This is a genomic window from Lentzea sp. NPDC051208 (genome assembly GCF_040682435.1).
Lineage (GTDB): Bacteria > Actinomycetota > Actinomycetes > Mycobacteriales > Pseudonocardiaceae > Lentzea > Lentzea kristufekii.
This window is the reverse complement of the sequence record NZ_JBFBAW010000007.1, coordinates 169155-396446: the sequence shown is the minus strand read 5'-3', so window position 1 is coordinate 396446 and position 227292 is coordinate 169155. Positions and strand designations below refer to the sequence as shown.

General features: G+C 69.5%; 231 protein-coding genes, 5 tRNA genes and 3 pseudogenes (2 of these 239 running past the window's edge). 117 read left to right on the top strand and 122 right to left on the bottom strand.

All coding sequences use genetic code 11. From position 1 onward, the window contains the following. The 4 genes from AB0M48_RS19850 to AB0M48_RS19835 form a co-directional block, all read left to right on the top strand. Positions 1-697, top strand: the 3' portion of a protein-coding gene (locus AB0M48_RS19850) for a hypothetical protein (protein ID WP_363843763.1). It extends 200 nt beyond the left edge of the window; only the last 697 of its 897 coding nucleotides appear in the window; its start codon lies off the left edge, out of view; the stop codon is at positions 695-697. Positions 698-778: 81 nt separating this feature from the next. Continuing rightward, positions 779-1375 carry a response regulator transcription factor gene (locus AB0M48_RS19845; protein ID WP_030471988.1) on the top strand — a complete coding sequence of 199 codons (597 nt, stop codon included), beginning with the start codon at positions 779-781 and terminating at the stop codon, positions 1373-1375. A 307-nt stretch (positions 1376-1682) separates the two neighbouring features. Next, on the top strand, positions 1683-2255 hold the full coding sequence (locus tag AB0M48_RS19840) for a sigma-70 family RNA polymerase sigma factor (RefSeq protein ID WP_030478366.1): 573 nt from the start codon (positions 1683-1685) through the stop codon (positions 2253-2255). Then, positions 2256-3149 (top strand): anti-sigma-D factor RsdA, encoded by an 894-nt coding sequence (locus tag AB0M48_RS19835; RefSeq protein WP_363843760.1) that lies wholly within the window; start codon positions 2256-2258, stop codon positions 3147-3149. A 119-nt stretch (positions 3150-3268) separates the two neighbouring features. Here the strand turns inward: AB0M48_RS19835 and AB0M48_RS19830 are convergent, their stop codons facing one another. Then, on the bottom strand, positions 3269-3652 hold the full coding sequence (locus tag AB0M48_RS19830) for a DUF5319 domain-containing protein (RefSeq protein ID WP_245982735.1): 384 nt from the start codon (positions 3650-3652) through the stop codon (positions 3269-3271). 142 nt (positions 3653-3794) lie between these two features. On the opposite strand from AB0M48_RS19830, the gene guaB reads away from it, so the two are divergent. The 10 genes from guaB (at position 3795) to AB0M48_RS19780 (ending at position 13320) form a co-directional block, all read left to right on the top strand. Next, a complete protein-coding gene (gene guaB / locus AB0M48_RS19825) occupies positions 3795-5306 on the top strand; it encodes an IMP dehydrogenase (RefSeq protein ID WP_363843756.1) in 1512 nt (503 codons plus the stop codon). A 53-nt stretch (positions 5307-5359) separates the two neighbouring features. Further along, on the top strand, positions 5360-6493 hold the full coding sequence (locus AB0M48_RS19820; RefSeq protein ID WP_363843753.1) for a GuaB3 family IMP dehydrogenase-related protein: 1134 nt from the start codon (positions 5360-5362) through the stop codon (positions 6491-6493). Between the two features lie 61 nt (positions 6494-6554). Next, a complete protein-coding gene (locus AB0M48_RS19815) occupies positions 6555-6902 on the top strand; it encodes a hypothetical protein (protein ID WP_363843750.1) in 348 nt (115 codons plus the stop codon). A gap of 39 nt (positions 6903-6941) precedes the next feature. Next, positions 6942-7166, top strand: coding sequence for a hypothetical protein (locus tag AB0M48_RS19810; protein ID WP_363843747.1), 225 nt, complete (start codon positions 6942-6944; stop codon positions 7164-7166). A 54-nt stretch (positions 7167-7220) separates the two neighbouring features. Beyond that, a complete protein-coding gene (locus AB0M48_RS19805) occupies positions 7221-7529 on the top strand; it encodes a hypothetical protein (protein ID WP_363843744.1) in 309 nt (102 codons plus the stop codon). A 123-nt stretch (positions 7530-7652) separates the two neighbouring features. Further along, positions 7653-7973 (top strand): hypothetical protein, encoded by a 321-nt coding sequence (locus AB0M48_RS19800; protein ID WP_363843741.1) that lies wholly within the window; start codon positions 7653-7655, stop codon positions 7971-7973. A gap of 33 nt (positions 7974-8006) precedes the next feature. After that, positions 8007-9683 (top strand): GMC family oxidoreductase, encoded by a 1677-nt coding sequence (locus tag AB0M48_RS19795; RefSeq protein WP_363843738.1) that lies wholly within the window; start codon positions 8007-8009, stop codon positions 9681-9683. A gap of 12 nt (positions 9684-9695) precedes the next feature. After that, the gene (locus AB0M48_RS19790) at positions 9696-10655 is read left to right on the top strand and encodes an MBL fold metallo-hydrolase (RefSeq protein ID WP_363843735.1); all 960 of its coding nucleotides are present in this window, start codon (positions 9696-9698) and stop codon (positions 10653-10655) included. Continuing rightward, positions 10652-11917 carry an FAD-dependent monooxygenase gene (locus AB0M48_RS19785; RefSeq protein ID WP_363843732.1) on the top strand — a complete coding sequence of 422 codons (1266 nt, stop codon included), beginning with the start codon at positions 10652-10654 and terminating at the stop codon, positions 11915-11917. Before AB0M48_RS19790 ends, AB0M48_RS19785 begins: the two co-directional genes overlap by 4 nt. Positions 11918-12000: 83 nt before the next feature. Further along, positions 12001-13320, top strand: a complete 1320-nt coding sequence (locus AB0M48_RS19780) for an FAD-binding oxidoreductase (RefSeq protein ID WP_363843729.1) — start codon at positions 12001-12003, stop codon at positions 13318-13320. A 159-nt stretch (positions 13321-13479) separates the two neighbouring features. Here the strand turns inward: AB0M48_RS19780 and AB0M48_RS19775 are convergent, their stop codons facing one another. Both AB0M48_RS19775 and AB0M48_RS19770 read right to left on the bottom strand, forming a co-directional pair. Next, positions 13480-14925 (bottom strand): aldehyde dehydrogenase family protein, encoded by a 1446-nt coding sequence (locus tag AB0M48_RS19775; protein ID WP_363843726.1) that lies wholly within the window; start codon positions 14923-14925, stop codon positions 13480-13482. A 45-nt stretch (positions 14926-14970) separates the two neighbouring features. Beyond that, on the bottom strand, positions 14971-15672 hold the full coding sequence (locus AB0M48_RS19770; protein ID WP_363843723.1) for an aminoglycoside phosphotransferase family protein: 702 nt from the start codon (positions 15670-15672) through the stop codon (positions 14971-14973). A 19-nt stretch (positions 15673-15691) separates the two neighbouring features. Here AB0M48_RS19770 and guaA point away from each other — a divergent pair, with 19 nt between their 5' ends. After that, complete coding sequence (gene guaA / locus AB0M48_RS19765; protein WP_363843720.1) at positions 15692-17251, top strand: glutamine-hydrolyzing GMP synthase; 1560 nt, start codon at positions 15692-15694, stop codon at positions 17249-17251. 38 nt (positions 17252-17289) lie between these two features. Here guaA and AB0M48_RS19760 read toward each other — a convergent pair whose 3' ends face one another. Continuing rightward, entirely contained in the window at positions 17290-17481 is a 192-nt protein-coding gene (locus AB0M48_RS19760; RefSeq protein WP_363843717.1) for a hypothetical protein, read from the bottom strand. After that, complete coding sequence (locus AB0M48_RS19755; protein ID WP_363843714.1) at positions 17474-18658, bottom strand: PspC domain-containing protein; 1185 nt, start codon at positions 18656-18658, stop codon at positions 17474-17476. Before AB0M48_RS19755 ends, AB0M48_RS19760 begins: the two co-directional genes overlap by 8 nt. A 132-nt stretch (positions 18659-18790) precedes the next feature. On the opposite strand from AB0M48_RS19755, the gene AB0M48_RS19750 reads away from it, so the two are divergent. Genes AB0M48_RS19750 through AB0M48_RS19740 form a run of 3 tightly spaced genes read left to right on the top strand, consistent with a single transcriptional unit; the run spans position 18791 to position 21194 of the window. Next, positions 18791-19960, top strand: coding sequence for a PspC domain-containing protein (locus tag AB0M48_RS19750; protein WP_363844004.1), 1170 nt, complete (start codon positions 18791-18793; stop codon positions 19958-19960). Then, on the top strand, positions 19957-20607 hold the full coding sequence (locus AB0M48_RS19745) for a response regulator transcription factor (protein ID WP_090067146.1): 651 nt from the start codon (positions 19957-19959) through the stop codon (positions 20605-20607). The genes AB0M48_RS19750 and AB0M48_RS19745 overlap by 4 nt, the downstream gene beginning before the upstream one ends. A gap of 5 nt (positions 20608-20612) precedes the next feature. Continuing rightward, positions 20613-21194, top strand: coding sequence for a hypothetical protein (locus AB0M48_RS19740; RefSeq protein ID WP_363843711.1), 582 nt, complete (start codon positions 20613-20615; stop codon positions 21192-21194). Here the strand turns inward: AB0M48_RS19740 and AB0M48_RS19735 are convergent. The 3 genes from AB0M48_RS19735 to AB0M48_RS19725 all read right to left on the bottom strand — a co-directional run bounded on the left by AB0M48_RS19735 (position 21187) and on the right by AB0M48_RS19725 (position 24179). After that, a complete protein-coding gene (locus tag AB0M48_RS19735; protein WP_363843708.1) occupies positions 21187-22485 on the bottom strand; it encodes a serine/threonine-protein kinase in 1299 nt (432 codons plus the stop codon). The two genes, AB0M48_RS19740 and AB0M48_RS19735, sit on opposite strands and share 8 nt — an antisense overlap. Positions 22486-22711: 226 nt before the next feature. Then, complete coding sequence (locus AB0M48_RS19730) at positions 22712-23131, bottom strand: SsgA family sporulation/cell division regulator (RefSeq protein ID WP_266043839.1); 420 nt, start codon at positions 23129-23131, stop codon at positions 22712-22714. 121 nt (positions 23132-23252) lie between these two features. Then, positions 23253-24179, bottom strand: a complete 927-nt coding sequence (locus tag AB0M48_RS19725; RefSeq protein WP_363843705.1) for a DMT family transporter — start codon at positions 24177-24179, stop codon at positions 23253-23255. Positions 24180-24260: 81 nt separating this feature from the next. On the opposite strand from AB0M48_RS19725, the gene AB0M48_RS19720 reads away from it, so the two are divergent. Continuing rightward, positions 24261-25163 carry a LysR family transcriptional regulator gene (locus AB0M48_RS19720; RefSeq protein ID WP_266043841.1) on the top strand — a complete coding sequence of 301 codons (903 nt, stop codon included), beginning with the start codon at positions 24261-24263 and terminating at the stop codon, positions 25161-25163. A gap of 15 nt (positions 25164-25178) precedes the next feature. On the opposite strand, the gene AB0M48_RS19715 is transcribed toward AB0M48_RS19720, so the two are convergent. The 6 genes from AB0M48_RS19715 to AB0M48_RS19690 all read right to left on the bottom strand — a co-directional run bounded on the left by AB0M48_RS19715 (position 25179) and on the right by AB0M48_RS19690 (position 31846). Further along, complete coding sequence (locus tag AB0M48_RS19715; RefSeq protein ID WP_363843700.1) at positions 25179-26810, bottom strand: protein kinase; 1632 nt, start codon at positions 26808-26810, stop codon at positions 25179-25181. A 126-nt stretch (positions 26811-26936) separates the two neighbouring features. Further along, complete coding sequence (locus tag AB0M48_RS19710; protein WP_363843697.1) at positions 26937-28268, bottom strand: serine/threonine-protein kinase; 1332 nt, start codon at positions 28266-28268, stop codon at positions 26937-26939. A 147-nt stretch (positions 28269-28415) separates the two neighbouring features. Next, on the bottom strand, positions 28416-29267 hold the full coding sequence (locus AB0M48_RS19705; RefSeq protein WP_363843694.1) for a hypothetical protein: 852 nt from the start codon (positions 29265-29267) through the stop codon (positions 28416-28418). A gap of 205 nt (positions 29268-29472) precedes the next feature. Continuing rightward, positions 29473-30309, bottom strand: coding sequence for a hypothetical protein (locus AB0M48_RS19700; RefSeq protein ID WP_363843691.1), 837 nt, complete (start codon positions 30307-30309; stop codon positions 29473-29475). A gap of 172 nt (positions 30310-30481) precedes the next feature. Then, the gene (locus AB0M48_RS19695; RefSeq protein WP_363843688.1) at positions 30482-31342 is read right to left on the bottom strand and encodes a hypothetical protein; all 861 of its coding nucleotides are present in this window, start codon (positions 31340-31342) and stop codon (positions 30482-30484) included. 105 nt (positions 31343-31447) lie between these two features. Next, a complete protein-coding gene (locus tag AB0M48_RS19690; RefSeq protein WP_363843685.1) occupies positions 31448-31846 on the bottom strand; it encodes a hypothetical protein in 399 nt (132 codons plus the stop codon). Between AB0M48_RS19690 and AB0M48_RS19685 the strand changes: the two genes are divergently transcribed. Beyond that, entirely contained in the window at positions 31845-32897 is a 1053-nt protein-coding gene (locus AB0M48_RS19685) for a histone deacetylase (RefSeq protein ID WP_363844001.1), read from the top strand. The genes AB0M48_RS19690 and AB0M48_RS19685 overlap by 2 nt on opposite strands. A 22-nt stretch (positions 32898-32919) precedes the next feature. On the opposite strand, the gene AB0M48_RS19680 is transcribed toward AB0M48_RS19685, so the two are convergent. Next, positions 32920-33180: a chorismate mutase gene (locus AB0M48_RS19680; RefSeq protein WP_090067154.1), complete on the bottom strand. Its 261-nt coding sequence runs from the start codon at positions 33178-33180 to the stop codon at positions 32920-32922. Positions 33181-33474: 294 nt separating this feature from the next. Between AB0M48_RS19680 and AB0M48_RS19675 the strand changes: the two genes are divergently transcribed. Continuing rightward, positions 33475-33720 carry a hypothetical protein gene (locus tag AB0M48_RS19675; RefSeq protein WP_363843683.1) on the top strand — a complete coding sequence of 82 codons (246 nt, stop codon included), beginning with the start codon at positions 33475-33477 and terminating at the stop codon, positions 33718-33720. Further along, entirely contained in the window at positions 33717-36029 is a 2313-nt protein-coding gene (gene pcrA, locus AB0M48_RS19670) for a DNA helicase PcrA (protein ID WP_363843680.1), read from the top strand. The genes AB0M48_RS19675 and pcrA overlap by 4 nt, the downstream gene beginning before the upstream one ends. A 1309-nt stretch (positions 36030-37338) precedes the next feature. Here pcrA and AB0M48_RS19665 read toward each other — a convergent pair. Next, positions 37339-38127: a M23 family metallopeptidase gene (locus tag AB0M48_RS19665; RefSeq protein ID WP_363843677.1), complete on the bottom strand. Its 789-nt coding sequence runs from the start codon at positions 38125-38127 to the stop codon at positions 37339-37341. A 208-nt stretch (positions 38128-38335) separates the two neighbouring features. Then, positions 38336-39217 (bottom strand): alpha/beta fold hydrolase, encoded by an 882-nt coding sequence (locus AB0M48_RS19660; RefSeq protein ID WP_363843674.1) that lies wholly within the window; start codon positions 39215-39217, stop codon positions 38336-38338. Between the two features lie 224 nt (positions 39218-39441). Here AB0M48_RS19660 and AB0M48_RS19655 point away from each other — a divergent pair, with 224 nt between their 5' ends. The 7 genes from AB0M48_RS19655 (at position 39442) to purH (ending at position 48181) form a co-directional block, all read left to right on the top strand. Beyond that, positions 39442-41121 carry a hypothetical protein gene (locus tag AB0M48_RS19655; protein WP_363843671.1) on the top strand — a complete coding sequence of 560 codons (1680 nt, stop codon included), beginning with the start codon at positions 39442-39444 and terminating at the stop codon, positions 41119-41121. A 208-nt stretch (positions 41122-41329) separates the two neighbouring features. Further along, positions 41330-42496 carry an ADP-forming succinate--CoA ligase subunit beta gene (gene sucC / locus AB0M48_RS19650; protein ID WP_363843668.1) on the top strand — a complete coding sequence of 389 codons (1167 nt, stop codon included), beginning with the start codon at positions 41330-41332 and terminating at the stop codon, positions 42494-42496. Between the two features lie 5 nt (positions 42497-42501). Next, positions 42502-43389, top strand: a complete 888-nt coding sequence (gene sucD, locus AB0M48_RS19645) for a succinate--CoA ligase subunit alpha (RefSeq protein WP_090005237.1) — start codon at positions 42502-42504, stop codon at positions 43387-43389. Between the two features lie 208 nt (positions 43390-43597). Further along, positions 43598-44308 (top strand): DUF5336 domain-containing protein, encoded by a 711-nt coding sequence (locus AB0M48_RS19640; RefSeq protein ID WP_363843664.1) that lies wholly within the window; start codon positions 43598-43600, stop codon positions 44306-44308. Between the two features lie 118 nt (positions 44309-44426). Beyond that, a complete protein-coding gene (locus tag AB0M48_RS19635; protein WP_363843661.1) occupies positions 44427-45938 on the top strand; it encodes a DUF6350 family protein in 1512 nt (503 codons plus the stop codon). Positions 45939-45983: 45 nt separating this feature from the next. Beyond that, a complete protein-coding gene (gene purN, locus AB0M48_RS19630; RefSeq protein WP_363843998.1) occupies positions 45984-46601 on the top strand; it encodes a phosphoribosylglycinamide formyltransferase in 618 nt (205 codons plus the stop codon). Further along, the gene (purH, locus tag AB0M48_RS19625; RefSeq protein WP_363843658.1) at positions 46598-48181 is read left to right on the top strand and encodes a bifunctional phosphoribosylaminoimidazolecarboxamide formyltransferase/IMP cyclohydrolase; all 1584 of its coding nucleotides are present in this window, start codon (positions 46598-46600) and stop codon (positions 48179-48181) included. Before purN ends, purH begins: the two co-directional genes overlap by 4 nt. 50 nt (positions 48182-48231) lie before the next feature. Here the strand turns inward: purH and AB0M48_RS19620 are convergent, their stop codons facing one another. Beyond that, positions 48232-48840, bottom strand: coding sequence for a hypothetical protein (locus tag AB0M48_RS19620; protein WP_363843655.1), 609 nt, complete (start codon positions 48838-48840; stop codon positions 48232-48234). A 363-nt stretch (positions 48841-49203) separates the two neighbouring features. Between AB0M48_RS19620 and AB0M48_RS19615 the strand changes: the two genes are divergently transcribed. The 9 genes from AB0M48_RS19615 (at position 49204) to AB0M48_RS19575 (ending at position 62283) form a co-directional block, all read left to right on the top strand. Next, the gene (locus AB0M48_RS19615; protein ID WP_363843652.1) at positions 49204-49998 is read left to right on the top strand and encodes a hypothetical protein; all 795 of its coding nucleotides are present in this window, start codon (positions 49204-49206) and stop codon (positions 49996-49998) included. After that, positions 49995-51497, top strand: coding sequence for a DNA polymerase Y family protein (locus AB0M48_RS19610; RefSeq protein WP_363843649.1), 1503 nt, complete (start codon positions 49995-49997; stop codon positions 51495-51497). The genes AB0M48_RS19615 and AB0M48_RS19610 overlap by 4 nt, the downstream gene beginning before the upstream one ends. Positions 51498-51557: 60 nt before the next feature. Then, entirely contained in the window at positions 51558-54845 is a 3288-nt protein-coding gene (locus tag AB0M48_RS19605; protein WP_363843646.1) for an error-prone DNA polymerase, read from the top strand. 526 nt (positions 54846-55371) lie between these two features. Beyond that, positions 55372-56004 (top strand): Crp/Fnr family transcriptional regulator, encoded by a 633-nt coding sequence (locus AB0M48_RS19600; RefSeq protein ID WP_363843643.1) that lies wholly within the window; start codon positions 55372-55374, stop codon positions 56002-56004. Positions 56005-56115: 111 nt separating this feature from the next. Then, positions 56116-56826, top strand: coding sequence for a Crp/Fnr family transcriptional regulator (locus AB0M48_RS19595; protein WP_363843640.1), 711 nt, complete (start codon positions 56116-56118; stop codon positions 56824-56826). A gap of 32 nt (positions 56827-56858) precedes the next feature. Further along, positions 56859-57590, top strand: coding sequence for a hypothetical protein (locus AB0M48_RS19590; protein ID WP_363843638.1), 732 nt, complete (start codon positions 56859-56861; stop codon positions 57588-57590). Beyond that, complete coding sequence (locus AB0M48_RS19585; protein WP_363843635.1) at positions 57574-59586, top strand: hypothetical protein; 2013 nt, start codon at positions 57574-57576, stop codon at positions 59584-59586. Before AB0M48_RS19590 ends, AB0M48_RS19585 begins: the two co-directional genes overlap by 17 nt. A 65-nt stretch (positions 59587-59651) precedes the next feature. Beyond that, positions 59652-60953: a hypothetical protein gene (locus AB0M48_RS19580; RefSeq protein WP_363843632.1), complete on the top strand. Its 1302-nt coding sequence runs from the start codon at positions 59652-59654 to the stop codon at positions 60951-60953. Beyond that, entirely contained in the window at positions 60943-62283 is a 1341-nt protein-coding gene (locus tag AB0M48_RS19575) for a DUF4407 domain-containing protein (protein WP_363843629.1), read from the top strand. The genes AB0M48_RS19580 and AB0M48_RS19575 overlap by 11 nt, the downstream gene beginning before the upstream one ends. 40 nt (positions 62284-62323) lie before the next feature. Here AB0M48_RS19575 and AB0M48_RS19570 read toward each other — a convergent pair. The 6 genes from AB0M48_RS19570 to AB0M48_RS19545 all read right to left on the bottom strand — a co-directional run bounded on the left by AB0M48_RS19570 (position 62324) and on the right by AB0M48_RS19545 (position 63716). Continuing rightward, positions 62324-62395, bottom strand: a tRNA-Asn gene (locus tag AB0M48_RS19570). Between the two features lie 16 nt (positions 62396-62411). Then, positions 62412-62500 (bottom strand) — tRNA-Ser (locus AB0M48_RS19565). A 10-nt stretch (positions 62501-62510) separates the two neighbouring features. Beyond that, positions 62511-62596: transfer RNA gene (locus AB0M48_RS19560), tRNA-Ser, on the bottom strand. Positions 62597-62607: 11 nt separating this feature from the next. Beyond that, positions 62608-62679: transfer RNA gene (locus AB0M48_RS19555), tRNA-Phe, on the bottom strand. Between the two features lie 103 nt (positions 62680-62782). Further along, positions 62783-62854, bottom strand: a tRNA-Arg gene (locus AB0M48_RS19550). Positions 62855-63122: 268 nt separating this feature from the next. Further along, the gene (locus tag AB0M48_RS19545; protein ID WP_363843626.1) at positions 63123-63716 is read right to left on the bottom strand and encodes a dihydrofolate reductase family protein; all 594 of its coding nucleotides are present in this window, start codon (positions 63714-63716) and stop codon (positions 63123-63125) included. Between the two features lie 44 nt (positions 63717-63760). On the opposite strand from AB0M48_RS19545, the gene AB0M48_RS19540 reads away from it, so the two are divergent. Further along, a complete protein-coding gene (locus AB0M48_RS19540) occupies positions 63761-64336 on the top strand; it encodes a TetR family transcriptional regulator (RefSeq protein ID WP_363843623.1) in 576 nt (191 codons plus the stop codon). On the opposite strand, the gene AB0M48_RS19535 is transcribed toward AB0M48_RS19540, so the two are convergent. From AB0M48_RS19535 to AB0M48_RS19525, 3 genes are read right to left on the bottom strand one after another with little or no spacing between them, the layout of a single operon-like run. Continuing rightward, entirely contained in the window at positions 64333-64626 is a 294-nt protein-coding gene (locus AB0M48_RS19535) for a DUF3017 domain-containing protein (protein ID WP_266039385.1), read from the bottom strand. The genes AB0M48_RS19540 and AB0M48_RS19535 overlap by 4 nt on opposite strands. Positions 64627-64639: 13 nt before the next feature. Continuing rightward, a complete protein-coding gene (locus tag AB0M48_RS19530; RefSeq protein WP_363843620.1) occupies positions 64640-65488 on the bottom strand; it encodes a bifunctional methylenetetrahydrofolate dehydrogenase/methenyltetrahydrofolate cyclohydrolase in 849 nt (282 codons plus the stop codon). Next, complete coding sequence (locus tag AB0M48_RS19525; RefSeq protein WP_363843617.1) at positions 65485-66405, bottom strand: DMT family transporter; 921 nt, start codon at positions 66403-66405, stop codon at positions 65485-65487. The genes AB0M48_RS19530 and AB0M48_RS19525 overlap by 4 nt, the downstream gene beginning before the upstream one ends. A gap of 138 nt (positions 66406-66543) precedes the next feature. Here AB0M48_RS19525 and AB0M48_RS19520 point away from each other — a divergent pair, with 138 nt between their 5' ends. Further along, positions 66544-69273 (top strand): glycohydrolase toxin TNT-related protein, encoded by a 2730-nt coding sequence (locus AB0M48_RS19520; protein WP_363843614.1) that lies wholly within the window; start codon positions 66544-66546, stop codon positions 69271-69273. A gap of 97 nt (positions 69274-69370) precedes the next feature. Here AB0M48_RS19520 and AB0M48_RS19515 read toward each other — a convergent pair whose 3' ends face one another. After that, the gene (locus tag AB0M48_RS19515) at positions 69371-69961 is read right to left on the bottom strand and encodes a pentapeptide repeat-containing protein (protein WP_363843994.1); all 591 of its coding nucleotides are present in this window, start codon (positions 69959-69961) and stop codon (positions 69371-69373) included. Positions 69962-70065: 104 nt separating this feature from the next. Here AB0M48_RS19515 and AB0M48_RS19510 point away from each other — a divergent pair, with 104 nt between their 5' ends. Both AB0M48_RS19510 and AB0M48_RS19505 read left to right on the top strand, forming a co-directional pair. After that, positions 70066-71046: a malate dehydrogenase gene (locus AB0M48_RS19510; RefSeq protein ID WP_363843991.1), complete on the top strand. Its 981-nt coding sequence runs from the start codon at positions 70066-70068 to the stop codon at positions 71044-71046. Between the two features lie 24 nt (positions 71047-71070). Continuing rightward, positions 71071-71886 (top strand): inositol monophosphatase family protein, encoded by an 816-nt coding sequence (locus AB0M48_RS19505; RefSeq protein WP_319985941.1) that lies wholly within the window; start codon positions 71071-71073, stop codon positions 71884-71886. Here the strand turns inward: AB0M48_RS19505 and AB0M48_RS19500 are convergent. The 11 genes from AB0M48_RS19500 to AB0M48_RS19450 form a co-directional block, all read right to left on the bottom strand. Beyond that, complete coding sequence (locus tag AB0M48_RS19500) at positions 71883-72074, bottom strand: DUF1918 domain-containing protein (protein WP_090094805.1); 192 nt, start codon at positions 72072-72074, stop codon at positions 71883-71885. The genes AB0M48_RS19505 and AB0M48_RS19500 overlap by 4 nt on opposite strands. A gap of 97 nt (positions 72075-72171) precedes the next feature. Further along, a complete protein-coding gene (locus AB0M48_RS19495) occupies positions 72172-72519 on the bottom strand; it encodes a hypothetical protein (RefSeq protein WP_363843610.1) in 348 nt (115 codons plus the stop codon). A gap of 45 nt (positions 72520-72564) precedes the next feature. Continuing rightward, on the bottom strand, positions 72565-73536 hold the full coding sequence (locus AB0M48_RS19490) for an ATP-binding cassette domain-containing protein (RefSeq protein ID WP_363843607.1): 972 nt from the start codon (positions 73534-73536) through the stop codon (positions 72565-72567). Next, positions 73533-74330, bottom strand: a complete 798-nt coding sequence (locus AB0M48_RS19485) for an ABC-2 family transporter protein (RefSeq protein WP_363843604.1) — start codon at positions 74328-74330, stop codon at positions 73533-73535. Before AB0M48_RS19485 ends, AB0M48_RS19490 begins: the two co-directional genes overlap by 4 nt. After that, positions 74323-75033: an ABC-2 family transporter protein gene (locus AB0M48_RS19480; protein WP_363843601.1), complete on the bottom strand. Its 711-nt coding sequence runs from the start codon at positions 75031-75033 to the stop codon at positions 74323-74325. The genes AB0M48_RS19485 and AB0M48_RS19480 overlap by 8 nt, the downstream gene beginning before the upstream one ends. Before the next feature lie 110 nt (positions 75034-75143). Further along, positions 75144-75590: a hypothetical protein gene (locus AB0M48_RS19475; protein ID WP_363843597.1), complete on the bottom strand. Its 447-nt coding sequence runs from the start codon at positions 75588-75590 to the stop codon at positions 75144-75146. An 87-nt stretch (positions 75591-75677) separates the two neighbouring features. Next, positions 75678-77054 carry a serine/threonine-protein kinase gene (locus tag AB0M48_RS19470; protein ID WP_363843593.1) on the bottom strand — a complete coding sequence of 459 codons (1377 nt, stop codon included), beginning with the start codon at positions 77052-77054 and terminating at the stop codon, positions 75678-75680. Between the two features lie 38 nt (positions 77055-77092). Beyond that, positions 77093-78085: a hypothetical protein gene (locus AB0M48_RS19465; RefSeq protein WP_363843590.1), complete on the bottom strand. Its 993-nt coding sequence runs from the start codon at positions 78083-78085 to the stop codon at positions 77093-77095. A gap of 20 nt (positions 78086-78105) precedes the next feature. Beyond that, positions 78106-78672 (bottom strand): HhH-GPD-type base excision DNA repair protein, encoded by a 567-nt coding sequence (locus AB0M48_RS19460; RefSeq protein WP_363843587.1) that lies wholly within the window; start codon positions 78670-78672, stop codon positions 78106-78108. 119 nt (positions 78673-78791) lie between these two features. Beyond that, positions 78792-79439 (bottom strand): RICIN domain-containing protein, encoded by a 648-nt coding sequence (locus tag AB0M48_RS19455; RefSeq protein WP_363843584.1) that lies wholly within the window; start codon positions 79437-79439, stop codon positions 78792-78794. Positions 79440-79601: 162 nt separating this feature from the next. Next, a complete protein-coding gene (locus tag AB0M48_RS19450; RefSeq protein WP_363843581.1) occupies positions 79602-80717 on the bottom strand; it encodes a DnaJ domain-containing protein in 1116 nt (371 codons plus the stop codon). Between the two features lie 106 nt (positions 80718-80823). Here AB0M48_RS19450 and AB0M48_RS19445 point away from each other — a divergent pair. The 3 genes and pseudogenes from AB0M48_RS19445 to AB0M48_RS19435 all read left to right on the top strand — a co-directional run bounded on the left by AB0M48_RS19445 (position 80824) and on the right by AB0M48_RS19435 (position 81873). Beyond that, positions 80824-80900 (top strand): annotated as a pseudogene (locus AB0M48_RS19445). Between the two features lie 320 nt (positions 80901-81220). Beyond that, positions 81221-81592: an MmcQ/YjbR family DNA-binding protein gene (locus AB0M48_RS19440; RefSeq protein WP_363843988.1), complete on the top strand. Its 372-nt coding sequence runs from the start codon at positions 81221-81223 to the stop codon at positions 81590-81592. Between the two features lie 20 nt (positions 81593-81612). Further along, positions 81613-81873, top strand: a complete 261-nt coding sequence (locus AB0M48_RS19435) for a Prokaryotic metallothionein (protein ID WP_363843578.1) — start codon at positions 81613-81615, stop codon at positions 81871-81873. Here AB0M48_RS19435 and AB0M48_RS19430 read toward each other — a convergent pair. After that, complete coding sequence (locus AB0M48_RS19430; RefSeq protein ID WP_363843575.1) at positions 81861-82484, bottom strand: helix-turn-helix domain-containing protein; 624 nt, start codon at positions 82482-82484, stop codon at positions 81861-81863. The two genes, AB0M48_RS19435 and AB0M48_RS19430, sit on opposite strands and share 13 nt — an antisense overlap. 60 nt (positions 82485-82544) lie before the next feature. Between AB0M48_RS19430 and AB0M48_RS19425 the strand changes: the two genes are divergently transcribed. Continuing rightward, on the top strand, positions 82545-82880 hold the full coding sequence (locus AB0M48_RS19425; protein ID WP_363843571.1) for a nitroreductase/quinone reductase family protein: 336 nt from the start codon (positions 82545-82547) through the stop codon (positions 82878-82880). Positions 82881-82884: 4 nt separating this feature from the next. On the opposite strand, the gene AB0M48_RS19420 is transcribed toward AB0M48_RS19425, so the two are convergent. The 3 genes from AB0M48_RS19420 to AB0M48_RS19410 all read right to left on the bottom strand — a co-directional run bounded on the left by AB0M48_RS19420 (position 82885) and on the right by AB0M48_RS19410 (position 84980). Continuing rightward, positions 82885-83460, bottom strand: coding sequence for an ABC transporter permease (locus AB0M48_RS19420; protein WP_363843568.1), 576 nt, complete (start codon positions 83458-83460; stop codon positions 82885-82887). 120 nt (positions 83461-83580) lie between these two features. After that, on the bottom strand, positions 83581-83934 hold the full coding sequence (locus AB0M48_RS19415) for a hypothetical protein (RefSeq protein ID WP_363843565.1): 354 nt from the start codon (positions 83932-83934) through the stop codon (positions 83581-83583). After that, positions 83931-84980 (bottom strand): medium chain dehydrogenase/reductase family protein, encoded by a 1050-nt coding sequence (locus AB0M48_RS19410; RefSeq protein WP_363843562.1) that lies wholly within the window; start codon positions 84978-84980, stop codon positions 83931-83933. The genes AB0M48_RS19415 and AB0M48_RS19410 overlap by 4 nt, the downstream gene beginning before the upstream one ends. A 105-nt stretch (positions 84981-85085) precedes the next feature. Between AB0M48_RS19410 and AB0M48_RS19405 the strand changes: the two genes are divergently transcribed. Then, a complete protein-coding gene (locus AB0M48_RS19405; RefSeq protein ID WP_363843559.1) occupies positions 85086-85712 on the top strand; it encodes a TetR/AcrR family transcriptional regulator in 627 nt (208 codons plus the stop codon). 1 nt (position 85713) lies between these two features. Here the strand turns inward: AB0M48_RS19405 and AB0M48_RS19400 are convergent, their stop codons facing one another. The 4 genes from AB0M48_RS19400 to AB0M48_RS19385 all read right to left on the bottom strand — a co-directional run bounded on the left by AB0M48_RS19400 (position 85714) and on the right by AB0M48_RS19385 (position 89541). Then, a complete protein-coding gene (locus AB0M48_RS19400; RefSeq protein WP_363843556.1) occupies positions 85714-86658 on the bottom strand; it encodes a ribose-phosphate pyrophosphokinase in 945 nt (314 codons plus the stop codon). 10 nt (positions 86659-86668) lie between these two features. Further along, entirely contained in the window at positions 86669-87151 is a 483-nt protein-coding gene (locus AB0M48_RS19395) for a hypothetical protein (protein WP_363843553.1), read from the bottom strand. Then, a complete protein-coding gene (locus AB0M48_RS19390) occupies positions 87148-88656 on the bottom strand; it encodes a PHP domain-containing protein (RefSeq protein ID WP_363843550.1) in 1509 nt (502 codons plus the stop codon). Before AB0M48_RS19390 ends, AB0M48_RS19395 begins: the two co-directional genes overlap by 4 nt. Before the next feature lie 78 nt (positions 88657-88734). Further along, positions 88735-89541: a metal-dependent hydrolase gene (locus AB0M48_RS19385; RefSeq protein ID WP_363843547.1), complete on the bottom strand. Its 807-nt coding sequence runs from the start codon at positions 89539-89541 to the stop codon at positions 88735-88737. 113 nt (positions 89542-89654) lie between these two features. Here AB0M48_RS19385 and AB0M48_RS19380 point away from each other — a divergent pair, with 113 nt between their 5' ends. From AB0M48_RS19380 to yhjD, 10 genes are all read left to right on the top strand, one after another. Further along, complete coding sequence (locus AB0M48_RS19380; RefSeq protein WP_363843544.1) at positions 89655-90497, top strand: SDR family NAD(P)-dependent oxidoreductase; 843 nt, start codon at positions 89655-89657, stop codon at positions 90495-90497. Positions 90498-90576: 79 nt separating this feature from the next. Continuing rightward, entirely contained in the window at positions 90577-91800 is a 1224-nt protein-coding gene (locus AB0M48_RS19375) for an NADP-dependent isocitrate dehydrogenase (RefSeq protein ID WP_319967503.1), read from the top strand. A 174-nt stretch (positions 91801-91974) separates the two neighbouring features. Then, positions 91975-92286 carry an SH3 domain-containing protein gene (locus AB0M48_RS19370; RefSeq protein WP_363843540.1) on the top strand — a complete coding sequence of 104 codons (312 nt, stop codon included), beginning with the start codon at positions 91975-91977 and terminating at the stop codon, positions 92284-92286. A 10-nt stretch (positions 92287-92296) separates the two neighbouring features. Beyond that, positions 92297-92515 carry a hypothetical protein gene (locus AB0M48_RS19365; RefSeq protein ID WP_363843537.1) on the top strand — a complete coding sequence of 73 codons (219 nt, stop codon included), beginning with the start codon at positions 92297-92299 and terminating at the stop codon, positions 92513-92515. 11 nt (positions 92516-92526) lie between these two features. Next, on the top strand, positions 92527-93321 hold the full coding sequence (locus AB0M48_RS19360) for an exodeoxyribonuclease III (RefSeq protein ID WP_363843534.1): 795 nt from the start codon (positions 92527-92529) through the stop codon (positions 93319-93321). 110 nt (positions 93322-93431) lie between these two features. After that, positions 93432-95090 carry a TIGR03767 family metallophosphoesterase gene (locus AB0M48_RS19355; protein WP_363843531.1) on the top strand — a complete coding sequence of 553 codons (1659 nt, stop codon included), beginning with the start codon at positions 93432-93434 and terminating at the stop codon, positions 95088-95090. Between the two features lie 63 nt (positions 95091-95153). Further along, positions 95154-97676 carry a bifunctional FO biosynthesis protein CofGH gene (locus AB0M48_RS19350; RefSeq protein WP_363843528.1) on the top strand — a complete coding sequence of 841 codons (2523 nt, stop codon included), beginning with the start codon at positions 95154-95156 and terminating at the stop codon, positions 97674-97676. A 123-nt stretch (positions 97677-97799) separates the two neighbouring features. Beyond that, the gene (locus AB0M48_RS19345; RefSeq protein WP_363843525.1) at positions 97800-97991 is read left to right on the top strand and encodes a hypothetical protein; all 192 of its coding nucleotides are present in this window, start codon (positions 97800-97802) and stop codon (positions 97989-97991) included. 27 nt (positions 97992-98018) lie between these two features. Further along, complete coding sequence (gene trpS, locus AB0M48_RS19340) at positions 98019-99044, top strand: tryptophan--tRNA ligase (protein ID WP_363843522.1); 1026 nt, start codon at positions 98019-98021, stop codon at positions 99042-99044. A gap of 24 nt (positions 99045-99068) precedes the next feature. After that, complete coding sequence (yhjD, locus tag AB0M48_RS19335; RefSeq protein WP_363843519.1) at positions 99069-100055, top strand: inner membrane protein YhjD; 987 nt, start codon at positions 99069-99071, stop codon at positions 100053-100055. Positions 100056-100688: 633 nt separating this feature from the next. On the opposite strand, the gene AB0M48_RS19330 is transcribed toward yhjD, so the two are convergent. Next, a complete protein-coding gene (locus tag AB0M48_RS19330) occupies positions 100689-101954 on the bottom strand; it encodes a D-alanyl-D-alanine carboxypeptidase family protein (protein WP_363843516.1) in 1266 nt (421 codons plus the stop codon). A gap of 61 nt (positions 101955-102015) precedes the next feature. Between AB0M48_RS19330 and AB0M48_RS19325 the strand changes: the two genes are divergently transcribed. Together AB0M48_RS19325 and AB0M48_RS19320 are read left to right on the top strand one after the other, a co-directional pair. After that, positions 102016-102243 (top strand): SCO4848 family membrane protein, encoded by a 228-nt coding sequence (locus tag AB0M48_RS19325; RefSeq protein ID WP_030478462.1) that lies wholly within the window; start codon positions 102016-102018, stop codon positions 102241-102243. Positions 102244-102252: 9 nt separating this feature from the next. Beyond that, positions 102253-102603, top strand: coding sequence for a hypothetical protein (locus tag AB0M48_RS19320; protein ID WP_319985896.1), 351 nt, complete (start codon positions 102253-102255; stop codon positions 102601-102603). A gap of 97 nt (positions 102604-102700) precedes the next feature. On the opposite strand, the gene AB0M48_RS19315 is transcribed toward AB0M48_RS19320, so the two are convergent. Together AB0M48_RS19315 and AB0M48_RS19310 are read right to left on the bottom strand one after the other, a co-directional pair. Next, complete coding sequence (locus AB0M48_RS19315) at positions 102701-102997, bottom strand: hypothetical protein (RefSeq protein WP_363843512.1); 297 nt, start codon at positions 102995-102997, stop codon at positions 102701-102703. Between the two features lie 9 nt (positions 102998-103006). Beyond that, on the bottom strand, positions 103007-103225 hold the full coding sequence (locus AB0M48_RS19310; protein ID WP_363843509.1) for a hypothetical protein: 219 nt from the start codon (positions 103223-103225) through the stop codon (positions 103007-103009). On the opposite strand from AB0M48_RS19310, the gene AB0M48_RS19305 reads away from it, so the two are divergent. Beyond that, entirely contained in the window at positions 103206-103364 is a 159-nt protein-coding gene (locus tag AB0M48_RS19305) for an LPXTG cell wall anchor domain-containing protein (protein ID WP_258946041.1), read from the top strand. The genes AB0M48_RS19310 and AB0M48_RS19305 overlap by 20 nt on opposite strands. A gap of 40 nt (positions 103365-103404) precedes the next feature. Then, entirely contained in the window at positions 103405-104319 is a 915-nt protein-coding gene (locus AB0M48_RS19300) for a hypothetical protein (protein ID WP_363843506.1), read from the top strand. 316 nt (positions 104320-104635) lie between these two features. Here the strand turns inward: AB0M48_RS19300 and AB0M48_RS19295 are convergent, their stop codons facing one another. The 4 genes from AB0M48_RS19295 to sdhC are packed head-to-tail and all read right to left on the bottom strand — an operon-like array spanning position 104636 to position 108027. Next, on the bottom strand, positions 104636-105418 hold the full coding sequence (locus AB0M48_RS19295) for a succinate dehydrogenase iron-sulfur subunit (RefSeq protein WP_319985892.1): 783 nt from the start codon (positions 105416-105418) through the stop codon (positions 104636-104638). Next, positions 105418-107172: a succinate dehydrogenase flavoprotein subunit gene (gene sdhA / locus AB0M48_RS19290; protein WP_319985891.1), complete on the bottom strand. Its 1755-nt coding sequence runs from the start codon at positions 107170-107172 to the stop codon at positions 105418-105420. The genes AB0M48_RS19295 and sdhA overlap by 1 nt, the downstream gene beginning before the upstream one ends. Before the next feature lie 22 nt (positions 107173-107194). Next, on the bottom strand, positions 107195-107608 hold the full coding sequence (locus tag AB0M48_RS19285; RefSeq protein ID WP_319986034.1) for a succinate dehydrogenase hydrophobic membrane anchor subunit: 414 nt from the start codon (positions 107606-107608) through the stop codon (positions 107195-107197). Continuing rightward, positions 107605-108027 carry a succinate dehydrogenase, cytochrome b556 subunit gene (gene sdhC / locus AB0M48_RS19280; protein ID WP_363843501.1) on the bottom strand — a complete coding sequence of 141 codons (423 nt, stop codon included), beginning with the start codon at positions 108025-108027 and terminating at the stop codon, positions 107605-107607. The genes AB0M48_RS19285 and sdhC overlap by 4 nt, the downstream gene beginning before the upstream one ends. Before the next feature lie 512 nt (positions 108028-108539). Between sdhC and AB0M48_RS19275 the strand changes: the two genes are divergently transcribed. The 6 genes from AB0M48_RS19275 (at position 108540) to AB0M48_RS19250 (ending at position 115311) form a co-directional block, all read left to right on the top strand. After that, positions 108540-109673: a BMP family ABC transporter substrate-binding protein gene (locus tag AB0M48_RS19275; protein ID WP_363843985.1), complete on the top strand. Its 1134-nt coding sequence runs from the start codon at positions 108540-108542 to the stop codon at positions 109671-109673. 81 nt (positions 109674-109754) lie between these two features. Next, positions 109755-111335, top strand: a complete 1581-nt coding sequence (locus tag AB0M48_RS19270) for an ABC transporter ATP-binding protein (RefSeq protein WP_363843498.1) — start codon at positions 109755-109757, stop codon at positions 111333-111335. After that, the gene (locus AB0M48_RS19265) at positions 111335-112408 is read left to right on the top strand and encodes an ABC transporter permease (protein ID WP_363843495.1); all 1074 of its coding nucleotides are present in this window, start codon (positions 111335-111337) and stop codon (positions 112406-112408) included. The genes AB0M48_RS19270 and AB0M48_RS19265 overlap by 1 nt, the downstream gene beginning before the upstream one ends. Then, positions 112405-113658: an ABC transporter permease gene (locus tag AB0M48_RS19260; RefSeq protein ID WP_363843492.1), complete on the top strand. Its 1254-nt coding sequence runs from the start codon at positions 112405-112407 to the stop codon at positions 113656-113658. The genes AB0M48_RS19265 and AB0M48_RS19260 overlap by 4 nt, the downstream gene beginning before the upstream one ends. Beyond that, entirely contained in the window at positions 113651-114040 is a 390-nt protein-coding gene (locus AB0M48_RS19255) for a cytidine deaminase (RefSeq protein ID WP_030478475.1), read from the top strand. Before AB0M48_RS19260 ends, AB0M48_RS19255 begins: the two co-directional genes overlap by 8 nt. Continuing rightward, on the top strand, positions 114037-115311 hold the full coding sequence (locus AB0M48_RS19250; RefSeq protein ID WP_363843488.1) for a thymidine phosphorylase: 1275 nt from the start codon (positions 114037-114039) through the stop codon (positions 115309-115311). The genes AB0M48_RS19255 and AB0M48_RS19250 overlap by 4 nt, the downstream gene beginning before the upstream one ends. 3 nt (positions 115312-115314) lie before the next feature. Here the strand turns inward: AB0M48_RS19250 and AB0M48_RS19245 are convergent, their stop codons facing one another. Together AB0M48_RS19245 and AB0M48_RS19240 are read right to left on the bottom strand one after the other, a co-directional pair. Then, a complete protein-coding gene (locus tag AB0M48_RS19245) occupies positions 115315-116763 on the bottom strand; it encodes a serine/threonine-protein kinase (protein ID WP_363843485.1) in 1449 nt (482 codons plus the stop codon). A 291-nt stretch (positions 116764-117054) separates the two neighbouring features. Further along, positions 117055-118500: a hypothetical protein gene (locus tag AB0M48_RS19240; RefSeq protein ID WP_363843482.1), complete on the bottom strand. Its 1446-nt coding sequence runs from the start codon at positions 118498-118500 to the stop codon at positions 117055-117057. Between the two features lie 359 nt (positions 118501-118859). Between AB0M48_RS19240 and AB0M48_RS19235 the strand changes: the two genes are divergently transcribed. Continuing rightward, positions 118860-119948 (top strand): adenosine deaminase, encoded by a 1089-nt coding sequence (locus AB0M48_RS19235; protein ID WP_363843479.1) that lies wholly within the window; start codon positions 118860-118862, stop codon positions 119946-119948. Here the strand turns inward: AB0M48_RS19235 and AB0M48_RS19230 are convergent. The 5 genes from AB0M48_RS19230 to AB0M48_RS19210 all read right to left on the bottom strand — a co-directional run bounded on the left by AB0M48_RS19230 (position 119938) and on the right by AB0M48_RS19210 (position 123820). Beyond that, the gene (locus AB0M48_RS19230; RefSeq protein ID WP_363843476.1) at positions 119938-120924 is read right to left on the bottom strand and encodes a dTDP-glucose 4,6-dehydratase; all 987 of its coding nucleotides are present in this window, start codon (positions 120922-120924) and stop codon (positions 119938-119940) included. The two genes, AB0M48_RS19235 and AB0M48_RS19230, sit on opposite strands and share 11 nt — an antisense overlap. 2 nt (positions 120925-120926) lie before the next feature. Further along, complete coding sequence (locus AB0M48_RS19225; protein WP_363843474.1) at positions 120927-121670, bottom strand: GntR family transcriptional regulator; 744 nt, start codon at positions 121668-121670, stop codon at positions 120927-120929. A 90-nt stretch (positions 121671-121760) separates the two neighbouring features. Beyond that, on the bottom strand, positions 121761-122978 hold the full coding sequence (locus AB0M48_RS19220) for a primosomal protein (RefSeq protein WP_363843471.1): 1218 nt from the start codon (positions 122976-122978) through the stop codon (positions 121761-121763). A gap of 54 nt (positions 122979-123032) precedes the next feature. Then, positions 123033-123479: a YbaB/EbfC family nucleoid-associated protein gene (locus tag AB0M48_RS19215; RefSeq protein WP_363843468.1), complete on the bottom strand. Its 447-nt coding sequence runs from the start codon at positions 123477-123479 to the stop codon at positions 123033-123035. Continuing rightward, the gene (locus AB0M48_RS19210; protein ID WP_363843465.1) at positions 123467-123820 is read right to left on the bottom strand and encodes a YbaB/EbfC family nucleoid-associated protein; all 354 of its coding nucleotides are present in this window, start codon (positions 123818-123820) and stop codon (positions 123467-123469) included. Before AB0M48_RS19210 ends, AB0M48_RS19215 begins: the two co-directional genes overlap by 13 nt. A gap of 145 nt (positions 123821-123965) precedes the next feature. Between AB0M48_RS19210 and AB0M48_RS19205 the strand changes: the two are divergent. Continuing rightward, positions 123966-124142: pseudogene (locus AB0M48_RS19205) on the top strand (tautomerase family protein); the annotation flags it as partial. A 1-nt stretch (position 124143) separates the two neighbouring features. Here the strand turns inward: AB0M48_RS19205 and AB0M48_RS19200 are convergent. Together AB0M48_RS19200 and AB0M48_RS19195 are read right to left on the bottom strand one after the other, a co-directional pair. Next, on the bottom strand, positions 124144-125328 hold the full coding sequence (locus AB0M48_RS19200) for a C40 family peptidase (protein ID WP_363843462.1): 1185 nt from the start codon (positions 125326-125328) through the stop codon (positions 124144-124146). Continuing rightward, positions 125325-125651, bottom strand: coding sequence for a hypothetical protein (locus tag AB0M48_RS19195; RefSeq protein WP_363843459.1), 327 nt, complete (start codon positions 125649-125651; stop codon positions 125325-125327). The genes AB0M48_RS19200 and AB0M48_RS19195 overlap by 4 nt, the downstream gene beginning before the upstream one ends. A 92-nt stretch (positions 125652-125743) precedes the next feature. Here AB0M48_RS19195 and AB0M48_RS19190 point away from each other — a divergent pair, with 92 nt between their 5' ends. After that, positions 125744-126280 (top strand): SMI1/KNR4 family protein, encoded by a 537-nt coding sequence (locus AB0M48_RS19190; RefSeq protein ID WP_363843456.1) that lies wholly within the window; start codon positions 125744-125746, stop codon positions 126278-126280. Positions 126281-126324: 44 nt separating this feature from the next. Here AB0M48_RS19190 and AB0M48_RS19185 read toward each other — a convergent pair whose 3' ends face one another. The 3 genes from AB0M48_RS19185 to AB0M48_RS19175 all read right to left on the bottom strand — a co-directional run bounded on the left by AB0M48_RS19185 (position 126325) and on the right by AB0M48_RS19175 (position 129787). Continuing rightward, on the bottom strand, positions 126325-126849 hold the full coding sequence (locus AB0M48_RS19185; RefSeq protein WP_363843453.1) for a VanZ family protein: 525 nt from the start codon (positions 126847-126849) through the stop codon (positions 126325-126327). Between the two features lie 77 nt (positions 126850-126926). Continuing rightward, complete coding sequence (locus AB0M48_RS19180) at positions 126927-129104, bottom strand: FtsX-like permease family protein (RefSeq protein ID WP_363843450.1); 2178 nt, start codon at positions 129102-129104, stop codon at positions 126927-126929. Beyond that, the gene (locus AB0M48_RS19175) at positions 129101-129787 is read right to left on the bottom strand and encodes an ABC transporter ATP-binding protein (RefSeq protein ID WP_363843447.1); all 687 of its coding nucleotides are present in this window, start codon (positions 129785-129787) and stop codon (positions 129101-129103) included. Before AB0M48_RS19175 ends, AB0M48_RS19180 begins: the two co-directional genes overlap by 4 nt. Before the next feature lie 109 nt (positions 129788-129896). Here AB0M48_RS19175 and AB0M48_RS19170 point away from each other — a divergent pair, with 109 nt between their 5' ends. Further along, entirely contained in the window at positions 129897-131027 is a 1131-nt protein-coding gene (locus AB0M48_RS19170) for a histidine kinase (RefSeq protein WP_363843444.1), read from the top strand. 50 nt (positions 131028-131077) lie between these two features. Here the strand turns inward: AB0M48_RS19170 and AB0M48_RS19165 are convergent, their stop codons facing one another. Further along, a complete protein-coding gene (locus tag AB0M48_RS19165; protein WP_363843441.1) occupies positions 131078-132286 on the bottom strand; it encodes an RNA-guided endonuclease TnpB family protein in 1209 nt (402 codons plus the stop codon). 97 nt (positions 132287-132383) lie between these two features. On the opposite strand from AB0M48_RS19165, the gene AB0M48_RS19160 reads away from it, so the two are divergent. Further along, positions 132384-133010, top strand: a complete 627-nt coding sequence (locus tag AB0M48_RS19160) for a response regulator transcription factor (RefSeq protein ID WP_363843438.1) — start codon at positions 132384-132386, stop codon at positions 133008-133010. Next, positions 133007-133201, top strand: a complete 195-nt coding sequence (locus AB0M48_RS19155) for a helix-hairpin-helix domain-containing protein (protein ID WP_363843435.1) — start codon at positions 133007-133009, stop codon at positions 133199-133201. The genes AB0M48_RS19160 and AB0M48_RS19155 overlap by 4 nt, the downstream gene beginning before the upstream one ends. Before the next feature lie 5 nt (positions 133202-133206). On the opposite strand, the gene AB0M48_RS19150 is transcribed toward AB0M48_RS19155, so the two are convergent. The 10 genes from AB0M48_RS19150 to AB0M48_RS19105 all read right to left on the bottom strand — a co-directional run bounded on the left by AB0M48_RS19150 (position 133207) and on the right by AB0M48_RS19105 (position 141841). Next, positions 133207-134070 (bottom strand): aldehyde dehydrogenase family protein, encoded by an 864-nt coding sequence (locus AB0M48_RS19150; RefSeq protein ID WP_319985866.1) that lies wholly within the window; start codon positions 134068-134070, stop codon positions 133207-133209. Further along, positions 134063-135490 carry an aldehyde dehydrogenase family protein gene (locus AB0M48_RS19145; protein WP_363843431.1) on the bottom strand — a complete coding sequence of 476 codons (1428 nt, stop codon included), beginning with the start codon at positions 135488-135490 and terminating at the stop codon, positions 134063-134065. The genes AB0M48_RS19150 and AB0M48_RS19145 overlap by 8 nt, the downstream gene beginning before the upstream one ends. A 4-nt stretch (positions 135491-135494) precedes the next feature. After that, positions 135495-136451: a deoxyribose-phosphate aldolase gene (gene deoC, locus AB0M48_RS19140; protein ID WP_363843428.1), complete on the bottom strand. Its 957-nt coding sequence runs from the start codon at positions 136449-136451 to the stop codon at positions 135495-135497. Positions 136452-136461: 10 nt separating this feature from the next. Further along, positions 136462-138483: a bifunctional polysaccharide deacetylase/glycosyltransferase family 2 protein gene (locus AB0M48_RS19135; RefSeq protein WP_363843425.1), complete on the bottom strand. Its 2022-nt coding sequence runs from the start codon at positions 138481-138483 to the stop codon at positions 136462-136464. 133 nt (positions 138484-138616) lie between these two features. Beyond that, positions 138617-138946 (bottom strand): hypothetical protein, encoded by a 330-nt coding sequence (locus AB0M48_RS19130; protein ID WP_363843422.1) that lies wholly within the window; start codon positions 138944-138946, stop codon positions 138617-138619. A gap of 142 nt (positions 138947-139088) precedes the next feature. Next, positions 139089-139229, bottom strand: a complete 141-nt coding sequence (locus tag AB0M48_RS19125; RefSeq protein WP_363843419.1) for a hypothetical protein — start codon at positions 139227-139229, stop codon at positions 139089-139091. After that, a complete protein-coding gene (locus AB0M48_RS19120) occupies positions 139229-139873 on the bottom strand; it encodes a DUF1707 domain-containing protein (protein ID WP_266039227.1) in 645 nt (214 codons plus the stop codon). The genes AB0M48_RS19125 and AB0M48_RS19120 overlap by 1 nt, the downstream gene beginning before the upstream one ends. A gap of 19 nt (positions 139874-139892) precedes the next feature. After that, positions 139893-140090: a hypothetical protein gene (locus tag AB0M48_RS19115; RefSeq protein ID WP_363843415.1), complete on the bottom strand. Its 198-nt coding sequence runs from the start codon at positions 140088-140090 to the stop codon at positions 139893-139895. A gap of 112 nt (positions 140091-140202) precedes the next feature. Then, on the bottom strand, positions 140203-141195 hold the full coding sequence (locus tag AB0M48_RS19110; protein WP_363843412.1) for a Gfo/Idh/MocA family oxidoreductase: 993 nt from the start codon (positions 141193-141195) through the stop codon (positions 140203-140205). Positions 141196-141229: 34 nt separating this feature from the next. Then, entirely contained in the window at positions 141230-141841 is a 612-nt protein-coding gene (locus AB0M48_RS19105) for a maleylpyruvate isomerase N-terminal domain-containing protein (protein WP_363843409.1), read from the bottom strand. A 33-nt stretch (positions 141842-141874) separates the two neighbouring features. Between AB0M48_RS19105 and upp the strand changes: the two genes are divergently transcribed. Both upp and AB0M48_RS19095 read left to right on the top strand, forming a co-directional pair. Then, positions 141875-142498 (top strand): uracil phosphoribosyltransferase, encoded by a 624-nt coding sequence (gene upp, locus AB0M48_RS19100; RefSeq protein WP_266039222.1) that lies wholly within the window; start codon positions 141875-141877, stop codon positions 142496-142498. A 94-nt stretch (positions 142499-142592) separates the two neighbouring features. Beyond that, complete coding sequence (locus AB0M48_RS19095) at positions 142593-143891, top strand: glycoside hydrolase family 18 protein (protein ID WP_363843406.1); 1299 nt, start codon at positions 142593-142595, stop codon at positions 143889-143891. Between the two features lie 91 nt (positions 143892-143982). Here the strand turns inward: AB0M48_RS19095 and AB0M48_RS19090 are convergent, their stop codons facing one another. Beyond that, positions 143983-144582, bottom strand: coding sequence for a TetR/AcrR family transcriptional regulator (locus tag AB0M48_RS19090; RefSeq protein ID WP_363843403.1), 600 nt, complete (start codon positions 144580-144582; stop codon positions 143983-143985). Positions 144583-144638: 56 nt separating this feature from the next. On the opposite strand from AB0M48_RS19090, the gene AB0M48_RS19085 reads away from it, so the two are divergent. The 4 genes from AB0M48_RS19085 to AB0M48_RS19070 are packed head-to-tail and all read left to right on the top strand — an operon-like array spanning position 144639 to position 146638. Next, positions 144639-144845, top strand: a complete 207-nt coding sequence (locus tag AB0M48_RS19085) for a ribbon-helix-helix protein, CopG family (RefSeq protein ID WP_030478506.1) — start codon at positions 144639-144641, stop codon at positions 144843-144845. Positions 144846-144877: 32 nt separating this feature from the next. After that, positions 144878-145264, top strand: coding sequence for a Fic family protein (locus AB0M48_RS19080; protein ID WP_266039215.1), 387 nt, complete (start codon positions 144878-144880; stop codon positions 145262-145264). Between the two features lie 34 nt (positions 145265-145298). Then, entirely contained in the window at positions 145299-145676 is a 378-nt protein-coding gene (locus AB0M48_RS19075; RefSeq protein WP_363843398.1) for a MerR family transcriptional regulator, read from the top strand. 47 nt (positions 145677-145723) lie between these two features. Continuing rightward, positions 145724-146638 carry an aldo/keto reductase gene (locus tag AB0M48_RS19070; RefSeq protein WP_363843982.1) on the top strand — a complete coding sequence of 305 codons (915 nt, stop codon included), beginning with the start codon at positions 145724-145726 and terminating at the stop codon, positions 146636-146638. Between the two features lie 70 nt (positions 146639-146708). On the opposite strand, the gene AB0M48_RS19065 is transcribed toward AB0M48_RS19070, so the two are convergent. Further along, positions 146709-147161 carry a flavodoxin family protein gene (locus tag AB0M48_RS19065; RefSeq protein WP_363843395.1) on the bottom strand — a complete coding sequence of 151 codons (453 nt, stop codon included), beginning with the start codon at positions 147159-147161 and terminating at the stop codon, positions 146709-146711. Beyond that, positions 147161-147628 (bottom strand): hypothetical protein, encoded by a 468-nt coding sequence (locus AB0M48_RS19060; protein WP_363843392.1) that lies wholly within the window; start codon positions 147626-147628, stop codon positions 147161-147163. Before AB0M48_RS19060 ends, AB0M48_RS19065 begins: the two co-directional genes overlap by 1 nt. A 20-nt stretch (positions 147629-147648) precedes the next feature. On the opposite strand from AB0M48_RS19060, the gene AB0M48_RS19055 reads away from it, so the two are divergent. Both AB0M48_RS19055 and AB0M48_RS19050 read left to right on the top strand, forming a co-directional pair. Beyond that, a complete protein-coding gene (locus AB0M48_RS19055; protein WP_363843389.1) occupies positions 147649-148275 on the top strand; it encodes a class I SAM-dependent methyltransferase in 627 nt (208 codons plus the stop codon). A gap of 21 nt (positions 148276-148296) precedes the next feature. Further along, entirely contained in the window at positions 148297-148641 is a 345-nt protein-coding gene (locus AB0M48_RS19050; RefSeq protein ID WP_363843386.1) for a hypothetical protein, read from the top strand. On the opposite strand, the gene AB0M48_RS19045 is transcribed toward AB0M48_RS19050, so the two are convergent. From AB0M48_RS19045 to AB0M48_RS19035, 3 genes are read right to left on the bottom strand one after another with little or no spacing between them, the layout of a single operon-like run. Beyond that, on the bottom strand, positions 148634-150235 hold the full coding sequence (locus AB0M48_RS19045) for a phospho-sugar mutase (protein ID WP_363843383.1): 1602 nt from the start codon (positions 150233-150235) through the stop codon (positions 148634-148636). The genes AB0M48_RS19050 and AB0M48_RS19045 overlap by 8 nt on opposite strands. After that, positions 150232-151023 (bottom strand): purine-nucleoside phosphorylase, encoded by a 792-nt coding sequence (locus AB0M48_RS19040; protein WP_363843380.1) that lies wholly within the window; start codon positions 151021-151023, stop codon positions 150232-150234. The genes AB0M48_RS19045 and AB0M48_RS19040 overlap by 4 nt, the downstream gene beginning before the upstream one ends. A gap of 9 nt (positions 151024-151032) precedes the next feature. Beyond that, the gene (locus AB0M48_RS19035; RefSeq protein ID WP_363843377.1) at positions 151033-152670 is read right to left on the bottom strand and encodes a serine/threonine-protein kinase; all 1638 of its coding nucleotides are present in this window, start codon (positions 152668-152670) and stop codon (positions 151033-151035) included. A gap of 90 nt (positions 152671-152760) precedes the next feature. On the opposite strand from AB0M48_RS19035, the gene AB0M48_RS19030 reads away from it, so the two are divergent. From AB0M48_RS19030 to AB0M48_RS19005, 6 genes are all read left to right on the top strand, one after another. Next, positions 152761-154800 (top strand): methylmalonyl-CoA mutase family protein, encoded by a 2040-nt coding sequence (locus AB0M48_RS19030; protein ID WP_363843373.1) that lies wholly within the window; start codon positions 152761-152763, stop codon positions 154798-154800. Then, complete coding sequence (scpA, locus tag AB0M48_RS19025) at positions 154797-156932, top strand: methylmalonyl-CoA mutase (protein WP_363843370.1); 2136 nt, start codon at positions 154797-154799, stop codon at positions 156930-156932. Before AB0M48_RS19030 ends, scpA begins: the two co-directional genes overlap by 4 nt. Beyond that, positions 156925-157917, top strand: coding sequence for a methylmalonyl Co-A mutase-associated GTPase MeaB (gene meaB, locus AB0M48_RS19020; protein WP_363843367.1), 993 nt, complete (start codon positions 156925-156927; stop codon positions 157915-157917). The genes scpA and meaB overlap by 8 nt, the downstream gene beginning before the upstream one ends. A gap of 56 nt (positions 157918-157973) precedes the next feature. Further along, the gene (locus AB0M48_RS19015) at positions 157974-158267 is read left to right on the top strand and encodes a hypothetical protein (RefSeq protein ID WP_363843364.1); all 294 of its coding nucleotides are present in this window, start codon (positions 157974-157976) and stop codon (positions 158265-158267) included. A 204-nt stretch (positions 158268-158471) separates the two neighbouring features. Beyond that, positions 158472-159644, top strand: coding sequence for a M20 family metallopeptidase (locus tag AB0M48_RS19010; protein ID WP_363843362.1), 1173 nt, complete (start codon positions 158472-158474; stop codon positions 159642-159644). Beyond that, a complete protein-coding gene (locus AB0M48_RS19005) occupies positions 159641-160918 on the top strand; it encodes a M20 family metallopeptidase (protein WP_363843360.1) in 1278 nt (425 codons plus the stop codon). The genes AB0M48_RS19010 and AB0M48_RS19005 overlap by 4 nt, the downstream gene beginning before the upstream one ends. A gap of 75 nt (positions 160919-160993) precedes the next feature. Here the strand turns inward: AB0M48_RS19005 and AB0M48_RS19000 are convergent, their stop codons facing one another. Next, positions 160994-162703: a glycerol-3-phosphate dehydrogenase/oxidase gene (locus AB0M48_RS19000; RefSeq protein WP_363843979.1), complete on the bottom strand. Its 1710-nt coding sequence runs from the start codon at positions 162701-162703 to the stop codon at positions 160994-160996. Positions 162704-162986: 283 nt separating this feature from the next. On the opposite strand from AB0M48_RS19000, the gene AB0M48_RS18995 reads away from it, so the two are divergent. Both AB0M48_RS18995 and glpK read left to right on the top strand, forming a co-directional pair. Then, positions 162987-163730: an MIP/aquaporin family protein gene (locus AB0M48_RS18995; protein ID WP_363843357.1), complete on the top strand. Its 744-nt coding sequence runs from the start codon at positions 162987-162989 to the stop codon at positions 163728-163730. Between the two features lie 13 nt (positions 163731-163743). Then, positions 163744-165252, top strand: a complete 1509-nt coding sequence (gene glpK / locus AB0M48_RS18990) for a glycerol kinase GlpK (RefSeq protein ID WP_363843354.1) — start codon at positions 163744-163746, stop codon at positions 165250-165252. A gap of 201 nt (positions 165253-165453) precedes the next feature. Here glpK and AB0M48_RS18985 read toward each other — a convergent pair whose 3' ends face one another. The 4 genes from AB0M48_RS18985 to AB0M48_RS18970 all read right to left on the bottom strand — a co-directional run bounded on the left by AB0M48_RS18985 (position 165454) and on the right by AB0M48_RS18970 (position 168847). Beyond that, positions 165454-165993: a sortase gene (locus tag AB0M48_RS18985; protein WP_363843351.1), complete on the bottom strand. Its 540-nt coding sequence runs from the start codon at positions 165991-165993 to the stop codon at positions 165454-165456. 70 nt (positions 165994-166063) lie between these two features. Beyond that, the gene (locus AB0M48_RS18980) at positions 166064-166795 is read right to left on the bottom strand and encodes a hypothetical protein (RefSeq protein WP_363843348.1); all 732 of its coding nucleotides are present in this window, start codon (positions 166793-166795) and stop codon (positions 166064-166066) included. Between the two features lie 16 nt (positions 166796-166811). Next, positions 166812-167399, bottom strand: a complete 588-nt coding sequence (locus tag AB0M48_RS18975; protein ID WP_363843345.1) for a class F sortase — start codon at positions 167397-167399, stop codon at positions 166812-166814. Positions 167400-167443: 44 nt separating this feature from the next. After that, positions 167444-168847 (bottom strand): NAD(P)H-quinone dehydrogenase, encoded by a 1404-nt coding sequence (locus AB0M48_RS18970; protein ID WP_363843342.1) that lies wholly within the window; start codon positions 168845-168847, stop codon positions 167444-167446. Positions 168848-168955: 108 nt separating this feature from the next. Here AB0M48_RS18970 and AB0M48_RS18965 point away from each other — a divergent pair, with 108 nt between their 5' ends. Next, positions 168956-169405, top strand: a complete 450-nt coding sequence (locus tag AB0M48_RS18965; protein WP_030478530.1) for a gamma-glutamylcyclotransferase family protein — start codon at positions 168956-168958, stop codon at positions 169403-169405. 215 nt (positions 169406-169620) lie between these two features. Here AB0M48_RS18965 and AB0M48_RS18960 read toward each other — a convergent pair whose 3' ends face one another. The 8 genes from AB0M48_RS18960 to AB0M48_RS18925 all read right to left on the bottom strand — a co-directional run bounded on the left by AB0M48_RS18960 (position 169621) and on the right by AB0M48_RS18925 (position 176355). After that, complete coding sequence (locus AB0M48_RS18960) at positions 169621-170427, bottom strand: ESX secretion-associated protein EspG (RefSeq protein WP_363843338.1); 807 nt, start codon at positions 170425-170427, stop codon at positions 169621-169623. Further along, positions 170427-171650, bottom strand: a complete 1224-nt coding sequence (locus AB0M48_RS18955; protein ID WP_363843335.1) for a PPE domain-containing protein — start codon at positions 171648-171650, stop codon at positions 170427-170429. Before AB0M48_RS18955 ends, AB0M48_RS18960 begins: the two co-directional genes overlap by 1 nt. 2 nt (positions 171651-171652) lie before the next feature. Further along, on the bottom strand, positions 171653-172018 hold the full coding sequence (locus AB0M48_RS18950; protein WP_266039178.1) for a transcriptional regulator: 366 nt from the start codon (positions 172016-172018) through the stop codon (positions 171653-171655). A gap of 97 nt (positions 172019-172115) precedes the next feature. Continuing rightward, positions 172116-172706 (bottom strand): DUF3558 domain-containing protein, encoded by a 591-nt coding sequence (locus tag AB0M48_RS18945; RefSeq protein WP_363843331.1) that lies wholly within the window; start codon positions 172704-172706, stop codon positions 172116-172118. Between the two features lie 6 nt (positions 172707-172712). After that, entirely contained in the window at positions 172713-173279 is a 567-nt protein-coding gene (locus AB0M48_RS18940; RefSeq protein WP_363843328.1) for a GNAT family protein, read from the bottom strand. A 10-nt stretch (positions 173280-173289) separates the two neighbouring features. Then, positions 173290-174066: an HAD-IA family hydrolase gene (locus tag AB0M48_RS18935; RefSeq protein ID WP_363843325.1), complete on the bottom strand. Its 777-nt coding sequence runs from the start codon at positions 174064-174066 to the stop codon at positions 173290-173292. Further along, a complete protein-coding gene (locus AB0M48_RS18930; protein ID WP_363843322.1) occupies positions 174045-174431 on the bottom strand; it encodes a DUF1707 domain-containing protein in 387 nt (128 codons plus the stop codon). The genes AB0M48_RS18935 and AB0M48_RS18930 overlap by 22 nt, the downstream gene beginning before the upstream one ends. 154 nt (positions 174432-174585) lie before the next feature. After that, positions 174586-176355 carry an acetyl/propionyl/methylcrotonyl-CoA carboxylase subunit alpha gene (locus AB0M48_RS18925; RefSeq protein WP_363843319.1) on the bottom strand — a complete coding sequence of 590 codons (1770 nt, stop codon included), beginning with the start codon at positions 176353-176355 and terminating at the stop codon, positions 174586-174588. Here AB0M48_RS18925 and AB0M48_RS18920 point away from each other — a divergent pair. Next, the gene (locus AB0M48_RS18920; protein WP_363843317.1) at positions 176342-177145 is read left to right on the top strand and encodes a hypothetical protein; all 804 of its coding nucleotides are present in this window, start codon (positions 176342-176344) and stop codon (positions 177143-177145) included. The genes AB0M48_RS18925 and AB0M48_RS18920 overlap by 14 nt on opposite strands. Here AB0M48_RS18920 and AB0M48_RS18915 read toward each other — a convergent pair. The 3 genes and pseudogenes from AB0M48_RS18915 to AB0M48_RS18905 form a co-directional block, all read right to left on the bottom strand. Beyond that, positions 177142-178427: pseudogene (locus AB0M48_RS18915) on the bottom strand (dicarboxylate/amino acid:cation symporter). The gene AB0M48_RS18920 and the pseudogene AB0M48_RS18915 overlap by 4 nt on opposite strands. 181 nt (positions 178428-178608) lie before the next feature. Beyond that, positions 178609-179208: a nucleoside triphosphate pyrophosphatase gene (locus AB0M48_RS18910; RefSeq protein ID WP_363843315.1), complete on the bottom strand. Its 600-nt coding sequence runs from the start codon at positions 179206-179208 to the stop codon at positions 178609-178611. Then, the gene (locus tag AB0M48_RS18905; protein WP_363843313.1) at positions 179168-180577 is read right to left on the bottom strand and encodes an MFS transporter; all 1410 of its coding nucleotides are present in this window, start codon (positions 180575-180577) and stop codon (positions 179168-179170) included. The genes AB0M48_RS18910 and AB0M48_RS18905 overlap by 41 nt, the downstream gene beginning before the upstream one ends. Positions 180578-180654: 77 nt before the next feature. On the opposite strand from AB0M48_RS18905, the gene AB0M48_RS18900 reads away from it, so the two are divergent. Next, positions 180655-181041 carry a hypothetical protein gene (locus tag AB0M48_RS18900; RefSeq protein ID WP_319985825.1) on the top strand — a complete coding sequence of 129 codons (387 nt, stop codon included), beginning with the start codon at positions 180655-180657 and terminating at the stop codon, positions 181039-181041. A 251-nt stretch (positions 181042-181292) separates the two neighbouring features. Here the strand turns inward: AB0M48_RS18900 and AB0M48_RS18895 are convergent, their stop codons facing one another. Both AB0M48_RS18895 and AB0M48_RS18890 read right to left on the bottom strand, forming a co-directional pair. Next, the gene (locus tag AB0M48_RS18895) at positions 181293-181514 is read right to left on the bottom strand and encodes an acyl-CoA carboxylase subunit epsilon (protein WP_363843310.1); all 222 of its coding nucleotides are present in this window, start codon (positions 181512-181514) and stop codon (positions 181293-181295) included. After that, positions 181511-183157, bottom strand: a complete 1647-nt coding sequence (locus AB0M48_RS18890) for an acyl-CoA carboxylase subunit beta (RefSeq protein ID WP_363843307.1) — start codon at positions 183155-183157, stop codon at positions 181511-181513. The genes AB0M48_RS18895 and AB0M48_RS18890 overlap by 4 nt, the downstream gene beginning before the upstream one ends. Before the next feature lie 117 nt (positions 183158-183274). Here AB0M48_RS18890 and AB0M48_RS18885 point away from each other — a divergent pair, with 117 nt between their 5' ends. The 3 genes from AB0M48_RS18885 to AB0M48_RS18875 are packed head-to-tail and all read left to right on the top strand — an operon-like array spanning position 183275 to position 185532. Next, positions 183275-184078, top strand: coding sequence for a biotin--[acetyl-CoA-carboxylase] ligase (locus AB0M48_RS18885; RefSeq protein ID WP_363843304.1), 804 nt, complete (start codon positions 183275-183277; stop codon positions 184076-184078). 13 nt (positions 184079-184091) lie between these two features. Next, on the top strand, positions 184092-184616 hold the full coding sequence (locus tag AB0M48_RS18880) for a PH domain-containing protein (RefSeq protein WP_363843301.1): 525 nt from the start codon (positions 184092-184094) through the stop codon (positions 184614-184616). Continuing rightward, positions 184603-185532: a hydroxymethylglutaryl-CoA lyase gene (locus AB0M48_RS18875; RefSeq protein ID WP_363843298.1), complete on the top strand. Its 930-nt coding sequence runs from the start codon at positions 184603-184605 to the stop codon at positions 185530-185532. Before AB0M48_RS18880 ends, AB0M48_RS18875 begins: the two co-directional genes overlap by 14 nt. 15 nt (positions 185533-185547) lie before the next feature. Here AB0M48_RS18875 and AB0M48_RS18870 read toward each other — a convergent pair whose 3' ends face one another. Continuing rightward, complete coding sequence (locus AB0M48_RS18870) at positions 185548-185985, bottom strand: MaoC family dehydratase (protein ID WP_363843295.1); 438 nt, start codon at positions 185983-185985, stop codon at positions 185548-185550. Positions 185986-186082: 97 nt separating this feature from the next. Here AB0M48_RS18870 and AB0M48_RS18865 point away from each other — a divergent pair, with 97 nt between their 5' ends. From AB0M48_RS18865 to AB0M48_RS18850, 4 genes are read left to right on the top strand one after another with little or no spacing between them, the layout of a single operon-like run. Beyond that, positions 186083-186568: a YbaB/EbfC family nucleoid-associated protein gene (locus AB0M48_RS18865; protein WP_363843292.1), complete on the top strand. Its 486-nt coding sequence runs from the start codon at positions 186083-186085 to the stop codon at positions 186566-186568. After that, the gene (locus AB0M48_RS18860; RefSeq protein ID WP_363843289.1) at positions 186565-186879 is read left to right on the top strand and encodes a hypothetical protein; all 315 of its coding nucleotides are present in this window, start codon (positions 186565-186567) and stop codon (positions 186877-186879) included. Before AB0M48_RS18865 ends, AB0M48_RS18860 begins: the two co-directional genes overlap by 4 nt. A gap of 1 nt (position 186880) precedes the next feature. Beyond that, complete coding sequence (locus tag AB0M48_RS18855; protein ID WP_363843286.1) at positions 186881-189469, top strand: TNT domain-containing protein; 2589 nt, start codon at positions 186881-186883, stop codon at positions 189467-189469. Continuing rightward, a complete protein-coding gene (locus AB0M48_RS18850; protein WP_090005340.1) occupies positions 189466-189726 on the top strand; it encodes a hypothetical protein in 261 nt (86 codons plus the stop codon). The genes AB0M48_RS18855 and AB0M48_RS18850 overlap by 4 nt, the downstream gene beginning before the upstream one ends. Here AB0M48_RS18850 and hisN read toward each other — a convergent pair. Next, positions 189707-190486: a histidinol-phosphatase gene (hisN, locus tag AB0M48_RS18845; RefSeq protein ID WP_363843282.1), complete on the bottom strand. Its 780-nt coding sequence runs from the start codon at positions 190484-190486 to the stop codon at positions 189707-189709. The two genes, AB0M48_RS18850 and hisN, sit on opposite strands and share 20 nt — an antisense overlap. Before the next feature lie 32 nt (positions 190487-190518). Here hisN and AB0M48_RS18840 point away from each other — a divergent pair, with 32 nt between their 5' ends. Together AB0M48_RS18840 and AB0M48_RS18835 are read left to right on the top strand one after the other, a co-directional pair. Continuing rightward, entirely contained in the window at positions 190519-191193 is a 675-nt protein-coding gene (locus AB0M48_RS18840) for a response regulator transcription factor (RefSeq protein ID WP_363843279.1), read from the top strand. Next, positions 191193-192467, top strand: a complete 1275-nt coding sequence (locus tag AB0M48_RS18835) for an ATP-binding protein (protein ID WP_363843275.1) — start codon at positions 191193-191195, stop codon at positions 192465-192467. Before AB0M48_RS18840 ends, AB0M48_RS18835 begins: the two co-directional genes overlap by 1 nt. A 159-nt stretch (positions 192468-192626) precedes the next feature. Here AB0M48_RS18835 and AB0M48_RS18830 read toward each other — a convergent pair whose 3' ends face one another. From AB0M48_RS18830 to AB0M48_RS18820, 3 genes are all read right to left on the bottom strand, one after another. Continuing rightward, positions 192627-193160 carry a GtrA family protein gene (locus AB0M48_RS18830; RefSeq protein WP_363843272.1) on the bottom strand — a complete coding sequence of 178 codons (534 nt, stop codon included), beginning with the start codon at positions 193158-193160 and terminating at the stop codon, positions 192627-192629. Next, positions 193090-193668 (bottom strand): GtrA family protein, encoded by a 579-nt coding sequence (locus AB0M48_RS18825; protein ID WP_363843976.1) that lies wholly within the window; start codon positions 193666-193668, stop codon positions 193090-193092. The genes AB0M48_RS18830 and AB0M48_RS18825 overlap by 71 nt, the downstream gene beginning before the upstream one ends. A gap of 133 nt (positions 193669-193801) precedes the next feature. Further along, complete coding sequence (locus AB0M48_RS18820; RefSeq protein ID WP_363843269.1) at positions 193802-196036, bottom strand: sigma-70 family RNA polymerase sigma factor; 2235 nt, start codon at positions 196034-196036, stop codon at positions 193802-193804. Positions 196037-196178: 142 nt separating this feature from the next. Here AB0M48_RS18820 and AB0M48_RS18815 point away from each other — a divergent pair, with 142 nt between their 5' ends. From AB0M48_RS18815 to AB0M48_RS18785, 7 genes are all read left to right on the top strand, one after another. Beyond that, positions 196179-196946, top strand: a complete 768-nt coding sequence (locus AB0M48_RS18815) for a GGDEF domain-containing protein (protein WP_363843266.1) — start codon at positions 196179-196181, stop codon at positions 196944-196946. Between the two features lie 112 nt (positions 196947-197058). Further along, on the top strand, positions 197059-197439 hold the full coding sequence (locus tag AB0M48_RS18810) for a GntR family transcriptional regulator (RefSeq protein ID WP_363843263.1): 381 nt from the start codon (positions 197059-197061) through the stop codon (positions 197437-197439). Next, the gene (locus tag AB0M48_RS18805; RefSeq protein WP_363843260.1) at positions 197436-198230 is read left to right on the top strand and encodes an ABC transporter ATP-binding protein; all 795 of its coding nucleotides are present in this window, start codon (positions 197436-197438) and stop codon (positions 198228-198230) included. The genes AB0M48_RS18810 and AB0M48_RS18805 overlap by 4 nt, the downstream gene beginning before the upstream one ends. After that, the gene (locus tag AB0M48_RS18800) at positions 198227-199297 is read left to right on the top strand and encodes a hypothetical protein (protein WP_363843257.1); all 1071 of its coding nucleotides are present in this window, start codon (positions 198227-198229) and stop codon (positions 199295-199297) included. The genes AB0M48_RS18805 and AB0M48_RS18800 overlap by 4 nt, the downstream gene beginning before the upstream one ends. Positions 199298-199387: 90 nt before the next feature. Further along, positions 199388-200575, top strand: a complete 1188-nt coding sequence (locus tag AB0M48_RS18795) for a 5-(carboxyamino)imidazole ribonucleotide synthase (protein ID WP_363843254.1) — start codon at positions 199388-199390, stop codon at positions 200573-200575. Next, positions 200572-201060: a 5-(carboxyamino)imidazole ribonucleotide mutase gene (gene purE, locus AB0M48_RS18790; protein WP_256334572.1), complete on the top strand. Its 489-nt coding sequence runs from the start codon at positions 200572-200574 to the stop codon at positions 201058-201060. Before AB0M48_RS18795 ends, purE begins: the two co-directional genes overlap by 4 nt. Positions 201061-201138: 78 nt before the next feature. Continuing rightward, on the top strand, positions 201139-202302 hold the full coding sequence (locus tag AB0M48_RS18785) for an acyl-CoA dehydrogenase (RefSeq protein WP_363843250.1): 1164 nt from the start codon (positions 201139-201141) through the stop codon (positions 202300-202302). Here AB0M48_RS18785 and AB0M48_RS18780 read toward each other — a convergent pair. The 6 genes from AB0M48_RS18780 to AB0M48_RS18755 form a co-directional block, all read right to left on the bottom strand. Continuing rightward, positions 202292-202921, bottom strand: coding sequence for a hypothetical protein (locus AB0M48_RS18780; RefSeq protein WP_363843247.1), 630 nt, complete (start codon positions 202919-202921; stop codon positions 202292-202294). The two genes, AB0M48_RS18785 and AB0M48_RS18780, sit on opposite strands and share 11 nt — an antisense overlap. A gap of 70 nt (positions 202922-202991) precedes the next feature. Next, entirely contained in the window at positions 202992-203756 is a 765-nt protein-coding gene (locus AB0M48_RS18775; protein WP_363843244.1) for a GntR family transcriptional regulator, read from the bottom strand. Between the two features lie 152 nt (positions 203757-203908). Beyond that, complete coding sequence (locus AB0M48_RS18770; protein ID WP_363843241.1) at positions 203909-204364, bottom strand: macro domain-containing protein; 456 nt, start codon at positions 204362-204364, stop codon at positions 203909-203911. A 65-nt stretch (positions 204365-204429) separates the two neighbouring features. Next, positions 204430-204786: a hypothetical protein gene (locus AB0M48_RS18765; RefSeq protein WP_363843238.1), complete on the bottom strand. Its 357-nt coding sequence runs from the start codon at positions 204784-204786 to the stop codon at positions 204430-204432. Between the two features lie 101 nt (positions 204787-204887). Further along, positions 204888-205370 (bottom strand): SRPBCC family protein, encoded by a 483-nt coding sequence (locus tag AB0M48_RS18760; RefSeq protein ID WP_363843235.1) that lies wholly within the window; start codon positions 205368-205370, stop codon positions 204888-204890. Next, entirely contained in the window at positions 205370-205693 is a 324-nt protein-coding gene (locus AB0M48_RS18755) for a metalloregulator ArsR/SmtB family transcription factor (protein WP_363843232.1), read from the bottom strand. Before AB0M48_RS18755 ends, AB0M48_RS18760 begins: the two co-directional genes overlap by 1 nt. Before the next feature lie 300 nt (positions 205694-205993). Here AB0M48_RS18755 and AB0M48_RS18750 point away from each other — a divergent pair, with 300 nt between their 5' ends. From AB0M48_RS18750 to AB0M48_RS18740, 3 genes are all read left to right on the top strand, one after another. Beyond that, positions 205994-206938: a hypothetical protein gene (locus AB0M48_RS18750; RefSeq protein ID WP_363843229.1), complete on the top strand. Its 945-nt coding sequence runs from the start codon at positions 205994-205996 to the stop codon at positions 206936-206938. Between the two features lie 85 nt (positions 206939-207023). Further along, complete coding sequence (locus AB0M48_RS18745) at positions 207024-207785, top strand: META domain-containing protein (protein WP_363843226.1); 762 nt, start codon at positions 207024-207026, stop codon at positions 207783-207785. Positions 207786-207793: 8 nt separating this feature from the next. After that, positions 207794-208567, top strand: a complete 774-nt coding sequence (locus AB0M48_RS18740; RefSeq protein ID WP_363843223.1) for an META domain-containing protein — start codon at positions 207794-207796, stop codon at positions 208565-208567. A gap of 45 nt (positions 208568-208612) precedes the next feature. Here the strand turns inward: AB0M48_RS18740 and AB0M48_RS18735 are convergent, their stop codons facing one another. Further along, positions 208613-208873: a hypothetical protein gene (locus AB0M48_RS18735; RefSeq protein ID WP_363843220.1), complete on the bottom strand. Its 261-nt coding sequence runs from the start codon at positions 208871-208873 to the stop codon at positions 208613-208615. Positions 208874-208886: 13 nt separating this feature from the next. Then, positions 208887-213080 carry a hypothetical protein gene (locus AB0M48_RS18730; protein ID WP_363843217.1) on the bottom strand — a complete coding sequence of 1398 codons (4194 nt, stop codon included), beginning with the start codon at positions 213078-213080 and terminating at the stop codon, positions 208887-208889. Positions 213081-213403: 323 nt separating this feature from the next. Between AB0M48_RS18730 and AB0M48_RS18725 the strand changes: the two genes are divergently transcribed. Next, positions 213404-213820 carry a DoxX family protein gene (locus AB0M48_RS18725; RefSeq protein ID WP_363843214.1) on the top strand — a complete coding sequence of 139 codons (417 nt, stop codon included), beginning with the start codon at positions 213404-213406 and terminating at the stop codon, positions 213818-213820. Here the strand turns inward: AB0M48_RS18725 and AB0M48_RS18720 are convergent. The 3 genes from AB0M48_RS18720 to AB0M48_RS18710 form a co-directional block, all read right to left on the bottom strand. Next, positions 213801-214487, bottom strand: coding sequence for a TIGR03089 family protein (locus AB0M48_RS18720; protein ID WP_363843211.1), 687 nt, complete (start codon positions 214485-214487; stop codon positions 213801-213803). The two genes, AB0M48_RS18725 and AB0M48_RS18720, sit on opposite strands and share 20 nt — an antisense overlap. Positions 214488-214496: 9 nt before the next feature. Next, on the bottom strand, positions 214497-215693 hold the full coding sequence (locus AB0M48_RS18715; RefSeq protein WP_363843208.1) for an LCP family protein: 1197 nt from the start codon (positions 215691-215693) through the stop codon (positions 214497-214499). A gap of 68 nt (positions 215694-215761) precedes the next feature. Then, positions 215762-217234, bottom strand: a complete 1473-nt coding sequence (locus AB0M48_RS18710) for an LCP family protein (RefSeq protein WP_363843205.1) — start codon at positions 217232-217234, stop codon at positions 215762-215764. Positions 217235-217429: 195 nt separating this feature from the next. On the opposite strand from AB0M48_RS18710, the gene rfbB reads away from it, so the two are divergent. Both rfbB and rfbD read left to right on the top strand, forming a co-directional pair. Beyond that, entirely contained in the window at positions 217430-218416 is a 987-nt protein-coding gene (gene rfbB, locus AB0M48_RS18705) for a dTDP-glucose 4,6-dehydratase (RefSeq protein ID WP_363843202.1), read from the top strand. Between the two features lie 4 nt (positions 218417-218420). Continuing rightward, positions 218421-219269 carry a dTDP-4-dehydrorhamnose reductase gene (gene rfbD / locus AB0M48_RS18700; protein WP_363843199.1) on the top strand — a complete coding sequence of 283 codons (849 nt, stop codon included), beginning with the start codon at positions 218421-218423 and terminating at the stop codon, positions 219267-219269. 237 nt (positions 219270-219506) lie between these two features. Here rfbD and AB0M48_RS18695 read toward each other — a convergent pair whose 3' ends face one another. The 5 genes from AB0M48_RS18695 to AB0M48_RS18675 are packed head-to-tail and all read right to left on the bottom strand — an operon-like array spanning position 219507 to position 225054. Beyond that, positions 219507-220598 carry a glycosyltransferase family 1 protein gene (locus AB0M48_RS18695; protein WP_363843196.1) on the bottom strand — a complete coding sequence of 364 codons (1092 nt, stop codon included), beginning with the start codon at positions 220596-220598 and terminating at the stop codon, positions 219507-219509. Then, a complete protein-coding gene (locus tag AB0M48_RS18690) occupies positions 220599-223085 on the bottom strand; it encodes a glycosyltransferase (RefSeq protein WP_363843193.1) in 2487 nt (828 codons plus the stop codon). A 3-nt stretch (positions 223086-223088) separates the two neighbouring features. After that, positions 223089-223640 carry a hypothetical protein gene (locus tag AB0M48_RS18685; protein WP_363843190.1) on the bottom strand — a complete coding sequence of 184 codons (552 nt, stop codon included), beginning with the start codon at positions 223638-223640 and terminating at the stop codon, positions 223089-223091. Continuing rightward, positions 223637-224155: a hypothetical protein gene (locus AB0M48_RS18680; RefSeq protein WP_363843187.1), complete on the bottom strand. Its 519-nt coding sequence runs from the start codon at positions 224153-224155 to the stop codon at positions 223637-223639. Before AB0M48_RS18680 ends, AB0M48_RS18685 begins: the two co-directional genes overlap by 4 nt. Next, positions 224152-225054, bottom strand: a complete 903-nt coding sequence (locus AB0M48_RS18675) for a glycosyltransferase (RefSeq protein ID WP_363843184.1) — start codon at positions 225052-225054, stop codon at positions 224152-224154. Before AB0M48_RS18675 ends, AB0M48_RS18680 begins: the two co-directional genes overlap by 4 nt. A gap of 20 nt (positions 225055-225074) precedes the next feature. Between AB0M48_RS18675 and AB0M48_RS18670 the strand changes: the two genes are divergently transcribed. The 3 genes from AB0M48_RS18670 to AB0M48_RS18660 form a co-directional block, all read left to right on the top strand. After that, the gene (locus tag AB0M48_RS18670) at positions 225075-226046 is read left to right on the top strand and encodes a glycosyltransferase family 1 protein (protein WP_363843181.1); all 972 of its coding nucleotides are present in this window, start codon (positions 225075-225077) and stop codon (positions 226044-226046) included. Positions 226047-226126: 80 nt separating this feature from the next. Continuing rightward, complete coding sequence (locus AB0M48_RS18665; protein ID WP_363843973.1) at positions 226127-227254, top strand: glycosyltransferase family 1 protein; 1128 nt, start codon at positions 226127-226129, stop codon at positions 227252-227254. Between the two features lie 26 nt (positions 227255-227280). Next, positions 227281-227292 carry the 5' portion of a glycosyltransferase family 2 protein gene (locus AB0M48_RS18660; protein WP_363843178.1) on the top strand. It continues 843 nt past the right edge of the window, so the window shows 12 of its 855 coding nt (coding positions 1-12); its start codon is at positions 227281-227283; its stop codon lies off the right edge, out of view.

The following is a 227292-nucleotide window of genomic DNA, read 5'->3' as shown; positions in this document are numbered from 1 at the left end:
CTCGACTCGCGCGTCGCACCACCGTCAGCTAGGAGCCCACCACCTCGCCCGTGCCCTCGACGGCGCCGCCCTCGCGCGCGTCCCGTCAGCGGGAGAGAGCGACCCCGACGGGATCGACGCCTCGGGTGCCCGGACGGACGCCCTGCTCGGTCTCGCCGCCGATTCGCTCGGTGCTCAACGCCTGAACGAGGCCCGCGGGTTGCTCGCACGAGTTGAGACGCGCTCATGGCGGAGTGAGGCTCGCAGGGGCTGGGTGTCCGCGGAGATCGAGCTGGCGGACGGTCGCGCGGACGCCGCCGTGGCACCCGCGGAGGCGGCGTACGGCGTAGCGACGAGCAGAAAGGCGCTGCGGCACGAGCTCAAATCGGCACTCGTTCTGGGCACCTCGCTGGTCGTGTGGGGGACCCCCGACGGCCTGCACCGCGGAGTTGAACTGGTCGAGTGTGAGCTAAATCACAGCGCTGAGAAGGGACTTCAGCCGTTGATCTGGCCGAGCGCTCTTGTCCTGGCGGGCCATGCCCCCACGGTGGGCGCAAGCGCCATCGACCGGGCGACGGAGGCTCTGAGCTGCGTGTTACGCAGAGCTGATCCTGTCAGCCGACAGGTCGCCCTTGATTCCCCGTGGGTGCCGACCGGGCTGCTCCGTTCCGGGGAACCCCCGAACGCAGACCCTCAGGCGAACTTCTTGACGGATTAAGCACCGGATCGTGTCAAGGTTTGGCCGCGAGCGTCCGATAGGGGAGATGGAACGTCACTCGGCTGCAGGAAAGGAGTCCCCGTGACCACGGTCCTTATTTGCGACGACCGGCGCAGTGTGCGGGAGGGTCTCACCCGCGTGATGTCGGCTGTCCCCGGGGTTAGCCGCATCGACTGCGTAGCGCACGGTGACGAGTTGTTGGCTCGCTTTTCAAGGCAGCCGGTCGACGTCGTCCTGGTGGGAACCCAGCGCGCCGTCCCGACCGGGGTTGAAGCAACCCGTCGGCTCGTCTCTGCGAATCCGCAGGCAAACGTCATCGTCTTCGGCGCACCCGACGACGCCGGGAGCATCGCCGCGGCGATCGCCGGCGGTGCCCGCGGCTACCTGAGGTGGGACGCGTCGCGTCCCGAGCTTGTGGCAGCCCTCGCGCACACGCTCGCCAGCACCTCGGTGCCGGCGCCTCGTCAGCCCTCCGACCCCGGCGTGCAGCTCACGGAGCGCGAGCTCCAGGTGCTGCGGGGCATGAGCCAGGGCAAGAGCAACGGCCAGATCGGCCGCGAGCTCTACCTGTCGGAGGACACGGTGAAGACGCACGCACGTCGTCTCTTCCGCAAGCTCGGTGTTCGTGACCGCGCTCAGGCGGTCGCACACGGCTTCCGGCGAGGCCTCGTCCAGTAGTCGCTCTTGCCGCACCGGCCCCGCGTCCTCATATGCCGCATGTGGGGAAGCGGGGCCGGTGGCGTGAGACGGCTCGCCCGTGCAAGTGGTGGTCCTCAAGTCGCGCCTTTAGTCCAGCCCGGTGACAATGTCGCCGGGCTGTCATCCGTTCGGGCGTGCCCGCTGTTCACTCGGGGTGTCCATACCCCACCTATGAACAGAAGGCCTGAAGACCGGTACGGTGAAGCTGCTGCAACGGGTCGCTGTGAGTGACTCGTGCTGTTTCATGTCGGTACGCCAACAAGTAACACCAGGGCTGTTGTCTGCGATGACCAACTTGGGGGACGGACTGGACGCCGAAGTGGGCGCGGCCGTCGACGGCGACCGCCAGGCGATCGAACGCCTGCTGGCCTCCATTCGTCCTCTGGTGGTGCGGTACTGCCGCGCCCGAGTCGGCAGGCAGGAACGAAGCTTCGCTTCGGCGGACGATGTGGCCCAGGAGGTGTGTCTCGCGGTGCTCACGGCATTGCCCAGCTACCGCGATCAGGGTCGGCCCTTCCTCGCGTTCGTCTACGGGATCGCGGCACACAAGGTGGCCGATGCACATCGGTCCGCCGCCAGGAACCGCTCAGAGCCCGTTCCCGAAGTTCCCGACGCGCCGGAGACCGAAGCTGGTCCGGAGCAGCGGGCCATGCAGGGAGAACTCTCCGGCCGGATGGCTGTGTTGCTGCGTGTCCTGCCGGAGAAGCAGCGGGAGATCCTGTTGTTGAGGGTGGTGGTCGGACTCTCCGCCGAGGAAACTGCCGAGGCGGTCGGTTCGACGCCGGGTGCGGTCCGGGTGGCGCAACATCGTGCGCTGGCCCGGCTCCGCAAATCGCTGGCAGCGGAGGAGGTGGTCTGAGTGGCCGACGAACACGGAAAGGACGACGAGCAAGTGCGCGGACAGGACGATAGAGCCCCGCACGAACCCGTCGCTGACGATCTTTCGGCTGTACAGGCCGATGACAGGCTGCTGGACGCACTGGGGTCTGCGACTCCGGGCGCGGCCGGCTCCCTGGGCGACGACGACCTGAACGCGTTGCTGCTCGCATGGCGCAACGAGGTGGAGACGGAGCCGTTCGGCGAACTCGTCGACACCGACACCGCCATCGCCACGATCCAGGCTGCCCGCCCGCAGCCGGTGAGCAGGCACCGCTTCCTGATCCCGCTGGCGAGTGCCGCGGCGGTCCTGGCCATCGCCTTCACCGGCGTGAGCCTCGTCGCCCGCGACGCCCAGCCCGGCGACGCGCTGTGGGGTCTCACGCGAGTGCTCTACTCCGAGCACGCGAAGTCGATCGAAGCCGCGGCCATCATCAGCGGCGACCTCGACGCGGCGCGGCTCGCGTTGCGCGAGGGCAAGGTCGACGAGGCGCGCGAGAAGCTGAACAAGATCGGCGCCACCCTTGACTCGGTGTCCACGGACGACGGCAAGGAGAAGCTCGAGGAGAAGCACAAGGAGCTCGAAAAGGAGCTCGACACCAACACCTCGACCGTGCCGCCCACCTCGACGCCTCCGCCGGTGACGCAGCCGAGCCAGTCCACGCAGCCGTCGACGCCGTCGACACCGTCGGCCGAGCCGTCGACCACCCAGCCGTCCACGCCGCCGTCGTCGGAGACCCCCGCGCCGCCGACGTCGAACGGCGAGAACCCGCCGCCTCCACCGCCGCCGCCGGACCCCGGTACGGAGAACCCGGGTTCGACCGGCACGAACGGCGAGTCCACCGGGCAGTCGGTCGAGAGCACCGGCTCCAACTGAGACGCAGTGTGAACGGCCCCTGATCTTTCGAGGTCAGGGGCCGTTCACATGCTCAGGCGTTCACACGTCGGGTGGAATGTGACCAGAGGTGCGTCCGACCTCACAGCAGCGCTGCGAGGTCAGCGGGCCGACTCCGTCGCCGTCACGCCGTCCGCGTACCCGCGGCAGTACTCCCAGCTCACGTAGGCGCCGGGGTTCGGGTCGAAGGCCGGCTCGTGCGGGCGCATGCGGCCGTCGGCGAGCAGCTGCTCCAGTGAGGCTCGCAACAGTGCCCAGTCGTGGTAGTGCGGTTCCTGGCACTCGCCGCAGTCCACGACGATGCCCCGGACGCCTCTGTGTTCGAGCAGCGCTTGGTACACGGCGAGGTCGGCCAGGTCGCTGACCAGCTCTGTTCGCTCGTCTTCATCCATCGGGGGATGGTCGTGGTCGGGCTCGCCCAGAGAGAGTGCGGGGTCCTCTGGGTCGCCTTCGAAGGGGTCTGGTGGCAACGCGTCGTGCGGCACGACCCCGCACGGTACCCGCCGTACCCCCGGGGGCGTCCAGATACCATGGGTCGCACCGCCTCCGCCTGCGGAAACTGGACACGCAGGACCTCAAAAGGGCAGGCAGAGCGCAGACCGCACGACGGAAGGCATGTCACCCGCTATGACCAGCGAGCTCAACGCTGATGGAGTCCCGAGCAAGTTCGCCATGCTGGGACTGACCTTCGACGACGTGCTCCTGCTGCCTGCCGAGTCGGACGTCGTCCCGAGTGGCGTCGACACGAGCACCAGGATCTCGCGCAACATCACCCTGAAGATTCCGCTGGCCAGCGCCGCGATGGACACGGTCACCGAGGGCCGGATGGCCATCTCGATGGCGCGTCAGGGCGGCATCGGTGTGCTGCACCGCAACCTGAGCATCGAGGACCAGGCCCGCCAGGCCGAGACCGTCAAGCGGTCCGAGGCCGGCATGGTCACCGACCCGGTCACGTGTTCGCCCGATGCCACGCTGGCCGAGGTGGACGCGCTGTGCGCCCGCTACCGCATCTCCGGCGTGCCGGTGACCGACGAGAACAACAAGCTCGTCGGCATCATCACGAACCGCGACATGCGCTTCGAGCTCGACCACTCCAAGCGGGTGATCGAGGTCATGACCAAGGGCCCGCTGGTCACGGCCCAGGTCGGTGTGTCCGCGGAGGCCGCGCTCGGCCTGCTGCGCCGCCACAAGGTCGAGAAGCTGCCGATCGTCGACGGCGACGGCAAGCTCAAGGGCCTGATCACGGTCAAGGACTTCGTCAAGACCGAGCAGTACCCGATGGCCACCAAGGACCCGGACGGCCGCCTGCTGTGCGCCGCCGCCGTCGGCGTGGGCGAGGACTCGTTCATCCGCGCGATGACGCTCGCCGAGGCGGGCGTCGACGTGCTGATGGTCGACACGGCGCACGGTCACTCGCGCGGCGTGCTGGAGATGGTCGCCCGCATCAAGAAGGAGCTCGGCGACTCGGCGGACGTCGTCGGCGGCAACGTCGCGACGCGCGCCGGTGCCCAGGCCCTCGTCGACGCGGGTGCGGACGGCGTGAAGGTCGGTGTCGGTCCCGGCTCGATCTGCACCACGCGCGTCGTCGCCGGTGTCGGTGTGCCGCAGATCTCCGCGATCTACGAGGCCTCCCTGGCCTGCAACCCGGCCGGCGTGCCGGTGATCGGTGACGGCGGCATCCAGTACTCCGGCGACATCGCCAAGGCCATCGCGGCCGGCGCGTCCGCCGTGATGCTGGGCTCGCTGCTCGCGGGCACCCAGGAGGCGCCCGGCGACCTGATCCTGGTCAGCGGCAAGCAGTTCAAGACCTACCGCGGCATGGGCTCGCTTGCCGCCATGCAGTCCCGTGGCGAGAACAAGTCGTTCTCGAAGGACCGCTACTTCCAGGACGACGTGCTCAACGAGGACAAGCTCGTCCCCGAGGGCATCGAGGGCCGCACGCCGTTCCGCGGTCCGCTGTCGCAGGTCGTGCACCAGCTCAACGGCGGTCTGCGCGCGGCGATGGGCTACACGGGCTCCCACACGATCGCCGAGCTGCAGCAGCAGCAGCTCGTGCGCATCACCGCGGCGGGCCTGAAGGAAAGCCACCCGCACGACATCACGATGACCGTCGAGGCCCCGAACTACACCACCCGTTAGAGTCTGCGCGCCCGTTCAAAGGGCTGTTCAAGAGCTTGGGAGAGGAACCACAGGTGCGCGATCTGGTCGAGATCGGCATGGGCCGGACCGCGAGGCGGGCCTACGAGCTGGACGACATCGAGATCATCCCGTCGCGTCGGACGAGGTCGTCGAAGGACGTCTCCACGACGTGGCAGATCGATGCCTACCGCTTCGACATCCCGCTGATCACCCACCCGACCGACGCCATCGTGTCGCCGGGCACGGCGGTCGCGGTCGGCGAGCTCGGCGGCCTCGGTGTGCTCAACGCCGAGGGTCTCTGGGCGCGGCACAGCGACGTGGACGAGGCGTTGTTCCGCCTGGTCCAGGCGACCGAGGACAGCGAGGACCCGGCCGCCGCGGTGAAGGTGCTGCAGGAGCTGCACGCCGCCCCGCTGCGGATGGACCTGATCGCCGCGGCGGTCAAGCAGATCCGCGACTCGGGCGTCACCGTCGCGGTCCGCGTCAGCCCGCAGCGCGCTGCGGAGCTCACCCCGGACCTGCTGGCCGCGGGCGTCGAGATCCTGGTCGTGCAGGGCACGATCATCTCGGCCGAGCACGTGAGCCGTGGCGGTGAGCCGCTGAACCTGAAGTCGTTCATCGCGGACCTCGACATCCCGGTGATCGCCGGCGGTGTCGGTGACTACCGCACCGCCATGCACCTCATGCGCACCGGCGCGGCGGGCGTGATCGTCGGCTACGGCTACGCGCCCGGCGTCACGACCACCGACTCGGTGCTGGGCATCGGCGTGCCGATGGCCACCGCGATCGCCGACGCCGCGGCCGCACGCCGCGACTACCTCGACGAGACCGGCGGCCGCTACGTGCACGTCATCGCCGACGGCGGCGTCACGACCTCGGGCGACGTGGCGAAGTCCATCGCCTGCGGTGCTGACGCCGTGATGCTCGGCGAGCCGCTGGCCGCCGCGACCGAGGCACCGGGCCAGGGCCTGTACTGGACGGCGGCGTCCGCGCACCCGTCCGTGCCGCGCAGCCTCGTCGCCGACGCGGTGGACCAGGAGCTCGACCTGCGCAAGCTGCTGTTCGGCCCATCCGCCGACCCGCGCGGCGTGACGAACCTGTTCGGCGCGCTGAAGAGGGCGATGGCCAAGACCGGCTACTCCGACCTCAAGGAGTTCCAGAAGGTCGGCCTGACGATCCGCGGCTGATCCCGTTCGACGTCGAGGGGCGCGTTCCAGCCGGGACGCGCCCCTCTGCTTTGCTGGCGACGTGCCGCTCGTCGAGGTCAACTACGCACCCCACGTCCCCCACGCGGTGCTGGAGCAACTCGCGTCGATGCTCCCGCACGCCGTGTCCGTGGCGGTGGAGTGCCCGGAGGAGCCCTACGACGGCGACCTCCAGCCCGGCGACGTCGACCTGCGCTTCCGGCCGCGCGGCCCGTTCGACTCGACCGGCATGGACATCGTCGTCGAGGTCCGCTCGAAGTACTTCGAGAGCCGCGCCGCCAACCGCCAAGATCGCGTCGATGCCCTGTGCACGGCCATCGCCGAGGCCACGGGCCTCGCTGACGTGGGCGTTTACCTGAGCCTCCCGATCGCCGCATGGGCCCAAACCTGATCTTGCAACCAGACGGCCATCCCGTGCGTCCTTTTGTGCGTGGAATTGGATGACTTGTTCGGCAACGGCAAGAACAGCGATGTGGACACGATCGACCCGGACGCCGAGGTCCAGGAGTTCGAGGTCGACGAAGCGCCCGAGGAGGACGAGGGCGTCGGCGGCATCGGCTGGAAGATGCTGACCCTGTTCGTCTGCGGCGGCCTGGTGATCACCGCGCTGGCCGTGGCCTTCATGGTCTGGGTCATCGAGGGTCTGGTGCTCTGAGTCGACGGGTGCGCCTGCCCGCGCACCCTCGACTTACTGTCGAGATTCCTGCCCGTGGACGCACTCAACGAGGCTCGCGAACTGACCGTCGGCGAAGCCACCAAACGCGGCGTTGCCGGCCTGATCACCGACGTCGAGAAATGCGGTCCGGTGGCCGTCGCCCGGCATGGCCGCCGAGTCGTCGCTGTCGTTCCGATGAGTCGCCTGACCGAACTCGCCGAGGCGGCGGCAGATTTGAGCGAGCTGGCGAAGTCGGCGGCCGCCCCCGGTCGGCTCACCTCCTTCGACGACGTGCTGGCGGCGTTCGGACACACCCGTGAGTCGCTGGCGGCGGTGGAGGACGACGACTCGCTTGATGGCTGAAGCACCGATCCGACTCCTGTTCGACGACCTGGAGGCTGGGTAGCTGCTCGAAGGTGAGCTGACCAGCTTGCGGAGGCCGATGCGGCAGTCGACGGCGGATCGTCTGCCAGACGGCTGTCGACCGTGGACGGCCGTCGAGGCCAGGTGTACCCCGAGGCCTGTGTCTACGCCGAGGCGTCGGCGAGAGTCGCGTCGATGGCCGACGAGGGCTCCACGCTGGCCAAGCTGGCCGACGTCATCGGAAGGCTCGGTCGCCTGGCGGGCGACGTGGTCGTGGAAGAGGTCCCGCCGCGCGAACCGGTGCCCGACTGGCTGGCGCAGCGTCTCGTGCACACCGCGGGGATCCCTCCAGTGCAGGTCGCGGCCCTGAGCCTGGAACAGGCAGTCGACCTCTGGACCGATTTCACGAGCGCGTCCCGCCCGTCTGAACCGATAGGGGACTAGGCGTTACCGGAAGTAACGCCTACTCTCCGATCCATGGGTGAACTCGCCGGTAACTTCGATGTCGTCATCGTCGGCTCCGGGTTCGGTGGCAGCGTGGCCGCGCTCCGCCTGACCGAGAAGGGCTACCGCGTCGCCGTGCTGGAGGCGGGGCGCCGGTTCGCCGACGACGAGTTCGCCAAGACCAGCTGGAACCTCCGCAAGTACCTGTGGGCGCCGCAGCTCAAGTGCTTCGGCATCCAGCGCATCCACCTGCTGCGCAACGTCATGGTGCTCGCGGGGGCGGGCGTCGGCGGCGGCAGCCTCGTCTACGCGAACACGCTGTACCGGCCGCTCAAGCCGTTCTACGAGGACAGGCAGTGGGCGCACATCACCGACTGGCAGGACGAGCTGGAGCCGTTCTACGACCAGGCGAGCCGGATGCTGGGTGTCGTCACGAACCCCACCACGACCCCGAGCGACGTCGTCATGCAGAAGGTCGCGAAGGACATGGGTGTCGAGGACAGCTACCACGCGACGCCCGTCGGCGTGTTCTTCGGCGAGCCGGGCAAGAAGGCGGCCGACCCGTACTTCGGTGGTGCCGGGCCGGAGCGCACCGGCTGCACCGAGTGCGGCGGTTGCATGTCGGGCTGCCGGGTCGGCGCCAAGAACACGCTGGTCAAGAACTACCTCTACCTCGCGGAGAAGCTCGGCGCCCAGGTCTTCCCGCTGACCACGGTCACGCGGCTCAGCGAGGACAACGGCACCTGGACCGTCGACACCAGGGCGACCGGCGGGAAGGCGACCAGGACGTTCACGGCGGACCAGGTCGTGATCGCCGCCGGCACGTGGGGCACCCAGCAGCTCCTGCACCAGGCGAAGGCGAGCACCCTGCCGAAGATCTCTCCCAAGCTCGGCGAGCTCACCCGCACCAACTCCGAGTCGATCATCGGCGCCGCCCGCTACACGGTCGACCCGGACAACGACTTCACGCAGGGCGTCGCGATCACCAGCTCCATCCACCCCGACGAGATCACGCACATCGAGCCCGTCCGGTACGGCAAGGGCAGCAACGCCATGGGCATGCTGCAGACCCTCGCCACGGACGGCGCGCTGAGCACGCCGCGGTGGCTGCAGTTCATCAAGCAGGCGGTCCGGCACCCGCTGCGGCTGCTCCGGCTGCTGAGCGTGCACCGGTGGAGCGAGCGGACCGTGATCCTGCTGGTCATGCAGAGCCTCGACAACTCCATCACCACGTTCCTCAAGCGCGGCAAGCTCACCAGCAAGCAGGGTCACGGTGAGCCGAACCCGGCGTTCATCCCCGCCGGTCACGAGGCGAACCTGCTGGCCGCCAAGCACATCGACGGCATGGCCGGCGGCACGTGGGGCGAGCTGTTCAACATCCCGCTGACCGCGCACTTCATCGGCGGCTGCGCGATCGCGAGCGGTGAGGAGCAGGGCGTGATCGACCCGTACCACCGGGTCTTCAACTACCCCGGACTGTCCGTTGTGGACGGTTCGGCGATCAGCGCGAACCTCGGCGTGAACCCGAGCCTCACCATCACCGCGCAGGCCGAGCGGGCGTTCTCGCTGTGGCCGAACAAGGGCGAGCAGGACCAGCGGCCCGCGCAGGACCAGCCCTACCGGCGGATCAACCCGACGAAGCCGAAGAACCCGGCGGTTCCCGATCAAGCTCCAGCCGCTTTGCGGTTGCCGATCGTGAAGGCCTCCTGACACGGTGGAGGCATGGCCAACAAGCCGTTCGCGTCCAGCGCCGACCTCGCGCCCAAGGACGAGGTGTTCATCGAACTCGCCGAGGGCGTCTACACCCTGACCGCCGAAGGCGACCCCAACGTTGCGGCCATCGAGGCCGAGGACTTCCTGATCTGCTTCGAGGCACGCGCCACCCCGGCGGCGGCCAGGAGGTGGCTGGCGCAGCTGCGCAAGCACACCAGAAAGCCGGTCCGGTACCTCGTGCTCAGCCACTACCACGCCGTCCGCACGCTCGGGGCCAGCGCGTTCGAGGCACAGGAGATCGTCGCCCACGAGATGACGCGGGTGCTGATCGCCGAACGGGGGCAGCAGGACTGGGAGAGCGAGTTCGGCCGCATGCCGCGGCTGTTCGAACAGCCCGGGGAGATCCCCGGCCTGACGTGGCCGACGCTGACGTTCTCCGACCGCATGACGATCCCGCTCGGCGGCGAGCGGGGCGACCTGGTGCTGCAGTTCCTCGGGCGCGGGCACACGGCCGGCGACATCGTGGCGTGGCTGCCGCAGCAACGCATCCTGTTCGCGGGTGACCTGGTCGAGTCGCAGGCCGCGCTCTACACCGGTGACGCGTTCCACGACGAGTGGGCGACGTCCACTTTGGACGAAGTCGAGGACCTGGGCGCCGAGGTCCTGGTCGGCGGCCGCGGCAAGGTCGCGCGCGACCGCATCGAGGTCGAGGCCGCGATCAACCAGAGCAGGCACTTCCTCAACGAACTGCGCCGCACGGTCGGCAGCGTCCACGCCGAGGGCGGCACGCTCAAGCAAGCCTTCGAACTGGCGCACAGGACGCTCCAGGCCCGCTACGGCCGCTGGCCGATCTTCGAGCACTGCCTGCCGTTCGACGTGAAGCGCTACTGGGACGAGTGCGACGGCAAGGACTGGCCGGAGATCTGGACCGCCGAACGCGACCGCGCCGTCTGGGACGCCCTGCAATGACGGTCCTGGTGGTCGGCGCCGGGCCGGTGGGGCTGGCGTCGGCGCTGTTCCTCGCGAGAGCCGGCGTGCCGAGCATCGTCCTGGAGAAGGAACCGAAGCGTGCGCAGACGGGCAGCCGCTCGATCTGCGTCCAGCGCGACGTCCTGGAGATCCTGGAACGGATCGGCGTCGGGCAAGCCGTCGCCGACGCGGGCGTCACCTGGTACACCGGCCGCACCTACCACCGCGACCGCGAGGTGCTCACCCTGACGTTCCCGGAGGCCAAGGGTTTCCCGCCGTTCGTGAACACCCCGCAGACCGTCGTCGAACAGCTGCTGGAGGAACGGGTCCGCGCCGAACCGCTGATCGAACTGCGCTACGGCCACGCTCTCGAAGCCCTCACCCAGAGCGAAGAGGGAGTGTCCACACAGGATGGAATAAGTGCCACGCACTGCATCGCGGCGGACGGCGTGCACTCCACGGTGAGACGGCTCCTGAACATCCCGTTCGAGGGCTTCTCGTTCGACGACAGGTTCATCATCGCCGACGTTCGCGTCGACCTGGACTTCGAGACGCCCGAGCGCCGCTTCTACTTCGACCCGCCGTGGAATCCCGGTCGCCAGGTCCTGCTGCACCCGCAACCGAACGGTGTCTGGCGGATCGACTGGCAGGTCGCCGAGGACGTCGAGCTCACCGACGCCCACGTCCGCGCGATCGTCGGTGACAAGCCGTACGAGATCGTCTGGCAGTCCACCTACCGCTTCCACCAGCGCAGGGCCACGAAGCTCCGCGACAACAAGGTTCTGCTCGCCGGGGACGCGGCGCACGTCATGAGCCCGTTCGGCGCCCGTGGCCTGAACTCCGGCATCTGCGACGCCGACAACGCCGCCTGGAAGATCGCAGCCGACCGGAGAGGCGAGGCGGGCCCGCACCTCCTCGCCTCCTACGACACCGAACGCGGCGCTGCCGCCGACGAGAACCTCCGCATCACCGGCGACACCATGCGGTTCCTCGTGCCGGGCACTCCCGAGGAACGCGCGCACCGGCAGCAGGCGCTCGAATCCGCCGAGGGCATCGACTCGGGCAAGCTCTTCACCCCGTTCTCCTACGAGAACTCCCCGCTGACGACGGACGGCGGCGAGCTGATCCCGAACTCCCGCACCGCGGGGCCGGGCTTCACGACGAGGGACGGGTGGCTGATCAGGCCGGACGGGCACGTCGCCGCACACCGTTGCGACGAACAGGTGAAACGGCGTGCGCTCGGCTGGCAGGGCAACCGATGACCAGAGCCGGACGTGCTCTCGTCATGGGGGTAAACAGGCGAACTTTCCTGCAGGGGACCGCACTCGGCGTCGCAAGCTTGGGGATGGGCACCGCGACGGCCGCAGCAGCCGGCACCAACTGGGCGAAGCTGCGCAGGAGGCTGGGCGACCGGCTCGTGCTGCCACAGGACCCGGGGTACGACGAGCTCCGCGTGCCGTGGAACACGATCTACGCGCACCGCAGGCCGGCCGCGATAGCGAGGTGCGTCCGGCCGGAGGACGTGCAGGCGTGCCTGGACTTCGCGTCGCACGAACGCATCCCGGTCGCCGCCCGCAGCGGCAAGCACAGCTACGCGGCCTACTCGCTGCCCGAGAACGGCCTGGTCGTCGACCTCGCGGCGATGTCGGCGGTGGCCGTCTCCGGCACCCGCGCGCGGATCGGTGCGGGCACACAGCTCCTGCCCGTCTACGAGGCGATCGGCGCCGCGGGCCAGGCCCTGCCCGCCGGGACGTGCCGCTCGGTCGGCATCAGCGGGCTCGCGCTCGGCGGCGGCATCAGCGTGCTCGGCCGCAAGTACGGCCTCACGAGCGACCACCTGGTCAGCGCCAGGATCGTCACGCCGGACGGATGCCTGCGCACCGCCTCCGCGCACTCCGAACCCGACCTGTACTGGGCGTTGCGCGGCGGTGGCGGCGGCAACTTCGGGATCGTCACGGAGTTCACCTTCCGCACCGATCCCGCGCCCGGCCTGACCGTGTTCAAGCTCGTCTACCCGGCGGGGGCGGCGGCAGACGCGCTGGACGCGTGGCAGGAGTGGATGGCCCAGGCACCCGACGAGCTGTGGTCGAACTGCACGTTCGAGTCGGGCACGACGTCGCCCACGAACATCGGCGGCGTGTACGTGGGGCCGGAGAAGGACCTGCTGCCGTTGCTGGACAGGATGCCGGCCGCGCCGCGCACCGTTCAGGGGATGGGCTACCTGGAGACGATGCGCTACTACGCGGGGAACCCAGGGCCGGGCTTCCGGTTCGCGGCGTCGTCGCGCATGCTCCGCCACCACGTGCCAGGTGGACGGGTCGCGGACCTCATGGAGGAGCAGCGCGACGGGGCGATCCTGTTCGACTCGTTCGGCGGCGCGCTCGCCAGGGTCGCGCCGGACGCCACGGCGTTCCCGCACCGCGACGCCCGTGCCAGTGCCCAGATCTTCTTCGGTGCGGGTGACAGGACCGAAGCCGAGGCACGCCGCGTGCTCGCGGAGGTGCGGGACGGGCTCGGCGCGGGCAACACCGGGTACGTGAACTACATCGACCCGGAGATGCCCGACTGGCCGACCGCCTACTACGGCCGCAACCTCGCGCGACTCAGGAAGGTCGCGCGACGGTACGACCCGGACCGCGTGCTGGCGTTCCCGCAGGGGCTATAGGGCGTGTCCCGTAAGTCTCGTCCGCGATAGTCGCGGCCGAGGGCCCCGGAGACGGCACCGCCGCAAAGCCCGAATACGCCCGGTATGAGGGCACTGCGGCGGCACCGCCTCCGGAACTCTCGACCGTGACTCTCATCGAACGGACTTACGGGACACGCCCTAGAGCTGGATCCCGGTCAGCACGGTCACCCGTTCCTCGGTGAAGTCCTCCATCGCCGACCGGACGCCCTCGCGCCCGGTGCCCGACCCCTTCACGCCGCCGTACGGCATCTGGTCGGCGCGGTAGGACGGCACGTCACCGATGATCACGCCGCCGACCTCCAGTTCGGCCGCGGCCTCGAACGCCACCTGCACGTCACGGGTGAACACCCCGGCCTGCAGCCCGTACTTGGAGTCGTTGGCCTGCGCGAACGCGTCCTCGACGCCGTCCGCGACCGACACCACGAGCACCGGCCCGAAGATCTCCTCGGTCCACACCTTGGCGGTCTTCGGCACGTCCGTCAGCACGGTCGGCTCGACCGTCGCCCCGGTCCGCTTGCCGCCGAGCAGCACCTTCGCGCCGACGTCGGTGGCCATGTTGACCCATTCCTCGACGCGCCGGGCGTTGTCCTCGTCGACCAGAGGCCCGACCTCGACCTCGGGGTCGTGCGGGTCGCCGGTCTTCAGCGCGGCAACGGCTTCCACGAGCTTCGGCACGAACTCGTCCGCCCTGGAGCGGTCCACGATCACCCGCTGCACGGCGATGCACGACTGCCCGGCCTGGTAGTTGCCGAACGTCGCGATGCGCTGCGCCGCGTGGTCCAGGTCCGTCCAGTCGGGACAGATGATGGCGGCCGCGTTGGAACCCAGCTCCATCACGACGTGCTTGCGCGGCGCGGCTTCCATCAACGACCAGCCGACCTTCGTGGACCCGGTGAACGAGATCACCGGCAGCCGCTCGTCCTTGACCAGGACGTCCATGTCCTTGCCGCGCACGGGAAGGACTGAGAACGCGCCCTCGGGCAGATCGGTCTCGGCCAGGATCTCGCCCAGCAGCAACGAGCTCAGCGGCGTGGCGGAGGCGGGCTTCACGATCACCGGCGCACCCACCGCGAGCGCCGGCGCGACCTTGTGCGCCACCAGGTTCAGCGGGAAGTTGAACGGCGCCACGGCCAGCACCGGCCCGCGCGGCACGTGCCGGACGATCGCCATCCGCCCCACGCCACCGGCATCGGTGTCGAGGCGCTGCAACCCACCGGTGAACCGGCGCGCCTCCTCCGCGGCGAAGCGGAACGTGTTGACCGCGCGCTGCACCTCGATCTCGGCCCACTTCAGCGGCTTGCCGTTCTCGGCGGTGATCGTCTCGGCGATCTCCTCGGCGCGTTCGGCCAGCGCCCGCGACACCTGCAGCAGCGCCTCGGCCCGCACGTGCGCGGGTGTTCGCCGGAACTCCTTCGCGACGGCCGCCGCCGCCGCGATCGCGCGTTCCACCTGGTCTCTGCCCGGCACGGCCACCGAGGCGACCGCAGTGCCGTCGAACGGGTGGAAGACCTCTAGCGCCTGCTCGCCCTGCTCGGGGCGGCCGGCGACCCAGCACGGCCTGGGTTGCGGCGTGAACGCGTCCATGAGACTCACGTTAAGCCCTATTGGCCTGCACGTACCGACACACTCCTAGAAGACGAAGTCGGTTTGGTCCCCAAAACGGGCTCCGCCGGTTTTGGGGACCAAACCGACGAGTCCCAAGTAGTGCTCGTCATGCCGTTCGGCTCGCTGGAGCACGAACGCCGGATGTTTCCGAATCGTCTGGATCATGTCGTCCAGCCGGATCAGCACGTGCTCGGCCACGTACTCGATTCCGTACGTCTCGCAGAACAGCCGGGTGCGCCGTTCGCGGTCGTCCGGCAGCGCCAGCACGAACTGGATCAGCGCCCAGCTCACGTCCCACCAGCGCGGACCCGGATGTGCGCCGTCCCAGTCGAACACCCCGACCGGCATCCCGTCCGCGAACACGATGTTGTACGGCGCGAAGTCGCCGTGCAGCACCACCTCAACGGGCTCCCTGGCGGCGAACTGCCACCCGTTCAGCTCGCCGACAAGCGGGGCCGTGGCGTCGTGCAGCCGCCGCAGCAGCAGCGCTGATTCGATCAACGTCTTGTCCCCCGAAGGGGGCACGTGGCCAACGTCACCGGGCAGGTAGCTGAGCAGTTCGTGCTCCGCGTCGAGCCCGAGCGGAACCGGCGCGATCCCCAGAGGCGCCAAGCGTCGCAACAACTCGTGCACCCGCGGCGCCCACGGCCCGGCCGGTCGTCGCACCGCGTCACCCACCCTGAACACCTGGTTCAGCCCGCCACCGGTCAGCAGTTCACCGTCCACGCATGAGATCCTTGGCGACGTGTCCGACACCAGCAACCGCCCTGTTCTCGTCGTCGACTTCGGCGCCCAGTACGCGCAGCTGATCGCCCGCCGCGTGCGCGAGGCCCAGGTCTACTCCGAGGTCGTTCCGCACACCGCGGCCGTCAGCGAGATCCTCGACAAGAACCCGCTGGCCATCGTGCTGTCCGGTGGCCCGTCGAGCGTGTACGAGGAGAACGCCCCGCAGGTCGACCCGAAGCTGTTCGAGACCGGCGTCCCGGTCTTCGGCATCTGCTACGGCTTCCAGGCGATGGCACGCGCACTTGGCGGCGCGGTTGAACAGACCGGCACCCGCGAGTACGGCCGCACGGACCTGAGCGTGCCGACCGAGGGCGGCTCGCTGCACCAGGAGCTCCCCGCGAGCCACCCGGTGTGGATGAGCCACGGCGACGCCGTCACCAAGGCGCCCGAGGGCTTCACCGTCACCGCGACCAGCGAGGGCGCGCCGGTCGCCGCGTTCGAGGACACCGAGCGCCGCTTCGCCGGCGTGCAGTACCACCCCGAGGTGCACCACTCGCCGCACGGCCAGGAGGTGCTGCGCCGGTTCCTGCACGAGATCGCGGGCATCCGTCCGCAGTGGACCACGTCGTCCATCGTGGACGAGCAGGTCTCGCGGATCCGCGAGCAGATCGGTGACGGCAAGGCGATCTGCGGCCTGTCCGGCGGCGTCGACTCCGCCGTCGCGGCCGCTCTGGTCCAGCGCGCCATCGGCGACCGCCTCACGTGCGTCTTCGTCGACCACGGCCTGCTGCGCTCCGGCGAGCGCGCCCAGGTCGAGCGCGACTACGTCGCCGCCACGGGCATCCGCCTGGTGACCGTCGACGCGCGCGAGCGGTTCCTCAACGCGCTGGCCGGCGTCACGGACCCGGAGGAGAAGCGCAAGATCATCGGCCGTGAGTTCATCCGCGTGTTCGAGCAGGCCGAGCGCGACCTCAAGGCCGAGGGCGACTACAAGTTCTTGGTCCAGGGCACGCTGTACCCGGACGTCGTCGAGTCCGGCGGCGGCGCGGGCACCGCGAACATCAAGTCGCACCACAACGTCGGCGGCCTGCCGGACGACCTGCAGTTCGAGCTGGTCGAGCCGCTGCGCGCGCTGTTCAAGGACGAGGTCCGCCGCGTCGGCACCGAGCTCGGCCTGCCCGAGACGATCGTGCAGCGCCAGCCGTTCCCCGGCCCGGGCCTCGGCATCCGCATCATCGGCGAGGTCACCCAGGACCGCCTCGACACGCTGCGCCAGGCCGACGCCATCGCCCGCGAGGAGCTGACCCTGGCCGGTCTCGACCGGCAGATCTGGCAGTGCCCGGTCGTGCTGCTCGCGGACGTCCGCAGCGTCGGCGTCCAGGGCGACGGCCGCACCTACGGCCACCCGATCGTGCTGCGCCCGGTGTCGTCCGAGGACGCGATGACCGCGGACTGGACGCGTCTGCCGTACGAGGTGCTGGAGCGGATCTCGACCCGGATCACCAACGAGGTGGCGGAGGTCAACCGCGTGGTGCTGGACGTGACGTCCAAGCCGCCGGGCACCATCGAGTGGGAATGACATGAAGAAAGGCCCCGGGAGACCGGGGCCTTTCCAGTTCAGTGGCTCTTGCGCCGCAGCGAGTTCGTCAACAGCACCAGGCCGACCACGATGGCCGTTCCCCCGAGCGCCCACCGCAGGTCGAACCAGAACGACCCGTTGCTCAGCACGTAGGCCGCCATCAGCCCGCCGGCGAGCCCGAACACCAGCGTCACGGGGTCGATCCGCCTGCGCATCCCCTGCTCAGTCACGGAGCACCTTCACCTCTCCGACGCTCGCCTGCACGTCGAGCTCGATCTTCAGGCCACCCTCGCCGTTCTCGCCGAGGTCCTTGCCGCTGACGTCCACCCTGCTGCCCTCCGCCTGCTTGCCGAGGCAGTCGAGCTCGCCGATGGACGAGGCCTCGCACCGGTACGTCACGTCCGCGTTCTTCGGTACGTGCACCCGCACCTCGCCGAGCTCCACCTCGATCGCGGTCCGCACCTCGCCGGAGTCCGGCAGCTGCCGCAGGTCGAGCGTGACGCTGCCGACGCTCGTCTCGTACCGGTCGCGGACGTTCTCGATGGTCTTGGGCGTCTCGTTGAAGCTGCTCATCTTGGAGGGACTGCCGTCGAAGTCGAGGGCGGTCAGGCCGAAGCCGACCACGGACAACGGGACCAGCAGCCAGATCAGGCCGCGGCCACCGCCGGTGAACGACCCGATCAGCAGGCCCGCCGCCAGCACCGCGATCAGCAGGCCGACGGTGTGCGCCACGGTGAACCACGGCGCCCAGACACCCGCGATCGCGGATCCGGCGATCACCAGCGTCGCGATACCGAGTGTCATCAGTCCGACGCGCGGATTGCGCGGCCGGCGCACCGGCGGCTGGGGCGTCGGGGCGGGCGCGGGTTCGGGCAGGTCCCAGGCGAACGGCGCGGCGCCCAGCGGGTCCCAGGCCGGCGCTCCCGGTGCCGGTGGCACGGGCGCGGGTTCGGTCAGCGTGGCGGCCGGTTGCAGGTGCCCGCGGTTCTTCTGCAGCAGGTAGATGCACGCGATCGTCGCGGCCAGCGTCACGAAGACCTCGAACCCGCTGTTGCCCCCGAAGGTGAACGCGAGCGCGGGGAACATCAGGATGCCCAGCAGCACCGTCTGACCGTGCGACATCGAGCTGGAGCCCTTGCTGATCAGCGCCTCCAGCGGCGAGGTCGCGTCCCCCTCCTCGGGCAGCAGCAACCAGCCGGCGAGGTACACCGGCACGCCGACGCCACCCGACAGCGCGAGTGCGACGAACGCGATCCGGACGATCACCGGGTCGATCTGGTAGCGCAGGGCGATACCGGTGGCGACACCACCGGCTTTGCGACCTGCACGGGGCCGCACCGGACGGTGGGCCCAGAACTCTCTGAGCGTGTCCGCCACGCCCTGCATTGCCTTCTCAGTCCCGCTCACGACGACAAGGTTGCGCTGTCACGCCTGGAACCACATCAGGGACCAGCCCTGATTCGCGGAACCGGGGTCATCCCTGATGAACAACGCGGCATGACGTGTGACGATCAGTTTGTGAGTGCACGCATTGAGCCGATGCGCCGTCGACGCACCGGCCGGGTGGTCGCGGGCGTCGCGAGCGGACTGGCCGACCATCTCGGCGCCCCCGTCTTCTGGGTGCGCGCGATCTTCGCCGTGCTCGGCGCGTTCAGCGGGGCCGGGATCATCGCCTACGCGTTGCTCTGGATGTTCGTCCCGCAGTCGGCGGTGGTGGAGCCGGAGACGGAGAAGGACCGCAAGGAGTGGCAGCAGGCCGTGGGCCTCGCCGCCCTCGGCATCGGCGTCGCGGTGTTCACCGGCCTGCTCGGGGGAGCGTGGAGCGGGTGGATCACCGGGCCGATCGCCGTCGCACTGATCGGTGCCGCCGTCGTGTGGCGTGAGGCGGACGAGGCACAGCGCCGCCGCTGGAGGGACGGGGCCTTCTCGCAGGGCAAGACTGGGATCGTGCGGACGGTCGCGGGCGGCGCGCTGGTCGTGGCGGGGGTCGCCGCGTTCCTCGTGGCGAACGACTCCATCCAGAACCTCTCGACCGTCATGCTCTCCGTGCTGGCGACGTTGATCGGTGTCGCGGTGCTGACCGTGCCGCTGTGGATGCGGCTGGTGCGCGATCTCGACTCGGAACGCCGTGCGCGCATCCGCACCGAGGAACGTGCCGAGATCGCCGCCCACCTGCACGACTCGGTGTTGCAGACGCTGGCCCTGATCCAGAAGCAGTCCGAGTCGCCGCGCGAGGTCAAGCGCCTGGCCCGCAGCCAGGAACGCGAGCTGCGCAGCTGGCTCTACGGCCGTGAGGTGGGCGAACTGCCGCACTCCATGAGCGTCGCGATCGCCCAGGCGTGCGCGGAGGTGGAGGACGACTTCGCCATCGCCGTCTCCCAGGTCGTGGTCGGCGACTGCGAGCTGGAGGACGGAATGTTCGCTCTCGTCCAGGCGTCGAAGGAGGCGATGGTCAACGCGGCCAAGCACGCGGGGGTGGCCGAGGTCAGCGTCTACGCCGAGGTCGAGCCGGAGAAGGTGACGGTGTTCGTGCGCGACCGCGGCAAGGGATTCGACCCCGACGCGGTGCCCGAGGACCGGCATGGCCTCGCGGGCAGCATCCGGGGGAGAATGACCAGGCACGGCGGGGAGGTGCGACTGCGCACGGCTCCGGGAGAGGGGACCGAGGTGCAGCTCGAGATGCCGAGGAAGTTGGAGGCCAGGACATGAGCGTCAGGGTGTTCCTGGTGGACGACCACGCGTTGTTCCGCGCGGGGGTCAAGGCGGAGCTCGACACCATCACCGACGAGGTGGACGTGGTCGGCGAGGCGGGCAGCGTCGGCGAGGCGGTGGCGGGCATCGCGCACCACAAGCCGGACGTCGTGCTGCTGGACGTGCACATGCCCGACGGCGGCGGCGCCGAGGTGCTGCGGCAGATCCGGACCAAGATCCCCGAGGTCACGTTCCTCGCCCTGTCGGTCTCCGACGCGGCCGAGGACGTCATCAACGTCATCCGCGCCGGTGCGCGCGGGTACGTGACGAAGACGATCTCCAGCCAGGAGCTGGTCAGGGCCGTCGTGCGGGTCTCGGAGGGCGACGCGGTGTTCTCGCCGCGCCTGGCGGGGTTCGTGCTGGACGCGTTCGCCGACCGGCCGGGTGCCGCGCCGATCAGCGACCCCGAGCTCGACCTGCTGACGCCGCGCGAACGTGACGTCCTGCGGCTCCTCGCGCGTGGGTACGCCTACAAGGAGATCGCGTCCGAGCTGTTCATCAGCGTCAAGACGGTGGAGACGCACGTGTCGAGCGTCCTGCGGAAGACCCAGCTGTCCAACCGGTACGAACTCTCCCGCTGGGCCACTGATCGCAGGCTGGTCTGACGGACTTGGTCACGAAGGTCGCCCGCGGCGCCACCGAGGTGCTGGCGCCGTGGGTCTGGGTGGTTCTGCTGCCGTTCGCGGTCGCGGCGGCCACGGAGAGCTTCTGGAAGACGCTGCTGTGGGGGTTCGTGGTCGCCTTGACGGCGTCCGTCATCCCGATGGCCGTCATCGTGCGTGGCGCCCGCAAGGGCAAGTGGGACGGTCACCACGTCACGAACCGTGAGGGCAGGCTCGTCCCGCTGGTCACGGCGGGCGCGTCGCTGGCGGCCGGCACGGTGATCATGGTTCTGGGCGGCGCGCCGCGAAACATGCTCGCACTGGCGGGGAGCATGTTCGCCTCGCTGCTCGTCAGCATGGTGATCACGTTCGGGGCGAAGTGGAAGATCTCGCTGCACGCCGCCGTGGCGTGGGCCGCCGTGGTGACGCTGGCGGTCGTCCACGGCCCGTGGTGGCTGCTTCTCGCGCTGCCCGCCGCGTTCGTGGCGTGGTCCCGCGTCGAACTCGGCGACCACACGACGGCGCAGGTGCTGGCCGGGTCCGTGATGGGCGTGGTCGTCGGCGGCGGCAGCTTCTGGCTGCTCAGCTGATCTGCGTGATGCTGGTGAGCCGCATCTCGTTGTTGACGGCGGCGACCTCGGCCTCGTAGACGCCGTTCTTCTGCTCGCCCAGGTCCGTCTGCAGTGCCAGGTCGAACGTCACCACCCAGTTCGGGCCGTGCGAGCGGACGGGCACGCTGGACAGGGAGCACCTGACCGAGGAGTAGCCCTTCCACCGCGCCACGTACTTCTCCTGCGGCTCGGTCGCCCGTTCGTAGAGGTTGCGCCACGCCACGTCGGGGTGGGCGGGGAGCTGGCCGTAGTGGTCGAGCACGAACCCGGCCGCCTCACTCGCGGTGAAGTAGCGGGGCTGCGGCTGCTTCGTCTGGAAGTCCGACTGGTGGACAGGGGTGCCGCCGCCTCCGCCCTGGGTGCCGTTCCAGTACGCGGCGGCCGCGCCACCGCCGATCGCCAGCACCGCGATGACGGCCAGGATCACCAGGATCCGCTTGTTCGGCGCCTTGCGTCCCGATTTCTGCTGCGGGATCTCCAGCGGCTGCGACGGCTGCGGCTCGGCGCCCAGCAGATCGGCGGCCTCCTGCGCGGTCGGCCGGTCCTTCGGGTCCTGCGAGAGCAGCCGCATCAGCAACGGGGTGAGCTCGCCGGCGTTCTCGGGATCGCGGAGCTGCCCGCTGGCCGCGCGGTAGATGAGGCCGAAGCTGTTGTCGCTCGGCCCGAAGACGGACTCGCCCTCGATCGCCGTGTAGATCATGGCGCCGAGCGAGAACACGTCCGACGCCTCGTCGGGCTGCTCGCCGCGCGCCACCTCGGGTGCGAGGTAGGCGGGGGTGCCCGAGATCATGCCGGTGTCGGTCATCGTGCCGTCGCCGGCTGCCTTGGAGATGCCGAAGTCGGTGAGCTTGACCGTGCCGTCGTGGCCGATCAGGACGTTGCCCGGCTTGACGTCGCGGTGGACCAGTCCGGCGGTGTGCGCCGCCGCCAGTGCCGAGGCGACCTTGGCCCCGATGCTCGCCGCCTGGGCCGGCTTGAGCGGCCCGCGCTCGGCGATCAGAGCCGAGAGGCTGTGCGACGGCAGGTACTCCATGACGATCCACGGCTCTTCGTCGTCGCTGCCCACGACGTCGAACACCCCGATGGCGTGCTGGTGGTGCAGTCGAGCGGCGTTGCGCGCCTCCCGCATCGCCCGCGGGTGGTCACCGGTGATGAGCTCCTTGACCGCCACCTCGCGGGCCAGCACCTCGTCCCGTGCTCGCCAGACCACCCCCATCGCACCGCTGCCGATGCGCTCCAGCAGAGTGTAGCGGCCCCCGATGGTTGTCACACCGTGAGACTAATCAATCGCGCAGACGTGCATCTGCGGTTCCCCGCTCGGAGAGTGGTGCAGATCGCGCCGAGTCAGTCCGCCGGTGGGGACTCGTGTCTGGAACCTTCTCGGCATCACCGCTGGTCCTGGCCGGTCTCCGGTGACGAGCTGGTCGGCCACGCTGCCCCGCGTGCCGGCACCTCGCCCCGCGCCCGTACGACCACCCCGGACCATCACCAGGGGACTAGTCGATCGTCGAGACCAGCTTCTGCAGCTCCCGGTCGAAGTCGATCCACAGGTCCTCTTCGCCCGGCTGGACGACGTCGTAGGAGCTGTCCAGGAACTCCGCCACGTCCTCGGCGACGGCGCTGAGGATGGCGAACCCGGTCGGCGCGTTCAGCTCGACCAGGACGCGCTCCGGGTCGTCGGAGGCGGGCCGCACCAGGATGTCGCCCTCACCGGACGGCGTCAGCAGGCCGTCGGCCAGCAGGTCGCGGGCGAACATCCACTCGACGCGGCCGGAGCCGGTGAAGAAGACGATCGCGACCGCGTAGGGGTCCTCCGGGTCGTAGACGAGTTCGGCCTCGACCGGCGCGGGAGCCGCTCCGGGGGCCAACAACTGAAAAGTCGTCCGGGTGGTGACCTTCAGGTTGTCGTTGTTCATGTCGATGTCCTTCCCAGACTGGTCTCCATGTCCGCTCACAAAGAGGAGACGGCTGAGCAGCCTGATAAGGACGCGATTCGTCTCGGAACCATCCTAACGGGGGAGACGTGCGTCTCACCCCTCAGCGTTTGACCAGGTCGCGCGTCTCGTTTGGTGAGACGGTCTGACCTGCCGCGACGGACTTCCTCCGGGTCAGCGCGATGCCCACGAGCACCACCAGCATGCCGATGACGATCCGCGCGTTGAGCTGCTCCCCGAGGAAGATCGCTCCAAGGAGTACCGACACCACGGGCAGAAGGTAACCGACGGTAGTCGCCGTCGTGGCTCCTTCGTCCGCGATGACGCGGTAGTTGAGGATGAACGCCATGCCGGTGCCGAAGACGCCGAGGATCACCACGGCGACGATGCCGACCCAGTGCAGGTGCAGCGGTTCCAGGCCGCCGAACGGCGTTGCCAGCAGCAGCATTCCCATCGCGGTGGTCAGCTGCATGGCGGCGAGCTGCGTCGAGCTCGCGCCCGTGTTGACCAGGTAGCGGCCGGCGTAGGAGTAGCCGATGGCGTAGCTCGCGGCGCCGATCAGGCACAGCACCGCACCCCAGCTCGCGATGCTGTTGCCCGACTGCCACGGCGCGAAGATCACCAGCACGCCCGCGAAGCCGAGCACGAGGCCGAGCAGGCGCACCACGTCGCTGATCTTCTCCGAGCCGAGCACGAGGCCGATGGCCAGCGCGAACAGCGGCGTCGTGGAGTTCAGCACGCCGGAGACGCCCGAGTCGACGGTCTGGCCGCCGAACGCGAACAGCGTGAACGGGATGGCGCTGCCGAACAGAGCCACGAAGAGCATGTGACCCCAGATCCTGCGGTCGCGCGGCAGGCTCATCTTCGCCAGCGCGAGCACGACGAACAGCACGACCGCCCCGAAGAACGTCCGCACGAGCGAGATCTGCAGGGGCGCGAGGCTGCCGAGCGCGAGCTTCATCCACAGGAAGCTGGATCCCCACAGCAGGGCGAGCACGCCCATCCTGATCAACGTTCCGCGTTGGTTCACGCGTCAACCATGCGCCCGCGAACACGTGAAAACAATTTAATTGTTCTGGGAAACCTTTAAGCTGCGCTGTAAGGTCGGGGCATGCTGGACGTGCGACGAATGCAGGTGCTCCGGGCCGTCGTGAGCACGGGTTCCATCACCGCGGCGGCGACGAACCTCGGCTACACCCCGTCCGCCATCTCGCAGCAGGTCGCGGGCCTGGAGAAGCAGGCGGGCATGCCGTTGCTGGAACGCGTCGGCAGGGGCGTCCGGCCGACCGCGGCAGGCCGCCTGCTCACCGAGCACGCCGGCCGCCTCGCCGAACAGCTGGCCGAGGCCGAGAGCGCCCTCACGGCGTTGCGCAACGGCTGCGCCGGCGTCCTGCGCGTCCGCTACTTCGCCACGGCCGGAGCGGCGCTCGTGCCACCCGCGGTGGCGGCGTTCCGGGCCGAGCGCTCGGGCGTGGAGCTCGACCTGAAGCTCACCGAGCCGACCGACCCCTTCGTCGAGCTGGCAGCCGGCCGTGCCGACGTGGCGATCACCGTTCTCGAACCCGACGCGCCCGCTCCGGAGGGCATGGTCGCGCGGCACCTGCTCGCCGACCCGCTGTACGCCGTGCTCCCGCGAGGCCACGCCCTGGCCCGCAAACGCGTGCTCGATCTCGCCGAACTGGCCGACGAGCCGTGGATCGACGCGGAGTGCGGCTCCAGCGGTCTGTGCGCGAACTTCGTGAGGAACGCCTGCGCGGGTGCCGGGTTCTCACCGCAGGTGGCCGTGGAGAGCGACGACTACGCGACCGCGCAGGGATTCGTGGCGGCCGGGCTGGGCGTCACGATCATTCCCCGGCTCGGGCTGGGATACGCGCACCCCGGCGTGGTCGTGCGCAAGGTGCGCAATCCCGAACCCGTTCGGCACATTCACGTCGTGTATCGCGAAGACGCCGCGTGGAATCCCGCCGTGCTGACTCTCGCGGAAGCCCTGGAGAAGGCCGCGCGGGCCTCCTGACCAGGGCTGTCGCGATCAGTAGGAGCCGAGCGACTTGTCGCTGTGCAGCAGGAAGTTCGGGCTCTTCCACTCGAAGGAGATGCCCCGGCGTTCGGTGGTCGTCCCGCCGCTCTTCTTCGTGTACTCGACGTCGACTTCCCAGTAGAAGCCTTCTTTTTCGGTGGCCTTGATGATCTTGGCTTCCTTCATGCCCGACCAGAAGGTCTGGAAACCGCTGTAGCCGCCGGAGAAGGTGCCCTGGAAGTTGCCGTTGCCGAGCTTCCAGGCTTCTTCCGGGGACTTGGGCGCGGTGTCGAAGTACTCCTCGAGGAACGCCTTCATGTCGTCGGGCTGGGGCGAACTCGTCCACTGACCGGCCTTGCCCGCGGACTTCGGCGGCGTCGACTGCTTGGTCGGTTCGTTGCCCTGGGTCTGCTGCGTCGGGGTGTTCGCGCCCGCGTTGTTGTTGGTGCCGTTGTCGCCACCGTTGGAGAGCATGCTCGCGAACATGATGCCGACGACCGCCGCCGCCACGATGGCGAGCGCGGTGTAGACCGTCGACTTCTTGCTCTTCAACGGCGACGAGGACGCTGCCGGCCTCGGGCGCTGGGAGTACTGCGGCGCGGCGGCCGGGCGGTGGTTCGACGGCGGCTGCTGCACGGACGCCGTGCGCGGCGTGTGCATGTCCACCCGCGTCGCGTTGGGCGGTGGCGGTGCCTGCTGGTGCCCCTGCGGCGACGTGAGGGCCCGCGTGGCGGCCTGCTGCTGCGGCTGCTGCACCGGCACACCGCGCCACGACGGCGGGTGGGTCGGCGCGACGACGGCAGGGGTGAAGGCGGGGGCGGCCTGGCCGTTCGCGACGGCGGCGAGCGCGTCACGGGCCTCGGCCATGGTCGGGCGGTCTTCCGGCTCCGCGCGCAGCAGGCGCATCAGCAGCGCGGTCAGCGGGCCGGCGTTGCGCGGAGGGTTGACCTTGCCGGACGCCACCTTGTGCAGCAGCGCGATGGTGTTCTCGCTCAGGCCGAACGGCGGTTCGCCCTCGATCGCGGCGTAGAGCGTCGAGCCCAGGGAGAACACGTCGGACGGCGAGCCCGGGTCGTACCCCTTGGCCACCTCGGGTGCGAGGTAGGCGGGGGTGCCCGCGAGCATGCCCGTCGCGGTGACCGTCACGTCACCGGTCGCGCGGGAGATGCCGAAGTCGGTGATCTTGACCGTGCCGTCGTCGCCGAGCAGCACGTTGCCGGGCTTGATGTCGCGGTGCACGATGCCGGCGTTGTGCGCGGCGGCCAGCGCGGAGGCGACCTGCATGCCGATCGACGCCACGTCCCGCGGAGGGAGCGTGCCGCGTTCGGAGAGCACCGCCGAAAGGCTCTTCGACGGCAGGTACTCCATGATCAGCCACGGCTGGCTGTCGTCCTCGGCCACGTCGTAGACGGCGACCGCGTGGGGGTGTTGCAGGCGCGCGGCGATACGGCCCTCGCGCATGGCACGTCTCTTGGCCTCGTCCGTGTCAGCTTCGGCTAGTCCAGGCTGCAGGAGGAGTTGCTTGACCGCGACTGTGCGGTGCAGGCGTTCGTCGTGTGCCGTCCAGACGACGCCCATGGCGCCGCTGCCGATCCGCTGGCTCAATCGGTAGCGACCAGCGACCAATCGGCCATCGTCGGTCACAGTTGCTCCCCGCTGTGCGGTCACTTGCTCTCTGTTCAACGGCTGATCACACCTTCGGGTTCAGATCACCCCATCAGGTGCGAGTACCCACCTTACGAGATTTCTACGGCGTGATGACGCTTAGCCCTACTGCACGGCTTGCGTGGTCGTCGTGACCGTCGTCGTGGTCGTTGTGCTGACCGGCGCTGACGAAGACGGCTTCGGCGGTGTGGTCGTCGTAGTCGTCGTAGTGGTGGTCGTAGTTGTCGTCGTCTTTGGTGCAGACGTCGTTTCCTGCGTTGTGGTTGCCTCGGCCGTGGTCGTGTTCACCACGGGACTCGGCGCCTCACTCGTCGGCGGGGCGACCGAGCTGCTGCTGGCGGGCGGTGCCGACGGCGTCTGCTGCTCCTTGGTGAACACCCCGAGCGCGACCATCAGACCACCGATGACCAGCAACAACGCCAGGACGACCGCAGCGATCACCAGTGGCTTGTTGTTCTCAGGACCCCTGGCGGGCGCCATTGGCGGAGCGGTCCGCGGTGGTGCGGTCCGAGCCACCGGCCGGACCACTCGGGTCCGGTCAGGCTCCACGATCGCCGTCGGGTCGGGCCCGTCGGTCACGGCCAGGCCGCTGAACGACGGCGAACGGCCCTGCGCGACCGCGTTGAGCACCTCGCGCGCCTGGGACATCGTAGGCCGGTCGTCCGGCTCGAAGTTCAGGAGGTACAGCAGCGTGTCGGCGAGCGGGTGGTCGACCGTCGGCGGGTTGATCCGCCCGGCCGCGACGGCGTGCAGCACACCCAGAGTGTTCTCGCTCACTCCATAGGGCGGCTCGCCCTCCATCGCGGCGAACAGCGTCGAGCCGAGCGAGTAGACGTCCGAGGCCGGTGTCGGGTCCTGGCCCCGCGCGATCTCCGGCGCGAGGTACGCGGGCGTGCCGGCGATCAGGCCGGTCTTGGTGACCGTGATGTCGTCGGACGCGCGCGAGATGCCGAAGTCGGTGATCTTGACGACGCCGTTCTCGGCGATCAGCACGTTGCCGGGCTTCACGTCGCGGTGCACGATCCCCGCCGCGTGGGCCGCGGCCAGCGCCGCCGCGCACTGGGCACCGATGCTGGCGACCTCGACCGGGTCCATCGGCCCGCCCTCGGCCAGCGCGTCGGCCAGGCTGTAGGACGGCAGGTACTCCATGACCAGGCACGGGACGCCGTCTTCCTCGACGACGTCGTACACGGCGATGGCGTTCGGGTGGTGCAGCTTGGCGGCGATGCGGCCCTCGCGCATGGCGCGCTGGATGGCCTCGTCCTGCTCGGTCTCGTCCAGGCCGGGCGCGAGCAGCAACTGCTTGATCGCGACCTCACGGCCGAGGCGTTCGTCGTGGGCGCGCCAGACGATGCCCATCGCGCCGGAGCCGATGCGGTCGAGGAAGCGGTAGCGGTCGGCGATCAGACGGCCGTCCGAGGTGCCGGACGTCGTCACAAGCCCACCCCAGGGGTGCTCGAAGGCGTGACTGCGGCTGCGGCAGCAGATCCCACGCTCGTGCTCCTCGTGCGGTAGTCAGCAGGTCGTCCGGAATGCCCGCACAGGGTACCTGTCGAGGCCCGCCGCTGAGCTACCTGTCGTACATCAGTTCGCAGGGGCGAAGAAGTCGAATCCGCCGACGGTGTCGCCCACGGTGTTCAGCACCGGGTCGAGGATGCCGAGGTCCACGCTCACGTCGACCGGGTTGGACGGCCGCGGCAACGGGTTCTCGGAGCTGGGCGGAGGAGTGCTGCTGCTCGGCGGGGTGGCCGTGGACGAGCTCGGCGGCGGAGGAGGCGTCGCGCTCGACGGCGGCGTGCTCGGCGTGCTGGTCTCCGTGGACGTCGACGGCGTGGTCGAGGTCTCGGTGGTGGGCTGCTGCGTCGGCTGCTGGGTGGGCGTCTGGGCCTGCTGCGTCGGACGCTGCTGCTGGGTCTGGACGTACGGGGCGACGCGCGTGGTCGGGTTCGCCGACGTCGGGTCCGCCTGCTGCGTCTCGGTGGCGTCGGCCTGCTGGGTCTTGTTCGACGGCAGCTTCACGACGCCTTCGGTGCCCGCGCTCGCGCCACGGGCCTGGGCGCGCTCGTCGAACCGCACCTCGGCGAGCGGGCGCTCGTCGGGCGAGGACAGCCAGGAGGAGGCGGCGAACGCCACGGAACCGCAGATGATGACGCCACCGCTGGCGGCGGCGGCCAGCTTGCCGACGGTGAACCCGCCGCGCTGGGTGTCGTCGGCGCGGCCCTCACGGCGCAGCAGCTCGGTGATGTGCAGCTCCTTCATGGGCTGCTTCTTCGCCTTGCCGCCCGGCGCCTTGACCGGCTTGAACTTGATCGTCGGCTCGAACGCCGCGGGGGTGATGTCGTCGGTGATCACCGGGATCTCCACGGTTTCCGCCTCGCGGCGGGCGATCAGCTCGGCGACGGACAGCTGGCCGGTCGACTCGGCCGATCCGTTCAACCGCCGACGATGGTCCTCAATCGACACCGCTCGTTCACCCTTCCAAGTTCGCGTACGCGTACTGGCGGGAACATGGATACCGAATCGTGACCCGAGATGTAACCCCTATGGGGGAATTTTCACGGCCGCAACCCGGTTTCCGCGACGAGCGGTCACCGTTCGACTGCGAACGGCGATCCAGTTGGGTGCGACCTAACTGCTCGGCCTAACTGCGCTGCGCCGAAAGGACCTCGGTGGCGACGATCCTCGGCTGGCTCGTGCTGGTCAGCCAGAAGAGCTGCTCGATGCGCAGCCAGCCGCCGTCCATCTCCTGCATCGAGACGACCGCGAGCACCGATCCGTCCGGCCGCACCGACGTCTGGTCGACGCTCACCGTCTTGATCTTTCCCCAGGACCGGGCGAACTCCGCGGGGTTCGCGCCGACCAGCTCCGGGGAGAGCAGCTTGGCCGCCGAGTTCGGCTTGGTCGCGAGCAGCTCGTAGAACTTCTTCACCACGTCGACCTGCGGAAGCGGACCGACCGAGACCTCCGGCGTGACCGGTTCGGTGGTCTCGGCGGCGGTCTCCAGCAGCAACGCGGACGGCTGCGGCATGGGCATCACGGCGGCGGAGGTGGACTGCTGCGGCGGCCGCTCGTGCGGCAGCTGGGCCGACAGGACGTCGGGACGCAGCGCGCTCGAGCCCGACAGCGCGACGGGCCGTTCGGAGGCCGGGACGCCGACGTTCGCCGGCCGCTTGCTGGCGAGGACCACCGCGCCCGCGATGGACGAGACCAGCAGGGCCGCGCCGGTCAGCAGGCCGGCGGCCCTGGCGACGAGGCCCGGCTTCGTGCGCCGGCGGCGGTTCGGGACGACCGGGATCACGGTCGTCGCCGCGGTCATGTTCTCGGTCGGGCCGAGCAGTGAGGTGACGAGAGCGTCGGTGGCGGCTTCTTCGTGCGAGAGGATGCGCATCGGTGCCGGCTGCTGCTTGATCAGCTCGGCCACGCTGATCGAGCCGGCGCGGTTGTGCCGCCGTCCGGTCGTCGCCGCTGGACGCTGCACTGCTCTGGTCCTCCGTACTGTCCGTGTACAGCTGAAGACGTACCGTGGCCTCACGTCATGACGCCAGTTTCTGGGTGGACTTCACTCGTCCGTGGCGGCCAGCGGTGCTCAGGGTTCGCTCGATGGTGCTACCTACTACGTTCGGTAACTCCAGGCATGACCTTGAGCCGCGTCAGCCGCCGGTCTTCAACCGTTCACCGTTGATCAACGGCAGGTCGCCGAGCGTGAAGGTGAGCTCGCGCTTCTCGGTGCTGACGGAGCCGTCCTTCTTCGTCACCTGCAGCAGGCTCACGGTGAGGCCCTTGCTCGGGTCGACCAGGATCTCCTTCACCTCGATCAGCGAGATGTCGGCGACCCTGCCCTCGAGCAACGCGTCGGCGTTGGAGCGCACGGTGTCCGTGGTCATGGCGAGCGCCGTGTCGGCGTTCGTCGCCATCGCCTTGTAGAAGCTCTCGGTCTTCTCGGCGATCTTGCCGCCGTCGACGACGGGGGCCTGGCTGACCGGCACGGTCGTGATGACCGGCGGGACGGTGCCGGACGGCTTGGTGTTCGTGGGGGACGCCGGGCCGCTCGTGCCCGGCACGCTGCTCGCCCTCGTACCCGTCCCCGTGCCCGGCGCGGGAACGACCTTGCCGGTGGGCGCGGCGGACGGCGTGGAGCCGCCGGTGGCCGAGGGACTCGTGCCGCCCGTGCGCAGCGCCCCGATCGTCGGCACCTCCGACGGGTAGCCGGGCAGGCCGACCGTCTCGACCGCACCGCCCCCGCCGACCAGCTTGGCCGCGGCGACGCTCAGGCCGACCAGCACGAGCACGGACGAGACGACGGCGAACCAGGCCGCGCGCTTCCACGTGCGCGGCGGCGTGACCGAGGCGGGCACCAGCCCGATGTTGAACTTGCGCAGGCCGTCGGTGTCCTGCAGCGGGTCGATGTGGCGGCCGCGGGGCAGCGGAATGCGGTCGCCCCCGGCGACGGGCCGCGCGTCCAGCGGCTGCGGCCCGTCGTCGAGACGATGTTTGCCCGGCAGTTCGTCCATCCCCGACACCCCTCTGCGACGCAATCAGGGTAGGGCCGTCCGGCGGTGCCGAAGCAACCAAAAGGGGGTGTTCAGGACGAGTGACACTCTTTTGTGTGAAGTTGGTCAGCGCGGCGGCAGTTGAGCTTGACCGCTGTTGAGCTGCTTGCGTGTGTTCTGCACGCCGTTGAGCGCGGCGAGACCGCTGCCGCCGGCGATCAACGCGCCGATGACGTCGGCGCCCAGCGTGTCGCCGTTGGTGATCAGCAAGCCGATCACCGCGCCCGCGGTCGTGATGATCGCGGTCTTCCAGCGGCTGCGGACGAACTGCGAGACAGGTGCTCCGGAAAGGCCCTTCTTGTTCGCGGCCGAACCGAGCAAGCCCAGGTATGCGTCGTGCGCCAAGGCGGCGAGCAGGCCGGCGATGGCGATCAGTGCGGCGATGAGGCCCATGCCTCCAGTGTGCCCCGAGAATTTTTCGGTGGACCATCCGTGATCGCCCTGATATCCGATTCGGGTGGACATGTTCTGGCACGACGACTGCCTCGAGCACGACGCCGGTGAGGGCCTGTGGGAGCTGCCGGGCTCCTGGCCGTGGCTCGACGTCGCCGAGCCGCACCCGGAGACGGCGGCGCGGCTGCGCACGTTCCGGCACGCGCTGACGCACGGTCCCGTGGCGCCGCACTTGAAGTGGCACGAGGGGCGGCATGCGTCCGTCGACGAGCTTCTGCGCGTGCACACAGCGGGGTACTTGGACTCGTTGCGCGTTTCGGAGCGTGTGGCGCTGGAGGTGAACACGGTCGTAGGTCCGGAGACGTGGCGTGCGGCGTCTGCGGCGGCAGGGACCGCGTTGGCGGCACTGGAGTCCGGTGCGCCGGTGGCGTACGCGCTCGTGCGGCCACCAGGGCACCACGCGCAGCCGGACATGGCGGACGGCTACTGCTTCGTGAACAACGCGGCGCTGGTGGCGGAAACCGCGCGGCGCCAAGGCATGCGGGTCGCCGTCCTGGACTGGGACGTGCACCACGGCAACGGCACGCAGGAGGTGTTCTACGACCGGCCGGACGTGCTGACCATCTCGGTGCACATGCGGCACGGCTCGTGGGGCACCAACCACCCGCAGACGGGTGCGCCATCAGAGGTGGGCGCCAACGGCAGGAACGTCAACATCGAACTGTCGCTCGGTGCGGGCGACACGACCTACATGCGCGCGCTCGACGAGATCGCCTTCCCGCTGCTGCGCGAGTTCGAGCCGGACCTGCTGGTGTGCGCGTCCGGGTTCGACGGTTCGGCGTTCGACCCCAACGGCCGCCACAACCTCACGGCGGACGGGTACCGCGAGATCGGGCGGAGGGTCGCGTCGTTCGGACCGCGGACCGTGCTCACCCAGGAGGGCGGCTACCTGCGCGGGTACTCGGCGCTGTGCCTGCACGCGCTGGTCGAGGGACTGCTGCGGCTGCCGGAGCCGTTGCTCGAGGACCCGCTGGCGTACGTGCCGGACGACGATCAGCTGGCGGATGTGGACCTCGACCGCGTCAGGGCCGCCCTGGAGCCTTTTTGGCCCGGCGTGCTGTGACGCCGGGCCCGTCTCCGACCTGCTACCTGCCGAGTGGGCCGCGGCCCATCTTGAGCAGGATCATCGCGAGGTCCTTGCCCTCCGGGCCGAGCGGCCGGTAGCGGTTGAGCACGTCGATCTCGCGGTTGTGCACGATCTTCGTGCCGCCGGCCGCCATCCGGGCGGCGCCGATGATCTTGGATACCTCGACGCGGCGTTGCACCAGGCGGAGGATCTCCGCGTCGAGGTGGTCGATCTCCTCGCGCAGCTCGTTGATGTCGGGGTCGGTGGTGGTGTCCATCATTGGTGACCTCTCGAGAACTTCGAGTCCTGGCCCGGAAGCAACGAAGCCCCGGGGTCCGAGGACTCCGGGGCTTCGTGGTGGCTTTTCAGCGCTGGACGACCACGGGAGCCGGAGTCCGGGTCCCGTAGAAAAACTCGAAGAACGTCGAGCGCATGGATTCAGTGTTGCACAGAACCTCCCGGGCCCGCCAAGTCCGCGCGCCGAGAGGGCTCACCAGGTGGGACGTGCCGGCCGGAAGCTCCTGCCTCTGCCCTGGCCGCGCGGCCTGAACCCCCACGCGGAGTCGTGCCGCACATGTCGAAGGTCTGGGAGTCATGTGAAACACGTACTCGGGCCGAAGCTCACGATCGAGACCGCGGCCGCGACGATCCGGACGCAGACGGCATCGACGTGTACGCCGAGGCAGGCGGCCACGAAGCGGTGCGCGCGGGGCAGAACTTCATGATCGGCACCAGCACCCTGACGGATCCCGCTCCTCGAACACATGGTCAGGCGGTACCGGATTCGTCGGTGCCGCCCGGTACCGTGGATGGACGATGAGCGCCTTGTTCGACTTGCCTTCAAGTCCCCCCGTTTCTCGCGCGGGCCACCTGCTCGACGACCTGAACCCCGCGCAGCGCCGTGCCGTCGAGCACGCCGGTTCGCCCCTGCTCGTGGTGGCGGGCGCCGGCTCCGGCAAGACGCGCGTCCTCACCAGGCGGATCGCGTACCTGCTCGCGGCGCGTGACGTGCACCCCGGCCAGATCATGGCCATCACGTTCACGAACAAGGCCGCCGCCGAGATGAAGGAGCGCGTCGCCGACATGGTGGGCGCCCGCGCCCGCTCGATGTGGGTGTCGACGTTCCACTCGATGTGCGTCCGCGTGATGCGCCGGGACGCGAAGACCCTGGGCATGTCGTCGAACTTCTCGATCTACGACAGCGACGACTCGCGCCGCCTCATCACGCTCGTCGCCAGGGACCTCGACCTGGACCCGAAGAAGTACGCGGCCCGCACCCTCGCCGTGCACATCTCGAACCTCAAGAACGAGCTCATCGACCCGGAGACCGCAGCCGCCCAGGCCACGAACGACCTGGAACGCCGCGTGGCCGAGGTCTACGCCGTCTACCAGCGCCGCCTGGGCGAGTCGAACTCGCTCGACTTCGACGACCTCATCATGAGGACGGTCGAACTCCTGCAGCGCTTCCCGGACGTGGCAGAGCACTACCGCCGCCGCTTCCGCCACGTCCTGGTCGACGAGTACCAGGACACGAACCACGCGCAGTACACCCTCGTGCGCGAACTGGTGGGCAAGGCGGGCGGTGAACTCCCCCCGGCCGAACTCTGCGTGGTCGGCGACGCGGACCAGTCCATCTACGCCTTCCGCGGCGCCACGATCCGCAACATCGTGGAGTTCGAGCGCGACTACCCGGACGCCACCACGATCCTGCTGGAGCAGAACTACCGCTCCACCCAGAACATCCTGACGGCCGCGAACGCGGTGATCTCCCGCAACCCGAACCGCCGCGACAAGTCGCTCTGGTCCGACCTCGGCGAGGGCGAGAAGATCGTCGGCTACGTCGCGGACAACGAACACGACGAGGCGGCCTTCGTGGCCAACGAGATCGACCGCCTCGTGGACGGCGGTGAGGTCAACAACTCCGAGATCGCCGTCTTCTACCGCACCAACAACCAGTCGCGGGTCTTCGAGGAGATCTTCATCCGCCTGGGCCTCCCGTACCGCGTGGTGGGCGGCGTCCGCTTCTACGAGCGCAGGGAAGTCCGCGACGCCCTCGCCTACCTGCGCACCCTGGCCAACCCGGACGACACGGTCTCACTGCGCCGAATTCTGAACGTCCCGAAGCGAGGCATCGGCGACCGGGCAGAAGCCTGCGTAGCGGCCTACGCGGAACGCGAACGAATCAGCTTCGCCGCAGCCCTCCGCGAAGCGGTGAACGACCGAGTCCCGCTGCTGAACCCGCGCTCCCGCAACGCGATCGCCGGTTTCGTCGAGATGATGGACCAACTGGGCGAGATGGTCGCGCGCGAGGACGACGTGGCCGACATCCTCGAAGCGGTCCTGGACAAGACCGGCTACCGCACCGAGCTGGAAGCCAGCGAAGACCCGCAGGACCACACGAGGATCGAAAACCTCAACGAACTGGTCACCGTCGCCCGGGAGTTCACCGAACTGGAACTCCCGGAAGGCGCAGACCCGGTCCCGTCCCTCCCGGCGTTCCTCGAACGAGTCTCCCTGGTGGCAGACGCGGACTCGATCCCGGACGCGGACTCAGACGGCGTGGTCACCCTCATGACCATCCACACGGCCAAGGGCCTCGAATACCCGGTCGTCTTCAGCACGGGCTGGGAAGACGGCGTCTTCCCGCACATGCGAGCACTGGGCGACCCAGCCGAACTGGCAGAAGAACGCCGCCTCGCCTACGTGGGCATCACCAGGGCCCAGCGCCGCCTCTACCTCTCCAGGGCCCTGGTGAGGTCAGCCTGGGGCCAGCCCTCGGCAAACCCGGCCTCCCGCTTCCTGGGCGAGATCCCGGAAGACCTGCTGGACTGGCGCCGAGTAGAGCCCTCCCGCTCAGGCCCGGCAGCAGCCACGACCTGGGGCCGCTCAGCCTCAGGCGGCATAGCCTCCCGAGGCCTCTCCCGCCCAGCCCCGGGCAAGACAGGCTGGAAGGACGCCCCAGCCCTGAAGCTGGACGTGGGCGACCGGGTAACCCACGACAAGTACGGCCTGGGCCGAGTAGTAGCAGTGGACGGCGCGGGCCTGAGGGCAACCGCAACGATCGACTTCGGCGGCGCAGGCACAGTCCGCCTGATGCTGATCGGCAGCGTCCCCATGACAAAGCTCTAAAAAGCCAGCCACACCGCCCCACCTGATCGCCAGCGAAGCCGAAGGCGAGCAGCCCGAGCACAAGCAACGGGCACGCAACTCACCCGCGAAGCCGAAGGCGAGCCGTCCTTACCAGAAGGTCTGGGTGGGGTGGCTTCGTCACGAGTCGTGCCACAGCTCTTGCTGCATGCCTGAAGGGGTGTCAAGCGGACATGCATTTCGTCCGCTTGACACCCCTTCAGGCATGTGGCCCGCTCTTGGTACGGCTCGTGACGAAGCCACCCCACCGACGCGCCCCCCAAAGCAACGCGCCTCCGCCCGAAGCAACAGGCGTGCCATCAACCCGCGCACGGCGCAGACCCCGGCTTCAGAGCAGATTGGCGGGGTCTGGGGCGGAGCCCCAGGTATCAGCAGGAACATCCCCTCGCAACCCAACCACCCACAACTCCCCGACTTACGGAACGCCCAAGTCCCACCATCCCTACCCAAACCGGACCACCCGCACCCCTCCTGACCAGCACCTTCACCCACCCCGAAGAAAATCCGCAAAAATCCAGAAAATCAGCGCAACGGCAAGCCGATACGTACGTCTATGTGGGTGTCGCAAGCAGCACAGCCAGGGAACGTTCGGGGCGGTCCAAGGCGCACGAGCAGCCTGCCGACGCAAGGGGAGCGAAGGGAAGGCGGGGGCCTGACTTCGCGGCGAAGTGCGGCCGGACCGAACGGGAGAGCGGTCCGGCCGCACTGTCTTCTCAGGACAAAGGGCCCGGCGCGCACCAGCGGACTCGAAGATCGACGCAGGTCAGCCCCACCACGTCCAAAAATTGTCAGACCTCAGGAGCATCATCAACCGCATGAGGCCACAACCCCAGCGGGAGAGCTCAAATTGGATCACGTACTGGCCGGCGCCCTGCACGAACGTGTGTTCGCAATCCTCAACCAGCTGGAATCGCCGGAGACCCTCAGGCTGGTCGAAGCCTGGCGCACTCTGCTGCACCACCACGAACCAACGGAGAGCGGGGCCTGCAAGGCCTGCGGCCCACGCTGGCGCAAACACATGTGCTCGGTCTGGCGCATAGCGGCGACCTACTTCGCCCGCCCAGACCTGTAACGCCCGGAGCCACAACTCCGAAAGCCGTGACACGCCCCTAGGGAGCGATCCCGTCCAGCGAGAGCGCGACTACAGCGACGCTAGAGGCTCCTCGGCCACAAGAGCCTCCTGAGCCGCCTCAAACACCTGGGCCGACACCACGAGGTGGGCCAGCCGCAGAAAGACCGTCAGGAAGCTACTGAGCCGTAGTTCCAGAAGTTCCGAACCAGCGATCTTGGATCAGACCGTCACGCCGCGAGCGTTCAGCCAGGTCAGCGGGTTGATCTTCTGACCGTCCGGGTTCCACACCTCGAAGTGGAGGTGGGGCCCGGTGGAGAAGCCGCGGTTGCCCATGCGGGCGATCTGCTGGCCGGCCTTGACCTGCTGGCCTTCGCGGACGCCGATGGTGTCCATGTGGCCGTAGACGGTGATGGTGCCGTCGGCGTGCTGCACGCGGACCCAGAGGCCGAAGCCGGACGCGGGGCCCGCTTCGATGATCACGCCGTCCGCGGCGGAGACGATCGGGGTGCCGATGGGGCCGGCGATGTCGATGCCGAGGTGCATGGTGCCCCAGCGGCCGCCGTAGCCGGAGGTGAACTCGCCGGCGGCGGGGCGGAAGAACTTCGGGCGCTTCTTCTCGGCCTCGACGGCCTCGCGCTCGGTGGTGAGCTGCTGGCTGCGCAGCAGCTTGGCGGCCTCCGCGGAACCCTCTGCCGTGGTCTTGGAGACCGCGAGGATCTGCGGCGCGGAGGCGGTGTCGCCGCCCATGCCGTCGAAGGTGGCGGCGCCGTCGGCGTGGTTGGCGAGCTGGACGTCCTTGCTGTCGTCCGCTGCGGCCTGGCCGATCTGGCCTGCGCCTGCCGCTGCGAACGCGCCTACTGCGACGGCGGCGACGACGATGCGTCCGCGAAGCGCCGACGGTGGCGGGGGGAGCCGGTGAGAGCTGACCGGGCGCGTGGTGGCGCGGTCGACTGCCTCTTCAAGCGCAGCACTGCGTTCATGGCCGCCGGGGGAGCGGTGGTGACTCAAAGCTTGCCCTTCCGCCTTCGGGGAGCCTGATCGGGTGGACGCCGGGCGGGGGATTCCCGGTGAGTCAGGATTCGGGGTTCTGACTCGGTGTCCTTCTGTGATCAGACCGTGACAACGGACCGGGGGACGATAACGGCGGGAAGCCTCGGAGGGCAAACCCCAGTTCGTTATGTCCCCCCAATGGGCGGCAACCTGCAGGTTTTATCTGTCAACTGTGACCATCGGTGATCTGAGACGGCCGACACGCCTCACCGCCAGCGGCGATGGGGTGAGTTGACAAGTCATCCGATCGGGTGATGGCCGTCACAACTACGTGAAGGGTCCTCGTGTCAATCGGCAAAGAAAGGTGACCTGAATCACGTATCTGGTGCTCTTCGACGACCAACGACGGGTGCTCCAGCCGGGCGTTGCGCTGAGGCACGATGACCTGGTCCATCTCGGACCAGACCACGACGAAGCGCGTGCGGCACGGTCGGCAGGGCTCCGCGAGCTCCGTGAGCAGCTCGGAGCCGGGCCGCAACTGGCGGGTCAGCGGCGTGGGCAGTAGATAGGCGGCGAGTGTGCCGTTGTGCGGTGTACCCAGAGTGACGAGTGAGCGCACGCGTGCGTCGCCGTGCAGTCGTTGCACGTAGTACCTGGCGATGAGCCCGCCCAGCGAATGGCCGACCACATGTACCTGATCGGAACCGGTCTGCTCGCAGATGCGCTCGATGTGCGCGCCGAGCAGGGCGGCGGAACGACGCACGTCCCCGGTCAACGCCGTCAGCACGCTGTAGTTGATGGCGTGCACTACCCCGAAGCCCCGCCTTCGCAGCGCCCCCGACAGCACTGCAAAGGCGGAACGGTTGTCCCCGATGCCATGCACCAACACGATCGGGGTGCCCGCCGCGTCCATCGCCGAAACCACCAGCCCGCGCTGGCGGGGTGGGAGGACGTCGGTGCGGTAGTGCCGGTACTGGCCGTCCGGCCGCAGCTGCTCGGTGATCGCGCCCCACGGGTAGAGCACGGCGTGGGCCGTCAGCCAGGCCGCTTCCATCGCGACCCCGCGCATGCCGCCGGGCGTGGCCATCGCCCGCAGCGCGACCTTCACCTCCTCCGCGACGTCCCGGACGGTGTGGACGCCCCAGCCGGCGCGATCGAGAGCCGCGTCAGTCAGACGCGTGATCCACGACCGGCCGCTCTCGCTCATGTGAGCGACGGTAAGTGATGAAGTCACCGGCTAGGAGTACCCGGCAGTTGTTTTCCACATGCGAACGAATTTCGTCTTAACAGGCCACGCGCGACCACACACGAGTGTTGCTAGGTTCGCCCGCGATGACTCGCACCGAGCTCGAGAACCAGACCCCCGCGGCCGCCAGGCTGCGCACGTCGTGGGCCCTCGCCGCGGCAGGCTCCCTCCTCCTTGCCCTCGGCCCGCTGCTCGGCGTGGTCGACGGCGCCGAACCCGCCTTCACGTCGTGGCCCCTGCTCGCACTGCTGGCGCTGTTGCCGCCGGTCGTCGCGGGTGTGCTGCTGATGCGCGGCCGCCCGTTCGTGGCGGCGGGGCTGCTCGCGGCCGCCGGCGTCTTCGCGGTCGGCCGGTTGCTGAGCGACCTGCTGGTCGCCTTCGAGCCGATGGACGTGGCGCGCCCCGAGCTGTTCCGGCCGACCACCCTGCTCGAGGTCACGCCCTCGGCGGGGGTGTGGCTGCTGGTCGCGGGTCACCTGCTGGTGATCGCCGGTGGAGCGCTCGCGGCCGGGCGCGCCGGCATGCCCGCGGACGAGTCGGAGCCCCCGACCCTGGTGGGCCTCCCGGTGCTGATCGCCGCGGTGGCCGGGATCGGGCTGCTGGGCAAGCCGTTCGTCTCGGCCGACCCGTTCCAGCTCGACCGGGGTCCGTGGGACCTGCCGGTGCTCGGCCTGACCGGCGGTCTGCTCATCGCGCTCGCCGTTCCCCTCGCCACCGCGCTCTCGGCCACCTCGCCCGACCCGGACACCCGCCAGGGCGGCACGATCGGCGTGACGCTGGCCCTCCTCGCCGTCGTGGTGCCGTGGCTCGCGGCCGGCACCTTCGCGCCGGGCCTGAGCATCAGCTCGGGTCCGGTGACGGCGCTGATCGCCGCGATCCTGCTGCTCGGCACCCCGCTTCAGGGCCGTGCCGTGCGGGTCCTGCGCGGCGAGCGCGACGAGACGCGCGATCCGGCCCTGCCGACGCTGCGGCGCATGCACGTCATCTCGGGCGCCCTCGCCGTCGCCGCCGCCGTGGCGGTGCTCGTCGGCGCGATGCTCCCGCAGCTCACCCTCACCACGGGCGGCGCGGCACCCGACCTGGCGGCCGTGAACCTGCTGTGGGTGGCCGGACTCGCGTTCGGCGTGCTCGGACTCCTCATGTTCCTGCCGTCCGCCGCGGCCGTGGTGCGCCCGGCGCTGGTCGGCGGTTTCTTCGCCGTGCAGCTCGCCGCCGCGGGCACCACCGAGTCGGTGCTGGCGGCGAGTCAGGCGGGCGTCGCGCAGCCGGGGGCGGGCTTCTGGCTGATGATCGTCGAGCTGCCGCTCGGCCTGCTGGCCCTGGCCTGCGCGGGTCTCGCGGCCGCGGTCGAGCGGGAGAACGCGGGAGAGTCCCAGCGGGAGCAGACGCCGGTGGCCGAGCTGGGCGCGGTGCTGCTCGCGGGGCTCTTCGCGGTGGGAGCCTTCGCCCTGCCGACCATGCGCGGCGACGGGTACACGTCCGCGAGCCTGGCCCCCGACACCGATCCGGCGGTCTCCTGGACGCTGCTGATCTCCCTCATCGTGCTGATCATCAGCCTCGTGCTGGTGTTCAGGTCGAGGCCCGCTCGCGGTGCCGCCGTGCTCGCCGGCGCGGTGCTGCTGCTCGGCGTCCGCGCACTGGAGCTGCCGCTGACCGGCGACCGCGTCGAAGGTGCGGTGGCCGCCCCCGGCACCTGGCTCGCGCTGGCGTCCGTCGCGGCTCTGCTGGTCGCGGCCGGCTTGACAGGAGCTCGCGCGACCCGCTGAAACGTGTCCTGCAACGCGCGTTCTGCCCCGGCGTGCGCGTGCGCGTGATCGACCTCACCGCAGTTGAGACCGACCTCACCGGTGGTGACGTGCGAGCGGTAGCCGCAGGTCGATAGTGTCTGGGCCCAGCCGCGTCAAGTGGGTTCGCTTGGCCCCTTGAGGACCACCCAGGCGCGGTGTTCCGACACCGACGTCGCAGGAGACCCGAGTGGACCTGTACGAGTACCAGGCGAAGGACCTCTTCGCCGCCCACGGCGTCCCGGTACTGCCGGGCGATGTGGCTACCAACCCCGAAGACGCCAAGGCCATCGCCGCGAAGTTCGGCCAGGCCGTCGTCGTCAAGGCCCAGGTCAAGACCGGCGGCCGCGGCAAGGCCGGTGGTGTGAAGCTCGCTTCCACCGCCGAGGAGACCGAGGAGAAGGCCAAGGCCATCCTCGGCCTCGACATCAAGGGGCACATCGTTCACCGCGTTCTGGTGACGCCCGCCTCCGACATCGCGGAGGAGTACTACTTCTCCTTCCTGCTCGACCGCGCCAACCGCACCTTCCTCGCCATGGCGAGCGTCGAGGGCGGCATGGACATCGAGGAGGTGGCCGCGACCAAGCCCGAGGCCCTCGCGAAGATCGCCATCGACGCCATCCAGGGCGTCGACGCGGCCAAGGCCAGGGAGATCGCGGACGCCGCGAACTTCCCGGCCGAGGTCAAGGACCAGGTCGTCGACGTCATCGTCAAGCTGTGGGAGACCTTCGTCGCGGAGGACGCCACGCTCGTCGAGGTCAACCCGCTGGTCCGCGACCCGCAGGACAAGATCGTCGCGCTCGACGGCAAGGTCACGCTGGACGAGAACGCCGACTTCCGCCACCCGGCGCACGCCGAGCTGGTCGACAAGGCGGCGGAGAACCCTCTCGAGGCGAAGGCCAAGGAGAAGGGCCTCAACTACGTCAAGCTCGACGGCGAGGTGGGCATCATCGGCAACGGTGCCGGTCTCGTGATGTCGACGCTGGACGTCGTCGCGTACGCCGGTGAGCAGTACGGCGTGAAGCCCGCGAACTTCCTCGACATCGGTGGCGGCGCGTCCGCCGAGGTCATGGCCAACGGCCTGGACGTCATCCTCGGTGACGAGGCCGTCCGCTCGGTCTTCGTGAACGTCTTCGGCGGCATCACCGCCTGCGACGCCGTCGCCAACGGCATCGTGAAGGCGCTGGAGATCCTCGGCGACTCGGCCACCAAGCCGCTCGTCGTCCGCCTCGACGGCAACAACGTGGAGGAGGGCCGCGCGATTCTCGCCGAGGCCAACCACCCGCTGGTGACCGTTGTCGACACGATGGACAACGCGGCCGCCAAGGCCGCCGAGCTCGCGGCTGCGGGGGTCTGAGTCAGATGGCTATCTTCCTCAACGAGAACAGCAAGGTCATCGTCCAGGGCATGACCGGTGCCGAGGGCACCAAGCACACCAAGCGCATGCTCGCGTCCGGCACGAACATCGTCGGTGGCGTGAACCCGCGCAAGGCGGGCGAGAAGGTCGACTTCGACGGCACCGTCCTGCCGGTCTTCGGCACCGTCAAGGAGGCCATGGAGGCCACCGGCGCGAACGTGACCGTGATCTTCGTCCCGCCGGCCTTCTCGAAGGCCGCCGTGGTCGAGGCGATCGACGCCGAGATCGAGCTGGCCGTCGTCATCACCGAGGGCATCCCGGTGCACGACACCGCCTACTTCTGGGCGCACGCCGTCGCGACGGGCCACAAGACCCGCATCATCGGCCCGAACTGCCCCGGCATCATCAGCCCCGGCAAGTCGAACGCCGGCATCATCCCCGCGAACATCGCGGGCAGCGGCAAGATCGGCCTCGTGTCGAAGTCGGGCACGCTGACCTACCAGATGATGCACGAGCTGCGGGACTTCGGTTTCTCCACCGCGATCGGCATCGGTGGCGACCCGATCATCGGCACCACGCACATCGACGCCCTGGAGGCTTTCGAGGCCGACGAGGAGACCGTCGCGATCGTGATGATCGGTGAGATCGGTGGCGACGCCGAGGAGCGTGCGGCCGCGTACATCAAGGAGAACGTGACCAAGCCGGTCGTCGGCTACGTCGCGGGCTTCACCGCCCCCGAGGGCAAGACCATGGGCCACGCCGGCGCCATCGTCTCGGGCTCGGCGGGCACCGCGCAGGCGAAGAAGGAGGCCCTCGAGGCCGCCGGGGTCAAGGTCGGCAAGACGCCGTCCGAGACCGCCGACCTGATGCGCGAGATCATGCAGGGTCTCTGACGAACTCCGCTTTCAGGAGTGTCACCGCACGCGGGGACCTTTCGTACCGACATTGAGTACGAAAGGTCCCCGCGTGCGTTCGGGGGCAGAGTACTTTTGGAGGCTGGACGTCGCTCGGATGGCGGAACCGGCGTGTGCCGGTCACCGTCTGAGCAACGCATCAGTTAGCGTCTCGCGACGCACCCTGGTTTGAGGAGGAGACCTCGACATGTCCGTGCCTTACGGCGCACCCCAACAGCAGCCGCCGGGTCCGGCACAGCACCAGGCTCCGCCGCCGGCCCACGGGGCCCCCGGCGCCAACAACATCAACCTGGCCCTGATCCTCCCGCTGGTGGCGGCAGGTCTCGGCCTCGTGGCGTACCTCGTCGCGTTCGCCGACGACGTCAGCGGCAACGTGACGTACCTGCTCGCCGCGGGCCTGCTCGCCGGCCTCTCGGTGCTCCCGAGCACCCCGAAGGGCTTCGTCCCGGTCGCCGCGGTCCTGGCGGCCGTGCAGATGTTGCTGCAGCTGCAGGGCATCATCAAGTCGCCGTCGGTGCAGGGCCTCGACATCGTCCTGCTCATCGTCGCGCTGCTCGAGACGGCCGCGATCGTGCTCGCGTTCCTGCTCGCCGAGGGCATCGTCAAGTTCGAGCCCAAGCCGGCGAACCCGTACGCGGGTCAGCAGCAGGGGCAGCCGGGCGGCTGGAACCCGCAGTCCGGCGCGTTCCCGCAGCAGGGTCAGCACCCGCAGCACGGTGCGCCCCAGCAGCAGGCCCCGCAGCAGCCGCAGTTCGGCCAGCAGCAGCAGTTCGGTCAGCAGCCGCAGCAGCCGCAGCAGCCCGGCCAGCCGCCGCAGCAGACCAGCTTCATGCCGCAGCCGGGCCAGTTCGGCTCGCCGGGCACGCCGCCCGGTGGCTTCGGCGGACCGCAGCAGTAAGGTCCGCACACCGTTCGACCTCAGGGGTGGTGCCGGTTCGCCGGTGCCACCCCTGTCGTATGCCCCGGCGTGCCTGCCCTGATTGGCCCAGCCGGCCTGACACAGTGGAGAAGTGCCCGTGCTGCAACGCGATGTGACCCGCGAGGTCAACACCGTGCGCCCACCGGAGTTCTCGCGGTCCGAACGCATGCGCGTGCTCGTCGCCGCGGCGGTCGGATCGGTGGTCGTCGGATACGCCGCGGTCGCCGCGGTCCTCGCGCTGGTCTCCGCGACGGCCACGTACGCCGACTTCTCCACGTCGGGTGTGCTCAGTGCCGCGGCGCCCGCCTGGCTGGCGGCGCACCACGTGCCGTTGCGCTTCGACTCGGGCCAGCTCGGCGTGCTGCCGTTGCTGCCCACCGCGCTGCTGATGCTGCTGGTCGGCCGCACCGCCGCGGGCACCGCGGACCGCCTGGGCCTCTACGAACCGCTGCAGGCCCGCGGTGTGGTGCTCAGCATCGCCGGGTCGCACGCGATCGTCGGCGGCGCGATCGCGCTGGTGATGGGCGAGGGTGTCGTGCGTGCCACACCGGCGGTGGCGTTCTTCGGGTGTGCGGCGGTGTCCGGTCTCGCGGCCACCATCGGTGTCGCTCGTCGCTGTGGCCTGTACGAGGTGGTGTTCGACAAGCTCGACCCGGTGGCGCTGCACGGACTGCGCGCCGGCGTCATGGCGTTGTTCGCGCTGGTCAGCGTTGGCGCGCTGACGGTGGCCGCCGGTCTCGCGGCCTCGTGGTCGCGCACCGGTGAGCTCTTCGCGGGGGCCGGTCCGTCGTTCGGCGTCGGCCTCGGCGTGTTCCTGCTCTGTCTCGGCTACCTGCCGAACGCGATCATCGCGGGCTTCTCGTACGTCGTGGGCGCCGGGTTCTCGATGGGCGGGGTCGTGGTCTCGCCGCTGAAGTTCGTCGGTGGCCAGGTGCCGCCGGTACCGCTGCTGGCGGCCATGCCGGAGAACGAGTTCGTGTGGAGCCCCGCCGTGCTGGCGGGCGGCGCGGTGATCGGCATGCTGGTCGGCTGGACCTGCCGCAAGGTGTCCGACCGGCCGACCTCGCGGCTGCGCGCCGTGCTGGTGGCCGCGATCACGGCCGGCGTGGGCAGCCTCGTGCTCGCCGCGACGGCCGGTGGACGGCTGGCGGGCGGCGCGTTCGACCCCGTGACGGTGCCGGCCGGCCTGCTCGCGCTGCTCGTGGCGCTGTGGGTGCTCCTACCGGGTGCGCTGGTGGCCTGGCTCGCCGGCAGCCGCAGGAAGGCCGTGGCGGCGGACGGTGCCGCCGAGTTCGTCGAGCCGGACTACGACGAGGAGACCGCCGACCAGGACGTCGTGTTCGAGGACGACGAGCTCACCGACCAGTTCGAGCAGCTCGAAGTCGTGGACGCCGACGAGTTCGAGGTCGACGAGGACCTCGAGGACGACGACTACTACGACGAGGAAGAAGAGCCCGAAGACGTCGAAGACGTTGAGGCCGAACAGGAAGACGACGCCGAACCGGAAGCGGAAGAGGACCTCGGCGAAGAAGAGGACCTTGATGCGGAGTTCGACGAAATGCTCGGCATGGAGGCCGAGGAGGACCTGGACGGCAAGCCGGGACGGTGACGTCCTAGGCTGCTCCTGAGCTGCTGCAACGACCAGGAGTAGACGCTGAGCACCGAACTTCGGCTTCCCACACCGGCGCGCGTCGTCGTACTCGTCTCCGGTTCCGGAACCCTCATGCAGGCGTTGCTGGACGCCGACCTCCCGATCGAGGTGGTCGCCGTCGGCGCCGACCGCGAGAACATCGAGGGCCTCAAGCGCGCCGAACGCGCGGGGGTGCCCTGCTTCGCCGTGAAGCTGCGCGACCACGCCGACCGCACGGCCTGGGACGCGGCGCTGACCGAGGCGGTCGCGTCGTACGAGCCCGACCTGGTCGTGTCCGCCGGCTTCATGAAGATCATCGGTGAGCAGTTCCTCGCCCGCTTCGGCGGCCGGATGATCAACACCCACCCCGCGCTGCTGCCGGCCTTCCCCGGCGCGCACGGCGTGCGGGACGCACTGGCCTACGGCGTGCACGTCACCGGTTCGACGGTGCACCTGGTCGACGCGGGCGTCGACACCGGCCCGATCCTCGCGCAGGAGGCCGTGGTCGTCGAACCCGGCGACACCGAGGAGACCCTGCACGAACGCATCAAGGTCGTCGAACGCCGGCTGCTCGTCGAGACAGTCGGCCGACTCGCCCGTGAGGGCTGCACCGTGAACGGACGAAAGGTGAGCATTCCGTGACGACTCCTGGGAGCACTCCCGCCGAGAGGCGACCGGTCCGCCGGGCCCTGATCGGGGTCTCCGACAAGGCCGGCCTGCTGGAACTGGCCACCGGCCTGCACGCGGCCGGAGTCGAGATCGTGTCCACCGGCGGCACCGCGAAGGTGCTGGCGGACGCGGGCGTCCCCGTGACGCCGGTCGAGCAGGTCACCGGGTTCCCCGAGTGCCTCGACGGCCGCGTGAAGACGCTGCACCCGCGCGTGCACGCCGGTCTGCTGGCCGACCTGCGCAAGGACTCGCACGTCCAGCAGCTGCGCGAGATGGACATCGCGCCGTTCGACCTGCTGGTCGTGAACCTGTACCCGTTCACGCAGACCGTCGCCTCGGGTGCTTCCCAGGACGAGTGCGTCGAGCAGATCGACATCGGCGGCCCCGCGATGGTCCGCGCGTCGGCGAAGAACCACGCCAACGTCGCGGTCGTCGTCGACCCGGCCCGCTACGACTGGGTGCTGGAGAACGTCCGCGAGGGCGGCTTCACCCTGGCCGACCGTCAGCGCCTGGCCGCCGACGCGTTCCGCCACACCGCGTCCTACGACGTCGCCGTGGCGTCCTGGATGGGCAACGCCCTGGCGCCGGACGACGAGGGCAGTGGCTTCCCCGGCTGGGTCGGCGCGACCTGGAACCGGTCGAACGTGCTGCGCTACGGCGAGAACCCGCACCAGAGCGCCGCGATCTACACGCAGGGCGACGGCCGCACCGGCCTGGCGTCGGCGAAGCAGTTGCACGGCAAGGAGATGTCGTACAACAACTACCTCGACGGTGACGCCGCCTGGCGTGCCGCGTGGGACCACGAACTGCCGTGCGTCGCGATCATCAAGCACGCCAACCCGTGCGGCATCGCGGTGTCCGAGCTGAGCATCGCGGACGCGCACCGCAAGGCGCACGAGTGCGACCCGGTCAGCGCGTTCGGCGGCATCATCGCGGCGAACCGCGAGGTCACCGTGGAGATGGCCGAGTTCGTCTCGGAGATCTTCACCGAGGTCGTCATCGCTCCGTCCTATGCGGACGGTGCGGTGGAGGTGCTGCAGCGCAAGAAGAACGTCCGCATCCTCGTGGCCGAGCCGCCCGCCAGGGCCGGCGCCGAGATGCGCCCGGTGTCCGGCGGCCTGCTGCTGCAGCAGCGCGACGCCATCGACGCCTCCGGCGACTCGCCCGAGAACTGGACGCTCGCCTGCGGCAAGCCCGCGGACGAGAAGACGCTGGCGGACCTCGAGTTCGCGTGGCGTGCGATCCGCGCGGTGAAGTCGAACGCGATCCTGCTGGCCAACGACGGTGCCACCGTCGGTGTCGGCATGGGCCAGGTCAACCGGGTCGACTCGTCGCACCTCGCGGTGAAGCGCGCCGGTGAGCGGGCCAAGGGCGCGGTCGGCGCCTCCGACGCGTTCTTCCCGTTCCCGGACGGCCTCGAGGTGCTGCTGGACGCCGGCGTGCGCGCGGTCGTGCAGCCCGGCGGTTCGGTGCGCGACCCCGAGGTCATCGCCAGGGCCGAGCAGGCGGGTATCACGCTCTACCTGACGGGCACGCGTCACTTCGCCCACTGAGTGCTCGCACAAGGGCCGCTTCCCGTTGGGGGAGCGGCCCTTTCGCGTTGCTACAGCTTCGCGACCACCTCTTCGGCGATGCCCTTGGCGGCGGCTTCGAGCTCCGCGGGGTCGGGTTTGCTGTTGGTGAACAGGCCCGCGTCCCAGCCGGAGATGTCGACCTCGACGACGGTGTCGCCCTTGCGCACGACGACCGAGAGCTCGGTGAACGCCGAACTCGTCTCCGCGAGCACCGCCGTGGCTTCGTCGCCGAGCCCTTCGAGCGGTTTCTGCTGCGGGGTGCTCTGGGTGTTGGCCATGTTCTGCCCGACGATCCGGCCGAACTCGGCTTCGGCGTCCTTCTGCCCCTGAGAGATGAAGATCGTGGTGCTGCGCTGGCCCGAGCCGTCGACGCCCTTGGTCTGGTTCCACCCGCAGGTCGTGTGCGTGCCGCTCGACAGCTTCGTCTCACGCGAGCCGAGCCCGTTCGGGTTCGTCGTGCGCGCCTTGGCGAGCGCTGCCTCGGAGACGGTGCCGCACGCCGCGGGCAGCTTGTCCGCGCGCTTGCTGGTGCCGCTGTCCGAGTTGATGTCCAGGTAGATCACGAGGGCGGTGATGATGCCGCCGAGCACCAGCACGCCGAAGAGGATGCCGACGACCAGCGGTGCCTTGCTCTTCACGGGTGGTCGCGGCGGGCCCCAGCCGGGCTGCGGCCCGTGGCCCGGCTGCGGTTGCCAGCCCTGCTGTTGCTGTGGGTGCCAGCCCTGCGGTGGAGGCGGCGGTGGCTGCTGATGCCAGCCGTGCGTAGGTGGTTGGTTCACGATTTCCCCAGTTCCAGTCGCTCTGAGGGCACCGTAGAGGACCTTCCGGACGCGTGTGGCCTTGTCCACCAAAAGGGTGACGCTCTGGGATTGACACAGGGGTGCGCTCGCACGCTACGATCATCTCGTTCGTTCGAACAAGCGTTCGAATAGCAAGTCGCCGAACTTCCCACGGCGGCCGTGCACAGGGGTGCGCACGGTCCGTGACGGGAGGTGGGTGGAGTGTCCAGGTCGGCAACGGCGTCGTTGGCCGCGCTCGGGGTGAACCCGGCCAGCGAGCTGACCAGCACCACCACCGACCACACCACGGGGCGGGTTCTGCCGGTTCGCGGGGAACTGGCGGGCCTGCTCCCGTGGGGCGGCTTGCGGCGGGGCAGCACGGTGTCGGTGGGCGGATCGACATCGTTGCTGCTCGCCCTCCTGGCGGGCGCGACCGCCGACGGCTGCTGGGCCGCCGTGGTCGGCCTGCCCCAGATCGGGGTGCTGGCCGCGGCCGAACTGGGCGTGGCGGTGCAGCGCCTGGCGCTGATCCCGCGTCCGGGTTCCGACCCGGGCCCGGTCATCGCGGCCCTGCTCGACGGCATGGACCTGGTGGCCGTCGCCTCCCCACTACCTCCCTCCCTGGCCCGGCGCCTGACGGCCCGTGCCCGCCAGCGCCGCGCCGTGCTCATCGCCTGCGGCGCCTGGCCCTCGGCCGACGTGGCGCTGACCGCGGAGTCCGTGAGCTGGAACGCCTTGGACGACGGCGCGGAAACGTTGCGGCGTCAGCAGATCACCGTGCGCAGTGGTGGCCGCGGCTCGGCCGGGCAGGCCAAGCACGCGCTGCTGACGTTCGGTGCGGAAGAGATCGAGCTCCCGCTGGTGGCCGGTGGACCGGCCCGCTCCGACGAGCCGGCTGATGCCGGTCCGGGCCGGGCCGACGAACTGGCCGCCAAGCGGGCGGACAGTGCCGCCATCAGGCGGACGGAGGCGGTCGAGCGCCTGGTCAGGCTGGCGCAAAAGGGTCCATCGGCATGAAGGACACGCGTCTGCTCGCGGTCTGGTGCCCCGACTGGCCCGTCATCGCCGCCTGCACCGCCACCGGCACCGCCCCGCACGTGCCGGTGGCGGTGGTCGACGGCAACGAGATCGTGTCCACCTCGGCCGTGGCGCGCAAAGAGGGGATCCGGCGGGCCATGCGCAGGCGCGCGGCCGAGGCGATGTGCCCCGAGCTGATCACCTTCGAGCACGATCCGCAGCGCGACGCCCGGTTCTTCGAGCCGGTGGCGGAGGCCGTCGAGGAGCTCGCGCCCGGCATCGAGGTCGTGCAGCCCGGACTGGTCGCGGTGCCGGCGCGGGGGCCGATCGGCTACTTCGGGAGCGCGGAGCAGGCGGCCGAGCGGATCGTCGACCACGTCGCGAGCCGCACCGGGACGGAGGCTCAGGTCGGCGTGGCCGACAGCCTGTTCGGGGCCACCAAAGCCGCGCACCGCAACGTGATCGTGCCGCCGGATCGGACCGCGGAGTTCCTCGCGCCGTTGGGAGTGCACGAACTCGACGCCCCGGAGCTGGTCGACCTGCTCAGGAGGCTCGGGCTGAAGACGCTCGGCGCGTTCGCGAAGGTGCCGGAGAACGCGGTGGCGTCCCGGTTCGGCGGGCCGGCGACGAGGCAGCACCGGCTGGCGCGCGGGTTGCCCGAACGTCCGCTCGACAAGCGCAGGCCCGCGCCGGAGCTGGCGGTCACCGAGACCTTCGACGAACCGGTCGAGCGGATCGACGCGGCCGCGTTCGCCGCGAAGGTCCTCTCGGAGCGGCTGCACGAGAACCTCGCAGCCCGCGGTCTCGCGTGCACGCGGCTCGGCATCCACGCCCGCACCGAGAACGACGAGGAGCTGGGCCGGGTGTGGCGGGCCGCGGAACCGTTGACACCGAGGGGGATCGCGGACCGGGTGCGCTGGCAGCTCGACGGCTGGCTCACCCGCGAACGCCTCACCTCCGGCATCCGCACGCTCACCCTCGAACCGGTCGAGGTCGTCAACGGCACCGCGCTCCAGCTCGGGTTGTGGGGCCACGACGACGAACGCGCGGTGCGGGCGTTGCTGCACGTCCAGGGACTGCTCGGCCCGGACGGCGTGCTCACCGGGGTCATCGACGGCGGCAGGGGACCGAAGGAGCAGGTCAGGCTCGTGCCGTGGGGCGACGAGCGAACCCCGGTCGCGCACCCGGACCACCCGTGGCCCGGCCGGTTGACCAGGGCGCCCGCGACGCTCGCCGACGACCCCGCGGAACTGAAGGACGCCGGAGGTGCGGAGGTCGGCGTGACCGGCAGGCTCGAACTCACCGCGAGGCCGAAGACCCTGATCGTCAGAGGAAGAACGCGCGAGATCACCGCGTGGGCCGGGCCGTGGCCGGTCGACGAGCGGTGGTGGGCGCCGGACCCGCACCGGGCCGCGCGCATCCAGGTGCAGACGAACGACCAGGCGTTCCTGCTGATCCGCAGGGATCAGAGGTGGTTTCTGGAAGGGGTGTACGACTGATGCAGGACGAGTACTGGGATCTGCTGGAGGCCCTGATCCCGTTGCCGCGCAAGGAAGCCGATGGGCTGGAATAACCCACCGGTCCGCTGGCGGGAGCTGGAACGGGCGCTGTCGGGCAAGCCCTACGAGCAGAAGCCCGACGGCGGCGACGGTCCGGGGTGGGCAAGACGCCGCGACCGCTACACCGCCCCGCCGGGTTTCGCGCTGCACGCGGACGAAATGGCGGTCACCCGCAAGCGCGTCCCGTACGCGGAGCTGCACTGCCACTCCAACTTCAGCTGGCTCGACGGCGCGAGCCACCCCGAGGAACTGGTCGAGGAGGCGCAGCGGCTCAAGCTCGACGCCATCGCGATCACCGACCACGACGGCATGTACGGCGTCGTGCGGTTCGCCGAGGCGGCCAAGGAACTCGGCATGCACACGGTGTTCGGTGCCGAGCTGAGCATCGGACTGAGCAGGCCGGCCAACGGCGAACCGGATCCCGAGGGCGACCACCTGCTTCTCCTGGCACGCCAGCAGGACGGCTACCACGCGCTGTGCCGCACGCTCACCACCGGACACCTCGACGACAACGCCGAGAAGGGCAAACCCGTCTACGACATCGACCAGATCGTCGCCGACACCAAGGGCGACGTCGTGGTGCTCACGGGCTGCCGCAAGGGAACCGTGCGCCGAGCGCTGGTGAGAGAGGGCCCGGAGGCGGCGTACGCCGAGATCGTCAGGCTCACCGATCTGTTCGGCAAGGGACGCGTCTACGTCGAGCTGACCGACCACGGCCTGCCCGAGGACAGCCGGCGCAACGACATCCTCAACGCGATGGCGCAGCAGCTGCAACTTCCAGTGGTGGCAACGAATGCGGTGCACTACGCGACTCCGAGCCGGGGCAGGCTCGCCGCCGCGATGGCCGCTGTGCGCGCACGAAGCAGCCTCGACGACATGGCGGGCTGGCTGCCGCCGTCACCCGCCGCGTTCCTGCGCAGCGGCGAGGAGATGTTCCACCGGTTCCGCCGTTTCCCCGGCGCCGTGCACAACGCCGCGTTGCTCGGCATGCAGCTGGCGTTCGACCTGCGGCTGGTCGCACCGAAGCTGCCGCCGTTCGACGTGCCGAGCGGCCACACCGAGATCACCTGGCTGCGCCGGCTCACCTACGAGGGCGCGCGGCGGCGGTACCCCGACGGCGACGAGAAGGCGTTCCGGCAGATCGAGCACGAGCTGAAGGTCATCGAGCAGCTCGGCTTCCCCGGCTACTTCCTCGTCGTGCACGACATCGTGAACTTCTGCAAGCGCAACGACATCCTCTGCCAGGGCAGGGGGAGCGCGGCGAACTCCGCCGTGTGCTTCGCGCTCGGCATCACCAACGTCGACGCGGTCCGCTTCGACCTGCTCTTCGAACGGTTCCTCGCCCCCGCCCGCGACGGTCCTCCCGACATCGACGTCGACATCGAGTCCGACCGGCGCGAGGAGGTCATCCAGCACGTCTACGCGAAGTACGGCCGCAGGCACGCGGCGCAGGTGGCGAACGTCATCACCTACCGCGCCCGTTCCGCGGTGCGCGACATGGCGCGAGCGCTCGGCCACTCGCCGGGCCAGCAGGACGCGTGGAGCAAGCAGATAGACAGGTGGGGGCCGCTCGGCGCCACCACCGACGACTGCGACATCCCGCGGGACGTGCTGGAACTGTCCGCGCAGCTGGAGAACTTCCCGCGCCACCTCGGCATCCACTCCGGCGGCATGGTGATCTGCGACCGCGCCGTCAGCGAGGTGTGCCCGGTGGAGAAGGCGCGCATGGACAAGCGCACGGTCCTGCAGTGGGACAAGGACGACTGCGCGTCCATCGGCCTGGTGAAGTTCGACCTGCTCGGCCTCGGCATGCTCTCCGCGCTGCACTACGCCATCGACCTCGTCCGCGACCACGAGGGCGTCGACGTCGACATCGGCCGGCTCGACCTCAACGACCAGCGCGTCTACGAGATGTTGCAGAAGGCCGACTCGGTCGGCGTCTTCCAGGTGGAGAGCCGCGCGCAGATGGCGACGTTGCCGCGCCTGAAGCCGCGCGAGTTCTACGACCTGGTCGTCGAGGTCGCGCTGATCAGGCCGGGCCCGATCCAGGGCGGCTCGGTGCACCCGTACATCCGGCGCCGCAACAAGCAGGAGGAGTGGGACTACGACCACCCGTTGCTGGAGAACGCGCTCAAGAAGACCTACGGCGTGCCGTTGTTCCAGGAACAGCTCATGCAGATCGCGGTCGACGTGGCCGGCTTCACCGCCGCCGAGGCCGACGAGCTGCGCCGCGCGATGGGCGCCAAGCGTTCGACCGCCCGCATGGAACGCCTGCGTGACCGCTTCTACGAGGGCTGTGCCGCCCAGGGCATCAACGAGGAGCTGGCCGGCCGCATCTACGCGAAACTGCTGGCGTTCGCCAACTTCGGCTTCCCCGAGTCGCACGCCCTGTCGTTCGCGCACCTGGTGTTCGTGAGCGCGTGGTTCAAGCTCTACTACCCGGCGGCGTTCTGCGCGGCCCTGCTCAGGGCCCAGCCGATGGGCTTCTACTCACCGCAGTCGCTGGTGATCGACGCCCGCCGCCACGGCGTGACGGTGCACGGCCCGTGCGTGAACCGGTCGCTTCCCTGGGCGGGCCTGGAACCGTTCGAGGGCAAGAACGCCGTCCGCATGGGCCTGTCCGCCGTCCGCGGCATCGGCGACGCGGACGCCGAGCGCATCGTTGCGGCACAACCGTTCCGCGACATGGAGGACTTCGGCACCCGAGTGCAGCTCACGGCGGCCCAGGTAGAAGCCCTCGCCACCGCGGGCGCCTTCTCCTGCTTCGGCCTGGAACGCCGCGAGGCGCTCTGGGCGGCCGGCGCGGTGGCCGCGATCCGGTCCGATCGCCTGCCCGGCACCGTGGTCGGCGTCGACGCACCCGCGCTGCCGGGCATGGACGACGTCGAACTGGCGGTGGCGGACGTCTGGGCCACCGGCCTGTCCCCGGACAGCTTCCCCACCCAGTTCGTGCGGTCCACTTTGGACTCGATGGGCGCGCTGCCGGTGGACGCACTGACCTCGGTCGAACCCGGTACGCGGGTGCTCATCGGCGGCGCGGTGACACACCGGCAACGGCCGGCGACGGCGGGCGGCGTCACGTTCCTCAACATCGAGGACGAGACGGGAATGGTGAACGTCGTGTGCTCGCCGGGGTTGTGGGCCCGGTACCGGCGGGTGGCGCGCGGTAGTGGCGCGATGCTCGTGCGAGGTGTGGTGGAGTCGGCCGACGGTGTGATCAGCCTGCTGGCGGACCGGTTGCAGCACCTGGACCTGCGGATCCCGTCGAAGTCACGGGACTTCCGCTGAGCGGGGTGTGCGGGCGTGGCTCGGTCTCCGCTGCCTGGGAGAGGAAGAAACCCATCGCCAAGCCGACGATGAGCGAGAGCAGGACCACCTGGATCACCTTGGAAACCTTGCACAGAACGACCATGAGCACGCTCCTCGGGATGATGGGGGATGACCGACCGCTCGTCATGCGGAGCGGCGCTCGTCCCAGCATGGTGCGCGGGTACTGATCCCACCGCGTCACGTGACCCAGCGAATCTGTGCCATGTGACCCATTGCAGATCAGATGATCATGGGATGTTCGGAGTCCCGGCTGGATCTGGTCGAGGCCGGACTTCGTTCCTGAATGGAGCTGAAGTTCGTAACCGTTCGGCGACGAATGAACGCCGTACGCCGCAGTAGCTAGAAATCTGCCATCGGAATGAAGCAAGGTGTCTCGCGTTGCTTCGACCGACATCCGGGGGGATGAGTGCAGGGCGCCAGTGAGCCGACGCCGGGATCGTTCCGAGGTCGTATAAGTCAGGGCGATTGGGAATGGCTGACGGACTTGGGTTCCGCGCGTACTTATGGCGCGAACGAGGCGTTGTTCCGGCACGGGGACCCGGCCGGCCACGTGCTTCTGGTCGTCGACGGCTGGGTCAAGATCACAATGACGTCCTCGACGGGATATGAGGCCATTCTCGCGATTCGGGGCAGTGGCGACGTGCTCGGTGAAGTCGCCGTTCTGGACGGCAGAGCACGTTCCGCGAACGTGTGGACGCTCGGCGAGACCAAGGCCGTCCTGCTCGCGGCGGAACGGTTCGTCGGGGCGCTGCACGAGCGGCCCGCCATCGCGATCGCGCTGGTCGTGCACGTCGCGGACCGTCTGAGGAGGGCCGACAACAGGCGGCTGGAGCAGGCGGCGCACAGCGCCACGGAGCGCCTTGCCGCGTTCCTGCTGAGGCTTGCGGGTCAGCACGGTGTCGCGGCGCCGGATGGCGTGGAGATTTCCGTGCAACTGTCTCAGCAGGAGGTGGCCGGGGCGATCGGCGCGTCCCGTGAGGCTGTCGCACGAGGGTTGCGGACACTTCGAGAGCGTGGCGTCGTGATCACTCGACGGCGCAAATTGGTGGTCATTGCGCCGGGAGCGTTGAGCGCGATGGCGTCGAGTGTGCCATTTGACGCAGAAGAACCGTGCTGAACGACATCGCGTGAGCTCCTGCCATTGGGCAGGCTTCTGCGTGCACAGGTCGTCGGTTTTCTTATCCGCTTGGAATTTCGCCTGCGCTGAGCGCATGCGGAAAGGGGAGTCATGCGTGACGGAGGAAACTTCGCCACCCGTTTGTCCGCGCGGGAGCTGACCGAACTGCTCGGAAGAGGACGAGCGGTCGAGTATCAGCCGGGTGACCACCTCATGCGGCAGGGCGAGGAGGGTGATTGCGTCATCGTCGTCCGCTCGGGCGTCGTCAAGGTCATGAGCAACGACCACTCCGGCGGTACGCGGTTGCTCGCCGTGCGCGGCCCTGGCGAGTTGCTGGGCGAGATCGCATGTGTGGACGACGGAGTGCGGTCGGCGTCTGTGCTCGCACAGGGCCGGGTGTCGGGCGTGAAGATCGCCCGCAGCCGGTTCCTCGAATACCTCGACGACCACCCCAAGGCCGCGCGTGAAGTCACCAGGCAGGTCTCGCTCCGTCTCCGCGCCGCGGAGAACCACACCGCGGCCATGACGTCGGAGTGCGTCGACATCCGCGTGCTGCAGGCGTTGGCGGACATGATCGTGGTCTTCGTCGAGGACTCCTCGCAGCCGCAGGTCGAGATTCCGCTGCGCCAGTGCGAACTCGCTCACCTCGCCACGGCGTCGCTCGTGGCCACGCACCGGTCGTTGCGGCGGCTGTGCGACCGGAACCTCGTCACCACCCGGTACGGCCGAGTGCAAGTCCCTTGCGCCATTTGCCTGAATCGCGCGATCTGCTCGAAAACCATCACAGGATGTGGTGGCTCGCCGGAGTGCGTCTCAGGGTGACCACCACACCACCGCAGCACCTGAGGAGTCCCGTGACCTCGCTTGCCCTTTCCCAGACGGTGATCAGCTCGGACGTGGTCGGCTCGTCCGGTGAAAGACGTCGTCAAGCCCATCTCGACTCAGCCCACAACACCGTGCTCGACCTGGCTTTCTCCGCGGCGAAGGCAGCGGGACAACCGCTGGCCTCAGCCTTCAGGCGGCCGGACGGGGACAGCGCGACGATGGTGATCGGCGCCGAGGTGTCCCGGTCCTGGATCCTCGCCGACTTCGTCCTGCGCGAGATCGCCATCGCGCTGGCAGACGTGAACCGTGTTGCCGGCGAGCAGTACCAGCTCAGGCTGCGGATGGCGGTCGACTTCGGCGAGGTCGTCCTGAACCCGCCGCACGTCCAGGGAGACGCGGTGGTGCGAGCGGCGCGGCTGCGAGACGCGCCCGCGTTGCGCGAAGCCATGTCGGGTTCGCCGGAGACGCGGCTCGGCGTGATCATCTCCGACCGCTTCTACCGTGAAGTGGTCGTGCACGGCGAACGCGGTCTCGACGCCGGTGAGTTCCAGGCCGCCGAGGTGAAGGTCAAGACCTTCTCGGAACGCGGCTGGATGCGTCTGCCCGGTGCCGCGGCGCAACCCCCGACCTCCGCGCCCGCACCGCCCAGGAAGTCCACTTCGGACGGTCCGGCGATTCACGCCGAGGTGTTCAACAAGTTCGAGGAGCGGGTGTACGCACCTCACGGAGTGTTCGGAGTGGTGCGTGACCGCCGCGGCTGAGAACGAGGGAGATCCGGTCGACGACGGACCGGCCGAGGAGAGCGAACGCCTCGCGGACGCCGTGAAGATCGGCGCGTTGAACGTGTTCCAGGAGCGCGTCTACGCGCCGAACGGCATGTTCGGATCGATGGACTCCGGTGGGCGCGGCAAACGGCTCGGTCCCGACACCGGCAAGCTCGATCCGCAGGACGTGCGGCACGCGCTCGAGCACTACGTAACGCCTCCGTGTCAGGCCAAGGCGGAGAAGTACCTGCTCGACGACCACGTCGTGGTCATCAGCGGATTGCGTGGCTCCGGCAAGCGGGCAGGCGCGCTGTCGATGCTCCGCGCCCGCACGGAAGGACCCCTGGTCGCGCTCTCGCCCGTCATCACACCGCACGAGCTGGCCACGCGGACGTACGAACCTCGTCACGGTTATGTCGTGGTCGACCAGGTCGACACCGCGAAGGAAGCGGACACGGACTTCGCGTGGATGGCCGTCCGGGAAGCCGTGCGGGAGGCGGGTGCGTTTCTCGTGATCACCCGCACCGCTTCCGTGGCCGAGGTTTCGGGCTCCGTGAAGAACGTCTTCTGGGAGCGCGTCAGCGTCGAGACGGTGCTTCGTGCGCATCTCGGTGATGACCTGGAGGTCGTGAGAGAGCTCATGACGGTCCTTCCCGCGGACTGCCCGATGGACGACCTGGCTGACGTGACGACGCGCGTCGGTGCGGGCGAGCCGGTGCTGGAAGCGTTGCGGCACTTGGACATCGCGTCCGCGCAGAGCGCGCGTGAATGGTTCGAGCAGCCTCGTACGCGCAAGGAGATCGTGGAGATCGCCACGCTGGCGTTCGGCACGGGGGTGAGCGAGCGCGAGTTCGAGTCACGTCTGGCGATGCTCGAGACGCGGCTCGAGGAGCTGCTTCCGTTGCCGGAACAGGAACCTGTCGAGGGCGGCACCGAACCCGTGCTCGACCAGTCCCGTGCGCGCCGGCTCGGGAAGGACAGCCTGATGAGAACCGAGAAGCTGATCCGCGAGCAGACGGCGATCCGCGTGCTGACGTTCAAGGACTCCGGTTGCCGGGTCTGCGTTCTCGCCGAGCTCAACGAGAGGATGCCGACCCCGTTCTGGGACGCGGTCAAGGTCTGGATCCACGACATCGTCGAGGACGGGGTCGACTTCGAGGTCGCCCGCGGCTTGGCTCTGCTGGCCGAGACGGACGCGGTGGAGGTCGAGGAGTCCTACCTCGAACCGTGGTCGCGCGGTGAACTGGGTGACGAAGGGCGTGACACCGCAGCGATCGTCCTTTGGCTGATGTGCTTCGACGAGGACACGGCGCCGGTCGCGTTGCGGATCGTGCGCGGCTGGACGATGTTCGGCTCGCGTGTGCAGCGTCTCACCGCCGCGGTCGTGCTCAGCGGAGAGCTGGCGGCGAGGTTCCCGACCGAAGCGCTGCGCAGGACCTGGAAGCTGATGGAGCGAAGCCCTGACGCCGATGCCGAGGCGTACGTGCAGGCGTTCGCGACGCTGTTCGCGACGCTCGTCCACGAACCTCGCCACGGTGCGATCGTGCTGGGACTGCTCGTCCGCGTGCTCGACGACTTCGAGGTCAGACCACCTCCGCTGCGCAAGCGTGAGCTGGTGACCAGGGCGATCCTGGCGGTGCTCACCGTCCGCGGAGGACCGCGGTATCAGCTGGCGATCCACCACTTCATCCGAAACCGGCCGGACCGGCTCGACCTGGTCGCTCGTGTCTGGGCGGCGGTGTTGCTCAGCCGGCCGCATCGCCGTGACGCGGTGCGCGCGCTGCTCAAATCCCTGGACCTTCTCAGGCCGGACGAGGCGAGGAGTCTCGGCGAGGCGTTGGCCGATGCCGTGCCGGTCGAGGAGTTGGTGCCGTTGCGCGAGTCCCTGGACGTCGTGCGCCACCGGAACAAGCGCAGCGATCAGGACGCGCTGATCGACGTGTTGCTCGAGACGTTGCAGAACAGAAGGAAGACCGAGGGGCCGACATCATGACTCGTCCTTATCCCATCGTGACGCACCGGCCGCTGGCTCCCTCTCCGAAGCGAGGGCCGCTCGGGATGGGCAGGAAGTTCCGCGAGCCGGACGAACTGCCGAAGGCCGCGGCGCACGAGATGCTCGTGTACCGCGTCGACGGTGAGTACCTGCCGGACTTCGGCAGGCTCGGCCCGCGTGACGAACAGGTCGTCCGGGCGACCCACGTCAGCCTCGTGGACATGAGCCGCGATGCCCCGGTGCTGGTCGCCGTCAGCATTCAGAGCGGTGAGGCGAGCGCCTTCACCGTCCACGTCACGTTCACCTGCACGGTGACCGACCCCGTTGTCGTGGTCCGGGACGGCGTCAACGCCGCCACTGTGCTGCACAGCTACCTGACCAGCCATCAGCGCCTGTTCGAGCTCGGGCTGGCACGGAAGTACTCGGACATCAACGAGGTCATCCGGGACGTCTCGGCGCAGGTCCGCGCGTACTTCGAGGTCCGGCCGATCAGCGTGCCGGGCATGATGATCAGGCTCGCCGGCGTCGAGGTGCTGACGCCGCAGGAGCTGGTCGAGTTCGAGAAGACCGTGCGGGACAAGGAACGCGAGCACGCGCTGGCGTTGAAGCAGCAGGCCCAGGCCCACCGGCTCGTCTACGAGTCCGAACGCGACGATCAGACGCTGGACGAGGTCCGCAGGCGGTACCGCAACGACGTCGAGCTCGACCAGCGCGGCCACGAGCGGACCGTGCAGGTGGGCGACCAACGCCACCGGCACGCCCTGGAGACCGTCGACCGCAGTCATGTGCACCTGATCGAGACGGCGGACGACCAGCACGAGCTGAGGCAGGCGGCCGCGCGCCGGGAGTTCGAGCGCGACCAGTTCGAACGCGATCTGGCGCTCGTCAACGGGGACACCCGCAACGCGCTGCTGTACGCGGTGGCGGCCGGAAAGCTGGACCAGCGCCAGCTCGTCAGCGAACTGCGGGCCGAAGCTGACCGGGAGAGCGCGCTGGCGGACAGCCGGGAGGCTCGTGACCGCGAGTACGAGCTGCTGAAGCTGGAACGGGATCGGGACTACCAGCGGCTCCAGCTGGAGTCGGACCGGTACGACCGGGACGCGGCGCGCGCCGAGCGGTTGCGTCGCGACGCCGCCGACCGCGAGGACGAGCGACGCCGGTTCGACGCGAACGTCCAGCTCGTGCAGACCCTTGCCGCACGCGGGTTCCTGGACACCCAGAACCTGCCGGTCGAGAAGATCCTGGCGGACGTGCTCGACATGACCCCTCCCGCGATCGAGCCGGAGGTCGTCGCGGACGACAAGCCGAAGGAGATCGAGGACGAGCGAAGCGTGGCCGACGAGCTGAGGGAAGAGCATGCCGACTGACGCCCTGCCGAAGGACCTCACCGAGATCCCGGTCAGCCCGTACCGGCCCGCGTTCCCCGACCTGGGGTTCGGCCGCCGGCTCCGTTCTGTCATCGGGATCAAGGAGGACGTGCTCGACTGGGCGCCGGAGGAACGCCCGCGCTACACCAAGATGGGCGTGATCGTGCTGACCACGGGTGCGCTCAGCGGGTTGTCCATCCTGGTGGTGCTGAGCCAGCTGCTGGGTGGCGACGCGTGGTGGCGAGTGCTCGCCGTGGCACCGGTGGCGATGTTCTGGGCGCTCATGATCATCAACCTGGACAGCTGGCTGATCGCCAGCATGCACGGCGCGACCGGCACGCGGTTCATCGTCTTCGTGCCCCGGCTGGTGATCTCGGTGCTGCTCGGGCTCACCATCGCCGAACCCCTGGTGGTCTGGGTCTTCCACCCGGCGATCGAGAAGCAGGTCGAGGACAGTCGTGCCGACGAGATCGCGCGCTACGCCGGCACTTGGAAAGCGTGCAACCCGTCGAACGGCGCGGTGGTGGACACCCCCGAGTGCGCCGACTTCCACCTGAACCTGGCGAGCTCCCTGGGCGCCCTTCGCGGTGAGTACGACGGTCTCGTCGTGAAGCGCGACGAGCTCAAGAAGGAGGTCGACGAGTACCTGCGGAGGTGGAACGAGCTCGAGACCATCGCGCAGGCCGAGTGCAAGGGCGTCGCAGGTGCGCTGACGACGGGTGTCCCCGGGGAGGGGCCGGAGTGCACGCGCAACCGCAACAGCGCTGACCAGTACCGCAGGGACACACGGCTCGACCAGCGGCAGGTCGACCTCGGGGGTCTCGACACCCAGATCGTCGGACTCAAGGCCAAGCTGCAGTCCACCGAGGCGTCCTACGGCTCCGAGGTCACCGAGGCGATCGAGAAGAAGGTCGAGGAGCGCAAGGCGAACCGCGTCAAGACCGGCATCCTCGAGGAGTTCGAGGCCCTGGGCAAGCTCTCCGAGGAGAGCCTGGCGGTGACCCTCGGACACTGGGCCCTGCGGTTGTTGCTGGTGCTCTTCGACTGCTTGCCGGTGCTGGCCAAGTGGATGAACGGCTCGACGACGTACGACAGGTTGATCGCCCGGCAGATCGAGGCGGACAAGCGGTTGCACGGCAGCCACGTCAACCTGTTCGAACGGCGGGACTCCGCGATCATGGACGTGAAGCTGGAGCGGATCGAGCGGGAACGGCAAGGGCGGATGGAACGCCTCGACGTCGCCGACCGCCAAGCCCGTGCCCAGCGTGAAAGCGAGTTGGACGCGGAGATCGAACGCCTGGCCGCGCGTCTGCGCGGTGACCCCGGCTGAGCCGGAACGGCCGGTGTCGCCAGAGCGGCACCGGCCTCGGTTCCCCTGCCAGGATTCGAACCTGGTCCTCCCGCGTAACAGTCGGGCGTGCCGCCGCCAGCACTTCAGAGGACACGAACTGGGTGGAGCGGAGGATGCAGGATTCGAACCTGCGCAGCGCTCGCGCGCTGACCACTGTTTTCGAGACAGCTGCCTTACCGGGCTCGGCCAATCCTCCTTTCAGGACGCGGAGGGCGCGCGGATCGAACGCGCGCCAGACAATCGCTGGACCACGGATCAGCAATCCGGTGCCTTACCACTCGGCCAGCCCTCCTTCGTCCTGCGTGGCTCCCCAGGGAGTCGAACCCTGACCGCCGGAACTTCACCCCGGTGCTCTGCCAGTTGAGCTAAAGAGCCTTGCGCGTCCCGGAGGACGCCTTTCCGTCGGATGCCCGCGAGTCGAACGCGGTGTGTCCTCATCCCAAATGAGGTGGGTTGCCGTCTCCCTCGCACCCGCTAGTACCCCTGCCAGGAGTCGAACCTGAATCTCGGCGTTCGTAGTGCCGCACTCTGTCCATTGAGCTACAAGGGCAAGAATTAAAAATGCACAGCAAACAAAGAGAGCCGCCCTGATCGGTTTCCCGATGGGCGGCTCCCTGAGTGGCCTTCGTGCTCATGCCACTACAAGGAGCTCACCTGCGAAAACGGTCGCGAGGAGCTGGGGCGTCGTGAGGAGCGCACGCACGCGACGAAGCTGCTAAAGCTCTCGCCTCGCATCTGCTGGCTGCTCATGACATCCCCTTCGGCTTGGTGTGTGGCACAAGTATTACGGCGCGCACTGCTCGCCGTCAATCATTTTCTTAAACGCGGTCGAAACTCATGAACGAAACTCCGCTCTCGAACAGTCGCGCATCGGTGCGTTGGAACTTCCTGATGCCGGCTTTTCCGTCGAACAGCGGGATGCCGCGCCCGAACGCCACGGGGTGGATCTTGAGCAGCAGCCGGTCGATCTCGGGCAGCAGTGCGGCGGCCAGCTTGCCGCCGCCGCACAGCCAGATGTCGAGGCCGTCCTCCGCCTTCAGCGACCGCACGCGGCCGACGACGTCGGAGTTGATCACCTCGACGTCGGGCGGGGTGCCGGTCACCTGGGTGGACACGACGAACTGGCGCAGGTGTGCGTAGGGCGAGGCCAGGCCGCCGGGGACCTGGTAGGTGTTGCGGCCCATCAGGACGGTGTCGAAGTTGCGGTTCGGCGTGTCCTGCAGGCCGAGTGCCTCGCGGAACTGGGTGGGCAGCGTGTCCGCGTACACGGCGTTGATGCCCTCCATGTGGTCGCCTTCGAAGAGGAACCCGTCGAAGGTCCCGTCCTCGGCCGCGATGAACCCGTCGAGCGTGACGGCGACGTAGTAAACGAGCTTTCGCAAAGCGATGATCCCCTCAGTCAGTTCAACCACGACAACTGTAGTACTATGCCTGTAGTGGTTGTCAAGGAGGCGGCGTGGTCCGGAACGAGGCAAGGCGCACGGCACTGCTGGACGCGGCGATCGACGTCCTGGCGCGAGAAGGTGCGCGGGGGCTGACCTACCGCGCGATCGACGCGAAGGCGGAGGTGCCGGCGGGCACGGCGTCGAACTACTTCGCGAACCGCGACGAGCTGATGTCGGCGGTGATGACGCGGGTGCACGACCGGCTCATGCCGTCCGACGAGTCGGTCGCGGAGTCGCTCGCGTTGCCGCGCGACAGGTCGCTGACCGTGAAGTTCATGCACGACATCATCAAGCGGGCGGAGGCGGACAAGGCCTGCTACCTCGCGATGATGGAGCTGCGGCTGGAGGCCACGAGAAGGCCGGAGATCCGTGAGGCGCTCACGAGGACGATCGCCGGCAACCTCGAGGCCAACGTCGCGTTCAACGAGGACTCGAAGCTGCCGGGCGACCGCATGACCGTCGTCTCGCTGTACTTCGCGATGACGGGGCTGATCTACGAGCGGCTGACGCTGCCGGACGTGGTGGCCACCATGGACCTCGACGAACTGGTCGAGGTCATGGTGAACCGCGCCATCGGCCCGGACTAACGACTCAGCGGGCCGCCGGTGATCGTCAGTGCGACGGCGATCACCACGATGCCCAGCGTCGAGTACAGGAACGCGTCCATGCCCCGGCCGCGGATCTTGATCAGACCCGCCTGCTCGTCGGTCACGAGGATCCGCAGCACGGCCGCGACCAGCAACGACACCCCGAGCAGCACGGCGCCCTGCCGCCAGTGGTACTGGAAGATCCGCACCAGCCCGAGCACGCCGACCCCGAGCACCAGCGCGAACGGCAGGTGCTTCGCGGGGCCCGAGCGCCAGCGCTGTTCCGGCATGAGCGCCTCGGCGTCAGACCGCTGCACGGGCGCGCTCGGCGGCTTCGACGGTGTTGGTCAGCAGCATCGCGACGGTCATCGGGCCCGAGCCACCGGGCATCGGGGCGAGCCAGCCGGCGACCTCGCGGACCTCGGGGGCCACGTCGCCGACGAGACCGGCCTCGGTGCGGGTGATGCCGACGTCGACCACGGCCGCGCCCGGTTTGACCATGTCCGCGGTGATCAGGCCCGGGCTGCCGGCACCGGCGATCACGATGTCCGCCCGGCGCACCTCCGCCGCCAGGTCCTTGGTGCCGGTGTGGCACAGCGTCACGGTGGCGTTCTCGGAGCGGCGGGTCAGCAGCAGGCCGATCGGGCGGCCCACGGTGACGCCGCGGCCGACGACGGTGACGTTCGCGCCCGCGATCGGCACGTCGTAGCGGCGCAGCAGCTCCACGATGCCGCGCGGCGTGGCGGGCAGCGGGGCCTCCTCGCCGAGCACCAGCTTGCCGAGGTTGACCGGGTGCAGGCCGTCGCCGTCCTTGGCCGGGTCGATGCGCTCCAGGATCGCGTTCGCGTTGAGGTGCTTGGGCAGCGGCAGCTGGACGATGTACGCGGTGACCTCGGGGTTCGCGTTCAGCTCGTCGATGACGGCTTCCAGCTCCTGCTGCGTGGTCGACTCGGGCAGGTCGCGCCGGATCGAGGAGATGCCGACCTTCTCGCACGCCCGGTGCTTGCCCTTGACGTACGAGTGCGAGCCGGGGTCGTCGCCGACCAGCACGGTGGCCAGGCCCACGGAGCCGGGCAGCGCGGCGACCCGCGCCTTCAGGTCCTCGAACAGCGCGTTCCGGGTTTCGTTGCCGTTGAGCAGCGTCGCAGTCACGTCCTCATCTTCCCATTGGGCAGGGCCGCGACGCCCACCGACACCAGCGTCAGCACCACGCCGATCACCGTCGGCAACGCCAGGTGCCCGCTCACCGCGTCGAGCAGCACGGCCCCGATGAGCTGGCCGCACACGCCGCACAGCCCGACCATCAGCACGCCGATGAACCGCACCGACGTGATCGCCCCGCCCACGCCGACGATGCCCAGCAACCCACCGAGGTACAGCCACCACGTGGAGGGGAACGCGCCGGGCACACCGCTCCACGTCACGGCGTTGACCAGCGCCAGCGCCGCGGTGCCGACGCTGAAGTTCACCAGGATCGTCGCCATCGAGTTGGCCGAGGCCTCGCGCACCAGCCCGTTCACCGCCTGCTGCCAGCCCATCAGCAGGCCCGCGACGAGCGGCAGCACCGCGAGCCACAACTCTCCGGGCGTCGTGAACCGGTGCGACACGGCGACAGTGACCGCGATAACACCGACGGCCGCTCCGACGACACGTGTCTTCGTAATCGGCTTCGACTCACCGGGACCGACCCCGAGGTTGTCCATGACCATGCTGCTCACGACCTGCCCGATCACCACCGCGACCGTGAACACCGCCACACCGATGGTCGCGACCGCCAGTCCCTGCGAGCCCACGAGCACCGCGCCGCTGATGCCACCGATGCACTCCCACCATCGGATGCGGCGGCGGCGCAGCGCGTCGCGCAGTCTCGAAAGGCCGTCCCGCCCGGACTGTCGCGTCAGGACGACCGCGAGCAGCACGAACCACCCTCCGCCGAAGGAGATCAACGCCGCCAGCAGGCCGTTGCCCAGTTCCTGGGCGAGCGATCCGTTGACGCGCGCCTGGACCGCGATGGCCACTCCGCCCGCCGCCGCCAGCAGACCGCCGGTCACCTGCGCGGACCGCGTCACATCGCCTCCAGATCGGTCAAAGGTGTTCTTGATCAGCTTTAACCTTGCACGTCCACCGCGTTATGGTCGGGCCTCCACCGTTCGGCGCAGTGGCGGGGGACGTGTGCGATCCGGCGAGTTGCGGGGGAAGATGTTGGCGTGTCCGAGCCGAAGCCGTTGAACCCTACCGAGCAGGACGCTCTGGTTAAGCAGATCGGCCTGACTCTGATGCGGGCCGCACCAGAGGACTGGCGCAGTGTGATCGCGCAGTACCGCGCCACCGGCCGGTACTTCGAACTGGAGGCCGAACTCCGGCTGCAGGACGGAACCAAGCGTGCGTGGCAGGTGCCCCAGGAGGTGGCCTCGCTGTTCGCGCGGCTGCGGGCAGGCATGCACCGCGAGGGCCGGGGCAGCTGGACCAACGCCAGGTACCAGCTCGATCACCCCTCCAGCTACAACCTCGACTTCGACCGCGCGGAGCCGAGCTGGCAGACCCCTCCGCCCCAGCAGGCGTACGTCGACGAGATGAGGTTCTTCCCGCGTGCCGAGGAGAACATCCCCGACTGGCTGCGCCGCAGGATGAACCCGCCGACGCCGGTGTTCCGCACGGCCCGCGTGTTCGACGGCGCCGGACCGAACGGTCGTCCGTCGGTCAACCGCCCGCCGGTGCCCGAGCCCGAGGTCGCGCCGCTGCTCGCGTACCTGTCGAACGCGCCGGTCGCCGTGGCCGGGCGCGGCTTCGACAACGACGTGCTGCACCCGGACGCGCCGCCGGTCGTGCCGTCCGGGTTCCAGACGGACGGTGTGTGGATCTGGCCCGCCGGGGTCTCCTACTACCTGCGCAAGTACGGCGTCCCGCCCGAGCCGGAGCTGGTCGAACGGGCGCGTGCCGCCGGGTTCGGCCTGCCCGAGGTCAGCGAGGAGTCGAGGCTCGGCGCCGCAGCGAACCTGGGCGCTCCCGCCGCGCCTCCCGGCACCGTCGTGCCGACGCCGGTCGAACTCGAGCCGGAGCCGCAGCCCGCCCCCGCGGCGGACGCGACGCAGTTCGTCGCGGCACCGAAGTTCGAGGCCGGCGACGAGCCGGAGGAGTACGACTTCGAGCCGATGTACCCCGAGCCGGTCGCGGCCGAGGTCACGACCGAGCAGCCGCAGGTCGCGCCGGAGCCCGTGGCCGCCGACCCGGGCGAGACGCTCGCCGTGGCCGTGCCGCCGCTGGCCGGCGACGGTCCTCCCTACCGGGTCGTCTTCGACTCGGACGGCGTGCCGGACACGATCGACGAGAGGACCCTGCGCGACACGTACGGCGCGGGCATGGACCTCTTCGCCCCGCACCCGAGCGAGCTCGGGGAACCGGAGCCGGAACCCGTCCGGCAGCCGGAGCCCGTGCGGCAGTCCGCGTCGGAGATCGTCCGGCAGCCCGTGCGCGAGCCGATGCGGGACGTCGTTCCCGAGCCGGTCGACGAGTTCGTCGCCGAGGAGCCGAACGAAACGGTCGTCGCGGACGAACACGAAGACGTGGACGTCGCCGACGAACCCGAGATCCCCACCGCGGGGCCGGACGAGCCCGTGCTCCTCACGCACCAGCACGAAGCGGAGCTGACCGACCACCTCGACGCCGAGACCGAGGAACGTCCGCGCGACGCGATGCAGGACACGATGGCGTGGAGCCCGGTCCTCGACGAGCCGCTGGAGAGCGCGGCCGAGGTCACCGAGGAGCACCCGGTCGTCCCCGTGACCGGGGACGAGCCCGATCTCGCCGAAGAGGAGATCGAGTCGACGACGTCGTTCGAGGCGGCGGTCGACCCGGAGTTCGACGACCGGTTCGACGACCGGCTCGACTCGCACTTCGAGCCGGATCCGGTCGCGGAGCCCGAGGTGCTGCCCCTGGCCCCCGTGCCCAAGCCGACGCGCTCGGAGGAGACCACCCAGTTCGACGCGGCGCTGTTCAGGGATCCCGAACCGGAGCCGGAACCCGAGCCCGAACCGGAGCCGGAGCCGGAACCGGTCAAGCCGCCGCGGCAGGTCACGCCGGAGGAGGACCGCGAGCTGGCGGGCACCCGCCGCGCGCTGGACGACCTCAACGTGCCGCACGGCGTGTTCCGGATCGGCGGCGAGCCCGCGGACCGCACCTGGACGCTGCGCCTCGACGGCGACAGCTGGGAGGTCAGCTGGTTCGACCACGGCCCCAAGAACCCGGTGCGGTTCGACAAGGTCGAGGACGCGTCGGCGTACCTGGTGGGCAGGCTGGTGCTGGGCAACTTCCGCACGATCCCGCCGCGGGCACCCCAGCCACCGCAGCCACCGCAGCGGCCGATGACCAACGGCTTCCGCGAGGAGCCGCGCCGTCCCGTGCCCCCGCAGCGCCCGCCGCTGGCCCCGCAGCCGCAGGCCCCGGCGCAGGTGGTCCCGCCCGCACCGATGCCGGCGCCGGCCGTCGCCCCGACGAAGGTGCAGCCGGTTCCGCCACCACCCGCACCGCAGCAGGCTCCGGCCCCCTCGCCGGTCGCCGCCGCCGTGGCGCAGGAGGAACCGTCAAAGCGGAAGTTCCCGATCTCGCCGCTCGCGGGCGAGCCGCCGCTGACGTTGTTCCGCCACAAGCAGATGTTCGAACTGCCGGCGGGCACCGAGATCGACCGCTACGGCGACCAGAGCGGCAACCTCGTCTACGTGGCGGGCACGCCGTTCCCGGAACGCAGCCTCGTGCCGTCGTGGATCAACCGCCCGTACCGCGTGTACCGGTTGCGCCGCCCGCTCGAGGTGCTGACCGGCGTGGCCGTGCCGTGGTTCGAGCAGCCGGGCGGCGGCACCGCCTACCTGCTGCCGAAGTCGGTCGAGGAGATGGTCGCGGAAGGCGTGCTGGCCGAGATCACTGGATCGGCCGACAACTAGTGGCGCTACCGGCCCCGCGCCCCCGTAGGACCACTACGAGGACGCGGGGCCGGTACTGCGATGGCACTCGTCTACGGCGAAAGAACGCGGCGAAGGCTTACGACACCACTAGGCCGTAGGCGGCCGCGAAGGCGATCGCCTGCTCGACGTCGATCAGGGCTCCGGCGAGCTTGGCCTGCCGGAGCCCGTTCGCGTCCAGCTTCGCCCCGCGCAGGTCCGCGCCCTCCAGCTTGGCGTCGAGCAGCCGGGCACCCATCAGGTCGGACTGGCTCAGGTCGGTGTTGCGCAGGTCGGCCTCGCTGAGGTTCGTCTCGCGGAACCGCTGACCGCCCAGCTTCAGGCCGTGCAGCGGCGCCTTCGCGAACGACGCCAGCGTGAAGTCGACCTCGGTGAAGGTGACGGGCCGCAGCACGCAGTCGACGAAGGTCGACCCCATGAGGCTGCACGAGGTGAAGCTCGACCGGGTCAGGACCGTGCGGTCGAAGGTGCACTGCCGGAACGCCGTCGCGGTGTGCTGCGACTCGCCGAGATCCGTCCGGGTGAAGTCGCACCGGGTGAACGTGCACCCCGCCGTGACGAGTTCGCGGAGGTCGGCCTCGGTGAAGTCGCAGTCGGTGAAAGACCGCTTCTCCCAGTGTTGTCCGTGCAGGTTCGCGTCGGCGTAGTCCTCGCCAACCTCTTCGACCAGGTTGTCCACTCTCACACTCTGCCATCGGCGACGTGTTGGTAACGTGCGGGACGCCGGGCGACCTGCCCGACGTCAACGAGGACGACCGTCATTCGGGAAGGCTCATGACCCGCACGCCCGTGAACGTCACTGTCACCGGTGCAGCCGGCCAGATCGGCTACGCACTGCTCTTCCGCATCGCTTCCGGCCACCTGCTCGGCCCGGACACCCCGGTCAACCTGCGGCTGCTGGAGATCACCCCCGCGCTGAAGGCCGCCGAGGGCACCGCGATGGAGCTGGACGACTGCGCCTTCCCGCTGCTCAAGGGAATCACGATCACCGACGACGCGAAGACCGCGTTCGACGGCGTGAACGTGGCCCTGCTCGTCGGCGCCCGCCCCCGCACCAAGGGCATGGAGCGCGGCGACCTCCTCGAGGCCAACGGTGGCATCTTCAAGCCGCAGGGCGAGGCGATCAACGCCGGTGCCGCTGACGACGTGAAGGTCCTCGTGGTCGGCAACCCGGCCAACACCAACGCCCTCATCGCCCAGCAGCACGCGCCGGACGTCCCGCGCGAGCGCTTCACCGCGATGACGCGCCTGGACCACAACCGCGCCCTGTCGCAGCTCGCCAAGAAGCTGGGCGTTGCGGTCACCGAGATCCAGAACATGACGATCTGGGGCAACCACTCGGCCACCCAGTACCCGGACCTGTTCCGCGCCAAGGTGGGCGGCAAGACCGCCGCCGAGGCCGTGAACGACCAGGCGTGGCTGGAGAACGACTTCATCCCGACCGTCGCCAAGCGCGGCGCGGCGATCATCGAGGCCCGTGGCGCGTCTTCGGCCGCGTCGGCCGCGAACGCCGCCATCGACCACATCTACGACTGGGTCAACGGCACCGAGTGGACCTCGATGGCCATCCCGTCGGACGGTTCGTACGGCGTGCCCGAGGGCATCATCTCGTCGTTCCCGGTCAAGTGCTCGGGCGGCAGCTACGAGATCATCCAGGGCCTGGAGATCGACGAGTTCTCCCGCGGCCGGATCGACGCCTCCGTGGCCGAGCTGGTCGAGGAGCGCGACGCGGTCAAGGGCCTCGGCCTGATCTGAGTTTTTCGTGGCAGTGTGGGGAACGTGCTGATCCCATGGGACGTTCCCCAGCCACAGCTCTCCGATGACGTGCACCCTGCGCTCGCTGACGCCGCTCGTGCGGCGTCGGCGGCGTACGGGCGTGCCCGATCTCTGCACACGCGCCTCGAACTCCGCGAAGAAGTGGCGGACGGCGCCGACGGAACACCGACGATGCTCGTCGATCGCATCGTCGAGGACGCGATCCTGGAGTCGATCCACCGCAATCGCGTGAACCTGCTCTCCGAGGAAGCCGGGTTCGTCGACAACGGCTCCTCGATCACCCTCGTCATCGACCCGGTCGACGGGTCCGCGAACGCCGCGTTCGGCGTCCCTCTCTCGTGCTTCGCCGGTGCGCTCGTCGAAGACGGCACAGCAAAAGAAGCTCTGACGACGTGGTTCGACACGGGTCGTGCGTGGCACGCGCGCGCAGGAGTGCCGACGTCGTTCCGCACCACCGGACGCACGACTCTGAAGGGCGCGTCGGTGTGCCTGATGCGCCCCAAGACGGGCACTCAGGACGCGTGGCTGCGCATCGCGAACAGCGCCGACCGCATCCGTGTGCTGTGCACGACGTGCCTGGAGACCATGCTGGTCGCGGAAGGCACTGTCGACGCGTTCATCGATCCGGGCAGCGACACGCACCGGATCATGGACCTCGCGACGGCGCTGGTCACCGTGCCCGCCGCGGGCGGCGTGCTGGTCGACCTGCACGGGCGGCCGTTCACGTTCGAGCCCGACCTGACCCACCGGTGGTCAGGCGTGGCGGCAGCGACTCCTCAGCTCGCCGAGGAGTTGATCGCGACCGTTCTCAACGGTTAGACGGAGCCTCGGGGCTCGACGATGCAGTCGGGCCCTGGGAACACCAGGCCCTCGTGGCCGTCGTTGAAGCGGACGAGGTACGGCGGATGCCCGTCGTTCCCGCGCACTTCGAGGATCTCGCCGAGGCGCTCCTCCAGGCCGATCGAACGGCTGTGGACGTGGAGCCTGTCACCCACTGTTGCTTGCATGGTGCTGCAACACCTCCGGTGTGCGGCGTGAGGCTTGGCACGATGGACGCGTCAAAGCCTAAGCCGCCACCGGAGGTGCGCAACAGGGCTCAAGTGCTCATCCGCCGCAGGCCGAGGAGACCTTCGCGGCGAGATCGGCCTTCTGCTGCACCCAGTCCGCCGCGGAGTTGACGTTCTGCATGCCGTTGGCGGCCTCTTCGAGAGCCTTCTTCACCTGCTCGTCCGGCGCCGAGCCCGCGAGGGTCTCGAGCTCCTTCGCCTTGGCCTGGGTTTCCTCCAGAGCCTTCTGCGGGTCGCTCATGTCCGGCGTGAAACCCACGAGCGAGATTGCGTCGGCGCACAGCTTCACCTTGTCCGCGGTGTTGCTGACGCCCTGGATCGCGTCGCAAGCCGTCAAGCTGCCCATCGCGATGACAGCCGCGGCCAGCGGTCCAACTAGGCGCATTCGCTCTCCTTGTGCCCGAAGTGTCCGGATCGATTACTGATGACTCTACCGACGTACGTCTTGATCGAGTTGCCGTTGGTACAGCTTGCGGATGACGTCGTCGATTTCCGGCTCCACGACGGCGAGGTCGTGGACCTCCACCTGCCGCACCACCTGGGTGATCAACTGTGCCGCCGTCGTCTCCGCTCTCCTGAACGTGAGGTGGTGGCGCAGCCCGTTGGCCTCGCTGCGCACCGCCGTCACTCCGGGGACGTCCGGCGCCGGGCCTGGTTCCCTGAGGTCGATGACGAGCTCGCGGTCCGGCGTGACCTCGGCGCGCAGCTCCTCCAGCGGGCCGTCGGCGAGCACCCGGCCGTGGTCGATCACCATCAGCCGCGGGCAGAGGCGTTCGATGTCGTCCAGGTCGTGCGTGGTGAGCAGGAGCGTCGTGCCGCGGCGGGTGTTGATGTCCGCGAGGAACTCCCTGAGGCGCTCCTTGGACTCCAGGTCCAGGCCGATCGTCGGCTCGTCCAGCACCAGGAGCTCCGGGGCGTGCAGCAGCGCGGCGGTGATCTCGCCGCGCATCCGCTGCCCCAGCGAGAGCTGCCGCACGGGCGTGGTCAGGAACTCCTGCAGACCAAGGAGTTCGACGCACTCGTCGAGGCGCCTGCGGTAGTCCTCCGCAGACACGCGGTAGATCGACTTGAGCAGGTCGAAGCTGTCCCCGAGCGGCAGGTCCCACCAGAGCTGGCTGCGCTGGCCGAACACGACGCCGATGCGTTTCGCGAGATCACGCCGTTGCTTCGACGGATCGACGTCGCCCACCCGGATGTGGCCGCTGGTCGGCACCAGGATCCCGGTCAGCATCTTGATCGTCGTGGACTTGCCGGCGCCGTTCGGCCCGACGTACCCGACGGCCTCACCCGCGGCGACGTCGAACGTGACACCGTCCACCGCCGTGACGGTCTTGTAGTTGCGGCGCAGGCCTTTGGACGTGGCTACCTTGAACTCCCTGCGGAGCTCCCTGACCTCGATCATGATCCCGTTCCCCGGTAGTGCCTGACCGCGAACCGCCACGCGAACCCGGCGACGACCGCCGCCAGCGCCGCGACGAGCGGTGATGTCCAGCCGACCCAGCCAGGAAGGCCGAGCGGATCCTGCTTCCCGAGCAGCGCGAGGCTCGGGTAGTACGCGACGAACGCCCCCGGCACGATGAACGCCATCACCCAGCGCAGCGGGGCGGAGTAGACGTTGACCGGGTACGAGGTGAAGGCGTTGCTGCCGTAGGTGAAGGCGTTGGCGAACTCGCGGCCCTCCACGATCCAGAAGCACACCGAGCACGTCACGACCCAGATCGCGCCGAAGATGACCGCGCCGGCCAGCGGCGTGACGAGGGTCAGCGCGACCTTCGCGGGTGTCCAGGCGATGCCGGCGTGCATCAGCGCGTAGACCATCACGGCGAGCGCGCCGATGATGCGCCCGACCCTGCGCAGGCGGACGTCCGACACCATGATCTGCGGCAGCGTGCCGAGCGGCCGCATCAGCAGCACGTCGAAGGTGCCGGTGCGGATGTACGTCGGCAGGTTGTCGAGCTGCCCGGCGAAGAGGTCCGCGATGCCGAACGCGATGCCCGCGAACGCGTACATCAGCAGCACCTCGTCCTTGGTGAACCCGCCGAGCCCGCTGACGTGACCGAACAGCACGAGGATGACGACCAGCTCGATCCACTGAGCCAGCACCTGCGTGAGGAGGTCGAGCGCGAACGACGAGCGGTAGGACATCTGGCTCCGCAGCCGCGCGCCGATGAGCCGCGGATAGATGGTGTCAGCCACCCTGCACCACCACCTTGCGCACCGCGCGCTGGAGGACCAGGTGACCGGCCGCGAGCAGCGCCACGGCCCAGAACACCTGGTAGAGCAAGGTTCGCACCGGGTCGCCGTGCCCGAGGAACACGTCGATCGGCGCCTGCATCAACGCGGGGAACGGGGTCATCCACAGCACGTCCCGAGCCCACCCCGGGAAGAACGCGACCGGCACGGTGAGCCCGCACAGCAGGCCGGAGCTGACGTTCCAGAACCCGAACAGCCCCCGGTTGTCGATCAGCCAGAACGCGCTGACGTCGATCAGGAACCGGCACGCGAAGCTGATGACCAGCGCGAGGACCGCGCTGACCAGGAACAGCGGCCACTGCACCGGGCTGGCCGGGAACTGGAACGGGAACAGCAGCATGCCGAACACCATCGGCGGCGCGAGCCTGGTCAGGAACGCGTACCCGCCGCGGCCGAGGTCCTGCGCGAGCAGAGCGGTCTGCAGGTGCCACGGCCGGTACAGGTCGACCACGACGTCACCGGATCGCACGCGCTCGGCGAGCTCGTTGGTCCCCCACAACAGGATGAACCCGAGCAGCCCCTGCCCGATCCAGACGTACGTGTTGGTCGCAGCGATGCCGTACTCCGCGATCTCACCGTTCGCCGCCTTGAGAGCGGCGACGAGAACGGCGGCCCGCAGCAGGCCGAAGACCACGTTCGCGGTCATCCCGGCCAGCATCGCTTGTCGGTAGGTCGAGTACCTTCGGAATCCAGCAATGATCAAATCGGCGTGAACACGCACGTCGGTCAACGTTAGTGACCGTCGCAAGTGGATTTTCAGTTGATGGAGACCTTGGACTCCCGGTCAGGGCCGGGGACCTGCCAGGTGTGCGGCACCGGACGTTCGCCGGGGTAGGTGGCGGTGTCCCCGAATCCGCCGGGACAGTGGGCGAGTCCGGGAACCGCCTCCCAGTTGCCACCTGCGGAGAAGTGCGTGGCGCTGACCCAGCCCCAGTACCCGTTGTCGCCCAGCGTGTAGGCGAACCAGTCGTTCTTGATCGAACCGTACTCGAGCTTGATGCCGAACCTCTTCTGGCACACGAACCAGCTGTTGCCCGCGTTGAGCACGCCCTCGACGTTGCCGATCCGAGTGATCCGGCCGGGGCCGTACATCGCCCACGGGTGGTTGGTGCGCCAGATGTTGCAGGTGTAGGTCGTCCCGTAGCCCGCTCGACCGCCGGACTGGTAGCACCCGGCGGCGGCCTGCGCTGCCGGGGCGCTCACGAGCAGCGAACCTGCGACGGCAAGGCATGCGACAAGAGTGCGGAGCTTGCTCATGATCCCCCCAGGATGCTGGCGAGGGGATCATGGTCAGCTGCCGAACGCGCTGGTGACGACCTCACCTGCTCCGGGTTCAGCGCCCATGCAGAGGAAGTAGCTGCGAGAGCCGTCCTTGTACCCGACCGCGGTGATGTCCCAGCCCGTGGTGTCGACGTTCGCCCTGGTGACCGCCTTCATCAGGGCGGGCGTGCAGACGTTCTTCACCTCCGCCGAGGCCAGCAACTCGTCGGAGTCGACCGCGGGGATCTCCCCGGACAGCCACCCCCCGCCGAACGCCTCCCAGTAGTGCTCGTCCGCACAGGACCCGACTTTGCGTGCGGTGGCGGCCGCGCCACCGATGGTGTTGATCCCTCGGTAGCAAGTGGACTTGTCGACGCAGAACCCGGCGCTGTCGCACTTCTTCAGGAACGGCGGGATGTCCTCGGCGCCGCCCTGCTGGGTCGTCGACGGTCCGGCGCCCTGGGCGGTCGTCTGCTCCTTGCCGAAGGGGTTCAGCACGACCAGCCCGACCACGATCGCGACGACGAGCCCGGCAGCGCCGGCGACCAACGGCCACGCCTTGCGCTTCGGCGGGGGAGGGACCGGCACGGTGGGCATCCGCATCGGGTCGATCAGCTCGTCCCGCAGCTGCGTGGCGCTCGGCGTGCGCAGGTTCGCGTCCGGGTGCAGAGCCCTCGCCAGCGCCTCGTGCAACGCGGGCGGCACCCCCGGCACCGCGGGCACGGGCCGGCGCAGGATCTCGCCGAGCTGGTCGAACGACGTGATCGGCCACGGCACCGGACGCGGCGGCTTGCCGGCGAGCAACGTGTAGAGCGTCGCCGCGAGCGAGTAGACGTCGGCCTGCGGCGTCGGCTCGGCCATCGCGAACGCCTCGGGCGGCGCGTAGCTGGGGCTCAGGGCGTCCCTGGTGACCGTGCTGCCACCCTGCGCGTCGAGCAGCGCCGCGAGCCCGAAGTCGGCGAGCTTCGGCGTGCCGTAGCGGTCGACGAGGATGTTGGCGGGCTTGATGTCCCGGTGCAGCACGCCTTCCTGGTGTGCCGCGGCGAGTGCGTCGGCGAGCTTGATGCCGAGGTCGCGCACCTGCTCCGGATGCAACGGGCCCTGCTGGTCGAGCTGGTCGGCGAGCGACCCGCCGGTGCACAGCTCCATGACGATGTACGGCGTGCCGTGGCCGGTGATGTTCGCGTCGTGCACCCCGACGACGTGCGGATGACCCGACAGCTTGGCCGCCGCCTGCGCCTCGCGCAGGAACCGCCGCCGGTCCCGCTCGTCGACCAGGAGCCGGTTGTCGATCTTCACGGCGACGTCGCGACCGAGCTGGGACTGGTGGGCGGTGTAGACGGTGGCGAACCCGCCCGCGCCCAACGGTCTCAGGTCGGTCAGGCCGGGAATGCGGGGTGCGGTCACGCGCGGCAGCTTAGTTCCGCACCCCGACAATCCGGAGGCTAGCCCGTGCAGGTCAGCGTGCCACTCCTGAGCGCGTGACTGCTCGTGTTGTCGTCGTCCGACCAGAGAACGACCTTCTTGCCGTTGACGCAGCTCGGCGAGATCGTGAAACCTTCGAGGTTCACGTTCGGCAGCGACGACGGCCGGTTGTACGTCGCCGTGACCTTGAACCTGCCGCTGCTGATGGCGAGCGTCGTCGTCCGGCCGCTGCAGTGGTTGTCGCAGAGGCTCCACAGCTTGCCGCCGTCGAACTCCAGGTCCATCACCTGGCTCTGACCGCTCGCGAACCTGCTCAGCAACTTCGCGCCCGATCCCTGCAGGGCGTACACGTACACCTCGCCGGTGGCCTCCAGCCCGACCAAGAACAAGCCGCTGCCGTGACCGGGGTACTCGGCGGGGTCGTAGGTCCTGCCGCTGTCGTCCTTGAAGCCGTTCCGCGTGAGGAACGAGTCCGGCACCCACGAAATGGCCTCGGGCCCGTCGTTGGGGTCGACCTCGGGCATGCCGCCGAGCTCCCACTCGGCGGCCGCGTTGCTGCCGGTGCCGTACTTGAGGATCTTCGGCGTGCTCACGTCACCGTCGTCGTTGTCGCGCTCGACAGCCACGAAGAGCCCGTCCGGCGTGCTCACGACCCCTTCGGCATCGGGATCACCCTGCCCGTCCGCGAACTCGAGCGACCGCTTCTGGTCGACCTTCCACGTGCTCCCGCTGGGCACGAGCCGGTACAGCGTCGAGGGCCCGTTCCTGACCGCCCACACGACACCCGGACTCTCGAACGACAGCCCGCTCAGGTTCGTGCCGAAGACGTTCGTCCCGTCCGCGTACTTCGTGGCGGAGTCACCCGGCCACGACGTCGCCGCTCCCGCCGGAAGGCCCGTCAACCCGAGCACGAGGACGGTGAACATGCCGATCACCTTGATGCGCAACGCAAACGCCCCTTCTCCCACGAGGCGGAACACCTCGTGCGGACTGGCGGCGTACGTACAGTGCACCAGACGATCAACTGCCCGTGCTACTTCTTGGCGGCGGCCTTCGCGGCCTTCTTGAAGTCGCGAACCTCCAGCAACGACGCCTGATCGCGCACGTCAGCGACGCTACGCCGGCTTCCTTCGTCCCCGTAGTGCCCAGCCGCCGCACGCCACCCCTCGGGCGTGACGCCGAACTGTTTGCCCAGAAGTGCAAGGAAGATCTTGGCCTTCTGCTCCCCGAACCCGGGCAGCGCCTTGAGCCGCTTCAGCACCGCGGCCCCGTCCCCGTCGGCCCAGATCCGCGTGACGTCGCCGTCGTAGGTCTCGACGACGAACTGCGACAGCGCCTGCACCCGCTTGGCCATCGACCCGGGGAACCGGTGCACGGCGGGCGGCGTGGCCATGACGGTGGCGAAGGCCTCGGGGTCGGCCTCGGCGATGCGGCGCACGTCCAGGCCGCCCATGCGGTCGGCGAGGACCTTGGGGCCGGAGAACGCCTTCTCCATCGGGATCTGCTGGTCCAGCAGCATTCCTGTGAGCAGGGCGAACATGTCCGACGCGAGGAGTGCGTCCGCGTCGGGGTTCTGTGCGAGGCACACCGTGCGGGTCATGACGAAAAGGATCTCATGACCGGTGGAAGATCGCCGGTGGAGGCCCCGGCGACGTTGTGCGGAAATAGCGTTGGCCGCCCGCAGAAATGTGCGGGCGGCCAATTCACGTGTACTTCAGATCAGGAGAGCCACCGGTAGAGCGTGAACAGCTGGTTCGCGTTGCCGTGGCAGTCCCACTGCAGGAATCCGGTGCCATTCGCGGTGCCGCCGAAGTCGGTGTCGAGGCACTTGCCGGTGGCGCGGTTCTTGAACAGGATCGGGCCGTCGTAGGTGGCCGGGTCGGCGCCGGTGGGCAGCACGACCTCCCACTGCTGGTTCGCGCCGTTGTGGCAGTTCCACTGGATGACGTGGGCGCCGTTGACGGTCGAGTTGTTGTAGAGGTCGAGGCACTTGCCGGAGTTGCCGTTGATGAACATCGCGGTGCCGTACTGGCTGCCGGTGCCCGCGACCCAGACGGGGGCCCACTTCTGGTTGTTCGTGCCGTAGCAGTCGAACAGGATGGTGCGCGCGCCGTTGTCCAGGGAGTTCCAGGCGATGTCCGCGCAGCGGTCCACGGAGGAGCCGTGGTTGATGTCGGTCGTCTTCGGGATGATCGCGGTCCAGATGGCGTCGCCCTCGGCGGCGATCTTGGCCTGGGCCTGCGGGCCCACGCCCGGCAGGTCGTACGGCTCGAACTTCGGTGCGGCCGAAGCCGGCGCGGCCGCCATCGACAGCAGGGCGGCGCCCGCGGCAATGGCGACAGAAACTCTGCGAATGACGTTCTTCACTTCAAATCCCCCATGTAAGTGTGACTGAAAAAGTCCATGGGAGGGCGTCCCCCGACGCTAACCTGTCCCCCCAGGAACAATGCCAATCTTTCAGGCCGTCAGTCGCCAGTCAAGGGTCTTTTCGTCCTAATCGGACCGGTTGTTCGTGAAGGGCGGAACGAGTCAGGCGCCGGCCACGCGGACTTCCGAGACCACCTGGCGCACGAGAACGCGCAATGCCTCGCGGTCGACGGTGGCCGGGTCGTCGGCCAGCCAGTCGCCGATCTCGCGGACGAACTGCTCGGGGGTCATCGGCGGCACCTCGAAGTCGAGGTCGTCGTCGCACGTGACCTCGCCGGCGCGGCTCGGGTAGACGAGCAGGGCGCCGCGGACCTCGAGCCACGGCAGGAGCTCGGCGAAGCGTTCGACGCTCTCGAGCAGCTGCGTGCCTCCGCCGCGGAACGGGTGGCCGTTGCGCCAGAGTTCGCCGTCCTCGTCGCAGTAGTAGTGGCCGGGGAGCCACGACTTCGACTCGATGAGGACCAGGCGGCGGCCGCAGAGCAGGGCGTGGTCGATGTCCGTGAAGACCGACCCCGGCCACGCGAGGCCGTGGAAGATGCGCACGCCCGGTAGCTGGGTCATGTACTCCGTGAGCAGTCCGGCGGTCAGCCGTTCGCGTCTGTTTTCACCCGGACGGCCGAAAATCGTGTTCCCGTCGTACTCACCGGCGAACGCCCGTTCGGCCCGCGCGACCGTCATGTAGCGGCGCACCAACCGGAACGCCCCGTAACCGGCGGCGGCCACGAGCGGCAGCCAGACGGCGAGCAACAGCGGCGACAACGTCATCGTCAGCGGGAGGAGCAGGACGAACCAGCCGCCGATCGCGGCCGCCGCGGGGGCGTGTCCGAGGCCGGTGGCGGGGACGTAACGGACGCGCGCGCCGAGGTCGATGCGGTGCCACCACTCCATCGAACCGAGGTCGACACGGGGCCGCGGCGCCATGTAGTTCGGGTCGTCGCCGAAGTCGCGCAGCCTGCCCGTGTGGCCTGTTCTGCGAGGTCGCGGCCGTGTCTGCGGTCGCGGCGCGGCGGGCGGCCGGTGTGCCGGGCGGTCGTAGTCGGCCCGCCGGACCGGGTCCTTCAGCGTCTCGTAGGCCTCCTGGAGCAGGCGGAAGCCGCCAGACGTCCCACCCGCGTCGGGGTGCATGACCTTGGCGAGAGAGCGGTAGGCCGACTTGATCTCCGAGGCGCTGGCGCCCCGGTCGACACCGAGCAACTCGTAGTAGTCGATCCCTGGCACGACACCGTCCAGTTCGGGGTTGGTCCGTGAACCTTATTGGGTCCAACACTTTCGCAGGGCATACGGCCCGCACTTCCCCGTCTAGTGTGGGTGGAGCGGTGGCGAAGGGGCCTGTAGCGCAGTGGTCGACGCGCCCTCCGGAACGGAGGAGGGAGAACGCCGGTTCGAATCCGGCCGGTCCCGCTCTCTCAGAGGATCCCCTGTTCGCGGAGAGCGCGAACCGGGTCATCGGTTACTTCGTCCAGTGGGCGTCTGTCAGCGCAACTACCACATGAAGAACATCCGCACGTCTGGCGCGGTGAAGTGTCCTCTGTGGACGGTACGTCGGACACCTGGGACGCGGGGGCGTTGCGCGGCAGGTCTTCTGGGAACTCTCCGGTGACACGGCCGGCGTCGAGTTGATCAGCGCGATCCGCGCGGGCATCGGCTGAGCCTGCAACCCGTGGCCGGCAACCGAGCCCGGCAGATGGCACGACGGGGGTGCGGTGGCGCAGGATGTCCGGGTGGAAGCGCTCGAACGCCTGCGCCACCTCTGTCTCGCGTTGCCAGAGGTGACCGAACGCCTGAGTCATGGCGAGCCCACCTGGTTCATCCGCGGCAAGAAGACCTTCGTGACGTCGGCCGACCACCACCACGACGACCGCACGGCGTTCTGGTGCGCTGCGGGTCCTGGCGTGCAGGAGACCCTCGTCGCGCAGGACCCCGAGAAGTACTTCCGCCCGCCCTACGTCGGCCATCGCGGCTGGCTCGGCGTGTACCTCGACGTCCCCCTCGACTGGGGCGTCATCGCCGACCTCGTCGAGGACGCCTATCGGGTGATCGCCCCGAAGACGCTGGTCGCGCAACTCGACGCTTCGAGTTGCCGACCCGACTGACCTGTCGCAGTCTTCGGCGCATGGCGACCTGTGACGTCTGTGGCAACGAGTACTGGATGGCCTTCGAGGTGCGCACCGTCGGCGGGGGTGTGCACACGTTCGACAGCTTCGAGTGCGCGATCCAACGGCTCGCGCCGCGCTGCGAGCACTGCGACTGCCGCGTGATCGGGCACGGCGTGGAGGTGGAGGGCAAGTTCTTCTGCTGCGCCCACTGCGCGCGCATGGGGGCGGCCGACCTGGGCGCGATGATCCGCGACACCGTCGGCTCTCATCCCGGCTGACCCAGGACGAGGTCCAGGCTGAGCGGCACGGGTGGCGGAAGAACGTCCGTGCCGGCTCGGAACGACTCCAGCAGGTACGCGACCAGGCGCTGGGAACTCGCCACCGCGACCTCCGCCGGCAGGCTGGACAGTCCGCCGTTGGCGATGAGCACCAGCGTCAGGTCGTGCGGCGAGAAGTCGGCCCGCAGCTGCCCGCTGTCCTTCGCCCGCTGCACCAGTGCGACGAAGCCGAGCCATGTCCGGTCGCGCACCTCGGAGTGCAGGTCGGGGAACGACGCCATGAACGCGGCGGTGAAGCCCCGGTCGCACGCCTGCAGCAGGCAGACCTCCTCGATCACCGTGCGGAGCCCGCGCCACGGGTCCGGGTCCTGCAGCGCGTCGTCCATGGCGCTCTGGCAGACGGCGAACTGCTCGGCGAAGGCCTCCATCACCAGCGAGTCCTTGGTCGGGAAGCGCCGGTACAGCGTGGCGACGCCCACGCCGGCCCTGCGTGCGATCGCGGCCATCGGCACTTCGAGCCCGCGCTCGGCGAACAGTTCGCGCGCGACGGCGAGCACTCGCGCCCGGTTCTCCCGCGCATCGGCGCGCATCTGAGACGGTTCAGCGGTCACTTCTTCTCACTTCGCCTCAAGTGGACGGGGGTCTCCACTTAGCAGGCTACGTTGGAACTCATGAGGGTTCAGGGACCGATGGTGCGCAGGGTCAACAAGTGGATCGTCGGACTGCGGGATGCTCCGCTCGTGGGGAAGCTGGTGCGCAAGGGCCTCACGGTCGTGACGTACACGGGCCGGCGGTCCGGTCGCACGATCAGCACACCCGTTGGCTACAAGCGCAGAGGCGACGTCGTCGAGATCCGCGTGATGATGCCGGACGCGAAGGTGTGGTGGCGCAACTTCGAAGGCGAGGGTGGTCCGTTGACGCTCGAGCTCGATGGCACCAACAAGACCGGTCACGCGACTTCGCACCGTGACGACAAGGGTCGTGTCACGGTGCGAGTGCAGCTGTAAAGCCCTACGCGGCAAGACGTCGACGCTCCAGGAACGCCGCCACCAGGTAGGCGCCGCCACCCAGCACGGCCAGCGTGCCGAAGAAACCGGCTCCCGGGACGAACAGCGTCGCGGCGGCGACCAGCATGAGCCAGGTGCCCAGGTTGTGGTGCAGGGCGTTGCCGCGGATCGCGCCCTCGGCGATGTAGATCATGCCGACGACGATGGTCGACCCGGCGGGCCACAGCACGGTCTGCAGTTCCGGCTCGTCGAACACCGTGCTCAGGCCGGTGACCGCCAACGCCAGCGCGGTGAAACCGGTGAGCCAGGCCGTGCCGACCAGCTTCTCGGCTCGTCGGCGCGCTTCCGAGGCTGCCTTCTGGGCGCGCAGCGACGCCGTCATGGCGAAGAGCGTGCCGGCGACGAGGCCGGTGACGAGCAAGCCGATCGGCAGCCACGCCGGCATCAGGACCGCACCGGACCTGGACAGCACGGCGGCGCCGTGGCCGAAGACGTAGGCGAACGCGAAACCCAGGTAGGCGGCGCGGTTGTCGACCTCGGTGGACGCGACGGTGGTGGCGCGGAGAGCGGTGGCGTTCATGGCGGGGACTCCCGGTGGGTCAGATGAGCGAAGTGATCAGGCGTGGTGCGACGACGAAGTGGGGCGAGCGGCGGATCGAGGCGCGCTGGTCGGCGAGGCCGTGCAGGCCCAGCCAGAACGTCATGGCGCGATCGGGGTCGGAGAGGACCCGTGTGAACAGCCGCAGTGCCTGCGGGAGAGATCGGCCGCACCGAACATCACGCGGTAGCGGCGGGGGTGCGCGACGGCGAAGTCCAGGTAGGCGAGGCCTGCCGCGTAGGCGCCGGGTGCGTCGAGCACGACGGCTTCGAGTTCGCGGAAGGCCGCGTGGCACACGGCCAGCAGGATCGCCGGTGGATCGGGGAAGTGCAGGTAGATCGACGAGGTGGGCACGTCCGCCTCACGGGACACGGCCCGCAGCGTCACGGCGTGGTCCCGGTCGACCAGGGCGGTCGCCGCCGCCACGATCGCCTGGCGGCAGCCCGGCCTGCTCACTGCTCCGGGACGATGACGACCTTGCCCAGCACGGTCCGCGACTCGGCCAGTGCCAGCGCGGCACCTGCCTCCGGCAACGGGATGCGCGCGGCGATCTGCGGCGTCAGCACGCCCTGGCCGACCAGCGCGAGCACCTGCGTGAGGTCCTCGGCCAGGCGGGCGCGGAACGTGGCAGGACGGAAGCGCTTGCCCGCCCAGAAGTTGTAGAAGCCCGCGCGCCTGCCGTTGGGCAGCACGTTCCACACCATCAGCTGCCCGAAGAGCTTGAGCACCGGCAGCATCGCGTTGCCCGGCTCGTCCTTCGTCGCGGCCGAACCGTAGTTGACCAGCGCGCCGCCGCGACGCAGCAGCTTCCAGGACTCGCGCAGGCCGGGACCACCGACGTGGTCGAACACGGCGTCCACACCTTCGGGCGCCAGCTCGCGGATGCGGGCGTACATGTCCGGGTCGCGGTAGTCGACGGGGATCGCGCCCAGCTCACGCACGGCGTCGTGGTGGCGGGCGGAGGCCGTGCCGATGACCTTGATGCCGGCGTGGCGGGCGAGCTGCACCAACGTCGAGCCGACGCCGCCGTTCGCACCCAGCACGACGATCGTGTCTCCGCGCTCGACCTTCGCCGTGCGGTACATCATCTGCCACGCCGTGACGCCGTTGACCACGACGGTCTCGGCGGCGGCCGCGTCCACGCCGTCCGGCACGGGCACCAGGTCGGCCGCCTCGACGATCAGGTGGCTCGCCCACGCACCGACCTTCGTGACCGCGGCGAACCGGTGTCCCCGCAGGTCGCGGTCCACGCCCGGTCCTGTCCCGACGACGGTGCCGACGACGTCGTAGCCGGGCACGAACGGGAACGCGGGCTGGTCGTAGTACTTGCCCAGGCGCATCTGCTGCTCGGCGAACGAGACGCCCGTGGCGTCCATCCGCAGGACGACCTGGCCCTGACCGGGTGCGGGCAGGTCACGGACCCGGACGTGCAGGCCGGCGGGCTCGACCACGCCGGGCAGAACGATCTCGGTGGCGCGGGTGGTGGCGGTCGTGGCGTTCATCGTGGCTCCTCGGTCCCGGCTGTGCTTACGGAGGTAAGCTAACGCGCGTAAGTCTACGAGTGCAAGGCCTAACAGCCATAAACTTTCAGGTGTATGGTTACGGCCGTGACGAACACGGAACCGCGCAGGCGCAACCGCAGGGGCGAAGGCGGGAAACTGCGGGAAGAGATCATCGCGGCGGCCCTCGCGCTGCTGGACGAGGGCGGCGACGAACGCGCGGTCACGCTGCGCTCGGTCGCCCGCAAGGCAGGAATTGCGGCACCGTCGATCTACCCGCACTTCGCGGACCAGCCGTCGATCATGCTGGCCGTGGTGCAGCAGGAGATGGACGCGCTCGCGACCGTCCTGCGCGAGGCCGTCGACAACGCGGGTCCGGACGCACGCGCGCGGCTCTTCGCGCTGTGCAACGCCTACCTGGACTTCGCCGAGCTGCACCCGCAGCGCTACCGGATCATGTTCGGCGGCCTGTGGACGCCGTCGGTCGAGGACACCTCGATCACCGACGCCGACCTCGACTCACTCGGCGCGGGGGCGTTCACGCTGCTCGCCGACGTGCTCGGCGCGTGCGTCGAGGAGGGCATCGCGCACGGCAGCGACGACCTGTTCGGCGACGCGGTGGCGTTGTGGCTCGGCCTGCACGGCCTCGCCCACCAGCGGGCCGTGGTGCGCAAGATGCCCGGACCGGCCGACGTCGGTGACCGGCTGATCAGGGCACTCGCGCACCTGAAGTAGGTCAGGGAGCCTCGAACAGCGTCGACACCGACTCGCCGACGTTGATCCGCCGCATCGCCTCCGCCATCGCCGGCGCGATCGACAGCATCTTCAGCTTCGGCACGGACTTCTCCGCCGGGATCGGCACGGTGTTCGTCGCGACGATCTCCAGCACGTCGTCGAACGCCTGCAGCCGGTCGAGCGCACCGGCCGAGAACAGTCCGTGCGTGCAGGCGACCCGGATCGACCCGGCGCCGCGCTCCCGCAGCTTGTCCAGCAGTTCGATCACCGTGGAGCCCTTGGCGATCTCGTCGTCCAGCACGATCACGTCCCGTCCGGCCACCTCGCCGATCACGGTCTGGATCTGCACCTTGTCGTCGGCGAACCGCTGCTTGGCGCCGGCCGCGACCGGCAGCCCCAGGATGCGGGCGAAGTGCGCGGCCTCCTTGGCGTTGCCGAGGTCCGGCGACACCACCACGGTGTTGGAGAGGTCGTACTGGGAGAAGTGCGCGGCCAGTTCCCGCAGCGCGTGCAGGTGGTCGACCGGCACCGAGAAGAACCCGTGCACCTGCGGCGAGTGCAACGTCATCGCCAGCACCCGGGACGCGCCGGCGGCGACCATCAGGTCGGCGACCAGGCGGCCGCCGATCGAGATCCGGGGTGCGTCCTTCTTGTCCGAACGCGCGTACGCGTAGTGCGGCAGCACGACGGTCGTGCGCGCGGCGGAGGCACCACGCGCAGCGTCGAGCATCAGCAGGAGTTCGACGAGGTGTTCCTGCACCGGCGGTACCAGTGGCTGGATCAGGAACACGTCCCGCTCACGGCAGTTCGCCTGCAACTGCACTTCCAGGCAGTCGTTGGCGAACCGCGTCAGACGGCTGGGGGAGAGCTCGACACCGAGGTGACCGCAGATCTCGGCGGCGAGGGAGGGATGGGCAGAACCACTGAAGACAGCGATGTCACGCACATCCGCAAAACTAGTCGATGACCAGCACCAACTTGCCGTCGCGGAAGAACGGGATCAGGTTCCCGCGCGTGTCGACCGTGTGTGTGCCGCGGGGAAAAACGGCCTCTATGGCCGTGAACGCGAGGATGTCCGACACCCCGTGACGGCCGCGCAACGACCGTTGGCCCTGGTATCGCAGAGCGCGCCCCTCGCGGCGGTACTGATGGGCCTCGGCAGCAGTGGAGGCGCCTGCTCGAAGCGCCTCCGGGCCTACCAGGCGTCCTGAGGACGCACCGCGTACAGCGACGCCGAAACCCTGCGCGACCAGTGAGTTCACCACCGCGTCGGACGGGGGGACCGGCAGGAGGAAGGACATCGCGTAGTGCGCGTCGACCTCGTGCACCGCGACCGTTCGAGCCGTGGTCAGCACTGTGTCGTGCAGCTCCAGCGCGATCTTCTCCGCTTCCCAGCGGTTTTCATGGCCGGCGTCGATGCCGACGAAGGTGCTGGTCACCTGACCTCCACGAAGATCGGGTTGGTGTAGCACCACAGGTCCTCCCACGGGTTCGCGGCTCCGGGTGTGTCCGCCAGGGGTTCGAACGCGCCGCGGTTGCCGTCCGTTCCGCGCAACCGGAGGAAGAATGGCTCCCGGACGTTGCGGAACGTGTGCGTGAAGACCGCATAGTGCCAGCGCGGCTCGTAGGATCGCTCGACGTTCACATGTGGCGTGACCAACGTTTCAGATGATGATCGTCCGGTTACCGCGCCTTTGATGAGGTCCAAACGGCGCAACCTGGGGATGAATCCGGCGCTGTTCGGCCGGGTCGCCAGACGCACCTTGACCAGCACGGTCACGTCCGAGCCGCGGCGAACGCGCAGCCGGCCGCCCATCGTCTGCGCTCCGCCGGATGCGTAAACGCTGAAACGAAGATCATCGACAAGGCCACCGTGTGCAACCCACGCCCGGCCTGCCCGCAGACCCTCCATCACGGCGCCGCGCGTGCGGCGGGTCGCGCCGACGACGGTCCGGGAGAACTCGCCGGGGAAGAAGTCGACGTAGGGCGGCGAGACCTGCGGCGGGCCGGAGTCGACGGGGTCGAGGTGCTTGCCGGTGAGGTCGAACTGGTTGCCCGGCTCCGGCACGCGGACGATCGTGTCGCGCGAGTTGAAGTGCGAGTCGGAGTTCGACGTGATCCACCAGCCGAGGCCCTCGGCGAGCAGCGAGTCCCAGACGCCGCCGACCTTCGCCGTCATCCAGTCGAAGCCGCCGTAGGTCCGGTAGGCCTCGGGCGGGTAGGCCGCGTACGAGTTCGAGCCGGGGCTGTTCGAGTACCCGCCGCGATGGCCGCCCGGACCGCGCAACGGGTCGCCGTCGCCCTGTGCTCCGGGCGCGGCCTCCATGCCGACAACGATGTCGGGTGCCAGGTCACGCATGTTGCGCAGCTCGTGGGGCGCCACCCGGCCGTTGCGCATGGGGTGGTTCACGAACACCAGCGCGGACTTCATCGTGCCGTTGCGGATCTTCGTCTGCAGGAACCGGATCGCGTCGAGCGCCTTCTTCTCGTTGGCGGGACTGGACGCCTCGGCGCCGTTGAGCCGCCAGTCGAACTGCCGCTCGAAGTCGCGCAGCACCCCGGCCTCGTCGTGGCAGTCCTCGAAGAACAACGTCGCGTGCTCGGCGCCGGGGACGTTCCACTCCATCCCGTGCCACAACAGCAGCTGCGGGAACTTGCGCTGCGCGCGCCGGAGATCGGCCGCCGTCGCCTCGACCGAGTGCGCCTCGTGCGACGCGTGGCCGTGGTCGGTGATCACGAGCCAGTCCGTGCCGTGCCGCAACGCGCCGCGGATCTGCTGCTCGATGGTGTACATGCCGTCGTACGAGTACTGCGTGTGCGCGTGATGATCGCCGGAAAGCCACTGGTAGCGGGTGGTCGCCGAGGCGGTGCCGGTGCCCAGCGCGCCCGCCACACCCAGCACGCCCGCCCCCTGGAGGAAGCGTCTGCGGGCTACTTCGGACATGGCTGAACCTCCACGCGACGGGTCGGGGTCCGTGGAGGCTAGGCCGATCGGGTGTGGTGCAGGTGGACGCCGGGTGAACTAGACCGGAAGGAGGTCCACCCAGTCCAGGAACGGCAGGGCGCCGGTGCCCTGCAACGCGGCGAGCCCCAGCCAGATCGACAGGATCGTCACGATCGGCCCGACGATGGCCATCTCCACCACGCCGCCGGTCTTCATCCGCATGATCTTCGGGGGCGCGACCGGGTACCACGTCTTGCCCATGATCGGGATCGGCCAGAGGATCGGGCAGCCCTGCTCGGTGATCGCGTCACCGATGTAGTGCGCGAAGCAGCCGACGCCGACCGCGATCCCGCACGCCGCGGCGGACGCGTCCGTCTGCGCGGTCCACGCGATCATCGCCCAGGTGATTCCCCCGGAGACCGCGGTGATCAGCAGCGCGTCCTGCTTCGGGCACCAGTCGTTCATGATGCCGCGCACCGCGAGACCGGCGAACACGAACATGAGCACCGGCAGCGCCCACTTCTGGCTGTTCTGGATGACCGCGGCGGTGAAGACGGCGGAGAACATGGCGAAGACGAGCGTGTGCGTGAGACCGCGATGTCCGCCGTCCCGCTTGGAATCCCTCTTCAGGCGCGTCGTCCGGTAGACGAAGCTGCTCAACGCGTTGATGCCGGCGGACAGCCCGCTGCTCAGTGCTCCGAACGTGCGCGAGATGGTCGAACCGGGGTGGTCGAGGTCGGGCAGAAGTGCCGCGCCAGTGGCGAGAACCGCGCCGACGGCCCAGCTCTGCGGCGAGAGCTGGCCGATCGGGTGACTTGACGCGAGTGCGGTGACAGCGCTCCAGGCGAGCAGTCCACTCATCGCATGTGTTGGCCCAGTTGACACTTACGTCCCTTCTAGTGATCACCCGATGGTGAAAACAGTAGTCGCAGGTATCAGGCGCCCGAGCCGGAACTCCATATGTCCGGACAACCATCTCCACCCGAAGGAGTTCGGACATGGCGCAGGTGTGGCTCATCACCGGCAGTTCCCGCGGCGTCGGCCGCAAGACCGCGGAAGCGGTTCTCGCCGCCGGGCACCGGCTCGTCGCGACCGCCCGCAATCCGCGCGACCTCGACGACCTCGTCTCTCAACACGGCGACCGGGTCCGATCTGTTGCACTCGACGTGCGTGACGCCGCCCAGGCGCGCGAGGCGGTGGCGACGGCGGTGCGCGAGTTCGGCCGGCTCGACGTCGTCCTGAACAACGCGGGCGCCGGCCGGGTCACCTCGATCGAGGAGTGCTCCGAGGAGGACTTCCGCGAGCAGCTGGAGGTCAACCTCTGGGGCGCCGTCAACGTCACCCGCGCCGCGCTGCCCGTGTTGCGCGAGCAGCGCTCCGGGCACTTCCTGCACGCCGGATCGACCGCGGGGCACACGGCGCTGGGCGGCGGGCTCGGTCCGTACGTGATGTCGAAGTTCGCGCTGCGCGGGTTCAACGAGACGCTCGCCGCCGAGTGCGCGCCGTTCGGCGTCAGGTCGACGTTGATCGAGCTCGGTGGCATGCAGACGGACTGGACCGGCAGTTCTCTGGTGGTGACCGAGCACGGACAGGACTACGTTCCGTCTGTCGGGGCAATGCTGGGCGTGCTGCGTGGCGCCGACGGCAACATGCCCGGTGATCCGGCCAAGGCGGCGAAGGTCATGCTCGACGTGGTAGCCATGGACGAGCCGCCGCTGTGTCTGCTGCTGGGCAGCGACGCGGTGGATATGGTGCGCCTGGCAGACCAGGCACGGAATGCGGAAATCGACAAGTGGGAACAGGTGAGCCGGTCGACCGACCGCAACCCTGAATCGGTGTAACCAGGGTCGCAGCCGCGAGTGGACGGTTTACCAGTACGCTTGTCTTGCTTGCATCGTCGCGAGAGGAGCGCCCGGAGTTATGGGCAAGATCAAGGTTCAGGGCACCGTCGTCGAGCTCGACGGCGACGAGATGACCCGGATCATCTGGCAGTTCATCAAGGACAAGCTGATCCACCCGTACCTGGACGTCACCCTGGAGTACTACGACCTGGGCATCGAGCACCGGGACGCGACCGACGACCAGGTCACGATCGACGCCGCGAACGCCATCAAGAAGCACGGCGTCGGCGTCAAGTGCGCCACGATCACGCCGGACGAGGCGCGCGTCGAGGAGTTCGGCCTCAAGAAGATGTGGGTCTCGCCGAACGGCACGATCCGCAACATCCTCGGCGGTGTCGTCTTCCGCGAGCCGATCATCATCTCCAACGTCCCGCGGCTGGTCCCGGGCTGGACGAAGCCGATCATCATCGGCCGTCACGCCCACGGTGACCAGTACAAGGCCACCAACTTCAAGGTGCCCGGCGCCGGCAAGCTCACGATCACGTTCCAGCCGGAGGACGGCTCGGACCCGATCGAGCACGTCGTCACCGAGTTCCCGGCGGAGGGCGGTGTGGCGATGGGCATGTACAACTACAACAAGTCCATCGAGGACTTCGCCCGCGCCTCGTTCTCCTACGGCCTGCAGCGGGGCTACCCCGTCTACATGTCGACGAAGAACACGATCCTGAAGGCCTACGACGGCGCCTTCAAGGACATCTTCGAGCGCGTGTTCAACGAGGAGTTCAAGGCGGAGTTCGACGCCAAGGGCCTCACCTACGAGCACCGCCTCATCGACGACATGGTCGCCGCTGCCATGAAGTGGGAGGGCGGCTACGTCTGGGCGTGCAAGAACTACGACGGTGACGTCCAGTCCGACACGGTCGCGCAGGGCTTCGGCTCGCTCGGCCTCATGACGTCGGTCCTGATGACGCCGGACGGCAAGACGGTCGAGGCCGAGGCCGCGCACGGCACCGTGACGCGTCACTTCCGCCAGCACCAGGCCGGCAAGCCGACCTCCACGAACCCCATCGCGTCGATCTACGCGTGGACCCGTGGCCTCATGCACCGCGGCAAGCTGGACAACACCCCCGAGGTGATCCGCTTCGCCGAGGCGCTCGAGGAGGTCGTGATCGAGACCGTCGAGGCCGGTCAGATGACCAAGGACCTGGCCCTGCTGATCAGCAAGGACCAGGCGTGGCTGACCACCGAGGACTTCCTCGCCGCGCTCGACGAGAACCTCAAGAAGAAGATGGCGTCGTTCTGATCGCCTGATTCGAGCACGTGAGAAGGCCACTCCGGTCACACCGGGGTGGCCTTTCTCGTTGCCCGTCACCCGGTCGGTTCCTCTTGCGGGTGGTTGCCGCGCCGAGCCGTCCACAAAGGTCTCACAGCCGATATATCTGCTGTTCCAGGGCTTTGTGCGTGCGGAGGCAGCGTCATGTTCGGTGTACCGGTTCGGGGATTGATCGTCATCGGGGTGCTCGGGGTCGCCGGTGTGATGTACGCCGTGAACGGCGGCAAGCAGATCGGCAGCGACAACGGCGCGGAGATCTGCAAGGTCACGGTGACCGCGGACATCCTCAACGTCCGCTCGGGACCCGGTGACATGCAGCCGATCGTCTCGACCATGCCGCGCGACGCGGTGACCAACGCCCAGGCGCGCGTCGAGAACGGCTACCGGATGCTCAGCGACCGCCGCTGGGTGAGCCAGTCGTTCGTCGCGCTGACCAGCGACTCGACCTGCAAGTAAACTCGCGCGCATGCTGCGGAACATGTTTCGGTGGGGCAGAGCCAAGGGTGTCACGCAGTGCTCCTGCGAGCCCGAGTGGCAGGGCCTCTACACCGAGGTCTACGGCGAACGTCAGCTGGCGCTGCCCCGTGACGAGATGGCCACGCTCGTCGGCTACCTCGACCTGACCGCACACTGCGCCGGCTGCGGCGCCGAGTACCCGAAGCCCTGGGGCCTGGCCTCCCAGTAGGCTCCCTCGTCGTGCTCACGGTCTCCACGGTCAACGTCAACGGTCTGCGCGCCGCCGCGAAGAAGGGCTACCTGGAGTGGCTCGCCACTTCCTCGGCCGATGTGGTGTGCCTGCAGGAAGTCCGCGCGGAGCCGTCCGAGTTGGCTCCGGACCTCCACTCACCTCTGGGCTGGCACGGTGTGTACGCGCCGTCGTCGTTGAAGGGCCGCGCAGGCGTGGGCATTCTCTCGCGCGTTGAACCCACGTCGGTCCGTGTGGGCTTCGGCACCGCCGAGTTCGAGGCGAGCGGCCGCTACCTGGAGATCGAACTGCCCGGCGTCGTCGTCGCGTCCCTGTACCTGCCGTCCGGCGATGTGGGCACGGAGAAGCAGGACGAGAAGGACCGGTTCATGGCGGCCTTCCTGCCGTACCTGGTGTCGCTGCGGGAGAAGGCGGCTGTCTCGGGCCGTGAGGTGCTCGTGTGTGGTGACTGGAACATCGCGCACCAGCAGGCGGACCTGAAGAACTGGAAGACGAACCAGAAGGAGTCCGGCTTCCTGCCCTACGAGCGGGAGTGGATGACGTCCGTGTTCGCGTCGGGCTATCACGACGTGATGCGCACGCTGCACCCTGACGCCGTCGGGCCGTACTCGTGGTGGTCGTACCGCGGCAAGGCCTTCGACAACGACTCCGGATGGCGCATCGACTACCAGGTCGCGACGGACGGGCTGGCCGGCCGGGCGCGGACCGCGGTGGTGGAGCGGGCGGCCACGTACGCCGAGCGCTGGTCGGACCACGCCCCGGTGACCGTCGTCTACTCCGACTGACCCAGCCCGACCAGCCTTTATCGCTCTTGTCACCCACCTGACGGCTCGATTCGACCCGGCCGCTCCCTGAACATGAACACGATTCACCATCGATGAATCGGGGGCGGCTCATGGCAGGGTTCAACCGGCGTTCTTTCCTCCTGGCGATGGGCATGGGCGCCGCAGGCGTGCCGCTCCTGGACCGCCAAGCGTTTGCGTCGACCGCGGGCACGACGCTGGACGTGACGGCCACGCCGATCGGCACCAGCGGGTACCGCAGGCTCACCGCGGGGCCGGGCTGGCCGACGGTCGTGCGCGGCGACCTCGTCCCAGCCAAGGCGAACCGGGAGGCCAGGCGAAAAGCGCTCACCAGCTTCGTGCAGTTCAGCGACATGCACATCTGTGACGCGCAGAGCCCGCTGCGGTTCGAGTACCTGCACCCGATCATGGGTTCCAGCGCGCACCGGCCGCAGGAGGCGCTGACGACGCAGGGCTCGACGAGCCTCGTGCGCCGGGTCAACGCCGTCAAGAACGGTCCGCTGACCGGCAGGCCCTTCGACTTCCTCATGACGACCGGCGACAACACCGACAACCACGAGCACATCGAGCTCGACTGGTACCTCACGGTCCTCAACGGCGGCCGCATCACGCCGAACACCGGCGACTCGCGGTACGAGGGCGTGCAGAACGCGGGCATCAGCACGTTCTGGCAGCCGGACCTGAGCGGCAGCGACGACTACAAGGCTGCCGGGTTCCCGCAACTCCCGGGTCTGCTCGACGCGGCGGTCCGCGAGTTCACCAGCCCCGGCCTGGACATCCCCTGGTACTCCACGATCGGCAACCACGACGACAGCGTCGTCGGCGCGCTGCCGGACGGGCTGCTCGACAGCTGGTACACCGGCCGCAACAAGATCGTCGGGTTCGGGGACCCCGTGCAGAACGCGAAGGTCGCGCAGGCGTTCAACGACCCCACGGCGATCCCGGAAGCGATGGCCATCCTCGCGAGTGGTGGCGTCGTCCGGACCGTGACGCCGGACAGTCGGCGCAGGCTGTTCAACACCAGTGAGTACGTGCGCAAGCATCTGCCAACGGGCGGACACGGCTACACGGACGCCAACGCGGACGGCGTCGACGTCTTCTACACGTTCCGGATGGCGCCTGGCGTCACCGGCATCAGCATGGACACCACGAACCTCGCAGGGTTCTCCACGGGCTCGATCGGGCTGCATCAGCTCAACTGGATCGAGAGGACCCTCAAGCGCAACAGTTCGCTCTACTACGACTGGCTCGGACTGCCGCAACGGCAGGACGTCACCGACGAGCTGTTCGTGCTCTTCAGCCACCACACGAGCACGACGATGGGCAACGTGCTGCCGGACAAGCGCCGCCCGTTGGACCCGCGCATGAACGGCGACGCGTTGGTCAACCTCCTGCACCGTTTCCCGAACGTGCTGGCGTGGGTCAACGGGCACACGCACCGCAACGTGATCACTCCGCATCGGCACGGCACGCCGTCGCGGAGCTTCTGGGAGATCAACACTGCCGCGCACGTCGACTACCCGCAGCACGCCCGCGTGATCGAGGTGGCGGACAACGGCGACGGCACGTTGTCGCTGTTCACGACGTTGCTCGAAGCGGATGCGCCGTACCGGGCCGACTACGACGACCGCGGCGACGAGGCCCTGGCCAGCCTGTGCCGGGAGATCACCTACAACGACATCCACTCGCGGACGAGCCCGCTCGGCACGCCGCTCGACCGGAACGCGGAACTGCTCGTCGCGGTGCGCTGACAGTGGGATGTCCCACACCCGGTGCGAGGTGGTCAGGAATTTTGGCGGCCTAAGGTCGTTTACGTGGCAGTGGACATCTCGCTAAACCCACCGCAGCCCCGTCCGAGTGCGGCGGCCATGCGGCGTGCGCTGCGCAGGGCCGCCGACGGTGCCGTGCTCGACGCGACGGAAGCCTCCGTGTTGCTGCATGCGCGCGAGGACGACCTCGACGCGTTGCTGACAGCGGCGGGCAAGGTGCGCGACGCGCACCTGCTCGCGGAGGGGCGTGCCGGGATCGTCACGTACAGCCGGTCGGTGTTCATCCCGCTGACGAGGCTGTGCCGGGACCGGTGCCACTACTGCACGTTCGCGACGGTGCCGCACAAGCTGCCCGCCGCGTTCCTCGAACGCGACGAGGTGCTGGCGATCGCCCGCGCCGGCGCCGCACAGGGGTGCAAGGAAGCGCTGTTCACGCTCGGCGACCGCCCGGAGGACCGCTGGCCCGCCGCGAAGGAGTGGCTGGACGCGCGCGGTTACGAGTCCACTTTGGACTACGTGCGGGCCAGCGCCATCGCGGTGCTGGAGGAGACCGGCCTGCTGCCGCACCTCAACCCCGGCGTGCTGAGCTGGGAGGAGCTGACGCGGCTGCGGCCCGTCGCGTCCAGCATGGGCATGATGCTGGAGACCACGGCCGAGCGGCTGTTCAGCGAGAAGGGCGGCCCGCACTACGGCAGCCCCGACAAGGATCCCGCCGTCCGGCTGCGCGTCCTCACCGACGCCGGCCGCGTGAACGTCCCGTTCACCACCGGAATCCTGATCGGCATCGGCGAGACCATCGCCGAGCGCGCCGAGTCGTTGCTCGCGATGCGTCAGATCGCGAAGCAGTACGGGCACATCCAGGAAGTCATCATCCAGAACTTCCGCGCCAAGCCGGACACGGCGATGCGCGGCATGCCCGACGCCGACCTGACGGAGCTCGCGGCGACGATCGCCGTTGCGCGCCTGGTGATGCCGTCGACCGTGAGCGTGCAGGCGCCGCCGAACCTCGTCGGCGGCGAGTTCGGCCTCATGCTGCGCGCGGGCGTCGACGACTGGGGCGGCGTCTCGCCGATCACGCCGGACCACGTGAACCCCGAGAAGCCGTGGCCGCAGGTCGACCAGCTCGCGGAGATCACCCGCGAAGCCGGTTTCTCCTTGCGGGAACGGCTGAACGTCTACCCGCGCTACGTCCGCGCGGCGGCGGGGCAGTGGATCGACACCCGGCTCACCGCGCACGTTTCCGCGCTGGCACTGGAAAACGGCCTTGCGAACCCGGACGCTCCGGTGATCGGCCGCGAGTGGCAGGAGCCGGACGGCGGGCTCGACACGTACGGACGCGCGGACCTCCACACCACGATCGACACCGAAGGTCGCACGAGCGACCGCCGCGGTGACTTCGACGAGGTCTACGGCGACTGGGCCGAGCTGAAGATTCCCGTTGCACCGCAACGGCTCTCCGAAGACGTCCAACGTGGACTGAAGATCGCCGCGAACGACCCGGGCGCGTTGCTCGCCGACACCGAGGCCGCGATGGCGCTGCTGACCGCGGACGGCGACGCGCTGGAGGAGATGACCCGCCTCGCCGACGACCTGCGGCGCGAGGTGGTCGGCGACGACGTCACGTACGTGGTCAACCGGAACATCAACTTCTCCAACGTCTGCTACGTCGGGTGCCGCTTCTGCGCCTTCGCCCAGCGCGAGCGCGACGCGGACGCGTTCCGGCTGTCGGCCGAGGAGGTCGCCGACCGCGCGCAGGAGGCGTGGGACGACGGCGCCACCGAGGTCTGCATGCAGGGCGGCATCGACCCCAAGCTGCCGGTGACCTACTACGCCGACGTCGTGCGCGCGATCAAGAAGCGTCTGCCCCAGATGCACGTCCACGCGTTCAGCCCGATGGAGATCGTCTCCGCCGCGGCCAAGGCGGGCGTGAGCATCCGTGAGTGGCTCACGGAGCTGAAGGAAGCCGGCCTAGACACGATTCCGGGCACGGCGGCCGAGATCCTCGACGACGACGTGCGGTGGGTGCTGACCAAGGGCAAGCTGCCGACCGCGACCTGGCTCGAGGTCGTCGGCACCGCTCATGAGCTGGGCATTCGTTCGTCCTCGACGATGATGTACGGCCACGTGGACCACCCCGGCCACTGGCTCACGCACTTCCGGGTGCTCGCGGACCTGCAGGACCGCACCGGCGGGCTCACCGAGTTCGTCGCGCTGCCGTTCGTGCACCGCAACTCCCCGATCTACCTGGCCGGAGTCGCCCGTCCCGGCCCGTCCCGCCGCGACAACCGGGCCGTGCACGCGTTCGCACGGTTGGCGCTGCACGGACGCGTCGACAACATCCAGTGCTCCTGGGTGAAGCTGGGCGACGAGGGCACCGCGGAGATCCTCAACGGCGGCGCGAACGACATCGGCGGCACGTTGATGGAGGAGACCATCAGCCGCATGGCGGGATCCGAACACGGGTCGGCGCGCACTGTGAGTGAGCTTCAGACGCTGGCTTCACTAGCAGGGCGTAACGCCCGTCAGCGGACTACGACATATGGGCGAGTGCGATCCGATCATCCATGACCGATAGTCTGATTCGGCGCATAGACGCTACCGGGCATCGGTAGCTTGGCGGCCAATCAGTCAGCGAGGTTCACCCGTTCCGGGGTGAGCCTGTGCCTTGGGGAGGCTCGGCAAGTGCACGGCATGAGTCTGGTTCTGAGCGCGGCGGTCGAGGGCAGCATGACCGGTACCGCTGCTGGTCCTGTGGGGCTGATCGCGGTCACCGCGGGCGTGGGCGGTCTGGTGTACGGCCTGGTGAAGCGGCGCAAGCCGGCTCCCGTCGTGGCGGCCAACCAGCGCATCGACCTGGTCCAGCAGGACACCGCGCACAACTGATCCACCTGGTCTGAGAAGATTTCGTCCGTGTCCACGGAGAACGCGCCTGCAGAGCCCGTAAAGCGTCCCCGCGTCCTGTCCGGCATCCAGCCGACGGCCGGGTCGTTCCACCTCGGGAACTACCTGGGCGCGGTGCGGCAGTGGGTGGCGCTGCAGGAAGCGCACGACGCGTTCTACTGCGTCGTCGACCTGCACGCGATCACCGTGGAGCAGAACCCGAAGGAACTGCGCCAGAACACGCGCGTCTCCGCCGCGCAGCTGCTCGCGCTGGGCATCGACCCGGATCGGGCGACGCTGTTCGTGCAGTCGCACGTCCCGGAGCACGCCCAGCTCGGCTGGATCATGCAGTGCATGACCGGCTTCGGCGAGGCGTCGCGGATGACGCAGTTCAAGGACAAGTCCGCGCGCCAGGAGCAGTCCGTCGGCGTGGGCCTGTTCACGTACCCGATCCTGCAGGCCGCGGACATCCTGCTGTACCAGGCGCACTACGTGCCGGTCGGTGAGGACCAGCGCCAGCACCTGGAGCTGACGCGCGACCTCGCGACGCGCTTCAACTCGCGCTACGGCAAGACGTTCCGGCTGCCCGAGGCGTACATCGTCAAGGACACGGCCAAGATCTTCGACCTGCAGGACCCGACGGCGAAGATGAGCAAGTCGGTGCCCGGCGGCGTCGTCGAGCTGCTGGAGGACCCGAAGCGCTCGGCCAAGAAGATCCGTTCCGCGGTGACCGACACGGGCCGCGAGATCGTCTTCGACGTCGAGAACAAGCCGGGCGTCTCGAACCTGCTGACGATCTACTCGGCCCTGACCGGCCGCACGGTCGAGTCGCTGGTGCTCGACTACGAGGGCAAGGGCTACGGCGACCTGAAGAAGGACCTCGGCGAGGTCTTCACCGAGTGGGTCACGCCGGTGCAGGAACGCGTCAGCATGTACCTCGACGACGTGGCGTCTCTGGACAAGATCCTGGCCCGCGGTGCCGAGCGCGCGCGTGACGTCGCTGCCGTCACACTGCGCCGTACGTACGAGAAGATCGGCTTTGTTCTGCCTGAGTAGTGCACTTGCACTAGCGTTTTGCGCGTGGACAAGTGGCGGCGGAAGTACGCGTGGTTCGACCACATCATGCGAGCGTATGAGCGCTTCACCGAGAGGTACGGCACGCACTACGCCGCCGCGGTGACGTACTTCAGCGTGCTGTCGCTCGTGCCGATCCTGATGATCGGGTTCGCGGTCGCCGGTTTCGTGCTGCAGTCGCAGCCGGACCTGCTGGCCGAACTGCGCGCGGCCATCGCCGAGGCGGTGCCGGACAAGCAGCTGAGCGAGCAGATCAACGAGGCGGTGAACACCGCCCTGGAGTCCAAGGGCACGGTCGGCATCATCGGTCTGCTCGGCGCCGCGTACTCCGGCCTCGGCTGGATGGGCAACCTCCGCGACGCCCTGACCGCGCAGTGGGGCCACGCCAAGGAGAACCTGCCGTTCTTCGGCACGCTCTGGCGCGACCTGCTGGCGTTGGTCGGCCTGGGCCTCGCGATCGTGCTGTCGTTCGGCATCACGGCGCTCGGCACCGGCTTCGCGGAGCAGGTCCTCGAGTGGCTGGGCTTGGAGAACGCCGGCTGGGCGCACGTCCTGCTGCGCATCGGCACGATCGTCCTGTCGCTGCTCGCGAACTGGATGGTGTTCCTGTGGGTGCTCGCGCGGCTGCCGCGCAAACCCGTGGGCCTGCGTTCGGCACTGCGCGGGGCGTTCGCGGCCGCGATCGGGTTCGAGGTGCTGAAGCAGGCCGCCACGATCTTCCTGTCTTTCACGACGAAGTCGCCGACCTCGGCCGCGTTCGGGTCGGTGATCGGTGTGCTGTTGTTCGCGAACCTCGTGGCGCAGTTCATCCTGTTCATCACGGCCTGGACGGCCACGGCCAAGGAGAACCGCGAGCCGGAGGTCGTCAAGCCGCCGCCGCCCGCGGTGATCTCGCCCGTGGTGGAGATGCGGTCCGGGCCTTCGCCGTCGCTGATGCTGGGTGCCGGCGCGGTGGTCGGGGCGGTGCTCGGGCTGCGGTGGCGCCGCCGCTGACGGCCTGAGCTCGGTGCGGCAGTGGCCGGAGCGCGGCTCCCGCACGGCGTGGATGGGGTTTTGCGGGGCGTGCGTGACACGGCCGCTGAGAGGGTCGTGCGCGCACGGGCCTTCACGAACGGTGTCGGGACATCGCGTTCCTGGAAGCGATGCGCGCACGGCCTGCGAGATGGCCTGAGTGTTCGCGGGGACGCCGCGGCGATGGCGCCCTTGCCCCGCACGGCCCTGCCCCCGCACGGCCCGGCCCCCGCACGGCCCTGCCCCGAACAGCCCGCCCGCACAGCCCCGCACCGCACAGCCCCGCACCGCACAGCCCCGCACCGCACAGCCCCGCATCGCCCCGCACAGCCCCGCACCGCACAGCCCCGAGGCCGCACGGCTGTGACGCCACACGGCTGTGACGCCGCACGGCGCGTGCGCGTCTCCGTGCGGTGCCTGCCTGGCGCGCGGAGACCGAGAGGTCACGTGCCCACGGTCCCCAATGTGGAAACAGCCGTAGCGCGCCACACGCGCAAGCCAGCCGCCACGAGCCGTGCCTGCCGCACGGCGCCCCTGAGAGCTACGCGCGCACCCGGCGCACAAAACGAGAACGGCCCCAGCGCGGGGTGCGCTGGGGCCGTCGTCCTTGGTGCCTCAGACGCCCTGTGCCGCCTGCGCGGCCTGCCGGCGGGCCCTGGCCGCCTTGGCGCGCTTGCTGCGGATGAAGAGCACGAGACCGGCCAGCAGGCCGATGCCCGCCGCGGCCGTGATCGGGAGGCCGACGGTGCCGAACGCGGTGGGCGTGGGGCGGCCCGTGCGCGAGTCGACGGCGGCTGCGTCGTCCTGGGTGTCGGTGCTCTGCGTGGGAACCACGTTCTGCTTCGGCTGCGGGGCGCCGTCGACGAGCTTGCCCACGCCGCCGGGGCCCATGGCGAAGCCGTAGTCGAGCAGCTTTGCGGCCTGGGCGTCGATGCGCGTGGGCGTCTGCTGGCCGCGCAGCAGCACGACGACGAGGCGGCGGCCGTTGCGTTCCGCGGCGCCCACGTAGGTGTGCTGCGAGTCGTCGGTGAAGCCGGTCTTGCCGCCTAGCGCGCCCTGGTAGTTCTGCAGCAGGCGGTTGTCGTTCTGCAGCATGATCGTGCCGCCGTTGCGGCCTGGGAACTGCGACTGCTGCAGCTTGATGGCCTGCGCGAACTCGTCGTACTTCATCGCGCCGCGGAAGATCAGGCCGACGTCGTAGGCCGAGGTGCTGGTGCCGGGGGCGTCGAGGCCGGACGGGGTCACGGCGCGGGTGTCGAGGGCGCCGAGCTCCTTGGCCATCGCGTTCATCTTGCGCAGGGCGTTCGGCACGCCGCCGAGCTGACGGGCCAGCGTGTGCGCCACGTCGTTGCCCGAGGTGAGCAGCAGGCCGTGCAGCAGCTGGCGGACGGTGTACTGGCCGCCGTCCTTCAGGCCGACGCAGGTGCACTCCTGCTTGGTGTCCTCGGCGCTGGCGGTGACGACGAGGTCGCCACGCAGTTCCTTGGCGACGACCATCGCGAGCAGCACCTTGATGACGCTGGCGGGGCGCTGACGGCCGTGCGGGTCGTACGCGGCGATGACGGCGCCGCTGTCCATGTCCGCGAGCAGCCACGAGGCCGCGGTGATGCCGCTGGGCGGTTGCGCCGAGTTCGGCGGCAGGATCAGGCCGCACTCGCCGAGCCGGTCACCGCCGACGGGCTTGTCCGGCACCTCGAGCGGCGTCGGGGCCTTCTGGCCCGGCGCCGGCTGCTCGGACGTGTCCACCGGTGGCGGCGGGGTCTCGCGGTTCGCACACTGTGCCGAGCCGACGGCCTGTTGTGCGGTGCCGGTCGGTGCGGCGAACGCGGCTGTGGCCGTTGCTAGGACCAGGGCGACGATGAGCCGTTTTGGGAAGGGCACACGTTCAGGCTATCCACCCCCGTTTAGCCGCTTGCACGCACCACGTCTGATACTGGTGAACGTGAAGCTCTCGCGCCCGATGTCACTCTTCCTGGTGGCTTTCGGAGTGTGGTCGTGGGTGATCTGGCCCACGTTCCTGAAGAACATCTGGAAGGACCCACGTTCGTTTAGCGACGGACCTACCGCCTTCTTCACGGTGCACCTGGTGCTCGTGATCGCCTCGCTCGTGTTCGGCACCGTCATCGGCGTGCTGGGCGTGCGGGGTTTTCTGGCCACTCGACGTCGATAGGGAAAAGCTGTGGAGTTCGTACGCCTGCTGCTGGTGTTCCTGCACCTGCTCGGCATGGGCATGCTGGTCGCGATGATCCTTCTGCAGGCCAAGGCCGGCAAGGACGCGCCGGTCAACAAGGGCTGGCTGCACGGCGCGGCCTTGCAGCTGCTCACCGGTGTCGCGCTGGTCGGCATCGACCCGCTGGTCGACGCGGTGAAGTACGACCACATCAAGATCGGCGTCAAGCTGCTGGTCGTCGTGGCCATCGCCGTCGTCGTGGCGATCAACGTCAACAAGCCGAAGGCCCCGTCCTGGCTGCTGCCGACGGCCGCTTCGCTGGTCGTGCTGAACGTGGGCGTCGCGGTCTTCTGGACCTGATCGGGCGATGTCGCCTGCACTGCCGGGTGACGTGGTGGTGCTTTTCGCGCCGGGTGTTGTACCTGCGCGCAACCATCCGTGGCATGTCACGTATCGCCTATATCGGTGTGCTCGCCGCCGGGGCAGTGTTGACGGTCGTCTCACTGCACGGTGCCGCCCCGGAGGCCTCGGCCTCCGGGGATGGCCAGGTGTGCGCCGCTGCGTGGTGCCCGAAGGAACGTCCGGGATGGCGTGCGCCGTCGCCGAGAGGTGAAGAGCCTCCGACGTCGTCCACGACCACCCCGACGACCACCACCACCCCGTGCACGACGACCCCGACCACCACGACGACGTCACCGGTGACCACCACCACGACCGAGTCCACGACCACGACCACCTCGCCGTCGACCTCCACGACGACGGACTACACGACCACGATCACCTCGCCGTCGACCACCACGACGACGGACTCCACGACCACCACGACCGACACGACGCCGAGTTCGACCTCGTCGACGCCGTCGTCCTCGACCACGACGACGACCGGTGCCACGACCACCACCACGTCGGGTACGACGACTCCTCCGGTGACCACCAGCACCACGCCGCACATCACGACTCCGGTGACCACCACCTCGGTCACGCCAGTGGTCCACCAGGACAACCGCCTGGCCAACACCGGTGCCTCGACCACGTGGATGCTGCTGCTCGGCGTCCTGCTCCTGGTCGGCGGCACGGCTCTGATGCTGCTCGACCGCGCCAGGCGACTCACCCGGCGCTGACCGCCCGAAAACTGTCGGTGCTCCTCGTCACACTGATGACGTGCGAATCGAACACCTGCGCGAACGCAGCGATCTCGGCGTCATCAGTGCCGGCACCCTGAAGTCACTGGGTGTCGCGAACCCGTGGCCGAGGTGCGCCTCGGGCGGGCCGTGGCAGCGCATGTACCCAGGTGTCGTGCTGCTGCACAACGGCCCGCCCACCCCGGACCAACAGCTGACCGCGGCCCTCCTGCGAGCGGGCCCAGGCGCCGTGGTCACCGGGGCGGAGGCCTGCCGCCGGCACGGCCTGCCCGCCCGCGCCCAGGAAATCCACCTGCTGGTGCCAAACACGGCACGAGGCACCGGCACGCTAGTCCTGGAACGAACCTCACCCGTACCCGCCAGCTCCGACGTGGGCGGCTTCCCGGTGGTGTCCGCGGCCAGAGCCGTCGTAGACGCCTGCCGCTTCATGCGCTCCGCAGACGAGGCCACCGCCCTGATCGCCGCCGCCATCCAGCGAGGCCGCTGCACCCCCGCAGACCTCCAGGCCGAGGCCCGCACCAACCGCTTCGGCACGAAGCTCGTCAGAACAGTCCTCAAAGACCTCGGCCGTGCGGAATCGGTGGCGGAACGAGACGCCCACCGCCTCTCCCGCAATATCCGCCTCACCACACCGCACTGGAACACCACGATCGCCGGCCCCGACGGCATCATCATCGCCAGACCCGACGCCTGGTACGACGACGTGGGCCTGGCCTGGGAGATCGACTCCCGCGCGTTCCACTACGGCCCGCGCGACTACGAACGCACCCTCGCCCGCAACAGCCGCTACGCGGCAGCGGGAATCCTCGTGGTGCAGACCCTGCCGACCCGCCTGCGAGACCACCCCGACGCGGTGGAGCGCGAACTCAAAGCAGCACGTCGAGCGGCCGCCGCCAGACCACGCCCACCGGTGCACGTCGTGGAGGTGACCTGAACAACCACCCTCGCAAGGCGACGGCCAGCAAGGCAGGCGACCCCTCCGCTGGAACCGGCGCCAGCCACCGCAACCAGACCCGCGCGGTGCCACCAGGCGCCCACCCTCCGAAGGTGACCACGTACGAGTCCTGGCGTGGCGATGCGAGGCGAGCCGTCTGAACTTCAACGCTCTGGGGAGCGGTGCGCGACCCACCCCGCTGGAACGCGACGAACGCAAGCAAGCCGATTGGACCCGCGCACGCTGAACCGACCACCCCGGAAACGACGAAACGCCGCGCCCCCAACGGGAACGCGGCGCCTCAACCTCAAAAACCTCAGACGCGCTTGAACAGCAGCGCCCGCTTGACTTCCTGGATCGCCTTGGTCACCTGAATGCCGCGAGGACAAGCGTCGGTGCAGTTGAAGGTGGTCCGGCACCGCCACACGCCGTCGATGTCGTTGAGGATGTCGAGCCGCTCCTCAGCGCCCTCGTCACGCGAGTCGAAGATGAACCGGTGCGCGTTCACGATCGCCGCCGGGCCGAAGTACGAGCCCTCGGTCCAGTAGACCGGGCAGGAGGTGGTGCAGCAGGCGCACAGGATGCACTTCGTCGTGTCGTCGAACCGTTCGCGGTCGGCGGCGGACTGGATGCGCTCGCGCGTCGGCTCGTTGCCGTAGGTCACGAGGTACGGCTTGACCGCGCGGAACGCCTCGAAGAAGGGCTCCATGTCGACCAGCAGGTCCTTGTGCACCGGCAGGCCCTTGATGGGCTCGATGGTGATCGTGGTGTGCTTGTCGCCCTTTTCGAGCAGGTCCTTCAGCAGCACCTTGCACGCCAGGCGGTTCACGCCGTTGATGCGCATGGCGTCCGAGCCGCAGATGCCGTGTGCGCAGGAACGCCGGAAGGTCAGCGTGCCGTCGACGTACCACTTGATGTGGTGCAGCAGGTTGAGCACGCGGTCCGACGGGAGCGCCGGGATGTCGAAGGCGTCCCAGCGCGGCTCGTCGTCGATCTCCGGGTTGAACCGGCGGATCTTGACGGTGACCGTGACAGCGCCGTCCGGAACGGGCGGCTGGGAGCCGCGCGAGCCTGCAGTGGTTTCAGCGGTGGCGGTCATCAGTACTTGCGCTCCATCGGCTTGTACCGGGTAAAGGTCACGGGCTTGTAGTCCATGCGGATGTCGGCCGAGAGACCGTCGCCCTGCTTGTAGAACATGCTGTGGCGCATGAAGTTCGTGTCGTCGCGGTTCGGGTAGTCCTCGCGGGCGTGACCGCCGCGGGACTCCTTGCGCGCGAGCGCACCGTGCACGAGGACCTCGGCCAGCTCCAGCAGGAAGCCGAGCTCGACGGCCTCCAGCAGGTCGGTGTTGAAGCGCTTGCCCTTGTCCTGGACGGAGATGTGGGCGTAGCGCTCCTTGAGGGCCTGCACGTCGTGCAGCGCCGTCTTCAGCGTGTCCTCGGTGCGGTACACGGACGCGTTGGCGTCCATGGTGGCCTGCAGCTCGGTGCGGATGTCCGCCACGCGCTCCTGGCCGTGCTCCGACAACGCCAGCGCGACCTGGGCCTCGACGGCGGCCGCCGGGTTCTCCGGCAGGTCGACGTGCGACTCGCGCGACAGCGCGTACTCCGCGGCGGCGATGCCCGCGCGGCGGCCGAAGACGTTGATGTCCAGCAGCGAGTTCGTGCCGAGGCGGTTCGCGCCGTGCACGGAGACGCAGGCGCACTCACCCGCGGCGTACAGGCCGGGAACGACGTTGTCGTTGTCCCGCAGCACTTCGCCGTGGATGTTCGTCGGGATGCCACCCATCGCGTAGTGCGCGGTCGGGTACACCGGGACGGGCTCGACGACCGGGTCGACCGCGAGGTAGGTGCGGGCGAACTCGGTGATGTCCGGCAGCTTCGTCTCCAGCACCTCGGCACCGAGGTGCGTGCAGTCGAGCAGCACGTAGTCCTTGTTCGGGCCGGCACCGCGGCCTTCGAGCACCTCGAGGGCCATCGAACGGGCCACGATGTCGCGCGGCGCCAGGTCCTTGATGGTCGGGGCGTAGCGCTCCATGAACCGCTCACCCGAGGCGTTGCGCAGGATCGCGCCCTCGCCTCGCGCACCCTCGGTCAGCAGGATGCCGAGACCGGCGAGGCCGGTCGGGTGGAACTGGTAGAACTCCATGTCCTCCAGGGGCAGGCCCTTGCGGAAGACGATGCCCATGCCGTCGCCGGTCAGCGTGTGGGCGTTCGACGTGGTCTTGAAGACCTTGCCGAAACCACCGGTCGCGAACACGACGGACTTGGCCTGGAAGACGTGGATCTCGCCGGTCGCGAGCTCGTAGGCGACGGCGCCGGTGCAGACCGGGCCGTTCTCCGTCTCGGTCAGGCAGATGTCGAGCACGTAGAACTCGTTGAAGAACTCGATGCCGTGCTTGACGCAGTTCTGGTAGAGCGTCTGCAGGATCATGTGGCCGGTGCGGTCCGCGGCGTAGCAGGCGCGGCGCACGGCGGCTTCACCGTGGTTGCGCGTGTGGCCGCCGAACCGGCGCTGGTCGATCTTGCCCTCGGGCGTGCGGTTGAACGGCAGGCCCATCTTCTCGAGGTCGAGAACGGCGTCGATCGCCTCCTTCGCCATGATCTCGGCGGCGTCCTGGTCGACCAGGTAGTCGCCGCCCTTGATCGTGTCGAAGGTGTGCCACTCCCAGTTGTCCTCCTCGACGTTGGCCAGGGCGGCGCACATGCCGCCCTGGGCCGCGCCGGTGTGCGAACGCGTGGGGTAGAGCTTGGTGAGCACCGCGGTGCGGGCGCGCTGGCCGGACTCGATCGCCGCGCGCATTCCGGCACCACCAGCGCCGATGATGACTACGTCGTACTTGTGGAACTGCATTGTGGTGGGCTCCCCGCGCGGGTCAGTTCGAGATGTTCGGGTCGAAGGTGAAGATCACGAACGTGCCGAGCGAGATGATCAGGACCATCGACACGTAGAGCAGCATCTTCAACCAGAACCGGGTGGCGTCCTTGCGGGCGTAGTCGTTGATGATCGTCCGGACGCCGTTGCCACCGTGGATCTGCGCGAGCCAGAGCATCGCGAGGTCCCAGAACTGCCAGAACGGCGATGCCCACCGGCCGGCCACGAAGCCGAAGTTGATGCGGTGGATGCCGCCGTCGAGGATGTTCATGATGAACAGGTGGCCCAGCACCAGGATCACGAGCAGCAGCCCGGACAGGCGCATGAACAGCCAGCTGTAGAGCTCGCCGTTGCTGCGGCGGGCCGCGGGGCGGCGCGGCGAGCGGGGCTTGTCGAGTGCGAGCGACATGGTCAGTGGCCCCCAACCAGCTCGGAGATCGTGCGCACCAGCATGAAGTAGGCGCCGGGGATCATCACGGCGATCCACACGCCGAGCACGGCCCAGAGCATGGCGCGCTGGTACTTGGCGCCCTTCTCCCAGAAGTCCACGAGCATGACCCGGATGCCGTTGAGCGCGTGGTAGAGAACCGCGCCGACCAGACCGACCTCGAAGAGGTTGACGATCGGGTTCTTGTAGGTCTCGATCACCGCGTCGTACGCGTTCGGGGACACCCGCACGAGGGCGGTGTCGAGCACGTGGGTGAAGAGGAAGAAGAACGTGAGGACACCGGTGATCCGATGGGCGACCCAGGACCACATGCCCAGATCACCGCGGTAGAGCGTCCCACCCCCTCGGGTGGTGCCCGACCGCTCGGGTGCGCCTGCGCTGGTCATGCGCCGCGACCTCCAACGTCAGTGGTGGTGGGTCGGCAACAGTTCTTCCCGACCATGACCGGAAAATCCTAGTCCCGCACGTTGGAACCAACCCAGCAGGCGCACCCGCTCTGTGATCGATGAGACACGCTGTCGATCGGCCAAGCGGTCTTAATCGATCCCGAAATGCGGTCCACGCCACATTCGGAGTCACGCGGGGCGCCTTCGTACTGCATGTCGGTACGGGAGGGCCCCGCGTGCCGGAAAGGACGGCGGGGCGGACTTGGCGAGCGGGACTGGGCCGTTCGGGGGAAGATCGAGGTGGCGAAGCGGTCGAAGGCGACTTTTAGCAACGCCTTGAACACGATTGATCACCACTCGTGCGGCCAAAGCGTCGAATGCGTAACCGATAGGGGTCTTTGTAGGTGCTGGCGGCAACGGGGTTGGTTACTAAGAGGTACGGTGCCGCGTCTAGGACCCAACAACGTCGTTGGGGAGGAACCTCAGGGAGGAGACGAGCCGTGCGTCGTCGTATGCGTGGTGTCGCGGTCGCCGCGATCGCGTTGACCAGCGTGATGACTATGGCCGCCTGCGCGAAGGACTCGGGTGGCGGGAGCAACAACGCGGGTACCGGTACTGGTGCCGCCTGCGAGTTCGCCGAGGCCCCGACCGCGCCTGCTACCTCGAACACCAGCGCCGCCAACGGTGACAAGGTGGACGCGAGTGCGCTGAAGATCGGTCTTGCCTACGACATCGGTGGCCGTGGCGATGCGTCGTTCAACGACTCCGCCGCCGCCGGTATGGACAAGGCCATCGCGGACATGGGCGTGAAGAAGGAGAACACGCGCGAGCTCTCCGCCGCTCCGAACGAGGACGAGGCCGCCAAGCAGACCCGTCTGCGCCAGCTGGCCTCCGAGGGCTTCAACCCGATCATCGGTGTCGGCTTCGCCTACGCCGAGTCGATGAAGCTCGTCGCCGCGGAGTTCCCGAACGTCAAGTTCGGCCTGGTCGACTCGGCCGTCGAGGGTGCCGCCAACGTCACGCCGCTGCTGTTCGCCGAGCAGGAGGGCTCCTTCCTGGCCGGCGTCATCGCCGCGTACCAGAGCAAGAAGTGCCACGTGGGCTTCGTCGGCGGCGTCGAGATCCCGCTGATCCAGAAGTTCGAGGCCGGCTACTTCCAGGGTGCCAAGGCCGCCGCGCCGAAGATCCAGCTCGAGAAGAAGTACATCACGCCGGCCGGTGACTTCACGGGCTTCCAGGACGCCCCGAAGGGCCAGGAAGCCGCGAAGGGCCAGATCGACAAGGGCGCCGACGTCATCTACCAGGCCGCCGGTGCCTCCGGTAAGGGCATCTTCTCGGCCGCCAAGCAGGCCGGCGTGCTGGCCATCGGCGTCGACTCCGACCAGTACAACCAGGCGACCGTCGCCGACACCAAGGACGTCATCGTGTCGTCGATGCTCAAGCGCGTCGACGTCGCGGTCTACGACTTCGTCAAGGCCGTCGCCAAGAACGACCTCGCCTCGCTGCCGAAGGTCTTCGACCTGAAGGTGAACGGTGTCGGCTACTCCACGTCGGGTGGCAAGATCGACGCGAAGCTGCAGGGAATCCTCGAGGGCTACAAGGCCCAGATCATCGAGGGCAAGATCAAGGTCGCGGACAAGCCGTAGTCCGAAAGCCGCACGCACACCGGGCCCTGTGAGGATTTCGCCCTCACAGGGCCTGGTGCGTGGTAGGAGGAGCACTCGACGATGAGCAGTTCCACGTCCGTTGGGACGGACGAACACCCCGCGGTGGTGCTCACAGGCATCACCAAGCGATTCCCAGGTGTGGTCGCCAACAGCGACGTCCACCTGACCGTCCGCCGTGGCGAGGTACACGCCCTGTGCGGTGAGAACGGCGCGGGCAAGTCCACCCTGATGAAGATCCTCTACGGCATGCAGCCGCCGGACGAGGGCACCATCGAGGTGAACGGCGAGCAGGTGCGCTTCCGCACGCCGTCCGACGCCATCAAGGCCGGCATCGGCATGGTGCACCAGCACTTCATGCTGGCCGACAACCTCACCGTCCAGGAGAACGTGGTCCTGGGTGCCGAGGCCCTGCACGGCATCGGCAAGAAGGCCCGCGCGCGCATCATCGAGCTCTCCGGCAGGACCGGGCTCAACGTCGACCCCGGCGTTCTGGTCGAGCAGCTCGGCGTCGCGGACCGGCAGCGCGTCGAGATCCTCAAGGTGCTCTACCGCGGCGCCAAGGTGATCATCCTGGACGAGCCCACCGCCGTGCTCGTGCCGCAGGAGGTCAACGAGCTCTTCGACACCGTCCGCGGCATGCAGGAGCAGGGCTACACGTTCCTGTTCATCTCGCACAAGCTCGACGAGGTCCGCGCGATCGCGGACTCCGTCACGGTGATCCGCCGCGGCACGACCGTGGGCAGCGCGGACCCGAAGACCGTCAGCTCCCGGCAGCTCGCCGAGATGATGGTCGGCAGCGAGCTCCCGAGCCCGGAGACCCGCGAGTCCACCGTCACCGACACGGTCGTGCTGGACGTCAAGGGCCTCAGGCTGATGACGCCGGACGGCTCGCGGCCGATCCTGGACGACATCGACATGGTGGTCCGCTCCGGCGAGGTCGTCGGCATCGCGGGTGTCGAGGGCAACGGCCAGACCGAGCTCGTCGAGACGATCATGGGCATGCGCAAGGCCGGCGGCGGCACGATCACGTTGCAGGACAAGGACCTCACCAAGCTCGGGACGCTGGCCCGGCGCGAGGCGGGCATCGGCTACGTGCCGGAGGACCGCCACCGCCACGGCCTGCTGCTCACGCAACCCCTCTGGTACAACCGGATCCTCGGCTACCAGACCCGTCAGCCGACCGCCAAGGGCATCTGGCTCGACACCGAAGGCGCCAAGAAGGACACCGAGCGGATCGTCGCGGACTTCGACGTCCGCACGCCCGGCATCGACGTGCCCGCGGCCGCCCTTTCGGGTGGCAACCAGCAGAAGCTCGTCGTCGGGCGGGAACTGTCCGGCGACCCGGTGCTGCTGATCGCGTCGCACCCGACCCGGGGTGTGGACGTCGGCGCGCAGGCGTTGATCTGGGACGAGATCAAGCGCGCCCGCGCCGCCGGTCTCGCCGTGCTGCTGATCTCCGCCGACCTGGACGAGCTGATCGGCCTGTCGGACACGATCAAGGTCATGTTCCGCGGACGCCTGGTGGCCGACGCGGACCCGAACACCGTCACGCCCGAGGACCTCGGCAGCGCGATGACGGGTGCGGGCAGCACGAGCGCAGCGGTCCAGGAGACCGCTGTCGTCGAGGAAGGCGCGAACTGATGGGACACCTGCGCGGCAAACTCCTGCCGCCCGCGTTGGCGATCGTCTTCTCACTGCTGTTGTGCGGCGTGGCGCTCATCATCTCCGGCGCGAACCCGCTCGACGCGTTCGGTGCGATGGTGACGCAGGTCGGCAAGGGCACGACGCTCGTCGACATCGTCAACTCGACGGGCATCTACTACATCGCGGCGCTCGCGGTGGCGATCGGGTTCCAGATGAACCTGTTCAACATCGGTGTCGAGGGCCAGTACCGCGTCGCGGCCGTCATCGCCGCGATCGTCGGCGGCTCGATCGCGCTGCCCACCGGCATCCACACGATGGTGATCATCGTCGTGGCCGCGATCGCCGGTGCCGCCTGGGCCGCGATCCCCGCGATCCTCAAGGTGACGCGCGGCGTCAACGAGGTCATCTCGACGATCATGATGAACGGCCTGGCCATCGGCCTGTCCGCCTACCTGATCCGCCGCGACGTCTTCGGTGAGCTGCGGGGCAACAACATCCGCACCGCGGAGATCCCGGAGAGCGGCTGGATGCCCGGCATCTCGTTCGGTGGCAGCGGCACGATGTTCGGCTTCATCTTCGTGGCCATCGCCCTGGGCATCGGCTACTGGGTGATGATGAACAAGACCCGGTTCGGCTTCGAGCTGCGCGCGTCCGGCGAGTCCTCGACCGCCGCGTCGGCCGGTGGCGTCAACGCCAAGAAGATGATCCTGGTCTCGATGCTGCTCTCGGGCGCCATCGCTGGCCTGATCTCGCTGCCGGAACTGCTCGGCCGCGACCACACGTTCAGCCTGAACTTCAGCGCCGGCATCGGCTTCTCGGGCATCGCGATCGCGCTGCTCGGCCGCAACCACCCCGGTGGCATCGCGTTCGGCGCGCTGCTCTGGGCGTTCCTCGACAAGTCGGGTCTCGCGCTCGACAACGTCGGTGTGCCCAGGGAGATCGTCACCATCATGCAGGGCTCGATCGTCCTGTCGGTCGTCGTCGCCTACGAGGTGGTGCGCCGGTTCGAGCTCGCCTCGGAGCAGCGTCGCGTCGGCCGTGAGCTCGGAACTGTCGGAGGTGCGGCGTGATCACGACGTTGGAGGAGAAGCCGCACATCCCGGCGGCGCCTCGCAAGCGCAAGGTGCCCGGCTGGGCCGTGGCCATGCTCGGTGTGGCGGGTGCGATCGCGTTGCTCTCGATCACCTCGTACCAGACGAACTTCCCGCAGCTGACGTCGTCGGGCACGACCCAGACGGCGGTCCGGCTCGCGCTGCCGATCCTGCTCGCCGGTCTCGGCGGTCTGTGGGCGGAACGCGCCGGCGTGGTCAACATCGGCCTCGAAGGCATGATGATCATGGGCACCTGGGGTGCGGCGTGGGCCGGCTACCAGTGGGGTCCGTGGGCCGCTCTCGTCGCGGCCGTCGTGTTCGGTTCGCTGGGCGGCCTGCTGCACGCGATCGCCACGGTCACGTTCGGCGTGAACCACATCGTCTCCGGTGTGGCGATCAACCTGCTCGGCGCCGGTCTGACGAAGTACCTGTCGACGCTGATCTTCCTGCCGCTGTCGAGCAACCCGCGGCAGTCGCCGCCGGTCCAGTCGTTCGACACGTTCTCGGCGGCGGGCCTCGGTGACTGGCTCGGCGAGCTCGAAGCCGGGCAGCGCCTGTTCATCTCGGACGTCGCCGGCATCCTGCGCGGCCTCGTCACCGGCGTCTCGCCGCTGACGATGATCGCGATCCTGCTGCTGCCGCTGTCGTACTACCTGCTCTGGCGCACCCGCTTCGGCCTGCGCCTGCGCTCGGTCGGCGAGAACCCGCACGCGGCGGACTCGCTGGGCGTCAAGGTGTACTTCCACAAGTACGTCGCCGTGATCGTCTCCGGTGGTCTCGCCGGCCTGGGTGGCGCCGCGCTGGTGCTCAACCCCGGTCAGCTGTCCTACCTGGAGGGCCAGACCGGCGGCCGCGGCTACATCGGCCTCGCCGCGATGATCTTCGGCAACTGGCGGCCCGGTGGCCTGCTGGGCGGTGCGGCGCTGTTCGGCTACGCCGACGGCCTGCAGCTGCGTTCGGGCGGCGAGACGGTGCTGGCGCTGGTTTACGGCGTGGTGCTGCTGCTCGGCGTGATCGTGGTGTGGCAGCTCATCCGCCGCAAGTGGTTCTCCGCGGCGGCGGCCATCGTCGTGGCCGTGCTGATGTACCTGCTGTACATCAGCCTCGACGAGATCCCCAGCGAGTTCGTGTCCTACGCGCCGCACATGGTGACGCTGGCCGTGCTGGCCGTGGCATCACAACGGTTGCGGATGCCGGCCGCCGACGGTCTGGTGTACCGCCGTGGCTGAGGTCGACTGGGACCTGCTGCGGGCACGGGCGGTGGAAGCGGCGTCGTTCGCCCACTGCCCGTACTCGGGGCTGCAGGTCGGTTCCGCGGCGTTGTGCGACGACGGCCGCATCGTGACGGGCTGCAACGTCGAGAACGCCTCGTACGGCGTCGGTCTGTGCGCCGAGTGCGCGATGGCCGGTCAGCTGCAGCTCACGGGCGGCGGCCGGTTCGTCGCGGTGGCCTGCCGTTCCGGTGCCGGTGAACTGCTGATGCCGTGCGGCCGGTGCCGTCAGGTGCTCTACGAGCTGGGTGGCCGCGACTGCCTGGTGGACACGCCTTCCGGCGTGCTGCCGATGTCGTCGGTGCTGCCGGACGCGTTCGGGCCGGAGGACCTGCCATGAGCTTCTCGGCGGTGGACGTCATCCGCGCCAAGCGCGACGGCGCGGTGCTGACGGACGCGCAGATCGACTGGGTCATCGACGCGTACACGCGCGGTGCCGTCGCGGACGAGCAGATGTCCGCGCTGGCCATGGCGATCTTCTTCAACGGCATGACGGCGGCGGAGACCGCGCGCTGGACGCAGGCGATGATCTCGTCCGGCGAGCGGCTCGCGTTGCACGTCGACCGGCCGACGGTGGACAAGCACTCGACGGGCGGTGTCGGCGACAAGATCACACTGCCGCTGGCACCTCTCGTCGCCGCGTGTGGCGCTGCCGTGCCGCAGCTGTCCGGTCGCGGTCTCGGCCACACCGGCGGCACCCTGGACAAGCTGGAGTCGATCCCGGGGTGGCGCGCGGCACTGTCCACTTCGGAGATCCTTTCGCAGCTCTCCTCGGTCGGTGCCGTGGTGTGCGCCGCCACCGAAGGACTTGCTCCGGCCGACCGCAAGCTCTACGCGTTGCGGGACGTCACCGGGACCGTCGAGGCGATTCCGCTGATCGCGTCCTCGATCATGTCGAAGAAGATCGCCGAGGGCGCCGAGTCACTGGTGCTCGACGTGAAGGTCGGCTCCGGCGCGTTCATGAAGGACCTGACCTCGGCGCGTGCTCTCGCCGAAGCCCTGGTGGCCATCGGCGTCGAGCACGGCGTGCGGATCTCGGCCCTGCTGACCGACATGTCCGTGCCTCTGGGACGCGCTGTCGGCAACGCGGTCGAGGTGGCCGAGTCCGTCGACGTGCTGCGCGGCGGCGGACCTGCCGACGTCGTCGAGCTGACGGTGGCGCTGGCTTCGGAAATGCTGTCGCTGGCCGGGATCTCGGCCGATCCGGCCGCCGTGCTGGCCTCCGGTGAGGCTTACGAGGTGTGGGCGCGGATGATCCGGGCCCAGGGCGGCGATCCGGATGCCGGCCTGCCCGTCGCCTCGCACAAGCACGTGGTGACGGCACCTGCCACCGGTGTGCTGTCCACTTTGGACGCTTACGGCGTCGGGGTGGCGGCGTGGCGGCTCGGTGCCGGTCGTGCCCGCAAGGAGGACCCGGTGCAGTTCGGTGCCGGCGTGCTCTGCCTGGCCAAGCCGGGGGACGCCGTCGAGGCCGGACAGCCGTTGCTGGAGCTCTACACCGACACCCCGGACGCGGTCGGCGGAGCCCTGCAGGCGCTGGAAGGCGCTTACGAGGTCCGGGATGCCGCGCCGGAGCGCCCGCCGCTGGTCATCGACACCATCCGCGGCTGAGACCTAGCCGACGAGCGAGCCCGCCAGGGGTGACCTGTCCTGCTTCCACAGCACGCACAGGACCTCCTGGCGGCCCGGCGTCGTGGCGTCCTTGTAGGCCTCCCACTCCTTCTGGGTGGGGACGAGTCCGGTGAAGCCGATGGGCTCCTTGATGTTCGGCTCGATGGCCCTGAACTGCTCGGTGCAGTAGTTCTTGGTGAAGTCGGCGAGCCACTTCGTGCCGGGGTAGGCGACGTCCTTCGGCTTGTCCCACAGCGGTGTCGCGGCCGAGAAGAGCTGGATGCCGTGCGGCCCGTCGCACGGCACGTTCGTCCGCACCGGCGACCCCTGCGTCAGGAAGTCCTTGGCGCACTGCGTGCCGGAGAGGTTCCACTCGGGCACGTCACCGCCGCGCCCGAAGGTGGCGACGCGTCGTGACGGCAGCGGTGCGCCCACCGGCAACGCCGCAGCTTCGGTCCACTCGGTGGAGTTCTCCGTGGTCTGGCTGGTGCCGGTGTTCTGGCCCGCGTTGGAGTCTTTGGGCTTGAAGACCTGGTACCCGGCGAACGCGACGCCCGCGAGCACCGCGACGCCCACGACCACGGCGGCGACCTTGACAGCGGTGCCCTTCTTGTTCTGCGGCAACGGAACCGCCGGGGCGCCCTGGACGATCGCCGTCAGCATGTGACGAGCCTGCGGTGCGGTCAGGCGCCTGTTCGGGTCGACCGTCAGGAAGCCGCGGATCACGTCGGCCAGCGCGGGCGAGGCCTGCCGCAGCACCGGCGGCTCGTTCATGACCGCGTGCAACGTCGACGCGGTGGACGTGCGTTCGAACGGGCTGACGCCCTCAACGGCGTGCGCCATCGTGACGCCGAGTGCCCACAGGTCCGACGCCGGTGAGGCCTCCCAGCCGCTGAGCCGGTCCGGCGACATGTACGCGGGTGAGCCGACGATGCCGCCGTTGTGCGTGAGCCGCGGGTCGTCCATCGCCTGCGCGATGCCGAAGTCCGTGAGCTTCACGCCCCCGTCCGGACGCACCATGATGTTGCTGGGCTTGACGTCCCGGTGCACGATGCCCGCCGAGTGCGCGGCCTCCAGCGCACCGAGCACCTGCAGCGCGACACCCGCCATCCAGGTCGAGTCGCGCGGCCCGTGCTTCTGCACGATGCCGGCCAGGTCGAGCGCGTCGACGAGCTCCATCGCGAGGTAGGTCCGGTCGTTCTCGCGGACGATGTCGTAGACCGTGACGACGGCAGGATGGTTCAACCGGCCCGCCGTGCGCGCCTCGCGGAGCATGCGCTCTTCGAGCACGTTGCGTTCCTCGGCGGCGATGCCCTGCGGCGGGTGCAGCTCCTTGAGCGCGACCGCGCGTCCGAGCACCTGGTCCTGGGCACGCCACACGACACCCATCGCACCTCTGCCGAGCTCGGCGAGCAGTACGTAGCGGTTGGCGACGAGTCGCTGTTGCTGCACGGACCATCCCTCCTGGACGCCCCCAGATTCCGGCGAGCATAACGACGGTCGTGTGAGCGCTCTCCTCATGGTCACGTCTGCCGTCGGTGACTGGTTCAACGGCGCGGCCATCGCGCGCCACGCTTCGGGGCGGATGACCGGCGAGCCGATCGAACTCACCCACAGCCGCCCGTGCTCGACCATGCGTCGCTCAACACACGACGAGCTGGTCAAGCGCGGCACGACCAGGCCGCGAACGCGGAACGGCCCCGGAGCGACGTTGCTCCGGGGCCGTTCGCAGTGGTCTGACGATCAGGCGCCTTCGGCCGCCAGGTCGTCGTCGTCCATGTCCTTGCCGCCGTTCGCCGGCTTGGGGCCACCGTTCTTGCGGGTGCGGCGCTGCGGGCGCGGCAGGGCGGTGGGCGGCGGGGGCGGGGTGGGCGAGCCGCCGCCGAGGATGAGCTCGGCGAAGGTGGCCATGGCCTCGTCCAGCTGGCCGCCGATGCGCAGTTCCGACTCCTGGTTCGACCTGCGGACCAGGGACTGCAGCGCGTCGGTGTCCGGGCGGGCGCCGACGGTCTCGGCGACCTTGGACAGGCTCGCGTCGACGGAGCCGCCGAGCTCGGAGATGCGGGCGGCGAAGCCGTCCTCGACCTTGTCGAGGCGGTCCGTCATGGTGTCGAGCTTCGAGGTGACCTGCTCCAGGCGGCCGGCGAGGGCCTCCAGGCGGTCGGCCGAGTCGACCTGGTCGCGGGACTGCTCGATCGCCGCGTACAGGGCGGTGCGGGCCTCGTCGAGCTTGCCGCCCACGACCTCGCGGGTGTCGGCGACGGCCGTCGCGAGCTCGGTGCGGGTCTCGGCGAGCGAGCCGGCGAGCGAGTCGCGCGTCTCGGCCAGCGTTCCGGCGAGGGAGTCGCGGGTCTCCGCCACGACGCCGGCCAGTTCGCCGCGGGTCTCCGCCACGGCGCCGGACAGCTCGGTACGGGTCTCGGCCAGCGACGCGGCCAGCTTGTCGTGGTTGCCGGTGACGGTGGACGTGAGCTTGTCGCGGCTGTCTGCGATCGCTCCGGCCAGCTCCCCGCGGCTTTCGGCGATGGCGGTGACCAGCTCGGTGCGGGCGGCGACGAGGGCGTCGCGCTGCTCGTCGGCGCGGCCGTGCACGCTCGAGAAGGACTCGGCGAGGATCTTCTGCAGGGCCTCGCGGGTGCCGTCGAGGTGCTCGTGCACGCCCTCGTCGACCTCGTCGAGACGGCCGCGCAGCGCGGCTTCGAGGGCCTCGATGCGCTCGCGCAGCGGGTTCGTGACGGCGGCCGGGATCGCGTCGACCTTGCCGTCCTGCTTGTCCAGGTGGCCGTCGAGGTCGTCGATGCGCTTGTGGATGCTGGAGAGCTTGTCCTCCAGGCCGTCCATGCGGCCGGCGACACCCTCGAAGCGACCGGCGACGCCGTCGAGGCGGCCGTCCAGCTGGGCGAAGGGCTTGGCGAGCTTGTCCACCAGGGCGTCGACCGCGCGACCGATGTCGGCGACGGCGTTGTCCTGGGCCTCCAGCTTGGCGAGGGCCTCGTCCAGGCGCTCAGCGAGAACGCTGACCTCGGTGCGGTCCGGCAGCTCCGACAGGCGCTTGCGAACCGAACCCAGCGACTCCAGAGGCGACATCCGGGCGTGGATCTCGTCCAGCGCGTCGAAGATCTGCTGCTGCTCGCTCTCACGGATCTCCGCGGCGCGCGTGAGCATGTTGCGCATCCGATCGAAGGACATCGTGGAGTTGTTGTTCTCTGTCACGGCTGAGTGCCTTCGTCCAGGGGAGGGGGAGACCACGGGAGCCTATCCGCGTCACGGGACGTCGCTGTACCACCCCCGCCAGAAAACGGCCGGGTACGGATGGGCAACTAACCCGATCAGGCTACCCGACTACTCTCAACGCCAAGTTACCGCCCGGAAGCAGGCAGTAACGTCCGTTGATGTTCCTACCTTGGGGTGACTCAAGCCTCGCAATGGTTGCAGAAAGTTGCTGATCACGGATCTGCAACGACGTTGTACCGACAAACGATCATATCGGTAGCAAGATCAATCTGGCGAACGCCGGAGCGGCGTGTCGCCTGGAGTAACGTGTAGCAATGTCCACGCCGCTTACCTTGGAGTCCATCCGCAGCGCGCCGAAGGTGCTGCTGCACGACCACCTCGACGGTGGCCTCCGCCCGCAGACGGTGATCGAACTCGCCGATGCCTCCGGCTACCAGGGCCTGCCCACCACAGACGCGGGCGTCCTCGGCGGCTGGTTCCGCGACAACGCCAACTCCGGCTCTCTCGTGCGCTACCTCGAAGGTTTTGCCCACACGTGCGGTGTCATGCAGGACGAGGCGTCTCTCGTCCGCGTCGCCGCCGAGGCCGTGGAGGACCTGGCCGCGGACGGCATCGTCTACGCCGAGATCCGCTACGCCCCGGAGCTGAACACCGGGAAGGGCCTGTCGCTGGAGCAGGTCGTCGAGGCAGTCCAGGAGGGCTTCCGCCTCGGCTCCGCCCGTGTCGCCGAGACCGGCCGCAAGATCCGCGTCGGCACCCTGCTGTGCGCGATGCGCCAGAACGAGGGCTGGCTGCGCGTCGCCGAGCTCGCCGTCCGCTACCGCGACCTCGGCGTCGTCGGCTTCGACATCGCGGGCCCCGAGGCCGGGTTCCCTCCCACCAGGGGCCTCGACACGTTCGAGTACCTGCGCCAGCAGAACGCGCACTTCACCATCCACGCCGGTGAGGCGTTCGGCCTGCCGTCCATCTGGGAGGCGATCCAGCACTGCGGCGCCGAACGGCTCGGCCACGGCGTGCGGATCGTCGACGACATCAAGGTCTCCGGCGATGGCACCGTCCAGCTGGGACGGCTGGCCGCGTACGTCCGCGACCGCCGCATCCCGCTGGAGATGTGCCCGACGTCGAACCTGCAGACCGGCGCCGCGCCGACGCTCGCCGAGCACCCGATCGGCCTGCTCGCCAAGCTGCGGTTCCGCGTCACGGTCAACACCGACAACCGCCTGATGAGCGACTGCTCGCTCTCCAGCGAGTTCGCCGCGCTGACCGAGACGTTCGGCTACGGCTGGACGGACCTGCAGTGGTTCACGATCAACGCCATGAAGTCGGCGTTCATCGGGTTCGACGAACGGCTGTCGATCATCAACGAGCTGATCAAGCCGGGGTACGCCTCGCTCACCGGGTGAGTGATCGCCCGGCCCAGGCGCTCTCGTCGATCGCGCTGAGCTCCAGCAGCGGCTCCCACCACGCGCGGTTGGCCGCGTACCAGCGGATGGTGTCCCGGACGCCGGCCTCGAAGCCGATCTCCGGGCGCCATCCGAGCTCGCGGCCGATCCGCGAGGAGTCCAGCAGGTAGCGGCGGTCGTGGCCGGGCCGGTCGGCGACGGTCTGCTTGCGCGACAGCGGAAGCCCGAGCTCGTCCAGCACGAGGTCCGCGATCTGGTCGACGCTCGCCTCGACGCCGGTGCCCACGTGGTAGGTCCGGCCGACGACGCCGTCGCGCAGCACCGCGTCGATCGCGCGGCAGTGGTCCAGCACGTGGATCCACTCGCGGCGGTTGCCGCTCGACGCGTAGACGGGCAGTCGCTCCCCGTTCAGCGCGCGGGTCGTGAACAGCGGCAGGACGTTCTCGGGGAACTGGTTCGGGCCGTAGTTGTTGGCGCAGTTGGTGATCGTCACCGGCAGGTCGAACGTCTCGAAGTAGGAACGCACGGCGTGGTCCGCCCCGGCCTTCGACGCGTTGTAAGGCGTGCGCGGCCGGTACGGCGACTCCTCGTGGAACGCCTCGGTGGCGTCCAGGGCGAGATCCCCGTACACCTCGCACGTCGACACGTGGTGGAACCGCCGAACGCCCGCGCGACGGCACGACTCCAGCAACGCCTGTGTGCTCAAGACGTTCGTGCGGAAGAAACGGCCGGGATCGAGCACCGCGAGGCTGTTGTGCGACTCGGCCGCGAAGTTCACCACGACGTCGACGCCCTCGACATCGGCGGAAGCGATGTCCGCGTGCACGAACGGCACGTCGGCGGGCAGGTTGGTGCGGGTGCCGCGGTAGGTCAGCGCGTCGAGCGCGATGACCTCGTCAGCGGGGTGTTCGCGCAGCCAGTAGCGGGTGAAGTGCGAGCCGATGAACCCGGCAGCACCGGTGACGAGCACGCGCATGGTCAGTCCTCCGAGGGAATCGCGGCGACGCCGGGAGGTTCCGCGCCGGGCCAGCCGCGGAACTCGACCTCCAGCTGGAACCGGTGGCCCAGGTAGTGGTGCTCGGACAGGGCGATCGGGTGCTCCGCGGCGTCCAGGGCGATGCGGCGCACCAGCAACACCGGCGTGGCGGCCGTGACGCCGAGCAGCGATCCGAGGTCACCCGCGGCGACGGCGGCGATGCTCTGCCGGACGACGGCGATCTGATTTCCGTCGCGGCGCAACGTCTCCCACGTACCGGGTGACTCGGCGTCGGCGCGGCTGACCGGTGCGGCCAGCGCCAGGGGCACCCACTCCGTCACGACGTCCAGCGGCGTGTCCCCGGTGCGGCGCAACGAAAGCACGCGCAGCATCTCGCCGGAGCCCAGTGTCGAGGCGACACCGGCCGGAGCCTCGCGGTAGCCGTACTCGAGAACCGTCCGCACGAGGGAGACACCGGCCTCGGCGACGGCCGACTGCGCGTGCTGGAACGTGCCGAGCGCCAGGGGCTGCGCGAACGACACCACGTACCAGCCGGCGCCTTTTCGCGACGCCAGCAGGCCCTCGTCGCGCAGCTGCTCCAGGGCGCGGCGCACGGTCACGCGGCTGACCTCGTAGCGGCGGCCCAGCTCGGCCTCGCTCTCGATCGATCCGGCCGGGCCGTAGTCGCCGAGCGTGATGCGCTCGCGCAGTTCGGCGGCGAGACGCTGCGACCGAGAACCTGTCATAAACCTGTATCATACAGGCGACGCAACACCGCTGGGCGACAACAAAAAGAGGGCCACCCGAGCGGGTGGCCCTCCTCTGCGTCAACGGACTCAGTTGGTGTTGAGCCGGTCCTCGAACGAGGCCTGCAGCGTGCGGAACGCGGCCACCTCGGCGTCGTACGGCGCGGACGGCGCGAGACGCGTCGGGTCCGGCGACACGACGAACGACACGAGCCAGCCCAGCGACTCGGACGAGGCGAGCGCGTTCTTCACGGACTCGTCGTCGGCCCACTCGGCCGCGTCCTCGAACAGTTCGACGGCGAGGTCGAGCTGCTGCGGGTCGAGGGCGTCGGGGCCCTCCTCCATGTCCTCGGCGATGCCGGTCAGCACGTAGACGTTGTCGTCGTCGACCTCGACGTCGAGCTCGCCCGCAGTGGCCTTGACCTTGATGTCGTTCCAGGTCTCGACCTCGGCCAGGTCGTGCTCGTCGTTCTCGGCGACGAAGCGGCTCAGGCCGCGCGGCGAGCTGAAGACCTCGATCTTGCCGCGGCGACCCAGGAACACCGGGTCGTCGCCGAGGTAGCAGCGCAGCGTGTAGAACTCGCCGGCCGACGTGATGATCTTGATGGGGTCGACGCCGACCTCGGCCCAGAAGCCGGTGGGCTCGGCCTTGTCCTCGTCGTCCTCGGACTCGCCGGGGGCGTCGACGGCGGCAGCGGCCGTCGCGGCCTCCAGCGCGGCGAGCTCCTCCTGGGCGACCGCGAGCTCCTTCTCGGGGACCTCCGGCGTGTTCACCACGCTGTCGATCGCGTCGAGGACCTCGTCCCACTTCTCGGAGACGACCTCGGACAGCTCGCCCCACAGCTTGCCGCCGTCACGGCCGCTGAACGGCAGCGTGCCCTGCGGCAGCAGCGAGAAGCCCTCGGCGCTGTCGAGCACCTCGTGGACCTTCTCCAGGTCGCAGACGTCCGCGAGGGCGCGCACGATCGCGATGACGTCGGCGAGCTCACCGATCGTCCAGGTGTCCGGGTCCTCCGCGACGAGCTCCGGCACGCCGACGAGGTCGAACTGGTGGTTGTCGTCCGGCGAGAGGTCCGCGACGCCCAGCGACGGCACGACCGGCCACGCGGGGTGATCGGTCAGGTCGTGCTCCTCGGCGGTGCGCACGAACGCGGCGAGGTGCGCGGCGTCGGGGAAGACGAACAGGTCCTCCTCGTCGCCGAGGAACGCCTCCCACTCCTCGCCCTTCTCGCGCCAGCGGGGTGCCCACAGGGTGACCACGTCACCCTGCGTCAGCCCCAGCTCGATGGGGACGATGTCCTGCGCCATCCTGACCTCCCGGTCACGCCTGCCTGATGCCGTCGACGAGCCTAACGGTGCTGATCACCGGCGCCACAAGGGGTTCTCGAAGAAAGCGTCTTCGTCTGGGTCCTCGACGCGCGGCGACCTCTGCCTGCGCTCCGGTGGTGCCTGCTCAGCAGGGGCTTTGGGCGGTACGACCGGGTTCCAGGTCGACCGGAAGGGTGAGTCGCCGGCGATGGACTCGACGTCGATCGCCATTCCGTCGCCCAGGGCCAGTGCCATCTTGTTGAAGCTGGCCTGCACGGCCGCGTTCGTGGCGAGCCGGACGGTCTCGGTGACGACCTGGCCGACCGCCTGCGCGCCCTGGCCCAGCAGCGCCGGGTGCAGGTGCAGCGCCTTGATCTCGCCCTTCGGCGACGCCGTGACCATGCACATCCCGTTCGGGTGCTCGGCCGTGGCGGTGAGGACGCCGAGCTCGCGCTGGAGCTGCTCGGTGGCCCGCATCCGTTCCTCGTTCACCGCTGCCACCCGAAGTCGTCCTCGTCCTGACCACGTTCGACACCCAGCGCGGTGAGTTCGCGCGGGTCGACCACTCGGTCCAGCGTCTGGTGCAGGCGGGTGTTCGCGGTGCGCTGGGCCTTGTCGGCGATGCGCATGATCTCGGCGGCGAGTCCCTGCGGGCCCATCCGCAACGCCGCCGGGCTCACCGAGATCTGCCGCGGTGGACCGCCGGGCGTGGCGACCACCGTCACCGCGCCGTCCGGAGAGGACGCTCGTCCTGTGATGGGACCACTGCGCGTGACGTGCTCCGACACCGCCTGCTCGACATCGCGCGCCTTCCGCGCGGCGCGCTGGACGTCGTCGTCCACTCCGATCACCCCCTGATGTGGACAGTGTGCCGCATTTCAGGATCTTCGGTGGCGGCTTGTAGCAAGGCCGTGAGTTCGGCGGCGACGTCGTCGAGGGGGTCGATCGCGCGCTCGGCACGGCACATCGCGACGGCGCCCTCCGCCGCCGAAACGCGCCGGCCTCGTGCAGGAGGCGACGGCGCTGGTGCTCGCCGCCGCCGGACTGGGTGAGGCCGACGCCGTACGGGTGTGGGTGCTGATCCACGAGCAGCCCGAGGGGACCTGGGGCGCCGGCGGTCAGATCGTGAAGTTCGCCGAGCTCAAGGCCCTAGGCGCGAAGTGACTCAGCCGGTGGGGCGGTAGAAGCCGTAGAACGACATCCCGCTGTTCGTCGTGCGGATCGGCTGCACCTGCACCGGGTCACCGGCCTCGACCATCTGGCCGTTGCCGATCACCATCGCCACGTGCCCGTCCCACACCACGAGGTCGCCGGGCAGCAGCTGGTCCGCCGGCACCGAGGCGCCCATCGCCTGGGACGAGGCCGGGCGCGGGATGTCGAACCCGGCGCCGCCGTAGGCCCACTGGGTGAGGCCGGAGCAGTCGGTGCCCTGGGGCGGGTTCGCGCCGCCCCACACGTACGGGGTGCCCAAGGCGGACAACGCGTTGCGCACGGCCTTGGCCGCGGTCTCGTTCGGTGCCTCGGCGCTGCTGCCGTCCGGCAGGTTCACGCCGACGCCCTCACCGGGCTGCGGCGGGATCGCGACGGGCAGGCGCGGGCCGGAGCCGCCACCACCTCCACCGCCGCCGCCTGATCCTCCGCCGCCACCGCCGCCCGAACCACCGCCGCCGCCCCCACCACCGGAGCCGGATCCGCTGCCGGAGTTCGATCCGGGACCGGATTCCTGCTTCTTGGTGTCGGACGCGCCGGCCGTCGAGGTGGTGCCCTCGTCGCCGCCGAGCGGGTCGCCGAGCTTCGCCAGCGCGCCCGCGTCCGGCTTCTGCAGGGCGTTGAGCTGCCCGACGAGCTGCGTGAGCTGGTCGCGCACCTTCTGCAGTTCCGCCGTGGTCTTGCTCTGGTAGTCGGAGGCCATCCCGGCGAGGTCGGCGACGGCCGCCAGCACCACGCCGGGCCCGGCCACGAGGGACAGGGCGAGTGCGGCGGCGAGCTTCGGGGTCGCCTTGGACGTGAACTCGTCGATGAGGCCCTGGATCGCGGTGCGGCCGCCGGTCACCGCCGTCACGCCGGTCGAGGCCGCGGTCTTGATCGTGGAAGCGTTGGAGGACAACAGGTTCGCGGCCGACGCGAAGGTGGAGACGCGGGCGGTGAAGGCGTTGGCCTTGTCGCCGGACCACGTGTTGAGCACGGCGGCCGAGGCCGAGGCGTGCCGCGTGCCGAGATCGGTCATCGCGGTCTGGGCGCGGCCGAAGGCGTCACCCGCGCGCGTCGCGCCGCCGGTGTCACCGTCGAGCTTCGCGAGGTTCTCCTTCATGGGCGCGATGAACTGGCTCAGCAGCCCTTCGACGCTCATACCTGCGCCGCCCTGTTGATCGACGCCTTGTGCGCCTCTTCCTGCGCGATGTAGGACTCGCGGGCTTTCGCGACCGCGGTGCCCAGGCCCGCGAGGCCCGTCGACGCGGCCTGCAGCGCGTCGAGCTGCGCCTGCGCGGCCGCCTGGAACGCGGCGTTGAGGCCGACCTCGTTGCCCAGTTTGCCGAAGCAGTCGCCCGGCAGGCTCGTGGTGCCGCTCAACGTGCCGGTGCCGACCGTGCCGACCTCGCTCGCCAGACCGCTCACGGCCGACGCGTACCCGGTCAAGGCGTCGAAGTCGACCTTGAGGCCTTGTTCCGCCATCTGAAAGCTCTTCCCCCAGTAGTGACCTGTTCGCTGCGATCCTGCCCCGATGAGCGGTACCTCGCCCGTCGTTCCGCCAAGATCATGGATCGGTGGGTGTGATCGAGCACTGGAACCGGATCCTGGCATGGCTGGCGGAGCACGCTCCGGCCACCCGCGCCGTGTTGCGTCCGAGGTATGACGCGCTGCCGGATCTTCGGGTTCCGATCGATCTGCAGCTGTGGTGGAGCGTCTACGGCGGCACCGAGGAAGGGCTCTTCGCCGAGATCCTGCCGCCCTTCTACACGCCGCTGGGCGCCGACCGCGCGTTCGTGCTCAGGGAGACCCACGTGAGCAAGCCCGTGGACTCCTCCGAGGCGGGCGCGCCGACCGCGGGGTTCCACCCCGAGTGGCTCCCGATCGCGTTCGACGGCACCGGCGACGTGCTCGCCGTGGACCTGAGGCCCGGCGTGCTGCGCGGCTGCGTGGTCGAGTGGGACCAGGAGCGCAACGAGATGGTCAAGCCGGAGTGGACGTCGATCGTGGAGATGTTCGACCAGGTGGCGACGGCCCTGGAGGCGCGCGGCGCGGTCGGCCACTGCATGCCGGAGGTCAACACCGCGGGCGAGTTGGGCTGGCGCACCACCTAGACCTCGTGGCCGTCATGATCAGGTGAAGGGCCCGGCGGCGCGCGTCACCGCGCGCTGACGAGCTCCCGCTGAGGCACAGCGGTGGCCGTCTTCACGCGGGCGTAGACCTTCACGGCGGTCAGCGCGCCGAGCCAGCCGAGCGCGGTGCCGGTGGTGTTGGTGATCAGGTCGTCGACGTCGAAGATCCTGTTGGCCCACAACAGCTGCGATCCCTCGATCAGCAGCGAGACGCCGTAGCCGATCAGCGCGGCCTGGCCGATCGTGCGCCTGCCCCAGAACACCAGCATCGCGCCGAGCGGGACGAACAGCAGCACGTTCAGCGTCATCTGGTCGAACGCGATCTGCCCGTCGCGGACCGTGTCGGCGATCCACTGGAACGGGACCAGCTGCACGGACTGGCGCGGCGCGACCGTCTGCATCGGCAGGAACGTCGCCGCGAACAGCATGCTCGCGTAGGCGGTGATGGTGGCGCCGCGGAAGGTCAGCTGACGGAACAACAGCTGCGGAGCCAGGAAAACGATGGACAGGAAAACGCCCCACTGGATGCTCGCGAGCTGTGCATTCGTCATGAATCAAAGGTAGGAAAATGGCCCTCCGCGCACATCGCGCTGAGGGCCGGTTCCCCTCTCGTACTTCCGGCCGAGCGCTACTCCGCCGCGTAATCCCGCGGGCTGATGCCGCGTAGTACCGGACCGCACGCCAGGGCCGCTACCAGCGCGACCACGACGCCGACGCCCACCGGGGCGATGACCCACGGCGTGATCGGCATTTCGCCGTGACCCACCAGTCCGCGCGCCAGAGTGAGCAGTCCGAGACCCACGGCAATTCCCGCACCGCACGCCGCGATTGTGACGGCGAACACCGGCAGCACCACTTCTCGGCGCAATGCGTGAGCCAGCACGCGAATGGGAGTTCCGGCCGCGATCAACGCACCGAAAGTGCGCCTGCGGTCGATCACCGACCCGGCCGCGGCCACCGCCGCGCCGATCCCGCCGAGCACCGCCGCGATGGAGAGGCCGATGATCGTGGCCCGCTGGAGGTCCGCCATCAGCGTGTCGCCGTGCAGACCCCGCTGCTCGCCGTCCACCAGCCGCACGCCCGGCAGCGTGCCGATCAGCGCGGTGTGCACGGTCTCGCGGTTCTCCGGCGTCGTCGGCACGCCGACCATCGACAGCTCGCCCGCGAGTGACGGCAGCAGGTCGCGGTCGATGACCGCGCTCACCCGGCCACTGCCCTCGAAAGGCCGCGTCTCGTAGTTCGCCGGCAGCTGCGCGGTCACGGTGTCGTCGCCTCCGCTCGGCCTGAACTCGTTGCCCTGCAACGGTCCTGACGAGTAGACGGCGGGTCCCGGCCGGCAGTGCAGGCCGGACAGCACCTGCGCGACGTCGGCGCACTCACCGACGATGACGTACGTGCCGTAGTCGCCACTCCTGATCGTGCCGTCGAGCATCGTGACGACCGGTCCCGAAGTCGCCAGGCGCAACGGCGTGATGTCGTGCGTCACCTGCTCCGCCACGATCGCGTTCTCCCGCCACGTCGAGTCGCGGTACGGGACCTGGCTCTCCAGTCCCGGCAGCATCGTGAGCGCCATCGAGCCGGTGAACACGGCGATCACCACGCCCGCCGAACCGCGGAACGCCGCCACCGGGTCACCGGCGAGCCTGCGCCCGGCCAGCAACGTCGAGGGCCTGCGCCACCGCCCGACGAAGAACCTGCCGACCCACGCGGTCAGCACGGGCCCCGCCAGCACCAGCGCGAGCGCCACCGCGCCGAGACCGAGGAGCACGACGGTGAACTGGCTGTCGCCGCCGGTCTCCTGCGCGTACACGATGCCGAGGAAGAACACGCCCAGCGCGCCCGCGATGGTCAGCAGCCGCCACGACCGGACCCCGCGCTTCGCCTCCGCCGCGAGCGGCTGGTGCACCACGCGTCGCAGTCCCGTGATCGCGGCCCCGACGACCAGCAACGGCGCGAGCACGGCCACCGCCGCCACGACCGCGGGTTCCGGCACGAAGTCGCCGGGGTACCAGATGCCGCCCTCCCACGGCACCTCGGCGGTGACGTGGCTGAACGGTTGTGCCAGCACCACACCCAGCACGCTGCCGACGACCGCGCCGATCGCGGTCTCGACGGCGGTCATCACCACGACCTGCCGCGGACTGGCACCGGCGAGCCTGAGCGCGGCGAGGCGCCGTTCCCGTTTCGCCGCGGTCAGCCTCGCGGCCGAGGCGACCAGCACCAGGCACGGCACGACCAGCACCACGAGCCCGACGCGCGTGAGCAGGTAGAGCATGCCGTGGTAGTCGTCGCGGTACGAGCCGGCGCCGCCCCGCAGATCGGCCGTGGGGTAGCCGTTCCCGACCTCCTCGTGGCCGACGATCGCGACGAGCTCGCCGGGGAACCTGAGCGCTTCCGGCCCCAACTCGGCGATCTGCCTGCCGGGGAAGCGGTTGCCGAGCTTCTCCGCCGGGGTGTTCCGCACGAGGTCCGCCAGCGCGGGCGACAGCAGCACCTCGCCCGCCTCCGGGAACTTGGTGATGCCGGCCGCGACCGGCACGGCGCCCTGTTCGGTGCGGGCGACGTCGAACCGTTCGATGAGCTTGCCGTCGTAGGAATCCCGAGTCGCGGCAACGGAAATGACGCCCTTGTCGCTTTGGCCGACCCCGTCGCGCCACGCCGTGCGGTCGGCGCGCGCCTGCAGGCCGTTCGGTGCGGCGAGCAGCCACAGGACCAGCGACACCGCGATCATCACGCCGAGCGCGACCAGCACCGTCGCGACCTGGCTGCGGCGGTCCCTGCGCAGCACCGCGAGAGCGATCCTCACGCGGACACCCCCGTGTTGATCCCCTGGGCGATCCTGCCGTCCTGGATCTCGACGACGCGCAGCGCCCGGTCCGCGATCGCCTTGTCGTGCGTGACGATGACGACGGCCGCGCCGGTCTCCTCCGCGGCCTGCAGGAGCGCGGTCATCATCTCCTGGCCGGTGCGCGTGTCGAGGGCGCCGGTCGGTTCGTCCGCGAAGATCACCCGCGGCTGGTGGGCGAGGGCCCGCGCGATCGCGACGCGCTGCGCCTGCCCGCCCGAGAGCTGGCTCGGCAGCCGCTTCTCCAGTCCCCGCAGGCCGAGCCGCGCGAGCCAGAGCCTGGCCGCGCCGAGCGACTCCTCGCGCGAGCCGCCGGCGAGCAGCATCGGCAGCGCCGCGTTCTCCTCTGCGGTCAGTTCGGCCACGAGCATCCCCGACTGGAAGACGAACCCGAACGCCGTGCGCCGCAACGCGCTGCGTCCCGTCTCGTTCAGTTCGCCGATCGCCCGCCCGTCGAGGAACACCTCGCCGCCGTCCGCGCGCAGGATGCCGGACAGCACGTGCAGCAGCGTCGTCTTGCCGGAGCCGGACGGACCCACGACCGCCAGCACGTCCCCGGCCTTGATGTCGATGTCCACCCCGGCGAGCGCGTGCACGTCGCCGTAGGTCTTGACCAGGCCCCGAGCGGCCAGAACCGAATTCATGGTCCTCAAGGTGCCGTGCGCGGAGCCGGAAAACCTCAGCCTTGACGACACACCGGATCAGCCGGATGACCGAGGCCGGAGAGGTCTGGTGGTCCTACCGTTGTCTCCCGTGGACAGTCACCGGGGCCAATGGCCGATCGCCGCCGTTCTCGCCTTGCTGATGGTGGGCGAGCTTTTGATCATGGGAGAGCCCGGCAGGGCCGGGGCGCTGGTGTGGCTGCTGACGGTACCGGTGTGCATCGCGGCCGTGACCTCGTTCAAGTCGAGGGCCTTCACCATCCCGGTGGCGGTCGTGTCGATCTTCGTCTCGTCGTTCGTCATCGCGTACTTCCAGGTGAACGTGCCGACGATCCTCAGCCCCCTGACCATCGCCGAGACCGCCGCGTGCCTGGTCATCACGGCCGTCGTCGTGCGGGAAGAACCCCGCCGCGCCGCCACGTGGTCGGTGGGCTCGCTGGCCGCGGTGAGCTTCTTCGCCGCGATCGTCCGGGACAACTGGATATCGGGCAGCAACTACAACGAGATGCTCGGCTCGCTCGTCCTGGGCTTCACCGCCGTCGGCACCGGCCTGTACTTCCGCGCCCGCGACACCGAGAGCGGCCGCCTGATCGCCGCCGCCGTCACCGACGCGCAGAAGGAAGAGCGCATCGCCCTGGCCCGCGAGCTGCACGACGTCGTCGCCCACCACGTGACGGGCATGCTCGTGCAGGCCCAGGCCGCGCTGGAGGTCTCCGACGACGACCCGCACGCCGCGCACCGCCTGCTGCCCGGCATCGTCCGATCGGGCACCGAGGCCCTGGGCGCGATGCGCCGCCTCGTCGGCACGCTGCGCCAGGGCGAGAACGAGGCCGCCACCACCGACCTGGCCGCCGACGTCATCGCGGCCGTCGAACGCACCCGCGAGCTCGGCTTCGAGACCCGCCTGCGCATCGACCTGCCCGACGACGTGGCCCCCGAGCTGGGCCGATCGGTGTTGCGCCTGGTCCAGGAGTCGCTCACCAACGTGCACAAACACGCCGTCTCGCCCACCATGATCGACGTGGACATCTCGCGGACGCCCGGTGGGGCGCTGCGCGTGATCGTGGCCGACGACGGTCAGCTGCACGAGCTGAACCAGGGTGGCTACGGTCTCGTGGGCATGCGTGAGAGGGTCGACCTGCTCGGCGGCCTGTTCTCGGCGGGCCCGCGTGAGAACGGCTGGCAGGTGCTCGCCGAGCTACCCCTGGAAGGGACGAATTGACTTTCCCCGGCTTGAACGACGGGGCCCCATCCACCTCGCGGTGGATTGCGCTACGCGCCACGCCTCGCGGCGCGGGTTTCCTGTTTCACAGCCGACAGCGGAAGGGCAAGCCCTTGCCGTCTGACATCAGCTCCGCAGGCATCGCCCGAGTCTCCTCGGGCTACGGCTCGACCAGCCGCAAGGATGTTCTTCGCCGCGTTGAGATCCCGGTCGTGCCGGGTGCGGCAGCCCGGACACGTCCAGTGCCGGGTGGAAAGCGTGAGTTCGACGAGTACATGTGCACAAGCAGAGCACTTCTTGCTGGATGGGAACCAGCGGTCGATCACGATCAACGTGCGGCCCGCGCGCTCGCATTTGTACTCCAGCTGCCGCCGGAGCTCCCCCCATCCCGCGTTCGAGATGGCGCGGGCGAGGTTTCGGTTGCGGATCATGCCCGCAACGTGGAGGTCTTCGACCGCGATCGTGTCAGCTGCGCGCACCAGTCGTGCGGTGGTGCGGTGCAGGAAGTCCCGCCGAGCGTTGCAGACTTTTCGATGAGCAGCGGCGACTCTGACCTTCGCTTTGAGGCGGTTGCGGCTACCGCGCCGGCAACGGGCCATCCGGCGCTGGTACCGGGCGAGGTTCTTGATTTTGCGCTCGAGTTGGTGCGGCGTGGCCCTCCGCTCGCCGTCGCTGGTCACGAGCAGATTCGTCAAGCCGAGGTCGACCCCGATGGCGTGGCCTGTCGGTTCGGCGGGCGCGGGTGCGTCGATGTCGACGGCAAAGGTGACGAACCAGCGGCCGTCCTGTTCGCGAGAGACCACGACCATCGTCGGGTCCAGGACTGCCACGTCCACGTGGTTGAACGACCAAGCGAACCGCAGCGGGGAACTCGTCTTGGCAAGCGTCAGTGCGCCATTGCGCAAGCGGAACGCCGAGCGGGTGTAATGCACGCTTTGACGGCCATGGCGCGACTTGAACCTGGGGCGGCGCGCACGTCCGGTGAAGAAATTCTGGAATGCGGTGTGCTGGTGGCGCAGCGTCTGCTGCAACGGCACACAAGACACTTCCGACAGGAAAGCAAGTTCCTCGGTGCGTTTCCACGAGGTCAAGGCAGCGTCGGTCTCTTTGTACGACGTGGCTGCACCTTCAGCGCGATAACGCTCGTTCCGCGCGCTCAGGGACTTGTTCCACACCAGACGTGCGCATCCGAACGTGCGGTTGAACACCGCAGCCTGTTCCGGCGTCGGGTAAGCCCGACATTTGTACGCTGTCCGCACGAACACAACGTACCGGAAGCAACATGGCCACTGCGAAGCCGGCTCGGTCACCTGTATGTGGGGGAATGCGGATTCCTCCCCTTTTGAAGGGAAAGAAGTGATCTCGGTTCTCATCGCCGACGACCAGGAGATGGTCCGCGTCGGGTTTCGGATGATCCTGGAGAAGCAGCCGGACATCACCGTCGTCGCGGACGTCCCCGACGGGATCGCGGCCGTCACCGCCGCCCGTGAGCTCAAGCCCGACGTGGCGTTGCTGGACATCCGCATGCCGGGCCTGGACGGGCTCGAGGTGACCAAGAAGCTGTCACCGACCACGAAGGTCGTCGTCGTGACGACGTTCGACCTGGACGAGTACGTCCACACGGCGCTGGAGAACGGGGCGTCCGGGTTCCTGACCAAGGACGCCGGTCCGGCGTTGCTCGTGGAGGCCGTCCGGGCCGCGGCCGCGGGGAACGCGCTGATCTCGCCCCAGGTGACCGTGCGGATGCTGGAGCACTTCGCCCGGCCCGCCGAGCGGCCCGACCTGTCGTTGCTGACGGCTCGGGAGCAGGACGTGGTCCGGGAGGTGGCCCGTGGGCTCAGCAACCAGGAGATCGCGTCCGCGCTGTTCCTGTCGCTGTCCACGGTGAAGACCCACCTGGCCTCGGTGCAGACGAAGCTGAACGTGCGCAACCGCGTCGGGATCGCCTCGTGGGCGTGGCGGGCAGGGCTGGTGAACTCGTGAGCACCGAGTTCCCGCGCACGATCGGCAAGGTGGCGGCGCGCGAACTGGAGTCGCACGGCTACACGACGTTCGACTCGCTGACGAAGGTGTCCGCGAAGACGCTGCTGAAGATCCACGGCGTCGGCCCGAAGGCCATCAGGATCCTGGGGGAGGAGCTGGCGGCGCAGGACAAGGCCTACGCCGCCGATTAGCTTCCTCAGACACCCATCGGGTGCCAGACCGTCTTCGTCTCCAGGAACGCGCGCAGGCGGGACATGTCCGGCGTGACGGTGAAGTCCTCGCTGGGCTTGTTGCGCAGCACGCGCTTCACGGTGCCCGCCGCCGACCGCTCCAGGTCCGCGCGGATCGACTCCGGCGCTCCCGTCAGGTCCAGCGCGTTCACGTCGCCGTGCGAGGCGAGCCACGGGGCGATCTCCGCCGTGCGGCCGGTGATGATGTTGACCACGCCGCCGGGGACGTCACTCGTCGCCAGCACCTCGGACAGGGTGATCGCCGGCAGCGGGCGGTCCTGCGAGGTGATGACCACGCAGGTGTTGCCCGAGGCGATCACCGGTGCGATCACCGAGATCAAACCCAGCAGCGACGACTGCTGCGGGGCCAGCACGGCGACCACGCCCGTCGGTTCCGGGGTGGAGAACGAGAAGTACGGGCCCGCCACCGGGTTCGAGGACCCCAGCACGGCCGCGATCTTGTCGGTCCAGCCCGCGTACCAGACCCAGCGGTCGATGGCGGTGTCCACGAGGGACTGAGCCTTCTTCGCCGGGACGCCCTCCGAGGCGGCGACCTCGGCGATGAACTGCTCGCGGCGGCCTTCCAGCACCTCGGCCACCCGGTACAGGACCTGGCCGCGGTTGTAGGCCGTGGTGCCGGACCAGCCCGCGAAAGCCTTGCGGGCGGCGGAGACCGCGTCGCGTGCGTCCTTGCGGGAGCCGTGGGCGGCGTTCGCGAGGAACGTGCCCTTCGCGTCCGTCACCGGGTAGCTGCGGCCCGACTCGGAGCGCGGGAACTTGCCGCCGATGTAGAGCTTGTAGGTCTTCGCGACCGTGATGCGATCAGACATCGAGGTAGGCCTCCAGACCGGTGCGGCCGCCCTCACGGCCGAAGCCCGACTCCTGGTACCCGCCGAACGGGGCGGTCGGGTCGAAGCGGTTGAACGTGTTGGACCAGACGACGCCGGCGCGCATCCGTTGTGCCATCCAGAGAATGCGCGAGCCCTTCTCGGTCCAGACACCGGCGGACAGGCCGTACGGCGTGTTGTTCGCCTTGGCCACGGCCTCTTCCGGCGTGCGGAAGGTCAGCACGGACAGGACCGGGCCGAAGATCTCCTCGCGGGCGATGCGCATCGCCTGCGACACACCGGAGAAGACGGTCGGGGCGAAGAAGAAACCCTTGTCCGGCAACGGGCACTCCGACGTCCAGCGGGTGGCGCCCTCGGCCTCGCCGGACTCGGTCAGCTCCTTGATCTTGGTGAGCTGCTCGCGGGAGTTGATCGCGCCGACGTCGGTGTTCTTGTCCAGCGGGTCGCCGACCCGCAGCGTGCTGACGCGTGCGTGCAGCTTCTCGACCAGTTCGTCGGCGATGGACTCCTGCACCAGCAGGCGGGAGCCGGCGCAGCAGACGTGGCCCTGGTTGAAGAAGATGCCGTTGACGATGCCCTCGACGGCCTGGTCGAGCGGGGCGTCGTCGAACACGATGTTCGCGGCCTTGCCGCCCAGTTCCAGCGTGAGCTTCTTCGACGTGCCCGCGAGCTGACCCTGGATGATCTTGCCGACGTCGGTCGAGCCGGTGAAGGCGACCTTGTTCACGTCCGCGTGCCCGACCAGCGCGGCACCGACGTCACCGGCACCGGGGATGATGTTGACGACACCCGGCGGCAGGTCGCACTGCTGGATGATGTCCGCGAGCACCAGCGCGGTGAGCGGGGTGGTCTCGGCGGGCTTGAGCACGACGGTGTTGCCGCACGCCAGCGCCGGCGCGATCTTCCACGCGGCCATCAGCAGCGGGAAGTTCCACGGGATCACCTGGCCCGCGACGCCCAGCGGCAACGGGTCCGGCCCGTAGCCCGCGTAACCGAGCTTGTCCGCCCAGCCCGCGTGGTAGAAGAAGTGCGAGGCGGCCGTCGGGACGTCGACGTCGCGCGACTCCTTGATCGGCTTGCCGTTGTCGAGCGACTCCAGCACCGCGAGCTCACGGCCGCGTTCCTGGATCTGCCGCGCGATCCGGTAGATGTACTTGGCCCGCTCGGATCCGGGCATCTTCGACCACACGCGGTCGTAGGCCCGGCGCGCGGCCTTGACCGCGGTGTCCACATCGGACTCGCTCGCGGTCGAGACCTCCGCGAGCACCTCCTCGGTGGCGGGGTTGATGGTCTTGAGCGGCTCGCCGGTGCCCTCGACGAACTCGCCGTCGACGAACATCCGGTAGTTCGGCTTGAGGTTCGCGATGTCCCGCGACTCGGGCGCGGGTGCGTATTCCCACATGTCTTCAGTCCACCGTCACGTAGTCCGGGCCGCTGTAGTGGCCGTCCAACTGGGTCCGACGCTGCATGAGCAGGTCGTTGAGCAACGTCGACGCGCCGAACCGGAACAGGTTCGGGTCGAGCCACTCCGGACCGGCCACCTCGTGCACGGCCACCAGGTACTTGATCGCGTCCTTGGTCGTGCGGATGCCGCCAGCGGGCTTCACCCCGCGCAGCTCACCGGTCTGGTCCTTCCAGTCCCGCACGGCCTGCAGCATCACGTGCGTCACCGGCAGCGTCGCGGCGGGCTGCACCTTGCCGGTCGACGTCTTGATGAAGTCGCCACCGGCCAGCAGTGCGAGCCACGACGCGCGGCGCACGTTGTCGTACGTCACGAGCTCGCCGGTCTCCAGGATGACCTTGAGGTGCGCGTCCCCGCAGGCCTCTTTGATCTTGACGATCTCCTCGAACACCTGCCCGTACCGGCCGCTCAGGAACGCGCCGCGGTCGATCACCATGTCGACCTCGGACGCGCCCTGCTCGACGGCGAACCGGGTGTCGGCCAGCTTGATGTCCATCGTGCTGCGGCCACTGGGGAACGCGGTCGCGACGCTGGCGACGTTGATGCCGGTGCCCACCAGGTCGTCGGCCGCCGTCTTCACCATGTCCGGGTACACGCAGACCGCCGCGACCTTCGGCACGTCCGGCCGGTCGGGGTCGGGCCTGCGGGCCTTCGCGGCGAGCGAGCGCACCTTGCCGTGGGTGTCGGCGCCTTCGAGCGTGGTGAGGTCGACCATGCTGATCGCCAGGTCGATGGCGTGCAGCTTGGAGGCCTTCTTGATGCTCCGCGTGCCGAGGCCCGCGGCTCGTTGCTCGACGCCGACCTGGTCGACGCCGGGGAGCCCGTGCAGGAAACGCCGCAGCGACGATTCGTCGCGCGTGGCGTCAGCCAGGGCCGACGGCAGTGTCGTTGGAGCAGCCATGTCCTGGAGTCTAAGCGGAATGGGACGCCCGTCCTAAGTGAGGCGATCTCTGCAGGTCAACACGGCTGAGCGGCACCGTTCGCTCGTCGATTTCGGGTGCGTCCTGGGCGGCGCTGCCCGTGCGTTTGAGCTTCTGCCACGGCAGCACCGCACCGGCCAGCGCGGTGATCACGGACTGGATCACGACCAGGTACATGAGCTGCCGGTAGACGATCGGTTGCAGCGCGACGGCCCACAGCGGACGCAGCCGCTCGCCGTCGAGCCGGAACGCGATCACCGCGGGGATCAGCTGCAGCGCCAGGAACCCGAGCCACGCGAGCGCGCCGGCCACCGGATCGGTCCACAGGCTCAGCACCGCGAACACGTCGATCGCGGGGGCGAGGACGGGCAACGCCACCTGGTAGAGGAACAGGTACGGCAGCGCGCGGCGGCCGAGCTTGCCGCCGAGGCCGCGTTCGAAGATCGCGCCGCGGTGCTTCCACATCGCCTGCAACGTGCCGTAGCACCAGCGATAACGCTGCCGCCACAGCTGACCGAGGCTGGCCGGCGCCTCCGTCCACGCCCGCGCCGACTCCTCGTAGACCGCCGACCACCCGGCCCGTTCCAGCGCCATCGTCAGGTCGGTGTCCTCGGCCAGCGTGTCCTCCGGGACGCCGCCGACCTCGCGCAACGCCTCCACCCGGAAACCGCCGACCGCGCCCGGCACCGTCGGCATGCACTGCATGACGTCGTACATCCGCCGGTCGAGGTTGAAGCCGATCACGTACTCGATGTGCTGCCAGCGCCCGAGCAGACCGGACCTGTTGCCCACCTTGGCGTTGCCCGACACCGCGCCCACCTCGTGGTCGGCGAAGGGCTGCACGAGGTTCCCGACGGTCTCCGGTTCCAGCACCGTGTCGCCGTCGACCATCACGACGAGTTCGGTGCGGGTGTGCCGCAGACCGGTGTTGAGCGCCGCCGCCTTGCCCGCGTTGCGCTGGCGCACCAGCGTGACGTTGGGCAGGCGCAGGCCCTGGACCACCTCGGACGTGCGGTCGGTCGAGCCGTCGTCGATCACGATCACGTGCACCGGCCAGGTGCTGGACAGGATCGTGCGGACGGTCGCCTCGACGCCGGCCTCCTCGTTGTACGCGGGGACCAGGACCGTCACCATCTGCGGCCGCAACCGCGGCGCGTGCTTGCCCGGCTTGCGCCGCGCGTGGATCGCGGTCGTCACCAGCAGCACCGCCGCGCGGGCGAGCGCCAGCACGCTGGAGATCACGACGAGCCACGTCAGCACTTCCGTGACGAACCGCGAGAACAGCACCGCGAGCGACACGGCGGTGCCCTCGGCGCGTTCGGCCGCCGTCGCCGGACGGGAGTGCGACACGCCGAACGCGTCACGGGCCGTCTGGAAGGCGAACCCGCGCTCCTTCAGGCTCGGGATCAACTTCTCCAGTGCCGCAACGGTTTGCGACCGATCGCCGCCACCGTCGTGCATCAGCACCACGGCGCCCTTGTCGTCCTTCGGCGTGGAGTTCGCGGCGATGGCGTCCGCGCCGGGCGTGCGCCAGTCCTCGCTGTCGAGGTCGGAGAGCAGCACGAGGTTGCCGGCCGACGTGATCCGCTCGATGCCGGCCAGGTCCTCGTCGTCCACCGCGTCCGGCCGGTTCGAGTACGGCGGCCGCACGAGCCGGCTGAACTCGCCGGTGCCGCTCGCCACGACGAGCCCGGTCTGCCCCAGCTCGACGCGGGCGCGGGTGTCGCCGACCTTGCCCAGGTCGATGTGCGTGAAGGTGTGCAGCCCCACCTCGTGACCCTCGGCGTGGACGCGTTCCAGCACGTCCTGGTGCTGCGCGGCGTTCGCGCCGGTCACGAAGAAGGTGGCCTTGACCTCGTTGCGCCGCAACACGTCGAGGACCTTCGGCGTCCACTCGGGGTCGGGCCCGTCGTCGAACGTCAGCACCACCGTGCGGTCCGGCGTCGAGCGCGAGCTGAGCCCGGAGCCCGTGTCACCGACCAGCGGACCACCCTGGTGCACGGTCTCCGGCACGGTCCCGGAGGGCCCCGCCGTCGGCTGGGCGCCCTGACCGACGCGGCGACCACGAACGTGTCCAGCAACAACGCGCCGAGCAGCACCACCATGCCCAACGCCAGCAGCACCCAGTGGGCGTGCGGCTGAGGCCTCACGGCTTGCCCTGACCGGGCTCGCTCGGCCGGTTCGACGCACCAGGCGGATCGGTCCGCTTGTTGACGTTCTCGACCGTGGTGGTCGTCGTGGTGGTGGCCGCCGCGGGAGTCGTCGTGGTGGTGACCGGTGGCGTGGTGGTGATTTCGTTGCGTGGCAACGATGTTGCTTCGGGTGACGAAGCAGGGGTGGCCGTCGTCGTGGTGATGACGGCGGGCTCGGCGGCCTCGGGAACCGGCAGCAGGGTCGTCGGGTTCACCGGGCCACCGGCGAGCGCGACCACGAGAAGTACCAGGTAGGCCAGCACGCCGACGGCGACTGCGCCCATGGCGATGCGCATCACCTTGCGGCGGCGGCCACTCGGATCAACGAACACGGGTCTGTCAGAGGGAGTCGTCATGACCTTCGCGGGGGAGAGGCGAGCGGACGCCGGAGGTTAACCGGCTACGCCGCCCAGCGGAAGTCGTTCTTCAGAGCAGCAGTTCAGGCCGGTCGATGATGACGATCTTCCGGCCCTCGAAGAACTCGATCCGCTCTCCGGAGCGCGCCCAGGCGCCCCGGCGCTCGCTCGGGCAACGCCCTGCCAGTTCGACGAACTCCGCCGGCAGCATCAGTCGAGCAGTTCCCGCAGGATGCTCGACTTCTTCCTCTTCGGGCCCTTCACCTCGACCCCACCCATGATCGCCAGACCCGTGATCCGCACGGTCGGCGCGCCGGGGATGTGGCGGCGGCTCGGCACCCGTTCCTCGAACGCGCCCATGAACCCGAACCCGTCGACCTTGACGTTGATGTCGTCGGGCACCCGGATCTCCACGCCGCCCCAGAACGCGAAGCAGCTGATCGTCACCTCGGCCTCGGCGAAGTTGGCGTGCGTCAGGTCGATCTCGATGCCGCCCATGATCGCGACGGCGTTGTGCATCCGGGGGACGACCCAGCCGCCCTTGCGGTTGACGCCCGACCAGAAGGCCACCGACACCGCGCTGCCCGGCTCGCCGCCGATGCGGTCGCTCACCGCCGGCTGGTACTGCGGCACGGCGGGGGTCTGCGGCAGGCCGCTCAGCACCAGGTCCGCGGTGATGGGGATGAGCTCGCCGTACGTCTTCGCGGCGTAGACCGCCCCGAGTCGCTCGTCCAGCTCGTGGATGTCGAGGCGGCCCTCGGCGGTCGCCTGGTGCAGCACCTGCGCGATCCGTTCCCGGTCCGCGTCCGAGGCGCGCAGGTGACTCTGGTCAGCCGGTACCAGCTCGTCGCTCACCCGATCGAGTCTAAAGCTCTCACTTGCGGTTCGGTGCGTACTTGATGGTGATCGCGAAAGCCATCACGAGGAGTGCGGCGACCGCTGACGCGAGGGCCGGGCTGTAGCCCCACGTCAGCGGGAGCAGGCCGATCAACACGGCGAGTGACGCCGAAACACCCGAGATGACCAGCGGGGATTCACACAACTGCTGGACGGGCTTCTGTTCGATCGTCACCGTTCGTACCTCCGCGTCTCAACTGGCTACGAGACTTTTCGGAGTCGCTTTGTCGATTCTTGACTCCCGGATCGGGTTGCGCGGCCCCCTGATCAGGTGGTCATCGGTGGTGTCACGGAGTCGGCCGGCGCAGCGGCAGCCCGGCCGCCCGGTAGATCGAGTCGATCACCGTCATGTTCTTCACCGCGTCGTCCGCGGTCGTCGGGAACGGCTTGCCGTGCAGCACGGCGCCGGTGAACGCGTCGAGCTGGTAGGCGTAGGTCGGGCGCTTGCCGAACGTCTCCGACGACTTCCTGTCCTTGAGCTTCAACGACAAGCGGTGCGCCGCGTGCGGGCCGAGCGGGTTGAGGACGCTCAGCGTGCCGTTCTCGCCGATCGCCTTCATCGACAGCTTGAGCACCGTCGCCGACCACAGCGAGGCGTGCACGGAACCCGTGTGACCGGAGGGGAAACGCAGCGAGGCACGCATCGCACGGTCGATGGAAGGCCCGCGCAGCAACGCTTTCGCCGACCGCACCTCGGGTTCCCCGCCGCCCAGCAGCCTTGCCATGTGCACGGCGTAGCAGCCGGCGTCCATCATCGCGCCGCCCGCGAGCGAGTAGTCGTAGCGGATGTTGGAGAACATCGGCAGCGGGAAGCAGACCGAGGCCTCGACGTGCCGCAACGGGCCGAGCACCCCGGACTTCACGATCTCGGCGACGCGGATCGCCAGCGGGTGGTAGCGGTAGTGGAACGCCTCCATCACCACCAGGCCGGACGCGTTGGCGGCCTTGGCCACGGACGCGGCCTCGTCGGCGTTCGCGGTGAACGGCTTCTCGCACAGCACGTGCTTGCCCGCCTCCAGGGCGGCCAGCGTCCACTTGCCGTGCAGGCCGTTGGGCAGCGGGTTGTAGACGGCGTCCACCGCCGGGTCGGCCAGCAAATCCTCGTACGAGCCGTGCACGCGTGCGATGCCGTGCTTGTCGGCGAACGCCTTCGCCCTGGTAGCCGAGCGCGCGGCGACCGCGACCACTTCGGCGACCGTCGAGGAGCGGGCCGGGCGGATGACGGCGGACGGCGCGATCATGGACGCGCCGAGCACTCCGATGCGCACGTGGTCTGTCACGCGGCCGACCCTACACCCCTTCAGTTAACGCTGTTTACTCCACAAGGTCGCTCTCTCGCGGCGGGAAGAACGGGATCTGGTCGATCGGGGCGGGGCCGGACCAGTTCCACGACTCCATCTGGCGCCGCGAGCGCCGGCCGAAGAACGCGCGCCAGAGTTCGTAGCCCTCGACCTCCAGCGTGATCGGGCCGTGGCCGAGGTCGCCGAACTCGGTCTTCACCGTCACCTCGCTCAGCCTGCGCGGCGTCATCCACACCAGCGTCGGCTGCCACACGGTGTCCGGCAGGCGCTCGCGGCCGAGCGCCGCGCGCAGGTCGGCCTCGTGCGTGATCGTGTCCAGCGCCAGCTGGAACGGGATGCGCGGCATCTCGCCGATCTTGTCGCCGGAGACGTTCCACTCCTCCAGCAGCTCCTCCACCGGCACGTTCTCGCGCTCGGCGACGTGCCGCGCCGTCCACTCGTCCGACGGCGCTCCCTCCATGCGGCCGCCGACCAGATCCGAGGCCGCGCCGGACAGGTGCGCGACCACCTGGTGCACGGTCCACTCAGGACAGGCGGGCACGGTTCGCCCCAGCTCGCCGGCGCTCAGGCCCATCGTCAGGCCGACGACGCGCTGACGTGCCTCGCGGTAGATCTCTTCGAACACCCCTAGCTCCTCCCAGCGGTTACGGTGTCGAGCATGGACGTCCTGGTCGTCGATCATCCACTCGCCAAGGCGAGACTCACAACGATGCGTGATGCGCGCACGGACAACGCGGCATTCCGTGCCGCGCTGCAGGAACTGACCGTGATGCTGGTCTACGAAGCGATGCGCGAGGCGCCGCTGAAGGAAGACCGCACGCACACCCCGGTAGCTCGTACCACCGGCTACAAGCTCGCAAACCCGCCGTTGCTCGTTCCCGTGCTGCGCGCCGGGCTGGGCATGGCGGACCAGGCGCACAAGCTGATCCCGGACGCCCAGATGGGGTTCGTGGGCCTGGCACGCGACGAGGAGACGTTGCAGCCGACGCCGTACATGGAGTCGCTGCCGGAGAACCTCGCCGGACGCCCTGTGTTCGTGCTCGACCCGATGCTCGCCACCGGCGGGTCGATGGCGTACACGATCCGCCTGCTGACCCAGCGCGGCGCGACCGACGTGACGGCGATCTGCGTGCTCGCGGCGCCCGAGGGGATCAACCACCTCGAGGACTCGAAGCTGCCGTGCCGTCTCGTCACGGCCTCGGTGGACGAGAGGCTGAACGACTCCGGCTTCATCGTTCCCGGGCTCGGCGACGCCGGTGACCGTCTGTACGGGGCGGTTTAGGACATACCTCCGATCGGACGTAGCAGTGGTCTAGACCTCAGGCCTATCGTGCTGTGGACCACATCGCCGCTGCCGCGAACGAACTAGGAGACTCATGTCCAGACGGAGATGGGGTGTCGCCGCTCTCGCGGTCGGCGCCCTGTCCGCGTCGCTGGCCGTTGCGCCCGCGAACGCCGACGTCGAGACCAATGGGCACCACGGTTACTCGAAGACCCGGACCGTCGGGTACTTCATCCAGTGGGGCGTGTACGACCGGAACTTCCGGGTCAAGAACCTCGTGGACAGCGGGGCCGCCGCGCGGCTCACGCACCTGAACTACGCCTTCGGCTTCCTCGACGAGGCGGGCAAGTGCGTCAGCGCCGACCCGTGGGCGGACTGGCAGATGCCGCACACCGCCGAGCAGTCCGTGAGCGGCAAGGCGGACGAGGCCGGCCAGGTCCTGGCGGGCAACCTGAACCAGCTCAAGCAGCTCAAGGCCAAGTACCCCAAGCTGAGGATCAACATCTCGCTGGGCGGCTGGACGGGCTCGCGCTACTTCTCGAACGCCGCCCTGACGCCCGAGTCGCGCGCCGCGCACGTCAAGTCGTGCACCGACATGTGGATCAAGGGCAACCTGCCCGGCCTGCCGGAAGGTGCCGCCAAGGGCGTCTTCGACGGCATCGACCTCGACTGGGAGTGGCCCGCCAGCAACGGCAACATGGCGCCGCCCAACGTCGTGCGTCCCGAGGACAAGCAGAACTTCACCAAGCTGCTCGCCGAGTACCGCAGGCAGATGGGCTGGAACCGCGACCTGACCGCGTTCCTGCCGGCCGACCCCAGGCAGGTCGACGCGGGCTTCGAGGTCTCGAAGGTGTTCTGCTACCTCACTTTCGGCACTCTGCAGGGCTACGACTACCACGGTGCCTGGGACGCCCCGGCGAACCAGCAGTCCGCGCTGCGGGTGCCCAAGGGTGACCCGTCGGAGTTCGAGTTCAGCTCCGAGGTGACGGTCAACGCGTGGCTTTCGCGCGGCGCCCCGCGGTCGAAGGCCGTGCTCGGCGTGCCGTTCTACGGCCGCGGCTGGGACGGCGTCGCCCCCGGCACGCGCAACGGGCTGTTCGGCACCGGTGTGCCGGCGCCCGCCAAGTACGAGGCCGGTTACGAGGACTTCCACCGCATCAAGGCGAAGCTCTCCGAGCCCGGCAACACCTACCAGATCTACCGCGACGAGAAGGCCGGCTTCGCGTGGATCTACGACGGCAAGACCTGGTGGACCTACGACGACGCGACCGAGATGAAGCGGAAGGCTCGCTACATCAACGACCGCAGGCTCGGCGGCGCGATGATCTGGTCGCTCGACGGCGACACGCCGCAGGGCGAACTGATCAAGGCGCTCGACGGGGCCCTGAAGTAGGACCGCACCACCGAGACGGACTGTCCTAACCGGACAGTTCAGCGGGTCCGGGGAGGTTTCGCGGCGGCCGCCTCCCCGGATTCCGTGGTGTTCAAAGAGATCTGCCCGGATCCGTGCGCCAGCCCCTGCCGTGCGCGCGCAACGCCAGTTCGTAGGTGGCGGCCGCGTCGACGCCGGGTGGCAGGTTCCCGTTGAGCTCCAGGCTCACCAGGCCGTGCGCGATGCCCCACATGGACATCGCGATCTGGTCGGGGTCCTCAGCGACGTAGACCCCCTGCTCCACCGCGCGCCGCACCGCGTTGATCACCGGGGCGAACGTCCTGCCCGCCGCGCGGCTCATCTCCGACGTGTGCTCGACGACCTTCGAGTAGAGCACCGAGTAGAACTGCGGGTCCCGCAGTGCGCTGCGCCGGTACGCGAGCCCGATCTGCAGGAGGTCCTCCGCGGGGTCGTCGGTGACCGGCACCGCCGCGAGGCTCGTCCCGAACTGCGTGAACGCCTCCTCGTAGAGCGCCTCGAGCAGCGCTGGTTTCCCGCCGAAGAGGGAATAGACCGCCGTCGTCGAGGTGTTGACGTCGGTGGCGATCTTGCGCAGGCTCACCGCGGCGGGGCCCTCGGTGCTGAGCAACTCGCCCGCCCGTTCGAGCAGCCGCCGTCGCAGAGCGTCGTCGTGGGTCTTGGGCCTGGGCATCACGCAATCCTAACGGCCGCTGGCCTGAGTGGTATCAGGTTGATACCGTCACTTCCATGGCGATGACCTTGCGGTTGACCGAGGAGGAGAACCTGCGGCTCGCCGAACTGGCGCAGTCCGAGGGGCGCTCCAAGCAGGAAGTCGTGCGGCTCGCGATCGCGGACCGTTACCAGCGCATGCAGCAGGAGGAGAAGCTCGGCGAGGTGCTCGGGCGAGTCCTGCCCAAGTACAGAGGTCTTTTGGATAGGCTCGGATCTTCCTGAAACTGTCAGACCTCTGTGATCAACTGGATGCCGTGATCTCCTACCTCGACGCCGGGGACCTGTTAGTGCTGGCCACGGCCGTGACCGGTGGCGATCTACTCGTCCGGGACATCGGCCTGCTGGACACGGCGGCCTACCGTCCCCGTGCGACCGTGCTCGGCGTGGAGGCTTACGACACGCTGTGGCTGAAGTCCTCCGCCCTGCTCGACTCGATCGTCCGCACCCGTCCTCTCGTGGAGGGCAACTGGCGGCTCGCCTGGGTCGCCGCCGTCACGATGTGCGACATCAACGGCTACTGGATCGACGCCGACGAGGACGACGCGCTGGACCTCGTGCGCTCCCTCGGCCGCGACAAGATCGACGTGCCGGAGATGGCGGGCCATCTCGAAGCGTGGGGCATCTCGAAGGATTCCGCTTGACCTAGAGTGCACTCCAGGTCATAGCGTCGAGCCCGTGAGTTACTCGATAGCCCAAGCCGCGCAGCGCAGTGGGTTGTCCATCGACACCTTGCGCTACTACGAACGAATCGGGCTCGTCGACCCGCCCGCACGGGACTCGGGCGGGCGTCGCAGCTATTCAGAGGAAGACCTCGGTTGGCTGGCCTTCGTGACGCGCCTGCGCACGACCGGCATGCCGATCCGCATGATGCGCGAGTTCGCGCAGCTCAGGCACCGCGGCGACCTGACGGCAGGCCGCCGCAAGCAGATCCTCGCCGAGCACCGCAACGACGTCCGCGCCCGCATCGCGGAGCTGCAGACGTGCCTGGAAGTGCTCGACTACAAGATCGACCACTACGCGGTGGTCGAGCGTGACTTGGAGGCGACGGCGTGAGCCGTTCATTGGGATCGTTGCAGGTCGGGCCGCAGGGCCTCGGCTGCATGGGAATGTCGGAGTTCTACGGCGCCGGCGACGAGGCGGAGTCGATCGCGGTGATCCACCGGGCCCTGGAGCTCGGCGTCACCCTGCTCGACACGGCCGACATGTACGGGCCTCACCTGAACGAGGAACTGGTGGGCCGCGCGATCGCGGGCCGTCGTTCCGACGTCGTGCTGGCCACGAAGTTCGGCATCGTGCGCGACGGCGACCGTCGTGGCGTGCGCGGCGACCGCGAGTACGTGCGGTCGTCGGTCGAGGGCTCGCTGAAGAGGCTCGGGACCGACGTGATCGACCTGTACTACCTGCACCGGGTGCCGGCGGACACGCCCATCGAGGAGACGGTCGGCGCGATGGCCGAGCTGGTCACCGAGGGCAAGGTGCGGTTCCTCGGCCTGTCCGAGGCGGGCGCTCAGACGCTGCGCCGCGCCCACGCCGTCCACCCGATCACCGCTCTGCAGAGCGAGTGGTCGCTGTGGTCGCGCGACATCGAGGCGGAGATCGTGCCCACCGCCCGTGAGCTGGGCATCGGCCTCGTGCCCTACTCGCCGCTGGGCCGTGGCGTGCTGACCGGCCGCTTCGCGTCGTCCGCGGACTTCGGCGAAGGTGACTTCCGGGCCGTGAACCCGCGCTTCTCCGGCGAGAACCTCGACGCGAACCTGAAGATGGTCGCCGAGCTCCGCGCCCTGGCCGAGGCCCGCGGCGTGACCGCCGGTCAGCTCGCGCTGGCCTGGGTCCAGCACCGCGGCTCGGACGTCGTGCCGATCCCGGGGACCAAGCGGATCAAGTACCTGGAGGAGAACGTCGCGGCGGCTTCGCTGGAGCTGTCGGAAGCCGACCTGGCCGCGATCGAGGCCGCCGTGCCGGCGTCGGCGGTGGCCGGGGACCGGTACCCCGACATGAGCTCGATCGGCCGCTAGAACATACGTTCGAATGTATCCCCAGGGTTGTCCACAGGTTGGGGACAACAGGCTGTGGACAACCCTGAGTTCATGTGGACAACTGGGCCGCGACGGTGGCGCCGAGCTCCCAGCACGCCTCCAGGTCAGCCTTCGACGGCTCACCCGTGACGACCACGTGCTGTGCCGCCTTCTCCCAGGCCAACCCGGTCGTGGCGGTCTCCACGCTGCGCACCGCCCCGATCGTGTCGTTGTTGCCGTGCACATAAAGCCCGAACGGCCTGCCACGCGTGGAGTCGAGACACGGGTAGTAGACGGTGTCGAAGAAGTGCTTCAGCGCACCGCTCATGTAGCCGAGGTTCGCGGGCGTGCCCAGCAGATAGCCGTCGGCCTCCAGGACATCCACAGCGGTTGTGGACAACGCGGCCCTGCGCACGAGTTCGACGCCCTCGATCTCAGGGGTGGACGCGCCGGCGACCACGGCCTCGAACATCGCCTGGAGGGCGGGCGACGGCGTGTGGTGGACGAGCAGCAGCCGAGCCATCAGTAGTCCATTTCGTAGTCGTCGCTCTTCGGCGGGGTGTCGTCCACGCCGATCGCCCGCAGGTCCTCCGTGGTGACCGTCTCGACGGCAGGTCCCATGAGGCCCAGCAGCTCGCCGACCACGTCCAGGTGGATCTGCCTCGACCGGTCGTTCAGTTCGGCGATCTCCAGCATCCGGTCGATGACGCGGCTGCCCTCGAGCTTGCGCGCCATGAGACTGAACTCGCCGAAGCCGCTTCCCGGTGAGGTGATCGCGGCGTTCGAGCCGACGGTGCTCCTGAGCATCATCTTCAGCGCGGCGTGAGCCGTCAGGTCGACGCCGAACGCCTTGAGCAGGCCGTCGCGCATCCGGACCTGGTGCTTCTTCATGTCCGCGCTGAACCCGCCCGGGAACATGTCGAGGCCGCGCTTGCTGTCCGGGTGCGCGTCGAGCACCGCCTGCGCGAGATCACGCCGCGTGTAGTCCATGGGCGGCAACATAGATGACCATGACCCGCGCCTCCTACGACATCGTCGCCGCCAGCTACGCCCGGCTCCTCCCGGACGCGCACGACGGCCGCCCGCTCGACGCCGCGATCATGCGCGCGTTCGCCGAGCTCACCGAGGGCCCCGTGGGCGACATCGGCTGCGGTACCGGCCGAATCACGCAACACCTGCACGAACTGGGCCTCGACGCGTTCGGCGTCGACCTGTCCGACGGCATGCTCGACCAGGCGAGAAAGCTGTACCCGCACCTCACGTTCACCCAGGGCGACATGACGAGGCTGGACCTCGCGGACGACAGCCTCGGCGGCGCCGTCGTCTGGTACTCCACGGTCCACATGCCGGCGAGCGAGGTGCCGTGGCGGGAGTTCCACCGGGTCCTCAAGCCCGGCGGCCACCTGTTGCACGCCTTCAAGCTGGGTGACCGCAAGGGCCACCTCACCCACGCGTACGGCCACGACGTCGACCTCCACGTCCACTGGCACGACATCGACGAAACCGTGACCAACGCGACCGAAGCCGGGTTCAACGAAGTGGCACGGCTGCAACGTCAGAAGGGTGTGGACGAAGGCGGGCCGCAGGCGTTCCTGTTGCTGAGCAAACGGAACCCCGCAGCCGGAAGCGCGTCCTGAGAGGTGTACACAGGAGGGACCATGAAGACCACCGCCCTAATGCACACCAGTCCTCGTCAGCGCCGCATCACCTGGGGTTTCGGCCTTGCCGTCAGCATCGGGATGATCGGGATCGGGCCTCTGTTCGCGTCGGTGTGGCCGGGGTTCGACCACAGCCCGTGGGACATCAACACGATGTTGTTCGGACTTGGCGTGGGGCTCTGCACGATCGCGTACATCTTCGGCCGGATCGCCGTCGCGGCGGTCACCGAGGGACGCCGCAACGCGGTGGCCCCGCCGACCAAGAGGGCGTACCTAGTGGTCGGCGGGAGTTTCGCCCTGGCCGCGATCGCGCTGACGATCGCGCTCATGACATCCGCTAGCTGACGAGCCCGGTCACCCGTTCCCGCAGTTCGGTGAGCCGGGCCTGGCCTGACGCACGGGCGGACTCCAGTCCGTCCGTGACCGGCTGGACGACTTCCAGGTACGCCTTGAGCTTCGGCTCGGTGCCGGACGGGCGCACGATCACGCGCACGCCGTCCGCCGTCCAGCGCAGCACGTCCGCGCCGGGCAGCAGGTCCTCGGACGCGAAGTCCGCCGGCGGGTCGGCGCGCAGCCGCGCCATCGTCGCGCCGATCAGGCTCAGATCGGTGTACCGCAGGGAGACCTGGTCGGTCAGGTGCAGCCCGTGGTCCACCGCGAGCTGGTCCAGTGCGTCCAGCAACGTGCGGCCGGACGCCTTCAGCCCGGCGGCCAGGTCGGCGGCGACGACCGCCGCTGAGATGCCGTCCTTGTCGGCGACGTGCTCCGGGTCGACGCAGTTGCCGAGCGCCTCCTCGTAGGCGAACACCAGGCCCTCGCCCGCGCGCGCCAGCCACTTGAAGCCCGTCAGCGTCTCCGCGTACCGGGCACCGTGCGCGGCCGCGATCGACTTCAGCAGCGACGACGACACGATCGTCGTCGCCACCAACGGATCCGCGGACTCGGTCGTCGACAACACGAGCGAGCCGAGCAGCACGCCCGTCTCGTCGCCGCGCAGCATCCGCCACGTCTCGCCGTCCTTGACGCCCAGCGCGCACCGGTCCGCGTCCGGGTCCAGTGCGATGGCGAGGTCCGCGTCGACCGACGCCGCAAGGGCGAGCAGCTCGTCGGACGCGCCGGGCTCCTCGGGGTTCGGGAACACGACGGTCGGGAAGTCGGGGTCCGGCACCGCCTGCGACCGCACCACGTGCACGTCGGTGAAACCCGCGCGCCGCAACGCTTCCACGGCGAACGCGCCACCCACGCCGTGCATCGGCGTCAGGGCGATCTTCAGCGAACGGGAGTTCCCGCGCGGCAACGACGCGACCCGCTCCAGGTACGCGTCGACCTCGGCGTCCGGCACCGTGGTGTACGTGACGTCGCGCGGCACGGAGACCGCGGCCGGGACCGCCTCGATCGCCTTCTCGATCTCGCCGTCCGAGGGCGGCACGATCTGCGAACCACCGGCCAGGTAGAGCTTGTACCCGTTGTCCGCGGGCGGGTTGTGCGACGCGGTGATCTGGATCCCCGCCACCGCACCATGTGCGCGCACCAGGTACGCCAGCACCGGCGTGGGCAACGGCCCCGGCAGCACCCGCACGTCGAAACCGGCCGCCGCCATCACCTCGGCGGCGGCGGTGGCGAACTCCTCCGAGCCGTGCCGCGCGTCGCGCCCGACGAACACCAGACCGGGGGCGCCGAGCCACGACGCCAGCCCGGCCGTCGTGCGGACGACCGTGGCCACGTTCATGCCGTTCGTGCCCGCCCGCACCGGCCCGCGCAGTCCGGCGGTGCCGAACGTCAGCGGACCGGCCATGCGGTCCTGGAGATCTTCCAGCGCAGCGGCGTCGCCGCCCATCGCCCGCGCCAGCACGCCCTGCAACTCGGCGCGGGTCGCGTCGGACGGGTCGTCGGCGATCCACCGGAACGTCGCGTCACGCAGGGCCGGCGTCAGGCTCATGCCCTGTCCACCAGCTCGCGCAGCAGCGTGCCCATGCGCTGAGCGGCGGCGGCACCGGCCTCCAGCACCTCCTGGTGGTTCAGCGGCTCACCGGTGATGCCCGCCGCGAGGTTCGTGACCAGCGACAGGCCGAACACCTCGACGCCCTCGGCACGCGCGGCGATCGCCTCGTGCACGGTCGACATGCCGACCAGGTCCGCACCCATCGTGCGGAGCATCCGGATCTCGGCGGGCGTCTCGAAGTGGGGGCCGGGCAGCCCCGCGTACACGCCCTCCTCCAGCGACGGGTCGATCTCCTGCGCGACCTTGCGCAGCCGCGGCGAGTACAGGTCAGTGAGGTCGACGAACCGCGCGCCGACCAGCGGCGACACCGCAGTCAGGTTCAGGTGGTCGGAGATCAGCACGGGCTGGCCGACGGCCATGCCCTGCCGCAGGCCACCAGCCGCGTTGGTCAGCACGACCGTGGACACGCCCGCGGCGGCGACGGCGCGCACGGCGTGCACGACCTTCTGGACGCCCTTGCCCTCGTAGCCGTGGGTGCGGCCGAGTACGACGAGGACCTTCTTGTCACCGACCTCGACGGAACGGATGGTGCCGCCGTGGCCGAGCGCGGTCGGCGCCTCGAAGCCCGTCAGCTCGCCCACTCCGATCTCGGTGACCGGCTCGCCGATCACGTCGGCGGCAGGGCGCCAGCCCGAGCCGAGCACGATGGCGATGTCGTGCTTCGTGTTGCCGGTGCGGCTCTGGATCTCTTCCGCGGCCTTGCCGGCCAGCTCTTCTGGAGTCACCGCGAGAGCTTAAACCGGGGCGAACGTCGAGGCGATCGCGTCGAACAGCCGCACGCGCGCCTCGTCCTCCTGCTCGGTCGGCACCACGACCTCGATCACCCACAGGTCCGTGCCGTACGGCAGCACGCGCGAGAAGTGCGTCCTCCGCAGCGCGTTGGGTTCGTCACCCTCGACCGTCCGGTAGATGAACTGGACGCTGGGCTCGCTGTGCGGCCCCGCCAGGTCCGGCGTCGGCACCATCTCGCCACCGAAGAACCTGCCGGGCCAGCGCCCCTGCACCCCGGCGACGTACGTCTTGATGTCGCGCTTCGGGTAGTACTCGGGGAACCGCTGCACCGTCGCCTCGTACGCGCCGCTGCCGGACACGAAGTGCACCATCGCCGAGGCCGGCAGCCGCTGGTCGCCGGACCGCTGCTCGGCGTAGGTCGTCCAGCTCTGCTCGACGTGCAACGTGAACTTGCCGCCCTGGTCGCCGTTGGCCAGCACGGCCGACGCGGTGCGGGGTTGCAGCGTCGCCGACGTGGGCAGCGTCGGCAGGGTGGGCAGCGTCTGCTCGGTCGGCGGCAGCAGCGGGGCACCCGCGGCGAGCCTGGTCAGCACGAAGCCGCCGCCGGAACCCGCCACGAACAGCAGCACGGCCACCACCAGCACCAACGCCGAGGTCAGCCGTCCACGTCGCCGCGGGGGACCGAGCGGCTTCGTGACGAGGAACGGCAACGGGCCGGGGTCGTCGGCGAGCGGCGCGTCCGGTTCGATCCTGGGCTTGGGCCGCACGACGATCGGCGGCTGCACCGCCGCGCGGACCTCGAACGCGTCCGTGCCGGGCTCCGGCAGCAGCGGGTAGACCTGCTTGCGCACGTCGACGAGCGACAGGCGTTCGGTCGGCTCCTTGCGCATCAACCCGCTGATCACCGGCGCGAGCCGACCGGCACCGGCCGGGACCGGCACGTCGCCGTTGATCACCGCGTTGATCGTCTGCATGACGTTCTTGCCCACGTACGGCGGCTCACCGGCCATCGCGGCCCACATCGTGGCGCCCAGCGACCACCTGTCCGCGGCCGCCGACACGTCACCGCCCTGCGCCACCTCGGGCGCGATGTAGGCGGGCGTGCCGAGCGTGATCCCGCGCGCGGTCATGGTGGCCTCGGCGACGTTGCGCGCGATGCCGAAGTCGGTGAGCTTGACCCGCCCGTCGTCGGCGATCAGCACGTTGCCGGGCTTCACGTCCCGATGCGTGATGCCGGCTCGGTGCGCGGACTCCAGCGCCGCCGCGATCGCGTCCAGCACGGCCGCGCCCTGCTTCTCGGTGAGGCAGCCCTGCTCCTGCAGCACCTCGCCGAGGCTGCGCGAGGGCACCAGCTCCATCACCACGTACGGGTCGCCGTCGTGCTGGACGACGTCGTAGAGCGTCACGAGGTTCGGGTGGGACAGCGCGGCGACGGCACGTGCCTCGCGCATGGTCCGTTCGCGCAGCTGCGCGGCCTCGACATCGGGCATGCCCGGGGTGTGCAGGATGCCCTTCACGGCGACCTGCCTGCCCAGCACCTCGTCGCGGGCGGCCCACACCGTGCCCATGGAGCCTTGGCCGAGCACGTGCAGCAACTGATACCGCTCCGCGATCAGGCGCTTCAGGTCTGCCTTTTCCACGTCTCGATTGTTCCTGACACACTGACTGCATCGTTAACGGCGGTGAACCTCACATAGCCGTGCACGTACCGGTCGGTAACACTGCAACGCATGATGGAGTTGGCCTTGCCCGCCGAATTCCGCCCGAACGAGTTCCCCGCCGCTTCGCGGGAGCAATGGCGTGAGCTGGTCGACGCCGTCCTCTCCAAGACCGGTGCGAGCTTCGACTCGCTGGTCACGAAGACCTACGACGGCATCGAACTCCAGCCGCTCTACACCCTCGACGACGCCCTGGAGCCGTACGCGCTCGCCCCGGTGAAGAAGGGCTGGGACGTGCGTCAGCGCCACGCCGTCCCCGACCCGGTCGCGCTGATGAACGACCTGGAGGGCGGCGTCACCTCGCTGTGGCTCGCCGTGCCGGCCTCGTCGCTGGAGCGCCTGCTGGACGGCGTCTACCTCGACCTCGCGCCGATCGTGCTCGACGGTTCCGTCGAGGCCGCGCGCGCGATGCTGCGGATCTACGACCAGGCGCCGGTGCTGGCCGCCGACGTGCGCGGCAACCTGGCTCTGACACCTTCAGGTGAAGCTCTCGACGTCATCAAGCAGGCCCGCGCGCAGTTCCCCGGCCTGCGGACCGTCGTGGTGAACGCGCTGCCGTTCCACGACGCCGGCGGCTCCGACTCCGAGGAGTTGGGCGCCTCTCTCGCGCTGGCGGTCTCGTACCTGCGGGCCCTGACCGACGCAGGGTTCTCGGACGCGGAGGCCTTCGCGCAGCTGGAGTTCCGGTACGCCGCGACGGCCGACCAGTTCATGACGATCGCCAAGCTGCGAGCCGCGCGCCGGCTGTGGGCACGGGTCGCCGAGGTGTCCGGTGTCGAGACCGTGCAGGTCCAGCACGCGGTGACGTCGTCGGCGATGATGACCCGCCGCGACCCGTGGGTGAACATGCTGCGCACGACCATCGCCACGCTGGCCGCCGGTCTCGGCGGAGCCGACTCGGTGACCGTGCAGCCGTTCGACGCGGCCATCGGCCTGCCGGACGAGTTCGCCCGGCGCGTCGCGCGCAACACGCAGAACCTGTTGCTGGAGGAGTCGCACCTCGGCGAGGTGATCGACCCGGCCGCAGGATCCTGGTACGTCGAGAAGCTGACGGACGCTCTCGCCGTCGAGGCCTGGGCCTGGTTCCAGGAGATCGAACGGGCCGGCGGGATCGACTCGGCCGGATCGCTGGTCGCCTCGCGGATCGCCGCCACCTGGGCTGCCCGGTCGGCCCGGCTCGCGGATCGCAGCGACCCGATCACGGGGGTGAGCGAGTTCCCGAACCTGGCCGAGAAGCCGGTCGTCCGCGACCCCCTCCCCGCAGCCGAGGCCGTCCCCGCAGCCGACGCCGCCACCGCAGCCGTCCCCGTAGCCGACGCCGCCACCGCAGCCGTCCCCGTAGCCGACGCCGCCACCGCAGCCGTCCCCGTAGCCGACGCCGCCACCGCAGCCGTCCCCGCAGCCGACGCCGCCACCGGAGTCGCGGCCGTCCCGGCGGCCGAGGCCGCCACCGGAGTCGCGGCCTCCCCGCAGATCGCCGCCGCGGGCACCGATCGCGCAGCCGGAACCGACCGCACCTCCGGAATCGATTCCGACTCGCAGGCCCCCTGGGGGGACACGCCCCCCATCCCAATCTTCTCAACCAGGTCCGACAATTTCGGGCTGCCGCGGGTCCGTTATGCACAGGCCTTCGAGGAGCTGCGCGACCTGGCCGACGCCCAGCCCGAACGCCCGCAGGTCTTCCTGGCCACCCTCGGCCCGGTCGCCGCCCACACCGCCAGGGCCACATTCGCCGCGAACCTCTTCAACGCCGGCGGTTTCGCCACCCCGAACGCGGGCCCGACCAGGACCCCCGAGGACGTGGCGCAGAAGTTCAAGGAGTCCGGCGCCAAGGTCGCCGTCCTGTGCGGCAGCGAGGCGAGCTACGCCGAGCAGGCCGTCGCCACCGTCGAGGCGCTGCGGCAGGCCGGTGCCGAGCGGGTGCTCCTGGCGGGCAAGAAGACCGACGCGGCCGTGGACGGCTTCGTCTTCACGGGCTGTCCCGCGCTCGAAATCCTGAACGACACTTACGCATTCCTTGCCGTAAAGGAAAACAAGGGAGTGGAGCGATGATCCCCAACTTCGCGGACGTCGACCTCGGTCCTCTCCCGCAGGCGAAGTACGAGACGGACCTGCCGTCGTGGGAGACGCCCGAGGGCATTGCGGTCAAGCCGGTCTACGGTCCGTCCGATGTGGAGGGTCTCGACTTCCTGCGGACCTACCCCGGCATCGCGCCGTTCCTGCGCGGCCCGTACCCGACGATGTACGTCAACCAGCCGTGGACCGTGCGCCAGTACGCGGGTTTCTCGACGGCCGAGGAGTCGAACGCCTTCTACCGCCGCAACCTCGCTGCGGGGCAGAAGGGACTGAGCGTCGCCTTCGACCTCGCCACCCACCGCGGCTACGACTCGGACCACCCGCGCGTCGCCGGTGACGTCGGCATGGCCGGTGTCGCGATCGACTCGATCTACGACATGCGCACGCTGTTCGACGGCATCCCGCTGGACAAGATGTCCGTGTCGATGACGATGAACGGCGCGGTGCTGCCGATCCTCGCGCTGTTCGTGGTGGCCGCGGAGGAGCAGGGGGTGAAGCCGGAGCAGCTCATGGGGACGATCCAGAACGACATCCTCAAGGAGTTCATGGTCCGCAACACCTACATCTACCCGCCCGCGGCGTCGATGCGGATCATCTCCGACATCTTCAGCTACACCTCCCAGCACATGCCGAAGTACAACTCCATCTCGATCTCCGGCTACCACATGCAGGAGGCCGGGGCGACGGCCGACCTGGAGCTGGCGTACACGCTCGCGGACGGCGTCGAGTACATCCGCGCCGGCCGGGCAGCGGGACTGGACGTCGACAAGTTCGCGCCGCGCCTGAGCTTCTTCTGGGCGATCGGCATGAACTACTTCATGGAGATCGCCAAGATGCGGGCCGCGCGCCTGCTGTGGGCCAAGCTGGTCAACGACTTCGAGCCGAAGAGCCAGAAGTCGCTCAGCCTGCGCACGCACTGCCAGACCTCCGGCTGGTCGCTGACCGCGCAGGACGTGTTCAACAACGTCGCGCGCACGTGCGTCGAGGCGATGGCGGCGACGCAGGGGCACACGCAGTCGTTGCACACCAACGCACTCGACGAAGCCTTGGCGCTCCCCACCGACTTCTCCGCGCGCATCGCCCGCAACACCCAGCTCCTCCTGCAGCAGGAATCCGGCACGACGCGCGTGATCGACCCGTGGGGCGGCAGCGCATACGTCGAACGCCTCACCGCGGAGCTCGCCGCGAAGGCCTGGGAGCACATCACCGAGGTCGAGAAGGCGGGCGGCATGGCCCGCGCGATCGACGAGGGCATCCCGAAGCTGCGCATCGAAGAGGCCGCCGCCCGCACGCAGGCGCGCATCGACTCCGGACGCCAGCCCGTCATCGGCGTCAACAAGTACCTGGTGGACACCGACGAGAAGATCGAGGTCCTCAAGGTCGACAACGCCGGCGTCCGCGTCCAGCAGCTGGAGAAGCTCCGCAGGCTCAGGGAGGAACGCGACCGGTCCGCAGTGGACGGTGCGCTGGAGGCCCTGACCAAGGCGGCGAGCGGCGAGGGCAACCTGCTGGAGCTGGCGATCGACGCCGCCCGCGCCAAGGCCACCGTCGGTGAGATCTCCGAGGCGCTGGGCAAGGTCTGGGGCCGGCACAGCGCGCAGATCCGCACCATTTCCGGCGTGTACCGGCAGGAGGTCGGCTCAGTGTCCAACGTGGACGCCTGCCGCGAGGTCGTCGAGGCGTTCGCGGAGGAAGAAGGCCGCCGCCCGCGCATCCTGGTCGCGAAGATGGGCCAGGACGGGCACGACCGCGGCCAGAAGGTCATCGCCACGGCGTTCGCCGACCTCGGCTTCGACGTCGACGTCGGCCCGCTGTTCCAGACGCCGGACGAGGTCGCCCGCCAGGCCGTCGAGGCCGACGTGCACATCGTCGGCGTGTCCTCGCTCGCCGCCGGCCACCTCACGCTGGTGCCCGCGCTCAAGGAAGAGCTCGCCGGCCTGGGACGCGAGGACATCATGATCGTCGTCGGCGGCGTCATCCCGCCGCAGGACTTCGACGAGCTGTACGCGGCGGGTGCGTCGGCGATCTTCCCGCCCGGCACCGTGATCGCGGACGCGGCCAAGGACCTGCTGGTGAAGCTCGCCGATCAGCTCGGGCACCATGGCTAGGACGGTCGACGTCGCCGAGTACACCAAGGGCGTCCTCGACGGCAACCGCGGTGTGCTCGCGAAAGCGATCACGCTGGTCGAGTCGACGCGCGCCGAGCACCGGGCCAAGGCCCAGGAGCTGCTGGTCGAGCTGTTGCCGAAGTCGGGCGACGCGATCCGGGTCGGCATCACGGGCGTGCCCGGCGTGGGCAAGTCGACGTTCATCGACGCCCTCGGCACCATGCTGACCGAGCAGGGGCACCGGGTCGCGGTGCTCGCCGTCGACCCGTCCTCGACGCGCACCGGCGGCAGCATCCTGGGCGACAAGACGCGGATGCAGCGGCTGTCGGTGAACGAGAGGGCGTTCATCCGGCCCTCTCCGACGTCGGGAACGCTCGGCGGCGTCGCGCAGGCCACCCGCGAGACGATCGTGCTGGTCGAGGCCGCGGGCTTCGACGTGGTGCTGGTCGAGACGGTCGGCGTCGGACAGTCCGAGGTGGCCGTCGCCAACATGACGGACTGCTCGCTGTTCCTGACCCTCGCGCGCACCGGTGACCAGCTCCAGGGCATCAAGAAGGGCATCCTGGAGCTCGCGGACGTCATCGCGGTCAACAAGGCCGACGGTGAGCACGAGCTGGACGCCCGCAAGGCCGCGCGCGAACTGGCCGGGGCGCTGAAGCTCCTGCGCCCGCCGGACGCGCTGTGGCACCCGCCGGTGCTCACGTGCTCGGGTCTCACCGGAACCGGTCTCGACGAGTTGTGGTCCCGAGTGCTGGAACACCGCAGGACCCTGACCGATGCCGGGGAACTGGCCGAACGCCGTCGGCGCCAGCAGGTCGAGTGGACCTGGATGATGGTCCGCGACGAACTGTGGCGGCAGGTGCGGGAGAGCGCCGCGGTGCGTTCTCTCACTCCCTCTCTCGAAGAGAAGGTCCGGTTGGGAGAGCTGACCGCCACCCTTGCGGCCGAGCAGATTTTGGAGGCGTTCCAATCGGACTCACGGTGAGCGCTTAACTAGTTTGGGTGACCTTCGAACGTGGTATTCGAGGTAGAGTTCAGGCCATGTCGAGGTTGCTGCTGGCCTGCGTGTTCTCGCTGATGAGCGTTCTCGGGATCGCCGGAGTGGCGTCCGCGCAAGAGGCGGCGAACGCGCCTGTGCCGGCTGTGCAGCAGACGACGGTGAATCCGGCTCCCGACGTGAACGCGCCGCAGGAGCCGTCGCCTGAAGCTCGTGAGGAGACCAAGCGCAAGCTGTGGATCGGCGGCATCGCCGTTCTGCTGTTCGTGCTGGTCTACTACCGCAACAAGAAGCGGTGGGCGAAGTGGCGCAAGGAGCGGGCTGCCAAGAAGGGCTAGCCGGGGGCCGTTCGACGTGAGACGGGTCGTCCCACGTGGTGGGACGTAATAGTCAAAGTAAAGCGTGCCTCTCGACCACTTGCGTCATCGTTGATCGGTCAGACCGAAACTCGCTCGCCGCTTGGCGCAGCGCTGCGACCGGCCGTCCGGTTGATCATCATCAGCGCACCGCGTCCGACAAGTGGTGATGCAGGATGGTGGCAAATGGGTACCGACTTGAAGATCAGCACACGCTCGGCCATCGAGCGGTACTCGGACGCGCTGCTGGACCTGTCGCACTCGATCCACGCCGAGCCCGAGCTGGCCTTCGAGGAGCACCGCAGCGTCGAGAAGATCACCTCTTTGCTGGTCAAGGAGGGTTTCGAGGTCGATCACGGTGTGGCGGACCTCGACACCGCGTTCGTCGCCACGTTCGGCGACGGCGAGCTCGTCCTGGGACTTTGTGCCGAATACGACGCTCTGCCCGAAGTCGGGCACGCGTGCGGGCACAACGTCATCGCGGCCGCATCCGTCGGCACGGCACTCGCGCTGCGTGACATCGCCGACCAGCTGGGTGTCACCGTGAAGGTGATCGGGACCCCGGCGGAAGAGGTCGGCGGCGGCAAGGTGCTGATGCTGGAACGGGGCGTGTTCGACGACGTCTCGCTCTCGATGATGGTGCACCCGGCACCGTACGAGTCGTGCGCCGCCAAATCGCTCGCGATCACCGACCTCGAGGTGCACTACAAGGGCAAGCCGTCACACGCGGCCGCCGCCCCGCACCTGGGCGTCAACGCCGCGGACGCGGTGACGATCGCGCAGATGTCGATCAGTCTGCTGCGGCAGCACTTCGAGCCCGGCCAGATGGTGAGCGGCATCGTCACCAACGGCGGTACCGTGCCGAACGTAATACCCGCCCGCGCATCGGCGATGTTCGACGTGAGGGCGGAGAACCTGGAATCGCTGCAGCGACTGGAGAACCGGATCCGGGACTGCTTCTCAGCCGGTGCGCTCGCGACCGGCTGCACCCATGAGGTCGTGCAGGTCTCACCGATCTACGCCGAGTTGACTCCCGATCCGTGGCTCGCGGACGCCTACCGGCGTGCGGCCACCGAGCTGGGCAGACGACCGCTCTCGCCAGAACAGGAACAGCGGGAGAAGATCGGGAGCACCGACATGGGCAACGTCACCAGAGTGTTGCCCGCCATCCACCCGACCATCGCCATCGACTGCGGAGACGCGGTGAACCACCAACTAGAGTTCGCGACCGCCTGTGCCTCGGCGTCGGCCGACCGTGCGCTCCTCGACGGAGCACTTGCCATGGCCTGGACGACGATCGCGACAGCCACCGATTCCCGGCAGCGCGCACGGCTGCTGGCCCGCGGAGGTGCGGCATGACGGTTCTGGACTCCCGGCCCACGGGTTCCTCAACTGTGAAGACGTCCCCTGAGATGCTCGTCGACCCCACCGGGGTGAGCATGTCTGGTGTGGATGATCTCGGAGAAGGCCGCGGCCCAGCGTGGCTCGACGACTGGCTGAAGGCGCACGCCGCCGACGTAGTCGCCTGGCGACGCCACATCCACGCCCACCCCGAGCTCTCCCGGCGCGAGTACAACACCACCGAACTCGTGGCGAAGCTGCTGCGCGAGGTCGGCCTCAAGCCGCGCATCCTCCCCGGCGGCACGGGCCTGATCTGCGACATCGGCCACGGCCCCCGCTGCGTGGCTCTCCGCGCGGACATGGACGCCCTGCCGCTGCACGAGAACACCGGCCTGCCGTTCGGATCCACTGTGGACGGTGTGTCGCACGCGTGCGGTCACGACGCCCACACGACGGTCCTGCTCGGCACGGCGATGGCCCTCGCCTCGGCGACGGAGCTGCCGGGCCGCATCCGCCTGGTGTTCCAGCCCGCGGAGGAGGTCATGCCGGGTGGCGCGCTCGACGTGCTCGCCGCGGGTGGGCTCGACGGCGTGGAGCGGATCTTCGGCCTGCACTGCGACCCGCGTCTGCAGGTCGGCCGCATCGGTACGCGCATCGGCGCCATCACGTCGGCCTCCGACCTGTTGGAAGTGCGCCTCTCCTCGCCGGGCGGCCACACCTCGCGCCCGCACCTCACCGCGGACCTGGTGCACGCCCTCGGCACGCTCATCACCGGTCTGCCGACGATGCTGTCGCGCCGCGTCGACCCCCGCTCCGGCACCGTCCTGGTGTGGGGCGCGGTGCACGCGGGCGAGGCGCCGAACGCCGTCCCGCAGGACGGCCTGGTGCGCGGCACGCTGCGCACCGGCGACCGGGACATCTGGGCCGAACTGGAGCCACTGGTCAAGGACCTCGTGACGGGTCTGCTGGCCCCGACCGGCGTCGGCTTCGACCTGCACCACCGCCGCGGCGTGCCGCCGGTGGTCAACGACCGCGAGTCGACCCAGATCCTGCGCGCCGGCATCGAGGCCGCACTGGGTGACGACGCGCTCGCGGGCACCGAGCAGTCGTCCGGTGGCGAGGACTTCGGCTGGTACCTGGAACACGTGCCTGGTTCGTTCGCACGCCTCGGCGTGTGGAACGGTCAGGAGAAGCAGCGCGACCTGCACCAGCCGACGTTCGACCTCGACGAGCGCGCGCTCCTCGTCGGGGTTCGCGTCATGGTGCACACCGCGTTGGCTGCTCTCGCCTAGAGCGGAACCCTCTCGGTTTGAGCTGTGTTGTGGCGCGTGCGGATCTGATCCGCACGCGCCACAGTGCTGTCCGGGTCAGCTCACGGGTTCCGTCAACTGCGGACGTGCCTCCGGTGCGGCGGCCCTGACCGCGTCCGCCGCCTGGTCGTCCTTCTTGGTCTGGGACGTGCGTTCGGCCTCGACGCGGGCGTTGTAGACCTCGACCTCGCGCTTGATCGCGTCCTCGTCCCACCCGAGGATCGGCGCGACCAGCCTGGCCACCGCCTCCGACGAGTCGACGCCGCGGTGGGCGTACTCGATGGAGATGCGGGTGCGCCGGGTGAGGACGTCCTCCAGGTGCATCGCGCCCTCGTGCGAGACCGCGTACACCGCCTCGACCTGCAGGTAGTCGGGGGAGGCCGGGATCGGCTTCAGCAGTTCCGGGTTGTCCACCGCCAGCGAGAGCACCTCGTGCACCAGCGAGCCGTAGCGGTCCAGCAGGTGCCGGACGCGGTACGGGTGCAGACCGTGCTTGGTCGCCAGCTGGTCGGCCTGGTTGACCAGCGCGTGGTAGCCGTCGGCGCCGACCAGCGGCACCTTGTCGGTGATGGACGGCTGAATCCGGCCCGGCATGTCCACCTGTGCCGCGTCGACGGCGTCGGCGCCCATCACCCGGTACGTCGTGTACTTGCCGCCCGCGATCGCGACGAGACCCGGCGAGACCCGCGCCACCGCGTGCTCGCGGGAGAGCTTCGACGTCGAGTCGGACTCGCCCGCCAGCAACGGCCGCAGGCCCGCGTAGACGCCCTCGATGTCGTCGTGCGTCAGCGGCGTCGCGAGCACCGAGTTGACGTGTTCGAGGATGTAGTCGATGTCGTGCTTGGTGGCCGCGGGGTGCGCCAGGTCGAGGTTCCAGTCCGTGTCCGTGGTGCCGACGATCCAGTGGTTGCGCCACGGGATGACGAACAGCACGGACTTCTCGGTGCGCAGGATCATCCCGGCCTCGGCGACGATCCGGTCGCGCGGAACGACGATGTGCACGCCCTTCGACGCCCGCACCCGGAACCGGCCGCGCGAGCCCGAGAGCCGCTGCAGCTCGTCCGTCCACACGCCGGTCGCGTTGATCACCGCGTGCGCCCGCACGTCGACCTCACGCCCGTCCTCGACGTCGCGCACCCGCACGCCGGACACGCGGTCCGCCTCGCGCAGGAACCCGACGACCTGGGTCGACGTGCGCACCACGGCGCCGTAGTGGGCGGCGGTGCGGCCGACCATCATCGTGTGCCGGGCGTCGTCCGCCTGGGCGTCGTAGTAGCGGATGCCACCGATCAACGCGTCGCGCTTCAACGCCGGGACGAGCCGCTGCGCACCCGCCCGGGTGAGGTGCTTCTGCCCCGGCACGGACCGGGCGCCGCCCATCGTGTCGTAGAGGAACAGGCCAGCCGCCGTGTACGGGCGTTCCCAGACGCGGTTGCTCAGCGGGTAGAGGAACGCGACGGGCTTCACCAGGTGCGGGGCGATGCGCGTCAGCATCAGCTCGCGCTCGCGCAGTGCCTCGCGCACCAGGCCGAACTCGAGCTGCTCCAGGTAGCGCAGGCCACCGTGGAACAGCTTGGAGGACCGGCTCGACGTGCCGGACGCCAGGTCACGGGCCTCGACGAGCGCGACCCGCAGGCCTCGGGTGGCCGCGTCGAGCGCCGCGCCGACGCCGACGACACCGCCGCCGATCACGACGACGTCGAACGTCTCGGCCCCCAGCCGCTGCCAGGCTTCCTCGCGTTCGGCAGGCCCGAGCCGGCCGGTGATCGGCGGCTCGGCATGGGTTCGCGGTGGTGCAGCTGCGTTCTTGCGCGTGGCCACGACAGACGCCTCCCTGCTACGACTTCGCTTCACGCTACCTTCAGCGACCGCCTCCCGCCCACGGGCGCGCGAGCCAGAACCGAACGGCCTGGAAATGGCCTGAGACAGGTACTCGGCGTAGACAACTGATCAGCTCGGTAATAGCGTCCGAGCACGTTGCAGGCGGGCGGCGCGGCCCTGACCTCGGGTTTGCGCGTCCTGCCTGGCCGCAAACGAGTGGAGGTCGACGATGAGCGCAGGCTCGATCTTCGTCTGGGAGATGCTGGGGACCGCGGTCCTCATCCTCCTGGGCACCGGTGTCGTCGCGAACCAGGTGCTCAAGAACACGCTCGGCAACAGCACGGGCTTCCTGTTCGTCAACGTCGGCTGGGCCTTCGCGGTCTTCGCCGGCGCCAGCATCGCCAACCCCAGCGGGGCGCACCTCAACCCCGCCGTGACGCTCGGTCTCGCCATCGCGGACAAGACGCCGTGGGGCGACGTTCCCGTTTACATGCTCGGGCAGATGGTCGGCGCCATCGTCGGCGCGATGCTCTGCTGGGCCACCTACAAGCTGCAGTTCGACACGCACGACGAGCCGCAGAACACGCTCGGCATCTTCTCCACCGGCCCGACCGTGCCGAGCGCGCCGTGGAACCTCGTCTCCGAGATCATCGGCACGTTCGTGCTCGTCCTCTGGATCCTGTTGTCGCCCGGCGCGAAGGAGTCGGTCGACGGGGTCCCGCAGTTCGGCAACTCGGCGCTCGGGTATGCGGGTGTCGCGTTCGTCGTGCTGGTGATCGGTACGTCGCTCGGTGGCCCGACCGGCTACGCCATCAACCCGGCGCGCGACCTCGGTCCGCGCATCGCCTACGCGTTCATGATGCCGATCCGCAACAAGGGCAACGCCAACTGGAGCTATTCGTGGGTTCCGGTCGCCGGCCCGCTCGTGGGTGGCGCGCTGGCCGCGTTGCTCTTCCTGGTTCTCCCGGTCTGAAAGGACTTCTCGCATGACGCAGTACGTGGCCGCGATCGACCAGGGCACGACGTCGACCCGGTGCATGATCTTCGACCACGCCGGACGGGTGGTGGCGGTCGACCAGAAGGAGCACGAGCAGATCTTCCCGAAGGCCGGGTGGGTCGAGCACGACCCGAAGGAGGTCTGGCAGAACACCCGCCAGGTCGCCGCCGGCGCGCTCGCGAAGGCCGATCTGTCCACTTCGGACATCGCCGCGGTCGGCATCACCAACCAGCGCGAGACCGCGCTGGTGTGGGACAGGAACACCGGCGAACCCGTCTACAACGCCATCGTGTGGCAGGACACCCGCACCGACAAGATCGTCACCGAGCTGGGCAACCTCGGCGGTGGCCAGGAGCGCTACCGCCAGAAGGTCGGCCTGCCCCTGGCCACCTACTTCTCCGGACCCAAGGTCCGCTGGATCCTCGACAACGTCGAGGGCGCGCGGGACCGGGCCGAGGCCGGTGACCTGCTGTTCGGCAACATGGACACGTGGGTGCTCTGGAACATGACGGGCGGCACCAACGGAGGCGTGCACGTCACCGACCCGACGAACGCCTCGCGCACCATGCTGATGGACCTCGACACGTTGCGGTGGGACGAGTCCATCGCTGCCGACATGGACATCCCGATGTCGATGCTGCCGGAGATCCGGTCGTCGTCCGAGGTCTACGGCCAGGTGCGCGAACGCGGTGCGCTGGCCGGCGTGCCGATCGCGGGCATCCTCGGCGACCAGCAGGCGGCGACGTTCGGCCAGGCCTGCCTCTCGCCCGGTGAAGCCAAGAACACCTACGGCACCGGCAACTTCATGCTGCTCAACACCGGCACCGAGAAGGTGATGAGCGAGAACGGGTTGCTCACCACCGTCTGCTACAAGATCGGCGAGGCCGCTCCCGTCTACGCCCTGGAGGGCTCGATCGCGGTCACCGGTTCGCTGGTGCAGTGGCTGCGGGACAACCTCGGCATGATCGGCTCGGCGGCCGAGATCGAGGAGCACGCCCGTTCGGTGGAGGACAACGGCGGCGCGTACTTCGTGCCCGCGTTCTCCGGCCTGTTCGCGCCGTACTGGCGTTCCGACGCCCGTGGCGCGATCGTCGGCCTGACCCGGTTCGTCAACAAGGGCCACCTCGCACGGGCCGTGCTGGAGGCGACGGCCTTCCAGACCCGTGAGGTGCTCGACGCGATGAACGCCGACTCGGGTGTCGACCTGACCGCGCTGAAGGTCGACGGCGGCATGGTCGTGAACGAGCTGCTGATGCAGTTCCAGGCGGACATCCTCGGCGTTCCGGTCATCCGGCCGGTCGTCGCCGAGACCACCGCGCTGGGTGCCGCCTACGCGGCCGGTCTCGCGGTCGGGTTCTGGAAGAGCGAGGACGAGATCCGCGAGAACTGGGCCCAGGACAAGCAGTGGGAGCCGCAGATGGACGAGTCCCGCCGCGCGTCCGAGTACGCGAACTGGAAGAAGGCCGTGACGAAGACCTTCGACTGGGTTCAGGACTGAACTTCTGGTTGCTGTGCTTGTTGGCCGCGCCTCCGGCGCGGCGGCGAGTTCGCCGGGAAGCTGGTCGTCCGTCCGCCGCTTCGCCCCGATTGGGCTCCGCCGAATCGAGACGAAGAGGCGAACGGACGACCAGCGCGAACTCGCGAAACTCGCGAGTTCGCGAAACCTCGCGGGGTCGCAAGACCTCGCGAGCCTGCGGGCTTACTGGGCTGGGGCCGCGTGCACGATCACGTTGTCTCGGGTGCCGCAGGTGATCAGTCGTAGGCCCTGTTCGTCCTTGTCGCGTGCGACGGCTTCTGCGAAGAAGTCGTCGCGGATGATCCGTTCGGTGCGCGTCACGGTGAACCTGGCGACCGAACCGTCCTTCTTGGACACTTCGAGCAGGTCGCCCTCGGTCAGGTCGTTCAGGCGGTAGAAGACGCCTCTGGCCTTGTTGCTCTCGATCCGGCCGACGATGATCCACTGCTGCGGTTGTGTCTGGTACCAACCGGCCTGCATGCCCTCGTTGGCGGGCGGCATCTGGACCGCGCCCTGCTGGTCGAGGCCGAGCGCGACCAGCGACGACCGCACGCCGATCCGCTCGATCCGCAGTTCCATCGGATCGGACTTGCCGAGCGGTGACACCACCGGCGGCGGAGCGCTGTCGCTCGTCGCCGCCGACGGTTTCGGTGCCGGTCCCTGCGAACAGGCGGTGGTGGCCAGCGCCACGCACAGCACCGCGATCAAGACACGAGTCCCCACGAACCCATTGACGCACATCTCGTGGGTTAGTTGCGCGTCCGATCGAGACAGGTCCGAACCGTGATCATCATTACGGCGCGGTGCCGCCGGCACCCGTCTCCGGCGCGCCCTTCGGCTTCACGACCGGCTTCGGCTTCGGCTTGGGCGGCGTGGTGGTGGGCGACGTGGTGGTGGGCGGTGTGGTCGTGGGCGGTGTCGTCGTGGTCGGCGGCGTGCCGAGGATCCGGAACGTCTTCACGCTGCGTTCCGGGCGGTTCGCGCACTGGAAGACGACCTCGTAGGTGCCGGGCGTGGTGATCGCCTTGGTGTCACCGCTGAAACGGCCGAAGTTGCCGCCGCGGGTGAACCTCAGCGGCTCCGCGAAACCGGGTGACTCCAGCGAGCCGGCCGTGTGGCAGCCGGTGTGCATGTCGCCGCCCGCGGTGATCGTGCCGCCCGGCTCGACCTCCTCCGGGGACAGGTACCAGATGATCACCAGTGGCAGCACGGTGAACTGGGCGGTGAGCGTCTTGCCGTCGCACTGGACGGACGCCGTGTAGGTGCCCGCCTTGGCGGTGACCCGCCCGACGCCGTACCCCTTGGCTGGATCCTCCGAGCGCGGGCTGAGCACGATCGGACCGTCGAGTCCGGGCGACGTGACCGCGGAGTACGTCTGGCAGGGGCCGGCCAGCGCGGTGATGGTCCTGCCGTTCGCCACGGTCCCTTCCATCTTCAGCGTCGGCTCCTGCTGCTGTGCCGTCGCGAGCGGTGCGAACGCCACGGTCGCCGACAACGCGATCGCGGTGGTCAGGGCTCTTCTCATGTGGTTGTTCCCTCCCTCAGATCAGCGTCGCGTAGACGATGATGTTGTCCCGGTAGCTGCGGGCGGCCTGGTCGTAGCCACCCCCGCAGGTGATCAGCCGCAGCTCGGGGTCGCCGGTGTCGCCGTAGACGGCCTCGGTGGGGAAGCTGCTCTTGGCGATCTGCTCGGTCGCACGCACGCGGAACCGCGCCGTGGTCCCGTCCTTTCTGGACACCTCGACCTCGTCGCCCTCGGTGAGTTCCTTGAGACGGAAGAAGATTCCCGGCTGCTTGTCGCCGTCGACGTGACCCAGGATGACGGCGGGCCCGGCCTCACCCGGTGTGCGGGCGAGCCGATACCAGCCAGCCTGCATCGGTTGCTCGACCGGCGGCACCTCGATCGTCTCGTCCGGGTTGAGTCCCAGCGGGACGAGAGAGGACTTCGCGCCGATCTTGGGAATGCGCACCTCGGTCGGTTCCGACGGAGGCAGACCTCTGTCCACTGAGGACGGTGAGGTGGAGGTCTGCCGGGTCGGAACCGGCGCGGTGGGCAGCGTGACGTCGGGAGCCCTGGCGCAACCGGCCAGCAGCACCAACGCTGTGAACAACCCCCAGAACGGACGCATGCCCCGGACACGTCGGTGTCCGGGGCAGCGTTGCCGTGCGTTACTTAATCGAGATCGTCGTGCCGCATGAGCTGGCGGCCGGCCTCGGTGATGGAGCCCGAGAGCGACGGGTAGACCGAGAACGTCGTGGCGAGGTGCTCGACGGTGAGCTGGTTCTGCACGGCCAGCGCGATCGGCAGGATGAGCTCGCTCGCGTTCGGCGCCACGACGACACCGCCGATGACCACGCCGGTGGCCGGGCGGCAGAACAGCTTCACGAAGCCGCGGCGCAGACCCTCCATCTTGGCGCGGGGGTTCGTGGCGAGCGGCAGCATGATCGTGCGCGCGGGCACCTCACCCGAGTCGATCGCCTGCTGGCTGATGCCGACGCTGGCGATCTCGGGGTTGGTGAAGACGTTCGCGGCGACGGTCTTGAGCTTGATCGGGCTGACGCCCTCGCCCAGCGCGTGCCACATCGCGATGCGTCCCTGCATGGCGGCGACGGAGGCGAGCAGCAACACGCCGGTGCAGTCGCCGGCCGCGTAGACGCCGCTGACGTTGGTCCGGCTGACCCGGTCGACCGGGATGTACCCGCCGCGCCCGAGCTCGATACCGATCTTGTCGAGGCCGATGTCGGTCGTGTTCGGCACCGAGCCGACGGTCATCAGGGCGTGCGACGCCTCGATCGTGCGACCGTCTTCCAGGTGGATCAGCACGCCGTCGCCGACGTTCTCGACCTTGTCCGCGCGGGCGTGCTTGACGACGGCCGTGCCGCGCTCGGCGAACACGTCCTCGAGCACCACGGCCGCGTCGGCGTCCTCGTGGGGCAGCACCCGGTCCCGGCTCGAGACCATCGTCACCTTCACGCCCATCTCGGTGTAGGCGCTGGCGAACTCGACACCGGTGACGCCGGAACCGATCACCGCGAGGTGTTCGGGCAGTTCGGGCAGGTCGTAGATCTGCCGCCAGGTGAGGACCCGCTTGCCGTCGGGCTCGGCGCCCTGCAACACGCGCGGGGTCGCACCGGTTGCGATCAGCACCACATCGGCGTTGAGGACTTCCTCCTCGCCGCTCGCGGCGGTCGCCACGACCTGGTGCTGGGCGAGCCCGCGCGAGTCGTCGACGAACTTCGCGCGCCCGTTGATGAGCCGCACGCCCTCGCGCTGCAGGCGCGCCCGGACGTCCGCGGACTGGGCCAGAGCCAGGCCCTTCACCCGTCCGTGTACGACTGGCAGATCAACGGCTGCCTGCTCGTTGTGAGTCTGAATGCCCAGCTCACCGGCGTTGCGGAAGGCACTGCGAGCGCCCGCGGAGGCGATGAACGTCTTGGACGGCACGCAGTCGTACAGCACGCACGCGCCACCGGCGCCGTCGTTCTCGACGACGGTCACGTCGGCGCCGTGCTGTGCAGCGACCAGGGCTGCCTCGTAACCTGCGGGGCCGCCGCCCATGATGACGATGCGGGTCACGATCAGTCCCTTCTGCGTGCTTGTCGGCCGGCACAACCGTACGCGTTGACCGAATCGACCGTGTCGTCAGTACCTAAAGCTGATCGCCGTGTCGCTACGCTGTCGGACGTGCCGCTCTATGCCGCGTACGGGTCGAACATGGATCCGAACCAGATGATGGAGCGAGCCCCGTACTCCCCGCTCGCGGGGACCGGCTGGCTCGTTGGTTGGCGCATGACGTTCGGTGGCGAGGACCTCGGCTGGGAGGGCGCCCTCGCGACGATCGTCGAGGAGCCAGACCACCAGACGTTCTGCGTGCTGTACGACGTGTCCCCGCGCGATGAGTCGCGGCTGGACCGGTGGGAGGGCGCGCTCGGGCTCTACAAGAAGATCCGGCTGCGGGTGCAGACCCTGGAGGGGTCCGTGGTCGCCTGGCTCTACGTGCTGGACGCCTACGAGGGCGGGCTGCCGTCCGCCCGGTACATCGGGGTGGTCGCGGACGCCGCCGAGGCCGCCGGGGCGCCTGACGACTACGTGAACGACCTGCGGACCCGGCCTTGTCAGGGGATCGGGCCCTGACCTGACCGGTGGTTCCGCAACGCCGTCCGGCGGACGCCTGCCGTCCGCGACGTCGCGCTTGAGCGCACGCGGGGGGGGCTGCGACGGGGGGGGCGTTCCAATGGGCCCTCCCGCCCCGCCCCGTTTGCCCCCCCCGGGGGCGCCTCGTAACGCAACGACATTACCACGCCCCCCCGCGTGCGCTCTGTCGTGGGGGTGTGCGACCACGCGGTCGGTCAGGAGCCGGTGGCCTCCGCCAGCAGTTCCACCAGGTGGTGGTGCATCCGGCGGTAGTCGACGGGCGTGATGGTCGACCAGGGTGCCTGGCCCTCCGCTGCCCGGCGCATCTGCAGGTAGCGGCCCTTCGGCGTGTCGTAGAACGCGACCACGCGGTCCGGGCGGACGCGCTTGCCCCACTTGTCGCGGGCCGCGGCGCCGAACTGGCCCCGGTTCGAGGCGTCCCGGACCATTTCGGCCAGGGTGTGGGCGTCGTCGGCGCGCAGGGCGCCGCGCAGGGCCTCTTCCAGCTCTTCCGGGGTGCTCGCTGAGGCTGCCGCCGCGTCCAGGTCCGCGGACGGCAGGGTGATGGAGTGGCCCTCGCCCGCCGGGGCGGTGGGAAGGGCCGTCAGGGCCTCGCGGGGCAGGCCGTCGGCCTCCGCCGGGCGCAGGATGAGCTGGTCGCCGTCCAGGACCGCCAGGACGCCTGCCTGGCCCTTGCCCGCGGCCAGGACGCGGAGGCTGCGTTCGTGCAGCCACATGCGGGCGTCGATCTCCTGCTGCGGGCGGTTCAGGACGTGCAGCAGGTCTTCGAGGGTCGGGTCCAGGGAACGCGGGCCGCCGAGGCCGCGCGCGCCCAGCTGCAGCCAGACGCGGTCCTCGATGGCCCGGCGTTCCTCGGTGGTCTTGCCCGGTGACGGGACCTTCAGGACGAGCGGCATCGTCTCCAGGCCCAGGTGCTCCCAGAGGACGTCGAACTCCAGCGTGGAGATGACCACCGGGTCGCGCGTGTCGCTCGCCCCGACGTCCAAGCCGAACAGAGTCATCAGTCTGTCGTGCTCTCCCCGATCACGGGCAACGCGTAGCTGCCCACGCCGTAGATGTCGTCGCGCTCGCGGAGGTAGTCGGCGGCCTTGTGCTCCAAGTCCTCCTCGTCCTCTCCCTTGCGCGGGCCCATGCCGCCGAACGGGTCGAACGACTGCGGCATCGGTACGGCCCTGCGGTGGACCTGGTCGTTGTTCGAGGCGCCGACCGTGCCCATCGGGCCCATCGCGGAGCCCGCGTTCGAGACGCCGGCGGCGTGGCCCTGGTTCATGACCGTGTTCATGGCGGCCGCGCCGGAGGCCGCGGTCGCGCCGTCCTCCATCTGCTTCGCCTCGGAACCGGTGGACGAGCCAGGACGGCCGGACGTGCGCTGGCCGGGCAGGCCGATGCCCGCGGTGCCCGTGCCGCCAGGCCCGTTGGTACCGGTGGTGCCGGTGGTGCCTGCCGACGAGAGCGAGGTGTGCGAGCCCTTCAGCGCAGCCGCGCTGCTGGTACCGGTGCCGGAGCCCGAGCTGCGCGTGGTGGTGCCCGGTGCGGGCGTGCCGCTGCGGGGCGGTGGGGCGGTGGCGGAACCGCGCGTGCCGGACGAGGTGCGCCCGCGCGTCGCGCTGCCACCCGTGCCGTTCGGGCCGAGGCCCCAGACAGCGGCCGTGCCGATCTGGGCGCCACCGCCGTGCGTGAGGCCGGTACCGCTGATCTGCAGCTGCGGCGGCTGGGTGAACTGGCCGAGCGTCGAGGTGTTCGCCGTCGTGGACGACGCGTAGGTCGACATGACCTCACGGGCGCGGCGCTCGGCCGCGTCCTGGGCCGCCTCCTGCTTCTCGTGGTCGGTCTGGCCGCCGAAGAGGTGCGTGAGGCCGGTGACGAGGGCGCCGGGCTGCTCGGCGGTCACCTTGACCGGCGCCGGCATGTCCGCGCGGGCCTTCGAGACGTAACCGGCCTGCAGTTCGGCCGAGTAGCGCATGACGTCCGCGCCGGTGCGGGCGCCGTCCGCCCAGGCCGCGATCGGGTTCAGGCCGGCCTGCGCCATGTCGGCGGCCCGGCCCTGCCACTTCGCGCCCGACAGCGAGATGCCCTTGTGCAGGTCGTCGTTGATCTCGGACAGCGCGGACGAGACGCCCTGCCAGCGCTCCATCGACGCGAACGACGCCGAGGCGCCGGGACCCGCGTGGATGCGTTCGTACAGCTCTTTGTGGCTGTAGCCCTGCCAGCGGTGATCGCTCATCGTCAGCACCCGCTCTTGTTCATCATGCCGGTGTTGTCGCCCTCGACCACGTTGTACTGCCGCTCGATCTGGTTGAGGTTGTCCATCGCGGTCTTGAGCTGGCGCTGGTAGTTCAGCAGCGCCTGCAGCGCCGAGTCACCGTCCGCGATCGAACGGTCGTTGAACTTCTCGGCGGCCTCGGCGCTGACCGGGTCGCCTGCCCACGGGCGCACGCGGAACTCGGTGATCGCCATCTCGATCTGCTTGTCGAGTTTGATCAAGGCGGCCGAGAACGTGTTGCGCAACGCGGGAATCGCCTCCGGCTCCACGTTCAACTGGTGCTGGCCGGGTGGCGAGGTGTCTGCCCCGCTACGTCCCCCTGGCGGCATCGTGAAACCTCCGGCGGTTGTGCCTACAAGCGCTTCGACACTCTAACCACTGAAGGTAACGCTGTGGAGTGCGATCAGTGACATCCGCCCGTGTGGGTCAGCGCTTCTGGAGCAAACTGGCCATCGCCGCCTCTGCCACCCGCTGGGCGCCGAGGCAAAGATGATCTTGTTGCACCGCAGTGGAATTGCCTCCGTCGCGGAACATCACGTCGAGGAACTGCCCGTCGGCGACGTCCACCTCGACGTTGCAGGCGTTGCTCACGTCAGGTGTGCGGACAGTAATCGCGGTGAACCCCTCGATCGCGCTCACCGTGTAGTCGACCTGGGCGTTCTCCGAAAGCCACACGTCGGCGCCGGAGACCAGCACGAGTGCGATCCTCGCCACGTTCCCGCTCGTCGTGCTGCGGATCGTGCACGCCCGCGCACCGCCGAAGCTCGGCTCGACGTACGCGCTGGGCGGGTTGTCGAGGCTCAGCGACGTGCGCTGATCAGCGGTGAGCACCGCGCACGGGTCGACCGCGTCGAGCGGCAACGCGCGGGGACGCTGCGGGAAGTCGAGCACCGAGGGCGTCGTCGTGGGGGACGGCGGAGGGGGCGGCGGGGTGGTCAGCGAACTCTGCCGGGGCGGCGCCGTGCACCCGGCCAGCGCCAACGCGACGATGACGATGAGGAGCCCGGTGGTCCGCATGGCCGGTCACCGTAGCTGCTCTGGGAAGGGGTCCGACGCCAGTCGTGACCACAGCAACTGGTCTTCGCGCTGATCATCGACGATCGCCTCCTCGCGAAGACGACCCTCCAGGGTGAATCCGCACTTCTCCGCGACTCGCTGTGACGCCGTGTTCGAGACCGCGTGCCGGTAGGTGACCCGGTGCATCTCCATCGCGCCGTAGACCCAGCCCAGCACCGAGTTCAGCGCGGCCGGCAGCACGCCCTTGCCGCGGTGCCGAGGCTGGCTCCAGCACATCACCTCGGCCGAGAGGAGGTGGTGGTCGACGTTGTGGATGACGATCCCGGCCATCACCTCGGCGGTGACGGCCTCGCACACCGCCCACGACCAGCGGTAGTCCTTCACCCAGCCGTCGGCCAGCAGCAGCACGAGCGTCTCCGCGGACGGCGCGTCGTCCCCGGTCAGTCGCGGCATGTACCGCTTGGTCTCCGGGTCCGCGAAGGCCTCGGCCAGCACCGGCACGTCGTCGATGCGGTCGTCGCTGCGAAAGGCGCGCAGGTAGTACTCACCCGCGTTGATCTCAACTGGCTCCACGGCCAGGAGGCTAACCCTCGCCGGTGAATCCGTCGTGTTGCTCGGCCAGGTCGTCGAGCGCGGCGCGGTGAGCGGACGCCGGCAGGCCGTCCGGCGCGGTGGTCAGCTCGACCACCCAGTCCACGTCCTCGGCGTCGTCCTCGCCCGCCAGCATGTCCCTGTGCACGGCGCACGGCCCCCAACCGGCCTCCAGCAACGACGCCGCCAGCTGCTCGGCCTCGTCGCGGTCCGGCAGGATCAGCAGCACCGTCGGCGGGATCAGCTCGCGCACCGCCAGCGCCGTCCGCAACGCCGCCGTGTCCGGCACGTGCACCCCGTCCAGCCCCGCCGCGGTCGCGGCGGCCGCGTTCTCCGCGTCGTCGTCGCAGAACACACCCGTCGAGTACCCGAGCTCGTCCAGCACCCTGCGGTAGATCGCGGGATCCGGCTTCGCGAGCCCGAGCCGCGCGGAACTGAACACCGCGTCGACCTCGCCGTCGAGCCCGAGCAGTTCGAGATCCGCCTCCAGCCGCGTGGTCGCGTTGGACAGCAACGCCACGAAACACTGCCGCCGGGCCACCCGGACCAGCGCGAGCGCCTCGGGAATCACCTCGCCGGACGTGGCCGCGAACTCCGGACCGACGGCCTGCCGCCACTGCTCGTCGGAGATCTCCCCGGTGATCGCGCGGTGCAGCAAAGACGGCTCGAAGGCGACTTCGGCCAGCGCGGCGGGCAGCGGCGGAAACGACCGCAACACGCCGTCGAGATCGAGCAGCAGCAAGGGTTTCAGCGCCGGCGTCCGTTCCACTGGCCCCACAGGATCGCCACGGCGGGGACGAGGAGGAAGATCAGCGGGTTCTTCACCAGCGCGAAGAACAGGATGACCACGGCGATGCCCACCACGGGCACGACAGCGCTCTCCCAGCGCCGCGCGGGCGCCTTCGCGGGCTCGTTGAACATCGGCACGGGCGCGACGAACTGCGGCCGCGGATCCGGCAGGTCGTAGAACAAGGCCATCAGCTCACCGCGGGTCTTCGCGGTGGTGATCTTCGCGGACCGGTCGCCGTACTCGTTGATGTCGATGCGGCCCGCGCTCATGTGCTCGCCGAGCACCTGCAACGCCTGCTGACGCTCGGTGTCACCGATGCGGATGTCCCTGCTCGGGTCGCTCACGAACTCAATCGTAGGTGAGCGGGCCGGCCGGTCAGTCCTCCAGCGTGCAGATCACTGCCTGCTGCCTCAGCCCGCCCCGACTGTCGGACCCCCTGAGTACGTTGGGTCGCGGGGGACCCACCACCCAGGGGGACCCCCGCGCAAGCCCGCCCGCTCAGTCCTTCAGCTCACAGATCACAGTGCCCTGGGTGATCGGGTCACCAGGCGCAGCCGCCAGACCCGTCACCGTGCCGGCCTTGTGCGCCGTCACCGGGTTCTCCATCTTCATGGCCTCCAGCACCACGATCAGATCGCCCGCCTCGACGGTCTGCCCGTCCTCGACGGCCACCTTCACGATCGTGCCCTGCATCGGCGCGGCCACCGCGTCACCCGACACGGCCGCGCCACTGCCGCCCGCGCGCTTCGCCTTCGGCTTCTTCACGGCGGCGGCAGCAGCAGGCCGCGAACCAACGGCGAGGTCACCAGGCAGCGACACCTCGAGACGACGGCCGCCGACCTCGACGACGACGGTCTGCCGCGGCGTCTCCTCGTCGGCTGCGTCGGCACCACCGGTGAACGGTGCGATCTGGTTGTCGAACTCGGTCTCGATCCAGCGCGTGTGGACGGTGAAGCCCTCGGGCTTCTCGGCCGTGAACGCCGCGTCGCGCACGATCACGCGGTGGAACGGCAGCACCGTCGCCATGCCCTCGACGACCATCTCGTCCAGGGCCCGCCGGGCCCGTGCCAGGGCCTCCCCGCGGGTCTCGCCGGTGACGATCAGCTTGGCCAGCAACGAGTCGAACTGCCCGCCGATCACCGAACCCGACTCGACACCGGCGTCGACGCGGACGCCGGGGCCGGACGGCGCGATGAACGTCGTCACGGTGCCGGGCGCGGGCAGGAAGCCGCGGCCGGCGTCCTCGCCGTTGATGCGGAACTCGATCGAGTGCGCGCGCGGCGCCGGGTCCTCGGTGAAACGCAGCTTCTCGCCGGCGGCGATGCGGAACTGCTCGCGCACCAGGTCGAGGCCCGTGGTCTCCTCCGACACCGGGTGTTCGACCTGCAGGCGCGTGTTGACCTCCAGGAACGAGATCGAGCCGTCCACCCCGACGAGGTACTCGACGGTGCCGGCGCCGTGGTAGCCCGCTTCGAGGCAGATCGCGCGAGCCGACGAGTGGATCGTGGCGCGCTGCTCGTCGGTCAGGAACGGCGCGGGCGCCTCCTCGACCAGCTTCTGGTGGCGGCGCTGCAGCGAGCAGTCTCGGGTGCCGACGACGATCACGTTGCCGTGGGTGTCGGCGAGGACCTGCGCCTCGACGTGGCGCGGCTTGTCCAGGTAGCGCTCGACGAAGCACTCGCCGCGGCCGAACGCCGTGACGGCCTCGCGGACCGCGGAGTCGAAAAGCTCGGGGATCTCTTCGAGGGTGCGCGCGACCTTCAGGCCACGGCCGCCGCCGCCGAACGCCGCCTTGATCGCGACCGGCAGGCCGTGCTCGGACGCGAACGCGATGATCTCGTCCGGCCCGTTGACCGGGTCCTTGGTGCCGGGCACCAGCGGCGCGCCCGCGCGCATCGCGATGTGCCGCGCGGTCACCTTGTCGCCGAGGTCGCGGATCGCCTGCGGGGTCGGGCCGATCCACACCAGACCGGCGTCGATCACGGCCTGGGCGAACTCGGCGTTCTCGGACAGGAAGCCGTAGCCGGGGTGCACGGAGTCGGCGCCGGACCGAGCGGCGGCCGCCAGCACCTTCTCGAACGACAGGTAGCTCTCACCGGGGGTGTTGCCACCCAGCGCGAACGCCTCGTCGGCGAGCCGCACGAACGGTGCGTCGCGGTCGGGATCGGCGTAGACGGCGACGCTCGTCAGCCCGGCGTCACGGCAGGCGCGGATGACCCGGACGGCGATCTCACCGCGGTTGGCGATGAGGACCTTGCGCAGCGACACGGCGTCGTACCTCCTGCTGGACCGGCAATTACGGCTCTGGCTGGTGCCGCAGTCTACGGAAATCGACGAACTCGGAGAGGGAGAGACGGCTCACTTCACATCGATCGTGAGCCCGTCGAGCACAATCTGCGATGTGGGTGGAACCAGGTCCGTGCAGGTGGTCGCCGTCGTCGCCGCCGCGGTCTTCGTCGCGGGACTCGTGTTCGCCTATTTCCAGCGACCGAACGGCACCGATTCAGGTCAGTCCGGCATCGACCCCGGAATGCGTTGCGGTACCACCGTCTGCCAGGTCGTCATCGGCAGATCGGTCGGCGGGGACCTCGTCGAGCTGCTGTCCGGAACGGGCGGCGGGCGGATCAGGGTGACCGGCGAGTCGGGCCCGTTCGTCTTCGAGATGACCATCGCCGAGTCCGGCGCGACGGTGAACGGCCAGTCGTTGCTGTGCTCGGAAGCGACCATCAGCGTGTGCCTCGTGCGCGGCGAGCAGAACGGCAAGGTGCTCGGCGAGGTGCTCATCCGCAAGGACGGCACGTGGTCGCGCGCGCAGGCCGCCTATCTGTCCAGTGCCGGGTACCTAGGGCTGCACGACGTCAACGAGGACGGCACGGCGGACGTCGTCTCGGCCCAGCGTGGCTGCGACGGTCAGTGCAACAACTCGTTCGTGCAGGTGTTCTCGTCGCTCGGGCCGATCATCGGCTGTACGACGCCGGCGCCGGCGCGGGAGCAGCTCGCTGGCTGGCCCGCACCGACGCCGAAGTTGTCGCAGTTGCGCCCTTGCGCGAATTCCTAGGCGTTGACGAGGTCCTTCTCGGCCGGAGCCGCGGGCTCCTCGATCAGGTTCTCGCTGCGCGCCACCAGCACCGGCACGGTGATCTGGCCGGCCACGTTGGTCGCGGTGCGCATCATGTCGAGGATCGGGTCGATCGCGTAGACCACGGCCACACCGGTCGCGATCACCTGCGGCGGCAGGCCGACGACGCTCAGGGTCAGCGTGAGCATCGTGTACCAGCCGGTCGTCCCGGCCGTCGCCAGCGCGCCGAACACGGCGACGACCACGATGCCGACGTACTGCCACACCGAGAGCTGGATGCCGAACATGTTCGCGATGAAGATCGTCGCGACGGCCGGGTAGACCGCGGCGCAGCCGTCCATCTTGGTCGTCGTGCCCAGCGGCACGGCGAAGTTCGCGTACTCGTTCGGCACGCCGAGGTCGGCCGCGGCCTTGCGGGACAACGGCAGCGTGGCGCCCGACGAACGCGACACGAACGCGAACTGCAGCGCCGTGCCGGCCTTGCGGAAGAACTCGACCGGTGAGGTCTTGCCGACGAACTTCAGCAGGACCGGGTAGACGACGAACAGCACGAGCGCGGTGCCGAGGTACACGGCGAGGATCAACGAGAACAGCGGCTTCACGAACGAGTTGCCGTAGGAGGCGACGGCGTTGCCGATGAGGCCGAAGATGCCGATCGGGGCCAGCAGGATGATCCAGCCGACGACCTTCTGGACGAGGTCGAAGAACGACCTCACCAGGTTCGTGAACGGCGCCGCCTTGTCACCGAGCGCGTAGGCGGCGAAGCCGACGAGCACGGCGATGAACACGACCTGCAGCACGTCGCCCTCGGTGAACGCGCTGAAGATGTTGGTGGGCACCAGGTTGTCGAGCAGCGCCTGCCACGAGCCGGACGCGCGCTTGGCGAGCTTGTCGACGGCACCCGCGGCGGGTTCGATCTGCAGGCCCGCGCCGGGCTTGATGATCGTGGCGACCGCGATGCCGATCAGCACCGCGACGAACGACGTGATGGCGAACCACAGGAACGTCTTGCCGCCGAGGCGTGCGGCGGTGCGGCCGCCGCCGAGGCTTCGCAGCGACGCGATGCCGACGACGATCGCGGTGAACACCAGCGGGATGACGGTCAGCTGGAGCAGCGCGGTGAAGGTGGAGCCGATCTTGGCGAGGACGGGCGCGAGCCACGTGCCCTTGCCGAGCCAGCCGGCGAGCGCGCCGAGGACGAGCGGCCTAGAACGGTGAATCCGAAGACTTTGGGCTTGCGGTATGTCTGGACGAACGACACGGGAACATCTCCTGGGCAGGGATGAGCGAAAGGGGGCGTCGGGAGCGGTTAGCTCCGACAGCCCGTGCTCGTCCTGCGTGCCAGGTCGATGTGCCTGCGACGCGTCAAGTACTCGTTCACCGCTGCCCTCAACGTCGGCGTTGAGGGCAGTCTTCCCCGATCAGGTGAACTGTGACCAGCGCTACCAGAGTGTGGACACGGAGACACCCACCTGGCTCAGCAGCCTGCGGGTGAGGGGCAGGCTGATGCCGATCACGGACGTGTGGTCGCCGTCGATGCCGTCGATGAACCAGCCGCCGCGCCCGTCGATCGTGAAGCCGCCGGCGACGTGCAGCGGCTCACCCGTCGCGATGTAGGCCTCCAGCTCCTCCTCCGACGGCGTGCCGAACCGCACGGTGGTCGACTCGGCGGCCGAGGCGCGGTCGGCCACGACGCCTCCGGAGACCCGAAGCACGGTGTGCCCGGTGATCAGCGCGCCGCTCTTGCCCGCCACCCGCTGCCACCGCTCCCGCGCGACCTCGGCCGTGCCGGGCTTGCCCACGAGCTCGCCCTCGAACAGCAGCATCGAGTCGCAGCCGATGACCACGCACTCGTCGTCGTGCTCGATCGCCTCGGCCTTGGCCGCGGACAGCGCGACGACGGTCTCCTCCGGCGTCGGGTTCTCGAGCGACGCCATCAACGCGTCCTCGTCGACACCGGAGACCCGGACGACGGGTTCGATGCCCGCGGACCGCAGGACGCTAAGACGGGCGGGTGACTGGGAGGCCAGGATCAGACGCACCCGCCGAGTCTGTCACGGCCGGCGCGGCGACCCGGCGAAAGGCGAACGCGGCGGCGATGCCGACCGCCAGCACCGCCAGCAGCAGGTAGAACGCGGCCCGCACGGCCGAGGTGAAGTCGCCCGTGGCCGCCAGCACGACCTGCAGCACGGCGGCCGTCGCGGCGCTGCCCAGCACGTTCCCGAACTGCCGCGAGGTGTTGTAGATGCCGGACCCGGCTCCGAGCAGCGACCTGTCCAGCGTGCGCGTGGAGATGTTCGTCAGCGGCGAGAACACCAGCCCCATGCCGATGCCCAGGGCCACCATCGAGGGCAGCAGCACCCACTGGGAGCCGTCGCCGAGCAGGAACGTCATCACCACGATGCCGAGCGCCATCAGGGCGAACCCGGTGATCGGCAGGAACTTGGCGTCGGCCCGGTTCGACAGCCGGCCCGCGAAGATCGCCACGACGCCGGACATCAGCGACGCCGGAGCCGTGACCAGGCCCGTCATCAGCGGAGACAGCTTCGGCACGGTCTGCAGGAACAGCGCCAGCGGCACGAACACCCCGGTCACCGTGATGCCGATGGCGACGTTCGCGACGTTGCCGAGCGAGAAGTTGCGGTTGCGGAAGATCCGCAGCGGCATCAGCGGCTCGGGGTTGCGCGAGGACGCCTGCCACAGCAGGAACAGCGCCAGGAACAGCACGCCGGCGGCGATGACCTCGGTGATCGTGACGGGCCCCGCGACCCGGCCCCACCGGTAGTGCTCGCCGTTCTGGATCCCGAAGACCAGCAGGCCGAGCCCCAGGCAGCACAGCACGACGCCGAGCACGTCGAACTTCGGCGCGCGGTCCGGCCGCAGGTCGGGCACCCACAGGAACAGCAGCACCAGCGCGAGGACACCGATCGGGAGGTTCACGAAGAAGATCCACTCCCAGCCCAGGTGCGTGACGAGCACGCCGCCGAGCAACGGCCCGGAGACCGTCGCGAGCCCGGCCACCGAACCCCACATGCCGAGCGCCGCACCCCGCTTGACCGGCGGGAACAGGTGCGTGATGAACGCCATCGTCTGCGGGGTCATGGCCGCCGCGCCGAGGCCCTGGAACACCCTGCCGGCGATCAGCGCGTCCGCGCTCGTGGACAGACCGCAGGCCAGCGACGCGCCGATGAACAGCACGAGCCCGATGCCGTAGAGCCGCTTGGGCCCGTACCGGTCGCCCAGCCGCCCGGTCAGCAGCAACGGCACGGCGAACGCGAGCAGGTAGGCGCTGACGACCCAGATGACGTCGTTCAGCGACGCGTTCAGGTCGGTGATCATCGACGGCAGCGCGACGTTGACGATGGTCGTGTCCAGCAGCGTCATGAAGAAGCCGATGCACAGCGCGTACACGGTCCGCCAGTTCGCACGGTCCGTTTGAGTAGTACTGCTGATGCGCGATCACCTCTTCGGTCGGCACTCTCGGAAGAGTGAAGCGCTGGGTGCTTGTCCTCACCGAACGCGGCTCCGATCGCGAAGGCAAGCGCAGACGGATCGCGGCACTGCTCGTCGTGCTCGGCGGCCTCATTGGATCGTGGGGCGTTGGAAGCGTGCTCGCGAGTGACCCGATCGGCTACGGAGTGCCCATTTGGCCGTTCGCCGACACCGCCGATCGGGCGGAGAACGCGCTCCTGACGCAGATCGTGCCCGCTGTGCGCGCCAACCTGCCGCTCGACCACGCCGGTGTGCAGGTGCTGCGCCGGACCAACGCCTACGGCAGCGCGTTCTGGACCCTGCGGCTGGAGGTCGACGGCGAGACCCGCTGTCGCGAGGTGGCCGTCGGCTTGAACGTGACCAGCCGCCGCGTGGACTGCTGATGCCGTCCGGGGTCGTCCGCGCCGCCGTGCCGGCCGCGGTGAGGCGGGCGGAGCTACGAACAGGTCGAGGTGCGGACGTGCGTGCGCGTCGTGGTCCGCCGTGACCGTTCCCCGGCAGTCGAGGCTTCGGCCCTCGAATGCCCGCCAGGCCTCCCCACACGGGTCGACGGCTACGGCGACATCGATCAGACCGTCGCGTTCGACCTGGGGACGGCCTCCCGCTGACTGCGAGAGGCCTTCCCCGGGTCGATCTAGCCGGAGAAACCGGAGGCGCGCCAGGCGCCCGGCCCGTGCTGCAGCGGCCGGCGGACCCGGCGAGCCGGGTTCGCCCACTCCGAACGCCGCCGGGGCTTGTCCTCGGCCGGGGCGGCGGCGGCCAGCCCGGCGATGACCGCGGTCAGCGCGGCCAGCTGGTAGTCGTCCGGCGTGCCCTTGACGACCTTGAGCAGCGGCTTTTCCTCTGGCGCGGTCACAGCGGGATGTTCCCGTGCTTCTTGGGCGGCAGCGTCTCCCGCTTGTCCCGCAGCATCGACAACGCCCGCGCCACGTGGCCGCGGGTGTACGACGGCGGGATCACCGAGTCGACGTAGCCGCGCTCAGCGGCGACGTACGGGTTGCACAGCGTGTCCTCGTACTCCTGCTGCAGCTGCGCGCGCAGGGCGTCGACGTCCTCGCCGTTCTGGGCGGCGGCGGCCAGCGTCTTGCGGTGCACGATGTTCGCCGCGCCCGACGCGCCCATGACGGCGATCTGCGCGGTGGGCCACGCGAGGTTGATGTCGGCGCCGAGGTGCTTGGACCCCATGACGTCGTACGCGCCGCCGTACGCCTTGCGCGTGATGACGGTGACCAGCGGAACGGTGGCCTCGGCGTAGGCGTAGATCAGCTTGGCGCCGCGCCGGATGATGCCGTTCCACTCCTGGTCGGTGCCGGGCAGGAAGCCGGGCACGTCGACGAACGTCAGCACCGGGATGTTGAACGCGTCGCAGGTGCGCACGAACCGCGCGGCCTTCTCGGAGGCGTCGATGTCGAGGCAGCCGGCGAACTGGGTGGGCTGGTTCGCGACGACACCGACGGAGTGGCCGTCCACGCGGCCGAAGCCGACGAGGATGTTCGGCGCGAACAGCGGCTGCACCTCCAGGAAGTCGCCGTCGTCGAGCACGCGGTTGATGACCTCGTGCATGTCGTACGGCTGGTTCGCGGAGTCCGGGATCAGCGTGTCGAGCTCCCGGTCGGAGTCCGTGATCGCGTCGGAGATCGACCCCTCGGTCAGCGTGCCCTCGAACGCGGGCGAGTCGGAGAGGTTGTTGGACGGCAGGTACGAGAGGAGTTCCTTGACGTACGCGATCGCGTCTTCCTCGTCGTTGCCGAGGTAGTGCGCGTTGCCGGACTTGGTGTTGTGCGTGCGACCGCCGCCGAGCTCCTCCATCGTCACGTCTTCGCCGGTGACGGTCTTGATGACGTCCGGGCCGGTGATGAACATGTGCGAGGTCTGGTCGACCATCACCACGAAGTCGGTCAGCGCGGGGGAGTAGACGTGCCCGCCCGCGTTCGAGCCCATGATCAGCGAGATCTGCGGGATCACGCCGGACGCGCGAACGTTGCGCGTGAAGATCTCGCCGTAGAGGCCGAGCGAGACGACGCCCTCCTGGATGCGCGCGCCGCCGCCCTCGTTGATGCCGACGATCGGCCGGCCCGTCTTGATCGCCAGATCCATGATCTTGACGATCTTCTCGCCGTACACCTCGCCGAGCGAGCCGCCGAAGACGGTGACGTCCTGGGAGAACACGCACACCGGACGGCCGTCGACGGTGCCGTAGCCCGTCACCACGCCATCGCCGTACGGGCGGTTGCGCTCCTGCCCGAAGTTGGTGGACCGGTGCCGGGCGAGTTCGTCCAGTTCGACGAACGAACCGGGGTCCAGCAGGAGGTCGATGCGCTCGCGGGCTGTCTTCTTGCCCTTCGCGTGCTGCTTTTCGACCGCGCGTTCCGAGCCGGCGTGAACCGCCTCGTCGTTGCGCCGGTAGAGGTCAACGAGCTTGCCCGCGGTGGTGTGGACGTCCGGGACGCCTGAAGCGCCGGTGGGGACGTGCCCGATCGGCTCGGTCGCACTGCTCATGGGCTCGCAGCCTAACGAGACCATTGCTGAACTGCCCCGTGCAGTTGTCCAGGTCACGGCAACCTGTCGGCGATCTCCGATCGCACGTACTCTCTTCCGTTCCCATAACCTGGCGCGATGACCACCGCACTCGACGCCGAAGAGCTGCGCTCGCGGCTCGTCGCACCCAACGGCCCGTACGCCGCTCTCGACGTCGTCGAGAGCACGGCGTCCACCAACGCGGATCTCGCCGCCTCCGGCGCCGCGGACCGCACCGTGCTGATCGCGCTGGAGCAGACGGCTGGCCAGGGCCGTCGCGGCCGCTCCTGGGCCTCACCCGCGGGCGGGCTCTACGTGAGCGTGCTGTTCCGCCCCGTCGGCGTGCCCGCCGCGAAGCTGCCGTGGCTGAACCTGATCGCCGGGCTGGCTTTGGTCCGTGTCGCCCAATCGGCTGGTGTCGAGGCGACGCTGAAGTGGCCGAACGACCTGCTGCTGGGCCCCGATGCGGGCAAGGGCGCGGGCATCCTGTCCGAGATCACCGCCGACGGCGCGGTCGTCGTCGGCATCGGCCTCAACGTGGCGAAGCTGCCGTCCGGCGTCCAGGCCGCACCGGGCGGGCTCGCGCCGACGTCGCTGGAGGACCTGGGCGTCGGCGAGCTGGATCGTGGCGAGCTGGCGTTCCGGCTGCTGGTCGAACTGGCGGGCCTGGAAGGCGTGTGGCGCAAGAACGGCGGCGACGCGGTCGAGTCCGGCGTGCTGGAGGAGTACGAGGAGCACTCGTCGACCGTGGGCTCGCGGGTTCGAGTCGAACTCTCGGCCGGTGTCGAGCTTCTCGGGGTGGCACAGCGCATCGAGGCCGACGGCACGCTCGTCGTGCGTGGCGCCGACGGGGCCGACCACGGCGTGTCCGCTGGTGACGTGGTGCATTTGCGCCCGGCGTAGTTAGGGTTGGCCCATGGCCTATCCCGACGACCTGCTGAGCTCCGGCGAGCACGTCGTGATCCACAAGCACCCCCACTGGAAGATGTTGGTCTTCCCGGTGTTCTGGCTGCTGGTGGTGGTCGCGCTCGGCATCTGTCTCGGCGGGCTCTTCGGCGACCAGTCGTGGGCCACGGTCGTGTGGATCGTGCTGGCGGCGGTCGGCGCGGTGCTGGTCCTGTGGCTGACGGTGACGCCGTTCGCGCGCTGGCGGACGACGCACTTCATCATCACGTCGGACCGCGTGATGTACCGCGAGGGAGTGGTCAAGCGCACAGGCCTCGACATCCCTTTGGCTCGTGTGAACAGCGTCCGCTTCGAGCACAGTTTCATCGACCGCCTGCTCGGCTGCGGCACCCTGATCATCGAGTCGGCCTCGGACGAGCCGCTCGAGTTCGACGACATCCCGTCCGTGGAGAAGGTGCACACGATGTTGTACCGAGAGGTCAACGACAACCCCGACGACAACTTCCACCCGGGGACCGTCGATGGGCGCGCGTGAGGTAGGCCTGCCGGACGTCGTCGGCTCCGGATCGCTGCCCCCGCGGGTGACGATCTGGGAGGTCGGCGCCCGCGACGGGCTGCAGAACGAGGCGGTCGTCGTGCCGGTCGCCACGAAGCTGGAGTTCCTCGACCGGCTGGCTGCGGCAGGACTGTCCGTTTTGGAGGCCACGTCCTTCGTGCACCCCAAGTGGGTGCCGCAGCTGGCCGACGCCTCCGAGCTGCTGGCTGGGCTCGTGCAGCGACCTGGGGTCGTCTACCCCGTGCTGGTGCCCAACGAGCGTGGGCTGGACCGTGCCCTGGAGGCCGGGGTCACGCACATCGCGATCTTCGCCTCGGCGACGGAGACGTTCGCCTCGCGCAACCTGAACCGGACGTTGGACTCGCAGTTCGAGATGTTCGAGCCGACTGTTTCCCGTGCGCTGGCAGCAGGTCTGGACGTCCGCGGGTACGTGTCGATGTGCTTCGGCGACCCGTGGGAGGGGCCGGTTCAGCGGTCCCAGGTCGTGGCGGTGGGTGAGCGGTTGCTGGAGATGGGCTGTTCGCAGCTGTCGCTGGGCGACACCATCGGGGTTGCCACTCCCGGTCAGGTCGAGTCCTTGCTGGAGGGGTTCCGGGACGTCTCCCGGCTGGCTGTGCACTTCCACGACACGTACGGGCAGGCGTTGTCCAACACGCTGGCCGCTTTGCGTTGTGGGGTGACGACTGTGGACTCCTCGGCCGGTGGGCTCGGTGGGTGTCCTTATGCCGAGTCGGCCACTGGGAATCTGGCTACCGAGGACCTGGTGTGGATGCTTGACGGGCTTGGCGTTGAGACTGGGGTCGACCTGGACGAGTTGGTCGAGACTTCGGTGTGGATGGCTGAGCAGTTGGGGCGGCCCAGTCCTTCTCGCGTGGTGCGGGCGCTGTCGAAGTAGTGCCGGCGAAGTCGATCAGGTGCGTGCGGTGAACATGCCCGTGGCGATGAACCGGTAGACCAGCTCGTCGCCCCGCTTCGCCCTGCCCTCGACCTCCACCAGGCCGAGGTCCGGCCGCTTCTTCGACCGTCGTGCGGTGAGGATCTCGGCCTCGAAGGTGAGCTTGTCGCCGGGGTAGACCGGGGCCAGCCAGGAGAGTTCGCTACAGCCCGGCGAGCCCTGCGAGGTCGAGTCGGCCAGGACCTCGTCCACCCAGCTGCGCATCCAGAGCGAGGCCGTGTACCAGCCCGAGGCGGACAAACCGCCGAAAATCGAGTTCCTGCCGGCTTCCTCGTCCAGGTGGAACGGCTGCGGGTCGAACTTCTTCGCGTAGTCCAGCATGTCGTCCCGGTCGACGACGACCTCGCCAAGCGGGATGATGCGGCCGGCGGGCAGGTCCTCGAAGGCGATCATCCCGTTGATTCTACGTAACTGAATTTGCTGGGAACCGATCTAGAGGCGACGGCGTCCTAGAGCCCGAGCCCAGGGCTATGCGTGTGAGGGGGACTCGGTGGACGACCACCGTGCGCAGGTCGAGGAGTTGCTCGCTGACTACCGGCGTAGCCGCGAGCAGCTTGCTTCGGTGCAGCGCGAGCTGGCCGCCGTGTCCGGGCGCGCCTCCAGTCCTGACGGGACGGTCCAGGCGACCGTGGGGTCTGGCGGCAAGCTCGTGGGACTGGAGCTCTCCGAGTCGGCCTATCGCAGGCATCGGCCGGAGCAGCTGGCCGAGTTGATCGTGCGGACCGTGGCCGCGGCCGCGGCCAATGCCGCCGAGGACACGTATCAGGCGTTGAGTGCCGTGTTGCCCTCCGCCACGGATCCTGCCGCGCTCGTCGCCGGGACGGCTGATCTCCAGCCCTCGGAGTACGCGGTGGACGACACCGAGACCGTTGATCTGGGGCGCCAGTCCGTTCGCGGGCGCAGGGACGACGACGAGGACAACGAGCAGCGGGAGAGCTGGCTCGACTCCGAGCTCATCGACAGGAGGGTCCGATGACCGGGTACTCGGCCGACCTCGAGCGGCTGGACGCCGGGGCTCGCGAGCTCAAGGGGTTCGCGGGGCAGGCAGGCGAGATCGCGGGGTCGCTCGACCGGGCGCTCGCCGCGTTCGGTGTCTGCTGGGGGGACGACGCGGTCGGGCGGAGTTTCGCCGCCTCGCACGAGCGGCCGTCCGGGGACGCCACCGGGGCGTTGTCGGGGCTCGCGTCGACGTTGGGGGACGTGAGCGACAAGCTCGCCGCGACGGCCTCCACGTACCGGCACGTCGAGGAGCAGAACGCGTCCGGGATGAGAAGGTTGGAAGGCTGACATGGGCATCGAGCTTCCCGCCGAACTCACCGCCATCGCGGCCAAGGCCGGTGTCTCGTGGCCCAAGGCCGACGAGGACGCCATGCGTTCCAGCGCCACCGCGTGGCGCGAGGCGGGCGACAAGATCAAGAGCCTCGGCACCTCGTCCGACGGTGCCGCGAACCGTGCGCTGGGCGGCATGTCCGGTGGCACCGCTGACGCCGCACGCGGTCGCTGGGCCAAGGTCGTGGCTCCCGACGGCGACTTCCACCGCGCCGCCCGCGGCTGCCACGCCGCCGCCGACCGTCTCGACCACGCCGCCAAGCAGGTCGGTGCCGCGAAGGTCGAGATCGTCCGCGAGCTCGTGGCGCTCGCCAAGAACAACGACGCCGCGACGGCCTCGGCCAGCGCCGGCAACCCCGCCGCGCTGCTCGGCCTCGACACGCTGACGAAGGGTGCCGCGGCCAACGTCGCGAACCTCCAGAGCACGCTGACCTCCGCGATCCGCCTGGACAGCGGCATCGACATGAGTCAGGGCACGAATCCCGTCAACACCGCACCCGGTGCCCACGGCCCCGGTGGCCTGCTGTCGCCCGTGACGGACATCGTCGGCGGCGTGGTGGCCCCGGTGGCCGGTGTGGTCGCTCCCATCGTGGAACCCGTCGCCGCCGTGGTCGCCCCCGTGACCGAAGCGGTGGCCCCGGTCGTCGGCGCTGTGACCGCTCCGGTCGCGCCCGTCGTCGGTGCCGTGACGGCTCCTCTCGCCCCTGTCGCCGGTGCCGTGACCGAGGTCGCCGCGCCGGTTCTCGACGCCGCTGCTCCCGTGACCGCACCTGCCGCTGCCGTCGTGCAGCCGGTGGTGGACGCGGTACCCGGTGGCCGCGACGCCGCCGGCCCGGTGTTCGACGGCCGGGGTGACGGCGACGGTCAGGGCCACGGCGACGGACAGGGCCGTGGCGAAGGCTCCGGCCGGGGCGAGGGCAAGGGCCCGAACCCCGGACTGGTGGCCGACACGGGCCACGCGGTCGGCCAGGCGGTGGGCCACGTCGTCGCGCCCGTCGCGCAGCCGGTGGCCGACGCGATCCCGAGCGTCGCGGGCACCCTCGGCCCCATCACCGAAGGCACGACGCAGGCGTCCGCCGCCGTGCTCGACCCGACCCTGGTCCGTGGTGGCGAACTGCCCGGCCAGGCTCCGTCCGCACCTCAGGCCGCGGCCCCCGCCGCCGCTCCGGCCGCACCCGCTGCCGCCCCGGCGATGGGCGCGGCTCCGGCCGGTGGCCCGATCGGTGGTGCCGTGGGCGGCGCTGCCGGCGGTGTTCCCGTGGCGGCGTCCCAGGTCGGTGCCGTCGTGGGCCAGCAGGGTGCCGCGCAGGCCCCCGGCCAGCACGGCCAGGCGGGTCAGGCCGCTCAGCAGGGCCAGCAGGCCGCCAAGCCCGCGGCGGACGCGAAGGCCACCGAACTCAAGTCCGGCGAGGTCAAGCCGGGCGAGGCCAGGGCGGGTGCGCAGGCAGCCGCTGCCAAGACCGGTTTCTCAGGCGCGGCACCGGGTCAGGCGCTGGGCAACCAGCCCACCCAGTTCGGCGGCCAGACCGGAACCCAGCCGGGCCAGGTGCAGGCGCCGGGTCACACCCAGCCCGGCACGCAGGTCTCCGCCCAGGGGCAGACTTCGCCGGCGTCGGTGGCGGCCAAGGACGCCGCCGCCAAGGACCTGGCGAAGGACGCCGCGGACGCGCTGCTGGACGGCGACGTCGCGACCGTCGAGGAACGCGGCGAGCGCCAGGTCGGCGACACCATCGCGAGCCCGGCCGCTCCCGGTGCCGACGTCGACCTCGGAGCCCGCCCGACCGGTGGGACCACCACCTCGGGCCCGCTGGCGGCGGTGGAACCCGGTGGCTCGCACGCGCTGAGCGACCGCCTCGAGAACCGGAACGACCTGGCGCTGGCGAATCCCGGCATCGCCGGCGAGATCGCCCGCCACACCTACACGGCGGCCGCGGCCGGCAGCTGGTTCATGGCCATCTTCCTGAGCGCCGGACGGGCCCCGTCCCTCGCCCCGAAGCCGGCCCGCCAGCTCCCGCCGCCCCCGCAGGCGGAGGAGCAGGCCGTCCCGAGGTTCGCCCCGGACGACCACCCGCAGCCGATCGACACGTCGTCCGCCGGCGCGGCCCAGCCCGGCGCCGGTCTCGGCAGGGATCACCCGATCGTGCAGGAACTCCTGGCCGGTCACGACCCGCTCGCGGGCATGCACGAACGCGACTGGGAAAGCCTGTTCCTGCACGAGGACGGCACCCCGCGCTGGCCGGCGGAACGCGAGGGCGGCTACGAGGACAGCCAGCCGGAGATCCTCGAGGCAGGCGCCGAACTCGACAGGTTCGGCACGCCGGAGGGCCGGGTGCTGAGCGCGGCGGGCACTCCGTTCGCACAGCGGTCCCTGCCGCCCCAGGCGGCGGACGAGGGGTACCGCAGGTACCGCGTCACCAGGGACCTGCCCGTCCACCGCACGATCAGCGCGCCCTGGTTCGGCCAGCCCGGTGGTGGCAGCCGGTACCGCACCACCCACCCCGTCGCGGACCTCGTCGCGCTCGGCTACCTCACGGAGATCACCGCATGAACGTCGAGTCGCTGCCCGAGTGGCTGACCAGGATCGGCGTGCCCGACGACGTCGTCAGCATCGGTGAGGAGGCGGACCAGCGCTGGTGCCTCCTCACCGATGAAGACGGCAAGGGTCACGAAGTGTTCTGGCAGGAGCAGGGCAACCGCTACGACTGGGCCCGGTTCGACGACGAGAGCGTGGCGTGCCACTACCTCTTCGGCCGGCTCGCCTGGGCCCAGGTCGCGCGCGGAAGTCTCACCGTTCCAACAGCTTGAGCGCCGCCTCGTGCAGGTGGCCGTTCGACGTCAGCACGCTGCCGCCGTCGTAGCGCTCCTCGCCGTCCAGTGAGGTGAAACGGCCACCCGCCTCGGGCACCAGCACCTGGAACGGGGCGATGTCCCACGGGTTCGCCACGCACTCGGGCGCCAGGTCGATGGCGCCCTCGGCGACCAGGCAGTGCTGGTAGAAGTCGCCGAACGCGCGGCTCTCCCAGGTCGCGTCCACCAAGCGCAGGTACGCCTCGCGGGAGTGGTACTCGACCCACGACTTGATGTCCGTCGTCGACACGTAGGCGTCTTCGAGAGAACGCACACCGGACACGGAGATCGCGCGCTCACCGGAGGCGTCCGACGCGAACGCGCCACCGCCCGCGGCCGCCCACCAGCGGCGGCCCATGGCGGGCGCGGACACGACGCCCACGACCGGTACGCCGTCCTCGACCAGGGCGATCAGCGTCGCCCAGACGGGTACACCGCGCAGGAAGTTCTTGGTGCCGTCGATCGGGTCGAGGACCCAGACGCGGGACGCGTCCAGCGTGCCGCCGCGTTCCTCGCCCATGACGACGTCGTCCGGACGTTCGGACGCCAGCACGGCACGGACCGCGTCCTCCACGGCGACGTCGGCGTCGGTGACGGGTGTGCGGTCCGGCTTGCGCTCCACGGCGAGGTCGTGCGCGCGGAAGCGGGTCGCGGTGATCGCGTCGGCGGCGTCGGCGAGGCGGAGGGCCAGTTCGAGATCAGCATCGTGGCGTGACACGCGGCGATCGTTCCACGAATACGCTGAGCCCCGTGAGCGTGGTGTTGCTGGCCGAGGACGACCCGGCCATCGCGGAACCTCTCTCCCGCGCTTTGACGCGGGAGGGTTATTCGGTGCAGGTCGTCAATGACGGGCCAAGTGCGTTCGACGCCGCCATCGCCGGGGGCATCGACCTCCTGGTGCTGGACCTCGGCCTGCCGGGCATGGACGGGCTGGAGGTGTGCCGGCGGCTGCGCCAGAGCGGCAGGGGCGTGCCCGTGCTGATGCTCACGGCCCGGGCCGACGAGGTCGACTTCGTGGTCGGGCTCGACGCGGGCGCGGACGACTACGTCGCCAAGCCGTTCCGCCTGGCCGAGCTGATGGCCCGCATCCGGGCGCTGCTGCGCCGCCGCGCGCCGGGAACGCTGGAGGTCAACGGCGTCCGCGTCGACCTGGCCGCCCGCCGCGTCACCGTCGACGGCGGCGAGATCCAGCTCGCGAACAAGGAGTTCGAGCTGCTCAAGGTGCTGATCCAGCGCGCGGGCCAGGTCGTGAGCCGCGACGAGATCCTGTCCGAGGTCTGGAACGACCCGGACCTCAAGGGCAGCAAGACGCTCGACATGCACATGTCGTGGCTGCGCAGGAAGCTCAGCGACGGCACCCCGAACTCCGCCGAGAAGCGCATCGCGACCGTGCGCGGCCGCGGCTTCCGCTTCAACGCCGACTAGTGCGCCGCCGGATCCTGCGGGCGATCCTGCTCGCCGTCGCCGTCACCGGGATCGTGCTGGGCCTCCCGCTCGGCTACACCGCGCTGCAGCTCGTCGAGGACACGGCCCGCGCCGACCTGAGCGAAAGCGCCCAGCGGATCGCGACGACGTTCGACGACCAGCTCGCCAAGCAGCAGAGCCTCGACATCGAGGCCGTCCGGGTCGCCATCCCGACCGACGGCCGTCTCACCGTCGTGTCGGCGGGCACCACCAAGTCCACCGGCCCCTCGCCGGGCGACGACCCACTGACCGTCGAACTGCCGATCGCCCAGCAGGGCACCGTCCGCCTGGAGATCCCCTCCGGCCCGATGCACACCTCGCAGGCCCAGGTGGCAGGCCTGGTGCTGCTCCTGCTGGCGCTGTCCGTCGGCACCGGCACCGTCGTCGCCCTGGTGACGGCGCAAACGCTTGCCCGCCCGCTGGGCCACGTGGCGGCCCGCGCGTCCCGGCTCGGCGCCGGCGACTTCCGCGCCGACGAGCAGCGCTACAACATCGAGGAGCTCGACGCGGTCTCCGACGCCCTCGACACCTCCGCCACGGCCCTCGCCCGCCTGGTCCAGCGCGAACGCGAACTGGTCGGCGACGTCTCCCACCAGCTGCGCAGCCGCCTCACGGCACTTCAGCTGCGCCTGGAAGCTCTCGCCGAGCACCCGGAACCCGAGACGGCCACCGAGGCTCGCGCGGCCCTGGAACAGGCCGAACGCCTCGCCGCCGTGCTGGACGAACTCCTCGCCGCCGCCCGCGCGGCCCGAGCAGTCGGCGCCGAACCGCTGGAACTGCGGCCCGCGCTCAACCTGATCGCCGACGAGTGGCGCGAGCAGGTCAAGGGCCAGGGACGGGCGCTGCGCGTCCGCGTCCCGGACGGCCTGCTGGCCCGCGCCACCCCCGCCCGCCTCCGCGAGGCCATCGGGGTGCTGCTCGACAACGCCCTGCGCCACGGCGAAGGGTCGGTCGTGGTCTCCGCACGCAGCGAGGAGGGCACCGTCGTCGTAGAGGTCAGCGACGGCGGAGCGGGCGTGCCGGACGAACTCGCGGCGCACATCTTCGAGCGCGGCGTCTCCGGCGGCGGCTCGACCGGCGTGGGCCTGGCGCTCGCACGGGCGCTGGTCGACGCGGACGGCGGCCGGTTGGAGCTGTCCACGGCGCGGCCGGCGACGTTCGCCGTGTTCCTGCCGGTGCCGAAGGCCCAGGACGTGGTGGGGATCTCCTGGAAGAAGCCGAGCACACCCCGCTAGGGCGTGTCCCGTAAGTCCGTTCGATGAGAGTCACGGTCGAGAGTCCCGGAGGCGGTGCCGCCGCGATGCCCTCATACCGGGCGTATTCGGGCTTTGCGGCGGTGCCGTCTCCGGGGCCCTCGGCCGCGACTATCGCGGACGCGACTTACGGGACACGCCCTAGGAGTGGCCGAGCTCCTTCTCCTCCTCGATCGGCCGAGGGTTGCGGAAGTTCTCCTCGGGGAAGACCCAGTTCTTGTAGCCGTACCAGCGGAACGCCATCGCGATGAGCGTGCCGATGATCTGCGCGCTCAGGAAGTCCGAGATCTCCTCGGTGAGGCGCGACACGTGCGGCTCCTGCAGGTGGAACGCGTACCGCGCGATGTACAGCGGTGCCGAGTTCAGCACGATGCCGATGCCGTTGACGAGGAAGAACAGCAACGCCTCGTGGTGACGCTCGCGGCCGCCGCGCGTCCGGAACGACCATTCCCGGTTCAGGATGTACGACACGATCGTGGCGACCAGCGTGGCGATGATCTTCGCCGTGACCGGGTTGTTCGGCAGGACGACGATCTTGATCCCGAAGAACAGGACCGTGTCGATCACGAAGCAGGTGCCCCCGACCAGGGCGAACTTGACTAGTTCACGATGCTTCAGCGCGATCGACCGGATCGGTTCCGGGAACCGGGAGACCACTGTTTCGGCTAGAGACACGGGACGAGTCTACGGAGATCGGGTGAACACGCCGGTCCGGCCGAGCGCCCGCGTCGGGGAAGACCCAGCGGCGCATCGCCCAGAACTTGAAGCCGGTGGCGAGCAGCATGCCGAGGATCGAGCCCGAGACGAAGTCCGCGATCTCCTCGGTCATGACCGAGACGAACGGGGCCTGCAGGCCGAACAGGTGCCGCGACAGCCACAGCGGGGCGATGTTGATCGCGACGCCGATGCCGCTCACCAGGAAGAACAGGGCGGCCTCGTGGTGACGTTCGCGGCCGCCGCGGGTGTGGAACGACCACTCGCGCGACAGCACGTACGAGGCGATGATCGCCACCAGCACGCCGATGACCTTCGCCGTGACGACCTTGTCGGTCAGCACGGTGAGCTTGAGCGCGTACCAGACGCCGTTGTCGATGAGGAACGTCGTGCCGCCTACCAGCGCGAACCGGATCACCTCGCGGTGCTTGTGCATCAGGAACTGGACCGGTTCCGGCAGCCGGCTCATGGCGCGGCGAACGACTGGCAGCACCGCGCCAGCTTACGGATCTAGATCACGACGCCTGCCTCCGGGTGTTACCAACCGCGACACAGAGGTGCGTGACCTGCACGTTCAGTGACGATGAAAGATCAACTTCTGGTCAGCTTCGCGGCGGTTCGCAGGAAGGCTGCCCCAGCAGGCCGCCGATCAGCCCCGGAATCAGGCCGCGCGGCGGTACGCACGGCTCTTCCGTTTTCGGTGGTGGCGTGGTCGTCGGCGGCGTCGACGGAGGCAGGGACGGTGGCTGGGTCGTCGACGGCGGGGTCTCCGGCTTCGAGGGCTCCGTCGGCTGGGTCGGCACGGTCGGCTTCGTCGGATCAGTGGGCTGAGTCGGTTTCGTGGGGTCGGTCGGCCGCGTCGGTTTCGTGGGCTCGGTGGTCGTGGTCGTCGGCGGCACCGTCGTGGTGGTCGTCGGCGGGTTCGGCGGTTGCTCGCCCGGCGGGTGACCGGGCCATCCCCGCACCTTCGTCTTCACGGACTCCGTCACGTTGCCCAGAGTGGCGGTGATGGTGACTTCCCCGCCCGCGCGCCCGAACGCGAAGAAGGACATCCGGAACTTGCCACCCTTGTCCAGGTCGGCGACGCAGCGGATCGACTTCTTGTCCTCCGCATGGGAGCACTGGCGGTAAGGCGTGTAGATCGACACGTTGTCCGCCGTCGAGATGTCCAGCTTCAAAGTGCCCGCACGCGGGCCTTTGTTCCACACGCCGACGTCGGTGCGCGGGGGGTACCAGAACACCTGGTCCCAAGTCTTCACGAAGAGGTCGATCTCGTCGTTCACCGGAGGCACGTTGACCTCGACGCTGATGTCGACGGAGATCGACGTGCCCGCGCTGATGACACCGGTGATCGTGCCGGGCACGGCCGTGTCGGTCGCCCTCAGCAGGAAGTGGAACGTCGCCTGCCCGCCCGGCGCGATGCCCTGCGGCGTCACGCACGTGATCGTGCCGGTGCCGGCGGGGCAGTTCACCGTCTGGTCGGCAGCGCCGTCCGGCTGCAGCAGGCGCGCGGCGCCGAAGCCCGACGGCCCGCCCGTCGACACGACACCCGGAGGCAGGTTCAGCACCATGCTCGCGGGCGGTGCCGCGGTGCCGCCGATGTTCCGGACGGTGATCGGGAAGTCCTTGGGCTCCTCGCCCGGCGTCAGCGAGAACCCGCTCGGCGTGGTCGGCGTGAGTGCCGGCGGCGCGGGCGCGGGCGGTTGGGGGGCGGGCGGCTCCGGTGCCGGTGCCGGTGGGGCGGGCGGGGCCACCGGGGGCGGCGGCTCCGTCGTGGTCGTCGGCGGTTCCGTGGTGGGGGTGGGAGCGGGCGGAACCGGCGGCACGGGCGGCCTCGGCGTCTGGACCTGCGTCTGCGCGGGCGGGGGCGGGACGGCCTGCACCACCGGCGTCTGCTGCTCACCGCCCCCGGCGGCCAGCGCGATCACCACGGCCGCGGCCACGGCGGCCGCGGAACCACCGACCGTGACGAGCTGGCGGGGGATCGCGGCACCCACGGCGCCCGCGCCACCCGCGGCCGCTCCGGCGCCGACGACGGCCGTCGTCGTGCCGGCGGCCAGCAGGTACGTCGTGGCACCGACGCCGAGCACCAGCGGGGCGACGAAGATCCGCAGCGCGCCGTTGACGTCCGCGAGTTCGGCGGCCAGCGCCCGGCACCGGCCGCACTCGTCGAGGTGCGCCTCGACCTGGGCCGCCTCGCGCTTGGACAGGCCGGCGCGGGTCCAGGCGCCGAGCCGGTCGACGGTCGCCTTGCAGCGCTCCGCCTCCGTGTCGGCCAGGTGCATCTGCAGGTACTGCTGCTTGAGGCCCTCACGGGCGCGGTAGGCGAGCGCGGACACGCCGTTGGCCGTCAGCCCGAGCAACGGGGCGACCTCGGCGGGCGACTGGCCCTCGATCTCGGTGTGCCAGAGCACCATCTGCCAGCGCTCGGGCAGGGCGGCGAACGCGCGGGCGGCCAGCGACCGCTCCAGCCCGGCCACGGCGGTGTCGCTGAACTGCACGGCCGGCGCGACGTCGGTCATGTCCTCGGTGAGGTCGACCTTCTTGTCGCGGCGGGTCTTGTCGTACGCGGTGTGGCGCAGCGCCGTGAGCAGGTACGCGCGGAACGCCGAGTCGGGGCCGCGGCCGCCGCGGAGCGTGTCCAGGACCTTCGCGAACGCCTCGGAGACGAGGTCGTCGGCTTCCGCGGCGGAGCGCGCCAACTGGCGAGCGAGGTTGTAGGCCGCCGAGACGTGGCGTTCGTACAACTGGCCGTAGGCGTCGATGGTCCCGCCGCGCACGGACTCGATGAGTTCCGCGTCGCTCGGTCCCTGGACGTCTGCAGGAACGATCGCCACAGTTTTTGTTTCCCTCCCACGCGGCGCCCAGTGTGACTTACGGCGCGTGGCGCAGTCATCTCAATCCCCCGCGCGGGTTGCGTCACGAACGAGCGACGGCTGCGTCTCCCACCTGGAATCGGGCGAACTGAAGGGAGACCGGGTGGGTGTCGCACAAGCGGAACGCCTGCTGAAGTCGAGGTGGCGGACCGCCACCATGGCCGCAGGCTGGGCGTTCCCCGCAGACTGGCCGCTCGCCGAGGTCGACGACGTGTGCGCGGCGATGCTGGAGGACACCGACCCCGCCGACGCGCTGGTCCGGCTGGGCCGTGCACGCGCCGAGGCCGGAGCGGGCCTGAGCGAGACGCTGCTGGACCTGGCCGCGCTGCACGCCGTGCTGACCGACGCGTCGCACGCCGTGTCGCCGGACGTCGACGCGCTCCCTTCGCGGATGGTGCGGATGACGGCGCTGGGGTGGGCGGACGTGGTGACGAAGCAGGCCGGCGACTGCGCGGCCGAAGACCCGTTGACCGGCCTGGCGACCGGCGCCTACCTGCGGACACGGCTGGGCGAGGTGTACCGGGAGACACCGGTCGCGTCCCTCGACTACGCCCTCGTGCTGCTGCGGCTCGACGTGCACCGCGCATCGGGCTGGTCCCGCGTCGTCGCGATGACACTCGTGTCGGACGCGTTGCGCACCGTCTTCGACGGCGGCGAGACGCTGGCGACCCTCGGCCCGTGCGTGGCCGCGGTGCTGGTCAGACGCGACGGACTGCTCGCGCGAAGAGTGTCGAACCTCAGGGTCCTGGCGGCCGACCGGCTCGCCGACGACCCCGACGTCCGGCCGGTCGGCCCCGCCGAGGTCTGGGTCGAACAGTTGCCGGACACGCACGCCGAGGCGCGTGCGCTGCTCACCTCGCTCGGGCGCTGAACCCCCTGTCCCGCGCCCGGCGGCCCTCCCCGCGTCCCCACCGGGGTCGCTTCCCAACACCCGCAGAAGTGTTCTATTGTGCTAGTTGACTAGAACAATCTGGGGAGCGTGCGTGGTCGAGTTCCACGTTGACCGCGGCAGCGGTTTTCCCGCGTACCTGCAGCTGGGGCAGCAGGTCAGGGAGGCTTTGAGGCTCGGCTGGTTGCAGCCGGGTGATCGGCTGCCGACGGTCCGCGACGTCGTCGCCACGAGTGGCGTGAACGCGAACACCGTGCTCAAGGCCTACCGCGAGCTGGAGCTCGCCGGCCTCGTCGAAGCCCGTCAGGGCTCCGGCACCTTCGTCAAGGCCTCCTTGGGGTCCGCCGCCCCCGAGGACCTGGACCCGTTGCGCGCCAAGCTGGCCGCGTGGGTCGCGGAGGCACGCTCCGCCGGGTTGGAGGACGAGGACATCAATGCGCTGATGCGTGAGGTGCTGAGTGGGGGAGCGCAATGAGCGTGGTTGCGGCCGGCGTGTCGAAGTGGGCTTTACGGGACGTCTCGTTCGAACTGCCGCCGGGCAGCGTCACGGCGATGGTGGGATCCAACGGCTCCGGCAAGACGACGCTGCTCAACGTGCTGGCCGGGCACCTGAAGCCGGAATCGGGCCACACGTCGATCGCGGGCCGGATGGCGTACGTGCCCCAGCACAAGCCCATGTACAAGTCGTTCAGGGTCAAGGACGTGCTGGAGTTCGGCCGCCGCATGAACGACATCTGGGACGCCGACCGCGCCGAGCAGTGGCTCAACCGGTTCCGGATCCCGCGCAAGCTCCAGATCGAGGACCTGTCCGGTGGTGAGCGCACGCACGTGGTGCTCGCGCTGGCGCTGGGGTCCCGCCCGGACGTCCTGATGCTGGACGAGCCGCTGGCCGAACTGGATCCGCTGGCGCGCCGGAAGGTCATGCGGGAGTTGCTGACCGAGGTCAACGACAAGGGCATGACGTTGATCTTCTCCACGCACGCCGTGGGAGAGATCGCGGGTGTGGCCGACCGGCTGCTGGTGCTGTCGCACGGCCGGCTGCTGGTGGACGGCGATGCCGACGAACTGCTGGAAGAGCACGTCCTCTACACCGGCCCGCACGCCTCGAAGTCGCCCGTGGAGGGGCACGTGGTGCTGGCGAAGCACGGCAGGGCCCAGTCGTCGTTCCTGGTGAGGTCGGGCGGTCAGCGGATCGACGAACCCTGGACAGCCCGGTACGTGACGCTGGAGGAGCTGGTCGTGGCGCACCTGGAGCGTGACCTGTGAAGCTGAATTCACTCATCTGGCTGACCTGGCGGCAGCACCGCTGGCCCATCGTCGGGCTCGGGCTCATCGCCGTGTTCGCCATCCTGAGCCTGTGGTCGATCGAGGCGCTCGACTTCTACATGAACACGTCGATGCCGATCGCCGGCTTCTACGCGCTGATGGTGCAAACGGGGTTCGGTGCGCTGGTCGGCGCGTTCTGGGGTGCTCCGCTGATCGCCCGCGAACTGGAGGAACGCACCTATTTCGTGGCGTGGGGCCAGGACGTCACGCCCGTGCAGTGGTTGCGCGGCAAGCTGATCGTGTTCGGTGGCCTGGCCGTGCTGCTGGGTGCGCTCATCGGCAACGGTGACGGCTTCACCGGTTCGGTGCGGACGTGGAACAGCTTCGAAGCCAACTCGCTCCTGCAAGCCGGATACGCCGCTCTCGGGCTCGCGATCGGCGTGCTGATCGGCCTGTTGAGCAGGAACGTCGTGACAGCGATCGCGGTGACGATCGTGCTCTTCGTGGTCGTGCGCGTCGTCCTGGCCGTGTGGGTGCGTTCCTTCTACTGGCCACCGGCACGCGTGATCGCCCGTTGGGAGGAAACGCCGGTAGTGCCCGATCGAGGCTTGGAGCTCGGCCACGGCTACGTCGGGTCCGACCTGCAACCGGTGCCCTCCCGGGGCGACTGCATGACGGCCGTCAGCGAGACCAGCTGCATGCGCCGTGCGAACGCCGCCATCGGCACGTACGTCGACTACCAGCCGATCGAGCGCATGGTGTGGTTCCAGATCGCCGAGTTCCTGGTGTGCGCGCTGATCGTGGCGGGCTTGCTGGCCGTGGTCTTCCGGCTGATGCGCAACGGCGGTGGGTGGAAGCCGTCCCGTGCGCACCGCCGCCTCGGTCCGCCGGTGCCCGAGCCCACGCCGGACCTTCCGGCTCCGGAGACCACCGCGACGCCGGAGCCGGACGCCGACCCGGTCGCCGAGACCGGCGAGGCCTCGGATCCCGCACCCCAACCCGTTTCCGAACCCGCCCCGGGCGAGCAGGCCACGTCCGGGACCGCCACAGCCAAGACCGAGGGGTAGCGCTCACCACCGGCTGGACGGCTTCGCTGGGGGTGAGGCCGTTCAGCCGGTGGTGAGCGCGGGAGAAGCCGCAGGTAGGATGCCTGAACCGTGGACTCTCGTACCCGTCTCCCCGTCGTCGGAATGATCGGCGGCGGGCAGCTCGCCCGCATGACGCACCAGGCCGCGATCCCGCTCGGGCAGTCGCTGCGCGTGCTCGCAGTCTCCGAGAACGACCCCGCCGCGCTCGTCGCGCGCGACGTGGTGCTCGGCACGCACACCGACCTCGACGCGCTGCGCTCGTTCGCGAAGGGCTGCGAGGTGGTCACGTTCGACCACGAGCACGTGCCGCAGGAACACCTCCGCGCGCTGGCCGCCGAGGGCGTGAAGGTGCACCCCGGTCCGGACGCGCTGCAGTTCGCGCAGGACAAGCTGAAGATGCGCGTGCGGCTGGCCGAGCTGGGCCTGCCGGTGCCGCCGTTCGCCGAGGTGCACGAGGTGCGCGACGTGCTCCGGTTCGGCGCGGAGAACGGCTGGCCGTGCGTGCTGAAGGCGATCCGCGGCGGCTACGACGGGCGTGGCGTGTGGATGCTGAACACCCCGCAGAGCGCCGAGCGGGTCGTCCCCGAGCTGCTGGAGTCCGGCACGCCGCTGATGGTCGAGCAGTGCGTGCCGATGCGCCGTGAGCTGGCGGCCGTCGTGGCGCGCTCGCCGTTCGGGCAGGGCGCGGCGTGGCCGGTCGTCGAGACCGTGCAGTCCGACGGCATCTGCGTCGAGGTGCTGGCACCGGCTCCCGCGCTGGACGGAGCCGCGGCCCAGGAGCTGGCGCTGAAGGTCGCCGACGCGCTGGGCGTCGTGGGCGTGCTGGCCGTCGAGCTGTTCGAGACCGCGCACGGCGTGGTCGTGAACGAGCTCGCGATGCGCCCGCACAACTCCGGCCACTGGTCGATCGAGGGCGCGCGCACGTCGCAGTTCGAGCAGCACCTGCGCGCCGTCCTGGACTACCCGCTGGGCCGCACCGACCTGATGGCGCCCGCCGTCGTGATGGCCAACGTCCTCGGCGCGACCGACACGCCCGCGATGGGCCCCGACGAGCGCGTGCACCACCTGTTCGCCCGGTTCCCGGACGCGCACGTGCACCTGTACGGCAAGGAGGAACGGCCGGGCCGCAAGATCGGGCACGTGACGTTCCTCGGCAACGACATGACCGAGGTCCGCCAGCGCGCGCGGCTCGCCGCGGACTGGCTGTCCACGGGCATCTGGTCAGACGGATACGACATTCACGGGAGTGCGGAGTGACTCAGGTTGGCGTGATCATGGGCAGCGACTCGGACTGGCCGGTGATGAAGGCGGCCACCGAGGCGCTCGCCGAGTTCGACGTGCCGTTCGAGGTGAGCGTCGTCTCCGCGCACCGCACCCCCCAGCGCATGCTCGACTACGCGACGTCGGCTGCCTCACGCGGCCTGCGCGTGATCATCGCGGGTGCCGGCGGTGCCGCCCACCTGCCCGGCATGGTCGCCTCCGCGACAGTGCTCCCGGTGATCGGCGTTCCGGTGCCGCTGAAGTACCTCGACGGCATGGACTCGCTGCTCTCGATCGTGCAGATGCCCGCGGGCGTCCCGGTCGCGACGGTCTCAGTCGGTGGTGCGCGCAACGCGGGCCTGCTGGCCGTGCGGATGCTGGCTTCCTCGGACGCCGGGCTGCAGGAGCGCATGGCCCGCTTCCAGGCAGAACTCGAGCAGCTCGTACTAGACAAGGACGCGGCCCTGCAGAAGTCCCTCTGAGTGCTCAACAGCACAGCGGCGCCCGACGTGAACGAGCGCTAACATCGTGCCGAGTACTCGCTACTGGGAGGTAATAAGGTGAACCCGAGCTTCGGCACCTATCAGCTCGCCGAGGAGCACGAGGCGCTGCGAGAGGCCGTCCGCTCGCTCGCCGAGAAGGAGATCAAGCCGTACGCGGCCGAGGTCGACGAGAACGAGCGCTTCCCGGTAGAGGCACACAACGCCCTGGTCAAGGCGGGCTTCGCGGCCGTGCACGTGCCCGAGGACTACGACGGCCAGGGCGCCGACTCCGTCGCCACCTGCATCGTCATCGAGGAAGTGGCCCGCGTCTGCGCGTCCTCCTCGCTGATCCCCGCGGTGAACAAGCTCGGCACCATGCCGATCCTGCTCTCGGCCTCCGACGAGCTGAAGCAGCTCGTCATGCCGTCCATCGCCTCGGGCGAGGCGATGGCGTCGTACGCGCTGTCCGAGCGCGAGGCGGGCTCCGACACCGCGTCGATGCGGACCAGGGCCCTGCTCGACGGTGACCACTGGGTGCTCAACGGCACCAAGTGCTGGATCACCAACGCGGGCGAGTCCACCTGGTACACCGTCATGGCCGTGACGGACCCGAACGCCCCGAAGAAGTCGCAGGGCATCTCGGCGTTCGTCGTGCACAAGGACGACGAGGGCTTCTCGGTGGGCCCGAAGGAGCGCAAGCTCGGCATCAAGGGCTCGCCGACCCGCGAGATCTACTTCGAGAACTGCACGATCCCCGCCAACCGCATCATCGGTGAGCCGGGCACCGGCCTGAAGACCGCTCTGCGGACCCTGGACCACACCCGCCCGACCATCGGTGCGCAGGCAGTGGGCATCGCGCAGGGCGCGTTGGAAGCCGCGGTCGAGTACGTCAAGGACCGCAAGCAGTTCGGAAAGTCCATTTCGGACTTCCAGGGCGTCCAGTTCATGCTCGCCGACATGGCGATGAAGATCGAGGCAGCCCGCCACATGGTCTACGTCGCGGCCGCCAAGGCGGAGCGCGGCGAGCCGAACATCGGCTTCATCACCGCCGCCGCCAAGTGCTTCGCCTCCGACGTGGCCATGGAGGTCACGACGGACGCGGTGCAGCTCTTCGGTGGCGCCGGCTACACGCGTGACTTCCCGGTCGAGCGGATGATGCGGGACGCGAAGATCACGCAGATCTACGAGGGCACGAACCAGGTGCAGCGCGTGGTCATGTCGCGCGCCGTGCTCAACGGCTGAGGCTTGGGGTCATCGTCCCGCTCGGCTCGTCGAGCGGGACGATGACGCAGCCGCGCAACTCGCGGATCAACGCGGAGGCGAGAACCCGGCGCACCGCAGGATCGTCGTAAGTGAAGTTCCCCGCCTTCGTCGCAGCGGGCGCCAGCACGCTTCGCTGGTAGAACACGCCCCGAACACCTGCGACAGGGCAGTCCCTCACGCGGACCGTCACAGCTCCCCGTTGCAGCGCAGGGCACATGCGCCTTGCGACTGGCACGCACGGCACGCACACCGGCGGCTCCACCGAAGCCATCCCGTTCGGCCACTGTGGCCAGTCGCCGCGGTGATCGCGTTGCAGCCACAGGACACCGTCGTCATTGCGGTCCGCCGGCCCGCCACAAACCTGACACAGCAACAGTTCCATCGCCCGCCGCTGTCGCAGCGGATGGACCCTGGCGAACTCGGGCCGTCCGATTCGGTGGCGTAGTGCCGTCTGGCGCCACAGCACGCCATGCCGATCGCGATCGCTGAGCAGTTCGTTCGCGTAGCCGATGCTGTGGTCAGGCCGCTCCACGAGCGCGCACGGCAGGTCCTGCTCCGCACTCCAAGCGGTGATGTACGGCGCGATGATGCGCGACATGTCGACGCCCGATCTCTATATAGAACTTGGCTTCGACAGTGAAGCGTAGTTCTATATAGAAGTGCAAGTGTCAGTCCTGCGACGTGAACTTGTACTCGAGGACGTACGCCGCCGAGTCGAGGACCATCTCGTTGACCTCGACTGGCTGCTCATCGGCCGTGTACGCCGTCCGCACGATCAAGATGATCGGGGTGTCCTGAGTGAGGTCGAGAGCCTTGTGTTCGGCTTCGCGCGGCATGCGGACCCGCAACTCTTCGCGGAACCTGACTGGCTCGTGGCCCAGATCCTTGAGTCTGGCGTAGGCCCCGCCCTCGCCCGTGTTGATCTCGCTGATCGCCGATCCCGCGACGAGCGCTTCTGGATAGTAGGACGTCGCGAGCTGTACCGGCTTGTCGTCGACCACATAGGTGCGGCGTCGGACGACCACGCGGGTGCCGTCGTCGATGCCCAGCACCTTGGCGATCGAGACGGGCGGGAGTTCGATGTCGACGGTGACGTTCTCCGTTCGCGGGCGCGTGCCGACGTCAGTGGTCCAGATCGGCTGGCCCGAGCCCCACGAGTTGCTCGCCTGCAACCGGTCTGGCGACACGCGCCTGATCGGCTTGAACTCGCGAACGAACGTTCCAGACCCGCGCTTCGCGATGATCAGGCCTTCGGACTTCAGCACGTCAAGAGCATGTCGAGCGGTCAGATGCGCAACGCCGTACCGGCTCGTGAGGTCGTTCTCGCCCGGAACCTTGCTGCCGGGCTGAAGTTCACCCGAGTCGATCTGCCGCCGGAGGTCGTCCGCGATCTCGCGATAGCCAACTCGCCCAGGCTGGGCGTTGTCGGTCACGAGCTACCTCCTCCGCGGATGCTGCTTCTGTACAGCGACCAAGCTACCCGGAGCGAGCGAGACGGCTGCGAAGCAGCCCGATCAGTGTTCGTCGAGAGAACCGGCGAGCCCGCCTCCCGGGCCGATGACGCAGCCGCGCAACTCGCGGCGACTCACAACCCCAGTCGCGCGGCGTTCTCCGGCCTGTAGACCACAACGGTCGCGTCCAGCGGCCCGAGCTTCGCCGTGATCAACGGCTCCACGTCGGCCCACGCGAGCCCTCCCAGGCCGGCCCCGAGCGGCGGCACCGCCACCGACCGCAGCCCGAGCGAGCCGATCACGCGGACCAGGTCGTCCAGCCCGGCAGCCACGTCGGACAGCTTCGAGCGCGACCGGAAGTGCCCCTTGGTCGGAAAGCTGATGAAGCACCGGTCCAGGGACACCACGTGCACGCGTCCCAGCCGGACCTCGCCGGCGGCGCAAGCGGCCGCGTAGGCCTCGAAGTAGGCGGGGAAGCGCTGCTTGAACTGCAGCGCCAACCCCTTGCCCATCACGCCGACGCAGTTCACCGCGTTCACCAGCGCGTCGACGTCGGCGTCCAACAGGTCGCCGGAACCCTGCACGATCATGAGCGATCCCCCCGGTGGTGTCCCGAAACCGCATCATGCGGGACACCACCGACAAGATCACCCGATCAAGCGGCCACGCAGGTGCCGATCGCCTCGCCGATCGCTCCCTTGGCACCCAGCACGCACGGCGAGGTGGGGGTGAGCGACTTGTCGGAGAGCTGCTGCGAGAACGCGATGGCGACGTTCGCCATCCGCGTCAGGCTGCCGCTGTCCCGGGCAGCCTTCACCGCCGCGGAACGGGCTTCCTCGGTCGTGCACGACAGGTCCGTGCCGGCCTTGTCGACACGCGGCAGCCACAGGGCCTTCGTGCCGGGCGCGCACGGCACGATTTCCCAGCGGGTGTCCGGGGCTGCGTGAGCGAGGGGAGCGGAGAGCACGGCGAACCCGAGCATGATGGCCAGAGCCACGAAGAAACGTCCCATGCGCCCGAAGGTAACCACGAATCCGGGACCCGACCGGGCGAAACGTTGCCACCAAGGGTGGTTACGCTGGGGAAGCAACCACAGTGGACTGTCCCGCGAGGTCAGAGCGTGGCCAGGACCTCGCCCAGGCGCTCGTAGGAACGCCCGGCGCCGTCCGACATGCCGGACGCCAGCACGGCGTCCCGGGCTTCCCGCGACACCAGCTTCATCGTCGTGGTCATGATCGTGCGGCCGTCCTCCTCGACGAACGTCACCGTCGACTGGGCCGGCGGGTTGTCCTCGAAGATCTCCGTGTTCGCGAGGCGCGAGTGCGGGGTGACCTCGGTGTACTCGCCGTGCATCTCGAACGCGCCGGAACCGTCCGGCTGCGCCCAGCCGTAGCGCCACTTGCCGCCCACGCGCAGGTCGACCTCGCAGATCGGCATCTCCCAGCCGTCGGGGCCGAGCAGCCAGCGCCGGAGCAGTTCCGGCGTGGTGAAAGCCTTCCAGACCAGCGAGGCCGGGGCGTCGAAGGTGCGCGACATCGCGATCTCGGTGTCGGACGGGAGGGTCACGGTGGTGCCGAACTTGGTGGTGGTGCTCATCAGTCTGTCTCCTTCATCTCGGTCAAGAGTGCGTCCAGGCGTGCGTAGCTCGCATCCCAGAAGCGGCGGTAGTTCTCAGCCCACACGGCGACCTCCTTCAGCGGTGTCGCGTCGAGCTGGCAGGGACGCCACTGGGCCTCCCTGCCGCGGGTGATCAGGCCTGCCTTCTCCAGCACGCGCAGGTGTTTGGAGATCGCCGGGCCGCTGATGTCGAACGGCTCGGAGAGCTCCTTCACCGTTGCCGGACCCTCGGTGAGCCGCGCGAGGATCGCCCGGCGGGTCGGGTCCGCCAGTGCGGCGAAGGTGGAGCTCAGCTGGTCCATCTCATACCTAACCACTTGGTTATCTAACCTCTGGGTTAAGTAGAGCGCCGGACGCGCTGCCTGTCAACCCCAAGTTCAAGATCGACTGACTGGATAGCGCTTTCCGATGCGGCTCATTAATGCGGGAAATGACCCGTACGGACGCCTTTCTAAAGGCCTTGGAATTGGTGCGGGGCCGAGTGGAGCAATTTCTGGGAACTGCTGGACACCAGGTCAGAGGCGTCGCTACGTTCGCAAAGCCGCAAGTCAACCTCGCTTAGTGAGGTATTCCGAATGAGTGCAAAAAGAACCGTATCTTTAGTGTTCGGATTTGTGCTGGCTGCTTCCGTTTTCGTGCCGACCGCGCAGGCGGCACCGAACGGCAGCGCTGCCAGCCAGGCCAGAACCTCCGACAACAAGATCCAGTCGGCCGCCGCGGCCGAGGCGTACTGGACCCCGGAGCGCATGGCCAACGCGATCCCGGCTCAGGCTCCCGCCACCGTTCAGGCCTCGTCCCCACGCCAGCCCTCGGGTCGTGCGGGCAGCATCGAGGGCGTCGCACCCTCGGTGAAGGTCAAGACGGAGCAGGCGCAGGGCATCGGGGCGTTGCTCAACGAGTCGCAGACGGTCGGAAAGGTGTTCTTCACCAACCCGGTCAACGGCCTGAACTACGTCTGCTCCGGCGCGACCGTGAGCAGCACCAAGAGGAAGCTGGTCCAGACGGCGGGGCACTGCGTGCACGGCGGTGCCGGCGGCCAGTGGATGTCCAACTGGGTGTTCGTTCCCCGCTACCGTGACGGTGTGCGCCCGTTCGGCACGTGGAGCGCGTACACGCTCACCACTCGCACCGCCTGGATCAACTCCAGCAGCAGCGACGAGGACATGGGCATCGTCGTCATGAACACCCTCGGCGGCAGCTCGATCGCCAACGTCGTGGGTGGCAACGGGTTGCGCTGGAACTGGGGCTACTCGGTGTCCGTCACGATCCTCGGCTACCCCGCGGGTGCGCCGTTCACCGGTGAGCTGCAGTACTTCTGCCAGGGCACGACCTGGAACGGTCACGGCCAGCAGGTGCGGGCCTGGTGCAACATGACCGGCGGATCGTCCGGCGGTCCGTGGCTGCAGGAGTACAACGACCAGAACGGGCTGGGCTACATCAACAGCGTGGTCAGCCACCGGCACGCCGACGCGAGCCAGATGGACGGGCCGTACTTCGACAACGACATCAAGAGTCTCTACGACTTCGCCGAGTCGCTGTCCCCGTGACGTCGAATCTTCCGTTGGCCGGGCGCGGAGATCCCGCTCCCGGCCTTCGGGCAACCTCAACGCCACGACGTTCCGTCCTACGCACATGAGCAACCGAATCGTCCTCGCCGTCCTGCTCCTGGCCGTCACCGCGGCCTGTGGCAGTCCTTCCGCGGGCCAGGGCGCCGACCTGCGGGGCAAGGTGTTCGTCTCGTCCTCCGTCACCGAAAAGGGCCAGCCGCGCGCCATGGTCGAGGGCACGCGGGTGGAACTGAGATTCACCGACGACGACAGGCTCATGGCCACGGCAGGCTGCAACCAGATGCAGGGTCCGGTGAAGACCGAGGGCGGCAAGCTCTCCGTCGCCGACCTCGGCATGACGGCGATGGGCTGCCCCAAACCCGAACTGCACCAGCAGGACGAGTGGTTGTCGAAGCTGCTCGGAGCGACACCGTCCTGGCAGTTCGACGGCCAGAACCTCGTGGTCACCGGCTCGAACGCGGAGATCGTCCTCGCGCCGGAACAGCCCGCCACCCTGGAGGGCACCTGGACCGTCAACGGCCTCGTCACGCGGGACGCCGTCTCGTCCGTGCCCGCGGGGGTAAAGGTCACCATCGCCTTCAAGGACGGCAACATGATGGTGGACACCGGCTGCAACATGAGCGGCGGCGGGAGGCCCTACCGACTGGACGGCCAGACGATCAAGACCGAGATCGGCCCCACCACCCTGAAGTCGTGCGGTGCCGTGGACGAGGTGGAGAACGCCGTCCGCGCGACCTTCGAGAACGGAGAGGCCACCCACGAGATCGACCGCGCCACGCTGAGCCTGACCAACGCGTCCGGCGCGGGCCTGAAGCTCGGAAAGTAGTGCCGCGCATGGGTTCCCGGCTCGTCGTCGCAGTGGTCCTGCTGGCCACCGCGTGCGGATCTGTTGGAGGAGGAGGAAACGGCGTGCAGGGCAAGGTGTTCACGTCCACGTCCGTCACCGAACAGGGCCAGCCGCGCACCCTGGTCGAAGGCACGAAGGTGGAACTGAGGTTCACCGCGGACGGCCGGCTGCTCGCCAACGCCGGCTGCAACCAGATGCAGGGCCCGGTGAACCTCGACGACGGCAAGCTCACGGTCACCGACCTCAGCACCACCGACATGGCCTGCCCCACCAATGGCCTGCACGAGCAGGACGAGTGGTTGTCCGGACTGCTCGGCGCGAAGCCGTCCTGGAGGCTCGACGGCCCGAACCTCGTGCTCACGGGAGCGAACGCGGAGATCGTGCTCGCACCGGAACCCCAGGCGCCGCTGGAAGGCGTCACCTGGACCGTCGACGGCATCATCACGAAGGACGCCGTGTCTTCGGCGCCGGAGGGCGTGACGGGCACGATCTCCTTCAAGGACGGCCACATCTACGTGCAGGGCGGCTGCAACAGCGGCTCCACGAACGTCACCGGCGCCGAGAAGTACGAAGTGGACGGTCAGCGGATCACGTTCGGCAGCAGCCTCGCCATGACCTTGATGATGTGCTCGGAGGACAAGATGAGGGTGGAGGGCGCCATCCTCGACACCCTCGAACTGGGCGAGGTCACCTTCGAGATCGACGGCGACACGATGACCTTGATGAACGCGAACGGCGCCGGCTTGAAGCTCAGGAAGTGAAGGAACCGGGCCGGGCGGAGTGCCCGGCCCGGTTCACGGGGTGGATCAGGTGCCGTCGCGCTTGCGGACTGCCTCGACCCGGCGGGCCTGGGTCGTCTCGAAGCGCGTGGCGTCCTCTTCGCTGATCTCCACCACCTCGTAGCCGTCCCGGCCCGTCCTGATCCGGTCCAGCAGATCGGTGCGGTCCCAGTCGAGGTTGGTGGTGAACCCCTCGGGGAACTCACCGCCCACGCGCACCACGGTGAACGGGTTCTCCAGCGTGTACTGGTAGCCGATCAGTGCGTAGTACCTGTATTTGCCGGCCATCGCGGTTCCTCACCTACTTCGGTTTTCCGACCCATGTGAACTCCGGGATGTTCAGGTACGCCGGCAGGACCTTGACGTCGGCGAAGAGCAACGCGGACTGAGCCCTGGCGAAGTCCGCCTCCAACTGGGTGAGGCCGGGAACACGGGTCAGTTGGTACCACGGGTGCTCGATGGTCTTCGCGAGGAGGCTGCTCTCCGTGTGGAACTGCATCTCGAAGAGGTGGCCGGTCACGCGATCGCGCCACGTGGTGTTGATTCCCTTGTACTCGTTGACGCCCGCGCTCTTCAGCCAGGCGTTCTTGACCTCCACCTTGTCGAAGACCGCCTCCATCTTCGTGATCGCCGACTCGACGCCCGTGACGTAGGCGGCGTCGTCCAGCACGATGGTGTACCGGACGCTGTCGTTGATCCACGGAAGGATCTGGTTGACGTCCGGCTCGAAGGTGATCTTGCCCGCGACCTTGCGCCGGAGCGAGTCGAGCTCCTTGACGCTCTTGCTCAAGCCTTCGAGCCGACCGGTCGGCACCTCCTGGACGAGGTCCTTCAGCTTCTCGGTGATCTTCACCTCGGCCTTGACCGCGGCGTCGCGGAAGACCTTGGTGGCGTCGGTGGCGACCTTGTCCAGCCGGAGCTGCTTCCCGAACTCCTCCGCCGTCCAGACACCGGTGGCCTCGTCCACGACGCCGGCCTTGTTCTCGGTCAGCGTCGGCGGTTCGAGCTTCTCGATCTTCTCGAACTTGAAGGTCGCGCCCTCGATCTTGGCCAAGCCGTTCTCGAGGGTGATCTGGAGCTGGGCCGCGTCCTTGTGCTTCTCGATGCGCGCGACCGAACCGTCCAACTTGGACAGATCGCCCTCGGGTGCGAGCTCGACGTCCTTGAGCTTGTAGAGCCTGCCGTCGAGGTGCACGAACCCGCCGGTCAGCTTGGCCACGCCGTTGCTGACGCTGACCCGCAGCCGGTTGACCTGGGCGAAGTCACCGGGAAGCCGGTTCGGGACGTTGTCCGAGACCTTGATCAGGAACGTGCCGAACTCGCCGACGTCCTTGGCGATGATGGCGGTCGCGCGACTGATCGTGTTCCGGACGACGTTGAGCGCGCCGGACAACGCGTTGCCGCCCAGCGGACTGGTGACGACGGTCGCCAGCACGTCGAACATCGACAGGCCGAACGCCTTGCCGGGGTTCTCGTGCCAGACGTCGAGGTGCACCAGCTTGTACGGGTTCTGGGCGACGTCCTTGAGACCCGCGACGATCTGCGCGCAGGACGCGACCATCGCCTGACCGCCGATGTTCAGGCAGTTCCCCAGCGTGACGATGCCCTGCCAGGTGTTCTTCGCACCCTCGACGAAGCCGTCGACGGCGTTCTTCGCGAACTCCCCGATCTTCCTGGTGGCGTCCTCGAAGTCACGGCACGCCTGCTGGTCGCCGCCCTGGCAGCGGACGCCCTTCGCGATGTAGTCGCCGGTGCCGTTGATGCCGTCGAGCCAGAGCTCGGCGTACCGCTTCTGCATCTCGATGCAGCCCGGCGCGACCGGCGAGATGCCGCACTGCAGCAGCTTCCCGAGGCCGTCTTTGAACTGCGCGTTGAGCTCGTCCTGCTTGCGCTGGGCGTCCTCCGCGACCTTCTTCTGCGCTTCCTCCGCGCGCTTCTTGAAGTCGTTGAACTGGTCGAGCGCCGTGCCGACCTCGTCGCTGAACTTGTGGATCGCCGCCGTGGCGTTGATCGCCCACCGGTGGATCTGCTCGGCGGCGGCCGCGGCCTGGCCCGCCGTCTGCGCGGCACTCGTCGCGACGGCCGCCGCGCTCGCCGCACCGACGGCGTCCGCACGCGCTGACGACGCGTGCTGCGACGCCGTGTTGGCGGCGGCGTGTGCACCGGCCGCGAACTGCGCGGCCGCGTTCGCCGCGGTGGTGGCGGCGACCGCGTCCTCGGCGGCCTGCTGTGCCGACCTGGCGGCACGGGCGGCGGCTTCGTAGGCGGGCTTGACCTCGGCGATCGCCCGGTCCGCCGCGAGCGTGGCGTCCTGGGCCGCCTTCTGCGCCTCGGCGGCCTTCTCCTGCGCGGCGCGGGACTGCTCCTCGCCGATCAGCAGGGCCTTGGCGGCCAGCGCCAGCGCCTTGCGGGCGTCGGCGTTGATCCCCGCGTACGGCCTCGCGACGAGGTCCGTCATCCGGGCCGGGTCGATGATCAACGAGGCGGACGCGGCCGCCGCCGCTGCCGCCCGGTCGGCGATCGCCGACTGCCAGACCGCCGAGTTGGCCTCGGAGATGGCGGCCTCTGCCTCGTACTGCGTCTGCTCGGCGGCGGCCATCGTGGCGATGGCGACGTTGGCCGCCTCCATCGCCAGCCGGTTCGCGTCGTCCGCGGCACGGCGGGCGGTCACGGCCTCCTGCTCGGCGCGGTTGGCGGCCGCACGGGCGTCCTGGGCCGCCCTCGCCGCCCTCTGCGCCTCGGCGGCCGCGGCCGCGGCCGCCGACTGGGCACGGCTCGCCCACGCGGCGGAGGCGTTGGCCTCGGCACGGGCCCTGCCCGCCGCCTCCGCGATGTCCTTCGTCGCCTCGTCGGCGTCCTTGCCCGCCGCGATGGCGTCTTCGCGTGCCTTCTTGAGGCCGGCCTCGGCCTGCTCGGCGAAGGTCATCTGGCCTTGGCAGACCGAGGTCGCCGTCTTGAGCTCTCGGCCGATGCGCTGGACGGCCTCGATCGTCTCCTGCTCGCGCACGCCCGCCTTGACCGCGTCGTTGCGCGCGGCGACGGCGGCCTGCGACTTGCTGACCGCGTTCGCCGACGCGGACTGCGCGGCGAGGCGCTGGTTGCGTGCGTTGACGGCGTGCTGGCGCGCCTTGGCCGAAGCGGCCTCCGCCACCCGCTTCTGCTCCGCCGCCCTGTCCCGCGCGGCGGTCGCGACGCCGAGTTGCACGCGGGCCGCCGTGGCGAGCGCGGCGGCCTGTTCGGCTCCGCGTTCGGCTTCCTGCCGGTACTTCTTCGCGTTCTCGGCGTGCTCCTGCGCACCGGCGTTCGCATCCAGCGCCCGGCTGTCGGCCAGCGTGGCCTCGGCGGCGTGCTGCGAGGTCTCGGCGGCCCTGGCCGCGGCCTCCACGGCGGCACCGATGGCGATGGTGACCTTGGCCCAGTCCAGGCCGTTGGTCAGGCCGGTCTCGACCAGTCGCACGCCCGCGTTCTGCGCACGGGCGGTCGTCCCGGCGGAGTTCAGCGCGGTCCGCGCCGCCCTGGCCGCCCAGTCCGTCGCCTCGGCGCGCAACGCGTCGATCTCCGCCGCACGGCCCCGCTGTCCGTGCGCCCGGCCGGGCTTGTCGTCGCGGTGGATCTCGTCGGCCTTGTGCGCGGCCCTGGCGGCCAGGTTCAGCGCCAGCGTCACGTCGTCGAGGTTCTTGACCGCCTCGATGTTGGCGCCCAGGATCTCCGCCCGCGCGTTCGCCGCCTTCTCGGCGCGCCTTGCGACCGCCTCCAGGTCGGTGATCGCCTTGTTGCGGTCGATCAGCGCCTGCTCGATGACGGCCTGGAAGTCGTGGTCGCGCTGGTTCGCGACGTGGTACCCGGTGAGGTAGAACTCGCGGATCAGGGCGTAGTCACCGCGCAGGAGCAGCGGCGTGCCCTCGATCTTGACCTGGGGGCCGCCCATCTCGACCATCATCCTGACGCGGGCGATGATGCGGTCCTGCTCGGCCTTGTCGTCCTCGGCCTGCTGCCTGTCCCGCTTCAACGCGATCTCGTAGCCGTACGCCACGAAGTCGTTGATCGCGCGATCGCCGGCGTTCAACGCCGCTTCCGCGCCCGCCTTGACGTTCGGACCGCCCGTGCGCGCCCACTCGACGACCTTGGCGCGGTTCTGCGCGGCCTCGACGCGCTTGCGCTCGTCGGCCTTGGCCCTCGCCTCGGCCTCGCCGTGGTCGAGGAACCAGAGCAGTTTCTCCTTGGTGCCGAAGGCAAGCGCCGCCGCGGCGGCCTCGCGGACCTCGACGTCCTCGGCGTGCTCGGCGATGTCCTGCACGAGTTGCTTGTAGAACTCGTGCTCCTCGTCCACCGGATCAGCCGGCGGAGGGTCCTGACTCTGTTGCGTGAGCACCGGCACAGGTGCGGCGACGGCGGGTGCGACGCCTCCGACCAGCGCCAGCAGGACCGCGACGATCACGGCCGTGCCCGCTCTGCGCCGCCACCAGGCAGCGCTGAACTCTCTTGCGTCTCTCACTCGTCACTTCCCCCAGGCAGGTGCGGATCACGGCACGCTGAGGGAACGGCTGCCGGCCGCGGACGTGCGGGCACGCGCGGTCGACGCCTCATGAATCCCCCCAGGACCACGATGTGGCACGCGTTGTTTAACACGCATCACACCTGGCCTGTTCAACTGCGTCGGCTGTGGCGGACGGGACCGCGCCGCGCGCCGCCGACCTGCGAACCTAAGGACTCGCTGTTGGGTTCCTGTCGAAATCATGAGGTCGTTCAAACTTGCACTACTTTTGGTTCGAGGCTGAACGACCTACAGCCGAACGACAGGATCGGGGAGCAAACATCATGGTCAAGGACGTCGCCGCACTCATCGGGCGCATCGCCGTCGGCATCGTGTTCGTCGCGCACGGCTGGCAGAAGTTCACCGAGTACGGCATGGCCGGCACCGCCGGGTCGTTCGAGAAGATGGGCGTGCCGCTGCCGTCGGTGTCCGCGTGGTTCGCCGCGACCGTCGAGCTCGCCGGGGGCCTCGCGCTGATCGCCGGTCTGGCGCTGCCGATCGCCGGCGTCCTGCTCGCCGCCAACATGCTCGGCGCGTGGCTGCTCGTCCACCTGCCGAACGGCCTGCTCGGCGAGGGTGGTGCGGAACTGGTGATCGTGCTCGGCGCCGCCGCTCTCGCGCTCGGCTTCAACGGTGGTGCCTACGCGCTGGACCGCGTGCTGTTCAAGAACAACAAGGTGCTCAACCCAGCTGCCGCGTGACCTTCTCGCTCTCCCGGCGCGCGGCCAGCAGGCCCGCGTCGGGATTGCTCACCTGCACGAGTGAGCCACCGGCCGCGAGCACGGCCAGGAAGCCTTCCAGCACAGCGGAAGGCGAGTCCCACTCCAGAGTGGACAGCACGCGCGGTTCGGAACCGAGCGCGGCTCCCAGCTCGCGTGCCCGAGCGACGACCTCATCCACAGTGGACTCACCCAGCGCGGGCGTCGAACCCGCGACCGGTTCCCACGGCATGAAGTCGTCACCGTGCACGCGCACGTCGTCCGCGTAGTCGACCGGTGCGCCGGAGCCCAGTCCCATGGGGTGCAACGAGGCCACCGCCACGACGTCCGCGTCCGCCGTGCCGCCGGGCGGCACCACGGCCACCTTCGCGTCGGAGAAGCCCGCACCGACCACGCGGGCGCCGCACCACCAGGCGCCGAGCAGCAGGCCCACGGTCTGCCAGTGCGCGGGCAGCAGCACCGCCACCGGGTCACCGGGCTCGACGTCGTGCTCGTCCCGCAGCCAGTTCGCCGTCTTCGCGGCCCAGTTCTTCACGGTGGCCCGCGAGAGTTCGATCCGCGTGCCCGCCGCGTCGTCGTAGTGGGTGATCAGCGGACGACCCGGATCGGCCTTCAGCAGGGGCGTGAAGAGGATCTCGGTCACGCTCACGCGGCACTCCTAGTCGACGCAGGGCACATCCTGTCGGGCGGCTGCGACGGCGTGCGCGCCGTCCAGCGAGAGCAGCTTTTCAGGACCGAACCGCGACGGGGTACCCGGGGTCGGCGCCACCGGCGACGGTGCGGGCTTCGGGGTCTCGCCGATCTGCTGGGCCACCCACGCCTTCACCGCCTCGCGGTCGACCGTCACGATGCTCTGCCCGCGCTCGTTGCGGCCGTCGACGCTCGTCACCGGGATCGTGGCGAACTCCACGTTGCCCGACGCGAGGCCCTGCGCCTGCGTCGCCAGCGTCGCGAGGTCGAGCTTCTGGTCCACGACGACGGACTTCGACACCGCGTCGAGCAGCCCGCTCATCTTGCCCGGATCGGTGAACGTGCCCGCCGACAGCAACTGCTTCATCGCCTGCGACATGAACACCTGCTGCCGCGCGATGCGACCCAGGTCACCACCGGGCATGTTCCGCTGCCGCACGAACGACAGCGCGTCGCCGCCCGAGATCGTCTGCGGGCCCGCGCGGAAGTTCGCGCCGGAGTTCGGGTCGGACGTGCCCGCCTTCAGGCACACCTGCACGCCGCCGATCACCTCGGTCAGCAGGTAGAACCCGTAGAGGTTGATCTCGGCGTAGTGGTCGACGCGCATTCCCGTCAGGTCCTGCACCGCCTGCACCAGCGCCTTGCGACCGGCCTCGTCCGATTTGCGCTCGCGTTCCTGCTGGTCGTTCACGCCCTCGGCCTGCAGCCGCTCGGCGGTCAGGAACTTGACCGCGCCGTACGCGGAATTGATCTTGTCCTCGCGGTAGCCGGCGATCGGGACGTACGTGTCGCGCGGGATCGAGATGGCGCTGGCCTTGCCGCCGTTGCGGGGCACGCGCATCACGATGATCGTGTCGGTGTTCACCGTGTCCGTGCCCTCGGTGCGCAGCTTGCGCAGCACGTCCGCGGGAAGTGGCCGGCCCTGGGCGTCCGTCCTGCTGTCGCTGCCGACGAGCAGGATGTCGATCGCTCCGTCCTCGACGGGCGGCGAGTTCGGGATGTCCTCCAGCACCTGGAGGATCTGCGTGGTGTTGGTGTTCTGCTTCACCAACCGCAGCGCGGTCCAGAAGTAGCCGGAGAACGCCAGCGTCGTCACGGCCAGTAGCGCGACCACCACACGGCCTAGAACCCGTGCGGTTTTCTTCGCGCGTGCGGCAGTGCTCAACGTCTGACCCTTCGTGGACTGGATTTGCGTGCTCAGCGTAACTATCGGAAGAGCGTTACGCCGGGGTTTCAGTTCACGCAGACCAGTCCGCCCGCCGTGATCGGCGGGGTGCTGCTCGAGCTCGCGGCCGCGGACGTGCCGGGAACGCCCTGGGGGTCGACGTCCTCCGAGTCGTCCTGCGCCCGGTAGTCGGAGCCGACGACGACCTGTATCTGTCCCTTTCGGACGGACGCGTCCTCCTCGACGGCCACGCCGGGGCCGAGTTCCGCGGCGACCTTGCGCGCGGAGCCCTCCTCGCCGGCCGCGTACCGCACGACCGTGGTGTCGCTGTTCTGCGCCGCCGACGCCACCGGGCCGCGCTGGAAACCCTTGGCCGCCAACGTGTTCATCACCTGCGCCGCGCGACCCTGCACGCCCGTCGCGTTGTAGACGGCCACGGTGATCGCGGAGTTCGGCGGCGCGGGCAGGTTCGTGCTCGTCGTCGGCGGGGTGCTCGACGTGCTCTTGTCCGAGGCCAGGCTGGTGAGGAACTTGCGGACCTCCGCCGGGTTCACGGGCAGCACGTTGCCGTCGCTGTACGTGTCCGTCGGCTCGCCCACCGGAATGGTCTTGAACTCGATGTTGCCGCCCACGAGGCCCTGCATCTGCTCGGCGAACGTGGTGATGTCCCAGCCGGAGCTGAGGATCACGGACTTCTGCACTGCCTCGACGAGCCCGTTGAGCTTGCTCGTGTCGGTCAGCGTGCCGGTCGACAGGACCTTCTTCGCGAGGGCGCCGATGAACACCTGCTGCCGCACGATCCGGTCGAGGTCGCCGCCGGGGAGGTTCTGGCGCTGCCGCACGAACGACAACGCGGCCGCACCCTCGATCGTCTGCGGGCCCGCCTGGAAGTTGGCGCCGGAGTCGCGGTCGGAGGTGGGCTCCTTCAGGCACACCTCGACGCCGCCGATGGCCTTGGTGACCTCGTAGAAGCTGGCGAGGTTGACCTCGGCGTACCGGTCGACGCGCACCGCGCCACCGGACAGGCCCTCGATCGTCTTGATCAGCGTCTTGCGGCCGGCCGCCATCGACTCGGTGCGGATCCGCGCCTCGTCCGTCACGCCCTGTGCGCGCAGCTCCTGGTCGACCGTGTTGCGCTGGCGGGCGAACGCCGAGTTGAGCTTGTGCTTGCCGAACCCGTCCGCCATCTCGACGTAGGAGTCGCGGGGGAACGAGATCGCGACCGCGCGCGTGCCGTCCACCGGGATGTGCACGAGGATCATCGTGTCGGTGTTCTGCTCGCCGTCGGCGATGCCGCCGTTGAGCATGGCCAGCACTTCCTGCGACAGCGGGTTGCCCTGCGCGTCCGTGCGGCTGTCCATGCCGACCAGCAGGATGTCGACCGCGCCGTCGAGCGGCTTCGGGCCCTGCTTGGTGAGCTCGTCCGAGATGACCTCGGTCTTCACGATCCCGTCGTTCGTCGTGCGCAGCTTGTTCCAGCCGTACGACGTGACGAGAAGCACAGCGGTCGAGACGAGGGCCACGAAGATCTTCCCCGTCATCAGGAAAGCGCGAAGGGCCGCAGATGGCCGGTTCACGACCACTCTGACGGGCAGACTCCTGCCTTCCACAGCCGTTTCCTCCCCCACCACACTGAGTTTAGTCGTTTATAGGTCACACGACGTGACGTTGCTGTGGGTTGCAGCGATCAGGTAGGTGACAGACTGCTGTCGGGGTACACCACGGGAGGAAATGGCATGCGCGTACTGGTGACAGGTGGGGCCGGTTTCATCGGCTCGCACTACGTGCGGGAGTTGGTGAGCGGGTCCTACCCGGCGTTCGCCGGTGCCGAAGTCGTGGTGCTCGACAAGCTCACCTACGCGGGCAGCGAGACCAACCTCGCGCCCGTCGCGGGCAAGTTCGAGTTCGTCCAGGGCGACATCTGCGACGCCGCCGTGGTCGCCGAGCAGATGCGCGGCATCGACGTGGTCGTGCACTTCGCCGCTGAATCGCACGTGGACCGGTCCATCACGGGCTCGGCGGACTTCGTGCTCACGAACGTCCTCGGCACGCAGACGCTGCTGCAGGGGGCCCTGAACGCGGGCGTGGGCAAGTTCGTGCACGTCTCGACGGACGAGGTCTACGGCTCGATCGAGGAGGGCTCCTGGACCGAGACGCACATCCTTGAACCGAACTCCCCGTACTCGGCCTCCAAGGCCTCTTCCGATCTGCTCGCCCGCGCGTTCCACCGCACTCACGGACTGCCCGTGAGCATCACACGGTGTTCGAACAACTACGGGCCGTACCAGTTCCCGGAAAAAGTGATCCCGCTCTTCGTCACCAATTTGATCGACGGCAAGAGCGTGCCTCTCTACGGCGACGGCCTGAACGTGCGTGACTGGCTGCACGTGGCCGATCACTGCCGCGGCATCCAGCTCGTCGCCGAGGGCGGCCGGCCGGGTGAGATCTACAACATCGGCGGCGGCACGGAGCTCACCAACCGCGAGCTGACCGAGAAGCTGCTGGAGGCGACCGGCCGTGACTGGTCGGCCGTCGAGCCCGTGCAGGACCGCAAGGGTCACGACCGCCGCTACTCGGTCGACATCTCCAAGATCGCCTCCGAACTGGGCTACGCGCCGCGGGTCGACTTCACCGCCGGTCTCGCCGACACGGTCGAGTGGTACCGCGAGAACCGCGCCTGGTGGGAGCCGCTCAAGGAGCGCGCCGCGCTGGTGAAGGGCTGATCCGTTGATCCTCGTTCCCGGTGGTCGTGGCCAGCTCGGCCACGACCTCGCCGCACTGTCCGCCGACGTCCGCGCGGTGTCCTCCGCCGAGCTGGACATCACGGCGGTGACGGCCGCCGATCTGGCCGGCGCCTCCGCGGTGATCAACTGCGCCGCGTACACCGCGGTCGACGCCGCCGAGACCGACGAGGAACGCGCTTTCGCGGTCAACGCCGTAGGCCCCGGTCTGCTGGCGCGGGCGTGCGCTTCCCTTGGCATCCCGATGATCCAGGTCTCGACGGACTACGTGTTCTCCGGCGACGGAGTGCGGCCGTACGAGACGACCGACCCCGTCGGCCCGAAGTCCGCTTACGGCCGTACGAAGCTCGAAGGCGAACACCGCGTGCTGGAAGCGGGCGGTTACGTCGTGCGCACCTCGTGGCTGTACGGCGTGCACGGCTCGAACTTCGTGAAGACCATGGCGGCACTGGAGTCCTCGCGGCCGACTCTGTCCGTTGTGGACGACCAGGCCGGTGCGCCGACGTGGTCGCACGACCTCGCCGCCGGGCTCCTCGAGCTCGTCTCGGTGCTGCCCGCGACGCGTCTGCTGCACGCGACCGGTGGCGGCCAGACCACGTGGTTCCGGTTCGCGCGGGCGATTTTCGAGGAGCTTGGCGCCGACCCGGCACGGGTGCAGCCGTGCACCACAGCGGAATTCCCGCGCCCGGCTCCGCGACCCGCCTACTCGGTGCTGTCGGGTGCGGCGTGGGCCGCGGCGGGACTACGCCCTTTGCCGCACTGGCGCAGCGCCCTTTCGGAGGCCTTCCGCGCAGGGGTGGTAGCTCCCCGTACCGGTGCTGCGCCATTGGAGTGACCGGTCTGGCCCCGTAGTTCCGAGTGCGGGACCCTTTTCGGCATGTTCGATTCCGGGCGCAACCCTCAGCGTCCCGCGACAGAGGATTCCGATCGGCAGCGCTTCCTGAAGTGCGTTGCTGTTGTCACGGGTTCGCGGCAGGTGTCGATGAGCCAGCTCGACAAGCGTTCACCGAGGCCGCACTCTCGGTGAAGTCGTTGGGGCGTCAGGGTTTCCTGACGCCCTCCAGCGAGCACGTCAGGCGCGGCTGCGCCGGTAGGCCTCGACCGTCTTCTCCGCGCACCGCCGCCAGGTGAACCCGGACGCGTACGCACGCCGTTCGGACTGCGCCTCGGGGGTGGTCGGCGCCGCGACGGCCCGGGCCAGGCCATCGGCCAACGCCTCGACGTCCCCGACCGGCACGTGCAGCGCGTGACCACCGGCGACCTCGCGCAACGCGGGCACGTCCGAGCACACCACCGGAACGTTGCAGGCCAACGCTTCCAGCACCGGCAGCCCGAAACCCTCGTCCCGTGACGGCAACACCAGGGCCGTCGCACCGGCCACCACCGACCGCAGGTGGACGTCCGACAGGTAGCCGGTCCGCAGCACCCGGCCCTCCACGCCGGCCCGGCCCGGCCCGACGATGACGAGCGGCGGCAGCGAAGGATCGGACGCGTGTGCCTTGACCAGGTACTCGAGGCCCTTGCGCGGTCCGTCCGCACCCACGAACAGCAGGTACTCCGAGGCCAGGCCCAGCCTGCCGCGCAACGTCGGCGACGGCGGTCGCGAGGCGAACCAGGCGGGGTCGACGCCCAGCGGCGTCACCACGATCTTCTCCAGTGGCACCGAGAACCGGTCCGCGACGACCGAGGCGACGGCCGCGGTCGGCGTGCAGATCACGTCCGCGCGCTGAGCCGAAAGCCGGACGAGCTCCGGCAACCGGCGATCCGAGTGCGGGAGATCACCGGGCGCGTCCAGGAACGCCAGGTCGTGGATGGTGACGACCTTGCCCGCCCGGATCGTCGGCGGCAGCACGAAGTTCGTGGCGTGCATGACGTCGGTGAACCCGGCCAGCATCTCGACCGTGGGGAACGGGGCGCGCAGCCACATCTGGCGCAACGCCCGTGCCGCTACGGGAAGGCCGCGCGCCGTCACGTCGTGCGGCAGCACCGTCCGCAACGCGCGCCAGCCGCGCAGGGTGAACGCCACCGCCCGCACGTCGACGTCGTCCGCCATCGACGCCAGTTCTTCGGCCAGCGCCGCTGTGTAGCGGCCGATTCCGGTGCGGTTTCCGAGCAGGGGGGTGCCGTCGAGCAGCACCTTGAGGGGTTTCGGGGATCTCGCCATTTACCTGCCACCACGCGCGATCTTGCGCAGACGCCCCGTCGCCCGCTTGGCCAACTCGGTCGGGCCACCCGCGTCCAGGTACTCGCGCACCAGGTGCAGGTCCCGCTTCACCTTGTCCGCCGTGCTCAGCCCCGGTGTGCGCACCATGGGGGCCGAGCCGGGCAGACGGTCCGCGGCGGGCCTGGGGTTGCGGCAGAACTCGGCCAGCGGCGCGAGTGCCGTCTCCCAGGTGAACCGTTCGCGTACGACGGCGATGCGCTCACGGCACGCGGCCGCGAACTCCTCGTCGTAGAGCACCTTCTCCAGCGCGTCGGCCAGTGCCTCCGGGTCCTCCGGGGGTACGACGACGCCCAAACCCTCCCGCAGCACCAGGTCCGCGAACGAGTCGCCGGAGGTGGTGACGATGGGCAGTCCCGCCCACAGGTAGTCGAGCACCCGCGTGCGGAACGCGAACGTGGTCTCCACGTGTTCGTAGTGCGTGGTGACACCGCAGTTCGCGTCGAGCAGCCAGTTCTGCCGCTCGGTGTAGGGCACCCACCCGTCGTTGAAGAACACGGTCTCGCCGGTCAGCCCCAGCTGCGCGGACAACGCCCGCGTCTGGCCGGCGATGTCCATGTCCGGGACCTCGGGGTTCGGGTGCTTCATGCCCAGGAAGTACAGCTTCGCGGACGGCTGCCGCCGGCGCAGGTGGTCCATCGCCTCGATCAGCGACAGCGGGTCGAACCAGCTGTAGACGCCACCTGCCCAGATCACGACCTTGTCCGCGTCCGTGACGCCCGGCACGACACCCTTGATCGCCGGACCGGTGCGCTGCGGCGGCTTGCCCGACAGTCCGAAGGGGACGATCCCGAGCAGCGACTGCGTCGTCGGGTCGTTGTCGTACAACGTCGGCGTGAGCCGGCCCAGCGCCGCCAGGTGGCCCAGCCAGAAGTGCCGCTGCCGTTCCGACGCGCACAGGAAGAAGTCGCCGCGTTCGAGCTGCGTGTTGAGCACCTTCGTGACGGCGGCCAGGTCGAGGGCGCGCTTGTCGTCCGGCTTGTCCTTGCCCTGTTCCAGCATCTCCAGGTGCATCGGGTCGTACATGTCGCAGACCACGATCTTGGTCGACGACTCCTTCTTCAGCTCGCCGACCATCTCCAGCCCGTGGCCCTGCAGCACCACGACGTCCGCCCAGGCGACGTGCGGCGGCAGTTCCTTCGGCCGGGCGCGCTCGATGGCGAACGGGGCGTCGGGCGGCGCGCACAGCGGGTTCGTCGTGACCAGCCGCACCTGGTGCTCGCCGGACAGCACGTCGGCCATGTGCCAGGCCCGGATCGCGGGGCCCGCCATCCGGTCCGAGATCGCGTCGCCGGTGATCACCAGGATCTTGCGCGGCTTGCCGAACACGTCGTCGAGGCCTAGGACGTCTACGAGAATGTCGTGCGCGGCCAGGTAGCGCGGCAGGGGATAGGCGGGCTCCAACGCCTTGCGCATCAACGGAACCAGGTCGGTGTCCGACATCCGGCGGGCGGCCTGCTCGACCTTGCGCGACTCGGCCAGCGACGGCATGAGCTCGACGAACTGGTCGATCGCGAGGAACCCGGCGAGCGCCTGGCGGGACACGCCGACGGGCTCGCGATCGGACGCGGGGTCGGCCGGGCGGCGGGTGATCTCCAGCTGCGTGGGATCGATCTCACCGCGTGCCGTCGCCCGGCGCACGCACAGCGCGAGCGCGGCCGGCAGCACCTTGGCCAGCGTCTCGTCCGAGAAGTTCTTGTACAGCGACATGAGCGCGTTGCGCTCCAGCAGGTACAGCTCCCGGCTCTCGTGGATGGAGCTCATCGACGCGTGGTGGCGGTGGAACGTGAGCGACGCCGGTTCGTAGCGGACCCGCCAGCCGCGCAGGTTGAGCCGCCAGCCGAGGTCGACGTCCTCGTAGAACATGAAGAACCGGTCGTCGAACCCGCCGAGCTCGCGGTAGACCTCTGCCCGCACGAACATCGCCGAGCCGGTGCCGAACAGCACGTCCTTCGGGCCGTCGTGGCTGCCGTCGTCGTCCTGCCCGGCGTGCCGCTTGTAGCCCATGCCGAACCAGGTGAGCCCGCCGTCGACGAAGTCGATCTTCTCGCCGTCCCAGTCGAGGACCTTGCTCGCGACCGACGCGACCGCCGGTTCGGAGTGGAACACCCTGATCGCGGCCTTGATCCAGTTCCGGTCCGCGCGCGCGTCGTTGTTGAGGAACGCGAGCACCCCGCCCGTGGCGTGCTCGACGCCGAGGTTGCAGCCGCCCGCGAAGCCGAGGTTCTCCGGCGAGGTGACGATCTTGACGCCGGGCAGTGCGGCCTGCAGCCGCGCGGTGTCGTGCGCCTCGTTGTCGACGACGATCACCTGGAGCAGCTCTGCCGGGTAGTCGACGTCGGCCAGTCCGCGCACGCAGGTGATGGTGTCGTCCGCACCCCGGTAGTTGACGACGACGACGGACACGACGGGCAGCGAGGCTCGATCCACGCGCTAAGCCTGCCTCATCACTCTGCGCGCCCGCAGTGTGGTTGCACAGATCAGGAGCAAAGCGACAGCGAGGGGCACCCCGAAGACCCACTCCGCGGACCAGTCGTTGCGCTCGGCGAGCAGCGGCCGCATCAGCGGGTGACGCAGGACGGTGGCCGGGCCGGGCTGCATCCTCTTGTCCTGCTCACCCCGCACGACGATCCGCAGCGCGGCGCCGTCCGGGCAGGTGACCTGGTGCGCGAAGACCGGGTTGTCCGGCCCCGGCACGTCCTCGACGCTGGTGATCACGCACGTCTGGGGCGTGGCGAGCACGTCCATCAACGCGCGATGACCGTCGCCCACGAGCACCGCTGTGCCGGGGATCACGACCATGAACGCGGGCAGCACGAGCCACGCCGGCCCGAGCTTGCCGACGCCCCACGCGAACGCCAGCGACAGCAGGCAGCACGGCACCAGCACCGCGAGCTCGTACTGCTCGGGCACGACGGCACCCAGCAGGACCGCGGCGGCGACGGCGACGAGCCCGATCACGATGAGTGGTACTGGCCGCCTCACGGCTGCTTCCTGAGCAGCCACGCGACCGGAACGAGAAGAGTCATCGCTCCGGGGACGCTTGTGACCAGGAGGAGGTTCCATCGGGTGTCGTCCGCGAACATCGGCCGCAACGGCGGCCCGGTCAGGACGTCGGCTTCGGACGTCTTCAGGCGGTCGTCCCAGTCCCGGTCCAGCTCGATCTCGCCGCTGGGGCAGGCGAGCACGTAGTCGACGCTCGGGTACTTGGCGAACGGGTGCTCGTCGGTCGCGGTGACCACGCACCGCTCGACGTGCCCGATCCGCTGCATCAGCACGCTGTGCACGCCGAACGTCAGCACGAACGGCGCCATGAGCCCGAGGACGAACGCGGGCAGCGCGATCCACTTGCGCTGGGAGAGGCCGCTGACGCCCAGGGCGTAGGCGAGGCCGCCGAGCAGACCGACGAACACCAGCCCGTAGGTCAGCGTGATGCTCACACCGACGCCGAGCACCAGCGCGGTCAGCCCGCCGGCGATCAGCAGCCAGGCCGGCCTCACCGGCCGGCCCAGTCCTGCCAGACGCTCCGGCGGGAGACCGTCGTCCTGATCATGAGCCGCTGGACGAGCGTGGCGGGGAGCCTGAGCAGCACCTCCGCCAGCACGCGGATGCGCAGTCCGAACCGGAAGTTGGCGGCGTCCGGGACGTTCCCGCGGAACGGCAGCAGCGCCGTGATCACCAGGAACCGGGCGAGCTGGGTGAAGGCCGCCGACGCGGGCGCGCACCGCAGCAGCATCAGCAGCCGGTTGCGTTCGTTCCAGCGGTGGAAGAGCACCGAACCGGGACGCGTGCTGGCGCCGTGCCGGTGCCGGACCCGGGCCGGCCCGACCGAGATCACCCGGTGGCCGGCCAGCCGCAGCCGCCAGGCCGTGTCGGTGTCCTCGTAGTAGCAGAAGAAGCTCGCCGGGACGCCGCCCACGGCCTTGAGCTCCGCGGTCCTGAGCAGCGCCGCGCCACCGCAGAACCCGAACACCTCGCGGCCTGCCAGCACGACGTCCTTGCCGTGGCCGTCCGCCGTCAGCGCCACGCCGACGGACTGCGTCGAGCCGTCCATGAGCAGGATCGACGAGGTGGCGGCCGCCGCGCCGGGCTCGCCGTCCAGAGCGCGCTCCAGTTCGGAGAGCCACGACGGGTCCGGTGCGGCGTCGTCGTTGAGCCACGCGACGTACGGGGTCTCGACCAGGTCGAGAACGGCGGCGAGCCCGCCCGCGTAACCGCGGTTGCGGGGCAGCCTCACGACCTCGTGTCCGCTGATCAGCTCGGCTGTGCCGTCGTCGGACGCGTTGTCGACGATAATTGTCCTATGTGGACTCTTCTGGGCCTCGAGGGCGTCCAGGCACGCCGTGATGTGGTCACGGCCGCGCCACGTCACGACCACCACGGTGCTGACTGCCGACACGGCGTGAGACGGTACGCGACGTGCCCGAGCTAGTAGTGCTGACCGAGCAACTGAACGCCCCGGTCCCCGGCGGGACCGGCCGCTACACGGCGGAGTTGCTCGAGGCGTTGGGGGAGAACGCCCCTCCCGGCTGGACCGTGACGACCGCGGCGACGGCCCGTGCGGACCGCGTGATCAGGGTGCCGCGCCGGGCGCTGGTGGCGTTGTGGGAACGCGGGCTGCCGCCGAAGCTCGGTCCGCACGTGCACGCCCCGACGCCGCTCGCGCCGCTGCCGGGCGCGGTCGTCACCGTGCACGACGTGGTGCCGTGGACGCACCCGGAGACGCTGACTCCGCGCGGGGTCGTCTGGCACCGCAAGGTGATCGCGCGTGCTGCGCGTGAGGCGCGCGCTCTGGTGGTGCCGACGCAGGCCGTGGCGTCCCAACTGGCGGAGTGCGTGCGTGTGGACGTGCCGGTGCACGTCGTGCCCAACGGCGTGACGCGGCTGGTCGGCTCACCGGCCGATGACCTGCCCTCGTCGTACGTGCTCGCCGTCGGCACCGTGGAGCCGCGCAAGGGCTTCGGTTTGCTGGTGCGGGCGACGGAACGGCTCCGGGTGCCGCTGGTCGTGGTCGGTCCGCCGGGATGGGGTGACGTGGACCTGCGCGCGCCGCACGTGACGTTGCTCGGCAGGGTGTCCGACGCGCGCCTCGCGTCGGTGCTGGCCGGTGCCTCCGTGCTCGCCGCGCCCAGCCTGGCGGAGGGTTTCGGGCTGCCGGTGCTGGAGGCGATGGCCGCGGGGGTGCCCGTCGTGCACTCCGACGACCCGGCTCTGGTGGAGGTCGCGGGCGGCGCCGGGACCGTCGTGCGGCGTGGCGACCTGGCGTCGTTGACGGAAGGTCTGCGGGCCGTCCTGGCGGATCCTCGTCACACGGTCGAGGCCGGGATCACTCGCGCGAGTGAGTTCACCTGGGCAAAGACGGCACAGGGAGTGTGGAAGGCACACGCTTGACGATCGGATTAGTGCATTCCCGTTAAACGCATTAGGGAATGACATTACGCTAGCTGATCGTGCCGACCGTCGAACCCAGCGTGCTGATCGACGCCACCGCGATCCCAGCAGACCGTGGTGGCGTCGGCCGTTACGTGGATTCGCTCGTCGCGGCGCTGGACGCGGACGGGACCAAGCTCTCCGTCGTCTGCCAGCAGCGCGACGAGGAACTGTTCAGCAAGATCGCGCCGAACACCCGCGTGATCCGCGCCGCGGACGCCGTCGCCACCAGGACGGCCCGGCTGGCCTGGGAACAGACGACGCTGCCGCGCCTGATCCGCACCCTCGGCGTGGACGTGGTGCACTCACCGCACTACACGCTCCCGTTGGCCGGCAAGGCCGCCTCGGTCGTGACGCTGCACGACGCCACCTTCTTCACCGACCCGGTGCTGCACTCGTCGGTCAAGGCCCGCTTCTTCCGCGCCTGGACCCGAGCGTCGTTGCGGCGCGCGGACCTCTGCGTGGTCCCGTCGCAGGCGACCGCCGACGAACTGGTGCGCGTGGCCGGAGCCGACCGCCGGGTCCTGCACATCGCGCAGCACGGCGTGGACACCGAACGTTTCCACCCGCCGTCACCGGACGAGGTTCTCGCGGTGCGCCGCACCCTGTCGCTCGGTGACACGCCGTACGTCGCGTTCCTGGGCGCACTGGAACCGCGCAAGAACGTCCCGGCGCTGATCCGCGGCTTCGCCCAGGCCATGGTGGGCCGCGCCGAACCGCCCGCGCTGGTGCTGGCGGGCCAGCCCGGCTGGGACGGCCAGGTCGAGCGCGCACTGGACTCCGTCCCGCACCGCATCCGCGTGATCCGCGCCGGCTACCTGCCGTTCGAACAGCTGGCGGGCTTCCTGGGCGGTGCCCAGCTGGTGGCGTACCCGTCGCTGGGCGAGGGCTTCGGGCTGCCGGTGCTGGAGGCCATGGCCTGCGGTGCCTGCGTGCTCACCACCAGACGCCTGTCGCTGCCCGAGGTGGGCGGCGAGGCCGTCGCGTACTGCGGCGTCGGCGCGGGCGACATCGCCGCCGCGATCGCCGAACTCCTGGACGACCCGGCTCGCCGTGCCTCGCTGGCGGCGTCGGGACAGCAACGGGCGAAGGACTTCTCCTGGGCCGTCAGCGCCGACCGCCACCGCCTGGCCTACGAGCGCGCGATGCTGGTGCGTCGCCGACGCTGAGTCGGGGCGACGCTAGGGTGACGCGCGTGAACTACGGC

Coding starts and splice junctions, on each gene's coding strand:
- AB0M48_RS19840 (WP_030478366.1), top strand. CDS start 1,683: ATGACCAACTTGGGGGACGGACTGGACGCCGAAGTGGGCGCGGCCGTC.
- guaB (WP_363843756.1), top strand. CDS start 3,795: ATGACCAGCGAGCTCAACGCTGATGGAGTCCCGAGCAAGTTCGCCATG.
- AB0M48_RS19795 (WP_363843738.1), top strand. CDS start 8,007: ATGGGTGAACTCGCCGGTAACTTCGATGTCGTCATCGTCGGCTCCGGG.
- AB0M48_RS19790 (WP_363843735.1), top strand. CDS start 9,696: ATGGCCAACAAGCCGTTCGCGTCCAGCGCCGACCTCGCGCCCAAGGAC.
- AB0M48_RS19785 (WP_363843732.1), top strand. CDS start 10,652: ATGACGGTCCTGGTGGTCGGCGCCGGGCCGGTGGGGCTGGCGTCGGCG.
- AB0M48_RS19780 (WP_363843729.1), top strand. CDS start 12,001: ATGGGCACCGCGACGGCCGCAGCAGCCGGCACCAACTGGGCGAAGCTG.
- AB0M48_RS19775 (WP_363843726.1), bottom strand. CDS start 14,925: ATGGACGCGTTCACGCCGCAACCCAGGCCGTGCTGGGTCGCCGGCCGC.
- AB0M48_RS19750 (WP_363844004.1), top strand. CDS start 18,791: ATGCGCCGTCGACGCACCGGCCGGGTGGTCGCGGGCGTCGCGAGCGGA.
- AB0M48_RS19745 (WP_090067146.1), top strand. CDS start 19,957: ATGAGCGTCAGGGTGTTCCTGGTGGACGACCACGCGTTGTTCCGCGCG.
- AB0M48_RS19730 (WP_266043839.1), bottom strand. CDS start 23,131: ATGAACAACGACAACCTGAAGGTCACCACCCGGACGACTTTTCAGTTG.
- AB0M48_RS19720 (WP_266043841.1), top strand. CDS start 24,261: ATGCTGGACGTGCGACGAATGCAGGTGCTCCGGGCCGTCGTGAGCACG.
- AB0M48_RS19695 (WP_363843688.1), bottom strand. CDS start 31,342: ATGGACGAACTGCCGGGCAAACATCGTCTCGACGACGGGCCGCAGCCG.
- AB0M48_RS19685 (WP_363844001.1), top strand. CDS start 31,845: ATGTTCTGGCACGACGACTGCCTCGAGCACGACGCCGGTGAGGGCCTG.
- AB0M48_RS19690 (WP_363843685.1), bottom strand. CDS start 31,846: ATGTCCACCCGAATCGGATATCAGGGCGATCACGGATGGTCCACCGAA.
- AB0M48_RS19680 (WP_090067154.1), bottom strand. CDS start 33,180: ATGATGGACACCACCACCGACCCCGACATCAACGAGCTGCGCGAGGAG.
- AB0M48_RS19675 (WP_363843683.1), top strand. CDS start 33,475: ATGTCGAAGGTCTGGGAGTCATGTGAAACACGTACTCGGGCCGAAGCT.
- pcrA (WP_363843680.1), top strand. CDS start 33,717: ATGAGCGCCTTGTTCGACTTGCCTTCAAGTCCCCCCGTTTCTCGCGCG.
- AB0M48_RS19655 (WP_363843671.1), top strand. CDS start 39,442: ATGACTCGCACCGAGCTCGAGAACCAGACCCCCGCGGCCGCCAGGCTG.
- sucD (WP_090005237.1), top strand. CDS start 42,502: ATGGCTATCTTCCTCAACGAGAACAGCAAGGTCATCGTCCAGGGCATG.
- AB0M48_RS19640 (WP_363843664.1), top strand. CDS start 43,598: ATGTCCGTGCCTTACGGCGCACCCCAACAGCAGCCGCCGGGTCCGGCA.
- AB0M48_RS19610 (WP_363843649.1), top strand. CDS start 49,995: ATGAAGGACACGCGTCTGCTCGCGGTCTGGTGCCCCGACTGGCCCGTC.
- AB0M48_RS19605 (WP_363843646.1), top strand. CDS start 51,558: ATGGGCTGGAATAACCCACCGGTCCGCTGGCGGGAGCTGGAACGGGCG.
- AB0M48_RS19595 (WP_363843640.1), top strand. CDS start 56,116: ATGCGTGACGGAGGAAACTTCGCCACCCGTTTGTCCGCGCGGGAGCTG.
- AB0M48_RS19580 (WP_363843632.1), top strand. CDS start 59,652: ATGGGCAGGAAGTTCCGCGAGCCGGACGAACTGCCGAAGGCCGCGGCG.
- AB0M48_RS19575 (WP_363843629.1), top strand. CDS start 60,943: ATGCCGACTGACGCCCTGCCGAAGGACCTCACCGAGATCCCGGTCAGC.
- AB0M48_RS19535 (WP_266039385.1), bottom strand. CDS start 64,626: ATGCCGGAACAGCGCTGGCGCTCGGGCCCCGCGAAGCACCTGCCGTTC.
- AB0M48_RS19510 (WP_363843991.1), top strand. CDS start 70,066: ATGACCCGCACGCCCGTGAACGTCACTGTCACCGGTGCAGCCGGCCAG.
- AB0M48_RS19500 (WP_090094805.1), bottom strand. CDS start 72,074: ATGCAAGCAACAGTGGGTGACAGGCTCCACGTCCACAGCCGTTCGATC.
- AB0M48_RS19495 (WP_363843610.1), bottom strand. CDS start 72,519: ATGCGCCTAGTTGGACCGCTGGCCGCGGCTGTCATCGCGATGGGCAGC.
- AB0M48_RS19490 (WP_363843607.1), bottom strand. CDS start 73,536: ATGATCGAGGTCAGGGAGCTCCGCAGGGAGTTCAAGGTAGCCACGTCC.
- AB0M48_RS19480 (WP_363843601.1), bottom strand. CDS start 75,033: ATGACCGCGAACGTGGTCTTCGGCCTGCTGCGGGCCGCCGTTCTCGTC.
- AB0M48_RS19460 (WP_363843587.1), bottom strand. CDS start 78,672: ATGACCCGCACGGTGTGCCTCGCACAGAACCCCGACGCGGACGCACTC.
- AB0M48_RS19435 (WP_363843578.1), top strand. CDS start 81,613: ATGGCGACCTGTGACGTCTGTGGCAACGAGTACTGGATGGCCTTCGAG.
- AB0M48_RS19425 (WP_363843571.1), top strand. CDS start 82,545: ATGAGGGTTCAGGGACCGATGGTGCGCAGGGTCAACAAGTGGATCGTC.
- AB0M48_RS19420 (WP_363843568.1), bottom strand. CDS start 83,460: ATGAACGCCACCGCTCTCCGCGCCACCACCGTCGCGTCCACCGAGGTC.
- AB0M48_RS19410 (WP_363843562.1), bottom strand. CDS start 84,980: ATGAACGCCACGACCGCCACCACCCGCGCCACCGAGATCGTTCTGCCC.
- AB0M48_RS19390 (WP_363843550.1), bottom strand. CDS start 88,656: ATGTCCGAAGTAGCCCGCAGACGCTTCCTCCAGGGGGCGGGCGTGCTG.
- AB0M48_RS19380 (WP_363843544.1), top strand. CDS start 89,655: ATGGCGCAGGTGTGGCTCATCACCGGCAGTTCCCGCGGCGTCGGCCGC.
- AB0M48_RS19375 (WP_319967503.1), top strand. CDS start 90,577: ATGGGCAAGATCAAGGTTCAGGGCACCGTCGTCGAGCTCGACGGCGAC.
- AB0M48_RS19370 (WP_363843540.1), top strand. CDS start 91,975: ATGTTCGGTGTACCGGTTCGGGGATTGATCGTCATCGGGGTGCTCGGG.
- AB0M48_RS19365 (WP_363843537.1), top strand. CDS start 92,297: ATGCTGCGGAACATGTTTCGGTGGGGCAGAGCCAAGGGTGTCACGCAG.
- AB0M48_RS19355 (WP_363843531.1), top strand. CDS start 93,432: ATGGCAGGGTTCAACCGGCGTTCTTTCCTCCTGGCGATGGGCATGGGC.
- AB0M48_RS19345 (WP_363843525.1), top strand. CDS start 97,800: ATGAGTCTGGTTCTGAGCGCGGCGGTCGAGGGCAGCATGACCGGTACC.
- AB0M48_RS19295 (WP_319985892.1), bottom strand. CDS start 105,418: ATGACCGCCACCGCTGAAACCACTGCAGGCTCGCGCGGCTCCCAGCCG.
- sdhA (WP_319985891.1), bottom strand. CDS start 107,172: ATGCAGTTCCACAAGTACGACGTAGTCATCATCGGCGCTGGTGGTGCC.
- sdhC (WP_363843501.1), bottom strand. CDS start 108,027: ATGACCAGCGCAGGCGCACCCGAGCGGTCGGGCACCACCCGAGGGGGT.
- AB0M48_RS19275 (WP_363843985.1), top strand. CDS start 108,540: ATGCGTGGTGTCGCGGTCGCCGCGATCGCGTTGACCAGCGTGATGACT.
- AB0M48_RS19270 (WP_363843498.1), top strand. CDS start 109,755: ATGAGCAGTTCCACGTCCGTTGGGACGGACGAACACCCCGCGGTGGTG.
- AB0M48_RS19265 (WP_363843495.1), top strand. CDS start 111,335: ATGGGACACCTGCGCGGCAAACTCCTGCCGCCCGCGTTGGCGATCGTC.
- AB0M48_RS19250 (WP_363843488.1), top strand. CDS start 114,037: ATGAGCTTCTCGGCGGTGGACGTCATCCGCGCCAAGCGCGACGGCGCG.
- AB0M48_RS19240 (WP_363843482.1), bottom strand. CDS start 118,500: ATGTCCTTCGATCGGATGCGCAACATGCTCACGCGCGCCGCGGAGATC.
- AB0M48_RS19235 (WP_363843479.1), top strand. CDS start 118,860: ATGTCCACGCCGCTTACCTTGGAGTCCATCCGCAGCGCGCCGAAGGTG.
- AB0M48_RS19230 (WP_363843476.1), bottom strand. CDS start 120,924: ATGCGCGTGCTCGTCACCGGTGCTGCCGGGTTCATCGGCTCGCACTTC.
- AB0M48_RS19225 (WP_363843474.1), bottom strand. CDS start 121,670: ATGACAGGTTCTCGGTCGCAGCGTCTCGCCGCCGAACTGCGCGAGCGC.
- AB0M48_RS19220 (WP_363843471.1), bottom strand. CDS start 122,978: ATGGCGCAGGACATCGTCCCCATCGAGCTGGGGCTGACGCAGGGTGAC.
- AB0M48_RS19200 (WP_363843462.1), bottom strand. CDS start 125,328: ATGAGCGTCGAAGGGCTGCTGAGCCAGTTCATCGCGCCCATGAAGGAG.
- AB0M48_RS19195 (WP_363843459.1), bottom strand. CDS start 125,651: ATGGCGGAACAAGGCCTCAAGGTCGACTTCGACGCCTTGACCGGGTAC.
- AB0M48_RS19185 (WP_363843453.1), bottom strand. CDS start 126,849: ATGACGAATGCACAGCTCGCGAGCATCCAGTGGGGCGTTTTCCTGTCC.
- AB0M48_RS19175 (WP_363843447.1), bottom strand. CDS start 129,787: ATGAATTCGGTTCTGGCCGCTCGGGGCCTGGTCAAGACCTACGGCGAC.
- AB0M48_RS19150 (WP_319985866.1), bottom strand. CDS start 134,070: ATGTCTGATCGCATCACGGTCGCGAAGACCTACAAGCTCTACATCGGC.
- AB0M48_RS19145 (WP_363843431.1), bottom strand. CDS start 135,490: ATGTGGGAATACGCACCCGCGCCCGAGTCGCGGGACATCGCGAACCTC.
- deoC (WP_363843428.1), bottom strand. CDS start 136,451: ATGGCTGCTCCAACGACACTGCCGTCGGCCCTGGCTGACGCCACGCGC.
- AB0M48_RS19130 (WP_363843422.1), bottom strand. CDS start 138,946: ATGGGCGCAGTCGCCGTCGGCGTGCTGGCCTACCTGGTACTTCTCGTG.
- AB0M48_RS19125 (WP_363843419.1), bottom strand. CDS start 139,229: ATGCTGCCGGCGGAGTTCGTCGAACTGGCAGGGCGTTGCCCGAGCGAG.
- upp (WP_266039222.1), top strand. CDS start 141,875: ATGGACGTCCTGGTCGTCGATCATCCACTCGCCAAGGCGAGACTCACA.
- AB0M48_RS19095 (WP_363843406.1), top strand. CDS start 142,593: ATGTCCAGACGGAGATGGGGTGTCGCCGCTCTCGCGGTCGGCGCCCTG.
- AB0M48_RS19090 (WP_363843403.1), bottom strand. CDS start 144,582: ATGCCCAGGCCCAAGACCCACGACGACGCTCTGCGACGGCGGCTGCTC.
- AB0M48_RS19085 (WP_030478506.1), top strand. CDS start 144,639: ATGGCGATGACCTTGCGGTTGACCGAGGAGGAGAACCTGCGGCTCGCC.
- AB0M48_RS19070 (WP_363843982.1), top strand. CDS start 145,724: ATGGGAATGTCGGAGTTCTACGGCGCCGGCGACGAGGCGGAGTCGATC.
- AB0M48_RS19065 (WP_363843395.1), bottom strand. CDS start 147,161: ATGGCTCGGCTGCTGCTCGTCCACCACACGCCGTCGCCCGCCCTCCAG.
- AB0M48_RS19060 (WP_363843392.1), bottom strand. CDS start 147,628: ATGGACTACACGCGGCGTGATCTCGCGCAGGCGGTGCTCGACGCGCAC.
- AB0M48_RS19055 (WP_363843389.1), top strand. CDS start 147,649: ATGACCCGCGCCTCCTACGACATCGTCGCCGCCAGCTACGCCCGGCTC.
- AB0M48_RS19050 (WP_363843386.1), top strand. CDS start 148,297: ATGAAGACCACCGCCCTAATGCACACCAGTCCTCGTCAGCGCCGCATC.
- AB0M48_RS19045 (WP_363843383.1), bottom strand. CDS start 150,235: ATGAGCCTGACGCCGGCCCTGCGTGACGCGACGTTCCGGTGGATCGCC.
- AB0M48_RS19030 (WP_363843373.1), top strand. CDS start 152,761: ATGATGGAGTTGGCCTTGCCCGCCGAATTCCGCCCGAACGAGTTCCCC.
- scpA (WP_363843370.1), top strand. CDS start 154,797: ATGATCCCCAACTTCGCGGACGTCGACCTCGGTCCTCTCCCGCAGGCG.
- meaB (WP_363843367.1), top strand. CDS start 156,925: ATGGCTAGGACGGTCGACGTCGCCGAGTACACCAAGGGCGTCCTCGAC.
- AB0M48_RS19015 (WP_363843364.1), top strand. CDS start 157,974: ATGTCGAGGTTGCTGCTGGCCTGCGTGTTCTCGCTGATGAGCGTTCTC.
- AB0M48_RS19010 (WP_363843362.1), top strand. CDS start 158,472: ATGGGTACCGACTTGAAGATCAGCACACGCTCGGCCATCGAGCGGTAC.
- AB0M48_RS19005 (WP_363843360.1), top strand. CDS start 159,641: ATGACGGTTCTGGACTCCCGGCCCACGGGTTCCTCAACTGTGAAGACG.
- AB0M48_RS18995 (WP_363843357.1), top strand. CDS start 162,987: ATGAGCGCAGGCTCGATCTTCGTCTGGGAGATGCTGGGGACCGCGGTC.
- glpK (WP_363843354.1), top strand. CDS start 163,744: ATGACGCAGTACGTGGCCGCGATCGACCAGGGCACGACGTCGACCCGG.
- AB0M48_RS18980 (WP_363843348.1), bottom strand. CDS start 166,795: ATGAGAAGAGCCCTGACCACCGCGATCGCGTTGTCGGCGACCGTGGCG.
- AB0M48_RS18975 (WP_363843345.1), bottom strand. CDS start 167,399: ATGCGTCCGTTCTGGGGGTTGTTCACAGCGTTGGTGCTGCTGGCCGGT.
- AB0M48_RS18960 (WP_363843338.1), bottom strand. CDS start 170,427: ATGACTCTGTTCGGCTTGGACGTCGGGGCGAGCGACACGCGCGACCCG.
- AB0M48_RS18955 (WP_363843335.1), bottom strand. CDS start 171,650: ATGAGCGATCACCGCTGGCAGGGCTACAGCCACAAAGAGCTGTACGAA.
- AB0M48_RS18950 (WP_266039178.1), bottom strand. CDS start 172,018: ATGCCGCCAGGGGGACGTAGCGGGGCAGACACCTCGCCACCCGGCCAG.
- AB0M48_RS18945 (WP_363843331.1), bottom strand. CDS start 172,706: ATGCGGACCACCGGGCTCCTCATCGTCATCGTCGCGTTGGCGCTGGCC.
- AB0M48_RS18890 (WP_363843307.1), bottom strand. CDS start 183,157: ATGAGCAGTGCGACCGAGCCGATCGGGCACGTCCCCACCGGCGCTTCA.
- AB0M48_RS18885 (WP_363843304.1), top strand. CDS start 183,275: ATGACCACCGCACTCGACGCCGAAGAGCTGCGCTCGCGGCTCGTCGCA.
- AB0M48_RS18880 (WP_363843301.1), top strand. CDS start 184,092: ATGGCCTATCCCGACGACCTGCTGAGCTCCGGCGAGCACGTCGTGATC.
- AB0M48_RS18875 (WP_363843298.1), top strand. CDS start 184,603: ATGGGCGCGCGTGAGGTAGGCCTGCCGGACGTCGTCGGCTCCGGATCG.
- AB0M48_RS18870 (WP_363843295.1), bottom strand. CDS start 185,985: ATGATCGCCTTCGAGGACCTGCCCGCCGGCCGCATCATCCCGCTTGGC.
- AB0M48_RS18860 (WP_363843289.1), top strand. CDS start 186,565: ATGACCGGGTACTCGGCCGACCTCGAGCGGCTGGACGCCGGGGCTCGC.
- AB0M48_RS18855 (WP_363843286.1), top strand. CDS start 186,881: ATGGGCATCGAGCTTCCCGCCGAACTCACCGCCATCGCGGCCAAGGCC.
- AB0M48_RS18850 (WP_090005340.1), top strand. CDS start 189,466: ATGAACGTCGAGTCGCTGCCCGAGTGGCTGACCAGGATCGGCGTGCCC.
- AB0M48_RS18825 (WP_363843976.1), bottom strand. CDS start 193,668: ATGAGCCGGCTGCCGGAACCGGTCCAGTTCCTGATGCACAAGCACCGC.
- AB0M48_RS18805 (WP_363843260.1), top strand. CDS start 197,436: ATGAGCGTGGTTGCGGCCGGCGTGTCGAAGTGGGCTTTACGGGACGTC.
- AB0M48_RS18780 (WP_363843247.1), bottom strand. CDS start 202,921: ATGTCGCGCATCATCGCGCCGTACATCACCGCTTGGAGTGCGGAGCAG.
- AB0M48_RS18770 (WP_363843241.1), bottom strand. CDS start 204,364: ATGATCGTGCAGGGTTCCGGCGACCTGTTGGACGCCGACGTCGACGCG.
- AB0M48_RS18765 (WP_363843238.1), bottom strand. CDS start 204,786: ATGGGACGTTTCTTCGTGGCTCTGGCCATCATGCTCGGGTTCGCCGTG.
- AB0M48_RS18760 (WP_363843235.1), bottom strand. CDS start 205,370: ATGAGCACCACCACCAAGTTCGGCACCACCGTGACCCTCCCGTCCGAC.
- AB0M48_RS18755 (WP_363843232.1), bottom strand. CDS start 205,693: ATGGACCAGCTGAGCTCCACCTTCGCCGCACTGGCGGACCCGACCCGC.
- AB0M48_RS18745 (WP_363843226.1), top strand. CDS start 207,024: ATGAGCAACCGAATCGTCCTCGCCGTCCTGCTCCTGGCCGTCACCGCG.
- AB0M48_RS18740 (WP_363843223.1), top strand. CDS start 207,794: ATGGGTTCCCGGCTCGTCGTCGCAGTGGTCCTGCTGGCCACCGCGTGC.
- AB0M48_RS18735 (WP_363843220.1), bottom strand. CDS start 208,873: ATGGCCGGCAAATACAGGTACTACGCACTGATCGGCTACCAGTACACG.
- AB0M48_RS18725 (WP_363843214.1), top strand. CDS start 213,404: ATGGTCAAGGACGTCGCCGCACTCATCGGGCGCATCGCCGTCGGCATC.
- AB0M48_RS18710 (WP_363843205.1), bottom strand. CDS start 217,234: ATGACGGGGAAGATCTTCGTGGCCCTCGTCTCGACCGCTGTGCTTCTC.
- rfbB (WP_363843202.1), top strand. CDS start 217,430: ATGCGCGTACTGGTGACAGGTGGGGCCGGTTTCATCGGCTCGCACTAC.
- AB0M48_RS18695 (WP_363843196.1), bottom strand. CDS start 220,598: ATGGCGAGATCCCCGAAACCCCTCAAGGTGCTGCTCGACGGCACCCCC.